Genomic DNA, 225,051 nt, shown 5'->3' on the forward strand with positions numbered 1-225,051 from the left:
AGCCCGCGGCGACCTCTGCGAAGCCCTCGCCGATGCGGATGGGCGCGCCGCGCTGGGGAGCGTCGGTGCCGTCCCCGGCCTGCCCCAGGTCGTTCAGCCCCCAGCCCCAGAGCGTGCCGTCGGTCTTCACGCCGAGGCTGTGGCCGAAGCCGGCGGCCACGCGGGCGAAGCCGCTGCCGACCTGCGTCGCGACGGCGCTCCGGCTCCAGCTTCCGTCGCCGGCCTGGCCGAAGTCGTCGTTCCCCCACGCCCAGCGCGAGCCGTCGGTCGCAATGGCCGCCATGTGGCGGGAGCCCGCCGCGACCTGTGCGAACCCCGAGCCGATGCGCGTGAACGCGCTGCGGCTCGCGAAGGTGCCATCCCCGAGCTGCCCGTACTCGTTTGCGCCACAGGTCCACAGCGTCCCATCCGCCCTCAGCGCGGCGGTGTGGTTGGCGGTCGCGGCGATCTGGACGACGCCGCCGAAGCCCATCGCCACCGGCGTCCGCCGCCCCGTGGTGGTCCCGTCCCCGAGCTGACCGTCGCCGTTCGCGCCCCAGGCCAGGAGCGAGCCATCCGACCGGAGGACGACCGTGTGCGCCGCGCCCGCCGCGACGTCGGCGGCGCTGCTCGCCGGGAGCACCTGGACCGGCGTGGTGCGAGGCGTGATCGCGATGCTCCCGTCGCCGAGCTGCCCGGACGTGTTCGAGCCCCAGGTCCACGCCGAGCCGTCCGCCTTCACCGCAGCGGCGTGCCAGTCGCCCACCGCGATCCGGGTGAAGCCGGTGCCGATCTGCACGGGGGCGTGCTGGTCGAGCCCGGAGCCGTCGCCGACCTGACCGTTGCGGTTGCTCCCCCAGGCCCAGAGCGTCCCGTCGGTCTTGATCGCCAGCGACACGGGCTGCAGCCAGTTCCGGCTCGCGGCCACCTGCGCGAACCCCGTCCCGATCTGCACCGGCGCGGCGCGGAGGATGGTCGTACCGTCGCCGAGCTGGCCGGATGCGTTGTCGCCCCAGGACCACAGCGTCCCGTCCGCCTTCACCGCCAACGTGTACCCGGTGCCGGCGGCGGCACTGGCGAAGCCGGTGCCGATCCGCACCGGCGTGGCGCGGTCGACGAACGTGCCGTCGCCGAGCTGGCCGGATGCGTTGTCGCCCCATGCCCACAACGTCCCGTCCTTCGCGATCGCCACGCTGTGGGAGGCGGGAGCGGAGATGCGGGCCCACTCGACCGCGGGCGTGGGCGCCGTGCCGCCACCTCCGGAGCCTCCGCACCCCGACCCCGCGATCACGGCGGCTGCGAGCGCGAGTGCGAACGAGTGGCGAGGGGCAGGGCGGCTCGAGACGGGCGGAACGTTCATGGGCGCGACCTCCGGGCGGGCACGGGACGGCGACCGCCCGCGACCGGAGGCCGCGCGGCCGCGACTCGCCGTCGCGAGCGGTGCACCCACGGTAAGAAGAAGGTGCGCTCCGAGTCAAGGACCGCGCGCCCGGGACCTCAGGCCTGCGGCGCCGGATGCTCGTGCGCGAGGTGGCGCCGGAAGAACCCGTGGAACCGGTGCGGGAACGCGGTGCCGGTCAGCACCATGAACGGGCAGAGGTCGTGCACCGGCTCGACGCCGCTGGCGCGGCACAGGGCCAGCGCGCCCGGGGTGGCCGACCCGGCGCCGGCCCCGCGGTGCAGCCAGATGCGCCGGATGCCGGCGCGCAGGGCATCCGCCACCACGGCCTCCGTCGCGGAGCGCGGGGTGAGGATCAGCGCGGCCTCGACCGGCGGCTCGACCTCGGCGAGGGACGCGAAGGCGCGGCGCCCGTCCACCTCGGCGAGCGCCGGGTTCACCGGCACGGCGTCGTACCCGCGGGCGACGAGCTCGCCGAACAGGTAGCGGCTGAAGTCCTTCTCGTCGCGGGACACGCCGGCGACGGCGATGCGCCTGGCCGCGAGGAACTCGCGGGCACGATCGAGGGAGAGCGTCATGGGAGCCTCCTCGAGCCCTGTCTACACCCGCCGCGCGCGGTGGGGGGCACCGGCTTCTCGGGGACGCCCGTTCGATCCGTGTCGCCGCACGCGAGGGAGGGGGCGCCCCCGCGGCCGCCTTCTCGGGGGCGCACTCGAGGTTTCGCGGAGCGTGATGGGCGCCTGGGCTAAATTGGGCCGCATCGGGCGTCCGGCGGCGCCGCGCGCGCGGAGGTGGACATGGAGCGGGGGCGCTGCGCCGACTGCGGCGAGGAGCACGACGAGCTGGAGCCGGGGTTCCGGCGGCCGGACGCGGTGTTCGCCGTCCCCGAGGAGGAGCGGGCCGCGCGGGTCAGCGAGTCGGACGACCTCGTCTCGATCGACGGCGAGGCGTTCTTCATCCGCTGCGTGGCGCCCATCCCCGTCCGCGGGCGCGAGGCGCCGTACTCCTGGGGCTTCTGGGTGAAGATCGCGCGGGACGACTTCGAGGCGTACCGCCGGGCGTTCGACGACGACGGCCCCACCGACCACCCGGGCTTCCGCGGCACGATCGCGAACCAGTCGCACGTCCTCCCGCCCACGCTCGGCCTCGAGGTGCACGTCCACCTCGGCCGCGGCAGGCAGCGGCCGCACCTGATGCTGCTGGACGAGTCGCACCTGCTCACGAGGGCGCAGGAGCTCGGCGTCGCTCCCGCCGTGGTCCACGCCTGGTCCGCGCAGTGCGCCCCCGGCGCCGCGCGGCCGCCGCCGGAGCCGGACGCGCGCGAGCGCGCGGCCACCCTCGAGGCGGAGGGCTGGACGCTGCTCCTGCCAGGCGAGGTGGGCCGCGAGGTCGAGGCGTTGCCGTCCGCGCCCGAGCCCGGCGACCTCGTGAAGGCGCCGTTCGCGTTCCTGGCCGCGGGTCCGCACGGCGAGATCACCCGGCGGACCGAGTTCATGTGGGTCCTGCTCGACGTGGTGCGCGGGGACGGCTGGTGGGGCGGGGCGCTCGAGAACCAGCCGTTCGTGCCTGGGCCGCTCGCGGCCGGCACGCGCGTGTGGCTGCGGCCGGAGCACGTCCTCGCGTTCCTCCGCGGAGAGCAGGGCGGCCCGGGCGGCTCGGTCCCCTCCGCGCCTGGCTGCGCCGGCAGCGCGGGGAGGCGTGACCCGTTGCCCGAGGTCGCCATCCTCCAGCTCCCGCGGAGCTCCGCCACGTACGAGGCGCTCGCGGCGCTGCGCAACCGGGTGTGGCCGGAGTCGCCCACGTGCGCCGCGTGGCTCGTGCGCTCCGACGCCGAGCGCGAGCCCGGGGCCGCCTTCGAGCGCGTGGCCGTGCTCGACCCGGGCGATCCGTCCCGGCTCGCGGCGGTCGCGGAGCGGTGGCGCCTCCGGACGACCTCCGCCGAGCCGCGCCGCTTCTTCTCGGTGGAGGTGGACCCGGCGCATCGTCGCCGCGGGCTCGGGACGGCGCTGCTCGACCGCGTGCTCGAGGACCTGCCCGCGGGCACGCCGTGCGTGATGGGCTGCGAGACCACCGAGGACCGTCCCGAGGCGATGGCGTTCCTCGAGCGGCGCGGGTTCCGGCCGATCCTCCGCACCGCCAGCTCCGAGCTGGACCTCGCGGCCTTCGACCCGGCCCGCCTCGGCGACGCCGCGGGTCGGGCCCAGGCCGCCGGGATCGTGCTGCGCGCGCTCGGCGCGGGCGGCGCGCGCGACGAGCGGCTCCTCCGCGGGCTCCACGCGCTGCACGCGGCGGTCCTCCGCGACGTCCCCGGCGCAGCCGACGCCGTGTGCGATCCGTTCGAGGTCTGGCGGCGCGCCTACCACGAGAACCCTGACCTGCTGCCCGAGGCGCACGGGGTCGCGCTCGACGGCGAGGAGGTGGTCGGCATGACGCAGCTCTGGGCGAGCCAGGCCAGCGACGCCATCCTCTACACCGGGTTCACCGGCGTGGCCCGCTCGCACCGGCGCCACGGCCTCGCGACCGCGCTCAAGGTCGCCTCGCTGGCGTGGGCGCGCACGCTGCGGACCGCCTCGGGGCGGCCTCCGGTGGTGCGCACGTCCAACGCGGACACGAACCCGATGCTCGGCATCAACCTGCGGCTCGGGTTCGTCGAGCGTGCGGCGCGGGTCCGGTACGAGCGGACGCTGGCGAGGACGGCGTGAGCCCGCCGCTCACGCTCGGTTGATCCGGAACCGTCGCGGCAGGACCACGCGCCGGGCGCCGCACGCCGCCGCGTGGCGCTCCAGGCACGCGAGGAGGTCGGCGCGGTCGAGGGCCGCGCCGGGTTCCACCCACACCGCGCGGACGCGGAGCACGCCGTCCCTCAGCGCGCCGTCGAGCCGGCCCACCAGCGCGTCGCCCTGGAGCAGCGGGCACACGTACCAGCCGAAGCGCCGCAGGTGCGCGGGGCGGTAGACCTCCCAGGTGTAGTCGAAGCCGAACGCGGCGCGGACGAGGCCGCGATCCCAGAGCAGCGGGTCGAGCGGGCCGAGCAGGCGGACGCGGCCGTCGGGCGGCGGGTGACGGCGGCTCGCGAAGCCGCGCGGCGCGAGGAACGTCCGCCGCGAGCCGGCGACCTGCACCGCCTCCACCGCGCCCTCGGCCACGAGCGCCTCCGGGATCCGCGCGCGGCGCGCCGGCTCCAGCATCGACCAGGTCGAGCCGCCCGCGGTCGAGAGCAGGCCGGCGGCCTCCACCCGCTCGACCACCGCCCAGCGGTGGAACGCCTCGGCGCGCCGCGCCCGCGAACGGCCGCGCGCGTGGACGCGCGTCCCGGCCGCGCCGGGCAGGGCACGCTCCGGCACGTCGTAGACCTTGCCGCGCGCGGAGCGGCCGCACACCACCACCTCGCAGCGCGTCTGCAGGACCTCGAGCGCCATCTTCGCGGCGCGCGGCGTGCCCTTCCAGCCGCTCCAGTCGAGCCGCTCCACCGGGCCGTGGTCGGTGAGGTCGTCGGCCGCGACGGGGCCGCGGGCCCGGACCTCCTCGAGGACCTTCTCCACCACGCCGGGCGGGAGGCGCCGCAGCCGCTCGGCGTGCGACCACCACGGCGCCTCGATGGCGAGCTCGTCGCGGTACCACGGGAAGGCGCCGGCGGGCAGGAGGCACCGCTCCTTCGCGAAGTGCTCGAACGCGTGGCCGGGCAGGAGGTGCCGGTACACGTCGCCCTTCGCGATGCCGTCCACGCGCGCCAGCGCCACCAGGTCCGCGTTCGTCCCGAGTGGATCGAGCGGGTCGAGCTGGATGCAGCGGAGGCGCTCGAGCAGCGCGCGGAGGCCGGCCGCGCCGGGCGGGAGCTCCGGCGCGCGGAGCAGGTGGTGGCCGACGAGGAAGGCCCGGGCCTCGGTGGGCGTGAGGATCGTCATGCGGTCGCCGCATCCTGGACCGGGGGTATGACGCGGGGCGCGCCGGTGCGCCAGCCGGGGTGAGCGCCGCCAGGGGCCGCTCACGCCCGGCGCGGAACGACGCGGACGCTGGGCGCCTTCACCATGGCGGTGACCTCGCGCCCGGCGACGAGGCCGAGGCGCTCGGCGCTGGCGCGGGTGACGAGCGCGACCAGCCGGACGCCGACGTCCACGGTGATCCGGACGAGCGGGCCCTCGTCGCGGCGCGCCACCACCACGCCCGCGAGCCGGTTCTGCGCGGAGGTGGGGTGCTCGCCGTCCTGCGGCTCGAGCACCACGTCCTCGGCCCGGACGCAGGCGTACGCCTCGTCCTCCATGCCGCCCGGGTCGAGCGCGACGAGCTCGGCAGCGCCCGCGCGCACCACGACGAGGCCGTCGCGGCGGCGGAGCAGGCGCGAGGGGAACACGTTCTCCGTCCCGACCACCCGGGCCACCTCGGCGTCCACCGGGGCCGAGAAGACCTCGTGGACCGGGCCGACCTGGCGCACCGTGCCGTCGAGGAGCACGGCCAGCCGGTCGCCGAGCGCGAGCGCCTCGGTGCGATCGTGGGTCACGACCACGGCGGGCACGCCCGAGGCCTCCAGCAGGTGGCGGAGCTCGCCGCGCAGCGCCTCGCGGGCCGGCGCGTCGAGCGCGGAGAGCGGCTCGTCGAGGAGCAGCAGCCGCGGCCGCGGCGCGAGCGCGCGGGCGAGCGCCACCCGCTGGCGCTGGCCGCCGGAGAGCTGGCCGGGGCGGCGCGGCAGGAGGTCCCGGATCCCGAACCGCTCCGCGACCTCGGTCACGCGCGCCTCCCGCGCCGCGCGCGGCAGGCGGTGAAGGCCGTACCCGACGTTCGAGGCCACCGAGAGGTGCGGGAACAGCGCGTGGTCCTGGAACAGCAGCCCGATGCCGCGCGCCTGCGGCGGGACGAACACCCGCCGGCCCGCGTCGAACCAGGTCTCGCCGTCGAACGCGATGGCGCCGGCCTCGGGCCGGTCGAGGCCGGCGAGCGCGCGCAGCACGGTGGTCTTGCCCGACCCCGAGGGCCCGAAGAGCACGGTGACCGCGTCGCGCCCGAGCGGCCAGCTCGCGCGCGCCCGGATGGTGGGGCCGCGCGAGAACCGCCGGACGACGTCGAACGTCAGCGCTCGTTCCATCGGAAGGCGGGCCGGCGCTGGAGCGCGTAGACGATCGTGAGCACGCCGAAGGAGATCGCGAGCAGGAGCGCCGCGGTGCGGTGCGCGGCGCCGTACTCGAGCGCCTCGACGTGGTCGAAGATGGCGACCGCCAGCGTGCGCGTCCGGCCGGGGATGTTGCCGCCCACCATCAGGACCACGCCGAACTCGCCCAGCGTGTGCGCGAAGCTCAGCACCGCGCCGGCGAGCACGCCCGGCCAGGCGAGCGGCAGCGTCACGCGCAGGAACGTCCCGATCCGCGAGACGCCGAGGCTGTGCGACGCCTCGACGAGTCGCCGGTCCACGCCGGCCAGGGCCGCCGCGAAGGGCTGGACGGCGAAGGGGAGGCTGTAGAGCACCGAGGCGACGAGCAGCCCGGCGAAGGAGAACGGGAACGGGTGGCCGGCGACGGCCTCGAAGACGCGGCCCGCCGGGCTCCGCGGGCCGAGCCCGGTGAGCAGGTAGAACCCGAGCACCGTGGGCGGGAGCACGAGCGGGAGCGCCACCACCGCCTCGACCAGGAACTTCGCGCGGAAGCGGCTCACCGTGAGCCACCACGCGAGCGGCAGCCCCAGGACGAGCAGGGCGAGCGTGGTCAGCCCGGCGAGCCTCAGCGAGAGCGCGAGCGCGGCGGCGTCCATGGCTAGGGGAGCCCGTACCCGTACTTCGCGAGGACCGCGCGGCCCTTCGGGCCGGTCAAGAACGCGAGGAACGCGCGGGCGAGGGCCGGGTCCCGGGCCGTCCGGAGGACGATGCCGCTCTGCTCGATCCGGGGGTAGAGCGCCTCGGGGACGGGCACCACCTTGCCGGCCGCGAGCGCCTTCCCGAGCGTGAGCGAGTACGGGAGGAACGCCACGTCGGCGGCGCCGGTGGTGGCGAACTGCGCCGCCTGCCCGGCGCTGGTGCCGAGGACGAGCCGCCCTTGCACCGCGTCCCAGACGCCGGCCGCCCGGAGCGCGCGCTCGGTGGCGCGGCCGAACGGGGCGAGCGCAGGGTTGGCGATCGCGATCCGCCGGACGCCGGGGACGGTCAGCGCCGCGAGGCCGCGCCGCTCGAGCGGCACCGCAGAGCCGGGCGGGAGCCAAGCCACCAGCCTCCCGAACGCGTAGACCTCCTCGTCCGCGGCTGCGCCGAGCCCCGCGGCGATCACCTTGGCCGGGTAGTCCCGGTCCGCCGAGAGGAACACGTCGAAGGGGGCGCCGTTCCGGATCTGCGCGAAGAACGCGCCGGACGCGCCGAAGGTGAGCGCCACCCGGACGCCCGGGCGCTCCGCCTCGAACGCCTGCTTCAGCTCCTCGGCGGCGTCCTTGAGGCTCGCCGCGGCGGCGACCGCGAGCGTGGCCGCGGTCGGCCGCGCCGGCGCGGCCGCGAGGAGCGCCGGGAGGGCGACGGCGAGCAGGATGCGGCGGATCACGGAGGCACTCCGGCTGGGACGTACGGGTAACAACAGGGAACCCTATACTCCGGACAAGCTGCATACGGCAACCAGCGTCGGCCGGCCCGGTTCGCCAGGGGACGCCGCGGCCGCTATACTCGGGGGCACGCATGCCCGATCAGCTGCTCACGACCGCCGAGGTCGCCGAGGTCCTCCGGGTCCACCCGAAGCACGTGTACCGGCTGCTGAAGCGCGGGCTCCCGGCCCGCCGCGTCGGCGCCGAGTGGCGCTTCTCGCGCGAGGACGTGCTGGCCTGGTCGAGCGGCAGGACCGGCGACGCGCGGCTCGAGACGGCGCCCGCGCCCACCCCGTCGGGCGCGCTCGACGCGGCGCCGGCGCTCGTCGCCGCGAACGGCGACGTGGCCCTGCTGTCGCTGCTGGCGCTCGCCGCGGCCCAGGGCCCTCCGCTCGTCGGCTTCGTGCAGGCCGACATGGCCGAGGCCGCCGACCTGCTGCGGCGGCGGGCAGTGCTCGCCGCGGGCGCGCACGCCGGCGGGTTCCCGAGCCACGTCGGCGACGACCGCGTGGCGCGGATCCACCTCGTGACCCGCGAGATCGGGCTCGTCCACCCGCCGGGCCGGCCGGTGACGCTCGAGGAGCTGGCCCGGCGCCGGCTCGCGTCGCGTCCCGGGAGCGCCGGCGTCCGCAGGCACCTCGACGAGGCGCTCCGCGCCCGGAGGCTCGACCCGGCGCGCGTTCACCGGAAGGCGCTCCTGCTGCGCTCGCACCTCGAGGTGGCGCTGGCCGTGGTGGCGGGGCGCGCCGACGTGGGCCTCTGCTCGCGCGCGTGGGGCGAGCGCGCCGGGCTGGCGTTCCGGCCGATCGCCACCGAGCCGTACGGGCTCATCGTGAAGGCGCGCGACCTCGGCGACGCGCGCGTGGTCCGGCTGTGCGAGACGGCGCAGGGCAGGGCGTTCCGGGCCGAGGCCGGCGCGATCCCCGGCTACGACGTCGAGGGCGCGGGCGACATCCGCTACGACGCCTGAGGCGCGCGCCGGACCGGCACCGCGAACCGAAAAGGAACGGCCGCGCCCGGCGGTGCCGGACGCGGCCGTGGGGTGCTCCGACGCGACGGCTAGTTGCCGGAGGGGACCTTCCCCTCGACGCCCTTCACGTAGAAGTTGATGGCGCCCTTCCAGGCGTCGTCTGCGACGACGTCCTTGGCGAGGACCTCCTTGCCCGCGTTGTCGACGAGCGGCCCCTTGAAGACGGCGACCGCGCCGGTCTTCAGCCCCTCGCGCGCGGTCTCGAGCGCCTGCTGCACGTCGGCCGGGAGGAAGGAGGCGGGCTTCACGAAGTCGATCATGCCCTCCTTCACGCCCCACTTCGTCACCTCGGGCTTCCAGGTCTTGTCGCTCGCCTCGCGGAAGGACTTCTCGTAGTAGCCGGCCCAGTTCAGCGCGACGGAGCCGAGGTGCGCCTTGGGCGCGAACGCGCTCATGTCGCTGTCCCAGCCGAAGCCGAGCTTGCCGTTGCGCTCGGCGGCCTGGAGGACGGCGGTGGAGTCGGTGTTCTGCAGCAGCACGTCGGCGCCCTGGTTCAGCAGCGACTGGGCCGCCTCGGTCTCCTTGGGCGGGTCGAACCAGGAGTTCACCCACACCACCCGCGTCTTCACCTTCGGGTTCACGCTCTGCGCGCCGAGGGTGTACGCGTTGATGTTGCGGAGCACCTCGGGGATCGGGAACGAGCCGACGAAGCCGAGGGTGTTCGTCTTCGTCATCTTGCCGGCCACCACGCCGGCGAGGTAGGCGCCCTCGTAGAACTTCGCCTCGTAGACGCGCAGGTTGTCGGAGGTCTTGTAGCCGGTGGCGTGCTCGAAGCGCACCTCGGGGTTGTCCTTCGCCACCTTCACGATCGACTCCATGAAGCCGAACGAGGTGGCGAACACGAGCTTGTTGCCCTGCGCGACGAGGTCGCGGAGCACGCGCTCGGCGTCGGGGCCCTCGGGGACCTTCTCGACGAACGTGGTGGTGACCTTGTCGGCGCCGAACTTCTCGACCGCGGCGCGGCGGCCGAGGTCGTGCGAGTAGCTCCAGCCGGCGTCGCCGACCGGGCCGACGTAGATGAAGGCCGCCTTGAGCGGCTCGGGCTTGGCCGGGGCGGGGGCGGCGGCAGGCGCGGGCGGCGCCTCCTTCTTGGAGCATGCGGCGAGCGTCGCGCCGAGCAGCAGCGCGCCGAGCGCGATCCGGCGGGTGAACGAGCGATTCATGGTGTCGATCTCCCCCTCTGTCAGGGTCTGGATGACTGCAGGTGCTTCGGGGTGCGGCTTCAGGCGCCGGGGAAGAACGGCTTCCCCAGCGAGGCGGGCATGTTGAGCCGGATCCACAGCGGGTTCCGGGAGATGAGCGCGAGGACCACGACGGTCGAGACGTAGGGCAGCATCGCCATGAACTGGCTCGGCACGTGGACGCCCCGCGCCTGGAGGTGCAGCTGGAGCATGGTCACGCCGCCGAACAGGTACGCGCCGAGGAGGATGCGCCCCGGCCGCCAGGTGGCGAACACGGTGAGCGCCAGCGCGATCCACCCGCGGCCGGCGACCATGCCCTCCACCCACAGCGGCGTGTACACCACCGACAGGTACGCGCCGGCGATCCCGCACAGCGCGCCGCCCGTCACCACCGCCGCGAACCGGATGCGCCGGACGCCGTACCCGAGCGCGTGGGCGGACTGCGGTGACTCGCCGATGGCGCGCAGGAGGAGCCCGGCGCGCGTGCGGTACAGGAAGAACGCGGCGGCCGCGACGAGCGCGATGGCGAGGTAGACGACGGGGTGGTGCCGGAACAGCGCCGGCCCGACGAACGGCAGGTCGGCGAGGAACGGCACGCGGTGCGGCGGCTGCTCCCCGAGCTGCTTGCCCACGTAGCCGATGCCCACGAACGCCGAGAAGCCCGAGCCGAACAGGCTGACCGCGAGCCCGGTCGCGTACTGGTTGGTGTTGAGCCACACCACCAGCCAGCCGAACACGGCGGCCACCGCCGCGCCGCCGGCCGCGCCGGCCAGGAAGCCGAGCCACTCGCTCCCGCCGTCGTGGGCGGCGGCGAAGCCGGCCACGGCGGACACGAGCAGCATGCCCTCGGCGCCGAGGTTGACCACGCCGGCGCGCTCGTTCAGCAGCAGGCCCAGGCCGGCGATGGCGAGCGGCGTCCCGGCCGCGAGCGTCGCGGCGATGAGCAGGGCGAGCTCGTTCACGGCGCGGTCCTCCGGCCCCAGCCGACCAGCCGGAGCCGGTGGTGGATGAGCGTGTCGCAGGCGAGCAGCGAGAGCAGCAGGATGCCCTGAAAGACGCCGCTCACCGACGCCGGCAGCCCGACGCGCGACTGCGCGAGCTGCCCGCCGATGACGAGCGCCGAGAGCACCACGCTCCCGAGCAGCGCGCCGATGGGGTGGAGCCTGCCCACGAACGCGACGATGACGGCGGTGAACCCGTAGCCGCTCGCCACGTGGGGGGTGAGCTGGCCCATCGGGCCCGCGGCCTCGAAGGCGCCGGCGATCCCGGCGAGCGCGCCCGACAGGAGGAGCGTCGTCCAGATGGCGCCGCTCGCCGAGAAGCCGGCGTAGCGCGCCGCGGCCGGCGCGGGGCCGCCGATCTGGAGCCGGACGCCGCGGTAGGTCCGGAACATGAACAGCCACATGAGGACCGCCGCGACCAGCGCGAACGCGAAGCCCCAGTGCAGCCGCAGGCCGGGCACGACGCGCGGGAGCTCGGTGGCCGCCGAGAAGTTCACCGTCTGCGGGAAGTTGAAGCCGCGCGGGTCCTTCCACGGCCCGAACACGAGCCAGGAGAGCAGCAGGTCCGCGACGTACACCAGCATCAGGCTGACGAGGATCTCGTTCGCGTGGAACCGATCCCGGAGCAGCGCCACGATGCCCGCCCAGGCGGCGCCGCCGGCCGCGCCCGCCACCACCACCAGCGGGAAGAACGCCCACGGCGAGAGCGCGAGCTGCGCGTTCGTCACCCACAGCGCGAGCCCGCCCCCGGTGATGGCGCCCATCAGGAACTGCCCCTCGGCGCCGATGTTCCACACGTTCGCGCGGAAGCAGAGCCCGAGCCCCAGCGCGCAGAGGATGAGCGGGGTGCACTTCAGGCCCAGCTCGGTGAGCGCGCGCGCGCCGTTGAAGGGCTCGAACAGGAACATCGAGAGCACGCGCCCCGGCTCCTGGCCGAGCGCGAGGAACAGCAGGCCGCCCAGCGTGACCGTCACGCTCAGCGCGATGACCGGCGACAGCACGCTCATCGCGAGCGACGGGGTGGGGCGGACGTCGAGGCGGATCACGCGGGCCCTCCGGCGACGGCTTCCGGGCGGCCCGGGCCGCCGGCCCACAGCCCGCTCATCCACTCCCCGATGCGCTCGACGGTGGCGTCGGCGGCGGGCAGCGGCGGCGAGAGGCGGCCCTTCGCGATGACGTGGAGCCGGTCGGCCAGCGCGAACAGCTCCTCCAGCTCCTCCGAGACCACCAGCACCGCGGCGCCGGCGTCGCGCAGGCGGAGCAGCTCGGCGTGGATCTGCGCGGCCGCGCCGACGTCCACGCCCCAGGTCGGCTGCGCCACCACGAGCACCTTCGGCACCGCGTCGAGCTCGCGCCCCACGATGTACTTCTGGAGGTTGCCGCCCGACAGGCTCCGCGCCACCGCGCCCGGGCCGGCCGCCTTGACCCAGTAGCGCCGCAGCACGCCCGACGCCTGGTCGCGGAGCGCGGCGCGATCGATCCAGCCGAACGCGCGCAGCGCCTCCTGCCGCGTGAGGAGCATGTTGGTGGCGAGCGAGAGCGACGGCACCGCCCCGCGCCCGAGCCGCTCCTCCGGGACGAAGTGCAGCCCGCGGCGGCGGCGGCCGGCCGCGCCGGTGCGGCCGATGGGCTCGCCGAACAGCCGGATGGCGCCGGCCTCCGCGCGCGGGTCCTCGCCGGACAGCGCGGCGAGCAGCTCCTGCTGCCCGTTGCCGGACACGCCGGCGATCCCGACGATCTCGCCCCCGTGGACCTCGAGCGACACGTCGTCGAGCGCGACGCCGAACCGATCGTGGCAGGGGAGGGCGAGCCGCTCGACCGAGAGCGCGACCGGGCCGAGCTTCGCCTCGCGCCGCTCCAGCCTCGGCGGCTCCGCGCCGATCATCATGCGCGAGAGGCTGGCGGTGCTCTCCCGCGTGGGATCGCAGGTCGCGACCACCCGGCCGCCGCGCAGCACCGTGCACGCGTGGCACAGCTCCAGGATCTCGTCGAGCTTGTGGCTGATGTAGAGGATGGAGCAGCCGTTCGCGGCCACCTGGCGCAGCGTCTCGAACAGCTTGTCCACCGCCTGCGGCGTGAGCACCGCGGTCGGCTCGTCCAGGATGAGGAGCCGCGGGTCGGCGAGCAGCGCGCGGACGATCTCGACGCGCTGGCGCTCGCCCACCGACAGCACGTGCACCGGCCGGAGCGGGTCCACGTCGAGGCCGTACTCCGCCGCCTTGGCGCGGATCCGCTCGGTGACGTCGCGCAGCGCCACCTTGCGCGAGAGCCCGAGCCAGACGTTCTCGGCGACGGTGAGCGAGTCGAACAGCGAGAAGTGCTGGAACACCATCGCGACGCCCAGCGCGCGCGCGTCGTGCGGGGTGCGCACCTCGGCCGGCCGCCCGTCCCAGAGGATCTCGCCGGCGTCGGGGGCCACCGCGCCGTAGACGACCTTCATGAGCGTGGACTTGCCGGCGCCGTTCTCGCCCAGGACGGCGTGGATCTCCCCCGGCGCGACGGAGAGCGCCACGTCGTCGTTCGCGACGACGTCCCCGTAGCGCTTGGTGACGTGCCTCAGCTCGAGGCGCGGAACGCTCACGTCGGGCCCCTAGTCCTTCGCGCCCCGCTGGCGGATCGGCGTGACGAACCGGTAGTCGATGTCCCACGGGAAGTAGATCCACTTCTCCTGGCGGAACTCCTTCACGAACGTGTCCACCACCGGGCGGCCGAGCGGCTTCGCGTACAGCGTGGCGAAGTGTGCCTTCGGCAGCTTCTCCCGCACCGCGGCGGCGGTCCGGCCCGTGTCCACCAGGTCGTCGATGAGCAGCCAGCCCTCGCCGTCCCCCGGGACCGTCTTCAGCCACTGCAGCGCGCCCTGCTTCGCCTCCGCGCCGCCCGTCTCGGCGGCGCCGTAGCTGACCACGCAGACGGTGTCGATGAGGCGGATGTCGAGCTCGCGCGCCACCAGCGCCGCCGGCACGAGGCCGCCGCGCGTGATGGCGATGATGCCCTTCCAGTCGCCGAGCTCGTGGAGCACGCGCGACAGGTAGCGAGCGTCGCGGTGCAGCTCGGGCCAGGAGATGACGATCTCGTCCTGGTACGGACCGGGCCCCGAGCCAGCATGGACCTCACCCTCCCCGCCGCCGGGAGGGCCCTTCGTCGCGTCTGCCGCCATGGCACCTTGTACTGGAAGGGGCTGACGCAGGGGAGGGGGAATTCACCTCCCCGGATTTACGGGCGATTTCGGGGCGGCGCTACGGCGCGGGCTCGTACTCCTCGATCGGCCGCACCTCGCACTCCCCCTCGAACCCGGGCCAGTGCTTCCGGTGGAGCTCCATGAACTCCGTCGCGACGGCCAGCGCCTCGGCGCGCGTCGCGGTCTTCAGGACGGCCCAGCCGCCGATGACCTCCTTCGCCTCGGAGAACGGGCCGTCGGTCACGGCGAGCTTGCCGTTCGCCAGCCGGATCCGGAACCCTTCCTTGCTGGGCAGCAGGCCGCCCGTGTCCACGAGCACGCCGTCCTTGAACGAGCGCTCGACGAACTGCCCCATGGCCTGCATGAGCGCGGGCGGCGGCAGCGTGGCGCGGTACGACTCGGAGCTTCGCATGAACGTCAGGTACTTCATGGCAGGCACCTCCGGTGGTTTGGCCTGGCGACGAACGAGCCCGGGCCGGATCGACATGACGCCCCGCGAAGGCGCGATCCAGGTCCCGAGGCGTTTGCGGCCCTTGCGGGGCGGCGCTCGCGGCGGAGCAGGGTGTAGGGTCCGGGCGCCCGTCCGGAGCGGGTTCCACGCGCCGGGCCGGGCCGAGGAGGCCGCGCGTGACGATCGACCCGCCGAGCCCATCGGACCTCGAAGCCTTCGAGGAGGGCCGCGAGCCGCTGCGCGTGACGCGCCTCGAGGCGCACGCGCGGCGGGCCGGCCCCGCGACGCGGCGGGCCGGCGGCGGGTTCGCACACGCCTACGCCGTCGTGGTGCTGCTCACCGCGGGACGCTCGCGGGTCGAGCACGCGGGCGCGCTCGAGCTGCGGCCCGGCGACGTCCACGTCATCCCGCCCGGCGACGCGCACTCGCGGGCGCACTTCGAGGACGCCGAGGGGTACGGGCTCGCCTTCTGGCCGGAGGAGTCCGGCCACTCGCTGCGGCTGTTCTCGCAGGTGCGCGGCGGCTGCCACCCGGTGCTCCGGCCGCCGCCGGCGCGGCGCCGGCGGATCGAGCGGTGGCTGCGGGCCATCGAGGAGGAGGCCTCGAGCCGGGACGAGGGGCGCGACGAGGCGCTCGCCGCGCTGCTCCGCCTCGTCCTGCTCGAGCTGGTCCGCGCCAGCGCGGCCACGCTGCACCCCCGGACCGAGGGATCGAGCCTGGCGCGCCGGGCGCTCGCGTTCGTGGAGGGGAGCGCGCTCCGCCCGCTGTCGCTGTCCGACGTGGCGCGGGCGGTGGGGCGGACGCCGGCGCACGTCGCCACCGTGGTGCGGAGCGAGACCGGGCGGACCGTGGGGGAGTGGATCCTCGCGCAGCGCATGGCCGAGGCCCGCCTTCGCCTGCGCGCCACCGGCGGATCCGTGGAGGCGATCGCGGGGCAGGTGGGCTACGCCGACGTGACGCACTTCATCCGCCAGTTCCGCCGCGTGCACGGCCGGACGCCGGCGCAGTGGCGGCGCGTACAGGGCCTGGCGCCCGCCCGCCGGCCGCGGCCCCGGCGCCGCGCCGTCCCGGACTGACCGGCGCCCGACCGGCGCGCGTCAGGACGTCGCGTCCCCGCCCGCCACGGCCAGGAAGGCCGCGTACGCGTCGCGGTACCAGGGGCGGAGCGCCTCCGGCGGGATGCCGCGCCTCCGCAGGCTCGCGTGGAACCGCTCCAGCTCCGCGAGGTCCTCCGGAGATCCCGGGTTCGGTGCGCGATCGGCGAGGCCCCGCTTCGCGGACAGGCGCGCGCTCACCGCGACGTCGATCTCGGCGCGCGTCGGTGGCGTGCCGTCCTCGTGATCCGGGAGCCACCAGCACGGCCGCGCCTGCACGAGGGAGAGGTACAGCCCCCGCGCCGCCTGCTCGAGCGTGGGCTCCCCGCCGTCGGCGCCCTCGGCCTGCCACCACGCGCGCGTCGCCGGGCTGTGCTGCTGCGTGGCGAGCAGCGCGTCGTAGTCGGCCCGCGAGAACCACGGGTACAGCCGCGCCAGGTCCGGCTCGTCCGAGCGCGCGGCGCTGGCTGTCGGGTCCCCGGCTGCGGCCTCGGTCATCCCGTCCCCCGCCCCCGAGCTTAGGGTGCGGAGGCCGGGCGAGGCCAGATCCTCGTCGCCGGGTCGCGTCGAGCGCCGGCGACCGGCCGTGCGCGCCCGCGCCGCGCCCCCGGATGGGCGCGGCATCGTGGCAGGGCGTCCGCGCCGCCCATCAGTACGGGTGGTCCCCCTTCACGAGGCCGAAGGGCGACGGCGGCGCGAACACGCCGTCGACGGTGGTCCCGCCGTTGTGGATGCCGGGAAGATGGGCTGCATGCTCTGCGGAAGCCGAACGCCGGCTGGGTGAGCGCGTCGAGCCGAGCGCGATCCTCGGCGGTGAGCTCGACGTTCAGCGACGAGAGGTTGTCCTCGAGCTGCTCCCACCGGCGCGCGCCGATGATGGTCGAGGTCACACCGGGCCGCTGCCGCACCCAGGCCAGCGCCACGCGTGCCACGGTCGAGTCGTGCGCCCGGGCGACGGCCTCGAGCGCGTCCACCACGGCGTAGGTCCGCTCGTTCAGGACCCCCTCGATGAACGCGGCCCTGCCCGCCTGCACCTGGCCGGCGTTGCGCCGCGTGTACTTGCCGCTCAGCACGCCGCTCTTGAGCGGCGACCAGGGGGTGATCCCGAGGCCGAGCTCGAGCGCCATCGGCACCAGCTCCTGCTCCACGGTGCGCTCGAGCAGCGAGTACTCGATCTGCAGCCCGATGAACGCTCACGCGTCGGTGATCACCGCCGCGGCGCCCGGCATCGCGGCGATCGGGCTCGAGCCGAAGGAGCTGTTCGTCCTCGGTGAGGTGGAGCAGCACCCGTATCCGGCGGAGCGCGCGGCCACCCCGTGCATGCCGAAGCCCAGCGTGACCGTGTACGTGAAGCGGCTCGAGGCCGCCGCCCTCCTGCGCCGGGAGATCGACTCCGCCGACCTGCGGCGGCACCGGCTGGTGGTGACGCCGGCCGGGCGCAAGGCCTCGGCCCAGGGCAAGGCGCTGCTCTCCCGGGCGTACAGCGATCGGCTGGGGCGGCTCGGCGCGGCGGAGCAGGCGAGCCTCCTCGCCCTCCTCGAGAAGATGAGCTGAGGCGCCTCGCCGGCACCGGAGGGTGTGCCATGGATGCTGAAGCGGTGGACGAGCTGGAGGCCTCGCTGCGCCGGCGCGACCCGAGTGCTTCCAGGGCGCCGACGCCCGCCGTCAGCGCCGCGCCCCCGGAGGCTGCGGCGCCTCGAAGTGGCGCGTCTCCTGGCCCACCTCCACCTCGCCGTAGCGCAGCCGCCCCGCCCGCTCGTAGACGTGCAGCACCGCGCCGGGCGCGGTCTGCTGCGTCTCGACCCGCCGGAACGCGAGCGGAAGGGTGCCGTCGCCGAACAGCCGCTTGCCCGTGCCGAGCACGACCGGGAACTGCCAGATGCGCAGCGCGTCCACGAGGTCATGGCGGAGCAGGGTCTGCAGCAGGTCGAAGCTGCCGTGCACCTGGAGCTCCCCGCCGTCATTCGCCTTCAGCCTCGCGACCTCCCCCGCCACGTCGTCGCCCAGCAGGTGCGAGTCGTGCCAGCGCAGCTCGGTGAGCGTCCGCGACGCCACGTACTTCGGCCGGCCGTTGAGCGCCGCCGCCGCCTCGTCGGCCGGGTCGGTCGCGTTCGGCCAGGAGGCGGCGAACATCTCGTAGGTCTTGCGTCCCAGCACGAAGGCGCCGGCGCGCTTCGTCCACTCGGCCATGAGCCGGCCGAACGTCTCGTCGAAGTACGGCACCAGCCAGCCGCCGTGCTGGAACCCGCCGTCTCGATCCTCGTCCGGACCGCCCGGTGCCTGGACCACGCCGTCCAGCGTCGTGAACGCGCCCACGATCAGCTTTCGCATGGTCCCGCTCCTTTCGAGGTCGAGGCTCCATAGCCGGGCCGCGGACGCGGTGCACCGACCGCTGACGCTGGATACCCGGAGCGGTAGGTCCGCCGCCGGGGTGGACGACCCTGCACCGCGCGTGATGTGCTGGGGACATGCCCAGGCTGCTCCTCCCCGCGCTGGCGCTCGCCCTCGCGTGCTCCCACTCGGCCTCGTCCCCCGCGCCTTCCTCCCCGGCACCGCGTTGCGACCTCGAGGCAGCCGCGGCGATCCCGGCCGGCGTCGACATCCGCTGGCGCGAGGCTGGCGACGAGCCGCCGAGGGTGACGCCCGACCTGTGCTTCCTGAGGGCCTTCCGGATACCGTCCGGCCTTCGCGGGCCGCGCGATTGGATCGTCCAGTTCGCGGTCCTGGCCGACGGCCGGCTCGCGGGGTTCCAGATGCTCACGGACGGCATCGAGCCGGAGCTCGCCTGCGCGGTGTGGCGATCGTTGACCGGATGCCGCTGGACCCCCGGCCGCGATGCGGCGGGCCGCCCGACCGCGTTCTGGGTCAAGATTCCGATGCGAATCCGCTGATGGCCTTCGCAGGCCCGCTCACCCCTCCGCCATCCCGCGGAATGGCGCGCCGTCGAGCAGCCAGGTGAGCCCGTCCGGCGCGCGCCCGAAGACGGTCAGGTGGCCGCCGTGGACGCAGCGGAGGTGGTGGAAGGCGCAGAGCGCCACCTGGTTCTCCGCCTCGTCCCCGCCGCCGTGCGAGCGGAACAGCACGTGGTGCGCGTGGGCCGCGCGGTGGCTGCAGCCCGGGACCTGGCACCAGCCCAGGTCGCGCTCCCGCACGCGCTGCGCGCGGCTCGGCGAGCGCTTCAGCACGTCCCCCCACTGCCCCAGGAAGTGCGCGCCCAGGATGGCGAGGCACGATCCGGCCGGCACGAGCCGTCCCACGCGCTTCCGGACCGTCTCGAGCGCGGCCGCGAGGAGCACCGCCACCCGGCGGGGCAGCGGGACCGAGACCTTCCGCTGCGCACGCAGCTGCCGCTCCCGCTCGCCGTCGACCGCGCGCCGGAGCGCCACGCAGGTCATCGCCTTCGCCCGCGGGATCCAGGACGCGATCTCGTCCTCGGGAAGCCGCGCCAGGATCCGGCGCCGCTCGTAGGAGACCTTCTGCCGCCGCGCCTCGCGGAGCCCGGCCGACCGCGCCAGCCGCTCCTCGTGCTCGGCGCGCTGCTCCACCGCGCGCGGCGGCAAGCGCAGCCGCTCCTCCACGTAGTGGCGGAACGTGGCGAATCCCAGGCGCAGGTGCATGCCGCTCCGGCGGATCGCGTACGCGCAGTCGCCGATGACGTCCTCCAGGGTGGAGCGCGCCGCCGCGAGCTCGCGCAGCGTCCGGTCGATCTCCTGCGCCGACGCGCCCTCGTCGAAGCGCACGTCCGGCGCCGGCCAGTCCTCCACCGGCGGGAGCAGCGGCCAGCGCTCCGGCTCGGCCTCGAGCGCCGCGCGGCGCGACCGCTCGCCCGCCGGCGACAGTCGCAGCTCCGGCCCCAGTGGGCGAGCCCCGTCGTGATCCCCGTCCGTCGAGAACTCCGCCAGGTACTCCTGCGCCAGCGCCTCCAGCCGCTCGGACCGGGTCGAGCCCGGCATGTTCCGCCCCGCGGCCTCGAGCGCGGCGTCCACGACGAGCCGCTCGTGCTCGGGCAGCTGCGTGCGCAGCGTCACCCAGGCGTCGTCGCCGTCCTCGAGGCCGGCGTCCTCCGGGCCGGCGCGCCCCGCCCGCCTGACCCCGTCCTCCAGCTCCCGCACCGTCTGCCGCGCCGCGCGCTCCACCCAGAACGCCTCCGCGTCGCCGGTCGCCACCGCGAGCACCGTCTCCGCCGCGCGGAGCCCCACCCGCCCCGACCGCAGCGCCTCGCGCAGCCGCGGGCGTGCGGGCAGCTCCGTCCCCAGCCGCGCCAGGCCCTCCGCCGCGCGCTTCCCGATCCCGAGGACCTCGCGCGCGTAGTCGTCGAGGTGGAACCCGAGGGACGCGAGCCGCTGGCCGCGGCGGAGCGCCGCCAGCCCCTCGGCGACGGCGAGGTCGATCGCGCCGCGCCCCCGCGACGCCCGCGCCAGCACTCGCTCGAGCTCGTCGGCCTCCGGCTCGCCACCCCGGAACCAGCGGTCCAGGTCCGCGCGACTGAACGGAACCAGCTCGCGAAGCGGCAGGGACGCGCGCTCCGCCGCGGCGGTGCCCGGCAGGTCCGCGGCCCCGAGGCCAGCGAAGGGAGCGGCGTCCATGCGCGAATCGTCGCACGCGCGTCTGACACTGCCCGTGAACCCAGGTGGAGCGTGCCTCCTCGAACAGGCGCAACAGCGGGCGCGACGGGTGCGGCAGGGGTGCGTGAGGACGCCCCCGGCCCCCCTCACATCGAGATCGAGCCCTTCCGGAACTCGCTCCGGCGCAGGTGGACGTTGATGCAGACCGGCCGGCCGGCGCGCGCCGCCTCCCGCGCGCGGTCGAGGGTCTCGTCGATCCCGGCGTCCTCGGTCAGCAGCAGCCCGACGCCGCCGTAGCCCTCGGCGACGCGGTGGTAGTCGCAGCGCGAGAGCACCGTCCCGACGTCGTCGCCCAGCATGTCCACCTGCTCCCGCGCGATCTGCTGCCACGAGCCGTCGTTGCCGATCACGGCGATGGGCGCGAGGCCGTGGCGCGCGAACGTGTCGAACTCGGCGAGGCTGTAGGCGCACGAGCCGTCGCCGTAGAGCAGCCACACCTCGCGCCCGGGCCGGGCGAGCGCGGCCGCGGTCGCGAACCCGCCGCCGACGCCGAGCGTCCCGAAGACGCCCGGGTCGAGCCAGGCGAGCGGCGCGCGCGGGCGGAGCGTGTAGGCGGCCGTCGCGACGAAGTCACCGCCGTCCACCACCAGCGCCGCGTCCTCGGCCATCTTCTCCTCGAGCCGGAGCAGGAAGCGCAGCGGGTTGACGAGCTCGCCGGTCGCCTCCGCGCCGGCGGCGATCTCGCGGTCCCGCGCGGCCTCGCGCTCGCGGAGCGCGCCGAACCAGGCGTCCCGTGCCTGCGGCTTGCCCGCCTTCGCGGCCAGCGCCACCAGGAGCTCCCCGGGGTGCATCTCCACCGCGACGTCGGGGCTGCGGTTCTTGCGGAGCTCGGCCGCGGAGAGGTTCGCCGCCGCGATGAACGCGCCGCGCCCGAAGCCGCGGCCGTAGCCGAGGCGGAAGTCGAACGGGAACCCGGCCACGACGACGACGTCCGCCTCCTTGAGCGCGCGCCCGCGCGCGTGGCGGAACTGGAGGGCGTCGCGCCGGCCGAGCAGGCCGCGCGCCATGCCGCCGAGGTAGACCGGCACGCCGAGCGCGCGCACCGCGGCGGCGAGGCGTTCAGGGTCCTCGCAGCCCGCCAGCGCCTGGCTGCCGAGGATCAGCACCGGACGCTCCGCGCGCGAGAGCCGCTCGGCGATCCGCTCGACGCGTCCCGACGTGCCTCGCCGCAGGTCGATCCGCTCCGCGATCCGCGCCGGGAGGTCCTCGAGCGAGGGCAGCGCGGGCGCCCGGAACTGCCGCGCGAGGTGCGCCTCCAGGTAGAGCCGCAGCGCCGTGCCGGCGACGCCGCTCACCCGGTCGGCGCCCGACTCGCGCCGGTACAGGTCGCGGACGAGCGCCTCGTCGTAGAGCAGGTCCACCGGGACCTCGACGAACACCGGCCCCGGCACGCCGCCGCGCGCCAGCGCGAGCGCGCGCTCGAGCGTGGGGCGCAGCCCGCCGACGGTGGTGACGCGCGTGGCCCACTTGGCGATGGGGCGCATGAGGGCGAGCTGGTCGATGTCCTGCAGCGCGCCGCGGCCGCGGAGCAGCGTCGCGGTCGCGCCGCCGAGGAGCACCACCGGCGACTGCGCGAGCCGCGCGTTCTCGAGCGCGGTGACGGCGTTCGTGACGCCGGGGCCCGCCGTGACCGCGGCCACGCCGGGCCGGCCGGTGAGGCGCGCCATGGCGTCGGCCGCGAACACCGCGTTCGCCTCGTCGCGCGCGTCCACCACGCGAAGCCCGCGCCGCTTGCACTCCACGAGGATGGGCGAGATGTGGCCGCCGCACAGCGTGAAGAGGTGGCCCACACCGGCGCGCTGCAGCGCCGCCGCGATCACCGCGCCTCCGTTCGTGGCCTCCGCCATGGATCCTCCGGGCCGCGGGCGCCGCGGCGTCCACCTTCTCGCTGCGGACGCTACCATCCGGGCGGGACGAGCGGTGGGCCCGCGACGGGGCCGGGGGTCGAGACGTGCACGTGCGCCGGGCTCCGCGCGCGGCGCCCCCGGCCGCTCAGAGGCTGGGCACGCGGGCCGCCGCCGGTCCGGCGCGCGCGCTCCAGCGGCGCGGCACCGGCAGCACGGCCCGCCATGCCGGCCGGTCGCGGGCGCCCCACGCGTGCTTGTAGGGCTCGGGGCCGCGGAGGAAGTCCAGCTCCCGGGCGCCCTCGGCGATGGCCGACGCGGCCGCGTGCGCGACGATCACGGCGCCCGGGCTCGCGGCGCGGTGCGCGGGGTCGAAGCCGCCGACGTAGTAGTAGGCGCGGTCACCATCGACGAAGCCGTGGAACGCCGCCGCGGGGCGGCCGCCGACCCACAGCACGTGCAGCCGCAGCAGCCCGCGCGCGAGCAGGCCGCGCGCAGCCTCGAGGTGGAAGCGGCGGATCGCGTCGCCCGCGAGCACGCCGCGCTCCCCGCGCGCGCCCCAGCGCGCCGCGTGCAGCGAGAACAGCGCCTCGAGGTGGCGTTCGAGATCCCCGGGGCCCGCCGTGGTGAAGGTCGCCCCGGCGCGCGCGAGGCGGCGCCGGCCATACCGCACGTTCTCCGCGAGGCGCGGCGCGAGGCTCCGGTCGAGCGCGTCCGGATCCGCCGGGAGCGCCAGCACCGGGCAGACGCCGTCGGGCGCCGCCGCGCCGGCGCCTCGCCACTGTCCCAGCGCAGCCCGCAGCGGGGACCGGTCAGGGAGGTGCTCGAGGAGCAGCGCGTCCGCGCCCGCCGCGGCGCCCAGCAGCGCGCCGACGAGCGCCGCGCCGTCCGGACCGTCGCCGGGGTCCACCACCGCGTCCTGGTAGTCGGAGAGACCGGACCCGAGCAGCGTGACCATCCGCCGGCCTGCGTCCTCGTACTGCACGAGCGGAGCGAGCGCGACCAGCCGCCCGGCGCGGCGGGCCACGACCGCCCGCGGGCTCGCGACCCCGAACGCACGGCACCAGGGCAGCAGCCACTCGGGCCGCTGGAACGGCGTGGCCGCGGCGCGATCGCACAGCGCGGACCACTCGCCGCGCAGCGCCTCCAGCGCCCCGGCGCCGGCCACCGTCTCGAGCCGCGTCGCGCGGGGCCGCGGGCGCCGCGCGAGCCGCTCGACGAGCGCCACCCATCTCCCACCGCTCACCGCCGCCGAGAACCGGCGCTCGGCCGCGGCCCGGCAGTCGGCGGCCGACAGGCGCGCGGCGTCGCGCATGGCCGGTCCGAGCTCGTCGTCCCGGTCCACCAGGAACCCGGTGCGCCCGTCCTCGACGATCTCCGGCAGCGCGCCGATCCGCCGCGCCACCACCGGCGTGCCCGAGGCGAGCGCCTCCATGGCCACGAGCGACGAGGTCTCCGGCGCCAGGCTCGGGACGACCACGCACCGCGCCGCGCGGAGCAGGAGGGCCTTCTCGGCGCGGCCGACGGGGCCGAGCAGGCGCCGGTCGCGATCGAGGAGCGGCTTCACCTCCTCCTCCAGGTAGCGGAGGTGCTCGGGGTACGGGAACGCGATCCCGCCGACGAGCAGCGGCAGCCCGGCCGCGCGCGCGGCCGCGAGGGCCGGCGCGACGCCCTTCTCCGGGCAGATCCGCGCCAGCACCAGCGCGAACGCGCCGCGGTCGCCGCCCGGCCGGTAGGCGTCGAGCGGGACGCCGTTCGGGATCACCTCGTGCGCGCGGACGCCCTCGGGCAGCGCGCGCGCCTGCGACTCCGAGACGCACACGAGCGGCGCGCCGGCCCGGAGCGCCGCCTCGGGATAACAGGCGGGGTGGAGGTGGAGCGCGACCACCGGCGGCGGGCCCACCGGGAGCATCGCCCCGAAGCCGAGGCCGTGCAGGTGGACGAGATCGACCCGCTCCGCGGCGAGCGCGCGCTGGACCGCGTCGCGGTGCACCTGCTCGGCGCGCGCGCGAGCGCCGGCGTCGAACGGGCCGGGCGGCGCCTCCGTCGCGACGAGCCGCCCGGCGACGTCGGAGCCGCGCGGCGCGACCACGATCGAGCGGTGGCCGCGGCGCGCGAGCGCGCCGGCGACGAGCGCCAGCACCTGCTCGGCACCGCCGATCGCGTCGGGGCCGACCGGCGGCGCGAGCGCATACGAGACCCCGAGGATCGTCAGCGCCACGCGGCCTCCCCGAGGCCGAGCGCGGCGGCCGCCCGGCGCGCGTGCGCCGCGAGCGCGCCGAAGGTTCCCCAGCCCATCGCCTCGTAGTGCAGCGCGCCCGGGTGCGGGCGCCGGCCGGGGTCGAGCGGCGGCGCCGACCGGAACCGCTCGACGTCCGCCCCGAACGCCGCCAGCGTCTCGCGCTGGCTCGCGTACGCCGCGAGCATCCGGCGCTTCGCCTCCCGGGCGTCGGGCTCGAGCCAGCGGACGCGCTCGGCGGCGCGCGAGGGCAGGAACGTGCCGGTGACGACCGCGCCGTCCGGGCCCCGGTGGTAGCTCGTCATCTCCGCGAGCGCCGGGGCGCCGCCCGGCGTCCGCGCCAGCAGCGCCCGCGCCGAGCGCACCGCCAGCGCGGTCGCGTCGTGATCCGGGTGGCCGCCCTCGAACGCGTGCGTCACCACGAGGCGGGGCCGGAGCGACCGGACCAGCGCCGCCAGCTCCCTCGCCACGGCGGCGATGGCCTCGCTCGCCTCCTGGTCCACCACGCCCAGCCCGATGACGTCCGCGGCGCGGAGGCTCGCCTCGGCGAGCGCGGCGAGCGCCTCGTCGCGGCGGAGCCGGGCGTAGGCCTCGCGGCCGTTCGCGGCGCCGCCCGCCCGCAGCGCGGGATCCCGCGGCGCACCGTCCGTCACGTGGACGACGGCCGCCCGGTGGCGGAGGAGCAGGCTCGCCGCGCCGATCGTCTCGTCGTCCGGATGGGCGGCGATCACCAGGAGCAGCGGGGGCATGCGTGCAGCAACTCTCGTCACGCGGGCCAGGCCGCGCCAGCGCCGCGCGCCGAGACCAGGCCGATGCCCGGCAGCACGCGCAGGCGGCGGTCACCTGCCGTCCCGGGTGACGAGCCGCTCGGACCCGGCGGCCCGGGCCAGGGCGGCCTCGGCCGCGGCGAGCTCCTCGAGCGCCTCGACGTGATCGCGCCTCGCCTCGACCGCGCTCCGCCGCATGAGGAGGAGGTCGGCGAGGCCGATCTTGCCCGCCTCGTAGGCGCGCGTGGAAAGCGCGAGGTTCTCCTCCGCGCCGGAGACCGCGCCGTCGTCGAAGGCGCTGGCCGCCTCGGTGGCCGCCCGGAGCCGCGCCAGCGCGAGCTGCACCTCCTCCCCGGCGCGCCGGGTCGCCGCGGCGAGCTCGACCCCGGCGCGGGCCGCCCGTGCGGAGGCGGCGCCGCGGCCGGCCTGGTTGCGGTCGAACAGGGGCAGCTCGAACGAGAGGGTTCCGAGGAGCACGTCGGCACGCTCCTCGCGCGCGTAGCGGGCGCCCAGCACCGGGGAAGGGAGCGCCTCGCGGCGGGCCAGGCGCTGCTCGGCCTCTGCCGCCGCGAGCGAGCGGCGCGCGGCGGCCACGTCGCCCCGCCGCTCGGCCGCGGCGCGCACGAGCGCCTCGCCGTCCGCCGGGCGGACGTCCGAGGGACGCGGCAGCTCGCCCGCGAGCGGGAGGCCTTCCCCCGGCTCCGCCGCGAGCAGGGTCCGCAGCGCCGCCTGCGCCGCGGCCAAGCGGCTCGCGGTCGTCCCGACGGCCCGGGCCGCTCGCCCGACCTCCCCGCGGGCCGCGTTCACCTCGAGGCGCGAGGCGCTCCCGAGCTCCGCCCGCCGCTCCGCGGCCCGCGCGGCCTCGCGCGCGACCGCGAGCTCCTCGCGCGCCAGCGCGGCCAGGCGTTCCGCCGCGAGGGCGCGGGCGTGAGCCTCCCGGGCGGAGGCCGCGAGCTCGACGCGCCGCGCGGCCAGGCGCGCCGACGCGGCGTCGCGCTCGCCGGCGGCGACGTCGATGCGCGCGCTCCGCTCGCCGAAGATCTCGAGGCGCTGCGACAGCCCGAGCTCGACGTCGGTGGTGCGCTCGCCGCCGGACCGCCGCGGCCCGAGCGCGGCCGAGAGCTCCGGATTGGACGGCAGCGGGGCGCGGGCCCCTTCCAGCCGCGCCTCCGCGGCGCGCGCCTCGGCGGCCAGCGCCGCGAGCTCGGGGTTGCGCTCGAGCGCGAGCGCCACCGCACGCTCCGAGGTCAGGGCATCGGCGCCGGCGGTCGCCAGGAGGAGCGTGGCTGCGAGGGTGGCCGGGGTCATGCGTCCCCCCGCGGCATGGCCGCGGCGCGCGGCGGCGCGGGATCGCGCGCCGGCTCGGGTCCCCCGGCGCTCGCGCCCTCCTCGACGGCCTCGCCAGGCCCGGCGCCGGTCGCCCGGAGCCGCGTGAACAGCACCGGCAGGACCAGGAGCGTGAGCGCCGTGGACGAGAGGACCCCGCCGATGACCACGGTCGCGAGCGGGCGCTGCACCTCCGCGCCCGGCCCGGTGGCGAGCGCCATGGGCACGAACCCGAGCGACGCGACCGAGGCGGTCATGAGCACCGGGCGGAGCCGCGAGAGAGCGGCCTCCCGGATCGCCTGCGACGGCGCCAGGCCGCGATCGAGGAGCTGCCGCACGCGCGAGACCAGCACGAGCCCGTTCAGCACGGCGACGCCGAACAGCGCCACGAAGCCCACCGCCGCCGAGATGGAGAAGGGCAGGCCGCGCGCGAGCAGGGCGGCCACGCCGCCGACCAGCGCGAACGGGACGCCGCTGAAGATCCGCAAGGTGTCGGCGAGGCGGCCGCTCGACAGGTGCACGAGGAGGAACACCAGGGCGAGCGCCAGCGGGACGACGACGAGCAGGCGGGTCCGGGCCCGCTCGAGGTGGGTGAACTGCCCGCCGAACCGGACGAAGTAGCCGGCCGGGAGCTCCACCTGCGCGGCGATCGCGCTCCGGGCGGCCTCCACGAAGCCGCCGAGATCCCGCCCCCGGACGTTCGCCTGGACCACCACGCGGCGCTTGCCCCACTCGCGCTGGATCGTCGTCGGGCCGGACCGCTCCGCGATCCGCGCCAAGTCTCGGAGCGGGATCCGCGCGCCGTCCGCGCCGGCGACGAGGACCGACCCGAGCGCCGCCGGGTCGCGGAACTCCTCGGACAGCCGGACGCCGAGGTCGAACCGCCGGTCGCCCTCGCGGACCTCTCCGACCTGGCGGACGCCGACGGCCTCCACCACGTCGAGGACGTCGCGGGTCGCGATGCCGTACCGCCCGATCGCGTCCGGATCGACCGTGATCTCTAGGACGGGCTGACCGGTGACCTGCTCGAGCGTGACGTCCGCGGCGCCCGGCAGGCCGCGGAGCACCGCCTCGATCTCGCGGGCCTTCGCGCGCAGGAGCTCGAGGTCGTCGCCGAACAGCTTCACGCCGACGTCGCTGCGCACGCCCGCGACCAGCTCGTTCACGCGCATCTCGATGGGCTGGAGGAAGGACTTGCGCATGCCGGGCAGGTCCTCGAGCTCCGCCTGCATCGCGGCGACCAGCTCCGCCTGCGTGGAGGCGCGCGTCCAGCCTTCGCGCGGCTTCAAGGTCACGAACACGTCGGTGAGCTCGACCCCCATCGGATCCGTGGCGACCTCGGGCGTGCCCGTCCGCGACCAGATGCGATCCACCTCGTCCGGGAACTTCGCGAGCAGCACCTTCTCGACCTGCGTGCCCGTTCGCACCGACTCTGCCAGCGAGACCTCCGCCAGGCGTACCAGGTTGACGACGACGGTCCCCTCCGACAGGCGGGGGATGAACTCGCTCCCCAGCCTCGAGGCGCCGGCGCCGGCGAGGACGAGGAGCGCGGCGGCGCCGCCCACCACCCACCGCGCGTGGGCCAGGACCCACCCCAGCACCGGGTCGTAGCCGCGCTTCAGCCAGCGCACCAGCCGCGGCTCGGGACGGGCTCCCCCGCGCAGCGCGAAGGACGCCAGGACCGGGGCGAGCGTCATCGAGAGCAGGACCGAGCCGAGCAGCGCGAGCACCACGGTGAGCGCCATGGGGCGGAACATCTTCCCCTCGATCCCCTCGAGCGTGAGGATCGGCAGGTACACGAGGGCGATCACGAGCTCGCCGAACAGCGTGGGCTTGCGGACCTCGACCGAGGCGTCGCGCACCACCTCGAGGACGCTGCGCCTCCCCGCGCTGGCGCCCAGCCGGCGCTCGGCGTTCTCCACCAGGATGACGGAGCTGTCCACCACCAGGCCGAAGTCGATCGCGCCGAGGGACATGAGCGTTCCCGCGATGCCGAACCGGAGCATGCCGTTGAAGGCGAACAGCAGCGAGAGCGGGATCGCGCTCGCGACGACGAGGCCGGCGCGGAAGTTGCCGAGGAACGCGAACAGCACGGCCACCACCAGGATCGCGCCCTCGAACAGGTTGTTCCGCACGGTGCGGAGCACGTGCTCCACGAGGTCCGTCCGCTCGTAGACCGGCTCGGCCGTGATGCCGGGGGGGAGCGATGCCTGGAGCTCGGAGAGCCGCGCCGCGAGCGCCTTCGTCACGGTCCCGCTGTTCTCGCCGATGAGCATGAAGCCGAGGCCGAGCACCGCCTCGCCGCGGCCGTCCGCGGTCACCGCGGCGCGCCGGATCTCGTGCCCGACCTCGACGTGCGCGACGTCGCGGATGCGCACCGGCACCCCGTCCCGCGCGGCGATCACCACGTCCGCGACGGCGTCGCCGCTGCCGAGCGCGCCGATGCCGAGCACGAGCCGCCCGGTGCCGCCGCGCTCGAGGACGCCCCCGCCCACGTTGGCGTTGTTCCGCTCCAGCGCCTGGTAGACGTCGCCGAGCGCGAGCTCGAACTTCTGGAGCCGCCGCGGGTCCACGACCACGTGCCACTGCTTCTCGTTCCCGCCCCAGGCGTTCACCTCCGCCACCCCGGGCACGCTCCGGAGCTGCGGCGCGACGATCCAGTCGTGGACGGTGCGGAGCTCCTCGAGCGACTTCCCCTCGCCCTTCAGCAGGTAGTGGAAGACCTCGCCGAGGCCGGTCGCGACCGGTCCGAGCGCCGGCCGCTCGATCCCGGCGGGCAGCTCGACGCGCGCGAGGCGCTCGGAGATCTGCTGGCGGGCGAACCAGAGATCGGTCCCGTCCGCGAACTGCAGCGTGATCTGCGAGAGGCCGAACTTGGAGATGGACCTGAGCTCGTCCACCTTCGGAAGCCCCGCGAGCGCCTGCTCGAGCGGGATCGTGAGCTGGCGCTCGACCTCGAGCGGCGCGAGCGCGGGCGCGACGGTGTTCACCTGGACCTGGACCGGGGTCGTGTCCGGGAACGCGTCCATGGGCAGCGCGCGGAACGACAGCAGCCCCGCGATCGCGATCGCGCCCCAGGTCGCGAGCACCAGCCAGCGGTGGCGGAGCGAGAGGTCGATGATCCTCGTCAGCATGGGCCGCCCCTAGTGCCCGTCGGCGCAGCCTGCGCCGATCGAGTCCTTCAGGATCTCGGTCTTGAGGACGAACGCGCCGGCCGTCACCACCTCGGCCCCGGGCGTCAGGCCGGCGACCACCTCGACCTCGTCGCGCGTGCGGACGCCGAGGCGGACCTCCACCGGGTCGTACTCGCCCGGCCTCGTCCGGACGAACACGAGGTCGTGCTCCTGCGCGCGCTGGACCGCGTCGCGCGGGAGGAGCAGCGCGCCGCGCGGCGCGCTCACCTCGATGGACGCGCGCAGGAAGGACCCCGCGCGCAGCGTCCGGTCCTCGTTCGCGACGTCCACCCGCACGCGGACGGTGCGGGTCCGGCGGTCGACCGCCGGGCTCACGCGGGTGACGCGCGCCTCCCGGCGCTCACCGCTCCCGTCCACGGTCAGGGCCACGCGCTGCCCGGGCCGGACGCTCCCCGCCTGCTCCTCGGGGACCTCGAGGACGGCCCAGAGCGTCCGGACGTCCGCGATCTCGAGGAGGACGTCGTCCTCGCCCACGCTCCGCCCGGCGACGGCGTCGCGGGCGATCACCGTGCCGGCGAACGGCGCGACCAGCGCATAGCGGCCGCCCCGGCCCGACTCGGCGGCGCCGGCGGCGCGAAGCGCGGCGCGGGCGGCGTCGCGCTCCGCCTCTGCCGACGCGAGCTGGGCGCGGGCCCGTTCCACGTCCTGCCGTGGGCTGATCCCGCTCTGCGCGAGCTGCTCCTCGCGCTCGAGCGCGCTCCTGGCCGCCTCGACGCGCGCCTCCGCCGCCACGCGACTCGACTGCGCCCCGCCCACCGCGCCCGACGCGAGCACGACGAGCGGCTGTCCCCGGCGGACGTCCTCGCCGGCGTCCACCTTCAGCTCGACCACCGTCGCGTCACCGCGCGCGGAGAGGCGGGCCAGGCGGTTCTGGTCGAGCTCGAGCTGACCGACCACGTCCACCGTGCCCGCGAAGGGGCGCACCTCGGCGCGCACCGTCTCGATCCCCGCCTCCTGCTCGGTCTCGGGGCCCGCGAGGCGGATCTTCGTGCCGGGCGCGGGGAACGCCGGCAGCGGGTGCCCGGCCGCGGTCACCAGCTCCGGGTGACAGTAGGGGCACGCCGACTCCGGGAACCCGTGCTCGCGGCAGTAGTCCCCCGCGGCGATGAACTGCTCGATGAGCCGCGGGTTGCACTTCGTGCACTTCGCCTCGGGGACCGCGTGCTCCCCGCACCAGGCCTCGGTCGCCTCGCGGGCAGCGGGTGCCGGGGTCGCGGGGGCCGGCGCGGCGGTCGTGGGGGCGGGCGCGGCGACCGCGCGCTCGAGCGGCGATGCGTCGCGCGCGCAGCCCTGGAGCGCGATGGCCGCGGCGACCACGGCGGACAGGAGGGGACCAGCGGAAGGGAACGGACGCATGACGGCTTCTCCCGCCGCGCACGCGGGCGCGGCGACGTGGCGCGCGCGACGCTTCGCGCGCACCGAGCGGCTGCACGGGGCTGGAAGGGACGGCCCTGCGGACGCAGGGCACACTGCTCCCAGGACGGGAGCGGATCAGGCTCGCGGCGGGTGGAACACGCCGGAGGTGACGACCGGGAGCACGGGCTGCGCGTCGCGGGCCACAGACGCCCGGCCGATCTCGATCGGAGCATCGAGGCCAGGCGTTCCGCGCGGGTCCACCGCCGGACGCACCTTGGCGCAGTCCCCGACGTTGCACGTCGGCGGGCAGCCGCCGTCGTCGCGGCCGCCGCGCTCGCACTCGTCGCCGCAGCAGGCCGCGGAGGCGGCTGACATGGCCTGGGGCGCGCCCGAGAGCAGGACGAAGATCCCGGCGACGATCGCGATGCGGAGCGCGCGGAAGCGCATCGGCCTGCTCCGGGTCGAGGCGGGGATCACGGCCCGAACGTACAGAAGGGTCCGGTGGGCGTCAATCCTGCCCCGGCCCCGCCCGGCCGCCCGCTCGCTGGACCGCGGTCACGCCTCCACGGGCCGGGGCGCGCCGAGCGTCCGCAGATGACGGTGGTGCGCGGCCACCGCGGCCCAGAGCGACGGCGGCGCGAGGTACGGCAACCCGTGCGTGCGGCACGTCTCCTCGACGATGCCGGCGAGCGCCGGGGAGTGCACGTGGCAGGCGCCGGGGAAGAGGTGGTGCTCGATCTGGAAGTCCAGGGCCGCCCAGGTACCACGCGAGCACGCGGCTGGAGCGGGCGAAGTCCACCGTGGTCCGGACCTGGTGCTCCGCCCAGCCGGTCGGCGCGCGGGCGTCCGCGCCGGGCGCGCCCTGGAGCTGCGCCTCGGGCACGGCGTGGACGAGCTGGAACACGGCCGCCATCACGACGCCGAGCACGAGCGAGCCGGAGACGAAGAAGGCGAGGGGCCACGCGCTGCGGTGGACGAGGACCGGGACCGCGACCGCCCAGGCGAGGAGCCCCGCCGCGAGCCAGGCCGACGCGTCGCCGACGACGAGGAGCAGGCCGTACGACGCGGCGAACCACGCCAGGATGGCGGCGGTCTTCACGTGCATGGCGAGCCCGCCCTGCGCCGACGTGCCGGTGCGCGCGAAGTACGCGGCGGCGCCGCGCCTCAGTTCCGCGTGGAAGCCGTCGTCGCGGGGGAAGCGGGGGTGGGGGCCGGTGCGGTCATCGCGAGACCCTGCGTGCCGGATGTCACCCGCGCGACATGGCGGACGGGGCGACCCAGCTTCGCCGTGGGCGCCCGGCCCGGCCGCCCTCCGTCCCGGCTAGCGGGGGAGGTGCTTCACCATGCAGACCGCGGCGGCCGGGCAGAGCGATCGGAACTCGGTGCTCGCGGCCAGCGCCGCCGGGACGCTCGCGCGGTCGATCCTCGAGAAGCCCGCGCGCGCGAAGAACCGCGCCGCCGTCGTCGTGAGCAGGTACAGCGCGCGCACGCCCTGCCGCTCGGCCTCGGCGATCGCCTCGGCATGGAGCGCCTTGCCGACGCCTGAACCCTGCAGGCGCGGGACGACCCCGAGCGAGCGGAGCAGCGCGTCCTCGCCGTACCGCTCCAGCGCCACGCAGCCCACCACGTCGGCGCCGGAGCGCGCCACCAGGAACGTCTGGTGCGGCGCCCCGACGTCCGCCGCCGGGAGGTGCAGCCGCTCGAGCAGCGCGCGAACGGCGCCGAGCTCCTCCGGCGTCGCCGGCCCGTACCGGATCGCGTCGCCGTCCGGCTGGCGGAACACGGCCGCGAGCCGGGTGCGAAGCTCGTCCCGGACCCGGCGGAAGGCCTCCAGCCGTGCAGGTTCGTCGCCCGCCTGCGCCGCCGGATCAGGCAGGCCCCAGTGCAGCCGCATCGCCTTGCCCAGCCAGACGGGGCAGACCTCCTCCTGGCACAGCGTGATCACCGCGTCCACGTCGGGCGCGATCTCCTGCAGCCCCTTCGAGCGCTGGCCGGAGATCTCGATCCCGATCTCGGCGAGCGCCGCGACGGCGAGCGGGTTCACCTGCGTCGGGCGGGATCCCGCGGACGAGATCCGGGTGGACGCGGGCGCGAGCGCGCGCGCGATGCCCTCGGCCATCTGGCTGCGCGCCGAGTTCGCGACGCAGAGGAACAGCAGGTGGCGCGGCGGCGCCGCCCGGAGCCGCGCCGCCTCCTCCTGCCAGGCCGCGTCCGCGCTCACCGGCCCCTCCCGGCCGCCGGGCCGTCCACCGCCACGGCGCAGTTCGCCACCCGCGCGATCTCGCCCGCCTCGCCGGGGAACCAGCGGTCGCGCAGGCGGAGCGCCACGTTCACGAGGCCGATGAGGACCGGCACCTCGACGAGCGGGCCGATCACCGCGGCGAACGCCGCGCCGTGCGCCATCCCGAACGTCGCCACCGCCACCGCGATGGCCAGCTCGAAGTTGTTGGAGGCCGCGGTGAACGAGAGCGTGGCCGTCTGGCCATAGGTGGCGCCGACCTTCCGGCTCATCCAGAAAGAGACGAAGAACATGAGCAGGAAGTAGACGAGGAGCGGGATCGCGATCCGGACCACGTCGAAGGGCACCTGCACGATGGTCTCGCCCTTCAGCGAGAACATCACCACGATGGTGAAGAGCAGGGCGACGAGGGTGATCGGGGAGATCCGCGGGATGAACACCCGGCGGTACCACGCCTCGCCCTTGAGCGCCCGCAGGCCGAACCGGCTCGCCATGCCGGCCAGGAACGGGACGCCGAGGTAGACGAAGACGCTCCGGGCGATCTCGCCGATGGTGATGTGGACCTCGGCGCCGCGCAGCCCGAGCCACCCCGGCAGCACCGTGATGAAGACCCACGCGTAGACCGAGAAGAACAGCACCTGGAAGATCGAGTTGAACGCGACCAGGCCGGCGCAGTACTCGGTGTCCCCCTTCGCGAGGTCGTTCCACACGATCACCATGGCGATGCAGCGCGCCAGGCCGATGAGGATCAGGCCGACCATGTACTCGGGACGGTCGCGCAGGAAGATCACCGCCAGCGCGAACATGAGCACCGGCCCGACGATCCAGTTCTGCACGAGGGAGAGCGCCAGGACCTTGCCGTTCCGGAAGACGCGCGGCAGCTCCTCGTAGCGGACCTTCGCGAGCGGCGGGTACATCATCAGGATGAGCCCCACCGCGATCGGGATCGAGGTGGTGCCCACGCTCAGGCGGTCGAGCGCGGGGACGATCCCCGGGGCCGCCCAGCCGAGCAGGATGCCCGCGCCCATGGCAAGGAAGATCCAGACGGTCAGGAAGCGGTCGAGGAAGGAGAGGCGGCGGGCGACGCTCGCGCGCGCCGGGGCGGAGGAGAGGGCGTCAGGCATGGGGGCTCCTAGAGGCTTCCGACGAGCGCCTTCAGGCGGCGGAGGGTGCGGGGCTCCACGCAGTAGCAGACGCGCGGCCCGTCGATCTCGCCGCGGACGATGCCCGCGTCCTTCAGCACCTTCAGGTGCTGGGAGACGGTGGACTGCGCCAGCGGCAGCTCGTCCACGATGTCGCCGCAAATGCAGGCCTCGCGCCGCACGAGGAGGCGGACGATCTGCACGCGGGCCGGGTGGCCGAGCGCCTTCGCGAGCGCCGCGAGCTCCTCGTCCGCCTCGGAGCCCTCCACCGGGCGCAGGTCCGGGCCGACGTCGGCGTTCGTCACCGGGGCGCACGGGTCCTTCTTCAGGGCAACGGGCATGCGCCGCTTCTTACGATGAAGCGACGTTTCGTTTCAACCCGGTGCGCGGGCTTCGCAGAAACGTCACCGCAGCCCGTCCGCGACATCGGGCCGCATCGGCCGCCCTTGCCGTCAAATCGTCAGCGTGCGATAAGCCGCACCCGATCGACCCCGGGAGGTGTGAGATGCGCACGAAGGCCTGGCTGAAGGGAATCCTGCTCGTCGCGGTCCTGGGCGCGCCGGTGTGGGCGACGGCGGCGGACGCCGCGCCGGCCGCGGGCAGGGCGGGCGGGAAGGCGATCCCGCGGCTGGTCGACCTCGGGGCCGGAGCGTGCGTTCCCTGCAAGGCGATGGCGCCCATCCTGGAGGGGCTCCGGGCCGAGTACGCCGGCCGGATGGACGTGGTGTTCATCGACGTCTGGAAGGACCGCGCGGCCGCCGAGGCGCACCGGGTCCGCATGATCCCGACCCAGATCTTCTACGGCGCGGACGGCAAGGAGCTGGCGCGGCACGAGGGGTTCATCGACCGCGCGGGGATCCTGGCGCGGTGGAAGGCCCTCGGCGTCCGGCTCTGAGAGGGCGCGGTGGTCGGGCTCCTCACCGCGTTCGGGAACGCCTTCGAGGCCTCGCTGGCGTTCGCGCTGCCGGCGGCGCTCCTCTGGGGCCTGCTCTCGGTGGCGCTGTCCCCGTGCCACCTCTCGAGCATCCCGCTCGTCGTCGCCTACATGAACGGCGGGCGCGAGCCGCCGTCGGTCCGCGCGGCGCTGGGCCTGTCCACGAGCTTCGCGCTCGGCATCCTCGCCAGCATCGCCGCCGTCGGGGTCGCGACCGTGCTCCTCGGGCGGATGGCCGGCGACGTCGGACCGGCCGGGAACTACGCGCTCGCGGCGGTCTTCTTCGCCGTCGGCCTGAACCTCCTCGGCGTGCTGCCGCTGCCGTCCTGGAGCGTGCCCCGATCCGCGGGCCGGCGCGGCCCGCTGGGCGCCCTCGTCCTCGGCGCGATCTTCGGCGCGGCGCTCGGACCGTGCACCTTCGCCTTCATGGCCCCGCTCCTCGGCCTCGCCTTCCGGGCGAGCGGCGCCGACGCGGCCCGCGGCGGCCTGCTCGTCGCCGCCTATGCGATCGGCCACACGATCGCCATCGTGGTCGCCGGCGCGTCGGTGCAGGGCGTGCAGCGCTGGCTCTCGTGGAGCGCCGGCGGCCGCGCCGCCGCCGTCCTCCGCTCCGTCGCCGGCGTCGCCGTGATCGCGGGCGGCGCCTGGTTCGTCCACACCGCGACCTGACCGCCGCATCGCAGGGTATCCATGAGCCTCTCCGTCCTCGACGCACCCGCATCTCAGCCATGCTGCCCCACCGGCGTCACGCCGGAGCCCTCCTCGCGCGGCCCGTCCGCCGGGCGCGTCGCGCTCCTGCTGGCGGGCGCGCTCGTCGCGTGGATCGCCGCGTACGCCGCGGCCCACCCGCTCTCCCGCTGGCTCACCTTCGGCCTCCTCGGCCTCGCCGAGGGCTCGCACCTCGGCGAGAGCGTCGCGTTCTTCCTCTACGACGTGCCGAAGGTGCTGCTGCTGCTCACGCTCATCGTCTTCCTGGTGGGCATCGTCCGCTCGTTCTTCACGGCCGAGCGGACCCGGGCGATCCTCGTCGGCAAGCGCGAGTCGGTCGGGAACGTGGTCGCCGCGTTGCTCGGGGTCGTGACCCCGTTCTGCTCCTGCTCCGCCATCCCGCTCTTCCTCGGCTTCGTCGAGGTCGGCGTCCCGCTCGGCGTCACGTTCTCCTTCCTCGTGTCAGCGCCCATGGTGAACGAGGTCGCCCTGGTGCTCCTGCTCGGGCTGTTCGGGTGGAAGGTGGCGGCGCTCTACCTCGTCACCGGGCTCACCATCGCCATCCTGGCCGGCTTCGTGCTCGGGCGCATGAAGCTGGAGCGGCACGTGGAGCCGTGGGTGTACGAGTCGATGAAGGGCGAGGCGCGGTTCGAGAAGGAGCACCTCGGCTTCACCGGGCGCGTCGAGCGCGGCCTCCAGGCGGTGCGCGAGGTGGTCGGCAAGGTGTGGCCCTGGGTCGTGGCCGGCATCGCGGTCGGCGCCGGCATCCACGGCTACGTGCCCGAGGGGCTGCTCGCCTCGTTCATGGGCAAGTCCGCCTGGTGGTCGGTGCCCGCCGCGGTGGCCCTGGGCGTGCCCATGTACTCGAACGCCGCCGGCATCATCCCCGTGGTCGAGGCGCTCCTCGGCAAGGGCGCCGCGCTCGGCACCGTGCTCGCGTTCATGATGGCGGTCATCGGCCTGTCGCTGCCGGAGATCGTGATCCTGCGGAAGGTGCTGCGGCCGCCGCTCATCCTCGCGTTCGTGGGCGTGGTGGCGTCCGGGATCCTGCTGGTCGGCTGGCTGTTCAACGCGGTCCTCTGAGGCCGCGAAGCGACGAACCCTGACGGAGGAAGACGACGATGAAGATCCAGGTGCTCGGGACCGGGTGCGCGAAGTGCAAGCAGCTCACCGCGAACGCGGAGCAGGCCGTCGCGGCGCTGGGGCTCGAGGCGAAGGTCGAGAAGGTGGAGGACCTCCGCGAGATCATGAAGCTCGGCGTCATGACCACCCCCGCGCTGGTGGTGGACGGCGTGGTGAAGTCGGCCGGCAAGGTGCTGTCGCCCGACGCGGTGCGGGCGCTGCTCGGGTCGTGATCGGGTAGATTGGCCGCGTGAGCGACACGGATACAGCAAGCGGAAGGCGCTACTGGGAGCGCCACGCGGCGAGGTACGACCGCTCGATGCGCGTGCTCGGTGGCCCGCTCCCGCGGATGCTCGAGCTCGTCGCGCAGGAGGTCCGCGGGGCGGGCGAGGTGCTCGAGGTCGCGGCGGGCACGGGCCTCGTGACCACCGCGATCGCGCCCGTCGTGGGCAGCGTCGTCGCGACCGACTACGCCGGCGCGATGGTCCGGCTGCTCCGCGGCCGCGTCCAGGCCGACGGGCTCGGGAACGTGGAGTGCATCGAGCGCGACGTGTACGCGCTCGGCATGCCGCCCCGATCGTTCGACGCCGTCGTCTGCGCGAACGTGCTCCACCTGCTCCCGGAGCTCGAGGCCGCGCTGCGTGCGCTCCGTGCGGTGCTCCGGCCCGGTGGAACGCTCGTCGCGCCGACGTACGCGCACGACGAGACGCGGACCTCGAGGCTCGTCTCGCGCGTCCTCGGGGCGACCGGGTTTCCCGGTGCGCGCAGGTTCACGGCGGCGTCGCTTTCGGCGGCCATCTCGGCGGCCGGGTTCGAGGTGCGGCGTACCGAGATGATCCCCGGGCTCATCCCCGTCGCGTTCGTCGCCGCCACCGCGCCCTGAGGCGACGCGACGGCCGCGACTCGCCGAGTGCGTCGAGAGAGCGAATGCCGAGGAGGGGCAGGCGCCGCCGAGCTCCAGGGGTGGCGCGAGGATGATCGCCCGTGTTCCGACTCCGTCCCGCCGAGGAGTGCGTCCCCCGTGCGATCCACGCCGGCGCGTCTTCGTCCAGAGCAGGGATCAGCCTAGTATGGGCGTAGAGTCGGCAGGTCGCTCGGTTCCTGAACCGTCCAACCGGAGGACGCGCTCACATGTCAGCCCGCACGTGCCGTGGCAGGTCCCGCAGGTTCACCCTCGCTTCACTGCTCCTCCTCGCGGTGCTCGGCGCGTGCGCCCAGACGACGGCGCGGCGAGCGACGAGCGTCGTCAACTACCTGTATCCGGCCGGACAGTCGGAGCCGGTACAGCCGTCCGTCCCGAAGCTCACGCTTCCGCTCCGCGTCGGGATCGCCTTCGTCCCGCCGGCGGCGAGGGAGGTGACGCCGGCGGCGTACGTCGGCGACCGCGACGGTGCCGCCCCCGAGACCGAGCGGGTCCGCCTCATGGAGACGATCGCCGCGCACTTCCGCGAGCGGCCGTACGTCAAGTCGGTCGAGATCATCCCGACCGCGTACTTGACGCCCGGCGGCGGGTTCACGAACCTGGACCAGCTCCGGAACATGTTCGGCGTCGACGAGATCGTCCTCATCGCCTTCGACCAGGTGCAGTTCAAGGACCAGGGCGTGGCGACGCTCACCTACTGGACGCTCGTCGGCGCGTACGTCGTGCAGGGTGAGAAGCACGACACGCGCACGCTGATGGACGCCGTCGTGCTCGACATCCCGAGCCGCAAGCTCCTCTTCCGTGCGCCGGGGACGAGCGTGGTGAAGGGCAGCTCGACGCCGGTGAACGAGTCGGAGGAGCTGCGCCAGGACCGGCAGCAGGGCTTCAAGCTCGCGACGGCGGAGCTGGTCACCGCGCTCGACGCGCAGCTCGCCGCGTTCCAGGAGCGCCTGAAGGCGCAGCCCGAGGAGATCCAAGTCGTGCGGACGCCGGAGTATGAAAAGCGCGCCGCGGCCAGCGGCGGCGGCGCCATCGACCCGGCGACGCTCGCCATCCTCGCGGCGCTCGCGGGCGGCGCCATGGCCGGCTCGCTGCGGTGGAGGCGCTCGGGGACGCGGTGATGCGGCGCGTCCCCTGGGTCACCGTCGCGGTGCTCGCGGTTGCCCTCGGCGCGTATCTCGTGCCGGCGCTGGGCGAGCTGCTGATCCTCGACCGCGCGCGCGTCGAGGGCGGCGAGGGCTGGCGCGTGCTCACGGGGAGCCTCGTGCACTTCTCCGCGTCGCACCTCGCGGCCGACGCCCTCGCGTTCGGCGTCGCCGGCGCGATGCTGGAGCGCCGCGGCCGCGCGAGGTTCGCGGTCCTGGCGCTCGCGTCGGCGCTCGCCGTCGGCCTCGCGGTGCTCTGGCTCGAGCCCACGCTCCAGCGCTTCGCCGGGCTCTCCGGGGTGGCGTACGCGGCGATCGTTGCGCTCGCGCTCGTGGGGCTGCGCGAGGGCGGAGCGATGGCGACGCTCTCCGGCGTCGCGCTCGCGGCGTGCGTCGCGAAGCTGGCATGGGAGCTCTCCACCGGGCGGATGCTCCTCGTCGGCGCGCCGCCGGGCATCGTCGCGGTCCCGCTCGCCCATCTCGCAGGCGCGATCGCGGCGGTCGCCGTCACCGGGACCGGGCGACGCCCCGGCGCGGCGCGCCCCGTCGCAGGGAGTCCAGCAGCGCGGTGAGCTCCGGGCTCGCGCGCTCGCCCCGCCACAGCAGCGCCACGCGGTGCGTGAGCGCGGGCTCCCGCAGCGGGAGGAAGCGCGTGTTCGACGCCCGCGTCCGCACGAACGAGGGCGCCGCCAGCAGGAGCCCCTTGCCCCGCGCGACCAGGATCGGGCAGCTCTCGTCCGGCCGCTTCGTGACGATCCGGTAGCGGATGCCCGCGGCGCGGAGCGCCCGCTGCTGGCTCTCGTACAGGTGGGCGTGCTCGTGGCGCGGGTGGACCACGAAGGTCTCGCCCTCGAGGTCGCGCAGGCGCAGCGCACGGCGCCGCGCGAGCCGGTGCGTGGCCGGCAGCAGCACGCCGATAGCGTCCTCGGCGACCACCCAGCGCTCGAGGCCCGGCGCCTCCTCGTCGGCCATCTCCGCGCAGACCGCGTCGAGACGACCGAGCTGCAGGTCGCGGAGCAGGCGGTCCGGGACGTTCGAGGTGAGCTCGACCCCGCGGCCCTCGCCTTGCGCCTCGAAGCGCGCGATCCGCTCCGGCACCCAGGTCGCGAAGCCCGCGGTCGACAGCCCGATCCGCAGCGGCTGCCCGGAGCGTCGCCCGCGCTCGCGCACCCGGGACTCCAGCGCCTCCGCGCGCTCCAGGACCGCCGGCCCCTCGCGGAAGAGGAGCGCGCCCGCCGCCGTGAGCGAGACGGACCGCGTGCTGCGGTCCAGGAGGCGCACGCGGAGGTCGCGCTCGAGCCCCGCGATGAGGCGGCTCAGCGGCGGCTGGCTCATGTGCAGCCGCTCCGCGGCGCGGCGGAAGCTCAGCTCCGCGGCAACCACCAGGAACGCGCGCAGCTCGCGGAGGTCCATGCCGTGGGTGATACCGGCCAGGTATCAATCGGGCAACGCGAATCGCAAAGCACCGACGGCTGCCGCCCGGGCATGACTGCGTCGCACCGCGCCGGCCCCGTCGGCCGCGCCGGAACGGAGGAGGAGATCCCATGCCGCTGCCAGTCGAAGCCCTGTGGACCTGCGCCGTCCTCGCCATGGTCGTGAGCGGGACGTCGTTCACCATCACCGGAACCGAGGTCTTCGAGCCGATGCGGAGGTTCCTCTCCGCGCGGAGCGAGTGGCTCGGCCACCTGACCGCGTGCTTCTACTGCACCAGCCACTGGGTCACGTTCCTGCTCGTCGCGCTGTGCCGCCCCGTGCTCGTCTCGACCGGCTTCCTGATCGTGGACCTCGCCATCAGCGCGTTCTTCGTGGTCCAGCTCGCCGCGTACCTCACCGGCCTGCTGTTCAAGTCGTACTCGGTGATCATCCCGGTGAAGGCCGCCATGCAGCAGGCGATGGAGGCCGCGAGGGCGGCGCATCGCGCGCCGCGGACGGGCACGGTGGGTGCCGCCTCCGACGCCGACGTGCCGGGTGCGCAGGAAGCGGGGTGAGGCCGGCCGGACCGCGATCGGGCCGACCGAACGCCGGGAGCCGTTCCCCTGGGCGCTGCGGTCGGCCTGTCATCGGCGCTTCCTGTGCGGAACTACGCAGAATCTCGACGGGTCAACGGGCAGCGACCAGGACGAAGAGCGACCCGCACGCGAGATGGTACGCGACCACCCCGAGCGAGAGCAGGAGTGTGGCTCGAGCACGGGCCGACCAGCTCATGCGCGCTGCGCCGGACCACCCAGCCACGCCGAACGCCACGGCGGGCAGGCCCCACACGACGAGGAGGAACCCGAGCGTCCACCGCCAGGAGAGGCCGCAGTGATCCAACTCGTAGCAGCCGGCCGGGCTCTGGCCCAACCGACGACCCAGGTCGCCTGCGCCGAGCCACCTCGCGGAGAGTGATGCGACGACCAGTCCGATCGCCGCGGAGATGGCCGCGAGCAAGGCTCGACTCGCAACATCCGGAAGGCGCTGACGACGGGCAGCATCGGTGCGGCGGGGCACGGGGCAACCGTACCGGCGATGGACGCGCCCCAGCGTGACCCGGGTCAAGACGGGTTTCGCGGATGGTAAAGCACGATCGCCCGGGGGCGCTTCGCGGCACGGGGACACTGGGGCACCTGGCGCGCGCACGATTTCGAGCGCGTCCTCGGGGACCTGGTGCCGGAGTCAGTCGGGACCTGGGGACCTGGTGCCGGAGTCAGTCGGACCTGGTGCCGGAGTCAGTCGCGGACCTGGTGCCGGAGTCAGTCGGCAAGAATCGGCAGTTCGGACGGGACCTGGTGCCGGAGTCAGTCGGCAAGAATCGGCAGTTCGGACGCGCCGCGGACCTCGGTCCGTTCTGCGGCCGCGCCTCACGGTGCGACTCCCACGAACATCCCGTCAGGTCGTTGGCACCCGAGTTGCGTAGCGCCCGGGGATGGCCCGCATTCCGCGCTTCGCGCTGGTGGAGCGCGACTCGAGCAATCACTGCACCTGGCGCGCGCACGATTTCGAGCGCGTCCTCGAGGAGGCCGGCGCGACGGACAAGTTCCTCGAGCTGCTCGGTCGGTACAAGGAGAAGTACGGGATCGAGATCAACTCGTACTGCCTGATGGGCACGCACCCGCACGTCACGTGCACGACGAGGCGCGACCAGGAGCAGTTCAGCCGCTTCTGGCAGGTGGTGAACGGGCAGTTCGCGCGCTGGTACAACAGGCGACGCGACCGGCGCGGCCAGGTGGTCATGGAGCGGATGCGTTCGCCGCGGATCCAGGCCGAGGGCGCGCATCAGCTGACCGTGATGCGGTATGGCGACCTCAACCCGGTCCGCGCCGGGCTGGTGAGGAGTCCGAAGGACTGGAAGTGGTCGAGCTACCGGCACTACGCCTTCGGTGAGCCGGATCCGCTCATCGATGACGCGCCGGAGTACCTCGCGCTCGGAAAGACCGGGCCTCAACGCCGGAAGGCCTACCAGGCGCTGTTCGCGCTGCCGCTCTCGGAGTCGCTGCGCACGAGGCGGATCGACCTGGTCGAGTATCCGTTCGTCGGCGACGCCCACTGGGTGATGCATCGGCTGGACGTGGCCGGGCTGTCGCCTCCGGATTGATCGGCGCTCGTCCGCTCAGCGATGCAGAACTCTGCCTGCTCCAGAATGGCTTGGAGCGGGGCGTGAGCATTCCATGAATCGCGTCCTTGGCCGGACGAAGGCGGCCGTGCGTCCTTTCGCGACCGGGTGATGCTGGTGATCGGACGCGGCTCTCGGGCCAGCAGCATTCACTTCTGGCGTCGGCGGCGGCCGTTGCGAGTGAACACCCGCGGCAGCGGTTTCAAGCTGCTGATCCGCCCCGGGTTTTGCTCCGGCACCGTGACCCGGCACCGTGACCCCGAGTACCGGCGGCTGTTCGGCGCGCCGCCGTCGTCGGATTCGTTCCTGGCTCCGACCGAGCGTTCGTAGGAGCTGGCGGCCCGAGGGCCGTCGGGGAGGGCTCGATGGGCTACGGCCGATACACGGACTTCCCCTCGGTGCACGGGCGCAGCCAGAGGACGAACGGCTCGCGCTCCTTCGGGATCATGTCCGCCCCATACGTGATCGAGCAGCGGTCGCCAAGGCGCGCCCGGAAGTGGAACGCACGCAGCCAGCGCGCGCAGCCGTCCGAACTGCCGACGACCAGCGTAGTGGCGACCTGCTGGCCGAACGTGGCCTCCCGCCGGCAGACGTCGATCCGCAGGCTGAAATGGCCGCTCTCGTCGATGGTCGCCTTGGGCGTGTATGCAGGATCGTCCGTCCAAGTCTCAATTACGGCGCGGGGCTCGGCGCGAAAGCTGACAAAATCCCGGATTTCGCCTTCGACCAGCAGTGCGTGCGGGGGCTCCTCCTCCGGCGCGTACACGTCGAGGCCGTTGGCGTCCTTTCCAATGGGCCGGTTCACAAAAAGCCCGCAACCGCACAGGGTGGCCAGGAGAACAGAGATCGGAGCGCGGCGCATGCGTAGCCGTGCTGCAAGGGGGGTGCCTCGAAGACTCGGCCTGTTCCCGCAGTAGCTTGGTCGGGGTGGTGCCGGCGGTTCACAGTAACGTGCGTTGAGGGCACGCCACCCGCTGGCCTGAGTAGTAACCGGCGTACCCAGGCTCCTCCCGAAGTTCCCCTTCGACCGGAACAGGCTCTGGGACGTGATGTACTGACGTCATGATCCGAGCGGGGCCGCGGTCTTGGTAGCCGGAAGTCTGCACGTCGGGCCCATCCTCAGCTCGAACGGAGCTTCGACGGGGGCTGCACCGCTGGCGCCCGCGAGTGCGCTTGCGGCCCGGACGCACCCACTCACCGTCCTCGTCGTCCTCGTCGTCTGGGACAGCGGCGGGCGCTGGCGCAGCTCCGGTTTCGGCTGCCGACGGGGAACGAAATGGGCGTCGCGCCGGCGTCGGGCGCACCCACGGGCGGGGAGGCCCGGTGGGCTGGAGCCCATGCGCCCATACCCTCAGTGGATGGGCCGATGGGCGCTTGCTCGCTCAGGCCGCCGCTGCTAGTAGGCGACGATGGTCAGCGTCGCGGCGGTGCTGTCGCCGAAGAGGAGCGCCTCCTGAGGGCGCTCCACGACGACTCGCCATGAGCCGGCTGGCAGGAGGTCGCTCTGCTTCATGTTGAGGACGGACCTGGCAGATGGCGCTTGCCGATACGTGAACTTGCCGCCCGTCACCTTCTGGCGGGCCTTGCTGTACGCCTGCCAGTCCTGCTCATCCATCAGGTAGACGTTCACCGACTTCGGCGCCGCGGCGACCGTTACCTCGACCTTTCCCTGCGTCGGGAGCGAGAAGCCGTAGTACTTGGCTGCGCCCTCATCAAGCGACACGGTTTCTGAAACGACTGTCTCCGGGCCGGCAATCGCGCTGCGCACGCTCGCGCCCTGGTTCACGACCTTGAACGCGACGTAGCCTGCGCCAGCGAGCAGCAGGAACAGGACTAGGGTGAATGGCCGAATGCCGTTCTTGGCCTTCACGGGTTTCACGGGCGAGGGGGAGGCCGCGGCAGACGCCACCGTCGGCACGGGCGCGCCGCATTACGGGCACGCCGCCGCCTTGTCCGAAACGTCCCGCCCACACTCCGAGCACCTCACGAGCGCCATCTAGTCTGCCCTCCGTCGCAATGGAGTTTGAACCGACGCAGCTCCTCGTGTTTACTATGAGAGCATGTCGAATGTGAAGCTGTCCGACCAGAGGCTTCGTCGTAGAGCGACGGCACACGGACTCAAGTCCGTAGCGACTAGGAGTCCTTGTTGAATTTGGCGGAGCCACGGTCGCGATGGTCCGCGAGCGGCTCACTGCACTCGCGGAGAACCTCGCCAGTCGCGGTGCCCACGACTTTCTCGTAGTACCAGGGCGGGTCGCGGTTGCAATCGATGTACCAAGTCTTATGCACCACGCGACCCGAGCCATCCCGGCTCTGCTCGCGACCGACCTTCTCCTCGGCGACGGGCTCCTTCATGCCGGGACGTTTCAGCTTGAACGCGAGGCCATCGCTAACCGTGCACCTCTCCTCGTAATCGACGTGCCAGTTTCGGATGGTGCTCCCGCAGTGTGGGCACGGCGTACGGCCCCGCTGTGCTCGCCTCGGTCGAGGAGGCGTTGCGCGAGGCCTTCGGTGATCCGAGGTACGTACCCGCCGGCGTCGAGCTGCGGACCGACCACGGCCCGCAGTACACGGGCGCCGACTGCGCCGCGCTCGTCGAGAAGTGGGGCCTCGTCCACACGTTCGCACCGGTGGGCCGCCCGACCGGCAACGCCGTCGCCGAGCGGGTCATCCGGACGATGAAGGAGGAGGTCGTCTGGCTGCGGGACTGGGAGGGCGCCGACGAGCTGCGCGAGGCGCTCCTCGCCTGGCAGCACCGCTACAACACCCAGCGACCGCATCAGGCACTGGGCTGGAAGACGCCGTCCGAGCACCGCGCCGAGAAGCTCGGGGGCGGCGTCGAGAGAGCTGCGTAAGAAGTGAAGACCGTGCCGCTCAACTTGCCCGATTTCCGCCGGCGGCACTGTCTTGACAGAGGGTGGACACTACACAGTGTGGGCACGGCGCCGGCTCGGGAGTCTCCCGGATGTCGGAGGGCAGCGTCGCATGGCACCCGCTGCATTCAGTCCATTCGGCCATGGCAGGATGCATCCCGCCCGAAGGCAGGCCCAGCCGAGGCCGCCGAATCGCGACACGGCGCGGCGGCTGCTACCCCGAAAAGAGGACGCCCGTCATCGCTTTCTCGTGCGATGACGGGCGTTTGAAAGTCGGGGCGACTGGATTTGAACCAGCGACCACTTGCACCCCAAGCAGTCGTACCACTCGGACGCAACCTGCCGTCACGCTTTGTGAGTAGTATAACACCCGGCGATCATCGGTGATTTCAGCTAGTCTCGCGTCGTCTCACGAGCGCTCGCGTGATACACGAAAAGCGCACCCCGGGCGCACCCCGCACCCCAAACGCACCCCGGGTCGGCGGTGGAAGTGGTCGCTCCGAACGCGAAAGTGGTCGCCCATGAAGCACGTGGATCTGTCGAGCGAGTGGCTGGCGAACTGGAATCCGCGGCGGCGCGAGGAGGTGACGGACCGTCGGTGCCGCGGGCTCGTGGTCCGCGCCGGTCCGAGCGGCGCCAAGACGTTCTACCGCTTCACCGACGTTCGTGACCCGGACACGGGCAAGGCGAAGCGCAAGCGCATCGCCCTCGGCAGGTGGTCGGTGGACGGCGGGCGGGGCACGCTGACTCTGAGCGCTGCGCGCGATGCGTTCCTGAAGGCCCAGGAGGAGAAGCGCGGCGAGGTGGACGGCACCGCAGAGCGGACCGTCGCGCAGATCGCGCAGCAGTACCGGACTGACATTCTCTCCCACCGCGAGCGCGCGGACGAGGCGTGGAACGTGATCCGCGTGCACGTCGTGGAGGCGCAGCCCGATCCCAAACGGTTGTCGTTCGGGGAGTGGGTCGCCCGTCAGGTGAAGGCGTCCGATGTGGCGACGGTGGTGCGGCACGCGAAGCGCCAGCGGATGGTCCCCGCTACCACGCGCAAAGGAGAGATGATGACCCGGCGCATCGGCGGCGCGGGCGCCGCGCGTGTTGTGCTGCGCGAGTTGAAATCGATCTTCGCCCACGCGGTCGAGACGGGGGATCTCGACGCCTCGCCCGCCGTCGTCGCCAAAACCCGGACGTTCGGCATCCGCGCCACCTCGCGCAGCCGTTACTTGAAGGCAGGGGAGGTGAAGGCGTTCTTCGACGCGCTCGAACTGACGGCGCTGCTCGACGGCACAGCGAAGCGGCAGCGGCTCTCGCCGACGATGCGGCTGGCGCTCGCGTTCCAACTCTACGTGCCGCTCCGGTCACAGTCTCTCATCGGCGCGCAGTGGATCGAGATCGATCTCGACGCGAAGCGGTGGACGGTGCCGCCCGTGGCGGGCCGACTGAAGATGCGGAAGGAGGAGCGGGAGGAGGCGGAGGGCTTCGTGGTGCCGCTCCCGTCGACCGCGGTGGCGATGCTAAAGCGGCTGCGCGAGGAGGCGGGCGATAGCCCGTGGGTCCTGGCGAGCCCGCTCGATCGCAAGCGCCACATCGAGGCCAAGGCGGTCGTCCGCGCCTTGAGCCGCCTCCAGACGGGCGATCGGCTCGCGCTCGGCTCTCGAGTCACAGTTCATGATCTTCGCCGCACCTGGCGCACGTTCGCGATGGACCTTGGCGTCGACAACGTGACCGCGGAGCGATCGTTGGGCCACGTTGCCGTGCTGCGCGCGTCGGGGTTCGGCGGTGCTGCCGACGTATACGGGCGCGCTCAGATGGTCGAGCAGCGTGCGGCAGCGGCGGAGCTTGTGGCCGCCGCGTTCGATCGCATCCGGCTCGGCAAGGACGCCACTGTGGTGCCGCTGACCGAGCGGGGCGTGATGCCCGCCTGACCGCTGCTGCCGGCGCGTCCACCGCGAGGAGCGCCGTAGACAGCGCCGCTGCGAGAGGAGCGCGCCCGCCGCACAGCCCTTCGCGACCGATGCGACTCGGCACAGCACCTTCGCCGGGCCGCCGGTGCCCGTTGCGATCCGGTCTCGGAGGCTCATTTGGCGGCGTCCCTGCGGCGGGGCTCGTCGCCGTGACGACGCACACTGAATCGCTGTGCCTCTTGGCGATCGAACGAGTGGCTCTTAACGGCTGACCGGGACGTAACGCAGAGGACCAGCCCGGTGACTCCCCCGCCTCGTTCTTTCGCGCGCCGCGTGTGAATGGGTCTGGTGAGAGACGGGTCGCCGCCGTGCGCGCGGCCGCGCACGAACGACGCAGGAAGGTGTAACCGCGAGATCGGTAGTCCGCCGGTAGGCGTATAACTTAGGCGACGGATGACGAGTCTACGCACGCGGCGCTCGGCGCGTGCTTTCGCCTTGTCTGGTGCTACGGGCAGTGTAGACTCTGCTATCAGTGGATGCAGGGCGCGCAACGCTGACCGAGGCACTTGACGAGCTGTGTGGCCGTCGGGCGCAGCTCACTGATGCCATTTTCCGCGGCCAGTTCGCCCTGTGGGTCGGCTCTGGAATCTCTCGTGAGCGCTTTCAGCCTGTTGCTGCGCTCATGACCAGGCTTGTAACCAGTCTCGCGGCGCACGTTGATGTTACGGACCCTGAGTGCCCGTACCGTGCGGCTCTCGAAAAGATTGCTCGGCATGCCACGACGAAATGTGCGGACTTCACTAATCCGCCGCAAGCGTTCATCGATCAACTGTGCCCGCACTACTCGAAGGTTCTTGAGGAGGACGTTCACCTTGCGGCAGGAGATCGCTCGCTAGTCTTTGATGTGCTCGACCTTCCGCGCATGTACAGCGAGCCGGCTGTACTCCCAGACGCGGAACATCGGTTCATTGCGCTACTTGTCATGGAGGGCGTGGTTCCGCGCATCCTGACTACCAATTGGGATGGGCTAATCGAGGCGGCGTACCGGGATGCTCAGGATGGCCACGCGCCGCCTCTTCCGGTAGTCATCTCGCCTGCCGACCTCGACGGAGTCGAACCGGGCCCGCGCCTCGTCAAGTTTCATGGATGCGCGGTTCGAGCCGCGAAACATCCCGACGCAAAGCAGCATTTTGTGGCCACTCAGAAGCGGATCAACGAGTGGAACATGTCTGAGCAGTTTCTCGCAATCCGCGACGAGGTTCGGACGGCTGTACGGTACTTCCCTGCGCTCTTGGTCGGGCTCTCCGCTCAAGATGTAAACATTCAAATGCAGTTCGAGCAGGCCGTCGTAGGTCGCGAGCCGTGGGCGACGTGGGCTCCTTCGCGCGCGGCGTTCGCGCAAGCTGAAGCGGGAGAGGCTCAGGAACGAATTCTCAAGACGCTGTACGGCAAGCACTACGCTGGGGCCAACGCAGGCCAAATCGAACGAGCGGCGACGATTGGGCTGTACGCGAAGCCGCTTTTCGGCGCGCTTTACTTCGAGCTCGTATTTCGAAAGCTGCTCGCGATCTGCGACGCGGGACAAGAGGCATTCACGCCTGAGCAGCTTCAATTCGTGCGGGCGTGGTTACTTAATACGCAGAACCGGATCCGCGATCACTACGACCGCTTGCCTCCGTCCGAGCGATGGGTGCGACTCTCGGAATGTCTCCCGAGCCACATCGCGCATGCTCACGGCCTATATAGGCACTACAGACCGATTTCGCGGGAGACTGCATACGTTCCCGTGTCGCGAATCCAACTCGGTCACCCGCAGGGTGCGCCGGAGGACGCCAGGGCTCTCCTTTGCCTTGCCGCGCTGTCACACGGAGACACGCTTGGTGCATGGTCGGCAGAGCCGCCACGCCCGGGCAGCGACGCTTTTCATGCGTTCCTGAAGATCGGCCTTAGGCAATGGCGCATAGTTGTGGTTCGCGACTCGCTGCTCGCGATGCATCGTCTGGAAGCCTCTATGCTGTCGGCTCACGCGGCGGAAACCGTTGCTGTATACCCGACCGGGTCGAGGCCGCGAAAGCGTAGGAGGGGACTAGGGGCGACGCTTCCTTCTCGGGGCCGTTCGGCCGGCCCCTACGAAGTGTGGTTCGACGAAATCGCGTCTGAGCCTTACACACCTGCTCAGATGGTTGAAGAGCTGAAGCTCGAGCTGCTCGGACTGCCCCATGCACCATAGAGATCCCATCGAGATTCTGGTCGAGGCCGGATACCGGCGCCTGACGGAGCCGATTCGGATCGAGGATGTGGCGTTGCGTTTCGATGACGTCCTCATCGGGCCGGGGACCGAGCGGGACCTGATTCTTGTCGAACGCAAGAAGCGCCTGCCGACGTCTTTGGCGCGGTTGACACGAGCGCTTCTTGCCGCGCTTGAAACGCGGCAGTCGTGGCGTCCCGTGTCGCTCGTCGTCGTGTCCGAGGATCAGGATGCGGATCTGATGCGAGACTACGAAGATATCAGGCGCATCTGCCCCGTATATATCGTCACGCGTGGAGCGGACGCGCTGCGCGTTCTTCGACCTTTGTTGCCGCTCGTATTGCCGACGCACTCGCCCGAAACTCGATCCGCCGATGTCGTTCTGTCCCGCAAACTGGGCGAGCATGCGAATGCTCCGCTCGTCATCAGTCTCCTTTCTGCGGCCCGCGATGGCAGTGCCGCTGTGGACAGGGCAATGCTCGAGGCTGTAGACGACGCGGCCGCCGTCGATTCGGAGGAACCGTGATCGCCCGCCTAAAACGGCTAAGCATCAAGGGCTTTCGCCGATTTGAGGTCGAAGCGACGGTTCCGCTCGATGCGGACGTAATTCTCGTTCACGGACCGAACGGCACCGGCAAGAGTTCAGTGCTGAATGCTATAGAATTCGGTCTCACCGGACACGTTCGCGATCTCGAACTCTACCGTGCGGATTACCCTCGGTCGCTGAGAAACGTGAAGGCCGACGCCGGTGAGGTCGGTCTGAGTTGGGCTGACAGCAAGGGGGAGGTCTATTCGTCGCGTCTGCACGTTGGTTCAGACAATCTCGTCAAGGGAGTTCCCGCTGTAGCGGGAGAGGACGCTCGCTTTTTTCAGGAGCGGTGCTACCTCTCTCAGCCCCGTCTCACGCGGCTGCTCGAGACGTATCAGACCCCGAGCGAGGAGGATGACGAGGCCCCGCTCGTGCGCTTCGTCCGAGAGTTACTCCGCTTGGATGTCACGAGTAACTTGGTCGATGGACTCAATGACGCCTTAGATATCCGACGCCTTCGAAAGCGCTCTACCGCGCTGGCCCGCCTCGACGCGAACGAAAAGGACGTTCAGCAGCAACTAGACGTTGCAGGCCCGGCGCTGAAGGCGGCCGAAGCTCGTGCGATCGAACTGCGCGCGCGAGTCGCCGAGAAGCTCGGAGCTGCGGCCGCACTGGGCGACGCGTTCACCGCGGACGAGGAGCCCGCTCGCCTACGTGACCAACTGGGCGTGCTAATCGCAGCCGCTCGCGAGGAGTACAACGTAGTGCAGAGCGTACGGGCGCGCGTCGCAGGCACGGTGTCGTCTGCTGCGGTCTCAGTCCCGGCCATGTCGGCCGACCTCCCTGCGCGACTTGCGGAGGCAAGTTCTGCGCTTAAAGCAGTCGACGCTGAGTTGACGCGAGCCGTAGACGAAAGTGTTCGCTCGGCCGCACTCGCTGGAGTGTCTGCGGCGCTACTTCCCGGCGAGAGCGATCCTTCCGCTCGCGTCCGAGGCGTCCACGAGGCCATTTCGCAGGCCGTATCGCGCGTGCGTGTGGTGGACGCGACGCGTGCCGAGCTGCGTGGCCGCATCGACGTTATCGAGCAGCGGAAGCGAGCTATCAACTCCGCGCGACAAGAAGCCGTTATAGTCGACCAACAAGCGGCAGCGTCGCGAAAGGACCTGTTGTCGCTCCTGCAGCGGGCGCTTCCGCATGTTGAAACGTCCAATCACTGCCCGGTGTGCGCTCGCGACTACGGTGAACTGGAACGCGGATCGCTTGCGGAAGGCGTGCGGCGACAAATTGGGCTGCTTGGAGGAATGACGGCGGCGGACGACGCGGCGCTCCGGCAGGAGCGCGCTTTACGTGCCGAAGGTGATCAGCTCGACCGCGAACTGTCAGCGCTTCGAGTTCAATACGACAAACTCGGCGCGGCTCTGTTGCCGGAAACCCATGCTGCGCTGCAAAGCGCGGCTGAACGGATCGACGCTGCCGTGGCGCTGGTGGAACGGCGGGCCGCCCTCGTTCGCGGCCAGGCGGTCTTGTTGAATGAGCAGGCTCGCGCGAATACGCTGTCGCTCCGGCAAGAATGGACCGTATCCGAAATTGCTCGACTTGCGAACGAACTGGGTATGGCGGCGCCTGCTGAGGCAACCCTCGATGCCGTGGGCCTCGTCATCGAGGAACGCTCCCGCGTTGCGAAGCTGCGCGAAGGGCAGCTTCTCTCGGCGCTTGCTTCCGTTGGTGAGCTCGAGGCGGCGCAAGAAGCACACGTGCGAGCGCGCCGATCTGCGGAAAGAGCGACGGCCCAGGCGAATGCGGTGGCAGTTGCTCGCAAGCGCGTTCAAAAAACCGTCGGCCAGGTGAAAGCGGTATTCGACGCCGCGAAGGAGACGACGAAAGAGCTGGTAGCGCACGTCTTTTCTGCGGAGCTGAACGCGATATGGGTCGAACTGTTCTCACGTCTAGCGCCAAGCGAGGTATTTGCTCCTCGTCTAAGTGCCCCAGAGATCGAGCGGCGCAACATTGTGGTTTCCGCGCAAGCGGTTGCCGATGGTGTGACGCCGTTCGCTCAGCTCGCCTCTGTCCTCAGCGCCGGGAATCTCAACACGGCTGCGTTGAGTCTGTTCCTCGCTCTGCATCTCGTCGAGCGTCCGAAGATGCGCGTTCTGCTTCTCGATGATCCCGTTCAGAGTATGGATGACGTGCATGTCATTCAGCTCTCTGCGCTGTTGCGAGCCTTGGTGCGCCAGCAGCATCGCCAGATTGTGCTGGCAGTTCATGAACGCGCTCTGTACGACTTCTTGTACAGTGAGCTCGGCCCATCTCGAGAAGGTCTCAAGCTTGTCGGAATCGAGCTGAGCCACGCTACGGATCCGTGGCGGGTGACCGTGTCCGAGTCGCGCCAAGAGTACGTTGCTGACGGACTTCCGTTATAGTGCCTCAAATGTGATTATCGTACGGCGGCCTTGTCGCGCGCAGGCACTGCGCGCGCCGGGATGCCTGGCTCGGCTCGCGCGGCGATGAAGCCTCCGCATCTCGCAACATCCGTTAGGCCCTGACTGCGCGGGCTTCCTCCTTGTCACGCGCGTTCGCTCACTTCCATCTAGCGTCAGGACACGGTGCCGCGTCGCCCTCGCCGTCTGCGCGTATGCGACGGGTTCGAGTCCGCGCGCGGACGAGCTGCTCGACCTCGGCGCGCTGGTTCTCGACCGTCTGCCACCCGTCGTCGGTCGACACCCTCAGGTACACGGCTGCCCAGTTCGTCGTTGTCATCGGATCCTCAGGCGTGTGACCATCAGTGGAGCGCCACCCGCCGTCCTCGAGCGGTTCGCCTGCGCGTGACCCTTTCGCGCGTGCGTCACGTACTGCCGATACGATGAACGAATAGTTGGTATCGCGCTATCACGCCGGGTCAGCGAGATCCGACCGGCCAAACCCGGGCACTGACCTTATCGGCGCTCAAGGTCGAGCGCCGCGTACTTGGCGTGCTCACGCGTGACTGCGGCGGGGAGGCGTGCGATGTCGTCGGTATAGATGCGCGCCTCCAACCGCGCCCGGCTGATCGCGACGTAGTACACCTCCTGCGACGTCGTCCTGCTTCTCGTCGTCGCGTCGATGAGGACGCGCTCGGCGGTCATTCCCTGGCTGGCGTGGACGGTCGTGGCTTAGCCGTGGTCGAGGTGGAGCGGCTTGTCGGCGGGGAGCTCGACCGCGCGTCTTCCATCTGAGCGTGACGGTCTCGCGCGTCACGTCGGCCACGACGAACCGATCGCCGTTCGCGAGGTGGCGGGCGGCGTCGTTCCGGGTTACCCGGACGCGGTCCCCGGCGGCGAGTTCCGAGCGCTCCGGCTCGTAGGCGTACCTACGGTGAACAGCAGACGGCGGACTGACAGTGAGTGTCAAGAAACTTACGTGATTGCCGCGATTCCGATGCGTGCAACGGGGTACCCCGGGGTTCCCGAGTGCACGCATGGATGGATGAGATCTAGATGAAGTCCGCATGAGGACGGTTCGCGGACCCGAGATTGCCTTCTCAGCATTGTGCACGCGAGTGCACGCAAACATGCATCAGATAAACGACCTCATCTATGGACGACACTATCTGGCTTAACGCGCGCTGAGCGCCTACTTCTTCGGGTGCGTGATCCGCTCCACTACGGCCGTAGCGGGTCGCCTCTCCGCCTCGCGAACGGTGATGAACTCGCCCGTCCGGGCGTCCCGGCCCCGCGGGGAGGACGATTCCGCGCCCTGTCCCGGGATCGGAACCCGCTCGACGGTCGAGGTACTGGGCCGACCCCTAGCCTCACGAACGGTGATGAACTCGCCCGTCCGGGCATCCCGGCCTCTCAACGACGAAGAACCATGCTTACTCATCGCACGCTCCTTGGGCCCGAACTGACACTACTTCTGACGTTAGTTGCCCCCTCTGACAACGCCACCGCGCCTACTCGACCGGAAGAACCTCTTTCGGAACGAGCTTCTCGAGCGCCGTGCTCCCGCGTCGCTGGAACGTCACAGCTTGGGTCGTCGGGTCGTAATCCTTGAGCAGCACCGGCGGCGTGATCATGTCGTCCACCACGACCGCGCCTCCGCTGATACCTCGGTCCACCGCGTAGACGATGCGAACAAGCCTACCAACCATCAAATGAAGCTCGCTGGACTTGATCATAAAGACACCATTGCAAAAACCGTTCATCTGGTCGAATGGAACTCCTCATCGAAGTTCCGAATCATGGTTCGAAAACGTGATCGATCACTGTCGCCGCGTTGCTGAACCTCCGCCGCGCGCACCGGGACTGGCCCGGGAGCCGGTGCCAAGCATCGATAAAGCGCTCTGCGCGAAGTAGTCACTGCGGGCCGATACGGATGTGTATCTCCTGTTCCGCTCGCCCGTCTACGAGGGCTCGACGCACGGACACCTCGGCTCGCGATACGAGGTCCGGCGAGAGTCCTACGATCTCAACTTGGAGAGCCTGCTCGTCGATGCCGCTCGCAATGTGTATCTTCGCGAGCGGCTTGCGCCCGAGAGCATGGACGCTGTTGCGGAGGTACGTCCACAGCGAGTCGAATGACTTGTCGCGCGCCCACTCCACGAGCCCGAGCGACTGCAACGCAACGACGATGCTCCAGAGGTCTGCGCTCGCGAAGATCCCTTCGGATTTCGACAGCGGCTCTATAAGCTGAACCGAGTAGTGCTCGTCCGGCTTCGAGACGCTCCACACCCCACGTAGAGGGTTATTCGATTCGAGGCGAATCGAGTGCATCATCTCCTCGTCCTCCCAGGTTTCCCGATCGTCAGTAATGTTGACCTGCCCCCAACAATGGACGACAGGGTACCCGAGGGTTCCCGGCGTTGGACAGCGTTCCGTGTTGCGCGCGGCGTAATGCGACCCGGCGACCGGCCTCTTGCCGTCACTCGCGGCCATGGAGATCCCAAAACCACCCGTTGTTTGCATCGGTGCGGGGGGGCTCGAAGCTTCCGCGCGATCGAAGATCGCGGAGTAGCGCTCTGATCGTTTCCCGATCGAGGGCCAGTGCCTCGGTCGCTTGGCGTACGAGCGAGAGCGTCGAAACAACTTCCACGTGAGGAAACAGCCGATTGCAGACGCGTCGCTCCTTCCCGTCATCGGTGACCAGGGGGACGCGGAGCGTTGCCGCCAGCGCCACGGTCGCCGCGTCGTTGTCGGTGAGCTCAGCTGCTGCCGCGACGAACGCATCGGCAGCGTCATCACCGATTTCGACGACGCGAAGTAGACCGTTCGCTTCGAGCGGCGAGATGTCGATGAGCTCTCGCGTCGGCTCTCCCGTCTCATTCGGCGGTCCGTCCAGATACACGGCCTCTACGCGCACGCCGGGCGCCACCACAAGGCGCACCTGTAGGGCGCGGATGAGATCCTGTTCCCGCCGCGTGGCGAAGAGGTTCAGCAGGCTACAGGCGTCGATGATCGCGTCGCCCGGGTTCACGGTTCGTGGCCCGCCTGGGTGACGAACTCGCGCCCGAGATCCAGTTCGACGACCATTCCGTCCTCAACCTGGGACTGGCGGCGGCTCTGGTAGACGCGCCGGGCAGTCACGCGATCGACCTCTAGGTACGAAGCGAACTCAGTCTCGGAGATGAGTTCCTTCTCGTAGGCTTGAGCCGCCAAGCTTATGAACCTGTCAGGGAGCAGTTCGGGACGTGGCTGGGTGATCGACTGCAACCCCAGGCTCTCGGCAGCTTCCGATGCCTTGAACTTCTTCTCCGCGAGCCCTTCGTAGGTTCCACTGGGAAGGAGTTCGAGATCCTCGAGTCGCAGGGTCATCGCCTGGAACGACACCTGGTACAGGTGAGCCATCCAGAGGATGTCCGCGATCGTGAACCGTCCGTTCGCTCGCACGCGTTCGGAGAACCGGCGCGCGATCGCTCCGGAGGGCATTAGGAACTCTTGGGCGAACGACTCTGCGAACACCTCAGCAGGATCCGTGCGCCGCGCCAAATGCAGTGGCAGGACCTCTCCCTCTTCGCGGTCTCGTAGGAAGTGTGCGGTCTCGTGACTCAGGGACCACCGTCGTCGTTCGAGGGGGTGCCCCCTGTTGATCGCAACGCACGCTCCGAGCTCATCGCTCCAGATGAGCATGGCTGCGATCGCGTTAGGCATCGGAAGATGGAAGATCCTCAAACCCGCCTGAAGCTCGAGCTGCTGCTCAAGCGAGAGCGCCGGACCGTCTCCAACATCAAGCGCGTTTCGCACCGTGCGTGCCGCATCTTGGCCCAGGAGTCTCATCGCGTTGGGTGCGCCGGAAACCCAGCCAGCTCCGGCCCGATCGGCTCGATAGGCCTCGATCGACTCCAGCGGCGCCGGAATCCGACGAAGCCCGAGCAGTTGCTCCAACTCTGCGTATCTCGAGCCGAGCGACTGAAGCCTCTTCACGACGGCGTTGGCCTCAGTGGCGTTCCCTGGTGGCGCCGTCATGCGGAACCGCGGTGACACTTCGCCGGTCACTGCGTGTTCGCGAAGCAGATCGTGAACAGAGACCTTCAGAAAGCCGGCGAGCTTGATCAGTTCTGCGTTCGACGGTCGCCGCTCGCCCTTCTCCACTGCGACGAGCGTCGTACGAGCGACTCCGATCTTAGCGGCAAGGTCCGCCTGGGTGAGGTTAGCGTTCTTTCTCGCGAACGCGATCCGTTCTCCGAGCTTCTGTGACGAGATCATACGCGTTCCTCGGAGCTGGCAATCTTGGGGCGCGGCCTGCGAGCGGCATAGAAGCTGTCGAGTTCCGCGCGATGCCGCCCGAACAGGTCGCGGATGCGATCGGCGACAACGGCGGGAGCGGTTCCCCGCCGCTTCGAATAGCTCGCGATGAGGGCAAGGCTCGGATCCGACCGCAGGAGAGTCGACCAGTCCTGCATCCCTCCGAAGCGGCGAGCCTGCTGCTCGAACGCGAGCACGTCGTAATCGTCGTGCGACGACGTGCGGTTCCGGTACGGGGTAGGATCCTTATCCCCCAGCGCGGCGAAGAGCGCGCTTCGGCGCAGTAAACAGGAAGTGCAGAGGCCGCAGTGCTCGGCCGGGTCGGGCTTGCCGTGCTCGCCTTCGTCGCATGAGTTAGATGCTTGCGCGAGCGGAATCAAGTGTTCGCGCGCGTCACGGCACATCTCTCCCTTGGTGCTGAACAGGAACGGAGCCTCGAGTCGAACGGGATCGTCCTGGACGACTTCGAGGATCCCTTCAAGCGAGGCCAAGGTGCCGGGGTGCATGGCGCGCGTGTTCTGCGCACCAACCTGAGCCAGGTTCATCGGAGGGTTCAATGCCCCGATACCGTTTTCGTACGTGTGGAGCGTGGAGGCGCCCACCGTCCTCGCGACGGCAGCTCCAATCGAGAGGAACAGGAAGCCGCGGCACCGCTGCGACTTCTCCGGAGGGTGCGCGTGCCGCAACTGATGGTCGAAGCTGACCCAGTGAAGCGGAACGGAGAAGAAACTCGCGCGCTGAAGCATGGTGATCGCGCGCTGCTGTGCAGACGCTCGAACCTGGATGCCATGTACAGAGACAACGATCAGCTTCTTTGCGGTTCGAGACCGAAGGTACGTTCCCACGATTGAATCAAGGCCTCCGCTGAACAGCCCCACCTCGGCATTCTCGCAGTTCTCGGTGAACAGGGGCTGGGGCCGCAAATGGTCGCTGCAACTCGCAAAGGTCAGGTTCCACTCGTCGTCCGTCATGAACGCGAGTAGCCGAGCGACTCGCTCGCGCGCCGCTGCCCAGCGGTCGGGATCCTCGACGGCCAGCTTTACGTGTAGCCTGCGCTGCCAGTGCAGTTCGCGCTCGAGCCCCTTCGTGCCTTGAGGGATACGCCGCGAGAGTCGGTCGACGGAGTGGATTGCCGCCGCGACGCGAATGAGGTCACGCTCGGGACGCGCGAATGGCGCCAGCCACGAGCGCTCGACCGTGTCGGCAGTCAGCTTCGGGGTCAGGATGTGAGTGCCGCCGCCGTGACTCACGACGATGCGACCACCGCCATCGACTTCGTACCTGTACGCCGGACTCTTCACGGGTGGACTCCTCTAAGGTCCGCGTGGAGGTCGACGGGAGTAGGCGCCGACCGCAGTTTCAACGCCCGAGCCGAAGGCCGCCGAGCCAGTTCTTGCGCAGCTCTCTTCATCACTGACCGGATCGGCCGGAGTAACTGGTCCGAGGTTGCGTCGATGCCACGAGCCGCGAGTGAGGGGATTACGCCCTCCCGCGCCTCCAAGACAAAGTGCGACACCGCATCCTCGAGAGTCGATGCGATGATCTCGGGAACGTCGATCCTGCCGGTCAGCACAGCCGCGGCGGCGGAGCGCTCCAGGACCTTGTCGAGTTTCCCCTCGCCATGCGCGCCCACGGCATCGCGGATCCGCTCCAGCGCCCCAAGCTCATCGAGCGAGCCGAAAAGCTCGGCTTGCCGCACGCCGTGGACCGTTTCGATCACAGCTTCGAGGCTGGGAATCCCGCCCGAGGATGCAACGAGGCGTCGAAGAGCCTTTTCCACAACGCCAACGTCGGGCGGCGCACCTCCAACCATTCGCTCGAACATCGCGCTCAGCGACTTGAACGCCCGTGGTCGGCGGCTGAACTCATCGCGATCCGGCATACGCGCCCCCCGCCGATTCTGATACGCCTCGCGTCTGACAAAGTCAACACCGATGGCTTAAACGGCGACAAATGGCCGACATTGTCCGGGGATCACCGCTGAACGCGGTCGGCGCGTAACATGCCGAAATGATGAGGGTTGCTACGCGTTCTTGAGGGGATGGCCGTGCAGCGAGGGGGCGACTGGCCGGCTTGACGCCTGGTTCGGGGTGGTCACGAATGAGTCTATGGCGCAGCCCGACTCGACAGCCGAGCCGCCCGCTCAGAAGGACCTCCAGTACATCGATCGTTGGGAGGAGTACTGGATGGAACTTGCCTTCTCGGCGGCGCGAAGTCGAAGGACCCGCGATGCCGCGTCGGTGCGGTGATCGTCCGGGAGAACATCGCGCTCTCGACGGGGTTCAACGGGTTTGCGCGGCAGGTGTTCGATGATCCAGAGCTTCTCAAGGACGCGGACGAGAAGTTGCGGCTGATCTGCCACGCTGAGCAGAAGCGATCCTGAACGCGGCGCGGCTCGGAGTCGCACTCGAGGGCGCGACTATTTACGTGACGAAGTTCCCGTGCCTGGCCTGCTGCAACTCGATCATCCAATCCGGAATCAGCGAGATCTACACGCACGATTCCAAGTACTGGGATGACGATCCCGCCGATGGCGATCACTCTCGCAAGAAGTCCGCTCTTCGCCAGGCTGACATAACTGTTCACGCACCGTTCCACACCGACTACGCCCCGAAGCGCGTGACCGGGAAACCACCGACAGGGTTCCCGACGTCGGCGGGCGGCGGCGATGCTGTGCAGCAGCTCGCGGCCGTTCCCGTGCTTCCTCCCAAAACGACCAAGGAGAAGAGCAAGAAGCCGGTCCCACCGCCGGGTAAGACGATGAGCTTGTTTCCGGCGCGGAAGCCGATTCGCGGCGGTAAGGCGTGAGGTGCCCAATTCCCCGAGGACTACCTATTACGGTCTGAGCGATCGAGATCGAGCGCCGCGTGCTTCGCGTGCTCTCGCGCCACGGCCGCAGGAAGCCTCGCGAGGTCGTCGGTGTAGATCCGCGCCTCCTGCCGCGCCCTGCTGATCGCCACGTAATATACGTCCTGAGACGTCGTTCTGCTCTTCGTGGCCACGTCGATGAGAACGCGCTCGGCGGTCGTCCCCTGGCTGGCGTGGACGGTCGTGGCGTAGGCGTGGTCGACGTGGAGCGGCTTGTTGGCGGGCAGTTCCACTGTGCGCTTCCCGTCGGTGAGGGTGACGGTCTCACGCGTCACGTCGGCCACGGCGAAGCGGTCGCCGTTCGCGAGGTCGCGCGCGGCGTCGTTCCGGGTTATCCGGACGCGGTCGCCGGCCGCGAGCTCCGAACGCTCCGGCTCGTAGACCGAGAGTCGGCGGCAGGTCATGGGGCTGAACTCGACCACCTCGCCCTTCTCGGCACGTACGGTGAGCCGGTTGCCGGGACCGTTCTCCACGACCTCGTACAGCCCGCCGCGCGAGAGCCCCGCCTTCGGGTAGTCGCGCTCCGGCTGGATGACGTCGCCTGGGGAGTAGTTCTTGGAGAAGGCACGCTCGGCCTGAGTCGTGTCGCGCCGGGTGAGCGTCGCGAACTCGTGCCCGCGCCCGGCGAGGCCCAGATCCTCCCGGATCGCACGGTTGATCTCGCGCCGCGCCTCGTTCGTGCCGGCGACGACGATGGTGCTCGCGCGCTCTTCCTCGGGGAGCTGCGCGTAATCGGCGGCGATGGCCCGGCGGCGCTCGTGGTCGTCCCGGACCTCGCGGACGTCGGAGAGGCGCGCGAGCGAGGACTCGCTCTCGCCTCGCGCAGCGAGCGACACGGCCTCCCGGAGCGCCGGATCCTTCTGCCGTTCGATCTCGGCCATGACGGCGGTCTGCATGCCGGCCGCCTGGAGCTGGTGGAACGGCCGCCCCGCCTCGATGGCCTTCGTCTGCCCGGTGTCGCCGAGAAGCACGACGCGCGCGCCAGCTTGCTCGGCTAGCTTGAGCGCCCGTTCCATCTGGCGGGTCGGGACGGTGCCCGCCTCGTCGATGACCAGCATCGTCTTGTCGTCGAGCGCCTTGTCGCCGGCGGCCAGGAACGAGGCGAGCGTCTTCGCCTCGACGCCAAGCTCTCGCAGGGCGCGGACGTGAGCCGCATACGGTGCGAGGGCGACCACGCGATGGCCGCGCTCCTCGGCGAGTCCCTTCGCGTGGTCGAGCATGTGGCTCTTCCCGGTGCCGGCGTATCCCTGGACGCCGACGACCCGGTGTGGGCTCGTGGTGATGAGCTCCACTGCCGCGCGCTGCCCGTCGTTGAGGTCAGTGGAGGCGAGCCGGCTCCGGATCTGGTCCGAGCCGCCGATCGGCTGCGCCGCCCCGCGCCCGTCGCGCTCGATCCGGAGGATGCGCTTCTCGCGTTCCAGGGCAGTCTGCGTAGTGAACCGCCGCTCGACAAGTACAAGCCGGCCCCCCGCGATCGCCGCATCGATGTGCGTCCGCGCTTCGTCGCGCGCCATCCCGCGACGTACTTCCGCTGCGACCCAGGCCCCCTTCGGCGAGCCCGGCGCATTGATCGGTGCATCGGCGGCGCGGTAGAGCGGGCTCTCCGGGATGAGGTACCCGATAGACGAGAGCCGTGCGATCTCGCGGCGAACGTTGGGCAGCGTCGCGCGGCCGACGGCATGCTTGAGGGCGACGTCGAGCAGCTCGCGCTCCTCGATGATGGCTTGGCGCTCGGTGAGGTGCGCGATCGCGAACCGGACACTGCGCCGGGCGCCCTCGCCTGCGGAGTGTGCTGCGGCGCCGGGGTCACGACGTCCGGAAGCCGTTCGGCGACGATGGCCCGCGTCGAAGGGAGCAGGTCGGGTCAGGTCGATCCGGAGCTCGCGTGCCCGGGCATGCCACCCGGCGAAGAGGGCCTGGCGATCCACCGATACCTTCCGAGGACGCGTCGCGAGCTTCACCCGCTGCTTCTGCTCGGAAGTCGCGTTCTCGGGCGTCAGCCCCTCCTGCGCCATCCGGCGTTCGATCTGTTCCGTCCTCCGGCTGAACGCGATGAGCTGCGCCCGTTCCATGTGGGCGAGTTCGAACGTGCCCTCCCGACCGTGCCGGAGCGCATACCCCACGTCCTGCAGTTCGGCGGCTAGCTCGGCCCGATACATGGCGCCGAGGTACTTCGTCGCCTTCACGATCTCGTCGTTGCGGAGCGCGCGCCAAGCGCCATCCGAACGGCGGGTGAGGTTCAGCACCAGGGCGTGAGTATGGAGCTGGGGATCCTGCTCGCGGCTCGTCTCGTGACGGAACTTCGCGACGACGAGGTTGCGCGTGTCCTCGACCCGGCTCTCGCCCTTCACCTTCTTGCGCGTCTGGGCGCGTTCCTCGGCGGCGGCGATCGCTCGCGCGACCGCCCGGTCGTGCGCCTCCACGATGCGTTCGTCCCCGCCGACGAGCGCTTGGAGCGAGACGCTCTTCGGAGCGGAGAAGGTGAGGTCGATCCCGATCCGGCTCTGGGAGTCCCGGCGCGTCGCGGAGCGGGACATCGGGTCATCCGCAGTCACCCGGCCGGCGAGAAGCTCGCGGAACCGGCGGCTGTCGACCGCGCCCTCGAGCCCGAGCGCCTCGGCGCCCTTCCCCTGCCACGCGGAGGAGTCGCCCTCGCCGGCGTAGTAGTCGTCGGCGCCGTCCTCGTAGTAGCTCGCGGCGCGGCCTACGTCCTGTCGCGTGAGCACCTTGTGGCTCAGCATGCCAGCCTCTCCTCGAAGGCCGGGACGCGGTTCCGGAAACGGACCACGTCGAGCTTCACCTTCGCGATGGGGTGGTTCCCGGCGAACGCGAGGTAGCCGGTCAGGTCGGGGAGGCTCGCGATCTCGGACGGGAGCACGACGCGCTCCCGCGCGCGCTGGAGCTGGCTGCTAGTCGAGTCGCCCCGGAGCCCGGTCGTCCTGCTGAAGCTCTCGCGCTCCACCTCGTGCTCGCCGAGGCTCTGGCTCATGTCCTCGCAGGTCCGGGGATCTGTCTTCGCGCCGCCGAGGACGACGAGCGACCGGAAGCAGCTCCGGAGCGTCTGGGCCTCCTCGCGCCCGTAGATCCGCTCGAGCTGGGCGGTCGACTGGAGGCCGGCCACGATCCGGAGCCCGGCCTTGCGGCCCTTGGTCGCGGCGTCCTCCAAGCTCGGCAGCTTCTCCAGGCTCGCAAGCTCGTCGAGGAACATCCAGACGCGCCGCTCCCGGTCCTCGCCGAGCGACAGGATGGAGGTGCACAGCACGTCGACCCAGGCCGAGATGAGCGGCTTCAGCGCCTCGGCCATGTCCTCGCGCCACGTGATGAAGAGGTTCCCGCCGGCGGGATCGGCGAGCCAGGAACGCAGCGAGAAGTCGCCGGCTGGCATGGAGAGATGCTCTGGGAGTTTCGCCGAGAGCACGAAGCGGGCGCTCGCGAGTGCCTTGTCGGCTCCGACGAAGAGCGACTCGGCCGCCGTCTGGGCGAGGAAGGCCTGGAGGTCCGCCGGCTTCGCGATGGTCGTCCAGCGGAACAGCTCGGCCACCGACGGCTGGCCCACGAGCGAGAGCTTCCGGGCGGTCTCGCGCAGGAGGAGCCGAGCGTAGGAGCACCACTCCTCCTCCTCCTTCGTCTGGCCTCGCGGGACGAGCGACAGGGCGAAGCGCTTGAAGTCGTACTCGGCCCTGATCTCGTTGAAGAAGGTCCAGCCGAGACCGCGCGAGTCGTAGGGGTTCAAGATGACGTCGCCAGGCCGGTAGAACTTCGCGAGCATGTCGCCGTTCGGATCGGCTACCACGATGCGATCGCCGCGGAGGAGGGCCGAGTAGGCCATCTCGCGGATGAGGACCGACTTGCCGGACCCAGTCGACCCGCCGACGAGGAGGTGGAGGGTCTCTACCGACGTCGGCATCGGTACGCCCGCGACGGTGATCTGCTGGCGCCTGCGCTCGCGGGTGGACCAAGCGAGGCGCATCGCGCTCACTACCCTCGTGCCGCGGAGGTGGAGCCGGAACGCAGCCCCGCCGAAGCCGGCCGCCCCCAGCCTGCGCGCTACGACGATGACCACGACGGCGAGGGCGAGACCGCCCAACGCCGCGACGAGAAGGAGCGGCCGCGCTCCCGTGGCCGTGAGCGTCGCGAGGTGGAGGAGCCGGCTCAGGCCCGGGTGCTCGATCTCGGCGGTCGCCCACGCCGCCGCGATCCACGCCGCGAGCGGCAGCCCGGCCACGAGGAAGGCGCCCGCCTTCATCCGATCGTCGGGGTGCATGGGCTATCTCCAGGACGAGAGGCCGCGCCGCTCCACTTCCTTCTGGGCGACGGCCGACTTCTGCGGACCCGCGAGCGAGCGGAGCAAGAGCAGCACCTCGACGAGCGTTCCCGAGTCGCTCGGGGGGTCGCTTGCAGCGGGCTGATTGCGAGCGGCAGCGTCGTGCTCGGCGGCGGCCCGGAGCGCGAGCTCGGCGACGAGCCGGTCCTGCTCCTCGAGGCGCTGGCGCAGGTAGGTGCCCAGGGCGACGCCTCGCGCCTGCGCCTCGGTCGAGTAGCGGGTCCAAGCGTCGCTGCTCAGGCGGACGCTGACGTGGGTAGAGCTCATTGGGTCTCTTCTCCATCGAGAGTTGACGAACCGCGAACGGCACGGTTAACGTGCCTGGCATGGTGAGCCGTGCCGTACGATGCAACGCCCCCGAGGGGAAGATCAACTCCCGGCGCAGCTCCGCCCCGAACGGCGGCGCGGTCGGGCCAAGCGGCGCCGATGACAGCCTGGTGACAGCCACCGTCAGTCAACCCGCGAGGTTGAGCGGCGTCTGTCATCCTCCTGGTGACAGCCGTCCGCGGGCTGCTTCCGGAAAGCGCCGTGATTGCGCGCGCCTGACGGCACACGGAGGGTGCGTATGGTCTGTGACCGTTAAGGACCCGAGGAGGTTCCCGTACAAGCGGCACTTCGCCGGCCGTGCGATGCCGGCGAAAAGGGCGTCCCAACACCGAACGGGCGCAGCCCGTTCGCATTTCTGGACGTTCAGAAATCGGGCGCCGTTTCGTGCTGAGCGCGAGTGCGTGCGGGCAGCGGAGCGAGCACGGCCGGAAGCCCCGGATACGAGCGTCAGCGGCGCGCGCCGACGCCGACGAGCGGCGGCAAACGCCGCCGCAGGAGACAGCGAGCTATGAGCGATCGCGTGAGTGGAAGGAAGGCCGGGAGTGAGGAGCGGGCCGTGCCCGCGGAGCCGTTCGAGAAGAGCGCGCAGGCGGCGAAGGTCCTCGGGAACGCCGAGGCGGAGCTCCGCCTCGAACTGCGGGAGATCCCACTCGACGCGATCGAGCCAGACCCCGCTCAGCCCCGCCGCGTTTTCGATGAGGAGAAGCTCCGGAGCCTCGTCACGAGCATCCGGAAGTACGGCGTGTTGCAGGAGCCCGGTGTGGTTCCGGTCGCCGGCGAAGGCGCGAGCGCAGCGGTCCGTTACCGGCTGATCTGGGGAGAGCGGCGCTGGCGGGCGAGCCGGCTCGCGGGCCTCACCGCGCTTCGCTGCAAAGTGCTCCCCCGCGCCGCCGACTCGGCGATCGAGAAGCTCCGCACGAAGGAGCGGCAGTGGGCCGAGAACATGGAACGAGAGGGCCTCTCGCCCGTCGAGGAGGCGATCGCCATCCGCGATGCGGCCGAGCTAGAGCGGACGCTTCGGCCCGAGGTCGCGCTGGGCGAGCTCATTGAGAAGGTCGGCGCCGAGCGCGGTCTCCACGGCACCGTCGCGCGAAACCTCGTTGCGCTACTGAAAACTCCGGACTCTCTCCAGCGCGCGCTCCTCGCCCGGAGCATCAAGCGGGAGGTTGGGTTCGAGCTCGCCCGCCTCTGGAACAAGCTCCTCGCCCAGAACAACCTGCGAGGCGGGGCGAAGCGGGAAACGCAGTACCGAAACCTTGTTGCCTCGTGGGCGCGCGCACGGGGCCTCGAACTCGGCACGCAGGCCATGACGCGCTACGCTGCGGAGACCTTCCAGGATCCGAAGATCGTGAAGGCGACGTGCCGCAAGGCCGAGGAGTCGGAGCGCGCGCTCCTCTCGCGGTTCGACGATGTCGTCACACGCGCGGCGAAGGAGCGGTGGACGGTCGCGAAGACGAAGGCGGAAGTTGCCGCCCTGCGCCGGGACGCGGCTGACGGTCGGCCGCCCACGGCGAGCTCTAGGGTGGAACGGGTGGAAGACGGCCCAGCGCCCGGGCCGTACACTGGAGCACCGTGAAGCCGGAGCCAGCTGGCGCACCTCGTTCTGGGCGCCGGTCGCGCCGCGCCCCCGGCGGGCGGCCGCCGCTCACATCTCGAGGATCGCGGTGACGCTCAGCCCACCCGCGGCGCAAATCAAGATGAGCCCGTGGCCGCCTCCGTTCTCGTAGATCATCTTCGCGACCGGTCGCGACGATGCGCCCGCGCGTGGCTGCAAAAGGGTAGCGCAACCCGACGCTGCCACCCTTGCGGTTCAGCTAACATGCGCCAACCAGTCTCGAGGTCGCCGATGCTTATCCCGTTCAACGACTACGTGCGCGCCTACCGGGTGATTCGGTCCGTCATCGACAGCTACCCGCGAACGGATGCCCGCTACTCCTGCATCGCATTCGCGATTGGGGGCATGAGGATCTTGCGCGACCACTACGAGCTCGAATCCACGGTCGCGGTCGGCGGAGCGGTCTACCGTCTGGGAGAAGAAGAGGAGGATACGCTCGCGTTCGGCCGGATGCAGGGCGGCGAGTGCGTACCCGACCGCGATGCCTTCCATTGCTGGGTCACGGCCGACGACCACGTCATCGATTTCATGAGCCCGCTCTTCCCGGACGTCATGCGAAGCGAGGGCCGGCCAACGAAGAGCGTCCCGAAGATGTTTCAGCGTCGGCACGACGAGGTGAAATACCTCGACGACCTTCAGAACCCCGGAGACTTCGCGCTCCACACGCTCGACCAGGACGTGGCGGTCGAGATCCTCTACGACTTCTTAACGAAGCCGGTATACGAAGACATGTGGATGACGATGACACGATGGTTCGTCCCGACGCCGAAGAAGATCCGGCGCTCCGTCGATCTCTACGACCAGCGGACGAACGGGACGATCACCATCCCGTTGAGCGATGCGCCCGTCGATGGCAGCTGGTGAGCACGCGACAAGTTGTGCACGTCTGCAGCGGACATATTTGGGCATTCGCACCGGTTCCACTTTCGTGGTCAGTTGACCCAAAGGAAACCAAGGTGACAACGTGTCATTCGCATCTGAGGTACTGACGTACCAGGACGCGCTCGCAACCCTGGGGGATCGTCGGAAGCACGTCCTGCTCGGGAACGGGTTCAGCATCGCGTGCGACCCGGTCTTCAAGTACGGACGGCTCTACGACGCCGCCGTTTCGGCAGGGCTCAGTCCTCGAGCGCAGAACGTCTTCGACTATCTCGGTACCAGCAACTTCGAGGGGGTGATGAGACTCCTCGACGATGCTCACTGGGTCGCCGAGACGTACGAGCTCGTGAGAGGGCGCTCTCAGATGCTCGACGACGTCGATATCGTGAAGAAAACGCTCGTCGATGCAATCGCGAACTCACACCTGGAGCACACCGGGAAGGTGCCCGACGAGAAGAAGGCGGCCGCACTCGAGTTCCTGAGTCCGTACTACAACGTGTTTACGACCAACTACGACCTGCTCGTGTACTGGGTGAACATGCACAGGCGCGAGGGGCCGATCTGGGGTGACGGGTTCCGCGAAGACGAAGACGAACCCGACTCGCTGTACGTCGTCTTTTCGGAGCGTCTGGGCGGGCAGCGCGGGATGTTCTACCTGCACGGCGCGCTGCACCTGTACACAGCGGGCGGCGAGCTTCGGAAACACACCTGGAAACGTACCGGAACTCCGCTTACGCATCTCATCAAGGCCGGGCTTGCGAACAAGGAGTACCCGATGTTCGTGGCCGAAGGCTCCGCGAAGAAGAAGCTCGAGCAGATCCAGAGGAACGGGTATCTCTGGTACGCGCTCGACAAGCTCGCGCGGATCGAGGGCCCGCTCGTGGTGTTCGGGCTTTCACTCGGCGACTCGGACTCGCACATCACGCAAGCGCTCGCCGACAACGTGAACATGCCGGCGATCCTCGTCGGGCTGCACGGGGACCCCAAGAGCGCGGTGAACCAGGCAATCCACGCCTCCGTGGCGAAGATGATGGCGCGCAGGCAGGACCTAGTGAAGCGCCGGCACCGCGGGAAAACCCTTGAGGTCGTGTACTACGACAGCGCGACCGCGAAGGCATGGGGCTAAGCATCGACGGGCGAGTGTCAGCGCTCACACTGGCGGTTGCTCTAGGCCCCCGAACTCGCCGCCGGTGATGTCAAGCCTCGTTCATCCGACTGTAGACGCGCGCGCCGACAAAGGAACGCCGCCAGACGGCCTCATGGCACGTGCTACGCTGCGGCGGCCTCGCCCGCCGCCACGGTAGGCGCGGCATGCGCCCCGAGCGCGCAGGACGCGCAGCCCCGAGCGCCGGTTCATGACCGCCGCCGCACGATGGGGGGCTTCGCCGCGGCGGTGTGCGGCTTCTCGGCACCCGGCAGCACCACGCCCGTCGGCACCCGCGGAACTGCCTCCCCCGACCACCAGACCCGGAGCCGCGGGTCCCAACGCCACCCGGTGCTCTTGAGGGCCGTCCGGACCTCGGCGGGCGGCAAGCGCTCGAACTCGAGCGTGCATCGCTTCCCGTGAACGCGAAGCTGGGCGGTTACGGCCTTCGGCTTGGCCGCGCCGTGTCGGGCTGCGAGCAGCTCGTACAGCGACCTCTCGCACTTCTCGCAGATCTCCTCACGGACCGCGGCATCGCGCGCGTACAGCGGGAAGACCGGCTGCCCGCACGTGTCGGTCCTTCCTGGCGAAAGACCGGCGGCGGTCCGGAGGCAGGCCGGGCACCAGACCGCGTCCTCGGCGCTGTAGCCGAGCACCGCGAAGGGCTTTCGGGCGAGGATCTGCGCCACGGCCTCGTCGGTGCGCGCCATGGCTACGCCTCCTCCGGCTCGGCGCCGTCGTAGGGCGTGATCGGCTGCATGTGGATGTCGGGCGGGTGGTAGTCGCCGCAGAGCTCGCAGCAGACGATCTCGAGCTGCACGTCCTCGAACAGCTTCTCGATCGCGTCGTCGAGATCGGTGAACCGGGCTGCCTTCGTGTAGAGCATGTGACCGTCTCCCTGTTTGGGCGGCATCGCGCCGCTCTCACCCGAAGTGGAGCGGCCGATGACGCCCGGGAGCGCGCGGAGGCCGCGCCGGTGCCGGCCCCGCCGCAGTTCGGCGGCGACCGTGCCAGCGAGCCTCTCGGAGCTGGCGCGGTCGCGCGCGCGGGGCCCGGCGGCTTCCCGGCGCGGCCGGAGCAAGCGTGGGAGACGGTCTCGTGCTCGGCGGCAGCGCCGCCCGCTCCCATCACGAGAAGAGGGCGTCCGCAACGGAGGGCTCCAGGGTCGCGAGGTCGGTGACGCCGTGCGCCTCGTCGCACCATGGCGACAGCGCTCCCGCAGGCATCCCGATGGCCAGGCCGTAGATGCTGACGCCCAGTTCCGCGGCGCGTGCGCGTAGCTCGGCGGCGGGACCAGCCTCGTCCTCGCCGTCCGAGACGAGGACGAGGTCGGCGGTCCGGAGCATGCCGCGCGTTCCAGCGATGACCTCGAGCCCGCGCTCGATCGCGGCCGCGATCGAGGTTCCGCCCGAGCAGCGCACGAACAGCGCCTGTTCCGGCAGGGCAGCGCCGGGCGACACCACCTCGACATGGAATGGAGCGGCGTTGTACGCGACGAGCGCGAACGTCCTGCGCTCCGCGCGCGCCTGCTCCAGCAGCGCGAGCGCGAGTGCGGTCGCCCAGACGTCGCGCTCGCCCCCGCCGCCGTCCATCGACGAGCTCTTGTCTAGCAGCACCACCAGGGGGCCGCGGCCGAGCCGGTCGCTCCCGGTGAGCTGGTACTCGAGGACCTGGTGCTCGAGGAGGCTCCGGAAGAAGTCCAGCCGCCGGCGCGGGTCGGTGAGCCGGGCGAGCTCGAACGGCAGGGCACGGGCCAGATCAGCGCCCTGCACGACGTCGTTCACCTCATCGGCGCCGTGCCGCACGCGCGAACGGCGCTTCGAGGCGGCGATGCGCTTCATGCGACCGGCGAGGAGCGCGATGCGCCGTAGGCGCGAGTCGCTCCGGAGCCGCGCCGCGAGCGACTGCGCGCGCCGTCCGTCACCCGCGGCGCCGCCCGCCGTGGACGAGCCGGGGGCGAAGCCCACCCCGGCGAGACCCTCCACGGCGTCACGCACCTCTCCGATGGCACGCGACGCCGCCGCGCAGGCGGCGAGAAGCGGGCGCCGAAGGGGATCCTTGCTGGTCCCAGGTGCCGCGTCAGGTCCTGGCGCCTCCGGCGGTGGAAGCTCGCCGAGGGCGTCCAGGAGCGACTCGACGGCAGCCGCGGCGGCGCTGGCGTCGCCGCGGCACTCCGCGGCGAGCCGGCTGAACTGCGGGAGTGCCTCGCAGCTCGCGTGGATCCGCTCGGCCCACGCGCGCAGCGCGGGCACGCATTCGTCCTCGGACAGAGGTTCGCACTCGCCGGCGTAGAGCCGCTCGAAGAGCTCGTCCGCCAGCCGGAGCTGCGGCGAGTCGTTCGTCGCCGGCAACGGAAGCCCCCGCGCGTCGCGGTGCTGGATGAGGTGCCACTTCGGGACGTCGTAGATGTTCCGTCGCATGGCGCGCCTCCTCAGCGGGCGGTGGCGAGCCCGAGCCCGTGCGTCACGCAACGGGCGAGGTCCGCGTGGAGCTGCGCGATCTCCTGCCCGGCGTCGGCGAGGGCCACCTTGGCGCGCGGGCCCGCCCCGCGCGCCAACTCGGCGAGCCGCGCCTGCTGCGCCTTGAAGTCGTCGAGCGCTTGCGCCGCGCTCGCGATGTAGGCCTTCCGGTCGGAGGAGCGGAGCCCGGCGACCTTGGCGGCGGTCTCGCGGGCCGCGTCGAGGATCTCCGCCGCTTTCGCGCTCACCGGGTCGGCGAGCTCGCCGACGAGCCGCGCGACCTTGGCGCGCTCCTTCGGCTCGCGCCAGAGCGCGTCCACGAGGACGAGGAGGTCCTCGGGCGTCGTCGCGGCCTCGCCGGCGAGGAATGCGTGCGCCTGGACGACGCGGAGGCTCTTCTTCCAGCGGCGATCGGAGGCGACGATGCCCTCCGCGGAGCACGCGTCGCGCACCGCCACGAGCGCGTCCACGGTCGCGTCGGTGATGGCCACCGCCGCGGCGGCGGCCTGGGCCTCGAGGAGGTCCTGGAGCGTGAACGCCGAGGGGAGCGCCGGCTCCGGGCCCGTCACGACCGCGCGGAAGCTCGCGGGCCGGCGGAGGTACTGCACGTCGAAACGGAGGAGGAAGCGGTCGAAGAGCGCCTCTAGCTCCTTCCCATCGGGGAGTTCGTTCGACGCGCCGAAGAGGCTCACGAGCGGCATCACCAGCGGCGCGCCGTCGTTGTGGAAGAGGCGCTCGTTCATCGCGGTGAGGAGGCTGTTCAGGATGGCGGAGTTCGCCTTGAAGACCTCGTCGACGAAGGCGAACTGCGCCTCGGGCAGCTTGCCCGCGATGACCCGGGCGTACCGATCCTGCTCGAGCGCCTTGAGGCTCACCGGGCCGAACAGCTCCTCGGGAGTCGAGAACTTCGTGAGGAGCCGCTCGAAGTAGCGGCCCCCGAAGGCCCGGGCGATGGAACGCACGAGGGCGCTCTTCGCCGTACCGGGCGGTCCGAGGAGGAGAACGTGCTCGCCGGCGAGCACGGCACAGAGCGCGCCGTCGATGACCTCGCGGCGCTCCGGGAATCGGGCGTTGAGCTCCTGCCGAAGCTGCTCGACTGGGACGCGCAGGGCGGAAGACGTGGTGGTGGCGTTCTGGGACATGTCGTGACCTCGTGAGTGATGCGGGATCAGGAAGCCTTGGCCTGGAGGAGGCCCTCGACGTGCCGGGTGAGGTCGTCGAGCTTCGCATCCAGGTCGGAGACCTGGACGTGGAGCACGGAGTGGTAGAGGCGAGCCTTCGCGCGCAGCTCGTCGAAGGTTGCGAGCCGGCGCGTTAGCGTGGACACGCGATCGGGCGGCTCCCGCAGGAAGGCGTCAATCTCGGCGGTGAGCAGGGCGAGGTCCTGCTCGAGCGCGGAGCGCGCAGCGTCGCCGAGGGCCTTGGAGGCCTCCGGTGAAGCGTGCACCGGGACGACGTCGATGCGGCTCCCGCCGATCCCCGCCACCGCCATCTGGAGGCGCCGGAGCGTCGCCGCGAACGGCGCGGGCACCCAGTAGATGCCGCCGTGCTCGCGGAGCGTCACCGCCGCGCAGGAGGCGAGCGTCTTCACGAGCGCGCGCCGGACGTCGTCCGGCGTGTGCGTGCGGAGGAGCCCCTCGTAGCGCTCCCGCACGGCACGGACGAGCTCGTGATCGGGCGCGTCGCTCGCGAGAGCCGGCGTCGCCTGCTTCTGAAGGATGAGGCGCGCCTCCTGCCGGTAGCTGACGTTCCCGGCGCCGTCGCGCTGCTCCTCGACGACGGCGAAGACAAGCTCGTCGTCGTCCTCTTTCCCGAGGCGGATGAGGTGGCCCTGCTGCCCGACCGCCGCCTCTCGGACGGCGGTGCGGAGCGCCTTCTCCGGCGTCGGCGGCTCGGGGAGGAGCGCGGTGGACAGCCCGGCGCCGGTCCAGACCTCCTCCAGGCGTGCCCTGCTGATGCGGGCGTCCTGGAGCGTCCACCAGAGCATGTCTCCGACGTGCTCGCCCGCGGTCTGGAGGTGGTTTCGGATGAGCGAGAGGCTCATGGCTTAGATCTCCCTGTCGAACGAGCGCGGCACCGCGCCGCGCGCCACGCGTGAGGCGGCGCGGTGCCCGCGACCGGTGGGGAGAGGGTGCGGCGGTCACCTGCGCCAGCGGCCCGCCTCGACGAACGAGTAGTACCCGCCGCTCGCGAGGATCAGATGGTCCCTTGCCGTCAACCCGACCAGCTCGGATGCCGCCCTGAGACGCTCCGTGAGGTCATGGTCTTCCGGCGACGGGTCGGCAGATCCGCTGGGATGATTGTGCGCGAAGATGACTCCGTGCGCGCCGACGCGCAGTGCCTCGCGGAGGACGTCTCGTGGCGCCACGGGGCACTGGGTGAGCGAGCCCTCGGAGATCTTCGCCGTCTTGATGAGCCGGCAGCGTACGTCGAGGAGCACGACGTGGAACTGCTCACGCTCGGCGTGCGCGACGTCGCGGAGCAGCTCGTACACGCGCGCCGGGTCCTGAAGTCGCTCCCCGCGCTTCGGCGGCGACCACGCACCGCGCCGGCCGAGCTCGAACGCGGCGACGAGCGCCGCCGCGCGCGCGGGCCCGATCCCGGTCACCTGGCGCAGGTCGTCGGTGGAGGCCCACGCGATCTCGGGGAGCGGCTTCTCGTCGAGCAAGCGGATAGCGGCGTCGCGCACGTTGTTCGCGCCGGCCGTGGGGCCGAGCAGGACCGCGACGAGCTCGGCGTCCGAGAGGGCGCGCGCTCCGAGCAGCTCCAGGCGCTCGTGAGCGCTAGGCGTTTCGACAGTCTTCGACTCCATGGGCCACCTCGTCTGTGTGACGGCGGCACCGCGCCGCCTTCCCCGTCAGGGAGGCGGCGGCGCCGACGGGAGGTGGGAGCGAACTCTCCGGCGGACCAGCGAGGTCGGTCCGCGCTTTCTCACGAGAAGAGGCCCCCGGGGCCAGCTGCCCCGGGGGCCCGCGGTCGGCCGTGACAGGGAGGACACGCCTACCGCAAAACGAAACGGGCGCGCCGCGCGGGGGTGCAACGCTTCCCGCAGTGGCTCGAGCGCTACGCGCCGGCGGGCCTCGCCTTGGCGAGGCGAGCCGCGCGCTTCGCGCCGAGCTCCTCCGCGACCGCGCGCTCGATCCCCACGGCGTCGATGCCGTAGGTCTCGATGGCGCGAGCGAGGTCGCGCGGGTACTTCTCGCTCGACATGACGAAGTAGGCGCCGCGCGAGAGGCACAGCTCGAGGACGAGGGCCCGGAGCGCCGGCGCTTCGACACCGGACGCGATGGTCGCGAGCGCAGCCGTGGGCTGCTCGCCCTTCGGCACCCTGCCGAGGCGGCGCTTCACGGTGTCCACTACCGCGTTGTGGTACCCGCCGTGGAGGATCGTCTCGTAGACGAGCGCAGCGAACCGGTTGTCGTCGGGTGGCGCCGCCTCGGCGGCGGCCACGACGGCGGCCAGAATGCGCTGGCGGATCGTGCGGGCGACGTCCGCGGCGAACCGCGCCTTGGCGGGATCCTGAATCGCCGAGGGTGCCCGCGACGCTTCCGCCGCGTCCTCGAACGGCTCCTCGCCGTCCTCGGGGTCGGTGAGCGGCTCCACTGGCGCGCGCAGCGCGCCGAGGTCGATCCCGTTGCGCAGGAGCGCGTCCGTGACCTCTTCCTTCATCGCGAGGCGCACCGGCTTTCCGGCCGAGGTGAAGGCCAGCACCGGCGGAGGGCAGAAGTCGCCGAGCAGCTCGCGCCACGGCACGCGGTCCGGGTGATCCGGGCACGCCGCGTCGACGTCGATCCAGGCGCTGTTCCAGGGGAGGGTGGTGCCCCCGTTGAATACGCGCCTCGACTCCTCCTGGAGGAGCACGGTGCCGCCAGCCGCGAACACCTCGCGGCGCTCCCGGTCCACGGACGCGGCGACCTTCGTCCGCCAGCACGCGACGTCCGTGCAGACGTCCTTGCTATCCGGTTCGGAGAAGAGCGCGGGCTGGTTCACGCTTCGCTTTGGGCAGGTCGTGCACGGACCGGCCGGCGCGACCAGCGTCGCGTCGCTCACGGGGAAGGGAGCGCCGTCGAGCCGGAAGGCGTAGTCACGTTCGATCACGGCCTCGATCGCGGCGGTCCCGAAGTGCCCGCCGTCGTCGAGCTCGTCCTCGTACGCCTTTTCATCGGCGTAGCGCTTCATGCGCGCCCAGGCCTCGATCTGGAGCGCGGTCGGGATGCCGCGCGCGATGAGGAAGGCGCCCGTGACGGTGAGTTCGCCCGCATAGAACGCCTTGCGCAGCTCCGGGGCGAGCGCGGTCAGCTTGAGGCGGTTGTAGACATGGGCCGGGGAGCGTCCCGCGACCTTTGCGATCGACTCCGGCGTGTGGATCGGCTTGCCCTTCCGGTCGCGCATCGCGAGGAGCCGCTCGTACGCTTCGGCCTCCTCGAGCGCGTGCGGGTCCTTCCGCTGGGTGTTCTCGAGGACTCGGCGCGCCTGCGCCTCCTCGTCGGTGAGGTCCTCGATGGTGGCCGGAATCGTGTCGAGGCCGAGCTCCTTCGCCGCGCGCCACCGCCGCTCTCCGAAGACGATCTCAAAGCGGTCCCCCTTCGGCCGGACCTTGATCGGCATCTGGATGCCGTAGGTCCGCACCGACTCGACGAGCGGAGCGAGGTCGACGTCGGCCTGGCGGTTCTCCGGCGAGGGGTCGATGGCAGTGACGTCGAGCAGCGCGACCGCGATCGGCTTGGTGGCTGGGCGGCGCTTCACCGTTCGCGCCGCGCTCTTCCTGGCAGTGGCTGGCATGGGGCTCCTTCGCGTGTAGGGCGGCACCGCGCCGCCGCGCCGGACCGGGCGGCGCGGTGCCCGCTCGGCTCGCCCGCGCTGAAGCGAGGACGGCGGGGGCGACAGGCGCCCCCGCCGCGGGCGAAACTACTTGCCGGCGCTCTCGGTGTCGCGCGGCTCCTGGAGAAAGACCGCGAACTCGCCATCGAGGTGGTGCAGGAAGAGGACGCCGTTCTTGCCGCCCTCGCGGATGAGGAGCTTGCCGATCTCCTGGTAGAACGTCTTCTCGCCCTGCTTCTTCGCCTTCTTCACGGTGTACGTGGTGTTGGCCATCTTCCGTCTCCCTGTGGTGGGCGCGGCTTCATGCCGCCCTCACCCGGGGTTGGGGCGGCTGAGGCAGCGCCAGAAGCGCGGAGAGCCGGCCGATCGCGCGTCCGACGCTTCACGGCGCCGCGGCGGAGCCCTCCGGAGGAGCCGTGCCACCGAAGCTTCATGTGAGGTGGCGCGGGCGGGCGCGGAGGACGCGCAGGCTTTCGGCCGGCTCGGAGCGCGGCCACTCGGAGCGGGAGTGGCGACGCCGGGCAGAAGCGCAGCGACAGGGCGCCGTCTTCCAGGAGTCTCAGGCCCCAGCCGGGCCGCGACCGGGTGGCGCGGGTTGCGGCCTCGCCACGCGCCAGGCGATTGCGGACCCCCCTATGCCATGGCACGATGAGCCATGCCGTGGTTACATCCGTCGCTCGCAGGCGAACGGAGGAGGTCCGCGGACATGGCGCGCGTCTGGACGCTGGTGCAGTGCACGGTCGCCCTCGCGATGCTAGGCGGTGCTCCTCGCGCCCTCGCCAAGGGCGCGGCCCAGGAGGCAGGGGTAAAGGGCGTTCGCCAGATCGTGCTCGACGAGAAGACGGTCGGAAAGGCCATCGCCATCCGGACTGCGCGGAACCTTCTCACCACGGTGGAATTCCCCGAGGACATGCTGGGCGCGCCGTCGTGCGGCGACTGCACCGACGGGAAGAACCCGGACAGCGACGCGCTGTTCCGCGTCGAGCCGGTCGCGCAGGGCCGGTACCTCGCCATAACGCCGAACGGCGACGCGGGGCGGCGCACGAAGCCGGGCGAGGAGCCGGTGACGACGGTGCTCGTCCGCCTCGAGCACACGACGCTCATGCTCTACCTGGAGCGCGTCGAGCGGAAGTCGGCAGCCGACACCCGGGTCGTGCTCGTCTACCCGAACCGCTCCGGCGAGAGCGAGTACGTGCGAGCGGAGAAGGCGAAGCTCGAGGCGGAGAGCGCGACCCGGATCGAGTCCGAGGTGAGCGGCCGCTTCCTGCGCGCGTTCAGCGAGCCGCACCACTGCTCAAAGAAGGGCGCGCGCGCTCGGAACGACGACGTGGTGTTGGAGGTGACCGAACTCTGCTACTTCGGTCGCGAGGTGATCCTCTCGTTCACCGTCGAAAACCGCGGGCGGATCCCGGTCGAGATCGGGTCGGTGATCGTTAACAAGGGCGCGAGCAAGCGCGAGTACCTCTCCGAGCGGACGATCGAGTTCCAGAAGGTGAGCAGCGGGGTCGTGTCGCTCCGGCTCCCAGAGGGTGACACAACGGGCGGGCCATTCGAACTCACCGTCTCCGAGGGAAGTGGGAAGCGCCGCGCCGTCACCGTGGGCGGCCTCGACTTCTAACCCGCCATGACGTTCACGGGCGACAGGCCGGGAGTGCTGCGGTCCCGCTCCGGCGGAGCCACCGTCACGACCACCTCGGGCAGCGGCGCCAGTCTGAGCGGCGCGCCTCGGCCTGGAGAAACCCTCGAACTCGGCGCGGAGGCGACGCGGTACCAGATCGTACGCTCGCTCGGCATGGGCGGCACGGCGGAGGTGTTCCTTGCGCGCCGGCTCGGCCCAGCCGGCTTCGCTCGCCCGGTGGCGCTGAAGTGCATCCTCACAGGCCTCGACGTCGACGAGTCGACGCGCCGGGCGTTTGTGTACGAGGCGCAGCTCGCGAGCAAGCTGCGCCACCCCAACATCGCGGAGGCCTACGACCTCGCGCTGGTCGGAGACCGCTACTACCTCGTCCTCGAGTACGTGGACGGCGTGACGGTGAGGGGCGCCCTGCGCGCCGCCCGCAGGGCGGAGCGCCACCTCAGCGAGGCGTTCTGCTGTCACGTCGCCGCGAGCGTCGCCGAGGCGCTCCATCACGCCCACACGCTCACCGACGAGGACGGGAACCCGCTCGGGATCGTGCACCGCGACGTCACCGCGGTGAACGTCATGATCTCGCGCAGCGGCGCGGTGAAGCTCCTCGACTTCGGCGTGGCGCTCGCGCGCATGGAAGGGCGCGAGCGGACGCGGACCGGACAGTTCAGGGGCACGTTCGTCTACGCCAGCCCGGAGCAGGCGCTGAGCGAAGAGCTCGACGGCCGCTCCGACCTGTTCAGCCTCGGCGTCGTCCTGGTCGAGATGCTCACGGGCCTCCGCGTCTTCGACGCCGGGACGGACATCGGCACGATGCGGAAGATCGCGGAGTGCAGCCCCGAGGACGTCGAGGCGGCGATCGCGGCCCTGCCGCGGGAGCTCGCCGGCATCTGCGCGAAGGCGCTCGCGCGCAGGCCCCCGGATCGGTTCCAGGATGGAGCGGCGTTCTCCCGCGCTCTCCGGGAGTACCTCACGGCCAGAGGCATCACGTACTCGCCGAGCGACTGCGCCCAGGAGCTGGGATCCCTCGGCCTGCTCGCGGCGGCGCCTGACGCGTCCGATCCGGTGGCCGTCGCGGAGGACGTTTCGAACTCTGCCGCGAACAGCGCCGAGGGCATGACGGCAGCGCCCGACCCGGCCACGGCGCAGCCCCGCCGGCGCGCCTGGCGCCGGCGAGCGGTGGCGAGCGTGGCCGTGGTCGCCGGCGCGGTCGCGATCCTCGCAACGGGCTCCGTCAAGCTCCTCTCGCGCAAGGACCTCCGGACGGCCGCGCCGGCGGTGGCGGCTTCCGCGCCGGCGATGGTCCAACCGGCGGGCGCGAGCGAAACCGAGCCGACGCCTAGAGCGAGCGCGGCCGGACGCGACGTCCGCACGGAGCCCGAGCCGATCGTCCGGCCGAAGGCGTCGGCCAGCGGCGGTCGCGTTGCGGCCACCGTCCGGGCGAAGCCGCTCTCGGCGCCCGTCCGCCGGGAGCATTCGCCCTTTAGGACCAGCTCCGCCGACTTCGCGGATCGCGCGACGGTTGGGAGCCCGCGCGCGACGTTGCCGCGCGGGACCCTAGTCGCAGTGAAGCTCCTGCGCGTGCTCGCCGGGCCGAACCCTGGCCGCGCGGAGGCGATCGTGACCGAGGAGGTCGCGGCCGACGGTGTCGTGCTGGTCCCGAAGGGAAGCACAGTGAGCTGCTCGGCGAGGCCCCCGGCCGACGGACGTGTCCCGCTCTCGTGCGACTCGATCAGCACGTCGGACCGCGTCCTCACGTTCAGCGGCGTCGCCGTCGGCGAGGGACAACACGTGGGGCTCCGTCTGCTCGACGACGAGATCGCCGCCGGCACGCCGTTCGTCGTATACGTGAGCGCGCCGGCCGCGCTCCGGTGAAGTTGGAGAGAGGATGCCAGTGGCCCGAGTCCAGCCTGTCCAGGAGCACCGGAAGTCCTTCCGCACGAAGACGCTCCGGCTCCATCCGCTCGAGAACCTCATCTTCGAGCAGGCGTGCGGAGCGCTGAACGGCATGGAGCGCACGCAGCTCATGCAGGAGGCCGTGATCCACGAGGCCGCGCGCCTCGGGGTCCGCTGGACGCTCGAACCCGCCCCGCCGCTCACCTCGTCGTGGCCGTACATGCCGCAGCGTGGGGACGAGCCGACCGAGGTGCGCGTCTCGATCACCGTGAGCCTCCCGGTCGCCGAGATCATCACGCGCGCCGCCGAGCACGTTCACGCTAGCGAGCCGATGTTCATCATCGGCGCGACCCTCGCGCACATCGGGCGCCTCAAGGCATGCTTCAAGGGGGTCCACGCCGAGACGCCGGAGGAGGCCCGTGACATCCGGGCTGGCCTCGAGAAGATCAAGCTCCCGCCGCAGTACCAGTATCCGCCAAAGGCGAAGCGGCGCTGAGCCTCACGTCGAACGAAACGGCCGCTCTCGCGAGCGGCCGGTCCGGTACTGAATCAGCAAGTCGCGGCGGCCGGCTCCGACGGCAATCGAGTCTGGGGCCCGTGCTCGGCGCCGAGCTGCGGCCCGTGCGCGGGCGCCTCCCGCGCCGAGAGCTTCGTCCGGGTGCGGCCGCCCCGGCCCGCGGCGTAGAAAGAGAGTGACGTGGCGGCGCCGAGGGCGTCGGGCTAAGCGCTACGTCTCGCACGACCGGCCTGCTTGCGGGCGAACAGGCGTTGACCGTTGCGAAGCCCCGCTGTACTCGTCAAGCGGGAGGGACCGATGGGGATTGAAGACCTCGCGGAGCGAATCCTTGTGGCGCTCGCTGAGTACGAGAAGCACCCGGGCGACACTGGCCGGGGACGCTATGGGTTCAACGGCGCCGAGCTCTCGGAGTTGATAAACCGCGACGCTAAGGCGTCACCTGACGAGATCAACGACGCGATCGAGTACCTGGACGACAACGGCCTGCTGGAGCGCCGGGATTTCTTAGGAACTCACCCGTTCTCGTTTGGTCATGTAGGTTTAAACTCGCGCGGCAGACACGCGTACGAGAAGCTGAAGGCACCTGAGCGACCCTCCGTCGCGACTGCGACGGTGGAGCGGCCATACCGACCACCACAGCGGCCTCCAACCCCGTTCGGATTCACGGAGTATCACTGGGCTGAAGTCGACGCACTGGTCGCACAAGGAAAGATTCGAGTCGTGATGGGATACCAGTGGAATTCTGCCCACTACGATCGCAAGCTGCTCGTGTCGCGCATCGAATCGCAATTCCGCTGGGCGCTCGATCTGTACAACGAGAAGCCGAAGGCCGGCCCCAAGGAGATGGTCTTCACGGAACTCGCCGCAGGCTATGGAGAGCACCTCTTCACCAACATCATCCGCGACATCCTCGCAGCAGACATCGCGGTATTCGATACGTCTGACCTGAACCCGAACGTCATGCTGGAGCTTGGGGCAGCGCTGGCGCTCGGGGTGACCGTGCTACCGATTCGAGCGGCGGCTGGCGCTAAGCCTCCGAGCGACATCGTTGGGTTGACCTGGGCCGAGTACTCGAATTCCGCTGAACGGTTCGCGGACCACCCCGGTCATCTGCTTCGCCTCGCTGCGCTCGTCGCTCGTGCGGCCGAGAGGCACCGCGGGTGAGACTTCGATCCTCCCGTGCGGAGCTGGAGCTGGCGCTCGCCGCGATCCAATACCCAGCGGAGGGCGCGGCGCCTGAGGAGGTGCTGCGCCTCGCGGACGACCTGCTCTTCGGAGAACGCGGTACGACGCGTCCCCGCAACCGGTGAGGCTTGGTCGGCGCCACCGCGGCGTCGCGGCTGGCGCTCGGCGCCGTTCGGCCCCGTCAGGGACGCCAGTATGATGCGTCGTCTGGAGGCTTTGTATGGCGCTGCTCGACCGGATTTCTCGACGACGCAAGCCACCTCAGCCGCTGGTGAAGCATGACCAGATCCCGCCAGCCTTCCGACTCCAGGCGCAAATGATCCTCCAGGATGCGCTCGGTCGGGACGAGTACGGCCGCCAGCAGCGACTCATCGAAGAACTCGGTCGGATGTTGTACCGAGAGATTCCCACCCCGTCGTTCGAGCTGCAGCGCGTAGGCAGTTGGATTCGGGGAAACATCACCGCGCCCGACGTGCTGTACCAGTACGTCGCGGTTGGCAACACCGACGAGTGCCTCGACGCCATCGAACTCGGTTTTCGCGCGATCAACGGCGAGATGCGGGAGCGGTGGAACAAGTCGCAGCACGACCGTAAGTCGTATCTGCATTGGCACGGCGCAAAGCTGACGCCCGACGAAGCAACGGAAGAGCTGAATGTTCGATTCGCTGATCACGGCTTGGGCTACAGGTTTTCCGTCGAGGCGCACCAACTCATACGCAGCGACTCACAGTACATGCAGCAGGAGGTGGTCGAGCTGGCGTGGCGCCTACTTCATGAACTCGGGTTCGACGGCCCCGCCGAGGAGTTCGCGCACGCTCACCGGTGCTTCCGCCGCGGCGGTGCGAAGGACCTGGAGGACGCGATTACGAACGCCGCCAAGGCAGTCGAGAGCACGGCGAAGGCGATCTGCGCTCAACGCCGCTGGAAGCATGATCGGGGCGCGACCCTCAAGCCTTTGCTGAAGCTCTTGTTCGACAAGGGCCTCGTGCCGACGCGACTCGACTCGTTTTTCGCGGGGCTGCGGACCGCGCTCGAGTCCGGGCTGCCGCCCATCCGGAACAGCCAGGGCGGGCATGGTCAGGGGGCGAAGCCGCGCGAGATCGACGATCACGTCGTGGAACTCGCGCTGAACCTCGGCGCGTCGTCGATCGTGTTCCTGTGTCAGGCGCACAGGGCGATGAAGTAAGCGCGCCGGCCGCCGGACGCCGAACGTGAATGGGAGCGCTCTGGCGTCGCCGGCTCCAGTGGACCCGTGGACCCGCGCGTGTCAGCCCCGGCGCATATCATGCGGGTGCTGGGCCGAAGCGTGCGCCCGGGGAGGAAGGGTCACGTGAGCATCACCGGAGCCCACACCGCCGCGAGGGCCGGCTCGGATGAGAACCTCTCCGCGCATCTGCAGATGATCCAGGGCGTCATTGGGCGGATGGGCCAGAACGCGTTCAACGCGAAGACATGGGCGATTACAGTGATGGCTGCGGTGTTTGCACTCGGCTCCACGTTCACAAGCAGTCGGACGGACGCTGCGATCGTAGCCCTCGCCCTGCTGCTCTTCTGGACGATGGACGCGTACTTCCTGCGGCAGGAGCATCTCTTCCGCGACCTGTACGACGCGGTGGTCCGGGGCGAGGCCCCGATGTTCTCGATGGACACGTCTCCGCATAGGGCGGTCGTGGGCAGCACGTTGCGCTTCGTCGTCTCCCGAAGCGTGTGGCCCGTCCACCTCATCACCGTGCTCGTCGTCGGGGCGAGGGCGTTCAAGGGTTAGTTGCTATGGCACGTCGCGTCTATTTCGCCTTCCACTACGAGCGCGACATCTTCCGCGTGAACGTGGTGCGCAACTCCAACGTCGTGCTCGGCACGACCGATGCCGGATTCTTCGACAAATCCGAGTACGAGGAAGTGAAGCGCAAGAACCCGCAGGAGATCGCCCGGCGCCTGCTCGACAAGATGAAGGGCACGAGCGTCACGGTCGTGCTCATCGGGCGGGAGACGTGGCAGCGCTCCTGGGTCGCGTGGGAGATCGAGCAGTCCATCGCGAACAAGAACGGTCTACTCGGCGTCTACATCCATCACGTGAGCAGTCTCGGGCAGGCCGACCCTAGCACGCCGACGCCCCCCGTCCCCGCGGTCCCGCGCGGCGTACTGTTCCCGATCATCTACTGGAACTCCCGCGACCTCAGCCAGTTCGCTCGGGAGGTCGAGGCCGCCGGGCAGCGCTCCGACAGCCTCCGCGCAGCGGAGCGGGCTGCGTTCCAGCTGATGCTCGCCGCGAAGCTCGGCAAGAAGAAGGAGTGGTGGGAGACGTAGCCCGCGCCGCTGCGACGAGACGTCGCCCGCCCGTCGCCGACGCGCCGCGCCCTGCCGCTACCTCCATTCCACCGAACCCGTGTGGCGCACCGACCATCAGTCGGTGTCAGAGGCTGGTGCTACATCCGTTCAGCGACGGCTCGGCCCGCCCAAGGAGAACGCACGATGGCGAAGAAGGACGTGTGGGTCACGGGGAACCGGAGCGACGGCTACAAGGTGCGGAGCGAGGGCGCAGGGCGCGCGGCAAGCGTCCACCCCACACAGCGCGAGGCGATCGACGCCGCCCGCGACAAGGCTCAGGCGCGGAAGAGCGAGCTCATCGTGCAGGACCAGCACGGGCGCATCCGGCAGAAGGACAGCTTCGGCAACGACCCACGCGCGCCAAAGGACAAGCGTTAAGGTCGTACTGGCTCGCTACTCGCAGCGCGGGCAGGACCCACCGGCAGGGTATCGCCGGTGGCAGCGCTCACATACGTCGTAGCTCGCGACGAGGATTCCGGCACCGCTGCGGTACTTATCGGCTTTCTTCTTCGCTGCCGCAGCACGGCGGCTGCCCTTCGGGCGTTGAGTCTTGCGCGCCGACGTACGGTGCTTGCTGCCGTTCTGCGCGGTTCGCTTTCGCATCCTGTCTTCCCTGTCTTCCGTCGATGTCGCACATGGTCCTGGCCGCGATCGCTAGGTGAGCCGCCGGTCGAGCAGCCAGACCGTACCGGCGGCTATCTGGATGACCCAACGAGGTACGCGACCTTCGGTTTCACCTCGACGATGGCCGTGTGGCCGACCGCCTTGCGCTGAAGGATCTGACCGCCGACGAGGCAAGGATCGCCGCCTCGCGAAGAAATCGGTGAGCGGAAGGTCGAGGCTCGCGACCGGGCCGGCCTGTCTACGATTTCGAGGCGGTTCGATCAGCAACCGTCGCAAACCGACTATTCCCCTGATGGGCGGATCGCTCCCGCGCGCTTGACAGAGTTCGAGGCACGCCGCACCATGCCGGCATGGTAGACCGTGCCTCAATTTGTGCTGTCGCTCTAGGCGACGGGAGGAGCGCGTGACCGGCCTCAGCGCGCTCATCGTCGCATGCGGAATCGTACGCCACGTCGGCCTGATCGAGGCCATCGTCCGGGTGGAGTCCGGCGGCAATCCGTTCGCGCTCGCGGTAAACGGCGCAGTGGAACTGGTGCACGCGCCTCGCGATCGGGACGAAGCTGCGGCGATGGCCCGATGGCTCGCGGCGCACGGCTACAACTTCGACGCCGGGCTCGCGCAGGTGAACAGCGCCAACCTGGCGCGGTTCGGACTCGACACCTCCAGCGTGTTCGAGCGCTGTGCGAACCTCCGTGCAGCGAGCCGCGTGCTCGAGGAATGTCACGAGCGCGCGCTCCAGCACTGGGACGACGAGGAGCGCGCGATGGCGGCAGCGCTCTCCTGCTACAACACGGGCCACCTCACGCGCGGATTGAGGAACGGCTACGTGACCGCGGTGCGAGCGGCCGTGGACTCGCTGGCGCCGGGGCCAAATCGCGACGGATCGCGCGGCGACGAAGCCTGCCACGTGTGGGGTCGCTCCGCGCGCCGCAACCCGGCGCGCGGGAGCGGCCGGGCGCGGGCAGCGATCGGCGACACCCAGCGGGACGAAGTGTTCGCGATGTCGCTGGCGGATGCCTTCGCCACGCGCTCGCACGAGGAGCGGGTGCGATGACGGACGCCATCAACACGCCGCCCGCGGCCAGCAACGAAGTCATGGGCGCCCGGGCCTTCTTCCCGTGGCACGACACATACGGCCGAGAGCACCCGGACATCCCTCGGTGCGTCGGAGCGATGAGGCCTCGCAACTCGTGGTCGAAGCGGCGGACCTGGCGCGACTGCCAGCGGAAGGGCGTCGTCAAGCGCGGCACGTATGCCGGATGCGAGGCGTGGTTCTGCCTCCAGCACGATCCCGCGAAACGCGACGAGCGACGCGTCGCGAAGCTCGCGCCCGTGTCCATGGAACTGCTGCGGCAGGCGCTCGACCTGATGCCGCGGACGAAGCGATCTGGCGACTGGCTGCGCCGAGCCGAGGCCGTACTGGCCAGGGCGGAAGGGCGGCGTCCGTAAGCGGTCGCGGGCAGCGAACTGACGCGTGGTTCACCAGGCTGGAGCAAGGAGGATTCCATGGCGGCGGTGTTCAAGCGATTCGTGTTCACGGTGGCACTGGCATCTTCGGCGACGAATACGGAGGCGCAGGGGCTCTCGCGGGCACGCTCGACCCTGCAGAACTTCCAGTCCGAGCTCATGCTGTTCGTGCCGATCGTCGCGGTCGTCTCGCTCATCATCCTCGCGATCCTCTGGGGCCTGCGGATCATCCACTTCCGGACGCTCGCGCAGTGGGGCGGCGGCGTCCTGATTGTGGGCGCCGCGAGCCAGCTCGTGAACATGCTGCTCTCCTGAGGGCACGCCGTGGCCGCGCGATTTCCGCTCTTCAAGGGTGCGACCCGGGTGCCGACCGTAGCCGGCGTCCCGCTCATCCCGGCGGTCGTGCTCGTCATCACCGTGGCCAGCGCGACCGTGTTGCTGGGCTTCAGCTGGCTCGCGCTCCTCGCCCCGGGCTGGCTCCTCATGGCCCAGGTGACGCGCACCGACGATCGGGCGTTCCGGATCCTGTGGCTCTGGGCGCAGACGAAAGTTGCGAATCGCCTGCGCCTCGGCGCTCGGCGCGGCGTCCACGATCTCTGGGGCGCCTCGGCCTACGCGACCTCCGACCGCCGTTTCCGGAGCTGGGAAGGAAGGAGCAGCCGATGGGCCGGGTGAACCTGCTGCAGGCGAGCCGGGGCGAGTTGCCGGCCACCGCCTTCGTTCCGTACTCGCACCACGTCACGCCGACGATCGTGGCGACGCGCGGAGGCGAGTACCTCTCCGCGTGGAAGCTCGGCGGGCGCGCGCACGAAGCGGCGTCCGCCGGCGAGCAGGCGGAGTGGGTGGCGGACCTGAACAACGCCTGGCGCGGCCTCGCCGAGGCCGGCGTGGCGTTCTGGTCCCACGTCGTCCGGCGCCGCGCGGATGCCTTCCCGCGGAGCGCCTTCGACGGGCACTTCTGCCGGCGGCTCGACGCCGCCTATGCGGCGACCCTCGCCGGCGCGCGGTTCATGGTGAACGAGCTGTACCTCACGCCGGTCGTCCGGACGGTGGGCGACGAGGTCCTGGAGGCGCTCGGCCGCCGCGAGAAGGAGGACGTCCCGGCGAAGCTCCGGCGGCAGCAGGACGGCATCGCGAAGCTCGACGACCTCAACCGGGCGCTCGGCTCGACGCTCCGGCGCTACGGCGCGGAGCTGCTCCGGACGTACGAGGGCGAGGGAGGGAAGCTCTTCTCGGCCCCGCTCGAGGCGCTGGGGCAGCTCGTGAACGGCGAGCGCCTACCGATGCCGGTCTGCCGCGACCGCTTCGGCGACTACCTCGTCGTGAACCGGCCGCTCTTCGGCTGGCACGGCGAGGTCGGCGAGCTCCGGCTCGTGGACCGCGTCCGACGGTTCGGGATGCTCGAGATCGTCGAGTACGACGGGAAGGGTACTACCCCGGGCGACCTCGATGGACTCCTCCGGGCCGAGTTCGAGTTCATCCTGACGCAGAGCTTCGCCGCGCTCTCGAAGCACGCCGCGAAGGGATTCCTGGAGCGCCACAAGCAGCGGCTCCTCGACGCCAAGGACGTCGCGAGGAGCCAAGTCGCCGAGATCGACTTCGCACTCGACCAGCTCATGTCGGGGTCGTTCGTCGTGGGCGAGCACCACGCGACGCTCCTCGCCTTCGGCGAGAGCGCCGACGAGGTGCGCGATCACTTGGCCTGGGCCAGGTCCGAGCTCCTCGACCGCGGCATCGTGGCGAAGCCGGTGGACCTCGCGCTCGAGGCGGGGTTCTGGGCGCAGCTGCCGGGGAACCTCCGCTGGAGGCCCCGGCCGATGGCGATCACCTCGCAGAACTTCCTCTGCTTCTCGCCGTTCCACAACTTCATGACCGGCAAGGCGGCCGGGAACCCCTGGGGTCCTGCGGTCACGGTTCTCCGGACCGCGAGCGGGACGCCGCTCTACTTCAACTTCCACGCGTCGCCAGCCGGCGAGGACTCCGAGGGCGAACGGCTTCTCGGGAACACGCTCATCCTCGGCCAGTCGAGCGCGGGCAAGACCGTGCTCCTCGGCTTCCTCCTCGCACAGGCCCAGAAGTACCGGCCCACTGTGGTCGCCTTCGACAAGGACCGGGGCCTCGAGATCGCGATCCGCGCCATGGGCGGCTGCTACCTCCCGCTCAAGAGCGGTGAACCGACCGGCTGGAACCCGGTTCAGCTCGAGCCAACGAGCGCGAACCTCCTCTTCCTGAAGGGGCTCGTGAGGGCGCTCGTGTCGGCGAACGGGAGCGAGGTCACGCACGAGGACGAGGTGTGGATCGATCGCTCGGTCGACACGGTGATGACGCTCATCGACCGGAGGCATCGCCGGCTGTCGCTCCTCCTCGAGTGTCTGCCCGATCCCCTGAACGAGGACGGCGCGCATCCGAGCGTGGCGGCGCGTCTCCGACGCTGGTGCGAGGGTGGGCCGTACGGCTGGGTGTTCGACAACGCCGAGGACGTGCTCGATCTCGGAACGAACCGCGTTTACGGCTTCGACATCACCGAGCTCCTCGACTGCGCCGACGCGCGAGGGCCGATGATGAAGTACCTGCTCCACCGCACGGAGGCGATGCTCGACGGCCGCCGCTTCATCTACGTCTTCGACGAGTGGTGGCGCGCGCTCAGCGGCGAGGACTTCGCCGAGCTCACGAAGAACAAGGGGAAGACGATCCGAAAACAGGACGGGTTCCTCGTCCTGTGCACGCAGGAGCCGGACGACGCGCTCCAGAGCCCCGTGGGCAAGTCGGTCATCCAGCAGTGCGCGACGCTGCTGCTCCTCCGGAATCCGAACGCCACGCGCGAGGACTACGTCGAGGGTCTGAAGCTTAGCGAGCCCGAGTACGAGCTCGTGCGGTCCCTTCCGGAGCAGAGCCGCCGGTTCCTCGTGAAGCAGGGTGGCGGCTCGGCGGTGGCGGAGCTCGATCTGTCGGCCATGCCGGAGGCGCTCGCCGTGCTCTCCGGCACGCCGGACCGGGCCCGGCTCGTCGAGGCTCTCGCGGCGGAGTGTGGCGAGGCTCCGGAGCAGTGGCTGCCCCGGTTCTGGGAGCGGCTCGGCGTGCCCGTCCAACCGCTCGAGCAGGAGACGCCATGATCTCGCCCGACATCATCGAGGAGGTGAAGCGGCTTGCCGACCCCGTCGTCCTCATCGGCGCCCGGGTGAGGCTCTGGAAGAGCGGCATCGCGTACGCGGGCTCCTGCCCGTTCCATGAGGAGCGGCAAGCGAGCTTCCGCGTCTATCCGAAGGACAAGCACTTCGTCTGCTACGGGTGCGGCGCGAGCGGCGACATCTTCCAGTTCTTCCAGCGTGCGGACGGGAAGGCCTTCCCGACGGTGGTCCGCGAGCTCGCGGCGTCGCTCGGCATCGTCATCCCGCCCGAGCGGCCCGCGACGGCACAGGAGCAGCGAGAGCGCGGCGAGCGCGCCTCGCTCCTCGCCGCCTGTGAGGCGGCGATGAGCCACTGGCAGCGGAACCTCTGGGGGAGCGAGGGCGAGAAGGCGCGCGAGTATCTCGCGGAGCGGCGGGTGACCGACGAGGCCGCGCGCGCGTTCCGACTCGGGTTCGCCCGTCCGGACTGGCACGACCTCGAGCGTGCGCTCGGCGCGGCGAAGATCGCGCACGCGGTCCAGCACGCCGCCGGGGTGATCACGTCGCGAGAGGTGCCGGGGAAGGGCGTTCGGTACCACGACCGGTTCCGCGATCGAGTCGTCTTCCCGATCGAAGACATCCAGGGCCGCGTCACCGGATTCGGAGCCCGAACGCTGGGCGCCGAGCCGGAGGCGAAGTACCTGAACGGCCCGGAGACGCCGCTCTTCAAGAAGTCTCGCGTGCTGTTCGGGCTGCGCCAGGCGCGAGATGTGATCCGAAGCACCGGGAGAGCGCTCCTGGTCGAGGGCTACTTCGATGTCATCGCGCTGCACCAGGCGGGCTTCACCTCCGCCGTGGCCGCCTGCGGCACGACGCTCTCGCGGGAGCAGGTCGAGCAGCTCGCCGGCGCGGGGTGCATGGAGCTCGTCCTCCTGTTCGACGGCGATGAGGGGGGCGCGCTCGCGGCAGCGCGGGCGGCGCGTGTGCTTCTCCAGGCGAACCTGAGCGCGACCGTGGCGCGGGTACCGACCTCGAGCCACGGCGGCCAGAGCGACCCTGACGTGCTCGTCGCGCGCTCGGGCCGTCGCGGCATGGAGGAGGTCCTTGCTGCGGCGAAGCCATTGACCGAGTTCCTCATCGATGACGCCGTCCAGCGGCACGCGGATGGCATTGGCGTCCAGGCGCCTGTCGAGCACAAGCTCGCGGTGCTCCGCGCGGTGATGCCGTTCGTGCTCGCGACGCCAGATGGTCTCCCGCGGGCGACGTTCGAGCGAGCCGTCGCGCGCCGGCTGGGGATCGACATCGGTCCGCTGCGGCAGGAGCTGCAGAGGGCGGCCCGCACCGAGCGGCCAGGGAGCCATCCATGAAACACCTCCGAACGTTGGTAGTCGCCGGAGGCTTCGCGTTCGCGACCGCGGCGCACGCGCAGGGCATCCCGGTGTTCGACTCGTCGAGCTTCGGTCAGATGGTTCTGTCGGTGAAGGCGCTTGGGGATCAGCTCAGACAGCTCCAGGCCACGTACCAGGCCGTGAGCGGAACCCGTAACCTCGGTGAAGTGCTCTACAACCCGGCGCTCCGAGGTTACCTGCCGGCGGACTGGGCGCGCGTTTACGACACCGCGGCCGCAGGAGGCTACCCCGGGATCTCCGGGCCACTCCGGGCCGTCCAGGACGGTGAGCGGCTTCGCGGCACCGTCACCGACGCGCAGGCGAGCATCGCGGCTCGGAGCCGGACGACAGCGATGGCCGACAAGGCTACGGGCCTGCATGCGTTCGAGGGTGCGCGGGCGCGCCTCTCCCAGATCGAGCAGCTCATGCGGCAGATCAACCTCACGCACGATGCCAAGGGCGTACAGGAGATCCAGGCGCGCATCGCGGTGGAGCAGGCCGCGGTGCAGAACGAGACGACGAAGCTCCAGCTCGTCGCCATGCTCCAGCGCGCTGAGGAGCGGCTCGTCGAGCAGCAGAAGACCGACCTCGCGCAACGGATCCTCTCCGCATCCAACCGCGGGATGCCGCCGTGCTGCTCGGTCGACCCGGGCGCGGGCGCGCGGAGGTGACATGTTTCGCCTGTTCACGCCGCTCTTCGCGGAGCTCGACCGCATCAGCACCGCCTTCGCGCAGGACGTCTCCTCGCGCGTCATCGTGGCCATCACGCCCGTGCTCGCGGCGGGCCTCACGGTCTGGTTCATCGCCTGGGGGATCCTCGTCATGCGGGGCGCCGTGGACCAGCCCGTGCGTGAGTTTCTCGGGAAGGTCATCCGCACGGCGCTCATCGTTTCGGTAGCGCTCGGAGCAGGCCTCTACCAGCGGGACGTCGTCGAGGTGATCCGCACGGTCCCTGACGACCTCGCCGCGGCGGTCGCCGGCGGCGAGGCGAACGTCCGGTTCGGCGCGGGTCCACTCGACACCGGCAGCACCCAGGCCGCCCTCATCGACCGGGCCGCGGGTCAGGGCCTCCTGAAGGCGGAGGACGCCTTCGAGAAGGGCGGCCTCATGACGCAGCAAGGGATCGCCTTCTACACGTTTGGCGTTCTCATGCTGCTCGCGACCGTCGTCATGGTCGGGGTCGGCGGCGCGCTCATCCTCGTCGCGAAGGTGATGCTGGCGCTCCTCGCCGGGCTGGGCCCGCTCTTCATCGCGGCGCTCCTCTTCGACGCGACCAGGCGCTTCTTCGATCGGTGGATCGCGATGATCGCTACCTACGCGCTCGTCGTGGTGCTCTTTGCGGCGGTCTTCACCTTCATGCTCGCGATCTTCGCGAACTACATGTCCGGCGTCGCCCTCGACGGGAACATGAACGTCGCCTACGGCATCGGCGGCGCGCTCATCCTCACGGTCGTCTCGGTCGCGATCCTGAAGGAGCTGCACCACCTCGCGGTCGGGCTGGGCGGCGGGTACGCCCACCGCATCCTCCTCCTGGAGCGGTCGCGATGAGGCCGCTCCTGTTCATCGCGCTGGCCTGCGCCTGCGCCACGGCGCCCGGACCCAAGCGGCCAGACGAGTCCCACCGGGTCCCCGTGAACCGGAGGGTGCCGCCCGAGGTGGAAGAGGCCGTGAGGGCGAACCATGCCAGCGGAGCGCAGCGGCAACCGCGACCCGAGGGCGAGGTGGAGTGGCGATGAGGGCGGGGGACCTGGAGCAGTACCTCGAGGAGAGCAGGGGGCTTGAGCGCGACTACCTCGAGGAGCTCGTGCGCTCGAGGAGGGTGGCGTGGCGGGTGGCGGCGAGCGCGGCCGTGCTAGTAGCGGCCGCGCTCGCCACGGTGGTGGCGCTGGTCCCGCTGAAGCGCGTCGAGGCGTTCGTGCTGCGGGTCGACAACGCCACGGGAGCGGTGGATCTGGTGACGACGCTCCGCGACGGGCAGGCGGGCTACGGCGAGGTGGTCGACCGGTATTTCCTCAACAAGTACGTCCTCGCCCGGGAGAGCTACGATTACGAGACGCTCCAGACCGCGTACGACACGACCGCGCTCATGAGCAGCGGCGAGGTCCAGCGCGAGTACGCGGGGCTTTTCGACGGGCCGAAGGCGCGGGACAAGGTCCTCGCGAACCGCGTCCGGATCGTCGTGAAGGTCCGTTCAATCGCGCCTGGCACGACCCGCAACACCGCGGTCGTGCGATTCGCGACGCGCGCGGCGCACGCCGATGGGACGAGCGAGGCGGAGGAGAGCCTCGTCGCCACCATCGGATTCAGGTACGTGGGCGGCGCCATGCACGAGCAGGACCGGCTCGTGAACCCGCTCGGTTTCCAGGTGACGAGCTATCGGGTCGATCCCGAGATCGCGGGCGGCGGGTGAGGGGAGGCGTTCATGCGCCGCGTGATCGTTCTCCTTCTCGCCATCGCCGTGTCCGCCGGAGCCTCCGAAGGCGGGCCGGACCGCCGGATTCGGTACGTGAGCTACGACCCGGACACCGTCGTCCCCGTGGACGCGGTGGTCGGCATCGTCACGCACATCGTCCTCGAGCCCGGCGAGAGCTACGTGACGCACGCGTTCGGCGACGGAAAGGCATGGGACTTCGCCGCAAAGGCAAACCACTTCTTCCTCAAGGCGGTCGCGATGAACGCCGACTCGAACCTGACCATCGTCACCGACCGGCGGAGCTACCACTTCAGTCTCCGGCTCCTCGCGGAACCGAAGGCGGCGCCGACCTTCGAGATCGCCTTCCGCTACCCCGATACCGAAGCGCGGAAACGCCGCGAGGTTGCGCGGCGGGCCGCGGTCGATGACGGGTTCAAGGGCAACGGCGAGCTGCCGAATCTGGACTACACGATGAGCGGCGATCTCGACCTCTCGCCAGTGAACACGTGGGACGACCGCGAATTCACGTACTTCAAGTTTCCCGGCCAGCGCGACATCCCGTCCATCTACACGGTGGACCTGGACGGCAACGAGTCGATCGTGAACCGCCACAGCACGGGACCGTCGAACGAGATCGTGGTCGTCCACAAGGTCGCCGCCCGCTGGGTGCTCCGGCTCGGCTCGCGCGCGCTCGCCATATGGAACGACGCGTACGACCCCGGGGGACGACGGAACGTGAGCCGGACGGCCTCGCCGGACGTGAACCGCGTGCTCTGGAGGTAGCCATGGCGGAGACCATCGTCGATGCGGCGGTGGAGCTGGAGAAGCGCGAGCGGGAGCGGGCGCGCGCCGAGGAGGCGGCGCCGGACGTCGAGGGGGCGCGCGGGAAGGCGCTCCTCGCGGGCGCCCGGCGGCAGTGGCCGGTTGGGGCGCGGACGTTCTTCGTCGTCACCGGGCTCGTGGCGGTTGGGCTCATCTCCGTGCTGCTTCTCAAGGCGCGCTCCGCGCGGAGGGAGGCCGAGGCGCGCGAGCACGAGAGCCCGGCGAAGACCGAGAGGGTTGAGCGCCACGTGCCGCCGCTGGAGCTCGCCGCTCAGGCGCCCGTTCCGCTGCAGGCGCCACCTGCGGCGGTCGCCGTAGGTGCGGGTGGCGACGCCCCCGGGGCCATCGCGAGCCCGGAAGCGGAACTCGTCCAGCGCCGCCTCTCGCGCGGCTTCGGAGCGGGGGAGGGCGATGGAGGCCCCCGCGAGCAAGCCTCCTCGGCCGCGCCGCACCAGTCGCTCGCACCCGACGGTGCGCCGGCGGTGCCGAGAAGGCCGGGCGGGCTGGAGGAGAAGCTGGAGGCGGTGGAGCTCAGGGCCGCCGCGGCGGACGTCCTTCCCGATCGCGATCACATCCTCACGCAGGGCGCGATGCTGGACTGCGTTCTGGAGACGAGGATCGTCTCGACCGTCGCGGGCATGACGTCGTGCCACCTGACTCGCGACGTCTACTCGACGAGCGGCCGGGTCGTGTTGCTCGACCGCGGCTCCCGCGTCGTCGGGCGTTACCAGGGCGGCATGCAGCAGGGCGACACGCGCGTCTTCGTCCTCTGGATGCGCGTCGAGACGCCGGCCGGCGTAGTCGTCGAGCTCCAGTCGCCGGGGGCGGGGCCGCTGGGCGAGGCGGGGCTGGGCGGCCACGTCGACACGCGATTCTGGGACCGGTTTGGCGCGGCCGTCCTCCTCAGCGTCATCGAGGACGGTGTGGACGCGGCTGCGGCGCGCGCCGCAGGGACGGCGCAGGGTACGAGCATCAACGTCGGGAACACCGCGAACGCGGGGAAGGAGGTCATCGCGCGGTCGATGGAGCCGACCATCAACATCCCGCCGCTGCTCGTAAAGAACCAGGGGGAGCGGGTCGGGATCTTCGTCGCGCGGGACCTCGACTTCAGGAGTGTCTATGGGCTGGAGCGCTTCACCCGCACCGGACGGTAGCAGGCCGCCACGCAACACGGCGCTCCGTCAGCTCCTGCGCCCGCTCGAGCCTTACCTCGCGCGGCGCGAGGTGACGGAGCTGGCGGTGAACCGCCCCGGAGAGCTGTGGATTCGCTCGCCGGACGGCTGGGCGCGTCAGGAGATGCGGGAGCTCACCGCCGAGTACCTCGACGCGCTCGCCACGGCGATGGCCGTCCACAGCGGTCTCGCGGTGCGGAGCCTCGCGTCGGTGATCCTCCCGGGCGGCGAGCGCGGCCAGCTCGTCCGCGCCCCGGCGTGCGTCGACGGAATGGCACCCATGACCATCCGGAAGCACCTCCCTGCGGTCCGGACGCTCGCGGAGCTGGAGCGCGAGGGCACGTTCGACCGCGCGCGCGACGTGAGCTTCCATCGTCCTTCCGCGGAGGATGCGCTCCGCGAGTCGGAGCGCAGCGACTCCGGGCGGCTCGACCCGCTCGACGTCGAGCTCCTGGCCCTCAAGCGCGAGGGCCGGTTCGCCGCGTTCCTGCGGCGAGCGGTGCAGGCCAGGCGGAACGTCGTGATCGCCGGCAGGACGGGGTCCGGGAAGACGACGCTCACGCGCTCGCTCATCGAGGAGGTGCCGGCGAGCGAGCGCATCGTGACCATCGAGGACGTGCACGAGCTGGCGCTGCCGAACCACCCGAACCGCGTCCATCTGATGTTCGGCGGTGGCCCGGGCCGCGTCACTGCGGAGGAATGCCTCGCCGCGTGCATGCGGCTCTCGCCCGACCGGATCTTCCTCGCCGAGCTGCGCGGGAGCGAGGCGTGGGAGTACGTGCAGAGCCTCAACACCGGGCACCCCGGATCGGTGACGACCACGCACGCGAACGGCGCGGTGCAGGCGTTCGACCGGATCGCGAGTCTCATAAAGAACAGCGCGACCGGTCGCGGCCTGGAAGTCGCCGAGATCCGGCGCGTTCTGCACGCGACGCTCGACGTCGTCCTCTTCATGGCAGAGCGGCGCGTCACCGAGGTCTACTTCGACCCGCTCCGCGCGAGGGCAGTGCGGTGAGCGGTCGCACGCGGAGTGCCGGACGCACGACCCGTAAAAGACGGCCCAGGGGCCATGCGCTCGGTCGGCAGCGCTGGCATAGTAAGGCGTGCCTTGCGATCGGACGGTATCCACACGGGTGCCCGGATCTGAGGCTCGCTGGAGGGGTCATGGGCTACCGAATCCGGTCGGCCTGGCTTGCGTTTGGGGCCGGCGCCACCCTCGCCGCCTGCGGCGGCGGCCGCCCGGACTACTCGGCGCTGAGCACGCCGCCGGAGGTGTCGTTCGTAACCCCTCCGCCCACGTATACGGCGTCCGTCACGCTGCCCATCGGCATCGCGGCCAGGAATCCGACGGGCGTGAGAGCCGTGTACGCGCTCACCGGCTCGCAGCGCTTCGCGGCGAAGCAGCAGGGCGACGGGACGTGGGTGGCCACGGTGCAGCTCCCAGTGATCGGCAAGAATACGGTGACGGTCTGGGCCGAGGACATGGCCTCCCCGATGCCGAACAGCGGTCAGGGGATGGACCCGCCCTACCAGCTCGTGCAGGACGTGGTGTACGACCCGACGCCGCCGTCGGTGAGCTACGACGCGTCGTTCCCTTCGTACAGCGACGAGCGGACCCTCGAGCTCGAAATCGACCTGAACGGCGTCGCGAAGGTCCCCGCAGCGTACGTGGCGGGCCCGAAGGTCGGAGTCCAGCCCGGCGGCGACTTCTACAAGGCCTGGTCGCGCCTCAGCGGCGGCGCCGACATGACCGCGAGCGAGCTCGAGACGATGAATGCGAGCAACATCCCGGTGCTGCGGTTCGTCGTCCCGTACAACCGGAACACCGACTCGCCCGTCCAGACGCCGACGTTCGTGGCGCATGTGAGCTGCCCGCCACCGTGCCCGGTCTACCCTGATGCCACGGGGGAGCTCCTGCCCTCCGCGACGCCCGACGACCAGCGCGCGCTCTTTGATCTGCCGCTCGCGACGGAGACCATCCCCGCCCTCGCGAGTCTCCTCGGACCGGCCGACGTCTCGATCTCGCTGACGGTCGCGGACGCGGCTGGGAACGCGGTGACCGTGCCCGGCTTCAACTTCAAGTTCCATGCGATCGGCCCGCCGCTCGCCCTCGTCGAGGACACGCAGTACCCGGCGGCGGCGAAGCCCGAGAGCACGTTCGTCTATCACCTCGCGGACAACACCTACGGCGTGATGTGGACGCTCGGGGCGCAGTTCGGATCGAACGTCGTGCGGCTCATCCGATACTTCATCACGAACCCCACCCCCGAGCCCGTAGCGGTCCAGCTCGACTATGCGCAGGACGCGCGCGGCTCCTGGCAAGCCGTCGAGACGTGGAATCGCTTCAGCGCGGGCGAGCCGACGGGACGAAACGCGGACGGCAACTATTACCTCAACGTGCCATCGTCGTCCGTCGCCTTCACGATGGACGGCTTCACGTTCCACAACCCCACGTACTGGGAGGTCCCTTACGGAACAATGACCGGAACCCTGTCGCAAGGGGAGTACGGCCCGCATCCGTGCGGGAGCCCTTCGGGCGGATACATCCTCCATAGGATGGGCGACAGGACGAACAAGTACGTGTGCAGCGCGGATTTCGCGGTGAACTTGTTCACGACGACTCCGGAAACGGCTGCGTTCTCAACCAGTGACGTCGCCATCCGACCCTATCGGATCTCTCCGGAGCTGCAGGGGCAGGAGCGGGACCCGGACCTGGACCCCTCCGGCCGCTGGTTCCTCGTCCCGCCGGCTGCCGGCGCGGTGCCGGGCACGCTCGTGGTCTACCTGGCGCGCCCGGTGCTCGCGCAGCGCACGCGGCCGCTGCAGTGGAACGCCGCTGTCAGCTCGCCGCCGGCGAACATAGCCGTCAACCACTATCAGGACTGGGACTACGAGTTCTGGTGGGGCTACTACCAGCCAGCGAGCTACCTCTACCCAGGCTACGACACGTACATACTCATGCGGATGGGCGCCTATCTCACGGCCGCGCAGGAGAATCTGTACGGCACGTTATTGGCCACGACGCAGGCGTACATGGGAACGAATCTCCTCGGGGAACCCGCGCCACGGCTGTCGGTCGACCTCGCGCGCGAGCCGTTGGCGACTCACTGATCGGAGACCAGCGATGAATGGCCGTCACTTTCTGCACGCTGCCGCGGTCGCTCTCGCGTTCATCGTCGTGGCCTGCGAGGGCGGCACCGGCCCGCAGGGGCCCGCCGGTCCCCCGGCTGATCGATCGAAGCTGTACTGCCGTAGCAGCGGCGCCGTCCTGAACGCATCGAACCTGACGACGTCGATCACGTGCGACGCGAAGACGGACATCCCGTGGGAGGGATCTTGCGAGGCGCCCGAACTCCCGGACGGCCTCTACCTCGCGCGGAGCGAGCCGCTGAACTGGAGTGACCTGAACGAGCTCCCGGGCTGGACCTGCACGTGGGCCGCGTTCGGCGCCGTGCCGAACTTGAACTTCGGCGCGAACGCCATCATCTGCTGTTTCGCGATGGGCCAAGCCCCGTGACGAGTCGCACGCCCTCTCGCCCTTCCATGGCCGCATGGGGCGCACTCGCCCCGATCGGCGACGCGGCCGGTGCCGTTCCCGACGCAGTCCGCGCTGGGCGCCGCCGCGCTCGCAGGGTGGGCCAGCTGCTGCTGGCGATCGGTCTCTGCGTAGCGGGTTCGGCGCGTGCGGACGTGAAGGAGCTGTATACGGTCGTCGGATACGAGCCGGCCGTGAGCCGCTACGATCTTCCTGCGAGCGGGTCCGGCTCCGCGACCGCGTTGACTGGCACGTTCGATCTCAGCGGCTACTACGGCCTCACGAACACCTGGCATGTCGGCGGGCGCATCCGAGGGAGCATCAGCTCTGATGTCCACCTCGCCGACGTCTGGGTGAACATGCCGGACGGCAGCGTCTCCAGCGGCGACGTCTACCTGGACCACCGGTCCGTCGGGATCGGCGCCCTGGCGCTCTACCGCCTCGACACCGGCCTCCATCTCGCGCCGTTGCTCGAGGTGGAGGCCGGATTCACGTCACACCAGTACCGTAGGATCGCGCACGTGCCGACGGGCGTCGCCTACATCATCCCGTTGTCCGAAGTCTCCGAGACGGTCTTCCACGGCGCCGCCGCCGTGCTCGCCGAGTACCGGTTCGGCAACAGGTGGATCGCCGCCGGCGGCGCCGGCGTCCAGGTCGAGCCCGGCGCGCGCGTGCCGTGGTCGGTGAACCTCCCGCTGCGGGTGGGAGTCATCTGGTGAAGCGCGTGCCCGGGGGGGGGGAGGACGCATGAGGTACATCGATTCCATCGTCACCGCCCCCGAGGAGCGCATTCTCCACCGGGCACGCCTGCACTGGACGATCTTCCTCCGCCCGTCGTCGATCCTGACGCTCTTCCTGCTCCCGCTTGTGCGATGGCTGACGTGCGAGGCCGTCGTCACGAGCCGGCGCATCGTAATCGCGAGCGGCTGGCTGACGCGTTACACGTTCGAGATGCCGCTGAGCCGGTTCGAGTCGATCCGGATCGAGCAGAGCATCATCGCGCGGCTACTCGGCTTCGGGTCAGTGCTGGTCGTGGGGGTCGGCGGCGGACGGCAGCAGTTCGCGCAAATGGCGCGGCCACTCGCGTTCCGGAGGGCAACGGAACTCGCTGTTCGGGAAGCGGCGTAAGCGCGCGACCCCGCGCGTGTGCCACGTGAACGGGTGTAGCGCAAGCGCGGCGTACCGCCCTCGCCGGCATTCCTGCTGTCACCGTCACTATGCGCAGGCGCCTAACGTGGAGGGTCAGGTGCGGAGCTGCGCGAGCCGCTCAGTGAGCTTCACGAGCGCAAGCGTGTCCCGCTCACAGTATGCGCGCAGCTGCTTCCGCAGCGTCCTGCCCTCAGCTGCACCGATCGACTCGGGCGCGAGGAGGAGCGCCTCGAGCGCGGTGGACGCCGTGTCGCCGTCGGCGATGTCGAGATCGTCGTAGGCGAGAGCGGGCACGAGCGCCGGCAGCACGGCCTTGAGCCCGAACCCGCCTGCGAACCCCGGGTGGTAGACGTGGTCCCGCACGATGGGGAGGAGGTCGACGAGCCGCTCCCGGATCGACCACAGCGGCTTCCGGAGCTTTGGGACCGCGTCAGCCAGGTGTTCGAGGCACTTCGCCTCGAACCCCGCGTTGTACGCGACGACGCTTCGGACGCCCTCGCAGGCGCCGACGACCGCCTCCGCGAGGGCCGCCCGCGGATCGCCGGCCGCGTTCGCGAGGTGGTCGTGGTGCTCGGTTCGTCCCCGCGCGCCGACGACGTGGCAGCTCACCTGGACCGGCACGTGCTGGTACGGACGGCAACCATCCCAAACCGGCACGGCCGGGTTGATCGACTCGAAGTCCAGGAATGCAGCCGGGTACTCGATGGCGGCCAGGGCTTCGCCGAGGCCATCGTCGACGACGAGTTCGCCGGCCTTCACCGCGCGAACCTGCCGCGCCGCGACGTTCGACAGGCGGACGTCGTCGGGGATGTCGTGGATCGTCTCGAATCCTGCCTCGTCGAACTCGGCGCGGCGCTTCGGGTGAAGCCTGTAGAGCGTCGAGACGTGGTGCTCGGGCAGCTCGGGGTGACAGCGCGCCACGAACGGGCAGTCGTACGGTGAGCTGCACTGCTCCCCTGGCTCGATCTCCGGGAGCTTCCCCTCGAGCGAAGCGCGCATCTTCCGGATCTGCCGCGGGATCGCGGGGAGGAGCGCCTCCACTTCGTCCGTGACGTCGTCGCGGACGAAGAGGTCGTCCAGGTCCGGGTAGGTGCAGTCGCGATTCAAGTGCATCAGCTCTGCACCGCGAACGTCCACGCCGGCGGCGCGGGCAGCGTAGAGCTGGACCGCGACATCGGGCAGAAATTGCTCCTTCACGTCGAGGGTGGCCTTAACCTCGACAAGCGTCCACGCGCGCTTCCGCTTCTCGAGGACGTCGAGCGCGGCGAACACCCCGCCCGCCGCGAAGCTCGCCTCGAAGACGACGTTCGCGCCCGCGCGGAGTGCCGCGGCGGTCGCGTCGACGCGCTCGCCGACCTTCCATGGCTCGAAGTCGATGAGCGTCCCGCCCACGAAGCGCTCCCGCGCGAGCTCGCCGACGCGGTGGCCGCGGTCGAAGACGGCCTGCAACCGGTCGTCGGGCTTGAGCTCAGGCGCGTCTGGCTCGTGGATCTCCCACCAGAGCCGCCGTAGGCACTGAAGCCCGACACAAAAGCGAGACTTGGAGATGTTGCGGGGAGGTGCGGCCATTGCCTAGCGGGCGGTCGACTGTGGAGTTCGGATCGACCGCAGGAGGTCGCGCACATACGGCCAGAGCCCCCGGTGTTCCGGCGGGATTCTCGCGAAGTCCTGTTCTGCGAAGGACTCGAGCGAGAAGAAGTGGTCGACGGCCTTTTCGGCCTCGGTTCGCAGCACCGAGGGCGCGAGATACGCGATCACGATGGGCTCCTCGTCGGTTCCCGCAAGCGCCGCTATCGCGCTGCGGAGCTTCTCGTACTTCCGCTTGTGGCGCTTCTCGGTCCGCTCGAAGACGAGCCCGAGGTCTTCAATCAGCTCGCGCATGCCGCGGTTCTTCGCGATCGCGTAGAGGTCGGCTTGTTCGGCGTCGAACGACCCGGCGTCGGTCTTCAGCTCGAGGAAGAGCCATCGGGGCGCGTCGCCCGGCAGATGCAACAGGTAGTCGGCGTTCACCGTCCGACCCGAGAGTTCCTGCCTGCTAGCGCGAGCGCCCTTCTCCCGGAGGTCGCTCAGGAGCGGAAACTCGGGGGCGACGAGGACTGCGGGCCGCTTCAGCTCGTCCGTGACGAAGCTCTCCAGGAACGGCGTGAGGAAGATGTCCACCCGTCGCTCGAGCTGGTATTTCGGGAACCCCGACCAGTCCGTGAGGCGGGTCATGATGCTCGCGATCGAGTAGTCGAGGCTCATGCGCGTAGCGTATCCGATGGTCCGGACACGACGCGGTAGCGGGTCGCGTCACTATGTCCCGCGAGCGTGGGGGCGGTGTGGAACGGTGGGTCAGGGGAACGCGGCAGCTCCGCGGGTCGTGATCGTCTGGCAGACGAACGTCACTCCGACAGCCGTCGTGCAGAGATGCCACGGCGCCGCCTGATCGAACACCCACGACTCGCAGATCAAACATCGCGGATGCGTAGTGCTTTCGCGGAGAGACCGGTTCGCGCGTGTCGCTCCCCGTTGTAGGATGCACCGCGTGGGGGCTGAGTCCCGGGCGTACAGCTCGGGCGCCCGAGCTCCGTGAAAAGCGCCGTTGTCTTGCGAGGTTCGCGTGTCGGCCCCCGTCACCGTCTCGACCGTCGATTCCATCCTCGCCGTCCAGCTCACGGTCGCCTGGGCTGGCGAGTCGCGAGAGACGACGAAACGCCTCGGCTGGTGGCACACCGACCTCATCGACTCCACGGGAGGCGGCGACTTCCTGGCGCGCCTGCTCCCTCGAACGCACGCGTGGTCCTCCCTCGAGGCAGTGCGTGAAGCGGCCCGCCGCACCGACGAGGCGGCCCGGCGGGGGATGGCGGATCCGGATCAGGTTCGGACGCTCTACTTCCTCGGTTTCGACCTCGATGAGCGGCTCGCGGAACGGCTCGCGGAGCTGAAGCGCGGTGGCCAGCCGCCCGCATCGGCGCTCTCGTTCCTCGTCGCGCTCGACGCCCCGTTCTCGAGCGAGAAGCTCACGGAAGCGCTGGCATTCGGCGCTGGGCGTGCGCCGGCCTACGACGTTGTGCCCGGCGGTCGGCAACTCAAGGGCACGGTGCCGTCTGCCCCCGAGCTGCTCGTCCAGAACCTCGCCGCCGCGCTGCTCCCGCTGGCCGAGCGCTACCCGACGCCGTTCTACCGGGTGAGGCCGTGATCGAGCTCGGTGAGGTGCGGGAGCCCGTCGCCTCGAGCGCCACGGCTCCGTCCGAGGAGACAGAGGTACACACCCGCATCCTCCGACTCGCGCTCGGCATCGAAGAGGCCCGCGCGTACTGGGCGCACATGGATCCAGCCGTCCCGCCCGGCGCGCGTGCTCTCCAGGCATTCGATCAGCGCTGGTTCGGCGCGAAGACCCTCGAGCGCGTCAAGACGCTCCTGCCCTACCTCGCCGCGCGGTACGACGCGTTCCCGGAGGCACTCGACGTGCTCCGCCGTTGGCGGCACATGGACCCCGCCGCGCGCCAGGTGATCTGCCACTGGCACGTCCAGCTCAGCGACCCGATCTACCGGCGATTCACCGGCGAGTTCCTCGTCGAGCGGCGCACGCTGCTGGACCCGAAGGTGCATCGCCCCGGCGTGGCGCGCTGGGTGCGCCAGGCGTTCCCCGGCCGCTGGACCGAGTCCACGATCGTCCAGTTCGCGTCGAAGCTGCTCTCCGCGGCGTCCGAGGCCGGCCTCGTCTCGCCGAAGCGCGATCCCCGGTCGCTGCTCTTCCCCAAGGTGCCGGACGACGCGATCGTCTACCTCCTGCACCTGCTCCGCGGCATCCGCCACGAGGGCTCGCTCACGGAGAACCCGTACGTCGCGTCGGTCGGTCTCGCGGACGGGTTCCTCGACCAGCGCCTCAGGACGATCCCGGCGGTCACGCTCCGCCGCATGGGCGCCCTCGTCGAGCTCGACTGGGCGCACCCGACCCTTACCGCGTGGGCGGAGGCCTCGCTGTGACGGAGCCGCTCTTCCAGCAGTCGACGCTCGACGACGCGGTCCAGGCCCTTCGCCGCGACCTCCTCGCGGATGGCGGGCCGCGCATCAGCACGATGCGCAACTACCGGTTCGCCATCCTCCCGTACAAGCCCGCCGAGGAGTTCAAGCTCCGCAAGCTCATGCGCCGGCTCGCGGACGATCTGAAGGGCGAGGGGTGGGGCGTCCTCGCCATCTCCTTGCAGAAGCTGCTGCTCGACCGCATCCGCGCGACGGGAACCTCGAACGTCGAGGCGCTGATCGCGCGAGAGAAGTCGCTGCACGGGCGCGATCCGGAGCGGGCGCTCGAGCACCTCCGTCAGAAGATCGGGCCGCTCATCGAGGGCCCGGGCGGAATCGCCGCCGACGTCGCGCGGCTGATCGACGGGTTCGCCGCGGCGAACCCCGACGCGGACCGGACCCTCGTGCTCGTCGGCCGGAGCGGCGCGCTCTACCCCTTCTTCCGCACCTCGGCGCTGCTCAAGCACATTGACGGCAAGACCCGGAACATCCCGGTCGTCCTGCTTTACCCAGGCGAGCGGCGGGGCACGACGGAGCTCTCCTTCATGGGCGAGCTGAAGCCTGACCGCGATTACCGTCCCCGCATCTATCCGTAGCGAGAGGGATCGATGAAGATCCAGGACCTCTTCGTCGCCGACGTCACGCGGGACATCCCGCCGGTCGTCTACTTCCACGAGCAGAGCCCCGAGAAGCTCCAGGCCGAGGTCGCCGAGTACATCATCACGGGCGGCTACCGCGACGGGCATCCGCAGGCGCGCCGGCTCAAGGCGGGCATCCACGAGCAGTTCGTTCACCTGCTCCGGGCGATCGTGAGCGAGCAGGCGAAGCCGAACGGCCCCGAGCTGCCGGCTTCCTGGATCTCGGGGTTCTACGGCTCCGGCAAGTCGAGCTTCGCGAAGTTGCTCGGGCTGGCTCTCAACGACGCGAGGCTGCCGGGCGGGAAGCCACTCGTGGACGCGCTGATCGCGCGCGACGAGTCGCCGCTCCGGCAGGAGTTCGTTGAGGCGTGGAAGGCGCTGCGAGCGGCGCTCGACCCGATCGCGGTCGTGTTCGACATCGGCGGGGTCGCCCGCGACGACGAGCACATCCACGTCGCGGCGCTCCGGCAGATCCAGGTGCGGCTCGGCTACTGCTCGAAGAGCCACCTCGTCGCGGCGCACGAGCTGATGCTCGAACGGGACGGTGAGTGGGACGTCTTCCTCGCCGCGGCGGAGAAGACACTCGGGAGGCCATGGTCTAAGGCCAAGGAGGACCAGCAAGCGGACGACCACTTCTCGCACGTGCTCTCGGTGCTGCACCCCGAGCGCTACCGCGACCCGATGACCTGGATCGACTCGCGCGCCGGGTCGAAGACGGGGGCCGGAACCGCCGTGAAGGAGGTCGTCGATTCCATCGAGGCGATGCTGAGCATCCGCGCGCCCGGGAAGGCGCTCTTCATCGTCGTCGATGAGGTGAGCCAGTACGTGCACCAGGACGACAACCGGATGCTGAAGCTCCAATCGTTCGTGTCGGAGTTGGGGCAGCGGCTGAAAGGTGCGGTGTGGCTGTTCGCGACCGGCCAGCAGAAGCTCGAGGACACGAGCCAGGCCGACAACATCGGCAAGCTGAAGGACCGATTCCCGCTCCCGCTCCGGGTCCACCTCCACCCGAGCAACATCCGCGACGTCGTCCACAAGCGGTTGCTCGCGAAGCGGAAGGATCGCGAGGCGCTTCTCCGCGAGCTGTTCCAGAAGCACCGGAGCGACCTCAAGCTGAACGCGTACGGATGCGAGGAGATTACCGAGGAGGACTTCCTCGAGGTCTACCCGATGCTCCCCGGGCAGGTGGATCTGCTCATGAAGATCACGTCGAGCCTGCGCACCCGCTCGACCCGCGTCCAGGGCGACGACCACGCCATACGCGGCCTGCTGCAGCTCCTCGGCGAGCTCTTCCGCGAGCAGAGGCTCGGGGAGCATGAGGTCGGAGAGCTCGTGACGCTCGATGCGATCTTCGAGGTCCAGCACTCCGCGCTCGAAGCCGACGTCCAGACGACGCTCGCCCGCATCTTCGACCACGCCGACGTCCGCGACGACGCGCTCGCCCAGCGCGCAGCCCGCGCGGTCGCGCTGCTCGAGCTCATCCAAGAGCAGGAGCCCACCACGCCCGAGCTGGTCGCGAGGTGCCTCTACCGAAGGCTCGGGGACGGTAGCCAGGTGCAGGCGGTGGGGCAGGCGCTGGAGCGCCTCCGGGAGTCGAACCTCGTCGCCTACTCGGAGAAGCTCGGGTTCAAGATCCAGAGCTCCGCGGGGCAGGAGTGGGAGCACGAGCGTGAGGACATCCCGGTCACCGGAGAGCAGGTCTCCGAGGTCGTCCGGACGAAGCTGAAGGAGCTGCTCGCGATGCCGGAGCTGCCCCGATACAAGGGCTGCTCCTTCCCGTGGGCGGCGCTCTACAGTGACGGCCGGCAGCTCGCCGACGAGCGCGTGCAGGGCACGAACGCTAACGCAGCCGTGACGGTGGACTTCCGGTTCCTGCGCGTGAAGGACGATCGCACCTCGACGACGTGGATCCAGCGGAGCGACAAGGAGCCGCTCACGGATCGCCTGCTCTGGCTGGTCGGCGATCCCGGCCCCATCGAGAGCATCGCCCGCGAGTACGCCCGCTCCGACCACATGGTGAAGCGGTACGGCGTCCGCCGCGAGTCGCTCACGAAGGAGAAGGGGCGGCTCCTCCTCGAGGAGGAGGCCCGCTACGAGGAGCTCGAGAAGAAGGTGAAGGCGGCCGTCGCCGACGCGTTCCTCGACGGCACGATGTTCTTCCGGGGGCGGCCTCTCGAGGCGCGGACCCTCGGAAGCGCCTTCGCGACGGCGCTGAGCGCCGCCGCGACCCGTATCCTCCCCGACCTCTACCCGCACTTCGTGGACGTCGCGATCTCCGACGCGGAGCTGAATCAGCTCCTCGAACGTCACCTGAACGGACCCTCGAACAAGTTCATGGAGGGGCGGCTCGGGATCCTGTCGCTCGACGCTGGGCGCTACGTCGCGACCTGCGCCGGCGCCGAGCCCGCGCGCATCCTGCAGTACGTCGAGAACGCTAACGGCGCGTCCGGCGCGACGATCATCTCCCACTTCGGCGGTCCGCCGTACGGCTACCCGGTGGACGTGGTCCGCGCTTGCCTCGCCGGCCTGCTCCGGGCCGGGAAGATCCGCATTCGACCGGACGGGGAGCCCGAGATCACGTCGGTGAACGACCCGGGCACCCGCGACCTGTTCCGGCGCGACCGCGACCTGCGCCGCGCCGACGTGTTCCCGGCGCGGGAGGGAGCGATCACCGCCCGGGACAAGGTGGCGATCGCGACCTTCTTCAAGACGCACCTCGAGCTCGATCTCGAGCGCGAGAACGACGCCTTCGCGGACGCCGTATACCAGCAGTTCCCCGGGCGGCGGGAGCGGCTCCGCGAGGTGGAGGCCCTCTACGACCGGCTGCCGGGCCGTCCGGCGCTCCCGGCGGCGCTCGAGCGGCTCGGGAAGGCCCTCGAGGACTGCCGCCGCTCGCGGCAGGTCGAGGAGACGGTCCTCGCGCTCAAGCGGAACCTCGACGCCCTCCGTGACGGCCTCGAGCAGCTCGCGATCATCCGCGCCGAGCTGACGGACGACGCACTCCACGCGCTCGCGCGCGCCGCGCAGGTCCGAGACGTCGAGCTCGAGCAGCTCCGGCAGGTCGAGGCGCTTGGCGGGGTCGAGGAGGACGGCAGGGCGCTCGCGGAGCACCTCTCGGGCGAGCGGCCCTGGCGCGGCATCGCCGACGCGGCGCCCGCGGCCGCGCGTATCCACGAGCGGTACGTCGAGGCGAGGAGGGCGCTCCTCAACCGGCAGAACGCGGAGGCGGAGGCCGCCCGCGGCCGGGTCAAGGCGCGCTCGGGGTTCGAGAAGCTCTCCGCCGACCAGGCGCACCACGTGCTACGGCCCGTCGCGGAGGCGCTGTTCGACACCGCCGCAGACGCGGTCGCGCCCGCGCTCGCCGACCTGCAGGCGCGCTTCCCCCAGCGGCTCGCGGCGGCCGAGGAGCTCGCCCAGGAGCGGCTCGACGACGCGATCGCGAAGCTCACCGAGTCGCAGGTCGTGAAACTCGAGGCCGGTCTGCGTGGCCGCGAGATCAAGAGCCGTGACGAGCTGAAGACGGTGCTCCGTGAGCTGGAGGAGCGGATCGGCGCCGAGATCGACAAGGGCCGCCGCATTCGCCTCGTGTGATGACCAGCCGCTCGCCCTGAGCCTGTCTAAGGGTGAGCGGCGCTGCCGCCGAACGGTTCCCGATGCCCACGCTGACCCCCGACGCGAAGCAGCTCCTCTCCCGCACCGTCCGCGAGCTGCGGGCGAGGCTGCTGCGCGACCTGAACGATGAGGCAGAGCGGCGGTACCGGCTGTCGATCCCGCCGGAGAAGGCGAAGCTCCCGGAGGACCTGCGCCGGAAGCGCGAGCGGCTCGACGCCTGGCTCGACGAGCGCGCCCGGACCGCGAACCCCAAGAACAAGAGGGAGATGGAGTCCGCCCGCGCGCGATTCCTCGGCGACGCCGTGAAGGAGGCGGCTGCGACGCTGCTGAACCGCCTCGTGCTCCTCCGGCACCTCGAGGCGCTCGGCCTGCAAAAGCCGGTGTTCGTGACCGGCGGCTGGAACTCGAAGGGGTACCGCGAGCTGCGCGAGTTCGCACCGGCGCTGCTCGGGGACGAGACCGAGGGGTACGCGGCGATGCTGCGGCTCGTGTTCGACGAGCTCGCTCTCGAGCTGCCGGGCCTCTTCGGCGACGTGGGCCTCACTCGGCTGTTCGCCGTCCCGCCTGCGACGCTCCGCGAGGTGGTGGAGCGGCTCGACGACCCCGGGCTCGAGCCGGCCTGGACGGACGACACGACGCTCGGCTGGGTATACCAGTACTGGAACGATCCGGAGCGCGAGGCGCTCGATGCAAAGCTGAACGCCGGCGGGAAAATTGAGCCGCACGAGATCGCGTCGAAGACGCAGATGTTTACGGAGCGGTACATGGTCGAGTGGCTGCTCCACAACAGCCTCGGCCTGACGTGGCTCTGCATCTGCAATAGGAACGGCTGGACCGCGGATGCCGAAGCCGTGCTTTCCGTGCTCGATGCCCGGCGTGCGGAGTGGCGGAAGAAGCGTGAGGCCGGCGAGGTCGCACACGACGCCCTGATGCCCATCGAGGGCGAGCTCGAGGAGCACTGGAAGTACTACGTACCGCAACCGATCCCGGACGAAGCGGTGGCGAGCGCACCGGCATCGATCCGCGCGCTCAAGCTGCTCGACCCCGCCTGCGGATCGGGCCATTTCCTCGTGATCGCCTTCGACCTGCTCGCGGGGATGTACCGCGAGGAGGCCCGGCACCGGGGCGAGGTATGGAGCGACCGGGAAATCGCGGAGGCGATCCTCGAGAACAACCTTCACGGGATCGACATCGATCCGCGAGCGGTTCAAATCGCCGCAGCGGCGGTGATGCTGAAGGCGAAGCGGCAAGCGAAGGACGCGCGGCCGAAGCGGGTGAACCTGGTCGCGCCGGTGCTTCGGCTCGGGAACCTGCCTGACGACGATCCGGCGCTCATGCGGCTGCGCCGCGAGGTCAGGGCGGAAACTGGGATTCCCGAGGAGCTGACCAGCCGGATCGTGAAGGCGCTCGCGGGAGTCGATCACCTCGGTTCGCTGCTCAAGGTGGACGCAACGGTCGATGAAGCGATTGCAGACAGCGAGCGCATCTTGAGACCAGGAGCGCAGCTCGAACTGGGCGGAGATGCAGGAAAGACGCTGGAGCGTAGCCCGAATGAAGTCCGGGCTGCGTTGCACGAGAAGCTGGAGCAGTTCTTAAGGCAGCATTCGGGAGAAGAAGATCTCGGACTGCGGCTGGATGGGGAGCAGCTCGCAGCAGGAATACGGTTTACCCGCGCAGCGAGAGAGGCGAGCTACGATGTCGTCGTTACCAACCCGCCGTACCAGGGGACGGCCCGTATCTCTGGTGCAGAATACTATGTTCGAGAGTATCCGCGCGCCGTTGCCGATTTGTATGCGGCTTTCATGGAGAGAGCGCTTGTCCTCGCGCGTCCGCACGGGATAGCTGCGTTGGTCACGATGCGTGGATGGATGTATCTGGCCCAGTTCGAGGAGTTGAGAGCCGCGTTGCTGGATTCGTGCGACATCCGCTCACTAGCCGACATCGGTACGGGCGCGTTTGGTTCGCGCTCAATGGACGATGTGATCTCGTCCGCGATGGTGGTCGTCCGCCGGGGGAGGCCCGATGGTAAGGCTATCGCTCTTCAAGCGGCCCCGCTGGCCGACGCCAGCCGTGATTCCGGCAAACCGTTGCGGCGGGCCGCGGCGTTGCTGTGCGGGCAAGGAAGATACGAGTTCGAGGCCGGGTGGTTCGAAGCTGTTGAAGGTAGGCCGATCATCTACTGGTGGGATAAGGGCTTCCTCGCGCGATACCGGGCCGCGAAGAAGCTCGGGGAAGTGGCTCCGGGGCGCAACGGGATGTCTACGCAGGACAACGTTCGATTCCTGCGCAAGTGGTGGGAGGTGAGGACGGAAGATGTCGCCGTAACGCGCCCGCTGTTACGTCGGAACGGTTTTGGGCTCGCGAGATGGGCGCCATATGTGAAGGGCGCAGCGGGCCGCCAATGGTTCGAGCCAATGACCGACGTCGTGGATTGGGAAAGGTTCGGGCTTGCTCCGAAGGTGTTTTGCGAACACCTCTACGGGAGTTACTCGCGCACTATCAAGAACGAGCCGCTCTACTTCCGTCGGGGCATTGCTTTCACTGTGATTGGGTCCTCGTTCGGGGCAAGGGCGCATCGCGCGGAGAGCGTATTCGGGCACATGGGGGCGTCGGTGTTCCCGGACGACATCCCGGGTGTGCTCTGCCTTATGAATGCTTCCGTATCGAAGTACGTCCTTTCGTCGCTGAACCCCGGGTTGCATTTTCTCGTGAGTGACGTGAATCGCTTGCCAGTGTTTGAGGTTCCGGACTCTGCGAAGATCTACGCCGTTGTGGAACACGTGTTTATTGACCATGAGAGCGGACGTGAAGCGTCTTCCGAGTTCCGACGCCCCCAGCCCTCTGAATGGGAGTACGCTCAGTCTTGGGCGCAGAGGGCAGTGGATCGAGGTCCTCTTGAAGCGTTGCCACCCTATTCACCAGAACCCGTGCCGGCCGCTGGCATCGATCATCTGTCTTACGCAGTGGGTGTAGCGCTGGGTCGGTTCGGTTCTAAAGGCGAGGGGGTACTAACCGAATCGCGTGGGAGCGCGCTTCCGCTAGGAATGTTGTTCATCTCCGCGGCGTTGGGTGACGGGTCTCTCGCGCACGCCGCATGTGCCTCGCTACGCAACGCGTGGGTGGAACACCAGGCCGGCGACTGCGCCGATCTCTGTACTTGGCTCCGCACCGGCTTCTTCAAGCACCACAAGTCGGTCTACGAGAACCGCCCCATCTACCTCCCGCTCTCTTCGGCGAAGAAGAGCTTCGTTGCCTGGGTGAGCATTCATCGTTGGGACGCGCAGACGCTCTCGAACCTCCTCGCGGAGCACCTCCACCCCGAGAAGCGCCGGCTGGAGGGCGAGCTCGAGGACCTCCGGCACGCGCGCGCGAAGGGAGAGAAGAGCGGGAAGGGCAAAGCCGAGAAGCGCTTTGCGGATGTGTCGAAGCTCCTCGAGGAGCTGACCGCGTTCATCGATCTCGTGACGGAATGCGCGGAGCGTGGCCCGCCGCCGACGTCGCCCGACGAGCCGCTGCGCGAGCGGGATGCGCGCTACGAGATGGACCTCGACGACGGCGTCATGGTGAACAGTGCCGCGCTGTGGCCGCTCCTCGAGCCGCAGTGGAAGGACCCGAAGAAGTGGTGGAAGGAACTCGCCACCGCGAACGGCCGCAAGGATTACGACTGGGCACACCTCGCGAAGCGCTACTTCCCGGAGCGGGTGGAGAAGAAGTGCGTCGAGGATCCCTCGCTCGCCGTCGCACACGGCTGCTTCTGGCGCCTCCACCCCGCTAAGGCGTACGCCTGGGAGCTTCGCCTCCAGGACGAGATTCGGCAGGAGTTCACCATCGACGAGCCCGGGTCCGAAAAGGCGCGCGCGGCGTTCCTAAAGTCGCACGCGGACGAGGCCAAGGCGATCCGGCTCAAGGAGCAGGAGCGCCGCGAGCGAAAGTCGCGGAAGAGTGATCCCGAGGAGAACCTGTCGCTCTCGCTAGAGTCGTCCGAGGTCGAGGCGGAAGCCGAGGAGGTCGAGTGACCGGCGGACTGACCGCTTTGGCGCTCGAGCAGGAGCTCCTTGGCGAGCTGCGTCGCCGCGGTGTCGTCGTCTGGCTCGACGCGCACGGCACATACACCCCCTTCGTGGACGGGCTCTCCGCCCGCGCGAAGCAGGGTGAGTTCCCGTTCCCGGTCGTCGCGTTCCGAGGCAGCTTCCTCGAGATCGTACTCGCGCTCGAGCCGTACGGCAGCGGCCTCGACAACGCGCCGCTCCTCATCCACATGCCGGCTTTCACGGAGGACAGCATCCGGGCGACACCGGTGCTCGAGCTGTACGAGCCGGGCTTCCGGTTCCGCAAGGACCCGAAGACGCTCGTCCGCGAGGTCGCGCGCGGCCGCGTGGCGCCCGATGCGCTCGAGCAGTACCTCGCGGGCGCGGGCACCGTGGACCTCGCGGCCGCCGACGCCTGGCTTGCGAGCCAGCTCACGCACACGCGAGAAGGGCTCGCGGCGCTCCTGGAGCAGCTCGGACCGACGCTCGTCCTCGACGCACTCGTCGATGTGCTCGAGCGGCGGGAGAGCTTCCTCCTCCAGCGTGTCGGCAGCGACGCCGAGAGGGAGGTGCTGGAGGCCTGGCTCGCGCGCCAGACCGGGATGGACGCCGCATGGCTCCGGTTCTACGGGAGCGACCCGAAGGCGACCCCGCTCGCGAGCGTCGCGGGCGCGCTCGTCGGCTGGCTCCTCTCGGTGGAGTACGTCCACGATCTTAACCGGCCACCGTTCGTCGCCGAACTCGTGCGCCTGCGGGACCTCTCGGCGCCGCTCGTGAAGGCGTCCCTCGCGCTCGTCGACCACATCAGAGGGAAGCACACGGACTCGTACGCGTCGCTCGCCGACGAGGTGGAGCTTCACCTGCACGAGGAGCTTCCGGCGATCAGGCCCGAGGACCTCGGCAAGATCGACACGTTCCGGAAGGAGGAGCAGCGCGTCCTCCAGGGCGCGGTGGACGCGCTCCGGGCCGGCGAGTGGGAGAAGGTCCGCGGCTGGGCCGAGGCTCGGAACGAGGAGCGGTCATACTGGCTCCGCCGCGATCCGGCGCGGCGGCGCGCGTGGGAGCTCGCTCGGGAAGCCGCGGCGCTCGGGAGCATGCTCACGGCGCGGCCGCGGCCGCTCGAGGGCGTGCGGTCGCTCGACGCGGCCGTTGAGCGCTACGCCGCCACCGCGTACGAGGTAGATCGCGCGCACCGGCGGTTCGAGCAGCGCCAGGCCACGCTCCTCGACTCGCAGCTGCCGCACTTCGGTGACCTGAAGGAGATCGTCCGCGTGCTCAGGAGCGCGTACCGGGGCTGGGCCGACCGGCTCGCGCGCGATTTCGCCGCGGCGTGCCGAGCGGCGGGGTTCCTCCCCGACGCCACTCTCCAGCAGCGGGCCGTGTTCGAGCAGGTGGTCCAGCCGCTCGCGACGGACGAACGTGTCGCGCTGTTCCTCCTTGACGCCTTCCGCTACGAGATGGCGACGGAGCTCCTCGCCGAGCTGAAGGCGCCCGGGACCGTCGTGGACCTGAAGGCGCGGCTCGCCGAGCTCCCGACCATCACCGCGGTGGGAATGAACGCACTCGCGCCGGTCAGCCAGGGCGGGCGTCTCCAGGTTTCAGGGACCTTCGGCGGGTTCCGCACCGGCGAGTTCACGGTCCGTACCCCCGACGACCGCGCGCGCGCGATCGGCCTCCGCACGGGCGCGAAGCAGAGCGTCCTACTGCAGCTCGGCGAGGTTTGCGAGCTCGAGCCGGAGAAGCTGAAGCGGAAGATCGCGAGCGCGCGCGTCGTCGTCGTCCACGGGACGGAGATCGATGACGCCGGTGAGGCGAACCTCGGCCCGGCAACGTTCGAGATCTTCCTGCGGCAGCTCCGGACGGCCTTCGCGCAGCTCCAGAAGGCGGGGGTGAAGTCGTTCGTGTTCACGGCCGACCACGGGTTCCTCCTGCTCGACGAGACGACGCAGAAGGTGCCCTACGGCTCGAAGCGCGACCCCGCTCAGCGCTACGTGCTCGACGAGCATCCGCGCGCCGAGCAGGGCATGGTGAACGTCTCGCTCTCGGCACTCGGCTACGACGGGCTCGCGGGGTACCTGCTCTTCCGCGAGGACACCGCGGTGTTCGCCACCGGCAACGCCGGGGCGACGTTCGTGCACGGCGGCAACAGCCCGCAGGAGCGGATCATCCCTGTCTTGACCGTCCGGCGCGAACGGCCGTTGGGGCGGACGCTGATGGCGTACCGGGTGGACGCCGAGCGGCTGCCAGATGCGATGGGCCTCCGCCGCGTCCGCGTCCGACTCCGTGCGGCCCACGACGACGCCGGCCAGCTCGGGTTCGTAGCGGCGCCCGCGGTGAGCGTCGGGATGCGCGCGCCCGGTCATCCCGAGGTACGCGCGACCTTGAAGGGCGTCTCAGGTCCGGGAGCCGTGGAAGACGGCACGCTCCGCCTCGCAATGGACGCCGACTGGACGGAAGTCTTCTTCGCGCTCGAGGGTCCGTCGTCTGAAGCCGTGCGGCTCGAGGTCTACCACCCGGACGCGGTGGAGAAGGTCGCGCCGAAGCCGCTCGACGGCTGGTTCGACGTGGACTGGCGGCGCGGCTCCGTGGAGCCGGTCGCCCCGCAGCCGGAGCGGGTGCTGGACTGGTCGGACGCGCTGCCCGCTGGCGGCGTTCGCGCGGTGTTCGAGCACCTCGCGGTGCACGGGGCGATCACCGAGACCGAGGTGACGCGCATGCTCGGGTCGCCGCGCGCGTTCCGCCGGTTCTCGCTCGACTTCGACGAGCACGTTCGCAAGGTGCCGTTCCGAATCCGCACCGAGCCGGGCTCTGACGGCAAGCGGTACGTGAAGGAAGGGGAGAGGTAGATGACTGGATTTGCACCGTTCACCGTGTTCGGTGAGCTGCCCAACGGCGGCCCGGGCGGCGACACCGACCCGCCGCTGCGCGCACCGATCCAGCCGGAGCAGCACGAGGAGCTCCTCCGGATCGCGCGGGACGTCATTCTCGTGGCGACGGGCCCGAGGGACGGGCTCACGTCGCCGCTGGACCGGCACGCCTTCGACGCCGCCATCCGGTCGTACATGCCGCTCGGCCATTACGACCGCTCGCCGAACCAGCCGGTCTCCGCGATGGATTACAAGATGTACGCGTGTCGCTTCGTGCATCGGCTGCTGAACGCGGTCACCGGCCGCAGGCTGAAGGTCGCGGGGACGTACCAGAGCCACCTCGGCACCAATGCGCGGGCGAACGCGCTCTACGAGACGCTAGTGGAGATCGTCGCCGCGGGGTCGGCGGCGCGGTCGCAGGCCGCGCCCCGAGCGCTTGCTCCCGCCGCCGAGCCCGCTCCGTCGCCCGCGGTTCGTTCGCCGCCGCCTGCGACGGGACAGGTGCCCGCCTGGGTCGAGGCGTTGGCGGACGACGGCGTCCGGCGCGTGTTCCTGCACCTCGCCGTGCACGGCTCCGTGACGGAGCCGGAGGCGACGTCGTTCCTCGGCTCGCCGCGCGCGTATCGGCGGTTCGCGCTCGAGCTCGAGGAGCACGCACGCCACGCACCGTTCCGGGTACGCGTCGAGGCGACAGGCGACGGGAAGCGGTACGTGAAGGACAGGGAGAGCTAGCCGATGGGACTCACCCGGCGGGACGTGAACCACATCTTCGAGCGGCTGCGGTCGGGCGTGGTGCCCGAGCGCGGCCTCGACGCCTTCGCGGTCGGCATCGAGCGGCAGCGCGCGGAGCTCGGCCGGGTGCTCGACCTTGCACACGCAGGCGAGGGCGTCTTCAAGTTCCTCCGCGGCGGCTACGGCTGCGGGAAGACGTTCATGTCTCGCCTCGCCGTCCTGGACGCGCAGGCCCGGGGGTTCGCCACGAGCTTCGTCGTGGTCTCCGACAACGACCTCCATTTCCACCGCTTCGACGAGCTGTACCGAAAGATCGTCCAGGAACTCGGGACGAGCTCGTGCCCGCGCGGTGCGCTCGCCGACATCGTGGACCGCTGGATCGCGAAGGTCGAGAACGCGCTGGTCGCGGCCGGCGCGAACGAGGAGGCGCCCGGGTTCGACGCCCAGGTGCAGAAGCGGATCGGGGAGGAGATCACGTCGCTGACCGGCGGCAAGGCGCCCGAGGACTTCGCGCGCGTGCTGCGCGAGATCTTCGCGCTCAAGCAGGCAGGGAAGGGAGCAGACGCGGGCGCGCTGCTGTCCTGGCTGTCCGGGAGCGGCAACGTGGCCGCCCAGCAGAAGAAGTCCGCCGGCATCAAGGGCGACATCACGAGCGCCGAGGCGCTGGATTATCTTCACGGGCTACTCGAGATCGTGAAGGCGGCCGGGTACAAAGGACTCGTCATCGTCATCGATGAGGCGGAGACGATCCTGCGGATGCGGCAGGACGTGCGCGGGAAGTCGCTGAACGGGATTCGCCAGATCTGCGACGCAGCCGACCGGTACCACGGGCTCCTCTGGATCTTCACGGGCACCCCCGACTTCTTCGACACGAAGCGGGGCGTCGCCGGCCTCCAGCCGCTCCACGATCGGATCCGGTTCCTCTCGCAGCCGGGCTACGTGAGCCTCAGGCAGGCGCAGCTCGAGCTAAAGCCGTTCGACGCCGGTCGGCTGAAGGAGGTCGCGCTGAAGCTCCGCGAGATCTACCCCGCGAGCGACCCGCCCGGGCTGGAGGCGCGTGTCACGCCGGAGTTCATCGAGCGGCTCGTGCGCGAGGTGACGAAGGGCTTCGGCGGCGACGTCGGCATCGTGCCGCGGCAGTTCCTGCGGCAGCTCGTGAACGTGTTCGACCTCACGATCGAGTTTCCCGAGTACGACCCGGAGAAGCAGTTCAAGTTCGAGCCGCAGGGCACGAGTGACTACGAGGCGCGCAAGCTCGAGGGGAAGCCTCCGTACGACCCCGAGCCCGGTGACGACAAGGGATACCCGACGACGTCCGTGGAGTTCTGAGCGTGAGCGCGTTCTCACGGTTCCCCGCCCGGCTGCAGCAGGCGATCGTCTCGCGCCTCGGGTGGACGGCGCTGCGTGCGGTGCAGGAGCTCGCGGGCGAGGCGATCCTCGATGGGAAGAACGCGGTCGTGCTCGCGCCGACCGCAGGCGGCAAGACGGAGGCGTCCATCTTCCCGGCGCTCGCGAACCTCGTCGAGAACGGGTGTGAAGGCGTCGGCGTGGTCTACGTCGCGCCCATCAAGGCACTCCTCAACAACCAAGAGGAACGGCTCGGCACGTACACGGAGATGGTCGGCCTGCGCCGCTTCGTGTGGCACGGGGACGTGCCGGACCGGGACAAGCGCGAGTTCGTTCGGGAGCCCGCCGAGCTCCTGATGACGACGCCCGAGTCGCTCGAGGTGATGCTGCTCTCGCCGCGCTTCCCGACGCCGAAGGTCTTTCCCGACCTTCGCATGGTGATCGTCGACGAGGTGCACGCGTTCGCTGGGACCGAGCGCGGCGCACACCTCATGAGCGTCCTCGAGCGGCTCATCAAGAGCACGAAGAATGACGTCCAGCGGATCGGGCTGAGCGCGACTGTCGGAAACCCGGAGGAAATCCTCGGATGGTTGCAGGGGACGTCGCGCCGGGCCGGCGTGGTCGTCGATCCGCCGAAGGTGTCCGCCCGGCGCGAGTTGCACGTTTCACTCCACGAGAGCGTCATCGACATCGCCCGGGACGCGGCTCGGCGTGCTGCGGGGAACAAGAGCCTGTTCTTCTGCCAGAGCCGCGCGTTGACCGAGTCCGTCGCTGAGAGGATGCGTGGGCACGGGACGGAGGTGTTCGTTCATCACGGCTCGGTGTCACGTGAGGAGCGCCACGACGCGGAGGCGCAATTCAACCACGGTACGAACGCCTGCATCGTCTGCACGTCGACCCTCGAGCTCGGGATCGACGTAGGAGATCTCGACCTCGTGATGCAGGCGAATGCCCCGAGCACCGTTTCGTCGTTCCTCCAGCGCATGGGCCGGACGGGCCGGCGCGCCGGGCAGACCGCGAACACGAGCTTTTTCTGCGAGGACGAGGACGCGGCGCTCCAGGCGGTCGCGCTCGTCGAGCTCGCGCGCGAGGGCTGGGTGGAGCGGGTGCCAGCCGCACGCCGGTGCTGGCCGGTGTTCGCGCACCAGATCTTCGCGCTAACGCTGCAGTACGGAGCGGTGAGCCCGGAGCGCTGCTGGGAGCACCTCCACGTCGTGCGGGACTTCGCGGACATCAGCCGCGACGAGTTCGAGCGCGTGCTCGACCACATGAAGCGCCACGAGTACCTCTTCGAGTCCGGCGGCCTCCTCTCGCTGGGCCAGAAGGCCGAGCGGGTCTACGGGAAGCGGAACTTCCTCGAGCTGTACGCGGTGTTCTCGAGCCCGGTGCTGTACCAGGTCGAGACTGCCGCTGGCCGGGCGCTCGGCTCCCTCGAGCAGAACTTCGTGGACCAGCTCGTCGAGGAGATGAGCGCGTTCCTTCTCGCTGGTCGCGCGTGGCTCGTCGAACACGTGCACCACGAGGACCGCGTCGTCCGCGTCCGAGAGGCGCCGCGAGGCCAGAAGCCGAGCTGGGGTGGATTCGCGCCTTCCCTGCTCGGGTTCGAGATCTGCCAGCGCATGAAGCGCGTCCTGACCGACTCGACGCCGGTTCCCTACGCGGACGCTGCCGCGATGCGCGCGATCGAGGCCCGCCGCAAAGACCTCGGGGATACCCTGCGGCGGCCCATCGCGATGCAAACGGACGAGGGGGTGGTGCGGTGGTGGACGTTCGCCGGGGGCAAGATTAACCAGACCCTCAAATACGGGCTCGAGTGGAGTCACGACTGGTCGGTGAAGGGCGATAACTTCGAACTGCGGATCTCGGGCGCGGGGGTATCGGACGGTGCCGTCCGCGAGGCCATCCGCGAGGTGTCTTCGGCTGCGTTCTGGGACAAGCCGGAGACCAGATCGGCGATTCTTGGTCGGCTTCCGGCGTACCGCCTGAGCAAGTTCCAGGACGCGCTGCCCGACGTGTTCGCTGTAGAGCTGGTGGGCAACTACTTGCTAGACGTGCCGCGCGCGCAGGCGTTCGCGCAGTCGGTCCTCTGAGGGGACGTCGTTGCGGCCGTAGCGCTCCACGGCTTCGTCGACCAGCTTCTTGGCCTGCCGTGGTCGGTGACGTCCGGTTGGCCGAAGGATGGGGGTCAGCGGCTGCAACGACGCGGCGTCGAACGGTTACACCTGCTCGATCTGCTTCGCAAGCCAGTCCGCGATCGCGGGCAGGAGTGGGCCTGCAACGACGCACAGGTCGGAGCGCCACCCGCTCTGAATCGCGACGAGAAAGTAAGAGACCTGGCCGTCGTCCTTCACATTGAAGCCGATGATCGGGGATCCACTGAACCCATCCATGTCGGTGAGCGTCGCGCCGGTATGGGGATTCACCAACTGCGGGGGGAGCTTGCCGTAGAAGCGGGGGAACGCCTTTGCCATAACCGGCGGGGCTTCAACTGCGTTCATGTAGACGAACGTCGGGAGCACGGCCGTTGCGTCGGGCCCGCGTGTGATGAATTGCTCGGGGAACCCGATGACGGCGTGGAGCCGCATGTTCGCTGGAGGCTTTCGCCAAGTACTCTCGACGAAGGGCACGATCCCGTTCGCCTGGAGCCCGCGTCGGAACAGCTCGTCGAGGAGGATAAGCCCGAGATCGAGCCCGTCGAAGTCTACGGCGAAGGTCCTGGCATCGAGCAGGGGGAACGGGATCGGAAACCGGCTCGCTCCGGGATGCCATGCGTCGAAGAGACTGCAAGCGACGTTCGGAAGCCTGGGTAGGCCGGAGCGCAACTTCTCCAACCCGTGCCCCGAGGTCGCGAGGAACCACTCTCCCCACATCTCGAGCACGAAGCAGGAGTATACATCCCTTCCGCGCGTGCCGTCCGGCATGTCGCACTCGACGTTGAGCGCGACGACGTGCCTGAGGTAGTGGCGAACAAACCGGTCGTCGAACTCGGGAGTCCCCATCATCGCCTCCTGCGCGGCCATCGCCGAGGAGGCGACGCGTTGGGGATGCTACTGCGCCGGGCTGGCGCGTGGGGGCCTTCTGGTAACGTTCCGGCATGGAAGGCACCGAGGTTTCCCCAGTCGGCGGGTTCGTCTACCACTATACGAAGGCCTCGACCGCGCTCGAGCTCATTCTCGAGTCGATGACGATCCGGCTGGGCCCAATCTCGGAGACGCACGACCCGCTGGAGGGGCACCGCGAGTACACGGGGTTCTCCGCGGCGGACGATGGCCTGCCGGACCTTTCCGCCTGGGACAAGGTCGACGACGTGGCAAAGCGGGCGCGAGTCGCGTGCTTCTGCCTAGACGGCGACCTCTCGTCGCCTGACCCGTGCGCGCTGGACTTCGCTCCGCCGTGGGCCGGTTGGGCGCGGGACCGGATGTGGGCGCAGTACGCGGGTGGCCACACCGGGGTGTGCCTAGCGTTCGACCGGCGGAAGCTTGTCGACGCGTTCAACTTGGCGCTGGCGAGCCGGGGGGAGTGCATCGCCCAAGAGGTCGCCTACAGCGACGACCCCGTCTCCTCCGTCGGGCCGCGCTCGCTCTCATACGACAACGAGCGGATCCAGCAGGTCGGCACCGAGAAGTACGCCGCCGAGTACCGGCGGCAGCACGCGCCGACGCTCTACCTGACGAAGCGCCTGGACTACGAGGGCGAGCGAGAGTTCAGGCTCGTGCTCCTCGATGACGACACGTCGGGGAAGGAGGCGCTGGTCCCGATTCGCGGCGCGCTCGTCTACTTCATGCTCGGGGATCGCTTCCCGCGAGCGTACCTGCCATGCGTCGACGCGATCATGCGGCGCGAGGACGTGCCCACCTACCAGTTCAAGTACGAGTCGGGCCGGAACGTGAGCGCGTACACGTACTTCGCGTCCGACCGGAGTCTTTCCGGAACCTGCCCGCGCTGATCCCTGCTCATTCCACATGCCCAGGGAACGGGTCCAACTCGTCCGTGTGGAGTCGATCGGACCGAACGCCAGTATAGGAGGGCCTGCGCCTGAACCTTCGTCGCTGAACTTCCGGCCCGAACCTGCAGCAGCTCCCGGTGCGAAAGAAGCCACTGGTCCTCTACGAGGACGTGCTACTCGTGCGGCGCGTACAAATCATCTGGGTAGGGGAGCCTGTCGTTCACGGCTCGAAGCAAGCCGAGATAGGCTCGCAGCGCAAGCTGGAACTCGACCCCGTTCCCTATCGGCCGATCCTTGAACGCGTGGATGGCGTTACGACGATTCTGCACGTGTTCGACGAGTGCATCGCCTTCCTCGCCCAGCAGCTGCCTGGACTTACAGTATAGGCGAAGATGTTCGAGCGCCAGCCCGTCGGGGGGCTTTGCTTCCTGCTTGTTCTTGTCGAAAGCGTTTGCCTTCTTGAGGTGCTCGAGGTCTGCCCTGTAAGTCTCGTAGTAAACCGAGAGCAGCGTCTTAACAGTTCCCTCAAGAAGGCTGCCGAGGTTCGCCCATGCAAGGATGAGCTCCCCTGGCGTGAGTGCGTTAGGGTCGTCACGAATCCAGAGCCGAAGCGACGCGGACAGCGAGGCTTGCCAGTCGAGTCGCGACTTGCTCAACAGCTCGGCAGCCGCGATGGGCGCCCATCCTTGGTTGTCCCCCCAGAACGACGCGAGGTCGTTGTTGAGCCGCTCTATCCTCGCAATTACTTCGACTATTGGCAATTCGGAGAACCGTGCAGCGTTGGAATCGACGAACATGTCCGTATCCACCTTGGGGGGCTGCTTCAGTCGCAAGCGAAATCGAACCGATGGGATGGTTGTTACAAGCGGCGTGTTACATGGCAACGCTGAAGTAGAGCGCCAACTATCGACGCGGCTTCGCGCTGTTCAGCGCGAAGCCACACTAAGAGTCACCTTCTTGCTCGCTGCCATTTCGGGTGAGCGGGTCCATCTCGTTAGCGACGGAGCGCGCCCACGTAGCCCAACGCTGTTGCGCTTCGTCGTCTGGTCCGCGTGCCTGAAGCACCGCGGCGGTGTAGTCCCGGAGCAGCGATGCCTCGCGCCACGCGCGAGCATCGGCGAGTAACTCGGCGCGTCTCGCTTTCTCTCGTTCGCGTCGTTGGCGCTCTTCCGTCTCCTGCCGTTCCTGCTCCTCCCACGCGCGCCGCCGCCGCTCCCGCTCGACCTCAGCGTCTCGGTTCTCTTGAACAAGGCGGCGAAGCAGTGCCGGTACTTCCACGAGAGCTTGCTCCAGTGTCGCACGCCGGCGGTCCGCGAGTCGCGCGCGGTAGCGATACCCGACGTTCGGGTCGTAGAGCTCAAGCGTGAAGCGGTTCGTCGGGTGATGGTCGGCCTTCGGGACGGAATGGAAGTGCGGATGTGCTGCGATCTTCCGTCGCTCTTCAGGCGTGGGGCGGTGCGGGGTCCGCGCATTCTCTTCCTTGAAGCGAAGGCGGAACTGCTCCCCATCTACTTCGAGCATCGTCTTGTCGTCGAGGAAGAGGACGCGCCCACGCACGTCAGGGCCTTCTATGGTTCGGACGAACATGTCCAGGAGGCGCCCCGCGCGTTCAGTGTGTTCGCGCGCGACCGCAATCTGGATGAAGCCTCGCGGTGTGCGAAGGAGCTTGTCATCGAGTTCGGGTCGGTATGACAGGCGCTGGTCCGGCTTCAGCGCCCGGAGCGCCTTCCGCACGAGTGGGTGCAGATCGGGAGGTATCACGGTACGCATGCCCCTACTCCTTGACTCGAAGGTGGATGCGCATCTTCACCGCCGGATGGGAAGAACGTCACGACAAAGCGGCGCTCGACGGTCAGCGTGAGGTGGTCGCCGCGGCGGCGCGCAGTTCTCTTGCATGGAGGAGACGCAGCTCGCCTGCGCTCGCGAAGCGCACGGAGCCCGTAATGACCGCTCGCCTGGAGCACCACCGCTGAAGATTGGAGACGATCGCGGGAATCAGCGGGCGCCGATCGTCACGTTCCGCGAGCTCCTCGTGAGGTCCAGGACCGGTGTGGCTGAGGTGGCCCGGGTTGGAAACCCCAGCGAACGCGCCGGGCGCGAGGCCGAGATTCCGCGTTTCCTTGCGATCGTCTCCACCTTCCTCGCGGACATGAGCACTGATCTCGGTCGGGATCGCTCACTCCGTTGATGACGTTGGCGGATGGTCTAACTCCGAACGCAGATGAGAACCGCTCGTGACGAGCCGCCAGACGGGCCTCGTGCAGGGAGTATAGGTACCAGCCTGGGGTGCTTGACGACACATCGGGCACGACCTACCATGCCTCACGGGTCGCCGTTGTGCCGTCTTGCGCACCTTGATGGGAGCGTCAGGAGTTAGAGTTGTGACTGCCCGCGCCAGCCCACTCGACGTTGTAATGGCCGCCCGACGCACAACAATGCTGTCTTCGGGTCGCGCTTACATTACCGCGCGCGACCTCTGCTTGAGGTGGGAGTGCTCGCACGCCACGCTGTATCGGTGGATTCAGGGCGGCTATGTTCCGAGGCCGCTCCGTTTTGGACCGCGCGCGGTCCGATGGGCCACGAAGGACATCGAGGAGTTCGAGCGGCGACTGGCCAACGATTCGGGATCTCGATGAGAGGTCACTACTTGCATCGGATGAACGGTGAGGCCGCGGTCACGAGGGGACCCCTCGCCATCACCAAGCTTGGGAAGCGGGCTCGTTCACCCTGTGTGACTACGCTTGCTATCCTTAGTCGCGCCGCTTTGCGTCCGCGAGGAACTGTGATGCCGAGCGCGTGGCATCCGCGAAGGTCTTCTTCTCGTCGATTCGCTGCTTGAGGTTCTCGAACCGGAACATCAACGTCGCGATCAGCATCGTCGCGACCGGCGATCCCTGCTCCTCGGTGTCGGAGTGGAGAGGGCTGCTCAGGTTCCGGTACGGCACTTCAAGCGGGCTGCGCCCATCGACGAGCATGCTGGCGGTGACACGCTTGGCAGCGGTCTACAGGCGCTGCGCCGCCGAATCCAACTTCAACGCATCCTCGGCGTTCAGCGCCCGTCTCGGCATCGCCATCCTGAACCGCTGCATCGCGCATTCGACGATCGCCCGCGCCTCTTCCTCCACGAGCCGAGAGGTACGACGGTGCCCGCCGCCCGCCCTCCGGGTCCGCCCCGCTCCGCCCGAGCCCCGGCGCAAGGCGCGGAGTTCACGCCTGGGTCCTTCACCGACAGAGCATCGAAAAACGCACCCCGACGCGCACCCCGAGGCCTGGAAAGGAAAGAGCCCGTCGCCAATTTATGCTGTGGCGACGGGCTCTTAGAGAGTCGGGGCGACTGGATTTGAACCAGCGACCACTTGCACCCCAAGCAAGTGCGCTACCAGGCTGCGCTACGCCCCGGGAACTGCGGGGACGGACTAGGTAGCACCGCGAAACCCTTGGGTCAACCGGGATCCGGCGGGACGGACGGGCCTGCCTCCCCCGGTGGCGGGCGGGGCCGCGGGGTCACTTCACCAGGGCGGACACCTGCTTGAACTCGGGGGTCCCGGCCTGGTGGAGGAGGTCGAACAGCGCGGTCTCCGCCGTCGTGACGATCGCGCCGGCCTCGCGGCACAGCTCGAGGCCGACCCGGCGGTGCTCCTCGGTCCGGCTCGACACGGCGTCGGCGCAGACGTGCACCTCGTAGCCCATCTGCACGAGGTCGCGGGCGGTCTGGAACACGCACACGTGCGTCTCCATCCCGGTGATCACGACCTGCCGGCGGCCGGTGGCCTCGAGCGCGGCGGCGAAGGCGGGGTCGGCGCCGCAGGAGAAGTGCACCTTGGCGAGCGCGGGGGAGGGGAGCAGGCGGGCGAGCTCGGGGAGGGTCGGGCCGAGACCTCTGGGATACTGCTCGGTCGCGAGCACGGGGACCCCGAGCGCCTTGGCGCCCTCGACGAGCGCGGTCGCGTACTTCATCACCCGCGCCAGCGCCTCGGCGGGCATGGCGGGCGCGAGCCGCTCCTGCACGTCCACGAGGAGCACGGCGGCGGTGCGGCGGTCGAGCTTCACGGTTCGTGACATGACGGCGGGCTCCTGGGTCGGGACCGACGGGCGGGGTCGGCGGAGGGCGAGACGACGACGCCCCGCGCACCATGCGGCACGCGGGGCGCGGGGAGCGGCGTCCGCCGGCGGCGGCTACTTGCGGAACCGCGACAGCTCGGCGGTCAGCTCGGCGAGCGACGGGAACGTCTTGTCGGGGTGGATCGTCGCCAGCTTCCCGTAGTTCTGCTCCTCGGTCTCGGTCCGGTTCGGATCCGGGACGCAGCAGTCCACGGGGCACACCGCGGCGCAGGCCTCCTCGCCGTGGAACCCGACGCACTCGGTGCAGAGGTCGGGGTTGATGACGTAGATGTCGTCGCCCTGGCTGATGGCGCTGTTCGGGCACTCCGGCTCGCACGCGCCGCAGTTGATGCACTCCTCGGTGATGAAGGTGGCCATGGGACTCTCCTCGGCGTTCCGCCGCTGGCGTGTTCGAAGACGCTCGATGCTACCGCCCGCGAGCGGATTCCGCCTAGGGCCAATCGCCTCGGCGTGCGTCCCTGGCGGGCGGGAACGAAAAGAGCAGCGCCGCGGGGGCGCTGCTCCTCGTCAACACGCCTGTGCCGCGGTTGCTTCCGCGGCGGCCGCGGCTACTTCACGCAGCAGTCGACCGGGCAGACGCCCGCGCACGCCGGCGAGTCGTGCTGGCCCTGGCACTCGGTGCACTTGGCCGCGTCGATGACGTAGATGTCGTCACCCTGGCTGATGGCGGTGTTCGGGCACTCGGGCTCGCACGCGCCGCAGTTGATGCACTCCTCGGTAATCTTCAGGGCCATGGTCTTTCTCTTCCTCTCACGAGCGCCCGGCGGGCGGGTGGACGGGGACGCTTATCCGATCCCGGACGGGGTCGAGTCAAGTCCAGGCAGCGGAATTTCTTAGGGAAAAATCGGACCGTTCCGGTCGACTTGGCCGCGGGATCAGGACCGGTCCGGTCCGTGATCGCCGCCGGCGGCGCGCACGTGGCGGCGATCCTCCTCGACCTCCGCGGAGATGCGGGCCATCACCGACAGTGCAGCGCCGAGCAGCCCGGCGGCGCCGGTGGCGAGCAGGCCGAGCAGCCGGTCGCGCCGGGCGGCGGCCATGTCGAGCGCCACGGCCCTGCGCCGGTCGAGGGCGATCCGCTGCCGCTCGGCGTGCTCGCCCTGGAGCGTCTGGACGAACGCCCGCCCGGCCTCGCGCGCCTCGGCGTCGGCGCCCTGGAGCGCGCGCTCCAGCGCCGCCATCCGCCAGGTCGCGTGCAGGGCGACGCCGAGGCCGGCCAGGGCCACCGGGACGCAGAGCAGAAGGATCTTGATCCTGGACATTGTCGGCTTGACTGCCCTGCGCGAGCCGCAGGATACCGGGCGGCGGAACCCCCGGCAAACGGACGTCAGCCCACACATGGCCAAGCCCTACGACCCGAAGGACTTCTACTACCGCAAGGCGAAGAAGCAGGGCCTGCGCGCTCGCTCGGCCTTCAAGATCGAGGAGATCCTGCACCGCCACCGCCTGCTCGGGCGGGGCGACGCGGTGCTCGACCTGGGCGCCGCGCCGGGCGGGTTCCTGCAGATCCTGGCCGACGCGGTGGGCGAGAAGGGCGTCGCGGTGGGCGTGGACCTCGAGCCCATCCGCAACCTGGGCAAGCGGTGGGTCCGGACCGCGGTGGTGGACCTGCTCGCGCCGGACGCGCTCGACAAGATCCGCCTGCTGCACGAGGGCCGCTTCCGGCTGGTCACGAGCGACATGGCGCCGAAGACCATCGGCATCAAGGTGACCGACGAGGCGCGCTCGCTCGAGCTGGTCCGGATGGCGCTGTCGGTCGCGGAGCAGGTGCTCGTGCCGGGCGGCGCGTTCGTCGCGAAGGTGTTCATGGGCGGCGATTTCCCGGCGTTGAAGCGCGAGCTGCAGGGGCGCTTCGCGGCGATGCACGTGATCCGGCCGGAGGCGGTGCGCGAGTCGAGCTACGAGGTCTACGTGCTCGGCACGGGCTTCCGCGGCGGCGCGGCGGTCGGGCGGGTCGCGCCGCCGGCCGAGGAGCCCGGGGCGCCCGCAGGGCCGGAGCGCGCGGCGCCCGAGCCGCCGGCCGCGCCGGAGCACGCTGCGCCGCAGCCGCCGGCCGCGCCGGAGCACGCTGCGGCGCCGGCGAAGGCCGCGGGGCCGGCGGAGACCGCGCCGCGGAAGAAGCCTGCCGCTGCGAAGAAGGCGACCGCTACGAAGAAGCCCGCGTCGAAGAAGCCCGCCGCGAGGAAACCCACCGCGAGGAAACCCGCACCGAGGAAGCCGGCCAGGCGAGCCTGACGGCGCGGTTCGGCGTCCAAATCTCGGCCGGGATCCGCTAGGCTGCCCGGCGCCATGCAGAACCTCCTCGAAGCCCTCGTCTCGCGCAGCCTCGTCCACGACCAGACCCCGGGCCTCCAGGCCCGCCTCGCCCAGGGCCCCATCACCGGCTACGTCGGGTTCGACCCGACCGCCGACTCGCTGCACGTGGGCCACCTGCTCGCGGTCATGTCGCTCGCCTGGCTGCAGCGCTGCGGCGGCACGCCCATCATCGTGGTGGGCGGCGGCACGGGCATGGTCGGGGATCCGAGCGGCAAGCGCTCGGAGCGCCCGGTGCTCTCGGTGGAGGAGATCGACCGGAACGTCGCCGCCATCCGCGCGCAGCTCGAGCGGTTCGTGTCGTTCGAGGGCCAGAACGCGGCGCGGGTGCGCAACAACGCCGACTGGCTCCGCGCGATCGGCCTGATGGAGTTCCTCCGCGACGTCGGCAAGCACTTCACCGTCAACTACATGCTGGCGAAGGACTCGGTGAAGGGCCGCATGGAGAGCGGCATCTCCTTCACCGAGTTCTCGTACCAGCTCATCCAGGCCTACGACTTCTGGCACCTGTTCCGCTCCGAGAAGTGCGAGCTGCAGATGGGCGGCAGCGACCAGTGGGGCAACATCACCGCCGGCGCCGAGCTGGTCTCGCGCAAGGACGGCGCGAGCGTCCACGGGCTCACCTTCCCGCTGCTCACCACCGCCTCGGGCACCAAGTTCGGCAAGACCGAGGGCGGCGCGGTGTGGCTCGACCCGGCGCGGACCTCGCCCTACAAGTTCTTCCAGTTCTGGCTCAACACCGACGACCGCGACGTGGAGCGGCTGCTGAAGTTCTTCACGTTCCTCTCGGTGGAGGAGATCGCCGCGCTGCTCGCCGAGCAGGCGCGCGACCCGGGGAAGCGCCCGGCGCAGCGCAGGCTCGCGGAGGACGTCACCGCCCGCGTGCACGGGCCGGACGTCACTCGCAGCGTCGTCGAGGCGAGCCGCATCCTGTTCGGCGGCACCGACCTGCGCGCGGCGAGCGCGGACGTGCTCGAGGTCCTCGCCGGCGAGATCCCGTCCGCGACGGTGACCGGCGACGAGCTCGCGGCGCTCACGGTCGCCGACCTCCTCGTCAAGGTCGGGCTGGCCGCGTCGAAGGGCGAGGTCCGCCGCGGCGTGGCGGGGCGCGGGTTCTCGCTGAACGGGGCGGTGCTCGAGTCCGGCGACGCGAAGGTCGCCGCGGGCGACCTGCTCGCCGGCGGCTACGCGCTCCTGCAGAAGGGCAAGCGGAACTACGCGCTCGTGAAGGTGCGGTAGGGGGCGCGCCGCGAGGCCGCGGTCACTCCTCGAGCTTCTCCTGCACGCGCGCGATCGACCGCGCCCGGCCGGTCGCGTCGTCGAGGTCCACGATCGCGCCCTGCAGGTAGACGTCGCGCCGCGCCGGCTCGAAGCCCACGTGGCGCTGGGTGAGGAAGCGCTCCAGCACCAGCTCCTTCTTCACGCCGATGACCGAGTCCCACGGCCCGCACATGCCGACGTCGGTGACGAAGGCGGTGCCGCCGGGGAGGACCCGCGCGTCGGCGGTCTGCACGTGGGTGTGCGTGCCGAGCACCGCCGAGACCTTCCCGTCGAGGAACCAGCCCATGGCGTTCTTCTCGCTGGTCGCCTCGCAGTGCATGTCCACCAGGATGCAGGTGACGCCCTCGGCCCGCAGCGCCTCCACCTCCGCGAGCGCCGTGCGGAACGGATCGTCGAGCGTCTTCATGAACACGCGCCCCTCGACGTTCACGACGCCGAGCCGCCGGCCGTCCGGGGTGGAGGCGATGCCGCGGCCGCGGCCGGGCGAGCCGGGCGGGTAGTTGGCGGGGCGGAGCAGCCGCGAGCCGGGCGCCTCGAGGTAGGAGACGATCTCGCGCTTCGACCAGATGTGGTTGCCGCTGGTGAGCAGGTCCACCTCGGCCGCGAGCAGCTCGTCGGCGGAGTCGGGGGTCACGCCCGCGCCGCCCGCCGAGTTCTCGGCGTTCGCCACCACGAGGTCGATCGCCTCGCGCACGATGAGGCGGGGAACGAGCCGCTGGATCGCCTGGCGGCCGGGCTTGCCGAACACGTCTCCGAGGAACAGGACTTTCAAGGTCGGGGATCCCTCGCGCGCGGAGCGTGCCCAGTCAACCGCTTTCTCGCTCGAACCGGAGCGTCCGCGCCTCGGTCACCAGCGCGTCGAGCACCGCGTCGTGCGGCTCGCGCGGGAGCGCGTCCACGAGCTGCACCTCGAACGCGACCCCGACCCGCGCAGCGCGCGGCATGGCCGCGAGCGTGGCGTCGTAGTAGCCGCCGCCGCGCCCGAGCCGCAGGCCGTCGAGCGAAAAGGCCACCCCGGGCAGCACCACGCAGTCCACCTCGCCCGGCTCGACGAGCGGCGCGTCCTCCGGGGGCTCGAGCGCGCCGAGCGGCCCGCGCACCAGGTCGAGCGGCACGCAGAGCGCGAAGGCGAGGCGGCGATCGCCGGCCCGGACCTTCGGGAACACCGCGCGCCCACCACCGGCGCGCACGCGCGCTGCGAGCTCGAGCACGTCCACCTCGCCGCCGAGCGGCGCGTAGAGCGCGAGCGTGCGGGCGCCCGCGACGAGGTCGAGCGCCTCGAGCCTCGCGATGACGCGGCGGGAGCGCTCGGCGCGCTCGTCCTGGTCGATGCGAGCCCGCGCGCCGATGAGGGACCTGCGCAGCGCGCGCTTGCGGTCGGAGGGGATGGCGGGATCGCTCACCGCGCCGTCTGTGCCCCGAGGCTGGACAAGAAAAAGCCCCCCGCGTGGGCCGTGTGGCCCGGTTGTTTGAACCTGTATTTCTACAGGTGGGGCACCCGGTACACCAGCATCCGTAGGCTTCTCCCTCGCTTCAGGGAGCTTGCTCATGGACGTGGGCGGGCGCTCCGCTTTGGACAAAGTCGGCCCAAACGACGCAAGGCCAATCACGAACCCGGCAGGGGGTACAGCGCAAGCGCGCGGTCAAAGAGCAGTAACCCCGCGTAACCACGCGGTGTTTTACGGAATGATCCTAGGCTCGGAGGCCTGGCCTGTCAAGCCGTGCCGAGGGCCACGCCGGGGCGCCCTCTGCGGTCAGAACGGCCTGATCTCGCGGTCGTCCGGCGGCACGCGGGAGGGCGCGCGCATTCGCCACGGAGCCGCACCGTTCACGCATCGTGCGCGCAGACACCCGGGGCCCGCCTCCCGGCCCGGGTCCCGTGCGCGCGGGCGCCCCGCCGTGGCGTTCGTGCTGTAGAACAGCGGCCCGATGGCGATCGCGCTCGACCGCTTCCGCATCCAGGGGCTCATCGGCCGCGGCGGCATGGCCGAGGTCTTCCGGGCGGTCGCCCTCGACGGGCCGCTCGCGGGCCAGACGGTGGCCCTGAAGCGGCTCCGGCCCGATCTCGCCCGCGACCCCGGCTTCGTGGCGCTGTTCGAGAACGAGGCGGCCGTCACGCGGCGGCTCCGGCACCCGGGGATCGTCGAGGTGCTCGAGACGGGCGTGGCCGAGGGCGCGCCGTTCATCGTGATGGAGTACGTGGACGGCCGGAACCTGAAGGAGATCCTGGCCCGCTGCGGGCAGCGCGGGATCCTGCTGCCGGTGGACTTCGCGGCGTACGCGGCCCACGTGCTGGCGGGGGCGCTCGCGCACGCGCACGCCGGGGTGGACGCCGCCGGGGCGCCGCTCGGCATCGTGCACTGCGACGTCTCGCCGTCGAACGTGTTCGTCTCCCGGCTCGGCGAGATCAAGCTGGGGGACTTCGGGGTGGCGCTCACGCCCGGCGCCGCGGGCGCGCCGGGGCCAGGCGCGCTCGGCAAGGTGCAGTACCTCTCGCCCGAGCAGCTGCGCGGCGAGCGCCCCACGCCCGCCTCCGACCTGTTCGCGCTCGGCGCGGTGCTGTTCGAGCTGTTGACCGATCGGCCCGCGTTCCCGGGACGCGACGTGAACGAGGTGGGCCGGCGCATCCTGGCCGGCGAGGCGCGCGCGCCCTCGTCGCTGCGGCGCGAGCTTCCGCCGGCGCTGGACGCGCTCGTGCTCCGCTGCCTCTCTCGCGATCCGGCGCAGCGGCCGGCCAGCGCGGCCGCGGCCGCGGACGAGATCGCAGCGCTGTACGATCCGGCGGTGGGCACGCCGCTCGCGATCGCGGCGGTGGTGCGGGGGCTGTTCGGGGCCGCGTAGCGGCGCGCTACGCGGAGCCCGCGATGGCGCCGCGCACGCGCGCCACGAGCGGCGGCACGATCCGGAGCGCCGCGTCCACGTCCTCGGCGGTGGTGGTCCAGCCGAGCGAGAGGCGCAGCGTCGCGCGCGCGTCCGCGTCGGAGAGGCCGAGCGCGAGCAGCACGCCCGACGGCCGGGTCGAGCCGGAGTGGCAGGCCGACCCGGCGCTCGCGCACACGCCCTCGAGGTCCATGGCCATGAGCAGCGCCTCGGCGTCGCAGCCCTCGAACGTGATGGAGAGCGTGCCGGGCAGGCGGGGGGCGCCGGCGCCGTTCACGCGGGCGCGCGGCACCGCGGCGAGGAGCCCGGCCTCGAGCCGGTCGCGCAGCCCCGCCAGCCGCGGACCCTCCTCCGCCACGGCGGCGACGGCCGCCTCCAGCGCGGTGGCCAGGCCGGCGATGCCGGGCAGGTTCTCGGTGCCGGCGCGCCGGCCGCGCTCCTGCTCGCCGCCCAGCACCGGCGCGAGCCGCAGGCCGGGCGCGACCCACAGCACGCCGGCCCCGCGCGGCCCGCCGAACTTCTGCCCGGTGAGGGCCACCAGGTCCGCGCCCAGCCCGCGCACGTCGAGCGGGATCTTCCCGGCCGCCTGCACGGCGTCGCAGAAGAACGGCGCGCCCGCGTCGCGCGCCGCCGCGGCGAGCGCGGGCACGGGCAGCACCACCCCGGTCTCGTTGTTCGCGCGCATGGCGCAGGCGAGCGCGACGTCGGGCCCGAGCGCGGCCCGGAACGCCTCCGGGTCCACCTGGCCGCGGCGGTCCACCGGGACCACCGTGAGCGGCGTGCCGGCCCGCTCGAGCGCGCGCGCGAGCGAGAGGACGCAGGGGTGCTCGACCGCGGTGACCACCAGCCTTCGACGCCCGGCGGGCGCCGCCCCGAGCACGCCGCGGATCGCGAGCGCGGCCGACTCGGTGGCGCCGGAGGTGAACACGATCTCGGCGGGGGCCGCCCCGACCGCGCGGGCCACCCGGTCCCGGGCGCAGTCGAGCAGGTCGCGCGCGGCGCGGCCGGCCGCGTGGACCGAGCTGGGGTTGCCGAACACCTCCAGCGCGTCGCGCACGGCGGCCCTGGCGTCGGGCCGCATGGGCGTGATGGCGTTGTGGTCGAGGTAGATCACCGGCGCGCTCCGGCCGGCCCGCAGGGCAGGGCTAGACGAGCTTCTTCGGCTTGCGGGCGCGCACGCCGAACGCGTCGAGGAAGTCCTTCACGACCTCCTCGCGCAGCTTGCGGTTCGCCGCGGCGCCGAGCCCCTTCACCGGCAGCCGCGCGCCGGCCATGGTGCCGTGGCCGCCGGCGGAGCCGCCGCGGGCCTCGATGACCTCGCGGATGAGCCGGCCGGCGTTCATGCGCCGGTCGGTGGTGCGGACCGAGAAGAAGAGCGCGTCCTCGTACTGCGCGAACGCGAGCGACCACTTCATGTCCTCGAGGTACATGAAGCGCTCGGCGATCTCCGCGACCATGTCCGGCGTGTAGATGGTGCCGAGGTCGCAGATCACCACCTCGCCGTAGACCTGCGCCCGCTCGATGGCGGTGTGGTAGAGGCGGAAGTAGTCCTCGGGCAGCAGCGGGTGCTCGATGGCGCCGAGCGCGTCCTTGTCCGTCATCGGGAACAGCCACAGGTACGCGTCCACGTCGGTGGGCGTGGTCTGCCGGCCCAGGTCGCGGGTGTCGGCCTTGATCCCGTAGAACAGCGCGGTGGCGAGGCCGGCGGGCACCTTCAGGCCGCTGGCGCGGAAGTACTCCGCGAGCACGGTGGAGGTGGCGCCGATGGGGCCGCCCACGTCGGCGATGGGCGCGAGGTGCGAGTCGGGCCGCTCCGGGTGGTGGTCGATGACGACGTCGGGGAAGTGGCGGGCCGGGAGCGAGTGGTTCCCCTGCTCCGGCTGCGTGTCGACCATGCAGATGAGGTCGTAGTCGTCGAAGACCACGCGGGCGATGGGGACCACCGGCAGCTTCAGGACCTTGATGAGCGCGCGGTTCTCGGCGCGGCCCACGATGCCGCCGTAGGCGACGATCGCCTCCACGCCGGCGAGCTTCTCGAGCAGGTACGCGAGCGCGACGCCCGCGGCGATGGAGTCGGGATCCGGGTTGTCGTGCGTGAGGATGAGCGCGCGCTCGTGCGAGCGGGCGTACTGGATCAGGCGATCGAGCTTGGCGCGGGGCGATTCACCGCCGCGGGGATAGAGCGTCATCCGGGCGGCGCGGACCTCCGGGCGGATCCGCGGCTTCTGCGGCTCGTCGGGCGGCTGGCGCATGGGAAGGTGGACCTTCATCGGCGTACGAGGCCGCGGAGGACCTCGATGTTCTCCTTGAATCGCGACTCGGTCTCCACGAACCCCGGGATCTCCGCGAAGCGGGGGTCGTTCACCAGGCGGCGGAAGGGGTCCAGCCCCATCGCGCCCTGCCCGATGTGCTCGTGCCGGTCCACCCGGCACCCGAGCGGCTTCTTCGAGTCGTTGAGGTGGAACGCGCGCACGTTCGAGAGGCCGACCACGCGGTCGAGCTCCTGGAAGGTGCGGTGGTATCCCTCCTCGGTGGTGAGATCGTAGCCCGCCGCGAACAGGTGGCAGGTGTCCACGCAGACGCCGGTGCGGCGGCGGGCCGCGCCGGGGATCGCCTGGCGGATGGCGGCGATCTCCTCGAACCGCCAGCCCAGGCTCGATCCCTGGCCGGCGGTGGTCTCGACGAGGAGCTTCGCCTTGCCGGGGACCTTCTCGATGGCCCGCTGCATCCCCTCGGCCACGAGCTCGAGGCCCTGGGCCGCGTTCTCGTGGCTCCCCGGGTGGAAGATCAGCCCCGGGATGCCGAGCCGCTCGCAGCGGTCCAGCTCGTCGGCGAGCGCGTCCCAGCTCTTCTTCCGCAGGTCGCGGTCGGCCGCGGCGCTGTTGATGAGGTAGGAGGAGTGGGCCGCCACCGGCTTGCGGGTACGGCGGGCCTCGCCCTGGAAGCGCTTCACCTCGTCGGGCTCGAGCGGCTTCGCCGCCCAGCCGCGGGCGTTGCGGGTGAAGATCTGCAGGCAGTCGGCGCCGTCGGCCTCGGCGCGCGCGAACGCGGTCGAGACCCCACCGGCGATGCCTTCGTGTGCTCCCAGGAGCATAGGGGGGCGTAGCTATACAATAGCCGGCCCCCGCCCCGCCATGCTCGGTCGGCCGCGGGCGGGGACAGCCCCAAAATCCAGTCGTGTCGGCAGCTTGCGTGCGGGCGGCGCGCTCGGGGCTCCCCGCGCGCCGGCGGCCGGCGCACAGGAGATGCCCATGTGCGCACCCGTTTGGGGTGCGCCCGGTGCGGTGCGAGGTCGCCTAGCGGGCGGCCTTCCGGGCCCGCGGCGCCTCGGCGAAGTACTTCTCGGCCTGCGACAGCCCGTTGTCGAGCGCCTCCATGGTCAGGTCGCGCAGGATGGTGTCGGGCAGCCGCAGCGACTCGTAGTACCGCTGGCGATCGGTCGCGTGGACGATGACCGGCAGCTTGTACCCGGCGTGCAGCAGGACGAGGTTCGCGAGCAGGCGCGCCACGCGGCCGGAGTTCTCGGTGAACGGGAACACCTGCATGAAGCCGTGGTGCAGCTTGCACGCCTGCTGGATGGGGTGCGCGTTGCGGAAGTCGGCGCCCTCGGTCGCCTCGAGCAGCTTCTGGAGCGCGGGCTGGATCTTCGCCGGCTGCGCGATGTCGTGGAAGTACGCGCGGTGGAGCGGCATGTCCTTGCGGTACTCGGCGACGCTCCGGCCCTCGATGCCGTGGCCGAGCGTCTCGTACAGCTTCTTCACCGTGGTGAGGTTGAGCTTCGGCTTCTTCGCCGCCGCCTCCTCGCGGACCAGGTCGAGCGCCACCTTGTGGTTGCGGATCTCCTGGAGCGCGCTCACGAACGTGACGTCGGCGAGCGGCGCGTTGGCGAGCGCGGTGGCGAGCTCCTGGCTCGAGTACACGACGCCCTCGAGCGCGTTCTCGTGGTAGAGCCACGACAGCTCGTACCGCGCGAGGAAGTCCTGGACGATCTCCGGATCGCCGCGGAGACGGTCCGCGAGATCCTCCATGCGATCGTCGATGTCGACGTATCGGGTCCGCATCTTGGGTGCTCCTCTGCGCGAGGGGGATCGGCCCGGGCATCGAGGCGCGGAGCCGGTCGAACCCTTCGGCATCTCAGGCGATTTCCTTGGTGGGCCCCACGGAAAGTCCGGGGAATCTAGCCGAATCGTTCGCGAAAGGTCAACGGAATTGCCCTTCGGCGGATGGAACCGGCCGGGGGGCAGGTTTGTTCCGTCGCCGGCGCGCGCGAGGGCCGTCCTCCGGGGGCAACCGCCCGGAAAACGGCCCTCGTGTCGGGAGGATGTGTGGTGGCTCGCCCGTGGGAGCCCTGATGGGGCTCGGCGCGGGCGCGCGGGCCCCTAGTAGGGCGTGAGCCACTCCCGGTGCTTCGGATCCTCGCCGCCGACCGCCTTGAAGAACGCCTCGGAGATCCGCTTCGTCACCGGCCCGGGCTCGCCCTTGCCGATGCGCCGGTTGTCGAGCTCGCGGACCGGGGTGACCTCGGCGGCGGTGCCGGTGAGGAACAGCTCGTCGGCGAGGTAGGCGGTGTCGCGGGTGAACTTCTCCTCCTTCACCGGGATGCCCAGGTCGGCGGCGAGGCGGAGCACCGCGTTCCGGGTGATGCCGTCCAGCACCGGGGAGGAGAGCGGCGGCGTCTGCAGCACGCCGTTCTTCACGATGAAGACGTTCTCGCCCGAGCCCTCGGCCACGTAGCCGTCCGCGTCGAGCAGGATCGCCTCGTCGTAGCCGGCGAGCGCCGCCTCCCGGGTGGCGAGGAACGAGTTCACGTACTGGCCGGACACCTTGGCGCGCACCATCTGGCCGCCGATGTGGAGCCGGGCGATGGACGAGACCTTGGCGCGGATGCCCTTCGCCATGCCCTCCTCGGAGAGGTAGGCGCCCCAGGGCCACGCCGCGACCAGCACCTGCACCGGGTTCGGCGCGCCGACGCCCATGGAGCCGGTGCCGAAGAACGCGAGCGGGCGGATGTAGCCGGCCTTCAGGCCGTTCGCCTTCAGCACGTCGACGCAGGCGCGCTCGACGTCGCCGGGCGCGAACGGGAGGTCCATGAGCATGATGCGCGCCGAGTCGAACAGGCGCTGGATGTGCTCGCGCAGGCGGAACACCGCCGAGCCCCCGCCGGCCTGCTCGTAGGCGCGGATGCCCTCGAACACGCCGATGCCGTAGTGGAGCGCGTGGGTGAGGACGTGGACCTTCGCGTCCTCGAAGGCGACGAGCTTGCCGTCGAGCCAGATCCTGTCCGCCTTGATCATCGTGGCCCTTCCGAGGTTGGTGGGAGTGGGTCGACGAAGATGCCCCAACGCGCCGCGGGATTCAATCGCACGATGCGCGGGGGCGCACCGCCGGTGGAGCGCGGGCGCGCGGTCAGGCGAGCGGCGCGAACGGCCGCACCATCCGCGCGACGAACGGCATGTCGGGGTGCAGCTCGGCCTTCCCGGCGTGGATGGCGTGCCGCAGCTCCTCCCGCGAGGGCACGATCTCGACCGGCGAGAGCACCTTCTGGAACGACCGGTGGTGGTGGGCGAACGGCCGGTTGCGGGTCACGTTCTGCGCGGCGAGCTGCTCCAGCCCGAACCAGAGCGGCTGGGAGAGCTTGGGCGCGAAGCCCTCCAGCGCGAGCACGAACGCGTTCCGCGTGCCGATGGCGCCGCGCTGCACCGTGGACCACGCCGCCCGCGCAGGGAGGTTGTCCACCAGGCCGCCGTCGACGAGCCGGAACACGTCGTGCTTCTCGAGCAGGGCGCCGAGCAGGCGGTGCATGCGCTCGTCGTCGCGCAGCACGTCGTAGTGGATGACGCCGGGCAGGGCGGAGGAGAAGCCCACCGCGTCGATGGCGTCGAACGCGTGCGTCTCGGCGTCGGCGCCCAGGTAGATGCGGGCGAACCGGTCGCGCTGCACGATGAGCTCGCCCACCGCCTGCAGCACGTCGGAGAACATGCGGGTGAGCGCGCTCGGCCGCGGCGCGCGGGCGTCCAGGTCGAGCAGGTGCTCGTAGTAGCCCGGGTCGCGCGGCAGGGCGCCGTTGCGGATCCCGGTGACCGCCACCACCAGCGGCACCGCGAGCTGCCCGAGCGTGAGCGGGTGGCCGTCCGGGCCCTTCAGGAACTCGCCGATGGCGGCGCGCAGGTACAGGCGCAGCGCCGCGGGCAGGCCGTAGCGGTTCCCGGTCTGGAGGAAGCGGAACAGCGTGCGGAAGGAGAGCCCGCTCAGCGCCTCGTCCACGTCGTCCGGGTTCCAGCGCGCGCGGCGCGCCCGGAACAGGAGCAGCACCGAGCCCATGCTGGTGCCGGCCAGCAGCCGCGGCACGAGGCCGTACTGCTCGAGCAGCGCGAACGCGCCGAGGTACGACCAGGCGACGCCGCCGCCGCCGCCGCACACCAGCACCAGCGCCTTCTCGCAGACCTCGCGGTCGAGCGCGCCGGGCGCGAGGCGCCCCTCCGCCGCCGCCACGGCCCGCGCCCGGAACGCGCGGGCGCGCAGCGACAGGTTCGGCACCATCCCGGTCGCGGCGGCGCGATCCGGTCCGCCGGTCGCGAGCAGGGCCGAGACGAGCGGGCGCACGTCCTCGCGGAACGGGGCGAGCGCGGGCTCGAGGTCCACCTCGCCGCCGTCCGGTGCGCGGATCCGGCCGATCCGCGCCAGGTTGAGCGCGTAGCGGAGCGCCGCCTCGTCTCGCTCGGACAGCCACGCGGGCGTGCTCACCACCGAGCGGACCAGCGCGGCCTCGGCCTCCTCGAACGGGCGGATGGCCTCGTGGTGCAGGTCGAGCGGGTCTTCGGGCGGGACGGGGCGCATCGGGGGCGGGCGCATTCTACGCCGCGGCCCCGACGCGCCCGTACCCCACCTCGGCGCACCCGGCCGGCGGGCGGCGCCGCGGGCGCGGCGTCAGCGCACGACGTCGTCGAACGCCTGGCGCACCGCCGCGGTCACGCGCGCGTACTCCGCCAGGAACCGCGTGCCCGGCTCCGCGCCGTAGTAGCCGAGCCGCCGCGCGAGCTGGTGCAGCGGCGGCCCGCTCGCGGGCAGGTGGTCGATGGTGAAGTCGTGGACGATGCGCAGGCGCAGCTCGACGTGGCGCAGGAACTCGTACCCGCGCGCGAGCGCCTCGTGCTCCGCCTCGCGCAGCAGGCCGGCGGCGCGCAGCGCGCGCAGCGCCACCGGGGTCGAGGGGGTCCGGATGGAGGGGTGGTCGTGCCCGTGCGCGAGCTGGAGGAACTGCGCCGCGAACTCCACGTCCACCAGCCCGCCGCGCCCGGTCTTCGGGTTCTTCCCGTGCGAGGCCTCGCGCGACAGCTCCGACTCCATCCGCTCCCGCATGCGCCGGATCTCGGCGGCGAGCGCGGCGGGGTCCTCGCGCCGGCCGTAGACCGCCGGCACGATGGCGCGCGCGCTCACGTCGTCGAACAGCGCGCGGTCGCCGGCCACGAACCGCGCGCGGAGCAGCGCCTGGCGCTCCCAGAGCTGGCTGCGCACCGCGCCGGCCGCGCCGTCGCGCGCGGCGCCGCCCGGGAGCGCCTCGCCGGTGTGGTAGCGCACGAACCCCTCGGCGCCGATCACCAGCGCGCCCTGGTTGCCGGAGGGGCGCAGGCGCGTGTCGATCTGGTACAGGCGCCCCTCGCGCAGCGGCATCTGCAGGAAGGACATGAACCGCTGCGCGAGCCGGGCGTAGCGCTCGAAGCCGGGCTCGGCGCCGCCCGGGTAGAGGAAGATGAGGTCGAGGTCGGAGTGGTAGCCGAGCTCGCGCCCGCCCAGCTTCCCCATGCCGATGACGCAGAGCCGGCCCGGCGGCAGCACGCCCTTGGCGCGCGCCTCGTCCTCGGCCAGCGCGAGGCACGCCTCCAGGCACGACTCGGCGAGATCCGAGAGCTGGCTCGCGACGCTGGGCAGGTCCACGGTGCCGGCGATGTCGTGGATGGCGATCCGCAGCACCTCCTCGTCCTTGAAGCGGCGCAGCTCGCCCAGCTCGTGCTCCAGCAGGTCGTCGAGCGGGAGCGACCGGTCCACCGTCGCGAGGCGCTCGCGCACCCCGGCGCGGAGCTCGTCGAGCGGCTTCTCCAGCACCACCTGGTCCTCCCGGAGCAGCAGGTCGATGAGCTCGGGGTGGCGCAGGAAGCGCTTGGACAGGAAGTCGGAGGTGCCGAACAGCGAGAGCAGCAGCCGCGCGATGCGGCGGTGCTCGGCCAGCATCTTGAAGTACGGGTCGGGGTTGCGGAGCGCGGCGGCGAAGTCGGCGAGGTGCGAGAGCGCCTGGTCGGGATCGGGCGTGCCGAGCGCATCCGCGAGGAGCGACACGGCCGCGGCGGGATCGCCGAGCTGCGAGAACGGCGTGCGCCGGCGGGCCATCGAGTCGATGGCGGCGATGGCGCGGTCCGGGTCGGCGAGGCCGCGGCGGGTCGCGATGGCGGCGCGGCGGTCCGCGGGCACGTCGGCGTCGGCGAGCAGCGCCAGCTCGGGATCGAGCGGGGCGGTGCCGGCGCCGGTGCCGAGCAGGCCGGCGAAGTGGCGGGCCACGCGCTCGCGGTGGTCCGAGAGCACCGCCTCGAACGCCTGCTCGGACGCGTAGCCCATGGCGCGGGCCAGGCCGGTCCGCTCGCCGGGCGGGGGCAGGCGCTGGGTCTGGGCGCCGTCCACCATCTGGACGCGGTGCTCGGCGCGCCGCAGGAACAGGTACGCGTCGGCGAGCTCGTCGCGGTCCTTGGCCGGGACCACGCCGGCGAACAGGAGCCGCTCCAGCGCCGGCAGCACCGCGCGCTCGCGGAGCGGCCGGCCCTCGTCGCGCCCGCCGTGCAGGAGCTGCAGCGCCGAGACGAAGAACTCCACCTCGCGGATCCCGCCGCGGCCCAGCTTCAGGTCGTCCTTGCCCTCGGCGCCGGCGCGGGCGTCGATGCGCGCCTTCATCGCCTGGATCTCCGCCACCACGTCGAGGTCCAGGCTGCGGCGCCACACGAACGGCTCGAGGTGCCGGAGCAGCTCGTCGCCCACCGCGAGATCGCCGGCGCCGGGCCGCGCCTTCACGAGCGCGTTGCGCTCCCAGGAGCGCCCGAACGCCTGGTAGTAGTACTCGGCGGCCGGAATGCTGTTCACGATGGGCCCGCTCCGGCCGTCCGGCCGGAGGTTCAGGTCCACCCGGAACACGAACCCGTCCTCGGTGGGCTTCGCGATGGCCTCGGTGACGTGCTCGGCGAGCTTCGCGTAGTAGGCGAAGTGCGTGAGCGGCTTCGGCCCGTCGGTCTGGCCGTCCTGCCCGTACACGTAGATGAGGTCGATGTCGGAGGAGAAGTTGAGCTCGCGCGCGCCGAGCTTGCCCATGGCGACCGCGCAGAAGCCCGCGCCGAACTCGCGCCCGGCCAGGCCGGACGGCGCGCCGTGGCGGGCGCGCAGGCGCCGGTCGTGGAAGCGGATGGCGGCGTCCACGCAGGCGCAGGCGAGCGCCGACAGCTCCCCGGTGATCTCCTTCACGCGCGCCCGGCGCAGGTCGCGGAGCGCGATGCGCACCACCTCGCGCGCGCGCACCCGCCGGAGCAGGCGGTGGAAGCCGTCCACGTCCCCGGGGTCGAGGCGCCGCGCGGTCCGGGAGAGCACGCGGCGCAGGTCGGCCTCGGTGCGCGGGCGGAGCAGGTGCGGCGAGCGGGCGGCGCGCCGGAGCAGGCGCGGGTCGCGGGCGAGCAGGGCGGCGACCAGCCGCGACCCGCCGCAGAGCAGCGCGAGCGCCTCCAGCAGGTCCGGCTCGGCGGGCAGCGCGCCCGCGCCGTCCACGTACCGCTCGATGCCGGCGAGCGCCAGGTCCGGATCCGGCGCGCAGGCGCACGCCTCGCGCACCGCGGCGATCCGGCCGGGGAACTTCCGCTCCAGGCGGGCGAGCCGCTCCTGCGACTCCGGGGCGCGGGGCTCGAGGGGCGGCAGGCCGGGGATCGCGTGCGAGGTGGGCATCGGCCGGCCATCATAGCGCCGCGCCGGGGCGCACCCCGCCGGATGCGCACGCCGCGCTGGCCGGGCGCGCCCGCGCCGCGCTACCTTCCGCGGATGCGCTCCCTCGTGCTCGCGGCCATCCCCGTGGCGTTCCTCGCCGCCTGCTGCACCGACGGCTCACCGGCGCCGCAGCCGCCCGCGCCGCCTCCGGCCGCGGGCGGGCCGGAGGCCGGGACCGGGCCGGGCGACCCGGGCGCGCCGGCGGGAGCGGCGATCCGGTCCGGGGCCGGCGAGGCGGGAGGCGCCGCGACCCCGGCGGCGCCTCCGCAGGCGCACACCCCGGCGCCGGCCGGCGCCTGCCGGCGGACCGGCTGCGCCGGCGAGCTGTGCGCGGCCGAGGACCTGGTCTCGCCGTGCATCATGAGGCCGGAGTTCGCCTGCTACGTCGCGGCGCGCTGCGAGCGCCAGGCGGACGGGGCCTGCGGCTGGACCGGAGACGCGGCGCTGCAGCGCTGCCTCGCCGAGAAGCGGGCGGGGAAGCCGGCGGATCGGCTCCCGTAGCCCTCGTCAGCCCTCCGCGTTTCCCTCGCCGCCCTCGTCGGGCTCGACCTCCTCCCTCGGCGGCGCGCGGCCGGCGCGAGAGAGCCCGTGCTGCTTGATCTTCTTGTGGAGGTTGGTGCGCTCGACGCCGAGCGCCTGCGCGGCCTGGGTGATGTTCCAGTCGTGCTCCTCGAGCCGCGAAAGGATGTAGTCGCGCTCGACCAGGTCGCGGAGCTCCTTCAGCGGCACCTCGCCGTAGCGGGACAGGTCGGCGGAGCCGGGGGGCGGGGGCGGCGCGGCGCGCGGGCCGACCGTCTCCGGGACGTCGGCGGCGGTGATGCGCTCGCCGCTCATGATCACCATCCGCTCGCACACGTTGCGGAGCTCGCGGACGTTGCCGGGCCAGCGGTGCTGCCTCAGCCGGTCGTAGACGGCGGGGTCCACCGGCTTCGGGCGCAGGCCGTTCTCGCGGGTGGCGAGCTGGAAGAAGCGCTCGGCGAGCACCGGCACGTCGTCGAGCCGGTCGCGGAGCGGCGGCACCGTGAGCGGCACGACGTTGAGGCGGAAGAACAGGTCCTCGCGGAACGTGCCGTTCCGCACCTCCTCCTCCAGGTCCTTGTTCGTCGCGGCGATGATCCGGACGTCCACCGTGAACGCCTTCTCGCTGCCGACCCGGACCACCTCGCCGGTCTGGAGCGCGCGGAGCACCTTGGCCTGGGCCGACAGCCCCATGTCGCCGATCTCGTCGAGGAACAGCGTGCCGCCGTGCGCCACCTCGAACTGGCCGCGCCGGCGCGCCGCGGCGCCGGAGAAGCTGCCCTTCTCGTGGCCGAACAGCTCCGACTCGATGAGCTCGGAGGGGATGGCCGCGCAGTTCACCTTCACGAACGGCCCGTCGGCGCGCCTCGACTGACGGTGCACCTCGGCCGCGACCAGCTCCTTGCCGGTGCCGGACTCGCCCAGGACCAGCACGCGGCCGCTGGTGGGCGCCACCTTCCCGATGTCCTCCCGCAGCTTCCGCATGGCGGGGCTCTCGCCCAGCATGTCGTCGGAGAAGCGGCGCTCGCGCGCGGAGAGCGCCTGGACCTTGCCCTCGAGGTCGCGGCGCGAGAGCGCGTTGCGCACCGAGACGAGGACGCGGTCGCGGTCCACCGGCTTGGAGAAGAAGTCGGTCGCCCCGCGCTTCACCGCGTCCACCACGTCGCTCGTGTCGGCGTGGCCGGAGATCATGATGACCGGCAGGTCGCGCCACAGCTCGCGGGCGCGCGAGAGCAGGGTCAGGCCGTCCATGCCGGGGAGGCGGATGTCGAAGACGCCGAGGTCCACCGGCTCGGACTGGAGCACCTCCAGCCCCTGCTCGGCGCTCTCGGCCTCCAGCACCGCGTAGCCCTCGGCCTCGAGCACCATCCGCAGCGTGCGCCGGATGTTCCGCTCGTCGTCCACCACCAGGATGCTCGCCTTGGTCGGGTCCATGCGGGCGCGATCATAGGCGACCTCGGCCCGGGACGCCCGCGCCGCGCGCGGCGGAGGCGCCGTCACACCTCGGCGGGCCGGGCCAGGATCACGAGCGAGCGCGCCTCCACCTCGACCGCCCCCCGGGCCTCCACCGGCCCGTGGCGGCGCTCCGGCTCGGCGGCGGTGTCCTCCAGCACCAGCCAGCGCCGGCCCCACTCCACCGCCGGGAGCACGTAGCGGACCGGCTCGTGGTGCGCGTTGAGCAGCACGAGCAGCGTGTCCCCCACGATGCGCTCCCCGTGCTCGTCGGGGCTGGCGATGGCGTCGCCGCCCAGCAGGAACGCGACGGACCGCGCGAACGGCTCGTCCCAGTCCGCCTGCGTCATCTCGGCGCCGTCGGGGCGGAACCAGGCCAGGTCCTTCACCGACGAGTCCCAGAGCTGCGCGCCGCGGAAGAAGCTGCGCCGCTGCAGCACCGGCTGCGAGAGGCGCAGCCGGATCATGCGCCGGGTGAACGCGAGCAGCGCGCGGCGCCGCTCGTCGAGGTCCCAGTCCAGCCAGGACAGCTCGTCGTCGTGGCAGTACGCGTTGTTGTTCCCGCACTGCGTCTTCCCCATCTCGTCGCCCGCGGCGATCATCGGGACGCCCTGCGACACGAGCAGCGTCGCCATGAGGTTCCGCTGCTGCCGCTCGCGCAGCGCCAGCACCGCCGGCTCTTCGGTCTCTCCCTCCACGCCGCAGTTCCAGGAGAAGTTCTCGTCGGTCCCGTCGCGGTTCTCCTCGCCGTTCGCCTCGTTGTGCTTGCGGTCGTACGAGACGAGATCGCGCAACGTGAACCCGTCGTGCGCCGTGACGAAGTTCACGCTGGCGTAGATCTTCCGCCCGGCGGGCTCGTACAGATCGGCCGAGCCGGTGAGCCGGTAGCCCATCTCCGCCTGCTGGTCCACGTCGCCCTTCCAGAACCGCCGCACCACGTCGCGGTACTTCCCGTTCCACTCCGACCAGATCACCGGGAACGCGCCGACCTTGTAGCCGTCCGGCCCGACGTCCCACGGCTCGGCGATGAGCTTCACCTGCCGCAGCACCGGGTCCTGGTGCACCGCCGCCAGGAAGCGCGAGGCCTCGTCGAACGTCTCCGGGTCGCGCGCCAGCGTGACGGCGAGGTCGAGGCGGAAGCCGTCCACGTGCATCTCGTTGACCCAGCAGCGCAGGGAGTCCATCACCAGCGCCAGCGTCTGGGGCTGGGTGAGGTCGAGCGAGTTGCCGGTGCCGGTGTAGTCGGCGTAGTAGCGCGGCGACTCGCCCGCGAGCCGGTAGTACGTCCGGTTGTCGAGCCCCTTCAGCGAGAGCGTCGGGCCGAGGTGGTTGCCCTCGCAGGTGTGGTTGAAGACCACGTCGAGGATGACCTCGACGCCGGCGCGGTGCAGCGCCTTCACCATCCCGCGGAACTCGTTCACCTGCTCGCCGGGGCCGCGGCGCGCGGCGTAGCGCGGCTCGGGGGCGAGGTAGGCGAGCGTGGAGTAGCCCCAGTAGTTGCGCAGCCCGCGCTGGAGCAGGAACGCGTCGTCCACGAACGCGTGCACCGGCAGCAGCTCGACGGCGGTGACCCCCAGGCGCGCCAGGTGCTCGAGCGCGGGCGGCGAGGCCAGCCCGGCGTACGTGCCGCGCAGCTCCGGCGGGACCTCCGGATGACGCATGGTGAAGCCGCGCACGTGCAGCTCGTAGAGGACCGAGCGGTGCAGCGGCGTGCGCGGAGGCCGGTCGCCCTCCCAGTCGTAGTGGTTGCCGACCACCAGCGCGCGGGGCACCCGCGGCGCGGAGTCCTCCGGGTCGGGGGTGAGGTCCTCGTCCGGCGCGCCGCGGCGGTAGCCGAACACCGCGCCGCGCAGGTCGGCCTGGCCGCTCAGCTCGCGCGCGTACGGGTCCACCAGCAGCTTGGCCGGGTTGTAGCGGTGCCCCGCCTCCGGCTCGTACGGACCGTGCGCCCGGTAGCCGTAGGGCGTCCCCGGCCCGACGCCGGGCAGGTAGGCGTGCCAGACGTGGCCGGTGCGGGCGCCGAGCCGGAGTCGCCGCCGCTCGACCGCGGGGTCGGCGGGATCGAACAGGCACAGCTCCACCGCGTCCGCGTGGCGCGCGTACACCGCGAAGTTGGTGCCCTCGCCGTCGAACACCGCGCCCGGCGGGTAGGGTCGGCCAGGCCAGATGCGATCGCCGTCCATGGGCGCCTCCGTCGCGGCCTCCACCGGAAGATGGGGCCCCGCCGGCGGGCCTGCCACGGCGGCGGTGGGTCCGGGTGGGGTGGGGCGTCAGCGCGCGCCGGCCGCCGTCCTGCCGACGCAGAAGTAGCTGAACCCCTGTTCGCGCATCTCCTCCGGGTCGAACACGTTGCGCCCGTCGAACACCACCGGCGCGCGGAGCAGCGCCTTCATGCGGTCGAAGTCCGGGTTGCGGAACTCGCTCCACTCGGTGACCACGAACAGCGCGTCGGCCCCCTCCAGCGCCTCGTACGGCCCGGGCGCGAACGTCACCCGCTCGCCGAAGCGCCGCCGGGCGCGCTCCATCGCCACCGGATCGTACGCCTGCACCCGCGCGCCCTTGCCCAGCAGCCCCTCGATGACCTCGACCGAGGGCGCCTCGCGCATGTCGTCGGTGCGCGGCTTGAACGCGAGCCCCCACACGCCGAACACCCTGCCGGCGAGGTCGCCGAAGTGCCGCACCGCGCGCGACAGCAGGTGGCGCTTCTGGCGCTCGTTGGTCTTCTCCACGGCGCGCAGCAGGTCGAGGTCCACCCCATGCCGCCGGCCGGTGGCGAGCAGCGCCTTCACGTCCTTCGGGAAGCAGGAGCCGCCGTAGCCGATCCCCGGGAACAGGAACGGGTAGCCGATGCGCGTGTCCGCGCCCACGCCGCGCCGGACCTGCTCGGCGTCCGCGCCCACCTTCTCGCAGAGCAGCGCGATGTCGTTCATGAACGAGATGCGGGTCGCGAGCATCGCGTTCGCCGCGTACTTCACCATCTCGGCCGAGCGCGGCTCCATGAACAGGATGGGCCGCTCGGTCCGCACGAACGGGGCGTACAGCTCGCGCATGATCCGCCGGGCCCGGTCGCTGCCGGCGCCCACCACCACGCGGTCGGGCCGCTGGAAGTCCTCCAGCGCCGCCCCCTCCTTCAGGAACTCGGGGTTCGAGACCACGTCCACCTCGAAGCGGGCGCGGCGGCCCATGATCTCCTGGATGCGCCCGGCGGTCCCGACGGGCACCGTGCTCTTGGTCGCGACCACGGTGTAGTGCTTCACCGCGCGCGCCACCTCCTCGGCGGCCTCGATGACGTGGCGCAGCTCGGCGTCGCCGTCCTCGCCCTCCGGCGTGCCCACCGCCAGGAACACCACCTTGGCCCGGCCCACCGCCTGCGCCAGGTCGGTGCCGAAGCGGAGCCGCCCCTCCCGCTGGTTGCGCCGGACCAGCTCCTCCAGCCCCGGCTCGTAGATCGGGACCTCGCCGCGCTGGAGCCGCTCGATCTTCCCGGCGTCGGTGTCCACGCAGCTGACGTCGTTGCCGGACTCGGCGAGGCACGTCCCGGTGACCAGCCCCACGTACCCCGCGCCCACCACCGCGATCCGCATCCATCCCCCTCGTCCGCTAGCCCGGATCCTCCTGCGCCACCCGCGCGCGCCGGCGCGCCGGCGCCCGGCGCCGCGCCGCGCGCTCGCGCGCCTCGCGCACGTGGGCGGCGAGCGCCTCCGCGCGGTGCGCCGCGGTGTGCTCGGCCAGGACGCGCCGCCGCGCCCGCGCGCCCAGCGCCCGGCGCTCGTCCTCCGGGAGCCGCTCCAGGATCGCGAGCGCCTCGCCGGTGGAGCGCGCCAGCAGGATCTCCCGCCCCGGCGCGAACACGGTCTCGATGCCGGGCCACGGGTCGGACACGATGGGCGTGGCGCACGCCGCCGCCTCGAACAGCCGCACCGACGGCGACCACCCGGCGCGGACCATGTCGGCGCGGGTGACGTTCAGCGTGAAGCGCTGCGCGGCGTAGAACGCCGCGTGCTCGCCGGGCGCGAGGTGCTCGACGCGCGCGACGTTGGCGGGCCAGTCGATGCCGGGCGGGTACTGCGGGCCCGCCACCACGAAGCGCCGGTCCGGGCGGCGCCGCGCCGGCTCGATCAGCAGCCGCTCCAGCGCGGGCTGGCGGTCTGCGCCGTAGGTGCCGACGTAGCCGAGGTCCCAGGTCGGCGCGGCGCCCGGCGCGGCGGCCGGGCGGTGCACCTCCGGGTCGGCGCTGCAGTAGAGCGCCCGCGCGGCGGGCGCGCCCAGCTCGCGCTCGATGCGCGCGAGCATGGGACCGCCCGTGAAGGACAGGTACAGGTCGAAGCCGGGCACGAGCGCCGGGGTGAGGTACTCGCACTCGCCACGGGAGAGGTGCGCCACCGTGACCGGCGTGTCGATGTCGTAGAAGGCGGTGACGCCGCGCGCGAGCTCCTGCACCAGGCCCCCGACCTCCACGCCGTCCGGCACGTAGGAGCCGACCACCGCGAGGTCGGCGCGGCGGAGCGTCTCCCCCAGCCGCTCGCGCAGCTCGGCCACCGACCGGTACAGCTCGAGGCGGCAGAACGACGGCGCGGCGAGATCGCGGTTCGCCGCGTACCAGGGCACGTCGCGCTCGAGGAAGGTGACCCGGTGCCCCGCGGCGGCGAGGGCGCGGCACAGCGCGCGGTAGGTCGTGGCGTGCCCGTTGCCCCACGAAGACCTGATGGAGAGCCCCAGGAACACCACGTCGAGCGCGCCGGCCGTCATTCGGCCCACCCCTGGGCGAGCGCCGGCTCCGGGGCGGGCCGGGCGCCGCGGACCCCGAGCGCCGCCTCCACCACCTCGGCGCGGCGCGCGTAGGTGTGCTCGGCGAGCACCCTGCCGCGGGCGGCGGCGCCGACGCGGCGGGCGCGCGCCGCGTCCAGCCCGGCGACCAGCGCGGCCACCTCGGCGCCGTCGCGGGCGACCAGGATCTCCTCGCCGGGCGCGAGGAACCGCTCGATCCCCTCCCACGCGTCGGTGACGATGCAGGCGCCCGCGCCGGCCGCCTCGAACACGCGCGTGGCGGGGGAGAAGCCGGTCGCGGCCATGCTGTCTCGCGAGACGTTCAGCACCGCCAGCGCGGTGGAGTTCCAGGCGTTGTGGTCGGCGGTGCCGACGTGGCCGGCGCGCCGCACGTTCGGCGGCACCGCCCGGTCCTCCCAGCCCGCCCCGCCGAGCAGGAAGCGGCGATCGGGCAGCGCCGCGGCGGGGCGCAGGAAGAACTCGTCCACCCGCGCCTCGCGATCGGGGAGCCGGTTCGCGAGGAGCGCCAGGTCGGCCTCGAAGCGCCGGTCGGGCGGGGCCGGGTGGTGCGTCGCGGGATCGAGCGCGTTGTAGACCGGCACGCAGCGCCGCGCCCCGCGGGCCGCGTAGGCGCGGACGACCGGATCGCCTCCACCGTACGTGAACACGAGGTCGTACCGGGGCACCAGCGCGTGGAACGGGTCGCCGGGATCGGCGGCCAGGCGGGCCAGGGTGGCGGGCGCGTCCACGTCCCAGAACGCGACCCGGTTCCCCGGTCGCCGCAGCCCCGCCACGCGTGCCTCCAGCAGGGCGTCGTGGACGCCCACGCCGCTCGCCTTCACCACCAGGTCGGCGTCGGCGGCCTCCTCCAGGCAGCGCTCCAGCGCGGAGGGATCGCCCGGATCCCAGACCACCGAGCGCGCGTACGGCGGATCCGGGATGTCCCGGTGCCGCTGCCGCTCGAACGCGTCGGGCTCGTAGAAGGTGAGCGCGTGACCCCGCGCGTGGAGCGCGCGCGCGAGCCCGCGGTAGTAGGTGGCCGCCCCGTTCCAGTAGGCGGAGACCAGGCTCGAGGCGAAGAAGGCGATCCGAAGCCGTTCAGGCATGGGTGTGACGGGCGGCCTCCGGGCCATCCGCTCGACGAAATGTAGGTTGTCGATCCCCCGCCCGCAGTCGGCGCCGAGCGACCGCGCGTCGCTCGGCGCTGCGCCGCACGCCCGAGGAGCGTTCCCCCGCGAGGCGTGCACGTTGCCCGGCCACGCACCTGTCCGCACGTTTCGCGAGGAGGGCCGCCCTTCACGCCCGGGGGACGGAGCGGGGGGCGGGCCCAGGGACGGCGAACGCATGAACGGACGGAGGATCCTCATCACCGGCGGTGCCGGCTTCATCGGGTCACACCTCGCCGACCACCTGCTCGCGCACGGCCACGCGGTGCGCGCGCTGGACGTCCTCTCACCCCAGGTGCACGGCCCGGGCGCGGCGCGCCCCGCCTACCTCGCCCGGGAGGTGGAGCTCCAGGTCGGCGACGTGCGCGACCCCGAGGCGGTGCGGCGCGCGCTCCGGGGGGTGGACGCGGTCGTGCACCTCGCCGCGGCCGTCGGGGTCGGCCAGAGCATGTACGAGGTGGAGCGCTACGTCGGCGTGAACGATCTCGGGACGGCCACCCTGCTCCAGGCGCTCATCGAGCGCCCGGTGGAGCGGCTGGTGGTGGCGTCGTCGATGAGCCTGTACGGCGAGGGGCTGTACCGTGACGCGCGGGGCCGGTCCGTCACCGCGGAGCGGACCCGCGCGCAGCTCCTCGCCCGGCGCTGGGAGCCGGACGGGGAGGACGGCGCGCCGCTCGAGCCGGTCGCGACGCCCGAGACGAAACCGCCGGCGCTCGCGTCGATCTACGCGCTCTCGAAGTACGACCAGGAGCGGATGAGCCTGCTGGTCGGCGAGGCGTACGGCATCGCCACGGTGGCGCTGCGCTTCTTCAACGTGTACGGCACGCGCCAGGCGCTCTCCAACCCGTACACCGGCGTCCTGGCCATCTTCGCGGCGCGCTACCTCAACGGCCGGCCCCCGCTCGTCAACGAGGACGGCCTGCAGCGCCGCGACTTCGTGTCGGTGCGCGACGTGGCCGAGGCCTGCCGCCTGGCGCTGACGGTGCCGGGCGCGTCCGGGCAGGTGCTGAACGTCGGCAGCGGCCGGAGCTTCACGGTGCTCGAGGTCGCCGAGCGGCTGGCCGTGGCGGTCGGCCGCGAGGAGCTGCGGCCCGAGGTGACGCAGCGTTACCGCGTGGGCGACATCCGCCACTGCTTCGCCGACATCTCGCGGGCGCGCGCCGTGCTCGGCTACGCGCCGGCGGTGGCGTTCGACGACGGGCTGGCGGAGCTGGCGGGCTGGCTGGAGGGCCAGATCGCGCACGACCGGGTGGGAGAGGCGAGCGCGGAGCTGGCCGCGCGGGGGCTGTCGCTGTGATCGCCGAGCGCGTGCTGGTGGTGGGCGGGGCGGGGTTCATCGGCGCGAACCTCGCGCACCGGCTGCTCTCGTCGGGGACGCGGGTGCGGCTCCTCGACAGCCTGGCGCGGTCCGGCGTGGAGCGGAACCTGGCCTGGCTGCGCGCCACGCACGGCGATCGGCTCGAGGTGATCACGGGCGACGTGCGCGACCCGGGCGCGGTGGCGCGCGCCGTCGAGGGCGCCTCGGCGGTGTTCCACCTGGCGGCGCAGGTGGCGGTGACCACCTCGCTGGTGGACCCGGTCCAGGACTTCGAGGTGAACGCGCGCGGCACGCTCAACGTGCTGGAGGCGGTGCGCCGCCAGGACCCGCCGCCGTTCGTGCTCTTCACGTCCACCAACAAGGTCTACGGCGCGCTCGAGGACGTCCTCCTCGAGGACGCCGGCCGGCGGTACGCTCCGGTCGATCCGGGGCTGCACCGCGGGATCTCCGAGGCGCGCAACCTCGCCTTCCACTCGCCGTACGGCTGCTCCAAGGGCGCCGCCGAGCAGTACGTCCTCGACTGGGCGCGCACCTACGGCGTGCCCGCCACCGTGTTCCGGATGAGCTGCATCTACGGGCCGCACCAGTTCGGCACCGAGGACCAGGGCTGGGTGGCGCACTTCCTCATCCAGGCCATGGCCCGGCGCCCCATCACGCTCTACGGCGACGGCAAGCAGGTGCGCGACATCCTGTTCGTGGAGGACCTGCTCGACGCGTTCCTGGCGGCGCGCGAGCGCCCGCGCGAGGTGGCCGGGCGCGCCTTCAACCTCGGGGGCGGGCCGGACAACACCGTGAGCCTGATCGAGCTGCTCGAGCTCATCGAGGCGCTGGAGGGCGCGCGCCCACGCGTGACGCTCGAGCCGTGGCGCCTCGCCGACCAGCGCTGGTACGTGTCCGACCCGTCCACCTTCGCGGTGCTGGCCGGGTGGGCGCCGCGCACCGGCGTGCAGGAGGGCGTGCGGCGGCTGCACGCGTGGCTGGCGGCGGCGGCGCGGCCGCAGCGCCCGGCCACGCTCGAGGAGGCGGCGACCTAGATGGCGGCGCACATGCGCGCTGCGGTGCTGGCGGGCCCGCGGCGGATCGAGCTCGCCGAGGTGGAGCGGCCCCGGCCCGGGCCGGGCGAGGTGCTGGTGCGCCTGCACGGCTGCGGCGTGTGCGGCTCCAACCTGGCGCCGTGGCAGGGGCGGGCCTGGTTCACCTATCCGTTCGCGCCGGGCGTGCCGGGGCACGAGGGGTGGGGCGTCGTGGAGCGGCTGGGCGCGGGCGTGGACGGGCTGGTGGAGGGGCAGCGGGTGGCGCTGCTCTCCGGGGCCGCGTTCGCGCAGTACGACCTCGCTGCCGCGGACCGGGTCCTGCCCATCCCGGAGGCGCTCACCGGCCCGTTCCCGGGCGAGGCGCTCGGCTGCGCGGTGAACGTCTTCCGTCGCGCCGCGATCGGGCAGGGCGACACGGTGGCGGTGGTGGGGGCGGGCTTCCTCGGGCTGATGGTGCTCCGGCTCGCCGCGCTGGCCGGCGCGCGGGTCCTGGCGCTCTCGCGGCGCGAGACCTCGCTCGCGCTGGCGCGGCGGCTCGGCGCCGACGAGGCCATCCCGACCGGCGATCCGGGCGCCGCCGAGGCGCGGGTGCGGGATCTCACCGGCGGGCGGCTGTGCCGGGTGGTGGTCGAGGCGATCGGCTCGCAGGAGGCGCTGGATCTCGCCTCGCGGCTGGTGGCCGAGGGCGGGCGGCTCGCCATCGCCGGCTACCACCAGGACGGCCCCCGCACCGTGGACATGCAGTCGTGGAACTGGCGCGGGATCGACGTCGTGAACGCCCACGAGCGCGATCCCGCGGTGCAGCGGGAGGGGGTCCTCGCGGCGGCGCGGCTGGTGGCGGAGGGGCGGCTCGATCCCGGGCCGCTCTACCGGAGCTTCCCGCTCGACCGGCTCGCCGACGCATTCCAGGCGATGGAGGAGCGGCCGGACGGCTTCGTGAAGGCCCTCGTCACCCCATGATCGCGTACCCCTCGGCCAGCCCGGCGCGCCCGCGGCTCGGCTTCCTCGGCGTCGGCTGGATCGGCCGGCACCGCCTGCGCGCCATCCTCGAGTCCGGCGCGGCCACCGCGGCCGCGCTCGCCGACCCGAGCGCCGCCGCGGCCCGGGAGGCCGCCTCCGCGCTGGACGGCTGCCTGGTGGTCCCCGACCTGGACGCGCTGCTCGACCTGGGCGTGGACGGCGTGGTGATCGCCACGCCCTCGGCGCTGCACGCGGAGCAGGCGGTGCGGGCGCTCCGTCGCGGGGTGGCGGTGTTCTGCCAGAAGCCGCTCGCGCGCACCGCCCCGGAGGCGCGGCGGGTGGTCGAGGCGGCGCGCGCCGCCGACCGGCTGCTCGGCGTCGATCTCTCCTACCGCCACGTGGCGGGCATGGACCAGGTACGCGCGCTGGTGGCGGAGGGCGCGCTCGGCGAGGTGTACGCGGCGCACCTCTCCTTCCACAACGCGTACGGGCCGGACAAGCCCTGGTTCTACGACGCGCGCCTCTCGGGCGGCGGCTGCCTGGTGGACCTCGGCATCCACCTGGTGGACCTGGCGCTGTGGACGCTGGGCGAGCCGGGGGTGGACACGGTGAGCGCGACGCTGCGCTCGGGCGGGAAGCGGCTGCGCGGGCGCGAGAGCGGGCTGGTGGAGGACTACGCCGCCGCGCAGCTCGAGCTGGGGAACGGCACCGCGGTCCAGCTCTCCTGCTCCTGGCGCCTCTCGGCCGGCCAGGACTGCGCCATCGAGGCCGCGTTCTACGGCACCAAGGGCGGCGCGGCGCTCCGCAACGTCCACGGGTCCTTCTACGACTTCCTGGTGGAGCGCTTCCACGGCACGCGGCGCGAGCTGCTGGCCGGCCCGCCCGACGCGTGGGGCGGCCGGGCCGCGGTGGCCTGGGCGCGCGCGCTCGCCGCCGGCGGGCGCTACGACCCGGCGGTCGAGTCGATCCTCGACGTCCAGGCCACCCTGGACCGGATCTACGAGGCGTGACCCATCGTGAAGGTCCTCCTGCACGCCGACGCGGTGGGGGGCGTCCTCACCTACGCGCTGGAGCTCTCGGCGGCGCTGGCGGCCCGCGGCGTCGAGGTGGTGCTCGCCACCGAGGGCGGCCCGGTGCCGGAGGGCGCGCGGCGGCGGCTCCGCGCCATCCCGGGGCTGGTGCACGCGGAGGCCGGGTTCCGGCTCGAGTGGATGGACGAGCCCTGGGACGACGTGGCCCGCGCCGGCGAGTGGCTGCTCGGGATCGAGCGCCGCGAGCGCCCCGACGTGGTGCACCTCGGCGCGTTCGCGCACGGCCGGCTGCCGTTCCGCGCGCCGCGCCTGGTGGTGGGCCACTCCTGCGTGGTCTCCTGGTACGAGGCGGTCCGGGGCGAGCCGCCGCCGCCGTCCTGGGATCGCTACCGCCGCGAGGTGCGCGAGGGCCTCGCCGCGGCCGAAGCGGTGGCCGCCCCCAGCGCCGCCATGGCGCGCGCGCTGGTGCGCCACCACGGCCCGCTCGCGCCGCCCGCCGTCGTCCCGAACGGCCGCGACCCGGCGCGCTTCCCGCCGGGCGAGAAGGCGGCGCTGGTGATGGGCGCGGGGCGGCTCTGGGACGAGGCGAAGGGCGCGGCGGCGCTGGCGCGGGTCGCGCCCGGGCTCCCCTGGCCGGTCGCGATCGCCGGCGACGCCCGGGCCCCCGGGGCGGAGGGGCCGCCGGTCGCGCCCCCCGCGGACGATCCGGCGCCGCGCGCGCTGCCGCCCGGGCCCGCCCACCTGCTGGGCCGGCTCGAGGAGGCGGACCTCGCCGCCTGGCTCGGGCGCGCGGCGGTGTTCGCGCACCCCGCCCGCTACGAGCCGTTCGGGCTGGCGGTGCTGGAGGCGGCGCTGGCCGGGTGCGCGCTGGTGCTCTCCGACCTCGAGAGCCTGCGCGAGATCTGGGACGGCTGCGCCGAGTGGGTCCCGCCCCGCGACGACGCGGCGCTCGCCGCGGCGCTGCGCAGGCTCTGCGAGGAACCGGGGCGGCGCGAGGCGCTCGCGGCCCGCGCCCGGACGCGCGCGCTCCGGCTCGGGCCCGGCCCGATGGCGGACGCGTACCTCGACCTCTACCGCGGGCTCGCCGCCCGCGCCGGAGCCCGGCCGTGAAGATCGCGCTCTTCGTCCACTCGCTCCGCTCCGACTGGAACCACGGCAACGCCCACTTCCTGCGCGGGGTCGCCTCGGAGCTCGTCCACCGCGGCCACGCCGTCACGGCGTGGGAGCCGCTCGGCGCCTGGAGCGCGGAGAACCTGGTGCGCGATCACGGCGCGGCCGCGCTCGACGCGTGGCGCGAGGCCTACCCGGAGATCCCGGTCCGCACCTACGTGGCCGGCGCGCTCGACGCGGCCGAGGCCCTGGACGGCGTGGACCTGGCGCTGGTGCACGAGTGGAACGACCCCGAGGTGGTGGCGCGCCTCGGGGCCGAGCGGGCGCGGCGCCCGTCGCTCCGCCTCCTGTTCCACGACACGCACCACCGCGCGGTGACCGCGCCCGGCGAGCTGGCCCGGTTCGACCTGTCCCGCTACGACGGCGTGCTCGCGTTCGGCGAGGTGCTGGCCGGGATCTGGCGCGCGCGCGGGTTCGAGGGACGCGCCTTCACCTGGCACGAGGCGGCCGACGTCCGCCGCTTCCACCCGCGCCCCGCCGACCCGGAGGGCGACCTGGTGTTCGTGGGGAACTGGGGCGACGAGGAGCGCACCGCCGAGCTGGCGGAGTTCCTGCTCGGACCGGTGCGCGCGCTCGGGATCTCCGCCACGGTGCACGGGGTGCGCTACCCGGAGGCCGGCCTGCGCGCGCTCGCCGCCGCCGGGATCGCCTACCGCGGCTACCTGCCCAACCACCGCGCCCCGGAGGTGCTCGCGCGCCACCGCGTCACGGTGCACGTGCCGCGGCGGCCCTACGCCGAGGCGCTGCCGGGCATCCCCACCATCCGGCCGTTCGAGGCGCTCGCCTGCGGCGTCCCGCTGGTGAGCGCGCCGTGGCAGGACGCCGAGCGGCTGTTCCGCCCCGGGGTGGACTTCCTGGTCGCGCGCGACGGCGCCGAGATGGCGCGCCACCTGCGCGCGGTGCTCTCCGAGCCCGGCCTGGCGCGCGAGCTCGCCGCGAGCGGGCTCGAGACCATCCGCGCCCGCCACACCTGCGCGCACCGCGCCGACGCGCTGCTCGCCATCGCCGCGGGGCTGGGGTGAGCGCCGTCGCGCCGCCGGCGCCCGCGGGCGGGCACGAGGCCCGGGCGACGGCGCGCGCGCTGACCGTGCTCGCGGTGGCGGCGGGGTTCGGGTTCCTGTGGCTGGCGCGCGACCTGCTCGTGCCGACCGCGCTCGGCGTCACGCTCGCGCTCTCGGTCCACCCGGTCGTCGCGGCGCTGGAGCGGCGCGGGCTCTCGCGCACGCTCGCCGCGATCGCGGGGACGCTGCTCACGGTGGCGGTGCTCGCCGCCATCGGCTGGGTGCTCTGGGATCGCATCGCCGCGTTCGCCCAGGAGCTGCCCGGCTACGAGGGGCGCCTGCGCGAGGCCGCCGCCGGGATCCGGCGCCACGCGGCGCACCTGCAGGCGCAGTCCGAGCAGCTGGTGCAGACGCCCCGCCGCCCGGGCGAGGTGAAGGTGCAGGAGACGGTGCCCTGGGGCACGCTGCTCGTCGGGACGGCGCAGGGGGCGCTCACGCTCGCCGGCCAGGCCACGGTGGTGGTGTTCGTCCTCTACTTCACGCTCGCCGAGGGGCCGCGGTTCCGCGTGAAGCTGCTCGCGTGGGCCGACCGCCGGCCGCGCGGCCGCGCGCGCCTGCTCGCGGCGCTGGAGGAGCTCCACCGCGACGTGGAGCAGTACATGCTGAACCGCGTGGCGCTGAACGCGATCCTGGGCGTCGTGACCTGGGCGGTGTACGCGCTGTACGGCCTGGAGCACGCCGCCATCTGGGGGATCACCACGGCGCTGCTCCACTTCATCCCGTACGTCGGGCCGGCGCTGGGCCTGTTCCTGCCCACCGCCATGGCGCTGCTGCAGTACGGCACCGCGAAGGACGTGGCGCTGGTCGCGGCGATCTACCTCGTCCTCGTCAACGTGCAGGGCAACGTGGTGGACCCGCTGTTCCTGGGGAAGCAGCTCCGGCTCTCGCCGCTGGTGGTGTTCCTCGGCTCGCTGTTCTGGTTCTGGCTGTGGGGGCCGGTGGGCCTGTTCCTGGCGGTCCCGCTCCTCTCGACCGTGCGGATCGTCTGCCGGCACCTGCCGCGCTACCGGGTGGTCGCGAGCCTCCTCGCCGAGTGAGCGATCGGCCGCCCGTTCGGCGCCGCGCGTCCGCGGGCGCCCCGGCGGGAAGACCCCCGGCCGGTGATGGGTTCCGGGAGGCGTGACCACGACCGCCGCCGCAGCCCCCGCCGCCTCGCCCGCGCGCGCAGCCGGTCGCGCCGGGCGCCGCCGTCGCGGGCTCCTGCGCGCGGCCGAGTTCCTGGTGCCGTTCCGCCTGCCCATCGCCGGCATCCTGCTCGTCGCGCTGACGCTCGCCGGCGTGAACGCGGCCGAGCCGCTGGCGCTGAAGCGCATCTTCGACGCGCTCGCGCTGGGGGAGGGCGGCCGCCCGCTGGCCGAGGGGGTCGTCTCGCTCGTCGTGCTGGGCCTGCTCCGCGAGGCGTTCACCGCCACCTCGAACTGGCTCACCTGGCGGACGCGCATCGGGATCCAGTACCGGCTCACCGAGGCGACGGTCGGCCGGCTGCACCGGCTGCCGCTCACGTTCCACCGCGCCGAGGGCGTGGGCGCGCTCATGACCCGGCTGGATCGCTCGATCCAGGGCCTGGTGGGCGCGCTCTCCGACATCGCCTTCAACGTGGTGCCCGCCGCCGCGTACCTCCTCATCTCGGTGGCGGTGATGCTCCGCCTCGAGTGGCGGCTGGCGCTGCTGGTGCTGGCGTTCGCCCCGCTTCCGGCGCTGATCGCGCGGCTGGCCGCGCCCATGCAGACGCGGCGCGAGCGCGGCCTGCTCGAGCGCTGGGTGCACATCTACTCCCGGTTCAACGAGGTGCTCTCCGGCATCGTCACCGTGAAGAGCTTCACCATGGAGGAGGCGGAGAAGCGCCGCTTCCTCGACGAGGTGAACTCCGCGAACGAGGTGGTGATCCGCGGCGTCGGCGTGGACGCGGGGGTCGGCGCGGCCCAGAACCTGGTGCAGATCGGGGCGAGGGTCGCGGCCCTGGCGCTGGGCGGGGCGCTGGTGCTGCGGGGCCACATGACCGCGGGCACGCTGGTGGCGTTCCTCGGCTACGTGGGCGGCCTGTTCGGCCCGGTGCTGGGGCTCGCCGGCGTGTACAAGACGCTGCGCACGGCGCAGGTCTCGGTCGAGGAGGTCTACGGCATCCTCGACGCGCAGGACCTGCTCGGCGACGCGCCGGACGCGCGCGAGGTGGTGCGCCTGCGCGGCGACGTGCGCTGGGACAACGTGCGCTTCGCCTACCCGGGCGGCGGCCCGCCGCTCCTCGACGGCGTGGACCTGCACGTCCGCGAGGGCGAGCGCGTCGCCATCGTCGGCCCCTCCGGCTCGGGCAAGTCCACCCTGGTCTCGCTGGTGCAGCGCTTCTACGACCCGACCGAGGGCGTGGTGCGGGTGGACGGCATCGACGTCCGCAAGCTGAAGCAGGTCGCGCTCCGGCGCCAGATCGGCGTGGTGTTCCAGGACTCGCTGCTGTTCAACGAGTCGGTCCTCGCCAACATCGCCTACGGCCGGCCCGGCGCCACCCGCGCCGAGATCGAGGCGGCGGCGCGCGCCGCGAACGCGCACGACTTCATCGTGCGCCTGCCGGAGGGCTACGACACGGTCGTCGGCGAGCGCGGCAGCCGGCTCTCGGTGGGCGAGCGCCAGCGGATCTCCATCGCGCGCACGCTGCTCAAGTCCCCGGCCATCCTGATCCTGGACGAGCCCACCTCGGCGCTCGACGCCGAGTCGGAGGCGCTGGTCTCGGAGGCGCTGGCGCGCGTGTCGCGGCGGCGCACCACGCTCATCATCGCGCACCGGCTCTCCACCGTGGTGGACGCGGACCGGATCGTGGTGCTGCGCGAGGGGCGCATCGTCGAGCAGGGGCGCCACGCGGAGCTGGTCGCCCGCGGCGGCCACTACGCCAGCCTGGTGGAGAAGCAGACCCGCGGGATGTTCCCCTTGGCGGCATGAGGCTCGGACCGCGCGGGCGAAGCGCGCCGGATCCGCCGGCGCGCTCCCGCCCCGCGCTAGAACCCCACCGGCTTGCCCGGCTCGAGCACCCGCACCTCGGCCTTGCCCTTCAGCGCCGCCCGCAGCTCCTCCGGCGTGCCCGCGATCGCCGGGAACGTGCCGAAGTGCATGGGCACCACCGTGCGCGGGCGCACGTAGCCCACGGCGATGGCGGCGGCCTTCGGGTCCATGGTGAAGTGGCCGCCGATGCAGGTCAGCATCACGTCGACGCGCCCGAAGCGCTCCGGGAGCTGCTTCATGTCCTGCGTCAGGTCGGTGTCGCCGGTGTGGTAGAGCGTCGGGCCGCCCTTCACCTGGATCACGAAGCCCATGGGGTTGCCGCCCGGGTGCGCGGTGCCCTTGTCGTCCGCGTACCCGGAGCTGTGGACCGCGGTGACCATGGTGACGGCGGCGTCGCCGGCCTGGATCGTCCCGCCGATGTTGCCGAGCGTGTCCATCCCGGCCTGGTCCTTCGGGTAGCCGGCCGCGACCAGCGAGCTCCCGAGGTCGAAGTTCGTGATGAGCTTCGCCCCGGTGCGCTTCGCGAGCGCGACGGCGTCGCCCACGTGGTCGAAGTGGCCGTGGCTGACGAGGATGTAGTCCACCTTCGGCAGCTTCCCGGCGAGGCCGGGCTCTGGCGCCTTCGGGTTCGAGAGCCACGGGTCGATGGCGAGCACGGTGCCGCCGGGCGTGGTCACCACGAAGGCGGCGTGGCCGTACCAGGTGACCTCGGTCCTGCCGCGCGCGGCCTTCGGCTGGGCGGAGGCGGCGAGGGGCGCGGCGGCGAGCGCGGCGACGGCGAGCGCGGCCAGGCGCGCGCGAGGGCTTGAGGCGGACGGCATCCGAGGTCTCCTTTCGACGCGCCCGGGGCGGGCGCGGACGAAGCGGTCTTCTAGCGCCCCGGCGGGCAGCGGGGCGGACTCGTTCGGGGATGTAGGCGTCACGCTACGTGAACGTCCCGCGCGGCGCCCGCAGCGAGCGAGCGCGAGCGCGGCCATCCGCCCACGGGCCGCATGCCAGCCGGCACGCGGGGTGGGCCCCCGACCCGGCGCACCTGTCGCGCTTACCGGATCGCGCGCGCACGTGGCGCGACGAAGTTACAGGCACGCCCGGGGTTCACCTCGCCGGCGGCGCCGCTGGCGCGTGATCGGCGGCGATCCGGGGGTGGGCACGGACGTTGCTGGGGCGGGACGGGGCCTACGACGTTCCCCACCCTGGAGGAGAGATGAACCGACCGAGCACCGCGAGCAGCACCCTCGACCAGTACCTCCGCGAGATCAACCGGGTCGCGCTCCTCACCGTCGAGGAGGAGCGGCGGCTCGCCCGCCAGTTCCGCGACGAGGGGAACACGCGCGCCGGCCACCGGCTGGTCGAGGCGAACCTCCGCTTCGTGGTGAAGGTCGCGTTCGAGTACCGGTCCTACGGGCTGCGCATGGCGGACCTCATCCAGGAAGGCAACATCGGCCTGATGAAGGCGGTGCAGAAGTTCGATCCGGACAAGGAGATCCGGCTCATCTCCTACGCGGTGTGGTGGATCCGGGCCTACATCCAGAACCACATCCTCAAGTCGTGGTCGCTCGTGAAGATCGGCACGACGCAGGCGCAGCGTAAGCTCTTCTTCTCGCTGGCCCGCACCCGGCACGAGATCGAGCGGCTCACCCCCGGCGCCGGCCTCGCCGAGGAGGGCATCGACGTCGCGCTCGTCGCCAAGAAGCTCCGCGTGCGGCCGAGCGACGTGGTCGAGATGACCCAGCGCATGGAGGGGCGCGACCTGTCGCTCGACGCCCCGGTGGCCGACGGGACCAGCACGCACCTCGAGTTCACGCCCGCCGACGGCGAGCCGCAGGACGAGGAGCTGGCCCGCGCCGAGGAGGACGCGCTGCTCGCCCGTCGGGTGTCCGAGGCGATGGGGCGGCTCGACCCGCGCGAGCGCCACATCGTCGAGGCGCGGATCATGGGCGAGGGCAAGGAGACGCTCCGCGACCTCGGCCATCACTTCGGCTTCTCGCGCGAGCGCGCCCGCCAGCTCGAGATCCGCGCGCTCGAGAAGCTGCGCCGCGACCTCGAGCCGGTGGCCGACGAGATCGGCTGGCCGGTGACCGGCGCCGAGGCGAGCGCGGCCGACTGAGCGCCGCGTCTCCGCGCGGCATCCGCCCGCCCGTCGAGGCCTCGGGGCGAGCGGATGCCCGGAGCGGATGCCGCTAGCCCCGCTTCACCGCGAACGGCGAGAAGGCCTGCCGCTCGGGCATGAGCTCGAGCGCGTTCACGTTCACGTGTGGCGGGCGGGTCACGCACCACAGGATCGCGTCCGCCACGTCCTCGGGGCCGAGCGGCTGCATGCCCTGGTACACCTGCTTCGCCTTGCCAGCGTCGCCGGAGAAGCGCACCAGCGAGAACTCGGTCTCGACCATGCCCGGCTCGATCGAGGTCGCGCGCACGCCGGTGCCGATCAGGTCGGCCTTCAGGTTGAGCGTGAGCTGGCGCACGAACGCCTTGGTGGCCCCGTAGACGTTGCCGCCCGGGTACGGGTACGTACCGGCCACCGAGGCGACGTTCACGACGTGGCCGCGGCCGCGCTCCACCATGCCCGGCAGCAGCGCCCGCGTGACCACCACCAGGCCGGTGCAGTTGGTGTCGATCATGGTCTGCCACTCGTCCACCGAGGCGCGCTGCGCCGGCTCGATCCCCAGCGCGAGCCCGGCGTTGTTCACCAGCACCTCCACCTCGCCCCAGCCGGCGGGCAGGGTGGCCAGGCTCGCCTCCACCGCGGCGCGATCGCGCACGTCGAGCAGCAGCGGGTGGACGCGCCCAGCGTGGCGGGAGGCGAGCGCGTCGAGGCGGTCGGCGCGGCGGGCGGCGGCGACGACGCGCGCGCCGGCGCCGACGAGCGCGTCCACGCAGGCGGCGCCGATGCCGGAGGTCGCGCCGGTGACGAGGGCGAGGCGGTCGGTCAGGTCGTAGGGCATGGCGCGGATTCTAACCGCGCAGCGCCCTGGCCGCGCCCGGCGAATCGCCCGGCGCGGCGAGCGGCAGCGCGACGGTGAAGGACGCGCCGCCCCCGGGCCGCTCCCCGGCCTGGATCTCCCCGCCGTGCTGCAGGACGATCTTCTTCACGATGGCGAGGCCGAGGCCGGTCCCGGTGCCCTTGGTGGTGAAGTAGGGGTCGAAGATCCGCTCGCGCAGGTCGCGCTCGATCCCCGGCCCCTCGTCCGCGACCGTCAGCACCGCCCGGTCGCGGGTACGGGCCACCCCGAGGTGGATGCGGGCGCGCCCGGGCCGCGCCGCCTCGACCGCGTTCGCGCACAGGTTCGCGAGCACGCGGCGCATGAGCGCGCGGTCGAGCCCCACCGGGCAGCTGGGGCTGGCGCGGACCACGTCCACGTCCGCCGCCTCGGCGATCTGCGGGCTGGTGCGCACGAACTCCTCCACGAACTCGCCCAGGTCGGACGGCTCGGGCCGCACCTGCGGCAGCTTGGCGAAGCCGGAGAACTCCTCCACCAGGCGCTGCAGCGTGCCGATCTCCTCGCGCACGATCTCGCCGGCGTCCGCGAGCAGCCTCCCGAACGCCGGGTCGCCGCCGGGCGTCGCCTTCCAGCGCGCCTCGAGCTGCTGGAAGGCGAGCTGCATGGGCGTGAGCGGGTTCTTGATCTCGTGGGCCAGCCGGCGCGCCACCTCCTGCCACCCGGAGATCTTCTCCAGGTACACGATGCGGTCGCGGCTCTCGCGCACCTCGCGCACCATCGCGTTGAACGCGCGCGCCAGCCCGGCCACCTCGTCGACGTGGCGGCCCGGGTCCACCTGCACCGCGAGGTCGCCGGCCGCGAGCCGCCGGACCGCGCGCACCAGGTCGGACACGCGCCGGGTGGTCCGCCGCGCCAGCCAGAAGCCCACCCCGGCGGCCACCACCGCCCAGGCCACCAGCAGCAGCCCGAACGCGCGCACGTAGCTGCGCCGGATCTCCGCCTGGAGCCGCTCCACGTTCTGCACCAGCTCCGCCAGCTCGCGGGACTCCGCCACCTCGGCGAAGTAGCGGGCCTCGATCGCGAACACGCACTCGAGCTGGCCGCCGCCGGGCAGGCCCACCCGCGCCGGCGCCTCGCGCCACTCGCCCTCTGGGTTCGGCGCCTGCGTCTCGGCCTCGCTCACCACCTGGCCGTCGGGGCCGGTCCAGATCACCCGCCGCAGCCGCGGGGTCCGCTCCAGGGCGCTCGCCAGGTAGGCGGAGCCGGCGGCGGGATCGCGCGGGAGCCCGCGGGCGAGCGCGCGCGCCTGCTCGGCGTAGAGCGCCTTGCGCGCCTGGAACAGGTCGCCGTAGAGCGACGGGATCGACTCCAGGCGGTCCACCACCCGCGGGTCGAGCCCGAGCGTCAGGTTCTCCTCGGCGAGCCGCCCGGCGAGCAGGATGGCCCCGAGCGGCGGGAGGCTGGCCGCGATCACCAGCGCGAGCGTGATGCGCGCCTCGAAGCGCGACATGCGCAGGTGGCCGAGCAGCCGGCGGAGGCGGCCCGGCGCGGCGGTGCCCGCGGGCGCGGGGGCGCGGCCGGGGGCGCTCATCGGACGCTCACCTGGGCGAGGCTGAACGGGGCCGAGCGGAGCAGGCGCACGTCGGTGCCGGGGTCCGGGTCGCGGAGCAGGAAGCTCGCCACCGCCCCGAGGACGCTGCGCGAGCCGCCGCCCCCGCCGCCGCCCGCGCGGGCGCCGGCGGTGGGGTTCGCGATGTACTCGCGCGTCCGCTGGAGCTGCTCCTTCGACACCGGGTTCACCTCCACGCGCGCCTCCACCACCAGCCGCCCCGGCGGCAGCGCCCCGGCGGCGCCCAGGTCCACCTCCCGCGCGTCGGACAGCAGGCGCCGCAGCGCCGCGTAGTCGGGCAGCACGCGCCGCGCGCCCGCGGGCGTGCGCCAGTCCTTCACCGTCACCGCGTAGGTCTCGTCCCAGACGTCGAACAGGATCTCGATCACCTCGCCGGAGAGCGCCGCCGGCGGGCCGCCCTCCTCGCGCGACACCGTGACGTAGATGGCGACGAGGTTGGTGAGCCCGTTGCCGAGCTGCTTCTCCAGCGCGGCGGGGAACACGGCGGACAGGTCCAGCGTGGCCTGGAGGTGCCCGCCGCGGACCCACAGGTGCGCCGGCAGCGGCGCGGGCGCGGCGCGGGCCGGCGGCGCCGCCATCGCGAGCGCCGCGAGCGCCAGGCCGGCGAGCGCGGCGCGGCGCGCCCCGCGGCAGGGCTCCGTGCGGGCGGGCGGCGCGATCACAGGAAGTTGTCCAGCGCGTAGCCGAGCGAGGCGTTGAAGGTGCCCACCGGCGTGTCGAGGCGGAGCGCCAGGTCCGCCGAGAAGGGCAGGTCGGACACCGCGGTGCGGCCGCCGCCTGGGCGCGCCGCCGACCACACCCCGCGCGCGCCGATCGCGAGGTAGCCGCGGTGGAAGAAGCCGCCGCGCGACCAGAGCGGCACGGCGTACTCGAGGCCGGCCATGCCCAGGACCGCGTCGTAGCGCGAGTCGGTGGAGAAGTTCAGCTCGAGCGCACGCCCGAGCGCCGGCCCGACCGTGAAGTACGACCAGTCCGCCGCGTAGAAGCGCTCGAAGAACGGCGCCGAGCCCTGCGCCGCGCCGGCCGCGAGCTGGAGCCGGAGCCTGCGCCCGAGGAGCGCGTACGCGGTCTCGAGCTGCAGCAGGTAGCGGCTGTACTCGTAGTCGCCGCCGAGGAGCGCGGAGCCGAACGTGACCTGCGCCACCCCGCGGAAGCCGTCGGTCGGGAAGAAGAAGTCGTCCCGCGTGTCGATCTCGTAGGTGCCGGTGAGCGCGGACAGGTCGGACCAGCCGACCAGGATGGCGGGGCCGGGCCCGCGCGCCGCCGCCAGCGCGGGCGAGTCGTCGATGGCGGCCGCGTGCAGGCGCTCGTAGCGGTAGGTCGCGAGGAGCCGCTCGAACGGGCCCGGCCGCATCCCCAGCGTCACCTCGCCCGCCGCGCGCTGGTACCGGATGCGCGGGGCGCGCCCGTAGTCGGAGCGGTACGCCTCGCAGCCCGGGTCGTCGCAGGTCAGCTCCTCGCCGCGCAGGAACTGGCCGGAGACGCCGAACACGAGCGGCGGCAGCCGCCGCGGCGTGAGGTCGGGCGCGAAGAAGCCGCCGCGCAGCGCGAAGCGGGACGGGTCGTCGGACCGGCCCGACGGGGACCCGCCGTACACGAACGCGCCGGAGAGCCCCATGCCACGGCCGAGGAAGTTCTGCTGCGACAGCCCGAGGCCGCCGTAGAACGGCTGCGGGCCGGTCGAGCCGAACACGAGATCGCTCACGATGAGCGTGTTGCGCTCGGTGACCTCGATGACGAGCACCACCAGGCCGCGCTCCGAGCCGCGCTCGACCCGGGTCTCCACCCGCGAGAACCAGCCGAGCTGCAGGAGGCGCAGGCGGGACAGGAGCACCCGCTCGGTGTCGAGCACGTCCCCGGGCGCCACGAGCAGGTGGCGCCGCACCTCGGCCTCGCGCGTGTGCGTGAGGCCGCGCAGCTCGATGCGCTCCAGGTGATAGCGGCGGCCGAGCGGGCCGGCCTCGGGGCCGCCGGCCGGCGCGGGGGCGGGGGCGGGCACCGCCGGGGCGGGCACCGGCGAGGCGCCGGGGGCGGCGGCCAGCAGCGCGAGCGCGCAGAGCGTGGGGAGCGCGGGCATCGGGCGGCGAGTCTACCGAAAGACGCGGGGCCGCGGTCCGCATTCACCGCGCCGGCGTCGCGGCCGGGGCGGGCGGCGTCAGCGCCGCTCCTGCTCGCGCCGGAACGCCACGTACCCTTCCACCGCGGCGGCGTCGAGCGGGTCGGCGGCGAGCGCCGCCTCCCAGGCGGTCCGGGCGGCCTCGACGTTCCCCAGCTTCCGCGCCACCTGGGCGCAGGCGAGCTGGCGGCGGGCCTCCGCGGCGCGGGCGGGCTCGGCCTCGTGCAGCTCGCGCCGCCGCGCGTCCCGGAGCGCGTCCGGGACGCCCGCCGCCAGGCACCGCCGCACGCCGCGCCAGTTGCCGGCGCGGGCGTCGTGCGCGAGGCGCGGGGCGGGCGTGGCGAGCGCGCCCTGGGCCAGGTCGAGCCGCGCGAGCAGCGCGCCGGTGCGGGGGGCGTGATCGGGCGCGAGCGGCCGGGCCCGGAGCGCCTCCAGCTCCTCCCGGAGCGCGCGCGCCGCGCGGCGGACCTCGGGGAAGTCGGCGTCGGGCGGCATGCCGAGCAGGGCGTACGGCCCCTCCGCGGCGCGCCGCTCCAGCACCTCCAGGCGCGCGCTCGCGCCCCCCGGGCTGGGCGGCGGCGAGGTCGGGGCCGGCTCGCGGCGGAGCGCGTCCGCGAGCGCCGCCACCGCCGCGCGCGCGGCGGGCGCGAGGTCCACGAGCTGCAGCGCGAAGCCGGGCGCCATGCGGAACGCGGCCGCCTCGGCGCGGGTGACGTGGCGCACCACCTCCGCCGCGAGCACGAGCGGCGCCCGCAGCGACGCGTGGGCCAGCTCGACCTTGACGCGCGCGAACAGCGGCGGCAGGTCGTCGTCCGCGCGCAGGTACAGGCCGGCCCGGGTGAGCTCGACGATGGGCAGCCGCCGCGGCACCGGACCGGCGCGCAGCAGCGCGGTCAGCTCGGGCTCGGGGCGGGTGGCGGCGGCCGCGCGCGCGCGCTCCGCCTCGTCGGCGCGGCGGTCGGGGACGGCGGCGGCAGGGGCCGGGGCCGCCGGGCGTGCCAGCCGGGCCGCGGCCGGGCGCAGCGCCTCCGCCAGGGCGCCCATGTCCTGGAAGCGGTCGGCCGGCGCCTTGGCGAGCGCGCGCAGCACGGCGGCCTCCAGCTCCGGCTCGAGGTCGGCGAACGCGGACGGCGGCGGCGGCGGCTCGCGCAGGTGCGCGAGGAGCAGCTTCTGGACCGGCCCGGAGTCGAACGGGCGGCGCCCGGCGAGCAGCTCGTACGCCATCACCCCGAGCGCGTACACGTCGGTGCGGGCGTCCACCGGCCCGCCCTCGCACTGCTCGGGGGCCATGTACTCGGGGGTGCCGATGATCGCGCTCGAGCCGCCGGTGGCGTGCCCGGTGGCGCTGCGCAGCTTGGCGATCCCGAAGTCCACCAGCTTCACGAAGTCCGGGCGCCCGCGGCGGGGCACGAGGAACACGTTCTCGGGCTTGAGGTCGCGGTGGACCACCCCGCGCTCGTGCGCGCACTGCAGCGCGTCGCAGAGCTGGAGCAGCACCTGCAGCGCCACGGAGCGCGGCAGCGGGCCGCGGGCGAGCCGCTCGGCCAGCGTCTCGCCCTCGAGCAGCTCCATCACGTAGTAGCGCCGGCCGGACGGCAGCGAGGCGAGGTCGTACACCCCGACGATGTTCTCGTGGCCGATGAGGTTCACCGCCCGCGCCTCGTCGTAGAAGCGCTGGACGAGCTCCGCGTCGGCGGCCATCGACTCGTTCAGGAACTTGATGGCCACCCGGCTGCCGATGACCGGGTGCTCGGCCAGGTACACCGTGCCCATGCCGCCACGCCCCAGCATGCGCACGATGCGGAAGCTGCCCACCTGCGCGCCCACCAGCGGGTCCGCGCCGGCGTCCGGCGGCGGCGCGGCGGCGCACCCGCCGAACACCAGCGTGCGGGCGGCGGCGTCGGCGGGGGTGCAGGGGTAGGACGGCGCGTGCGGTGCTCCGCAGCGCAGGCAGGCGGTCGCGCCCGCGGACTCGTGGACCTTTCCCGGTTCCTGCAATGAACCCCCCGCGGTTTGCACGTTCAGCCTAGCAGACGGCGGCGGCGGGCCGTGCCCCGCGCAGGGGGGACAGATCCGCGCGCGCGCCGTCGCGGACCCCGGAAACCGCTTGCCCCACCGTGCGAACATTGATTGAACCAACCCGAGCCATGCCCGACCTCAGGAAGATGACCGTGGAGAGCCTCCGCGCGCTCGCGCGCAAGGTCCTCGGGCCGGGTCACTCCCGGCTGAAGACCAAGGCGGAGCTGGTCAGCGCGCTCGAGGAGGCCGGGGCGGGCGAGCCCGCCAGGGCGGCGCCGTCGGGCCCGTCCGCGGCGAAGGCGGCCCCCAGGGCGAAGCCGGCAGCCAAGGCGAAGCCGCCACCGAGCGTGAAGCCGGAGAGGCCGGGGCCGGGCGCGCGCGTCCGCGCCGCGGCGGGACGCGCCGTGAAGGCCACCGGCGAGGCGGTGCGCGCGGTGAAGCAGGCGGCGGGCGAGGTGGCCCGCCGGGGCGCGAGGAAGCCGGCGCGGGAGGCCGCCGCCGAGGTGGCGGAGGCGGGCGTGCCGGCGCCCTCGAAGGCGGCGAAGCCGGGCCGGCCCGGCGCGGCCGCCCGCGCGGCGCGCGCCGGCGCCGGGGCGGCCATCGGGGCGGTGGTCGGCGCGAAGGCGGGCGCCGCCCCGGCCCGGGCGCGCAAGGCGGGCAAGGCGGCGACCGCGGCGGCGGCCGTGGCGGGCGCGGCGGTGGGCGCGGCCGTCGGCGCCGCGGCCGGGGCGCGCGCCGGGCGGCGAAAGGCCGCGGCGCGCAGGCCGCGCGGCGCGGTGCCGGACGCGGAGGGCTTCTTCGTGGCGCGCGTGCGCGGCGAGGACGCCGTGCGCGACGCGCCGCACCCGCTGGTCGAGCCGGAGCCGGAGGACGAGGACGCCGCCGCCGAGGAGGCGGAGGGCACGCCCTCCGGCGCGCCCGCGTACGACGAGGGGCTGGGGGAGCTGCCCTGGGGCTACGGCGACGACGCGTTCGTCGCGCTCCCCCGCGACCCGCGCACGCTCTTCCTCTACTGGGACTGGTCCGGCGCCACGCTGGACGCCGCGTTCCAGGGGCTCGAGCACGGGCGCTCGCAGCTCTGGGTCTTCGCGCGGAGCGGCGCCGGGTGGGAGCGCGTGCGGGTGATCGACTTCGCGCTCGAGTCGCGCGGCTACTACGTGCACGACCTCGAGCCGGGGCGGGCCTACCGCGCCGAGATCCACGTGGTCGACCGGCGGGGCGCCGAGCGCCTGGTCGCCCGCCCGTCGAACCCGGTCGGCCTGCCGCCGTCGGGCCCGTCGGGCGTGGTGGACGACCGGTTCGTGCGCATCCCCTGGGACATGCCGCTCGGCCGGCTGCTCGGGCCGGGCCACGCGGGCGGCCCGTTCTCCGACGAGGTGCGCGCGCTGCTGGCGCGCCTGTCCGACTGGTCGCGCTTCGGCAGCGCGCCGGTGTGGGGCGGGAGCGCGGGCGGGATGGGGGGGCGGCCGTCGTCCCCGACCGCGGCGCCGTCGTCGCCGGGGCGGCCCGTCGAGCCGAGGGAGAAGTAGATGATCGACGTGCGCGGCTACGTGGCGCTCCAGCTCCACGCGCACCTGCCGTTCGTCCGGCACCCCGAGTACGACGACTTCCTGGAGGAGGACTGGCTCTACGAGGCCATCTCCGAGACGTACCTCCCGCTGCTCCAGGCGTTCGACCGGCTCACCGACGAGGGCGTGCCGTTCCGCGTCTCGATGACGATGACGCCGCCGCTCGTCGCCATGCTCCGCGACGAGCTGCTCATGTCGCGGTACGCGCGGCGCCTCGACAAGCTCTGCGAGCTCGCGGACAAGGAGGTCCACCGCACCCGCAAGGACGCGACCTTCCACGGCCTGGCGCTGCACTACCAGCAGGAGTTCCGCGGGCTGCGGGCGCTGTTCGGCGACCGCTACCGCCGCGACCTGGTGGGCGCCTTCAAGCGGCTGGAGGACGCGGGCCGGCTCGAGATCGTCACCTGCGGCGCGACGCACGGGTTCCTGCCGCTCATGCAGGAGTATCCCGAGGCCGTGCGCGCGCAGATCGCGGTCGCGGTCGCGCACCACCGCCGCCACTTCGGCCGGGATCCGGCCGGCATCTGGCTGCCGGAGTGCGGCTACTTCCCCGGCCTCGACGCGTACCTGGCCGAGCAGAACATCCGCTACTTCTTCGTGGACACCCACGGCATCACCGACGCCACCCCGCGCCCGCGCTACGGCGTCTACGCGCCCATCTACACGCCCACCGGGCCGGCCGCGTTCGGGCGCGACGCCGAGTCGTCGATGCAGGTGTGGAGCGCGGAGTCCGGCTACCCGGGCGACGCCGACTACCGCGAGTTCTACCGGGACGTGGGCTGGGACCTCGACCTCGACTACGTCCGGCCGTACATCCAGCCCACCGGGCAGCGGAAGAACGTCGGCATCAAGTACTACCGGATCACCGGCCGGACCGCGCACAAGGAGCCCTACGACCCGGGCCGCGCGCGCGAGCGGGCCGCGCAGCACGCCGGCAACTTCATGTTCAACCGCGAGCGGCAGATCGAGCACCTCGCCTCGCGGATGGGCGGCGTGCGCCCCATCGTCGTCTCGCCCTACGACGCCGAGCTGTACGGTCACTGGTGGTACGAGGGGCCGATGTTCATCGACTACCTCGTGCGCAAGACCGCCTACGACCAGCGCGCCTTCCGGCTGGCCACGCCCGGCGACTACCTGCGCGAGAACCCCGAGCAGCAGCTCGCCACCCCGCCGCTCTGCTCCTGGGGTGCGGGCGGCTACGCCGGCGTGTGGCTGGACGGCTCGAACGACTGGATCTATCGCCACCTCCACAAGGCGGCCGAGCGGATGATCGCGCTGGCGCGCGACTACAAGCAGCCCACCGACCTGGAGCGCCGCGCGCTCTCGCAGGCCGCGCGCGAGCTCCTGCTGGCGCAGTCGTCCGACTGGGCCTTCATCATGAAGACCGGCACCATGGTGGACTACGCCATCCGGCGCACGAAGGAGCACGTGCTCCGCTTCACGCGGCTCCACGACCAGCTCCGCGCCGGCCGGATCGACGAGGGGTGGCTCGCCCACGTCGAGCAGAAGGACAACATCTTCCCCGAGATCGACTACACCGTGTACGCGCCGCGCTGACCGCTGCGCGGCGGCCGGGCCCCCTCGGTGCCTGCCGCCGCCGCGGGCGGCGCCTCGCCGCGGCGCTGCTGATCCTCGCCGGCTGCTCGTCGGGCGGGAGCGATCCGGCGCCGGTCACCGGCTTCACGCAGGCAGACCTCGCCGGCGACTGGGACATCCTCCAGCTCGCCACGAACGACGCGGCGGGCTGGGCGGACGTGGTGGTCCGCATCGCCGCCTCGGGCCAGGTGACCGTGCTCTCGTCCCTCGACGACGCGGGCGACACGGGCCTGCCGCCGACCGGGTTCGACCTGAAGGCGCTCATCGCCGAGCACGGCACCGTGCGCCTCGCCGGCGCGGACGGCGACCCGACGTTCCACGGCGCCATGACCGCGGCCCGCACGCTGCTGTTCGGCACCGGCCAGGAGGGCGCGCCGGTCGTGCGGCGGAACCTGTACGCGTGGCGCAAGCGCGTGCCCGGGCTGACCTACTCGGCCGCCGACCTCGCCGGCCGCAGCTTCGCCTTCCACGGCCTCTACGCCGGCGCCGGCGTCCGCTGGACCCATGGCGCCGCGAGCACCGACGCGGCCGGCGTGCTCACCGTGGGCGAGCTCCACGCCTCCGACGGCGTCGGGATGGACCCGGGCGCGGCGGGGACGCTCTCGGTGGACGCGGCGGGGGTGGTGCGGCTCGACGACGGCGCCGCGACGCGGGGCGTGATGGCGCCGGAGAAGAACGCGGTGTTCCTGGTGCACCTCTCCGGCGACCCCACCGCGCGCGAGCCCGGCTTCCTGGTGCTCCAGCGCACCGGCCGGACCTTCGCGCAGGCCGACCTGGCCGGCGACTGGGCGCTGCACCTCGTCTACAGCGGCGCGAGCGTGCTCTCGTCGGGCTGGAACACGGCGCGGAGTCGATCGACGCGAGCGGCACGCTCACGTTCAGCGCGTTCGAGAACAGCGCCGGCTCGACGGTGCTGCCGCGCTTCCGCCGGATCGCGCTGTCCCCCGGCGGGCGGCTGACGACCGACGCGGCCCCGACCTGCCTCGGCCAGCTGTCCTGGGACGGGGACTACTACGTCCGCATCTCGGGCGGCGCGACGAACCCGTCGCTCGGCATCAATGCGCGGTGACGGCGGGGCCGTCGGTCGCGCGACGACGGGGGCCGTCGACGCGAGGTGACGCCGCGGCAGGGCGCCTCCCTCGGCGGGCCGTCCGGGACGCTCGGCGCCCTCGCGGCCGCGCGGATCCCGCGTTGACGCCCCGCGCCGACCCGACTAGCCTCCCCCCCCGCACGCATCTCCCCGGAGATTCCTCCGAGGATCCGAGAGATTCCGCACCCGATGGCCGACGAACTTGGAACGACCGAGCGCGAGATCATCGCGCAGCGTCTGAAGAAGGCCGAGGCGCTCCGCGCCCTCGGCGTGAACCCCTTCGGAAACGGCTGGCAGCCCCGCCACCTCGCCGACGAGCTGCTGCGCCACTACGGCGACCAGCCCGCCGAGGAGATCGCGAAGGACCCCGGCGACTGGTCGCTCGCCGGTCGCGTCCTGGCGGTCCGCTCCTTCGGCAAGGCCGCGTTCCTGCGCGTCCGCGACCGCTCCGCCGAGCTCCAGGTGTGGGTGAAGAAGGATCGCGTGGGCGAGCAGGCGTTCGAGGTCTTCAAGCTGCTCGACATCGGCGACATCGTGGGCGCGGAGGGGCCGGCGACCCGCACCAAGACCGGCGAGCTGACGCTGGAGGCGCGGACGTTCACCATCCTCACCAAGGCGACGCGCCCGCTGCCGGAGAAGTGGCACGGCCTCACCGACGTGGAGCAGCGCTACCGCCAGCGCTACGTGGACCTGGTGGTGACGCCCGGCGTGCGCGAGGCGTTCGTGAAGCGCGCCCGCATCGTCTCCGGGATCCGCCGCTTCCTGGACGCGCGCGGCTACCTCGAGGTGGAGACGCCCACGCTGCACAAGCCGGAGGAGGCCGGCGGCGCGGCCGCGCGGCCGTTCGAGACGCACCACAACGCGCTCGACCTGGACCTGAAGCTCCGCATCGCCACCGAGCTGCACCTGAAGCGCCTCGTGGTGGGCGGCCTGGATCGCGTGTACGAGATCGGCCGGATCTGGCGCAACGAGGGGATCGACCGGCGCCACAACCCGGAGTTCACCTCGATCGAGTTCTACCAGGCGTACGCCACCCACGAGGACCTGATGCGCCTCACCGAGGAGCTGATGCACCGGCTCGCGGTGGAGGTGACCGGCGGGCCGGTGGTGACGTTCCAGGGCCAGGCCATCGACCTGACCCCGCCGTTCCCGCGCGTCTCCATGCTGGAGGTGGGCGCGCGAGCGCTGGGGCTGTCGCCGGACGACGCGCTGGCCGGCCGCGGCCTCGCCGAGGCGCTCTCGCGCGCGGCGGCGCGCGAGAACGACTCCGAGGACGCCTGGAAGCTGGAGCAGGCCGCGAAGAAGACGCCGGGCGAGGCGGTGGCGCTCGCGTTCGAGATCTTCGGCGAGCCGCAGCTCCCGAAGGACCGGCCCGCGTTCGTGGTGGACTTCCCGCTCGAGACGAGCCCGCTCTCCCGCCGGCGCGACGCCGACCCCCGGCTGGTGGACCGCTTCGAGCTGTTCGCCGCGGGCATGGAGCTCGCGAACGCGTTCTCCGAGCTGAACGACCCGGCCGACCAGCGCGCGCGGTTCGAGGCGCAGATGCGCGCCAAGGCCGCCGGCGACGAGGAGGCCATGCCCTACGACGAGGACTTCGTCCGCGCGCTGGAGCACGGCATGCCGCCCACCGCGGGCGAGGGGATCGGCATCGATCGCCTGGCCATGCTCTTCACCGACTCGGCGTCCATCCGCGACGTGATCCTGTTCCCGCTGCTGAAGTCCCGCGACTGACCTTGTCCGATCCCGTCCCGCACCGGCCCGGCTCCGAGCCCGGCCCCCGCCCGGCGGCCGCGCCCGGCGCCGCCTCCCGCGACGGCGCCGCCCACCCGGTGCCGCCGGTCTTCTCCTTCGCCGCGTTCGCGCTGGTGCTGGCGGGCGTGTTCGGCGCCGCCGCGGTGGCGCCGGTGGCGCACGCCTTCTTCGGCGACCGGCTGGGCCTCCCCACGCCGCTCGCCAGCGGCCTCGCCGCGCTCGCCGGCGCCGCGCTCGGCGGCGCGTTCGGCGCCGCGGCCGCGCGGGTGGGCCGGCGCCTCGCGTTCTACGAGCTCTCCGCCGCCACGCTGCTGTGGACCGCGGTGGTCGCGGTGCTGGTGGGCGTGCTGCCGCCGGGCGTCCGCGGCGCGGTGGGCGCGATCCAGGCGCTCGAGGCCCAGGGCACGCTGGTGGTGGTGCTCGGGCTGCTCGGGGCCGGCCTGCTCTCGGCGGTGGCGGTGTTCGCGGGGGCGAGCCTCGCGTACCTGCTGGCGGGCGCCGGCCGCGTGGACGCCTCGCTCTCCTACGAGCTGTTCGTGGCGCGCAGCCACCTGAAGCTCTCGCCGAAGGCGCTGGCGGCGCTGTTCGCGGTGGTGGTGACCGGGCTGCTCCCGGGCCTGCTCCTCGCGCTCGCGTGGTCGCTCGTCCGCGACGCCCGGGAGCGGCGCGCCTACCGCCGCGGCGAGCTGTTCCACCGCCCGCGCATGCCGGCCACGCTGCTCATGACGCTCATCTCGATCGGCGGCGTCGCCATCGGCGTGTGGGCGCTCACGGTGGTGCTGTCGGTGATGAGCGGCTTCGAGGCCGACCTGAAGAAGAAGATCCTGGGCCACACCGCGCACGGCATGGTGCTGAGCTACGGGCAGGACGACTTCGGCGACTGGCGCCGCATCCGCGAGACGGTGCTGGGGGTGCGTGGCGTCGAGGCGGCCACGCCGTTCCTCTACAACGAGGTGATGCTCTCCACCGGCCAGAACCTGACCGGCGCGATCCTGAAGGGCATCGACGTGAAGACGATCGGGTCGGTCACCGACCTGCCCGCGAGCGTGCAGGACGGCCGGCTGGAGTGGCTGGAGGCGCCGGCGGAGATCCCGCTGCCCCGCGAGGGCGGGAACGGCGACGCCGGGGCCGCGCCGGAGCGGCCGCGCCCCGGCCGGCCGCTGCCCGGGATCGTGATCGGGCGCGAGCTGGCGCACGCGCTCCGGGTCTTCGTGGGCGACCAGGTGAACCTGGTCTCGCCGTTCGGCGACCTCGGCCCCGGCGGGCCGCAGCCGAAGAGCCGGCCGTTCCGCGTGGCGGCGGTGTTCTACAGCGGCATGTACGAGTACGACTCGAAGTTCGCGTACATCTCGCTGCCCGAGGCGCAGCGGTTCTTCGGCGTGGAGACGGTCACCGGGCTCGAGGTGAAGGTGCGCGACGCCGACGCCGCGCGCTCGGTCATGGGCCGGGTGGTGTTCGCGCTCGGCGGCTGGCCCTACCGCGCCAAGGACTGGGGCGAGCTGAACCGCAGCCTCTTCTCCGCGCTGCAGATGGAGAAGGTGGTGATGGCGGTGATCCTCGGCTTCATCGTGCTGGTGGCGAGCTTCATCATCGTCGCCACCCTCATCATGCAGGTGCTGGAGAAGCGGCGGGAGATCGCGGTGCTGAAGTCGATGGGCGCCGGGGTGCCCAGCGTCATGAAGATCTTCGTGGTGGAGGGCGTGGTGATCGGGGCGGTGGGCACGCTCTTCGGCCTGCTGCTCGGGCTCGGCACCTGCCTCCTCATCGACAAGGTCGGCATCCCGCTCGACCCGGGCGTCTACTACATCTCCAACCTTCCGGTGCTGCTCGACGGCGCGCAGTTCACGCTGGTCGGCCTGGCCGCGCTCGCGCTCTCGTACCTCGCCACCATCTACCCCGCCACCAAGGCGGCCCGCCTCCACCCCGTGGACGGGCTGCGGGACGAGTGATGCAGCCCGCGCCGCTCATCCGCATCGAGGGTCTGGGGAAGACCTACCTCATGGGCGAGAAGCGCCTGGAGGTGCTCCGCGGGATCGACCTGGAGATCGCCGCCGGCGAGCTGGTGGCGCTCACCGGCCCGTCCGGCGCCGGCAAGAGCACCTTCCTGCACCTGCTGGGCGCGCTCGACGTGCCCACCCGCGGGCGGGTCCTGTTCGAGGGGGAGGACGTGTTCGGGCGCGGCGAGGACGGCCTGGCCGCGTTCCGGAACCAGACCATCGGGTTCGTGTTCCAGAGCCACCACCTGCTGCCCGAGTTCACCGCGCTGGAGAACGCCATGATGCCGGCGCTCATCCGCCGCGTGGCCCGCGGCGACGCCCGCCGCCGCGCCGCCGAGATGCTGGAGACGGTCGGCCTGGGCGAGCGGATGGAGCACCGGCCCGGCGAGCTGTCCGGCGGGGAGCAGCAGCGCGTCGCGCTGGCCCGCGCGCTGTGCCTCCAGCCGAAGCTGCTGCTCGCGGACGAGCCGACCGGCAACCTCGACCCCCAGACCGCCGAGGGAATCCACGCCTTGCTCGCAGACCTGAACGTCCGGATGGGAATCACCGCGGTGGTGGTGACGCACAACGAGCGGCTCGCCGCGGCGCTGCCGCGCCGGCTCCGCCTGGTCCAGGGACGGCTCGCTTGACGCGCCCCGCGACCCCCGCCCCGCGTCGCGCGGCGACGGGGCAGGCCACGGCGCAAGAGTGTTTGAGGTTTTCCAGGGGCCGGTTTAGATTCCGCGGCTCCGTGACGCGCCACCTGCTCAGCGTCCCCGTCCTGCTCGCGGCGCTGCTCCTGGCCGCGGTGCCCGCGCTCGCGCGCGGCGCCGACCCCGTGCTGTCGGACGTCCGCATCGAGGGCAACCGCCGCGTCGAGGTGGACGCGATCCGCGCGACCATCTCCAGTAAGAAGGGCGAGCCGCTCGACCCCAAGAAGGTGGACCAGGACCTCCGCGGCATCATGCGCCTGGGCCTGTTCGCGGACGCGACCGCCGAGCTGGAGGGGCCGGAGGCCTCGCCCGCCCTGATCTTCAAGGTGGTGGAGCGGCCCACCGTCCACGAGGCGAAGATCGTCGGGAACGAGGCGCTCTCCAAGGACGACCTCAAGGACACCGTCGAGCTGAAGCCGTACGCGGTGCTCGACCTGGCCGTCGTCCGCAAGGACGTGAAGAAGATCCAGGAGAAGTACGTCGAGAAGGGGTACTACCTCGCCGACGTGACCTGGAAGGTCGTGGACCTCCCCGACAACCAGGCGGACGTGATCTACACCGTGGACGAGAAGGCCAAGGTCCAGGTGAAGGAGATCCGCTTCCTCGGGAACGATCACGTCCCGAAGGACGACATCACCCCGTTCATGCAGACGCAGGAGGGGAACCTCCTGTCGTTCCTGAACTCCACCGGCACGTACAAGGAGGAGGCGTTCCAGCACGACCTCCAGTCCGTCCAGGCCGTCTACATGGACAAGGGCTACGTGACGGTGAAGGTCGGGAAGCCGTCCGTCGCGCTCTCGCCGGACCGCCGGTTCCTCTTCATCACCATCCCGGTGGAGGAGGGCGAGAAGTACGACATCGGCAAGATCGAGTTCAGCGGCCAGCTCCTCGACCGCGAGCCGGTGCTGAAGCGCATGGTCCGCACCAAGACCGGCGACCTGTTCATGCGCTCGAAGGTGGGCGCCGACATCTTCGCCATCGGCGACCTCTACAAGGACATGGGGTACGCGTACGCGAACGTCACCCCGCTCACCAACACCGATCCGAAGCGCCGCATCGTGGACATCAACTTCGAGGTGCAGCCCGGCCCGAAGGTCCACTTCGAGCGCATCGAGATCATCGGCAACGACAAGACGCGCGACAAGGTGATCCGCCGCGAGCTGCGGATCTACGAGGGCGAGCTCTACAGCGGCACCGGGATCAAGGCGTCGAAGCAGCGCATCACCGCGCTGGGCTTCTTCGAGACGGTCGAGATCACCACCAAGAAGGGCAGCAAGGACGACACCATCGTCGCCACGGTGGAGGTGAAGGAGAAGGCGACCGGCACGTTCCAGGTGGGCGCCGGCTTCTCGTCCTACGAGAACTTCATCCTCACCGGGCAGATCTCGCAGAACAACTTCTTCGGCTGGGGCCAGACGCTCTCGCTGCAGGTGCAGTGGTCGTCGATCCGCCAGCTCGGGCAGATCCAGTTCGTCGAGCCGTACTTCCTCGACACGCGCTGGACCTTCGCCTTCGACCTGTACGCGACCGAGGGCTACTACACGACGTTCACCCGGCGGGCCATCGGCGGCTCGATGACCTGGGGCTACGAGCTCTCCGGCCTCTACCCGTGGTGGTCGTTCGCGCGGAAGCTCGACGACCTGCGCCTGTTCGCCACCTACACGAACGAGTACGTGTCGGTGTCGGCCTCCGACTCCGGCCTGCTCTACGCGAACCAGTTCAAGTCCGGCACCACCAGCGCGCTGCGCCTCTCGCTCCAGTGGGACAAGCGCGACAACCGCCTGTTCCCGTCGCGTGGCTGGTTCATCTCCACCAGCGCCGAGGCCGCCCCGCCGCTCCTCGCGCCGCAGTGGGCGTTCGGGCAGAACGTGAACCTGTTCACCCGGTACGCGGTGGACGCGCGCTGGTACCGGCCGGTGTTCCTCGGCCTCATCGCCCGCGCGAAGCTGACGCTCGGCTACATCCGCAACTGGGACGCCTCGCACCAGGTGCCCATCTCCGAGCTGTACTACGTGGGCGGCATCAACTCGCTGCGCGGCTACCGGTACCTCTCCATCGCGCCGGCCGAGGACGTGGGCCGCTCGCGCAACCCGTCGTCCGCGCTCTACCCGCTGGCGGTCGGCGGCGACAAGCAGCTCGTCCTGAACCTCGAGCTCGAGTTCCCCATCGTCGAGAAGGTGGGCGTGCGCGGGGTGCTGTTCAGCGACATGGGCAACGCGTTCGCCCGCGGCAAGTACTCCGATCCCGACGTGCCGCTGTCGCTCTACAAGTCGGTCGGGTTCGGCTTCCGGTGGTTCAGCCCCATCGGCCCGCTCCGCTTCGAGTGGGGCATCCCGCTGAATCGCCGCAAGGACAAGCTGACCGGCGAATACGTCGATCAGGCGCTCGACTTCCAGTTCACCATCGGCAACTTCTTCTGATCCACCGAAGGACCCGCCATGCGCACTCTCGCTCGCCTCTCCCTGCTCGCCCTCCTCCTCTCCGCCACCGCCGCCCGCGCCGCCGAGGCCAAGTTCGGCTTCGTGGACCTGCAGCGCGCCATCCGCGAGGTGGACGAGGGCAAGTCCGCCACGGCCGTGCTGAAGAAGGACTTCGACGAGAAGCAGAAGGTCATCGACCAGAAGAAGGCCGAGTTCGACAAGCTCAAGGCCGAGTTCGACAAGCAGGCGGTCGTGATGGCCGATCAGGCGAAGAAGGACAAGGCGTCCGAGCTCGACCGGAAGGCGATGGAGCTGCAGCAGCTGTTCGTGCAGCTCCAGAAGGACCTCTCGCAGCGCGAGGGCGAGGTGATGCGCGGCATCGTGGACAAGATGACCGGCGTCATCCGCGAGATCGCCGAGGCGGACGGGTTCACCATGGTGTTCGAGCGCAACGACGCGGGCATCGTGTACGCGCCGCAGTCGCTCGACCTCACCAACGAGCTGGTCCGCAAGTACAACGCCCGCTTCGGCGCCGGGAGCAAGGCCGCCGGGCAGGCGAAGAAGGCCGAGCCGGCCAAGCCGGCCGCCGGGAAGAAGTAGGCGCGGCCGTGGCGTCCTACACGCTCGCGGAGCTCGCCGCCCGCGTCGGCGGCGCGGTGGAGGGCGACGGGAGCCTGCGGCTCGACGGCATCTCGCCGCTCGAGGAGGCCTCCGCGTCCGAGATCTCGTTCTTCTCGAACCGCAAGTACCGCAAGGCGTTCGAGGCGTCGCGCGCCGGCGCGGTGGTGGTCGAGCCGGACGAGCAGGTCGCGGCCGGCCGCACGGTGCTGCGCGTCGCGAACGCGTACCTCGCGTTCGCGAAGATCTCGACGCTGTTCCACCCGCCCCGCGAGGCGGTGCCGGAGGTGGCGCCGACCGCGGTGATCCACCCGACCGCGCGGGTCCACCCGAGCGCGCAGGTGATGCCGCTCGCATGCGTCGGGCCCGACGCGCAGGTGGGCGCGCGCACCATCCTGTTCCCGGGCGTGCACGTGGCCGACGGGGCGCGGGTGGGCGAGGACTGCGTGTTCTACCACAACGTGGTGGTGCGCGAGCGCTGCGCCGTGGGCAACCGCGTCATCCTGCAGCCGGGCTGCGTGATCGGCTCCGACGGCTTCGGGTTCGCGTTCGATCCGGAGGGCGAGGGCAAGGGCCCCCGCCACTACAAGGTCCCGCAGGTCGGGAACGTGGTGATCGAGGACGACGTGGAGGTGGGCGCGAACACGTGCGTGGATCGCGCCACCCTCGGCACCACGCGCATCGGCCGCGGCGCCAAGATCGACAACCTGGTGCAGATCGCGCACAACGTCCAGGTCGGCCCGCTCAGCCTGCTCGTGTCGCAGGTGGGCGTCGCCGGCTCCACCAAGCTCGGCATGGGCGTGGTGGCGGGCGGCCAGGCCGGCATCGTCGGCCACCTCGAGATCGGCGACGGCGTGCGGATCGGCGCGCAGTCCGGCGTGATGGCCGACGTGGAGGCCGGTGAGACCGTGTCCGGCTCGCCGGCCGTGCCCCACGGCAACTGGCTGAAGGCGATGGCGTCGCTCGATCACCTGCACGACATGCGCAAGGAACTGCGCAGCCTGCGCCGCGAGGTGGAGCGGCTGCGCGCGGACGCCGGCGAGGACGAGCCATGAGCGAGAGCGCGGAGCGCAAGTCGATCCTCGACGTGGTCGGGATCCAGAAGCTGCTGCCGCACCGGCCGCCGTTCCTGCTGGTGGACCGGGTGGTGGAGTTCGAGGCGCACCGGCGGCTGGTGGCGCTGAAGGGCGTCACCATGAACGAGCCGTTCTTCCAGGGGCACTTCCCGGCCCAGCCGGTGATGCCCGGGGTGCTCATCCTGGAGGCGCTCGCCCAGGCGGCCGCGCTGCTCGCCACGATGTCCCTGCAGCCCGACGAGGTGAAGGACAAGATCACCTACCTCATGGGCATCGACGGGGCGCGCTTCCGCCGCCCGGTGGTGCCGGGCGACCGGCTCGAGCTCGAGGTCGAGGTGACGAAGCAGAAGGGCGCCGTCTGGAAGCAGACCGGCGTCGCGCGCGTCGACGGCCAGGTGGTCGCCGAGGCCGAGTTCATGGCGATGCTCGCCGACCGCGAGCGGTAGCAGACGATCGAGGAGCACGGGCGTCATGGCAATCCACCCCACCGCCATCGTCGAGGCCGGCGCGCAGGTCGATCCGTCCTGCGACATCGGCCCGTACGCCGTGATCGGCCCGCTGGTTCGCATGGGCCCCGGCAACTCGGTCGGCGCGCACGCGGTCGTGACCGGCCGGACCACGCTCGGCGCGTCGAACCGGATCTTCCCGCACGCGGTCATCGGCGGCATCCCGCAGGACCTGAAGTACCGGGGCGAGGACACCGCGCTCGTCATCGGCGACCGCAACACGTTCCGCGAGTTCGCCACCGTGAACCTCGGGACCGCCGGCGGCGGCGGGGTGACCCGCATCGGCTCGGGCGGCCTGTTCATGGCGAGCAGCCACATCGGCCACGACTGCCAGGTGGGCGACGGGGCCATCATCGCGAACTCGGTCGCCATCGCCGGCCACGTGCTCATCGAGGACCACGTGCACTTCGGCGGCCTGTCCGCGTCGCACCAGTTCTGCCGCGTCGGGCGGCTCGCGTTCGTGGGCGGCATGACCGGCGTCGCCATGGACGTCGCGCCGTACTGCACCGTGGCGGGCGCGCGCGGCGAGCTGGCCGGGCTGAACACCATCGGCATGCAGCGCGCGGGCATGACCGAGGAGCAGGTCGGCCGCGTGAAGCAGGCATACAAGATCGTGTTCCGGTCGAGCCTCGGCCTGGCCGAGGCCATCGCGCAGCTCGAGGCGGAGCTCGCCGGCCACCCCGAGACCGACCACTTCATCGCGTTCCTGAAGGGCTCGCAGCGCGGCATCACCCGCTAGCCGTGGCGACCATCGGCCTCATCGCCGGCGGCGGGCGGTTCCCGCTCCTGTTCGCGGAGAGCGCGCGCCGCGCCGGCCACCGCGTGGTGGCGGTGGCGCACAAGTCCGAGACCGACCCCGAGCTGGCGAAGCAGGTGGACGCGATCACCTGGGTGAAGCTGGGGCAGATCGGCCACCTGCTGGAGGGGCTGCGCGCCGGCGGGGCCACCGAGTGCGTCATGCTCGGCTCCATCACCAAGAAGCGCTTCTTCGCCGACGCCATGCTCGACGCGACCGGCGTGCGGGTGCTGGCGCGCGTGGCGGTCCGCTCCGACGACAACCTGCTCCGGGCCATGGCGCGCTTCCTCGAGGAGGAGGGCGTCGCCATCACCGACCCGACCCCGTTCCTCACCGACCGGCTGGCGCCGGAGGGCGTGCTGGGCCGGCACCAGCCCACGCCCGAGGAGCTGGAGGACGCGCGCTACGGGCTGGAGCTGGCGCGCGGCATCGGCCGCCTCGACCTGGGACAGACGGTGGTGGTGAAGGACCGGGTGGCGCTGGCGGTCGAGGCGCTCGAGGGCACCGACGCCTGCATCCGGCGCGGCGGCGAGCTGGCGAAGTCGGGCGGCTTCGTGGTGGCGAAGGCGGTGAAGCCGCACCAGGACCGCCGCTTCGACCTGCCCGCGGTCGGGCCCGACACGGTGGTGTCGCTGCGCGAGGCGCGTGGCCGGCTGCTGGCGGTCGAGGCGGGGGCCACGCTGGTCATGGACCTCCCGCGCATGGTCGAGCTCGCCGACAAGGCGAAGATCGTGCTGCTCGGGCTGCGCTGATGGCCTGGGCGCGCGACGAGGGTGGCGCGGCGGTGCTGGAGATCCTGGTCCAGCCGCGCGCCTCCCGCACCCGCGCCGTGGGCGAGCACGACGGTCGGCTCAAGATCCAGCTCGCGGCGCCGCCGGTGGACGGGGCGGCCAACGCCGCCCTGGTGGAGTTCCTGGCGGCGGCGCTGGGGGTCCGGCGGGCCGACGTGGAGCTCCTCCGCGGCGAGACCGGGCGGCGCAAGACGGTCCGGGTGGCGGGCATCACCGCCGCGGCCGCGGTGGCCGCCCTGGCATCCTGAGGACGCCGCCCGTCCGGCCGGCGACCGGGGCGGCGGGCGTCCGGAGGGCGGCAGGGTCCCGCGCGCGGGGCCACGGAACATCGACCCGAACGGTGTGTGTTTCGGGGGGACCTGGACTAAGATGGCGGCCCCCATGACCCACAGATTCCTCGCCGCGTGCCGCCGTGAGCCCGTCGACCGCGTTCCCGTCTGGATGATGCGCCAGGCCGGCCGCTACCAGCCGTCCTACCGCGCCGTCCGCCAGAAGGTGAGCTTCCTGGAGCTGTGCCGCTCGCCGGAGCTCATCGCCCAGGTGACGGTCGCGCCCATCGACGAGTTCGGCTTCGACGCCGCCATCCTGTTCTCGGACATCCTGGTCCACCTGCCGGCCATGGGCCTCGACCTCTCCTTCGAGAAGGGCGAGAAGGGCAAGGGCGACGGCGGGCCGAAGATCGGCAACCCGGTGCGCACCCGCGCCGACGTGGACGCGCTGCGCGTGCCGGTCCCGAAGAAGGACCTGCCGTACGTGCTCGACGGCGTGCGCGCCATCCGCGCCGCCCTCGCCGACCGCGTGCCGCTCATCGGCTTCGTGGGCGGTCCGTTCACGGTGGCGAGCTACGCCGTCGAGGGCGGGAGCCAGGGCTTCACCCGGCTGAAGACCATGCTGTACGCCGAGCCGGCGACGGCGCACGCGCTGTTCGAGAAGCTCACCCAGGCCGCGATCGTGCAGATCGAGGAGCAGGTGGCGGCCGGCGCGCACGCGGCCCAGATCTTCGAGAGCTGGCTGGGCGAGCTGGCCCGCGAGGATCTCGAGGAGTTCAGCTTCCCGTACCTCGCCCGCATCGCCGAGGCGGTGCGCAAGACCGGCGTCCCGTCGATCCTGTTCTCCACCGGCACCACCGCGCACCTCGAGCCGATGGCGAAGCTCGGCTACGACGTCGTCTCGGTGGATTGGCGCATCCCCATCGACGAGGCGCGCGCCCGGCTGCCGGGCGTGGCGGTGCAGGGCAACTACGACTCGACGCTGCTCCTCGGGCCTCGCGACGTCGCGGTGGCGCGGGCCCAGCAGCTGCTCCGGGCGGCCGGGCCGACCCCGGGTTACATCTTCAACCTCGGCCACGGGATCCAGGTGGGCACCCCGACCGAGAACGTGAAGGCGGTGGTGGACGCGGTCCACGCCTTCGGCTGGAAGTGAGGCGATCGGCGTGATCCAGATCCCGTCCACGCAGCTCATCAAGAAGTACGACCGTCCCGGGCCGCGCTACACCAGCTACCCGACCGCGCCGGAGTGGACCGAGGCGTTCGGTCCGGCGCAGTACGTCGAGCACCTGGCGCGCGCGAACCAGCAGGGCGGCCCGCTCTCCATCTACGTGCACCTCCCGTTCTGCCGGGAGATGTGCCGCTTCTGCGGCTGCAACGTGGTGGCGACGCACGATCGCACCCGCGCCGACGCCTACCTCGACGTGCTCGAGAAGGAGGTCGCGCTGGTGGCGGCGAAGCTGCCCGACCGGCGCGCGGCCTCGCAGCTCCACTGGGGCGGCGGGACGCCCACCTTCCTCGACGAGAAGCAGCTGGTGCGCTGCCACGACATCCTGGCGCGCCACTTCACGTTCACGTCCGACGCCGAGAAGGCGATCGAGATCGACCCGGCCATCACCACCCGCTCGCAGATCGAGGTGCTGGCGAAGCTCGGGTTCAACCGCATCTCGATGGGCGTGCAGGACTTCGACGCGCGGGTGCAGGAGGTGGTGGGGCGCATCCAGGGCGAGAAGGAGACCGCCGACCTGGTGCAGGCCGCCCGCGACAACGGCTTCAAGGGCGTCAACCTCGACCTGATCTACGGGCTGCCCTATCAGACGCCGGACACCTGGAAGAAGACGCTCGAGCGCATCCTCGCCATCCACCCGGACCGCATGGCGGTGTTCGGCTTCGCCTACGTGCCGTGGTCGAAGCCGCACCAGCGCCTGCTGCCGCAGGAGGCGCTGCCGAAGACCGAGCAGCGCGTGGAGCTGTTCCTGTCGGCGGTGGAGGCGTTCACCGGCGCCGGGTACCGGCTCATCGGCCTCGACCACTTCGCGCTGGAGTCGGACGAGCTGGCCGTGGCGCAGAGCGGCGGCTACCTGTACCGCAACTTCCAGGGCTACACCGTCCGCCCCGCCGAGGACACGGTGGCGTTCGGGATGACCTCCATCTCGGACATCGGCGGCGCGTACGCGCAGAACGCGCACAAGCTCAAGGACTGGGAGGCGAAGGTCGAGGCCGGGATCATCCCGGTGGACCGCGGCGCCTCCATGTCCGCGGACGACGTGATGCGGCGGTTCACCATCAACCGCGTCATGTGCCTGCTCCGCCTCGACCTCCGCGAGATCGCGGAGAAGTTCGGGCCGGAGGGCCGGGCCGCCATCGAGGCCGACCTGCGCGCCGGCGTGAAGGAGCTGGAGGAGGACGGGCTGGTCACCTTCGACGGCGACGTGCTGAAGGTGACGCCGCTCGGCCAGCTCCTGGTCCGCAACGTGGCCATGCTGTTCGACGCCTACCTGAAGAAGGAAGGCGGCAAGAAGCAGTTCTCGCGCACGGTGTAGCCGCGCGCGCGGGCGCGCCGCCGCCGGGGAGCCGCATGAGCCACACGGCCGTCTTCCTCATGAACCTCGGCGGGCCGAGGAACCTCGCGGAGGTCGAGCCGTACCTCTACGAGCTGTTCTCCGACCCGCTGGTGATCACGGCGCCGTTCGGCCCGTTCCGCAAGGTGATCGCGAAGCTCATCTCGCGCACGCGCGCGCCGTCCTCGGCGGAGAAGTACCAGCTCATCGGCGGGAAGTCGCCGCTGGTGGAGGGCACCGAGGCCCAGGCGCGCGCGCTCCAGGCCGCGCTCGGTCCCGGGTACTCGTGCCACCTGGCCATGCGCTGCGGGCACCCCAACACCGAGGAGGGCGTCCGCGAGGCGCTCGCCGCCGGGGCCACCCGCGCGGTGGCGCTGCCGCTGTACCCGCAGTACGCGAACGCCACCACGCTCAGCTCGCTCCTGGAGCTGCGCCGCCTCTGGCCGAAGGATCGTCCGCTCGCCGAGGTCTGCACCTGGCACGATCACGAGGGCTACCTGGAGGCCTCGGCCGCGGCGCTGCGCGAGACGCTGGAGCGGGTCCCGGCCGCGCTGCGCGGGCGCACGCGCGTGGTGTTCAGCGCGCACGGCCTGCCCATGAGCCAGGTGCGCAAGGGCGACCCGTACCCCGGCTACGTGGAGCACTCCGCCCGCGAGACCGCGCGCCGCGCCGGCGCCGCCGACTGGCAGCTCACCTACCAGAGCCGCGTCGGCCCGGCGAAGTGGCTCGGCCCGGACACCGTGAAGTACCTCGAGGCCAGCGCGAAGGACCTCGCCGTCGTGGCCGTGCCCATCGCGTTCGTCTCGGAGCACCTCGAGACGCTCTACGACATGGACATCCTCGCGAAGGAGGCCGCGGAGAAGGCCGGCGCGGCGGCGTACCTGCGCGTGCCCGCGCTCGGCACCCGCCCCGACTTCATCACCGCGCTCGCCGACGTGGTCCGCGAGGGAGAGAAGGCGTCGCGGACGGTGGCGGCGTAGCTCGGGCGTGGAGGGGCCTGCGGCGGTCGGGGACGGGTGCCCGGCCGCGGGGATCGGCTCACGAGATGCCCGAGGGTGGGACGTGGGGCGCTGAGCGGACCTCCGGCGCCAGCCCGCGGACCTCGATCCCTCACGCCGCGTTCAGCCGGTGCAGCACCTGCTTCAGCAGCTCCCGGTCCGGCTGCGCCTTCAGCGCCGCCAGCGTCACGCGGCGCGCCTCGGCCACCTCGCCCAGCGCGGCCTCGGCGAGCGCCAGCACGGCGGCGGCGCGGCCGCCGTCGGGGGCGAGCGAGAGCGCCTTCCTCGCCTGCCGGCGGGCCTCCTGGGCGCGCTCGCCGGGCGGGAGCGCGGGGTCGTGCAGCGCGGCGAACCCGAGCATGGCGAGGTACTCGGGCTCGCGCGGGTTGCGCTCCACCGCCTCGCGGAACGCGGCCAGCGCGTCGGAGATGCGCCTCGCCCGCAGCGCGCGCTCGCCGCGCTTCAGCGCGATCTCGGCCGCCACGTCGATCCCGGGGCGGCGAACGCCGGACAGCTCGTAGCGCAGCATCAGGAACGAGAGGTACGCCTCGCGCTTCTCCGGCGTGGACAGCACCTTGTACGCGGCGGTCACCTTGTCCTGCACCGCCGCGAGCAGGTCCTCGAGGTCGCCGACCTCGAACTGCGCGAACGCGTCGGGGTGGAAGCGTCCGGCGACCTCGCGGTAGGCGGCCTCGATCTCCGGCGGCCCGGCCGAGATGTCGACCCCGAGCGCGCGGAAGTAGCTGCCGGGCAGGATCTGCAGCGCGGCCTGGCGCACCGCCTCGGCGCGGTCGGCGGGGAGGGGGCGGCGACGGGGCGGGGCGGGCACCTTGCCGTACACGGCGTCGCCGGCCTCGGGCGCCTCGTGGAACGCCACCGCGCCGACCATCGACAGGAACCACAGCAGCGTCAGCGCGTCGCGCAGCTCGGTGCGCCGGGCTTCGAGCCAGTCGCGCATGCGGGTCCGGCCGTCGAGGGAGACCGCCAGTCGCAGGTCGGCGCTGGAGAGGCCGGCGGCGGGGAGGATCTGCTGGAAGTCGCCGGTGCGGACCGGGTAGGCGTCGGTGACGGCGCGCAGCGCCTCGGAGAAGTGCCGCGCCGGGATGCCGCTGCGGGCGCCCTCGAGGATGGCGCGCAGCGGGAGCACGGGCGTGGCGTGGATCTCCCCCGCGAACTCGCCGCCCGGGTGGAAGCGCCACCGGCCCTCGCGCGCGCCGACGGCCCGCGCCACCAGCGCCTCGAGGTGCGCGCGCAGCGCCGCCGAGAGCGGCTCGCCGGGCTCGAGCACGCCCGCCGCCACCAGCGCGGCGCCGGGGCTGAGGCCGCTCGCCATCCCCTCCACCGCGGCGCGCTGCGCCGCGGCGTCGAGCCGCCCGGCGTCGCGCAGCCAGCGCACCAGCGCGTCGGCGGGATCGTCGGACTGGAGCGCCACCGGCGCGCCGCGCTGGAAGAACATGCGCCGCGCCGGCCCGGCCGGCTCCTCCAGCACCAGCACCCCCTCGGCCGCCGAGCGCCAGATCTGGTGCAGCAGCCGCGCCACCACGCCGGGCCGCACCTCGCCGAGCGCTGCCGGCGCCCGCGACAGCACCAGCGCCGAGCCTCGCAGCCGGGCGCGCGCCGCCGCCGCGGCCTGCGCCACGAGCTGCTGCACCTTGTCCACCAGCTCGCGGCGGGTGGGGTCGGCCACGTACGCGTTCGGCTTCAGCGGGAGCACCGCGGCGAGCCCGCGCGCCTTGCCCAGGTGCTCCTTGTCGGCGACCACCAGGAGCGCGCGGGGATCGGCGCCGCGGAGCCGCTGCGCGAGCGGGCCGGCCGGCCCGGCGGCGAGGTCGGCCGCGAGCACCACCGCGTCGGGGCGCTGCGCCGCGTACAGCTCGAACACCTGCTGAGGGTCCTCGGGGGCGATCGCCTCCAGGCCGGCGTCGGCGAGGCTCCGGGCGACGAACTCGCGCGTGGCCGGGTGTCCCTCGGCGACCAGGATGCGTGGCACGCGCCGATTGTACGTGCCTTCCCCGGCGAGACGAAGATCCCCGGCCGCACCGCGCGGGCCGACGCGCGGGAATGCTAGACTCCACGGCCCCGCGCCATGAAGGATCTCCTCCACCCCCGCCACCGCGCCGCGCTCGACCGCTTCCTCGGCGAGGGGGCGCGCCGCCCCGTCCTGCTCGCCTTCGACTACGACGGCGTCCTCGCCCCCATCGTCAAGGATCCCGCCGGCGCCCGCATGCGCCCCTCCACCCGCACGCTCCTGGCGCGGGTGGCCGGGCTGTACCCGGTGGCGGTGGTCTCCGGTCGCGCCTGGCGCGACACCCACCGGTTCGTGGGCGACGTCGTCCCGACGGTGGTCGGCAACCACGGGTTCGAGCTCGGGCACCCGGTCCCGGTCCCGGCCCGCGTGCTGCGGACGGTGCGCGGCTGGCGGCGGCAGCTCGAGGCGGCGCTGGAGGGGGTGCCGGGCGTCCACTTCGAGGACAAGCGCTCCACGCTCGCCATCCACTACGGGCTCACGCGTTCCTGGCGCCGCTCCGAGCACGCGGTGTACGAGGCCGCCAACCAGCTCGCCGGCACCCGGCTCATCCCGGGCAAGAAGGTGCTGAACGTGCTCCCGCACGACTTCCCGTCGAAGGGCGACGCGGTGCGCGCGCTGCTCGCGCGGCTCGGCTGCGACGCGGCGCTCTACGCCGGCGACGACGTCACCGACGAGGACGCGTTCGCGGTGGGCGAGCCGCTCGTGTTCGGCGTGCACGTGGGCAGCGGGCGCACGCTCGCGCCCTGGTGCCTGCGCGCGCAGGAGGACGTGGACGCGTTGCTGGAGCGGCTGGTGGAGGCGCGCGCCGGGGCACGGCCGAGGCGCGCGGCGGGGCGGGCGCGGTGAGCCGGCCGAAGCCCCCCGGCGCCGGCGCCACCGGCGACCTGTTCGCGCGCGCCGCCGAGCGGGCCGCCGCGGAGCGCGTCCGCGCGGAGCCTCCCGCCGCGGAGCGCCCCGATCCCGAGCGTTCCGACGCCGAGCGCGCCGCGGCCGGGCGCGAGGCCGAGCCGTCCCGGCCCGCCGCCGCCGAGCGCGAGCGCGCCGCCGTCGAGAAGGCGCTGCCGCGCCCGTACACCGTCCGCGAGCTGACCCGCGCGCTGAAGAGCGCGATCGAGCCGCGGTTCCGCGACGTGTGGGTGGCGGGCGAGGTGGCGAACCTGCGGCGGCAGGCCAGCGGGCACGTCTACTTCTCGCTCAAGGACGACGACGCGGTGATCGGCGCGGTCATGTGGGCCTCGCAGGCGCGCCGGCTGGCCTTCGCGCCCGGGGAAGGCCTGGAGGTGCTGGCCCGCGGCTTCGTCGAGATCTACCCGCCGCACGGCAAGTACCAGCTCGTGGTCCAGGAGCTGGAGCCGCGCGGGGCCGGGGCCCAGGCGCTCCAGCTCCAGCAGCTCAAGGAGCGGCTCCAGGCCGAGGGGCTGCTCGATCCGGCCCGCAAGCGTCCGCTGCCGTTCCTCCCGGCGCGCGTCGGCGTGGCCACCAGCCCGACCGGCGCGGCGCTCCGCGATCTCCTGCGCGTGCTCCACGCGCGTTTCCCCGGCGCGCCGGTGCTGATCGCGCCCTGCCGCGTGCAGGGCGAGGGCGCGGCCGCGACGGTGATCTCGGCGGTGCGCGCGCTCTGCCGCGCCGGGGTGGACGTGGTCGTGGTCACGCGCGGCGGCGGCTCGCAGGAGGACCTGTGGGCGTTCAACGACGAGCGGCTGGCGCGCGCCATCGCCGCCTGCCCGGTGCCGGTGGTGTCGGCGGTCGGGCACGAGGTGGACGTCACCGTCGCCGACCTCGTGGCCGACGTTCGCGCCGCCACCCCCACCCACGCCGCGCAGCTGGTGGTGCCGGTGCGGGACGAGCTGGTCGAGCGGGTGGCCGCGCTCCGCGCGCGGCTGGCGCGGGCACAGGCCGGCGCCGTCGAGGGCCGGCGCCGCACCCTGCGCGCGCTGCGGGCCGAGCTGGCCGACCCGAAGCACCTGCTCTCGCGCGAGCGCCACCGGCTCGACGATCTCGCCCACCGGGCCGAGGCGGCGGTGCGCGGGCCGCGGCGCCGCGAGCGGGCGGCCCTGGACGCCCTGCGCGGCCGGCTGACCCGGCTCGAGCCCCGGGCACGGGTGCGCGCGCTCCGGGCACGCATGGAGTCGGCGACGCGCCGCCTGGGGGGCTGGCAGGCGGCCACCTTCCGGCGCGAGGCCATGCGCCTCGAGCGGCTGGGGGCGCGCCTCGAGCCGGCCAACGTGGCGAAGCTGCTGGCCCGCGGGTTCGCGCTCGCCCTGCGCGACGGGCACCTGCTCCTGCGCAGCGCCGATGCACAGGTGGGAGACGGGGTCCGGGTGGCCCTCGCGGAGGGCTGGCTCGATGCTCGCATCACCGGGCGGGATGCGGGCGACGACCCGTTGCCGGGGCGCTCCGGGCCCGCGGGGGAACCCGAAAGGCCCGGCCACGGCGGGGAGGCCGTTGACCCCCCTTTGCGGCGTCGTTAAGTAAGGAAATCGCGGAGGAAGCGTGAGCGAGGCGAGCGAGCGTCGATCGGACACCGAGGCGGCCGGAGCCGCAGAGCCCTACGATGCGCTCGTGGCGCGCCTGGAGCGCGTCGTCGGCGAGCTGGAATCCGGGCAGCTCACGCTGGAGCAGTCCATCGAGCGGTTCGCGGAGGGCGTACGGCTGGCGAAGGAGGCGTCGCGGAAGCTGGACGACGCCGAGCGCCGGGTGGAGCTCCTGGTGCGCGGCGCGGACGGCGACGACGAGGCGGTTCCGTTCGAGCCCGAGGGCGGCCGGGGCCCGTGACCCGATGACGGCCGAGCCACGCATGCGCAAGCCCAAGGTCATCATCGTCGACGACGACCGCGACACGCGCGAGATGCTGACGCTCGCGCTGGAGCTGGAGGGGTTCGACGTGGGCCAGGCGGCGAACGGCCTGCGGCTCATCTCCGCCATGCACGTGGACCGGCCGGACGTGATCCTGCTCGACGTGATGATGTCCTGGATCGACGGCTTCGAGCTGTGCCGCGCCATCAAGAAGAACCCGACGTTCGGGGACATCCCGGTGATCTTCATCTCGGCGCGCAAGAGCGCCGACGACGAGCGCGCCGGGATCGAGGCGGGCGCGGTGGACTACTTCCCCAAGCCCCTCGACATGGACCGGCTGGTGGCCCGGATCCGCGAGATCCTCGATCAGCGCGCGGGCGCCGTTCCGACGCCGGCCTAGGCCACCCCGCCGCGCCCCGCTCGCGGGCGCCGGCGGGCGATCCGTCCGCGCCGCTTGTGCTAAAAGGTCCGTCACCTTGACGACCCCGTTCCCGATCGAGGCGTACCTGCGCAGCGTGGCGGAGCGCGTCGAGCCGCGCCTGGCCGCGCTGGCCGACGCCCGCGCGCCGGGCGGCCCGCCGCGGCTGGTGGAGGCGATGCGCTACGCGCTGCTGGGCGGCGGCAAGCGCATGCGCCCGGCGCTGGTGCTCGCCGCGTGCGAGGCGCACGGCGGCGACGCGTCCGACGCCTCGCTGGCGATGCGCTTCGCGGTGGCGCTCGAGGCCATCCACACCTACTCGCTCGTCCACGACGACCTGCCCGCCATGGACGACGACGACCTGCGCCGCGGCCGGCCCACCGTGCACAAGGCGTACGACGAGCCGACGGCGGTGCTGGTGGGCGACGGGCTGCAGTCGCTCGCGTTCGCGCACCTCCTCGCCTCGCCCGACCCCGCGGCGGCACCGCTCGCGCGCCTGCTCGCCGAGAACGCGCAGCTCATGGTCGAGGGCCAGGCCCGCGACATGGCCGGCGAGCACGCGCGCCTCGGTGAGGCCGAGGTCATGGAGCTGATGCGGACCAAGACCGGCGCGCTGCTCGCGGCCGCGGTCGCGGGCGGCGCGCGCTGCGCCGGGGTCCCCGTCGAGGCGGCGTACCCGGTGGGCCTGAAGCTCGGGCTCGCGTTCCAGATCGCCGACGACCTGCTCGACCTCACCGCCGACGCGGCCACCCTGGGCAAGCGCGCCGGCAAGGACGCCGCCGCCGGGAAGTCCACGCTGCACGCGGTGGTCGGGGTGGAGGAGGCCCGCCGCCGCGCCGAGGCGCTGCTCGCCGAGGCGCTCGCGGCCATCGAGCCGCTCGGGCCCCGCGGCGAGGCGCTGCGCGCGCTGGCGCGCTTCGTCCTCGCCCGCAAGAAGTGACGGAAGGGAAGGAGAGCCCATGGGCCGCCTGCTGGACACGATCGACTCGCCGACCGACCTGAAGAAGGTGCCGGTCGAGCAGCTCCCCGCGCTCTGCCAGGAGATCCGCGAGCAGATCATCCAGACCTGCGCCCGGAACGGCGGCCACCTCGGCTCGTCGCTCGGCGCGGTGGAGATCAACGTCGCGCTGCACCACGTGTTCTCCTCGCCGCAGGACAAGCTCGTCTGGGACGTGGGGCACCAGGCGTACGCGCACAAGCTGCTCACCGGCCGGCGCGAGGCGTTCCGGACCATCCGCACCGAGGGTGGCCTGGCGGGCTTCCCCGAGCGGCACGAGTCGGCGCACGACGCGTTCGGCGTGGGGCACGCCTCCACCGCGATCAGCGCCGCGCTCGGCATGATCGAGGCGAAGCGCGTCACCGGCGAGCCGGGCAAGGTGGTGGCGGTGGTGGGCGACGGCGCCATGACCGGCGGCGTGGCCTTCGAGGGCCTGAACCAGGCCGGCTACCTCGGGCGCAACCTGCTGGTGGTGCTGAACGACAACGAGATGTCGATCTCGCCCAACGTGGGCGCGCTGTCGGAGTGGTTCTCGAAGAAGTTCGCCTCGCGCACGTACAACCGCTGGCGCCGCCAGGTGAAGGAGTTCCTGGAGAGCGTGCCCAAGGGGCCGGAGGCGATCGAGATCATCCGCCACGGCATCAACGCCACCAAGGCGCTCGTCACCCCCGGCATCCTGTTCGAGGGGCTCGGCTTCCACTACGTCGGCCCGGTGGACGGGCACGACGTGAAGGGGCTGGTGGAGACGTTCCAGAAGCTCGCCATCTTCGACGGCCCGGTGCTGCTGCACGCCATCACCACCAAGGGCAAGGGCTATCACCCGGCGGAGTCGGACAAGGCCACGCGCGGCCACGGCCTGTCCTTCTTCGACGTGGCCACCGGCAAGCCGGTGAAGAAGTCGCCCGGGGCGAAGGCCTACACCGACCTGTTCGCCGAGGCGCTCTGCGAGGAGATGGAGCACGACCCCAGGGTCGTGGCCATCACCGCGGCGATGCTCGAGGGCACCGGGCTCATCAAGGCGAAGCAGCGCTTCCCGGACCGCACCTACGACGTCGGCATCGCCGAGCAGCACGCGGTGACGTTCGCGGCGGGCCTGGCGTGCGAGGGGATCCGGCCGGTGGTGGCCATCTACTCGACGTTCCTGCAGCGCGCCTACGACCAGATCATCCACGACGTGGCGCTGCAGAAGCTGCCGGTGACGTTCGCGCTCGACCGCGGTGGCCTCGTGGGCGCCGACGGCAAGACGCACCAGGGCGCGTTCGACCTCGCCTACCTGCGCTGCGTGCCGGGGCTGGTGGTCATGGCCCCGTCGGACGAGAACGAGCTGCGCCACATGCTGCACACCTCGCTGCAGCACGACGGGCCGGCGGCCCTCCGCTACCCGCGCGGCGCCGGCGAGGGGGTGGCGCTCGAGCCCGCGCGCGTGCTGGAGATCGGCAAGGGGCGGCTGGCGCGGAACGTCCCGGGCAAGCCGGACGTGTGCGTGGTCGCGGCCGGCACCACGCTGAAGGCCGCGCTCGCCGCCGCCGAGGCGCTCGCCGCCGAGGGCGTGGCGGCCACGGTCGTCGATCCGCGGTTCGTGAAGCCGCTCGACGAGGAGCTGATCTGCGCCGAGGCGGGCCGCGCGAAGCGCGTGGTCACGGTGGAGGAGGGGTGCCTCGCCGGCGGCTTCGGCACCGCCTGCCTGGAGGCGTTCGAGCGCCGCGGGCTGCTCGAGGCCGGCCTGGGCGTGCGGCGCCTCGGCATCCCCGACGAGTTCATCACCCACGCCGAGCAGGCGAAGCAGCGCGCCTGGGTGGGCATCGACGCCGACGCGATCGCCGCGGCCTGCCGCGCCCTGGTGGGCGACCGCAAGGCGCGCGGCGTGGCGTAGGCGGTGAGCGCGTTGCCAGCGCCGGTCGCAGTTCTCGATCGCGCGCCGTCAGGCGCGCCCGCGGGGACCTCGCGCGAGCCCGCGAACGCGGGCGCGCGAGGTCACGGGTCCCGCGCAGCAGGGTGGGGCCCCGCGGAGCTCCGCTCCGCGGGGCGGGGCGCAGCCCCGTGAAGAAGAAGCGGGAACGGATAGACGTGCTGCTGGTCGCGCGCGGCCTGGCCGAGTCGCGCACCCGCGCCCAGGCGCTGGTGATGGCCGGCGCGGTGGTCGTCGGCGAGGCGCGGGCGGACAAGCCCGGGCAGCTGGTGGACCCCGAGGCGCCCATCCGCCTGAAGGACGGGGCCGCGCCGCAGCGCTACGTCTCGCGCGGCGCGCTCAAGCTGGAGAAGGCGCTCGAGGTGTTCCCGGCGGTCGACCCACGCGGCCGGACCTGCGCCGACCTGGGCGCGTCCACCGGCGGCTTCACCGACCTGCTGCTCCAGCGCGGCGCCGCGAAGGTGTACGCGGTCGACGTGGGCTACGGGCAGCTCCACCCGCGGCTGCGCGCCGATCCGCGCGTGGTGGTGCGGGAGCGCGAGAACGCGCGGCAGCTCACGTCCGAGGCCCTGGGCGAGCGGGTCGAGCTGGTGGTCGGGGATCTGTCCTTCATCTCGCTGCGCCTCATCCTCCCGGCGGTGAAGGCAATCCTCCTCCCGGGCGGCCAGGCGGTGCTGCTCGTGAAGCCCCAGTTCGAGGTGGGCAAGGGCGAGGTGGGGAAGGGCGGCGTGGTGCGCGACGACGCCAAGCGGCGCGCCGCGCTGGACGGGATCGCCGCCGCGGCGGCCGGCCTCGGGTTCGAGGTGCTGGGCCACGCCGAGTCGCCCATCGAGGGGCCCGCGGGCAACCGCGAGTGGCTGCTGGTGCTGCGCCTGCCGTGACCCGCCCGCCGCCTCGGCGGGGCTGCGCTCCGGCGCGCGACGCTCCGCCGGGCCCCGCGTGAGCGGCCTGCCGCGCAGGCGTTCCAGGGCTGCGCCGGCCCCGTCGCGCCTTGACGCTTCGCGTTCCTTCTGCTACCTACACGCCGACATTTTCGCGCCCGGGTTCCGCCGGGTTCCGAAAGTGGGCCGCGGTCGCCCACTTTTTCTTTTTTCAGGGGTCCATGACGGGCATCGGAGAACAGTCCATCGCGGAGCAGGTGCGACGCCTGCTCGAGCCGGTGCTGGAGCGCGACGGCTACGAGCTCGTCGAGGTGGAGTGGGCGCGGCTCGCCGGCCGGTGGACGCTCCGGGTGTTCATCGACAAGGCCGGCGGCGTCGGGATCGACGACTGCCAGGCCGTCTCCAAGACGGTGGAGCCGATCCTCGACGTGGCCGACGTCATCGAGCCGGCCTACGACCTCGAGGTCTCCTCGCCCGGGCTCGACCGCCCCCTGCGCAAGCCCGGGGACTTCGACCGCTACGCGGGCCAGCGCGTCCACGTGAAGGCGTACGGCCCCGTCGCCGGGACCGCGCCCGGCGCGCCCGCCCGGAAGCACTGGACCGGCGTGCTGAAGGGCTTCCGCGACGGCGCCGTCGAGCTCGACGTGGACGGCGTGCTGCACCGCGTCCCGCACGACCAGATCGCGAAGGCCAACCTCGAGTACGACGTCGAGGGCGACCTCCGAAGGAAGGACTGATCCATGCAGCAGAACGTCAACCTGAACCTCATCCTCGACCAGGTCGCCAAGGACAAGGGGATCGATCGCGCCAAGCTGATCGAGATCCTCGAGGAGGCCATCGGCAGCGCCGCCAAGCGCCACTTCGGCCTGGAGCGCAACCTCAAGGCCCGCTACGACGAGGAGAAGGGGCAGGTGGATCTGTTCCAGGTCCTCACCATCGTGCCCGATCCCACCGAGGAGGCGCCGCTCGCCGATCCGGTGAACATGGTCCCGGTCGCGGTGGCGCACGAGAAGGGGATCGACGTGGAGCCGGGCGACGAGCTCGACTTCCCCATCTACTACCGCGTCGAGGACGAGGCCGAGGCCCGCGCGCAGGACGAGCAGTGGGGCGACCTGCTCAAGCTGAAGACGTACCGCCGGTCGTTCGGCCGCATCGCCGCGCAGACCGCCAAGCAGGTGATGATCCAGGGCACCCGCAACGCGGAGCGCGAGAACGTCTTCAACGAGTACAAGGACCGCAAGGGCGAGGTCATCACCGGCATCGTCCGCCGCTTCGAGCGCGGCAACGTCATCGTGGACCTGGGCCGCGCCGAGGCGGTGCTGCCGGTGCGCGAGCAGGTGCCGCGCGAGAGCTACCGCGCGGGCGACCGCATCCAGGCGTTCGTGATGGACGTGCTGCGCGAGTCGAAGGGGCCGCAGATCATCCTGTCCCGCGCCTCGGTGGAGCTGCTGAAGAAGCTGTTCGAGATGGAGGTCCCGGAGATCGCCGAGGGCGTGGTGGTGATCGAGGCCGCCGCCCGCGAGCCGGGCGGCCGCGCCAAGATCGCGGTCAGCTCGCGCGACTCCGACGTGGATCCGGTGGGCGCGTGCGTGGGCATGAAGGGCAGCCGCGTCCAGGCGGTGGTCCAGGAGCTCCGCGGCGAGAAGATCGACATCGTCCCCTGGGACGAGGATCCGGCCCGCTTCGTGTGCAACGCCCTGGCGCCGGCCGAAGTCTCCCGCGTGCTGCTCGACGAGCAGAACCGCGCCATGGAGATCATCGTCCCCGACGACCAGCTCTCGCTCGCGATCGGCCGCCGCGGCCAGAACGTGCGGCTCGCGTCGCAGGTGACCGGCTGGAAGCTCGACATCAACTCCGAGTCGCGCGTGAAGGAGATGCGCGAGTTCGCGACGGAGAGCTTCGGCGCGATCGGCATCCCCGAGCAGACCCAGGAGATGCTGTACGCGCACGGGTTCCGGAAGGCGCAGGACGTGGCCAACGCGGCGCCCGAGATGCTCACGCAGTTCCCCGGCTTCACCATGGACATGATCCCCGACCTGCAGAAGCGGGCGCGGGAGCAGTCCATCGAGGACGCCGAGAAGGAGATGCGGCTCGAGCAGGAGCGCGAGGCCGCCCGCATCGCCGAGGCGCGGCGCCACCCCGACTCGCTCACGCAGGAGGAGCGCTTCGCGCGCGTCCGCGGGGTGGGCGAGAAGACCATCGAGCAGATGAAGCTGGCCGGCTACCCCACGGTCGAGACGGTGCACAACGAGGCGGACGTGAACCGCTTCGCCGACTCCACCGGGCTCGGCATCAAGAAGGCCCGCCAGATCAAGCACGCCGTGGGCGTGTACCTGGAGGAGGAGGCCAAGCTCCGCGCCGAGCTCGACGCGGAGAAGGCCCGGCAGTCCGGCGCGGAGGGCGCGGGCGCTTGACCGAGCCCGTCCGCACCTGCATCGGCTGCGGCGCGAGGGCGCCCCAGCGCGAGCTGGTGCGGCTCAAGGTGATGGGAGATCGCGTGACGGTGGATCGCGAGAAGCGTGGCGGACGGGGAGCCTGGCTCCACGCCGCTCCTCCCTGCCTCGAGCGGGCGACGAAGCGGCGCGCGTTCGCCCGGGCGCTCAGGGCCGATGGCGTCCGCGCCGACGCCGAGACGCTCCGGGTCGAGTTGACGGGAAGTGCCCGTAAGGATTAGGAGTCTACGCAATGTCCAAGAAGCGGGTCCACGAGCTCGGGAAGCAGCTGAAGGAGCAGGGCATCGAGCTCTCCAACCAGGAGCTCGTCGAGAAGCTCCATGCGCTGGGTTATCTGGAAGTGAAGAGCCACTCCTCGTCCCTCGAGGACGATCAGGCCCACGCGGCCTACGAGAAGATCCTGGCCGAGCGGAAGCCGAAGCCGGCGCCGGTGCGCCCGTCGGGCCCGGGCTTCGTGGTGCGCAAGCGCGCCCACGTCGAGCCGCCCACCGTCACCGCGCCCGCGGCGCCGCCCCCGGCCGAGCCCGAGTACGCGGAGCCGCAGTACGCGGAGCCGCAGCAGGCGGAGCAGGCCTACGAGCCCGAGCCGCAGGAGGCGCAGCCCGAGGCCGCGCCCGAGCCGGTCGCCGCCCCGGAGCAGCCCGCCGAGGCCGCGCCGCTCGCCGCCCAGGCCGCGCCGTCGCCCGGCGCCGAGGCCGCGGCGCCCGCCGCGCCGCAGGCGCAGCCCGCGCAGCCGGCGGCCCCGGTCGCCCCGCCCGCGCCCTCCGCGCAGCCGTCCGCGCCGCAGCCCCCCGCGGCGCAGCCCCGGCCGCCGCAGCCGCCGATGCCGTCGCGCCCGCCGCCCGCCGGCTACCGCCCGGCGCCGCCGCCCGGCGCGCGCCCGCCCATGTCCGCTGCTCCGGGGGCGCCCGCGCAGCCCGGCGCCGCAGGCCAGCCGCCGCGGCCGCCGGTGGATCCGCGCACGCTCCGCCCCACCTCCACGCAGGCCGTCGTCATCTCGCGGCCGCTCGTGCCGGTGCGCCGCGTGACGCCGCCCACCTCCGCGCGCCAGCAGTTCCCGGTGGCCCCTGGCCCCCGCGCGCTCGGCGAGGTCAGGGAGCTGAAGGTGGTCCCCGGCTCGCTCGGCCGCGAGCGCGAGTTCATCGACGTCTCGCGCGACAAGCGCCGCGGCCGCCAGCCCGGCCGGCCCATCTCCGAGGAGCAGGCCAAGAGCCTCAGCGGCAAGGAGCTGCTCCAGGCCGCCATCAGCGATCGCGCCTACATCCCGATCCGCGGCAAGAAGAAGAAGCCGACCAAGAAGGGAGCCAAGACGCAGATCACCGAGAAGGCCGAGCACAAGAAGGTCATCCGCATCGAGGAGTCGATCTCGGTCTCCGAGCTCTCCCAGGTGATGGGCGTGAAGGCGTCCGACCTCATCCGCAAGCTGATGCAGATGGGGAAGATGGTCACCATCAACGCGCAGATCGACGCCGACACGGCGGCGATCCTGGCGCTCGAGCACGGCTACACCGTCGAGAAGAAGGGCTTCGAGGTCGAGGAGTTCATCCCCGAGGTCGAGGTGGACGAGTCGAAGCTCGTCATCCGGCCGCCGGTGGTGACGGTGATGGGCCACGTGGACCACGGCAAGACGTCGCTGCTCGACGCCATCCGCCAGGCCGACGTGGCCGCCGGCGAGGCCGGCGGCATCACGCAGCACATCGGCGCCTACTCGGTGAACACGCCGCAGGGCCCCATCACGTTCCTCGACACCCCCGGCCACGAGGCCTTCACCGCGATGCGCCAGCGCGGCGCGCAGGTGACCGACCTGGTGGTGCTGGTGGTGGCCGCGGACGACGGCGTGATGCCGCAGACCGTCGAGTCGATCAAGGCGGCCAAGGCGGCCGGCGTCACCATCCTGGTGGCCATCAACAAGGTCGACAAGCCGCAGGCGGCGCCCGAGCGCGTCATGCAGCAGCTCACCGAGTACGAGCTGGTCGCCGAGCAGTGGGGCGGCACGACCATCATGCTGCCGGTATCGGCCCGCACCAAGCAGGGCATCCCCGAGCTGCTCGAGTACATCGCGCTGCAGTCCGAGGTGCTCGAGCTCAAGGCGAACCCGGACAAGCTCGCCGCCGGCCGCGTCATCGAGGCCAAGCTGGAGAAGGGCCGCGGCCCGGTCGCCACCGTGCTGGTCGAGGAGGGCACCCTCCGCGTCGGCGACGCGCTCGTCACCGGCGTCCACTTCGGCCGCGTCCGCGCCATGATGAACGAGCGCGGCGAGCAGGTGGACAACGTCGGCCCGGGCTATCCGGTCGAGGTGCTCGGCCTGTCCGGCGTGCCGGTCGCGGGCGACGAGTTCGACGTGGTCGAGGACGAGAAGGCGGCCAAGGAGGTCGCCCAGCACCGCGCCACCAAGCAGCGCCAGAAGGAGCTCGGCGGCGTCAAGAAGGCCACGCTCGAGGACCTGTTCGCGAAGGCCAAGACCTCCGGCCAGAAGGTGCTCAACCTGGTGGTCAAGGCGGACGTGCAGGGCTCCTCGGAGGCCGTCAGCCAGGCGCTGGAGAAGGCGGCCACCAAGAAGGTGGGCGTCAAGATCCTCGAGTCCGCCGTGGGCGCGATCACGAAGTCCGACGTGCTCACCGCGGCCGCCGGCAACGCGGTGATCGTGGGCTTCAACACCAAGCCCGAGAGCGAGATCGAGAACATCGCCAGCCAGCAGGGCGTGAAGATCCTGATGTTCGGCATCATCTACGAGGCGGTGGACCGGATCCGCGAGGAGATGGCCGGCCTGCTCGAGCCGATCATCAAGGAGAAGCCGCTGGGGAAGGCCGAGGTCCGCCAGGTCTTCAACATCCCGCGCGTGGGCCAGATCGCCGGCTCCGCGGTCACCGAGGGCGTGGTGAAGCGCGCCGGCCACGTCCGCGTGGTCCGCGACCGCAAGGTGATCTTCACCGGGAAGATCGGCTCGCTGAAGCGGGTGAAGGACGACGTCCGCGAGGTCGCGCAGGGGTTCGAGTGCGGCATCGGCGTGGACGGCTTCTCCGACGTGAAGCAGGGCGACATCCTCGAGGTCTACGAGCTCGAGGAGATCCGGCCGTCGCTCGACTAGGCCGTCGCGGGGCGGGGCCTCAGGGCGCCGCCCCGCGTCACCGCGTCGGGACCGCGCGCGCCGGATGGCCGCGCGTCCCGGCCCCCCGCGCCCGGGCCAGGGCACGCGCCGGAGGCGGACATGTTCGTCGGAGTCCTCAGGCTGACGTTGCACCTCCCGGAGCCCGGCTCGCTCAAGTCGAAGCGGCACCTGATCCGCTCCGCCCTCGACCGGGTGCGCGCCAAGTTCAACGTGTCGATCTCGGAGGTCGCCGAGAACGACCTGTGGCAGCGGAGCGTGGTGGGCGTGGCCGCGGTCGGGAACGAGCACGGCTTCGTGAACGAGGTGCTCGACAAGGTGGCCGACTTCGTCGGCTCGATGCACGGCGGGCAGATCCTGGTCACCGCGCGCGACATCGAGATCGTCCCGTACGGCGACGGCATCGGCGAGGGCGCCATGCGCACGCTGGCGGAGGCCGAGGGCGCGCCGTCGTGGGGCGACGAGGACGCCCGCGAGCAGGAGCCGCGCTTCCCGAGGCCGCGGCCGCGGCCGCGCGAGGACGACGAGCACCAGGACGAGGGAGACGACGAGCCGTGACCACCCACAACCGCCCCGCCCGCGTGGCCGAGGAGTTCCGGCACGAGCTCTCCGCGATCCTGGCGCGTGGCCTGAAGGACCCGCGCATCACCGGGTTCGTGACCGTGACCGGGTCGAAGATGTCGCCCGACCTGAAGGAGGCCACGGTGTACGTGTCCATCCACGGCGACGAGCGCGTGCGCAAGGACACCTTCGCCGGGCTGCAGGCGGCCGCCGGCTTCCTGCAGCGCGAGGTGTCGCGGGCGCTGCGGCTGCGCAACACCCCGCACCTGCGCTTCGTGTACGACGAGTCGGTCGCGCGCGGCGACCGCATCGAGCGGCTGCTGCGCGAGGCGCGCACGCAGGGGCAGGCGGCGCCGGCCCCGGACGTCGAGCCCGCCCCGGGCGCGGCGCCGGACGACGAGGCAGAGGAGTAGCCGCCGCGTGCGCCCGGGCGTGCTCGTGGTGGACAAGCCCGCCGGCCCCACCAGCTTCGAGGTGGTGCGCCGGATCCGGCGCGCGCTCGGCGCGGCGCGGGCGGGCCACGCCGGCACGCTCGACCCGGCCGCCACCGGCGTGCTGGCGATCTGCGTCGAGGACGGCGTGAAGCTGCAGCAGTTCCTGTCCGACGGCGACAAGGCCTACGACGCCGCCGTGGCGTTCGGCGCGGCCACGAGCACCGAGGACGCGGACGGCGAGGTGACCGCGCGCGGCGACGCCTCGGCGCTGACCGAGGACGCCCTGCGCGCCGCGCTCGCCGGGCTCACCGGCGACATCGAGCAGGTCCCCCCGATGTACTCGGCGGTCCGGGTGGGCGGGCGGCGCCTGCACGAGGTGGCCCGCGCCGGGGAGACGGTGGACCGCACGCCGCGGCGGGTGCGCGTGCACGCGCTCGAGCTGGGCGGGCTCGACGCCGCGCCCGGGCCGGACGGCCTGCGGCGCGCCCGGGTGGCGGTGCGCTGCGGGAAGGGCACCTACGTCCGCACGCTCGCGGCCGACCTGGGCCGGGCGCTCGGCGTTCCCGCGCACCTCGCGGCCCTGCGCCGCACCATGGCGAGCGGGTTCGACCTCTCGCGCGCCATCGGCCTGGAGGACGCGGAGGCGCTCGCGCGCGACCACGGGCGCGAGGCGCTGGCGGAGCGGATCGTTCCCATGGCGGACGCGCTGGGCGCGCTCGGCGCCATCCGGCTGGGAGAGCGCGAGGCGTGGGATCTCGTGCACGGGCGCCCGGTGCCCCGGCCGCCCGGGGCCCCCGGCGTGGTGCGCGCGCTGGCGCCGGACGGCCGCCTGGTCGCCGTGTGCGCGCCGGGCGAGGGGCGCCTGCGGACCCTGCGCGTGTTCCTGGGCCCCTCCGACCTCCGGGCGGGCCCCGCCCAGAATCGTTGACTCCCCCGCCGCGATCGCTTAAGACCGCGCATTCACGACGCTCACTGCGGCCCGAGGCGCGCGCCTTCGCCCCCGCGGCGGTGAGCGATACAGACGAAAGGAACGGCTATGGCGCTCGTCCAGGAGAAGAAGCAGGAGCTCGTGCAGAAGTACAAGCGGCACGAGAAGGACACGGGCTCTCCCGAGGTGCAGGTGGCGCTGCTCAGCGAGCGGATCGCCTACCTGACCGAGCACTTCAAGACGCACAAGAAGGACCACCACAGCCGCCGCGGCCTGCTGAAGCTGGTCGGCCAGCGCCGGCGCCTGCTCGACTACCTCCGGACCATCGATCAGGGTCGATACAAGACGCTCATCGACCAGCTCGGCATCCGCAAGTAGCGGCGGTCGGGACGGCGCCCCGGTCGAACGGCCGGGGCGCTGGCGCTTCCGGGCAAGGGAGCGCATTCGCAGTGTGAAGTGAACGCGCCCGCAGGACCGGGCCGCGCGAGGGACGCCGAGGGCGCTTCCGTTTCCGACTGGGCCGCCTCTCCACGAGAGGCGGCGGAGTGAGGAACAGAGGCACCTTCGAAGGCCCGAGGGCGAACCGGCCCCGCGGGACCAGCGGGACGAACGCGGCCGCAGCGCGGCCGGCGCGCCCCGAGGAAGGTGCACATGACGCCCATCCAGAAGACCGCCACGGTCGGCGGCAAGGACATCCTGCTCGAGACCGGCAAGGTCGCGAAGCAGGCGCACGGCTCGGTCTGGGTCCGCCTCGGCGACTCGATCGTGCTCGTCACCGCGGTGTCCGCCGCGGAGAAGAAGGAAGGCATCGACTTCTTCCCGCTGACGGTGGACTACCAGGAGAAGCTGTTCGCCGCGGGCCGTGTCCCCGGCAGCTTCTTCCGCCGCGAGGGCCGCCCCACCGAGAAGGAGACGCTGACCTCGCGTCTGGTGGACCGGTCCTGCCGGCCGCTGTTCGCCGAGGGCTACTCCAACGAGACGCAGGTCATCGCGACCGTCATCTCCTTCGACCAGGAGAACGACACCGACGTGCTCGCGCTCACCGGCGCGTCCGCGGCGCTCCACATCTCGGACATCCCGTTCGGCGGCCCGATCGCCGGCGTCCGCGTCGCCCGCGTGGGCGGCCAGCTCGTGGCGAACCCGACGCTGGCCCAGCGCGCCGAGGCCGACCTCGACGTGGTGATGGCCGCCTCCCGCGACGCCATCGTGATGGTGGAGGGCGGCGCGCAGGAGGTGTCCGAGGCGGTGATGATCGAGGCGCTGCTGTTCGGGCAGGCCGCGGTCCAGCCGCTGCTCGACGCCCAGGACGCGCTCCGCGCGGCGACCGGCAACAAGGCGCGCCGCGCCTTCGAGCCGCCCAAGAACGACGTCGAGCTGCGCGCCAAGGTGAAGGCCCTCACCTGGGAGAAGGTGAAGGAGGCCTACGGCCGCAACGAGAAGCACGACCGGTACGGCCGGCTCTCGGAGATCAAGAAGGAGCTCCTCCAGGCCCTCAAGGACGAGGCGGCCGGCGACGCGGCGAAGCTCGCGACCATCGCCCTCCGCGAGAAGGAGATCAAGGGCTACTACGAGGACGTGAAGTACGACTACATGCGCAAGATGATCACGGATGAGCGCCGCCGCATCGGCGGCCGCGGCATGGCCGACATCCGCAAGATCACCTGCGAGGTGGGGCTGCTCCCGCGCGTTCACGGCTCGTCGCTGTTCACCCGCGGCGAGACGCAGGCGCTGGTGGCCACCACGCTCGGCACCGCCGAGGACGAGCAGCGCGTCGAGATGCTCACCGGCATGGTCTTCAAGAAGTTCATGCTGCACTACAACTTCCCGCCGTTCTCCGTCGGCGAGGTGAAGTTCCTGCGCAGCCCGGGCCGCCGCGAGATCGGCCACGGCGCGCTGGCCGAGCGCGCGCTCCGCGCGGTGATGCCGCCCGAGGACCAGTTCCCCTACACGGTCCGCGTCGTCTCCGACATCATGGAGTCGAACGGCTCGTCGTCGATGGCGTCGGTGTGCGGCGGCTGCCTCTCGCTGATGGACGCCGGCGTGCCCATCAAGGCGCCGGTGGCCGGCATCGCCATGGGCCTCATCAAGGAGGGCGAGAAGATCGCCATCCTCTCCGACATCCTCGGGGACGAGGATCACCTCGGCGACATGGACTTCAAGGTCTGCGGCACCGCCGCGGGCATCACCTCGATCCAGATGGACATCAAGATCGGCGGCGTGACCCGCGACATCCTCGAGCAGGCGCTCGCGCAGGCCGCCGAGGGCCGCAAGCACATCCTGGGCGAGATGGCGAAGGCGCTCTCCGCGCCGCGCGGCAGCATCAGCGCCTACGCGCCGCGCATCACGACCATCAAGATCCGGCCGGAGCGCATCAAGGACATCATCGGCCCCGGCGGCAAGACCATCAAGGACATCACCGCCCGCACCGGCACCTCGATCAACATCGAGGACGACGGCTCGGTCTCCATCGCGTCCCCGAACCAGGACAAGGTGGAGGAGGCGATCAAGATGATCCGCGGCCTCACCCAGGAGGCGGAGGTCGGCCGCATCTACCTCGGCACGGTCCGCAAGATCGCCGAGTTCGGCGCCTTCGTGGAGATCTTCCCGGGCACCGACGGCCTCATCCACATCTCCGAGCTCTCCGACAAGCGCGTGAAGAGCGTCTCCGACGTCCTCTCCGAGGGCGAGGAGGTGATGGTGAAGGTCATCTCGGTGGATCGCTCCGGGAAGATCCGCCTCTCGCGCAAGGAGGCCCTCGCCGACAGCGCCAAGAAGTCCGAGGGCACCGAGCCGCCGAAGGGCGAGCCGGCCAAGTAGGCCGCGAGGGGCCGCGAGGACGCCGATGCCCGTGACCGTCCGAGTCCGCCGCGTCGGCCATCGCGGCCCCCCGCTCGATCTCCCCCGCTACGAGTCCGCCGGCGCCGCAGGCCTCGACCTGCGCGCCGACGAGCCGTTCACGCTCGCCCCGGGCGAGCGGCGGGTGGTCCCGACCGGCCTCGCGCTGGAGCTGCCGCCCGGCCACGAGGGCCAGGTGCGGCCGCGCTCCGGCCTGGCCGCGCGCCACGGCGTCGGCATGGTGAACGCGCCGGGCACCATCGACGCGGACTACCGCGGCGAGGTGGGGGTCATCCTGGTGAACCACGGGCAGGCGCCGGTGGCGTTCGCCCGCGGCGATCGCATCGCCCAGCTCGTGATCGCGCCCGTGGTCCGGGCCGAGCTCGAGCTGGTGGACGCGCTGAGCGACAGCGACCGAGGCGCCGGCGGCTTCGGCTCGACCGGCCAGTAGCCTCACGGAGGACGCCATGATCCCGCGCTACACCCGGCCCGACATGGGCCGCATCTGGACTTCCGAGCACCGCTTCCGCATCTGGCTCGACGTGGAGCTGGCCGCGTGCGAGGCGATGGTGCGCCTGGGCGAGGTGCCGCCCGAGGACTTCGAGGCGCTCCGCAAGGCGTTCGCCGGCTTCGAGTTCACCGCCGCGGACGTGGCCCGCATCGACGAGATCGAGCGGACCGTGAAGCACGACGTGATCGCCTTCCTCACGTTCGTGGAGGAGAAGGGCGGCCCGGCCGCGCGCCACCTGCACAAGGGCATGACCTCGTCGGACGTGCTCGACACGACGCTCGCGGTGCAGCTCCGCGACGCGAGCCGGCTGCTGCTCGCCGGCGTGGACCGGGTGCTCGCCGCGGTCCGCAAGCGGGCCTTCGAGCACCGGCGCACGCCGATGGTGGGCCGGAGCCACGGCATCCACGCCGAGCCGATCACGTTCGGGCTGAAGCTCGCCGGCTGGTACGACGCCTGGACCCGCCGCCGCGCCGCGCTGGCCCGCGCCGCCGAGGGGGTGGCGGTCGGCAAGATCTCCGGCGCGGTGGGCACGTTCGCGAACGTGGACCCGCGGGTGGAGGCGTTCGTGATGGAGAAGGTCGGCCTCGCCGGCGGCGAGGGCGCGGCCACGCAGGTCGTGAACCGCGACCGCCACGCCGAGCTGTTCACCGCGCTGGCGCTCTGCGGCGCCACGCTGGAGCAGCAGGCGGTCGAGGTCCGGCACCTGCAGCGCACCGAGGTGCGCGAGGCGGAGGAGCCGTTCACCGCCGGGCAGAAGGGCTCCTCGGCCATGCCGCACAAGCGCAACCCCATCCTCTCCGAGAACCTCACCGGCCTGGCCCGGCTGCTGCGCGGCTACGCGCTCGCCGCCATGGAGGACGTGGCGCTCTGGCACGAGCGCGACATCAGCCACTCCTCGGTGGAGCGGGTGATCGGGCCGGACGCGACCATCGCGCTCGACTTCGCGCTGCACCGCTTCGCGGGGATGATCGAGAACCTGCGCGTGTACCCCGAGCGCATGCGCGAGAACCTGGACCTCACCGGCGGGCTGTACGAGGCGCAGCGCGTGCTGCTGGCGCTGGTCGGCAAGGGCGTGGCCCGCCAGCAGGGCTACGTGTTCGTCCAGCGCAACGCGATGAAGGTCTGGGAGGAGAAGGTGGACTTCCGGACTGCGCTGAAGCGCGACCCCGACGTGAGCCGGCTGCTCACGGCCGACGAGGTCGACGCCTGCTTCGCGCTCGACTACCACCTGAAGCACGTGGACACCATCTTCCGCCGGGTGTTCGGCGAGGCCTGAGCCGCGCCGCGCCGGGGAGGGCCCGCGCATGCTCCGCCTGGAGGAGTCGGTCGGCGCGCTCCACGTGACCTCGCGGCTGGCGCGGCCGCGCGCGCTGGCCGTGCTCGCGGCCGTGCTGCTCGCCCCGGCCTGGGCGGCGCGCGCCGCGCTCCCGCTGCTCGCGGGCGCGCTGGCGGCCGCGGCGGCGCTGCTGGTGGTCCTGGGCGGGCGGGCGGTCCGTGCCCGCGTCGCCGGCGGGCTCGTCTCGGTGCGCCCGGCGGCGCCGTTCGCGGCGGCCGTGACGCGCCCGCTCGCCGGGTACGGCGCCGCGGAGGTGGAGACCGTGGCGGACGCGCGCCGCCGCCGCGCCGAGGCGCTGGCGCGCGGCTACGCCGCGCGCGCCGGCGCGGAGCTCCCGAGCTGGCTCGCCCCGCGCAGCACGCCGGGCACGCACGACCACCTGAGGCGGATCGTGCTCCGGCCGGTGGGCGCGGGCGAGCCGCTGGCGGTGACCGCCTGGCTGCCCCCGGAGGACGACCTCGAGCCGCTGCGCCGCGCGCTCTCCGACCGGCTCGCCTGAAGCTCGGGGCGCGCCGGCGCGCCTCAGCGCCGCGGCAACGTGAACCGGAACGTGCTCCCCGCGCCGAGCCGGCTCTCGACCTCGATGCGCCCGCCGTGCGCCTCCACGAGCCCCTTCGCGATGGACAGGCCCAGCCCGCTGCCGCGCCGCGAGCCGCTCTTCCAGTAGCGGTCGAAGACGCGCCGGAGCTGCGCCGGGGCGATGCCGGGCCCGTCGTCGCGCACCTCCACCCGCGCCTCGGTGGGCGCCAGCGTGGCGCGCACGGTGACGTGCCCGCCGCGCGGGGTGAACTGGAGCGCGTTCCCGACCAGGTTCGAGAGCACCTGCAGGATCCGCTCGCGGTCGCACGGCACCGGCTCCCGCGCGCCGCCGGTGTCGGCGCCGAGCGCGATGCCGCGCTCCAGGGCCAGCGGCGAGAGCCCGGCCAGCGCCTCCTCGACCACCGCGTCGAGCGGCTCGGGCCGGGGCTCCACGACGAGCCGGCCCGCGTCGATGCTGGACAGGTCGAGCAGCTCGCGGATGAGCCGGTCCATCCGGGCGGCGGAGCGCTGGATGGTCTCGGCGTGCCGCCGCAGGCGGGGCGCGGCGCCGCTGCGCAGCAGCAGCGCCGAGGAGAGGTAGATCGCCTCCAGCGGGTTCTTCAGGTCGTGCGAGACGATCGCGAGGACGTCGTCGCGCGCGCGGATGGCCCGCTGTGCCTCGTCGTAGAGCCGCGCGTTGTCCATGGCCACGCCGGCGCGGCGCCCCAGCTCCTCCGCCATGGCGAGGTCCTCCGGGCCGTAGCGCCGGTCGACGCGGCTGGCCACCAGCGTGATCGTCCCGAGCGTGCGGCCGCGGGCCGAGAGCGGCACCACCATCGCCGAGCAGGTCTCGAGCGCGCGGTCGGCGGCGAGCGCGTCGGAGTCGCGCCCGAGGGCGTCGAGCAGCGAGGCGGGCAGCTCCGGGTACAGCTCGGAGCGCCCGGTCCGCATCACCGCCGGCGCCCCGGAGGGCGCGTCCGGCTCGGGGGGGAAGCGCCGGCGCCAGGCGGCGGACAGCTCCGCGCGCGCCGGATCGACGTGGGCGACCACCACCGGCGGCGCGCCGCCGGCGAGCCCCTCGGGCAGCTCCACCCAGCACCAGTCGGCCACGCCCGCCACCGCCAGCCGCGCCACCGAGGCGAGCGTCTCCTCCCAGTCGAGCGACGACGCGAGCAGCGCGCTCGCCTCGCCCAGGAACGCCGCCCGCCGGTGCGCGCCCTCCGCCTCCGCGCGCGCGGCCCGCTCCGACTCGTAGAGCCGTGCCCGCGCCAGCGCCTGGGCCGCCACCCGCGCCAGCACCGCCAGGAAGATCCGCTCCTCCTCGTCGAAATGCCGCCGCGCGTGGAACACGAGCGCGAGCGCCCCGAGGCAGCGCCCCTCCGCCTCGAGCGGCACCGCCGCCAGCGCCAGCTCCGGGAGCCGCTCCATGCGCGCGCGCGGGAACCGCTCGGCCAGCTCCCGGCGGCTGCCCAGGTACTGCGCCTCGCAGGCCACCATGCTCCCGGACACCGGCCCGGCGCCGCGCTCCAGCGGCAGGATCTCCAGGCGCGCCCGCTCCTCCTCGGGGAGTCCGGCCGCGTGGACGAGGCGCGCCACCCCGCCGGCGCGCTCGACCAGCCACAGCGCGCCCTCCTGCGCCGCCACGGCGTCGAGCGTCCGCTCGACCAGCGCGCGCGCCACGTCGCCGCGGGTGACGGCGCGCGAGAGCGCGGCGGTGATGGCCTGGAGCTGCCCGGTGCGCGACGGGTGTCCCGGGGTCGCGGCGTTGAGGAGGGGCGCGTGCGCCCGGCCCTGGAGCCCTGCGCGCATCGCAGCACCTGTAGCCCGGCGCGCGGGCCGGTGCCGCGCGCGCTGGCCGGGCAATCGGGGTCCGGCGCGATCCCGGGGCACCCCGCCGGCCGCCTCGTCACGGGGCGGGCGGCGGAGCGCCTCCCGGCGCGCGGGCGCGGGCCCGGCGCCACTCCGCTGCGGGGCGGCCGGCCGGGGAGCGGCCGCCGGCCCCGGCGAGGCTCAGGCGAGGTGACCCGTGGCGCGGAGGTTCCGCTCGATGCGGGCGGCGACCGAGCCGACCTCCGACGCGAACGTCTCGCCGGTGAGCTTCTCGAAGACCTCGACGTACTTGCGCGCCAGCATCACCCGCACGTCGTCGGTGAGCGGGGGCGGGGTGCCGTGCCCGGAGAACCCGTGCTCCTTGATGAGCCACTGCCGGATGTTCTCCTTGTCCAGCATCTCCTGGTCCTCGCCCCGCGCGAAGCGCTCCTCGTAGCCGTCCGCCACCCAGTAGCGCGAGCTGTCCGGGGTGTGGATCTCGTCGATGACCACCAGCTTGCCGTCGGCGATCCCCATCTCGTACTTCGTGTCCACGAGGATGAGGCCGCGCGTCCGCGCCCACTCCTGGCCGCGCTGGAACAGCCGCCGCGCGACGGCGGTGGCCTCCTTCCAGACGTCCGGCGTCACCAGACCCTGCTTCAGGATCTCGGCCTCGCCGATGGGCTCGTCGTGCTTGCCGTACTCGGCCTTGGTCGAGGGCGTGATGATGGGCTGGTCGAACCGCTGGTCCTTGCGCAGCCCGGCCGGCCAGGAGATGCCGTAGTCGGCCTTGCCGGCCTGGTAGTCGCGCCAGAGCGAGCCGGTGACGTAGCCGCGGATGACGATCTCGATGGGCAGCGCCTTGGCGCGCTTCACCACCATCACGCTCGGATCCGGCACCTCGACGATGTGCGTCGGCGCGATGTCCTTCACCTTGTCGAACCAGAACGCGGTGAGCCGCGACAGCACCTCGCCCTTGAACGGGATGGTGCCGAGCACGTGGTCGAAGGCCGAGATCCGGTCGGTCGTGACCATGACGATCCGGTCGCCGCGGCTGTAGTTGTCGCGGACCTTCCCCCGGTACAGCTCGCCGAGACCGGGGAGGTCGAGCTGCTGGAGGGTGTGCGGGAGCTGGGCCCGCAGCTTGTCGTCGGGGATCATGGGCGGGATGTTATACGTGGCGGGCGCACATGCACCCGGGAAAAATCCGCCTCGTGCTCCACCGGCCGCAGAGCGCCGACAACGTCGGCGCCGCCGCCCGGGTGATGAAGAACTTCGGCCTGTCCCGCCTGGTGGTGGTGGCCCCGGCGGCCTGGGGCGGGCCGCCGCGCACCCCCGGAACGGGCGCGGTCACCGCCCGCGACGACGTGCTCGCCCGCGCGCGACGGATGGCCCGGAAGGCCTCGGACCTGCTCGACGGGGCCGAGATCCACCCCGACCTCCGCTCGGCCATCGGCCCGGCGACCTGGGTGTGCGGCACGACCTCCCGCGCGGTGGAGGGGCGGCCCTGGCTCGAGCCGCGCGGCCTGGCGGCCGAGCTGGTCCGGCGCTCCGAGCAGGGCGAGGTGGCGGTGGTGTTCGGCGAGGAGCGCCGCGGGCTGTCCGACGCCGAGCTGGAGCTGTGCCAGGCCGTCTGCACCATCCCCACGGCCGCCGCCTACGACTCGATGAACCTGGCGCAGGCGGTGGCAGTGGTCGCGTACGAGGTGGCGCGCGCGGCGCCGCCGGCCGGCGCGGCGCCCGCGGAGGCGCCGCCCGGACGCGGCGGCGATGCGCCGGCCCGCATCGAGACCGTGGAGGCGCTGTGGGCGCGCGCGCAGGCGGTCCTCGGCGCCGCGGGGTACCTGAACCCGCAGAACCCGGAGCACATCCTGGCGGACTTCCGGCGGCTGCTCGCGCGCGCCGACCCGACGCAGCGCGAGGTCGAGCTGCTCCTCGGGGCGCTGCGATCGCTGGAGCGTGCGCTGCGGCTGCCGCCGCGCGGCGACGGAACGGCCTAGGCCGCGGGAGCCGCCTCGGCGCCCTGGTTCTTCTTGCGCGACTTCTTCCACGCGGTGAAGTGCTCCTCGCACAGGCCGTGCTGGAACACCTTCTTCTTGCACTCCGGCTTGGAGCAGGCGATCCAGCGGGCCGGCTTCGCCTCGAGCTCGCCGCGGCGGAACTTCTTGTAGTGGAAGAAGCAGAGGCCCTTCGCACGGTACGCGCGCTTGCAGCCGGCGATGGTGCAGCTCTTCTTGCCGCCGCCCTTCGCGGCGGGGGCCTTCTTCTTGGTCTTCGTGGTCGTCTCGGCCATAGAGGGGCGGTGGTTACCAGACCCGCGGCCGGAGCGCAACAGCGCGGGGGCCGCGGCCGGCCCGGATCACTCGCCCAGCACCTGCCGCGCCTCGGCCCGGGCCTGCTCGTGGACCGGCACCTCCGCGAGCAGCACCTTCTGCGTCCGCTCCGGGTTGCCGGCGCGCCGGAGGCGCAGCTCCACCTCGCGCCCCACGCCGGCGGTCGAGACGTACCAGCGCAGGCGCGAGGGGGTGTGCACCGCGTGCCCCTGGATCGAGATGATCACGTCGCCCGGGCGCAGCCCCGCGACGGCGGCCGGGCCGCCGGCCGCCACCTCGGTGATCTCCACGCCGCCGGGCGGGACGCCCTGCTGCGGGGTGAGCTCGCGGACCGACACGCCCATCCAGCTCCGCACCACCCGCCCGCGTTCGCGGAGCTGGCCGACGATCTCCTTCGCCATGTTGATGGGGATGGCGAAGCCGATCCCCTGACCGGTGGCGTTGACGGCGGTGGCGATCCCGACCACCTCGCCGCGCAGGTTGAGGAGCGGGCCGCCGGAGTTCCCCGGGTTGATGGACGCGTCGGTCTGGATGAAGTCGTAGGTGCCAGGCCGTCCCACCGGCGAGATGTCGTTGCGGCCGGTGTGGCTGATGATGCCGAGCGTGACGGAGTGGTCGAGGCCGAACGGGCTCCCGATGACCATCACCCACTCCGCCACGGTGATCCGGTCGGAGTCGCCCAGCGGCACCACCGGCAGCGGCCGCGGCGCGTCCACCTTGAGGAGCGCCACGTCCGACTCCCCGTCGAGCCCCACCACGCGCGCGGCCAGCCGGGGGACGCCGCCCCCCAGGTCCACCTCGACGCGGTCGGCGCCCTCCACCACGTGGGCGTTGGTGAGCACCCAGCCGTCGCGCTGGATCACGAAGCCCGAGCCGATCCCGCGCCGCGGCCCGTCGTGCAGCTTGTCGAACAGCTCCCGCAGGCCGTCGTCGCTGCCCTGCCCCTGCGGTGGCTCGGGCTGGAGCGTCACCACCCCGACCACCGCCGGGATGGCCGCCTCGGCGAGCCGGGAGAGATCGGGGAGCCCCGCCATCGCCTGCGGCGGCGGCGCGGGGGCCCGCGCGGCCTCGGTGTAGAGCGCGCCGCGCGCGCTCGCCCCGGCGGACGCCGCCACGGGTGAAGCCGCCGCCGCGGGGGCCGCGGGGGCCGCCCCGCCCGCGCCGGGCGCGGGGCCCGCGACCAGCTGCACCGCCGCCAGCAGCACCGTCCAGCCCGACATGGCCACCTCCGCCCGCGCAGGCGCGAGCTCCCGATCCAAGGTGGGGCGGCGGCGACGAGGTGCGCAAGAAGGCGCACCCGCGTGTCAGGGCGCGGACCCGGGCCAGCGCCGGGCGGACGGGCGGCGGGTCGCCCGGTGCGACGCTCGCGCGGGCGGCGGGGGAGGGGAGGTCAGCGTCCGTCGAGGTGCTCGGCCACGATGCGGTCGAGCGCCCGGCGGTCCGCCTCGGTGTGGCCCTCGGTCGGCCGGGCCGGGGTCCCGCCACGCCCCGGCTGCTGCCGGGCCTGCGCGGGCGGCCGCGGGGGCGGCGCCTTCGCGGGCGCGGTGCCCTTCATCTCGGCCCAGGTCCGGTCCACGAACTCCGACGGGGTCCGCGCGGCCTTCCAGCGGTCGCCCAGCGTGCGCCCGCCGAACGGCACGAACGCCCACACCGCGGCCAGCGCGGCGCCGGCGACGGCGAGCTTCAGCAGGAGCTTCAGCATGGGACTCCGGGTAGCACGGCCGCGGGGTCGCGGCGAGTTTTCGGAGCCCCGCCGCGCGGTCCGGGCGGCGCCGCCGCGCGACCGCGCCGCCGCCCTCACGCGAGCCACGGGACCAGCTCCGCGGCGCTCTCGACCAGCACCGTCGCGCCCGCGTCGAGGAGCGCGGCGCGGCTGCGCAGGCCCCAGCCCACCGCGACCATCTGCACCCCCGCGGCGCGGGCCGTCGCGACGTCCACCGGGCTGTCCCCCACGAACACCGTCTCGGCGTCGGTGGCGCCCACGCGCGACTGGATGATGCGGACGCCCTCCGGGTCCGGCTTGCGCGGCGCCTCGTCCCCGCCGACCACCACCGCGAAGCGGCCCAGCAGCCCGAGCCCGTCGAGGATCCGGCGGGCCATCGCGCCGGGCTTGTTGGTGTGCACCGCCAGCGTGCGGCCGGCCCCGGCGAGCGCCGCGGCGAGCCCGGGGTACGTGCGGGTGGCGTCGAGGCAGTGGACCTCGTAGTGCGCGCGCCAGGCCGCGAGCGCCGGCTCGAGCCGCTCCGCGTGCGGGCCGAGCGCGCGCTCGAGGAGCACCCGCGCGCCCTCGCCCACGAAGCCGCGGATCTCGTCCGTCGTGCGCGGCGGCAGGCCCACCGTGGCGAGCGCGTGGTTCACCGAGGCGGCGAGGTCGTCGAGCGAGTCGACCAGCGTGCCGTCGAGATCGAGGATGGCGAGGCGCGGCATGGCGGCGGCGAGTCTACACCCGCCCCGCGCTCACGCGGCGCTCTCGGCGCTCCCGGCGGGCGGGAGCGCGCCACGGCGGCGGAGCACCGCGAGCAGCGCGTCGTGCACCGCGGGATCGAGCTGCGCCCCGCGAAGCTCCGCCAGCACGCCGGCCGCCGCGCCCGGCGCGAGCGCCGCCTGGTAGGGCCGGTCGGACGTGCAGGCGTCCCAGGTGTCGGCGGCGTTCACGATGCGCGCGGCCAGCGGGATGTCGCCGCCCGCCAGCCGGTCGGGGTAGCCGGCGCCGTCCCAGCGCTCGTGGTGGCAGCGGATGGCGGGGAGGGCCTCGCGCAGGAACGCGACGCCGCCCACGATCTCCGCGCCGATGCGCGGGTGCTCGCGCATGAGCGCCATCTCCTCGGCGGTGAGCGGCACCGGCTTCGCGAGCACGTGGTCGGGGATGCCGATCTTGCCCACGTCGTGCAGCACGCCGCCGTACTCGAGCGCGAGCAGCGCCTGCGGGCCGAGCCCCAGCTCGCGGCCGATCTCGACGGCCAGCTCGGCCACCCGCTGCGAGTGGCCGCGCGTGTACGGGTCCTTCGCGTCGATGGCCGAGGCCAGGCTGCGGATCGTGTCGAGGTAGCCGCGCTCCAGCGCCGCCACCAGGCGGCGGTTCTCGGCGTCGTAGCCCGCCAGCTCGCGCGACATGTGGTTGAACGCGTGCGCGAGGTCGCCCAGCTCGTCGCGGCTGCGCACCGCGAGCTGCCGGCCGAAGCGGCCGCGCGCGATCTCGAGCGCGCCCTGCACGCTGGCGCGGATCGGCTCGGTGAACCGGCGCGCCACGAAGGCCGAGAGGATCGCCGAGAGCGCCGCCGACCCGAGCACCGCCGCGGCCGGCGCCGCGCCCAGCCCGCCCCGGTCCTGCACCAGGACCACCGCCAGGACCGCGGTGGGCAGCGCGCTCGCCGCCAGCATCGAGAGGAACAGCGTCCGGAACACCCTCATCGCGCCCGCACCGCCCGCTCGAGCGCGCGCGCCAGCGCCTTGCGCGTCACCGGCTTCTCCAGCACCACCTCGGCGGCGTCGGCGCCCTCCACCCCGCGGACGCTGCGGCCGCTGATGGCGGTCAGGAGGACGGCCGGGGCGCGCGAGCCGGCCTCGCGGATGGCGCGGAGCGCGTCCAGCCCGGAGAGCCGCGGCATGAGGAAGTCGAGGACGAGCAGGTCGGGCGCCTCGCGGGCCGCCAGCTCCACCGCCTCCGGCCCGCTCCCGGCCGCGACCACCTCGTGGCCGAGCTCGGCGAGCAGGTCGGCGACCATGGTCCGGACCAGCCGGTCGTCGTCTGCGATGAGGACCTTCACGCGCCGCACCTGGAGCGCGGAGGATAGCACGCCGCCCCGGCGCCGCCGGGGCGCGGGCGGGCGCCCGGCGCGCGCGTCACGGGCCCAGGCCCACCCACTCCGACCCGTCCTCGTACACCTCGCGCTTCCAGATGGGGACGTCCTGCTTCAGCCGCTCGATGCACGCCTCGCAGGCCCGGAACGCCGGGGTGCGGTGCGGGGCGGCGCAGGCGATCACCACCGCCGCCTCGCCGGGCGCGAGCACGCCCACCCGGTGCACGATGGCGACCTGCACCCCGTGCTCGCGGCCGACCGCCTCGCCGATGGCGGCGAGCGTCCGCTCCGCCATGGCCGGGTAGGCCTCGTACTCGAGCCGCAGCACGCGGCGGCCGCGCGTCGCGTCGCGCACCGTGCCGGTGAACGTCACGATCCCGCCCAGCCCCGGCCCGGACACCGCGTCTACCACCTCGGTGAGCGTCAGCGGGCGATCCACCACCTTGAAGACCGGCGCGCCGCCCGCCACCGGCGGGATGAGCGCCACCTCGGCGCCGTCGCGGACCGCGTCGCCGTCGTCGGCGAACGCCTGGTCCACCGAGATGCGGCAGCGCGGCAGGATCCGCGCGAGCGCCGGGTGCGCCGCGGCGAGGACGCGCCGCAGGTCGGCGACGGTGGCGGGGACCTCGGCGAGCGTCTCGCGCGAGGTGCCGGCCGCGTCGCGGGCGCCGGCGAAGTAGAGGACGTGGACGGGCATGGAGGGAGCGTAGCGCGCCGGGAGGCCCGGTTCAGCGCCCGCGCAGGCGGGCCAGGTCGCCGAAGACGGTGACCGCGAGGAGGAGCCCGACGAGCGCCACGAAGCCGATGAGGTGCAGCGCGTTCTCCACCCGCGCGTTCACCCGCCGCCGCGTGACGATCTCGTAGCCCAGGAACACCAGGCGCCCGCCGTCGAGCGCCGGGATGGGGAAGAGGTTCAGCAGGGCCAGCGCCACCGAGATGGTCCAGACCAGGGTGAAGAAGCGCTCCACGCCCTCGTGCGCGCCGCGCACCAGCTCCTGCGCGATGCCCACCGGCCCGGACAGCTCCGCCTTCTGCCTGCCGGAGAACGCCTGGCCGAACGCGGCCAGCTGGCCGCCGAGCTGCGCGTTGGTGCGCGCGAACCCGTCGGCGAGCGCGCCGAGCGCGCCGCGCCGAACCAGCACGTCGTGCTGCCGGAAGCCGACCCGGCCCACCCCGTCGTCGTCCTCCGGCGTGATGGGCAGCGCGAGCCGCTGCGCCGCTGCGCCCTCGCCACGCTCCACGTCGAGCACGATGCGCCGGCCGGGGTGGCGCTGGAGCTGACCGACGAGGTCGGTCCAGCGCTCGACCGGCTGCCCGTCCACCGCGGCGATCCGGTCTCCGGGGCGCAGCCCGGCCACCTCGGCCGGCTTCCCCGGCACCAGCGCGCCCACCCGCGCCGAGGCGTCGGGCGTGCGCAGCCCCACGCTCGCGAGCAGCGCCGCCGCGATGAGCACCGCGGCCAGGTAGTTCATCGCGGGGCCGGCCAGGATCACCCCGAACCGCCGCCAGGCCGGCTGGTTCGCGTACGCGCCGCGGTCGGCCGGGTCCACGTCCTCGCCCGGCGCCATGCCGGCGATGCGCACGTAGCCGCCGAGCGGCAGCGCGGAGATCGCGAACTCGGTCTCGCCGCGGCGGAAGGAGAGCACCACCGGGCCGAACCCGATGCTGAAGCGCTCGACGCGCATGCCGGAGCGGCGGGCGGCGAGGTAGTGCCCGGCCTCGTGCAGCACGATGAGCAGCGACACCGCCAGGACGGCGGCGATCACGGCGACGGCGGTCGTCAATGCTTGGGCTCCTCGCCGAACTCGTCGGCCTCGAACACCTCGACCTCGGCGTCCGGCTCCTGCCAGGCGCGCGCGGGGAGGCCGGCCTTCAGGCACACGTGCTTCAGGAAGGTGGCCGCGTCCCAGCCGTGCTCGACGGCCACCCTGGGGAGGAGCGCGCCGCGGTGCCAGCCCTGCTTCACCAGGAGGCCGTGCCGCCCTACGTGCAGCTCGCCGGGGTCCGCCATGCGCCGGGGCAGGCCGAGCGCCGACACGGACAGCGTGAGCCGGGCGATCTCCTCCGCCGCGAGCGGCGGGAAGCGCGGATCCTCGTGCGCGGCGGCGACCGCCATCGCGGCCACGGTGGCGGCGAGGCTGCCGGCGGGCTGGAACGTGCCGATGCACCCCCGCAGCTCGCCGTCCACCTCGAGCGTGACGAACGCGCCGCGTCGCTCGCCCAGCGCGCCGTCCTCCGGCAGCGGGCGCGGCGGGGTCAGGCCGAGGTGGGCGAGGATCGCGCCGCGCGCGATGCCGAGCAGGGCGGCGCGGTCGGTGGCGGAGAGCGGGGTCATGGGCGGCGCCGGGCGCCGGTGAGCAGCAGGCGCCGCGCGTCGGCGAGGATCTCGCCGTGGTCGAAGGCGATGGGCGAGGGCAGCGCGTCCCAGGCGAAGGCGCGCGCCTCCTCCGCGTCGTCGGCGCCGGCCGGCTCGCCGGCGGCGCGCCCGATGAACACCGCCGAGAGCGTGTGGCGGCGGGGATCGCGGCGCGGGTCCGAGTACACGTAGACGAGGTCCTCGAGCGTCACCTCGAGGCCGGTCTCCTCGCGCGCCTCGCGGATCGCGGCCGCCTCGAGCGTCTCGCCGGCGTCCACGAAGCCGCCCGGAAGCGCCCAGCCGGGCGGCGGGTACTTGCGGCGCACCATCACCACCCGGTCCCCGGGCAGGAGGATCACCACGTCCACGGTGGGCGACGGACCGGCGGGGGGCGGCACGGTGCAGAGGTAGCGCAGGCCGCCCCGGGGGTCAATTCGCGAGGGGGGCCGGGCGCTTCGGCGCGACGGTTCACCGCGGCGCCACGATGAGCGGCGATCCCGCCTCGCCGGGCGGCGGCGCGCCGGCGTCCGGCCCGGCGGTGGCCGGCGCGGCGGGGGGGAACGCCTTCTCGAGGAGCCGCCGGGCGAACGGGATCTCGCCCGCCGCCCTGCCGGCCACCAGCGCCCGCGCGGCCGCGGCGGCGGCGCGGGCGTTCGCGGCGTCGCCGGCGGCGTCGAGGTGCTCGGCCACCGAGTAGAGGCGGCCCGCCAGCAGCGCGCGCCGCGGCGGCTCGAGGTAGCGGACCACCGCCTCGTCCAGGACGCGCGCCATCTGCTCGGCGCGCTGCCGCTCGTCGAGGTAGAGCGGCGACACCGCCACCTCGTCGAGCCGCGCCGCGACCTCGCGCAGGTAGCCCTCGTCGGCGAGCCAGCCGCGCAGCAGCGGCAGGTCGTGGAGCGCGCCGGATGCCTCGAGGGCGGCGGCCTCCTCCGCGTCCGGGAGCGCGGGGAAGCGCGCCGCCGGATCCGGGAGCGGCGCGGCCGGCCCGAGCTGCGCCAGCCAGAGGTCGCTGCCCTCGGGTACGCGCTGGCCGGTCACCTCGTTGCGCGCGCGGGCCTCGGCCACCAGCGCGTGGGCGCGGGCGCGCTCGATCTCGCCGACGCCCATGGCCGCGCCGCGGTCGAGGATGCCCCGCGCGAACGCGCGCCACTCCTTGCGCCCGAGCAGCGCCACCTGCAGCTCCACCAGTCCGCGCTCGTCGGAGATCACCGCCTGCCCGACCTCGATGCCCTTGCCCGGCACGGCGCGCGAGAGCCACACCGCCCGCTCGCCGCGGCCGTCCACCGCCGAGGCGTAGGCGGGCGGGGGCGGCTCGGCCGGCGCGGGCGCGGCGACCGGCGGCGCGGGCCGCGGCGGCTCCGGGACCTGGACCCCTCGGATGCGCAGGAGGTGCAGCCCGCGCTTCGCCTCCTTGGCGACGTCGCGGGAGGCGTGGCCGGCGAGCGCGGCCAGCACGTCCGCGCGGGGCGCCGCGAGCGCGGCGCGCGAGAGGGCCAGCGCGAGCGGCGCTGGGAGCGTCGCGACCTCCTCCGGCTTCGCGCGGGCCAGCCCGAGCACCAGCCGGGCGGCGCGGCCCACCTCCTCGCGCGGGGCGCCGACGAGCGCCGCGATCTCCTGGCTCTCCACGTTCGGGTCGCGGAGCATGGCCAGCAGGCGGTCGGGGTCGAGGGTCGTCATCGCCGGGCAATCTAGCGGCCGGATCGGGGCGGGTCCACACGACGTCCCCCGGCCGCCCCGGCTGCGACCGTCCTTCGCTTGACACCCTGGCGCACCGGTTCCTAGGCTTCGCGCTCCACGCCGGCCGTCCGCGGCCGCTCACCACCGATGGAGACGACCATGATCCGGATGCTCCTCGCGGCCGCTGCCGCGTTCGCCGTCTTCGCCGCGCAGCCGGCGCTCGCGGACGAGGACGGCTGCAAGAACTGCCCGATGCACAAGTCCGCGCAGGCGGACAAGGGCGACAAGAAGGACGCCAAGGTCGGCTGCCCGTGCGCCGGCGAGGGCAAGGAGTGCAAGTGCGGCGCGAACTGCCAGTGCCCGCACTGCGCCGCCAAGAAGGCCGCCGAGAAGAAGGACGACACCAAGAAGAGCTGAGCGGTTTCGCCGCAGCGCAGCATCGGCGGGCCGCCCCGGCGACGGGGCGGCCCTTCGCGTTCCGGTGGGTTGTCGCCGGCGGGCAGGCGCTCTAACCTGTCCGGCCCGCCCCGGGCCGGGCGAGGCCAGAGAGGAGCCACGTGGCACTGCTCGACGAGATCCTGGAGGACAACCGGAAGGTGGCGGGCCCGGGGAAGGACCCCGGCAGCTACATCGCGCACCGGCACCTGTGCATCGTCACGTGCGTGGATCCGCGGCTGACGCACTTCTTCGGCAGCGCGCTCGGCGTCGAGCGCGGCCACGCGGTGGCGCTCCGCGTGCCCGGCGCGCGCATCGCGCCCGGCTCCGAGCTGATGCGCGCGCTGGCCGCGTCCGTGTACGTGAACGACTGCCAGGAGATCCTGGTCATCCCGCACACCGACTGCGGCGTCGCCAGCGTCGGCGGCACCGAGCTGCGCCGCGTGATGCGCGCCCGCGGCGTGGCCGACGCGGACATCCCGCAGGACCCCGGCGCGTTCTTCGGCCTGGTGCCGGACGTGCGCGAGGGCGCCCGCGAGACGGTGCGCGCCATCCGCGCGTCGCCGTTCCTCCCTCGCCACATCCCCGTGCACGCCGCGCTGATGGACATCCGCACCGGCGCGCTGGAGGTCATCGAGCGCGGGTACGAGCACGTGTTCGGGTAGGGGGGCGGGCGGCTTTGAAGGAGCAGGGGGCGGGGCTTTGAAGGAGCGGGGGGGCTTTTGAAGGCGCGGGGGTGGTCGGGGGCTTTGAGGAGCGGGGGTGGTCGGGGCGGGGCTGACTGGCCGTGGGCGGTACGGCGGGATCGGTTTACGAGAAGCTCTTGGGGCGGGGCGCGGGACGCGCGGGGAGCGGGGGGCGCGGGGCGCGCGGGGCGCGCGGGGCGCGCGGGGGCGCGCGGGGGCGCGCGGGGAGCGCGGGGAGCGCGGGGAGCGGGGGGCGCGCGGGGCGCGCGGGGGCGCGCGGGGGCGCGCGGGGGCGCGCGGGGCGCGCGGGGCGCGCGGGGCGCGCCGGGCGCGCGGGGCGCGCCGGGCGCGCCGGGCGCGCGGGGCGGTCACTGTTAGTGATTGTTTGCGGCCCAACGGGAACGCTCTGGGGGCTTGACGGGCGTTGCGGGCGGGGCGGCGTCCGTCAGCGGAATCGCTGGGGCGCAGGGCTCTGGCGCGCCGGCAGGGCGCGGCTGGGGCGCTGGATGACGAGGCGAGGAGTCGCGAGGCCATGGTTGCGCTCGCGCGTCTGGGGGGATCCTGGTGCGTTTCACGAAGCGCGAAGATCGCGTGCGATGCTTCGTGCATGGACAACGCTGCCGAGTTCACGAAGCGTCTCGTCTTTCTGCTCCGCTCCGAGCGGCATGCGATGGCGGAGTTCCTGGTGGCACTGGCGGAGTTCGATCGGCGCGCGCTGTGGCGGGAGCGCGGGCACACGTCGCTGTTCTCGTTCCTGCGTCGCGAGCTGGGGCTGTCGGCCGGCGCGGCGCAGTACCGGAAGACGGCGGCGGAGCTCATCCGGCGGTACCCGGCGGTCGAGAGCGGGTTGCGGGACGGCAAGCTGTGCCTCTCGTCCGTCTGCGAGCTGGCGAAGGTGGTGACCACCGAGAACTGCGCGGAGGTCCTGCCGCGGTTCTACGGCCTGTCGAGCCGGGATGCGGCGGAGGTGGCTGCTTCGATCCGGCCCGTGGCGAACCCGCCGCGGCGCGAGGTCGTCGTGCCGGTGCGGGCGGTCTCTGCACCGGCGATCGGGACGGCGCCTGCTGCGGAGCCGATTCTATTTCGGGCGCCCGAACTGAATGTACCCAGTCGAGTCGAGGCCGCGGCTCACTCCGAGTCCGCTCGCAGTGAGGCTCTCGTAGAGTCCGCTCGCAGTGAGCCTGTCGAACTGCGAGCGGTGTCCGCTGCCCCGAAGCCCAGCACCGTCGACTGGCTCGACTCCGACCAGGCGCGCATGCACCTCACGGTGTCCAAGGCGTTCCTGAAGAAGCTCGACGCCGCGCGTGACGCGCTCTCGCATTCGATGCCCGGCGCCTCCCGCGAGAACGTCCTCGAGGCGGCGCTCGACCTGCTCATCGCCGAGCGCGGCCGGCGGAAGGGGCTCACGGCGAAGCCGCGGAAGGACCCTCGCCCCTCCACGCGCCCGGACCACGTCCCGGCCCACGTCCGCCGCGAGGTCTGGGCCCGCGACGGCGGACGATGCACCTTCGTCCTGGCGTCGGGCGCGACGTGCGGGGCCACGCACCGGCTCGAGCTCGACCACCTCGTGCCCCGGGCGCGCGGCGGGGCCTCCACCGCGGACAACCTCCGGATCCGTTGCCGGGGGCACAACCTCGAGGAGGCGCGGCGCATCCTCGGCGACACGCTCATGGACGCGTATGCCCCGCGCGCTCGCGGCGGGTCGGCATGAGGCGGCGGTCTCACCTCGCGGCGTCGGCGCGGCGAACGGCGGTCCCCGCCGCGGGCGGCGGCGGCGGCATCCCCACCTACCCCGCCGCGGAGCGCTCGGCGGCGCGGGACGGGGCCGTGCGGCGGCGGGCGGCGTGGGCCGCGAGCACCTTCGCGAGGTGCTCGCCCGTGTAGCTGCCGCGCGCCCGCGCGACCTCCTCCGGCGTCCCCTCGGCGATGATCCGGCCGCCCTCGTCGCCGCCCTCGGGCCCCAGGTCCATGACCCAGTCCGCGTACTTGATGACGTCGAGGTTGTGCTCGATGACCACCACGCTGTTGCCGGCGTCCACCAGCCGGTCGAGCACGTGGAGCAGCCGCTTCACGTCCTCGAAGTGCAGGCCGGTGGTCGGCTCGTCGAGCACGTAGAGCGTCCGCCCGGTGCCCACCCGCGCCAGCTCGCGCGACAGCTTGATGCGCTGCGCCTCGCCGCCGGAGAGGGTGGTCGAGGGCTGGCCCAGCTTCAGGTAGCCGAGCCCGACATCCTCGAGCGTCCGCAGGATGCGGGCGATCTCCTTGTGGTTCTGGAACAGCGCGCCCGCCTCGGTGACCGACAGGTCGAGCACCTCGGCGACGTTCTTGCCCTTGAACGTGACCCGGAGCGTGGCGTCGTTGAAGCGCTTGCCGCCGCACACCTCGCACGGCACCAGCACGTCGGCGAGGAAGTGCATCTCGACGAGCTTCATGCCGTCGCCCTGGCACGCCTCGCAGCGCCCGCCCTTCACGTTGAAGCTGAAGCGCCCGGGCTGGTACCCGAACGCGCGCGCCTCGGGCGTCTGGGCGAACACCTCGCGGATGTGGTCGAAGAGCTTGGTGTAGGTGGCCGGGTTGGACCGGGGGGTGCGGCCGATGGGCTGCTGGTTGATGTCGATGACCTTGTCCACCAGCGCCGCGCCCTCCAGCCGCTCGTGCGCACCAGGCGCCTCGCGCGTGCCGTAGTGGTGGCGCATGAGCGCGGGGCGCAGGATGCGGTTGACGAGGGTGGACTTGCCCGCGCCGGACACGCCGGTCACGGCCACGAAGCGGCCCAGCGGGAACGTGGCGGTCACGTCCTTCAGGTTGTGCTCGCGCGCGCCGAAGATGGTGATGGCGCCGTGGTCGCCGGCGCGGCGCCGCTCGGGGAGCGGGATCTCCGCCCGGCCGGACAGGTAGGCGCCGGTGAGCGAGCGCGGGTTGCGCTTCACCTGCTCGGGCGTGCCCTCGGCCACCACCTCGCCGCCGTGCGCGCCGGCGCCGGGCCCGAAGTCCACGATCCAGTCGGCCTCCTCCATCGTCTCCTCGTCGTGCTCCACCACGATGACGGAGTTGCCCACGTCGCGGAGCCGCTTGAGCGTGGCGAGGAGCTTGCCGTTGTCGCGCTGGTGCAGGCCGATGGACGGCTCGTCGAGGATGTAGATGACGCCGGTGAGCTCGGAGCCCATCTGCGAGGCCAGCCGGATGCGCTGGCTCTCGCCGCCGGAGAGCGACGGGCCGGGCCGGTCGAGCGTGAGGTAGCCGAGCCCCACGTCGAGCAGGAACTTGAGCCGGTTGCGGATCTCCTTCAGCAGCTCGTCGGCGATGCGCGCCTCGTTGCCGCCGAGGTCGAGCGCGGAGAGCCACGCGTGCGCGTCGGCGATGGTGAGGTGCGACAGCTCCACGATGCCGCGGCCGCGGATTCGCACCGCGCGGCTCTCCGGCTTCAGGCGCTCGCCGTTGCAGGTCGGGCACGGCTTGTCGGAGAAGAAGCGCATGTACCAGCGCCGCATCGCCTCCGAGCCGGTGGCCTTGAACCGCCGGTAGAGCTGGTTGACGACGCCCTCCCACTCGAGCCGGTAGCGGCCGTTCCCGGCGGCCTCGGTCCCGAGCATGATGACGTCGCGGTCCTTCTTCGGCAGCTTGGACCAGGGCGTGTCGAGGTCCAGCTTGAGCGCGCGCGACAGGTGCTCGACGAACTCGAACGTCCAGCCCTCGCCGCGCTCCATCCCGCTCGCCCACGGCTCCACCGCGCCCTCGCGGATGGTGAGCGACGGGTCGGGGACGATGAGGTCCGGGTCCATCTCCGGGCGCGTGCCCAGGCCCTGGCAGTCCGGGCAGAAGCCGAGCGGGGAGTTGAAGGAGAAGCCGGGGGGCGTGAGCTCGCCGAAGCTGAGGCCGCAGGCGTGGCAGGCGTTCAGCTCGGAGAAGAAGCGGTCGTGCCGCTTGTACTCCTCCGGATCGCCGGGCCCGACCTTCTGCTCCTTGTCGGCGTCGGCCACCACCAGCGTGCCCTTGCCCTCGCGGAGCGCGGTCTCCACCGAGTCGGTGAGGCGCGGGCGGATGCCGTCCTTCACCACCAGGCGATCCACCACCAGCTCGATGTCGTGCTTCAGCTTCTTGTCGAGCGTGAGCCGGTCGGTGAGCTGGTGGATCATTCCGTCCACGCGGACGCGCGAGAACCCGCGCTTGGCGAGGTCGGCGAACAGGTCGCGGTACTCGCCCTTGCGGTTCTGCACCAGCGGCGCGAGCACCAGGATGCGCGCGCCCTCCGGCATCCCCAGCACCGTGTCCACGATCTGCTGCGCGGTCTGCTTGCCGACCGCGCGGCCGCAGCCCGGGCAGTGCTGCACGCCGATGGAGGCGTAGAGCACGCGCAGGTAGTCGTGCACCTCGGTGATGGTGCCGACGGTGGACCGCGGGTTGTTCGAGGCCGCCTTCTGCTCGATCGAGATGGTCGGCGAGAGCCCGCGGAGGGTGTCGTACTTCGGCTTCTCCATCTGCCCGAGGAACTGCCGGGCGTAGGAGGAGAGCGACTCGACGTAACGGCGCTGGCCCTCGGCGTAGAGGGTGTCGAAGGCGAGCGAGGACTTGCCGGATCCGGAGACGCCCGTGAAGACCACCA

General features: G+C 72.4%; 208 protein-coding genes, 1 tRNA gene and 1 other RNA gene (2 of these 210 running past the window's edge). 114 read left to right on the plus strand and 96 right to left on the minus strand.

Annotation, left to right across the window (positions count from 1 at the left end; translation table 11 throughout):
• Together A2CP1_RS05250 and A2CP1_RS05255 are read right to left on the minus strand one after the other, a co-directional pair.
• Window positions 1-1,339, minus strand: partial view of an RCC1 domain-containing protein gene (locus A2CP1_RS05250; RefSeq protein WP_012632399.1) — the 5' portion only. Its footprint begins 815 nt before the window's first position; 1,339 of the gene's 2,154 nt are visible here — the first part of the coding sequence; its start codon is at window positions 1,337-1,339; its stop codon lies off the left edge, out of view.
• Between the two features lie 137 nt (window positions 1,340-1,476).
• Window positions 1,477-1,956 carry a CoA-binding protein gene (locus A2CP1_RS05255; protein WP_012632400.1) on the minus strand — a complete coding sequence of 160 codons (480 nt, stop codon included), beginning with the start codon at window positions 1,954-1,956 and terminating at the stop codon, window positions 1,477-1,479.
• A gap of 219 nt (window positions 1,957-2,175) precedes the next feature.
• Between A2CP1_RS05255 and A2CP1_RS23405 the strand changes: the two genes are divergently transcribed.
• Window positions 2,176-4,080 carry a GNAT family N-acetyltransferase gene (locus A2CP1_RS23405; protein WP_012632401.1) on the plus strand — a complete coding sequence of 635 codons (1,905 nt, stop codon included), beginning with the start codon at window positions 2,176-2,178 and terminating at the stop codon, window positions 4,078-4,080.
• Window positions 4,081-4,089: 9 nt separating this feature from the next.
• On the opposite strand, the gene A2CP1_RS05270 is transcribed toward A2CP1_RS23405, so the two are convergent.
• The 4 genes from A2CP1_RS05270 to modA form a co-directional block, all read right to left on the minus strand.
• On the minus strand, window positions 4,090-5,283 hold the full coding sequence (locus A2CP1_RS05270; RefSeq protein ID WP_012632402.1) for a winged helix-turn-helix domain-containing protein: 1,194 nt from the start codon (window positions 5,281-5,283) through the stop codon (window positions 4,090-4,092).
• An 80-nt stretch (window positions 5,284-5,363) separates the two neighbouring features.
• On the minus strand, window positions 5,364-6,458 hold the full coding sequence (locus tag A2CP1_RS05275) for an ABC transporter ATP-binding protein (protein ID WP_012632403.1): 1,095 nt from the start codon (window positions 6,456-6,458) through the stop codon (window positions 5,364-5,366).
• Window positions 6,443-7,117: a molybdate ABC transporter permease subunit gene (modB, locus tag A2CP1_RS05280; RefSeq protein ID WP_012632404.1), complete on the minus strand. Its 675-nt coding sequence runs from the start codon at window positions 7,115-7,117 to the stop codon at window positions 6,443-6,445. The genes A2CP1_RS05275 and modB overlap by 16 nt, the downstream gene beginning before the upstream one ends.
• A gap of 2 nt (window positions 7,118-7,119) precedes the next feature.
• Window positions 7,120-7,890 (minus strand): molybdate ABC transporter substrate-binding protein, encoded by a 771-nt coding sequence (gene modA, locus A2CP1_RS05285; RefSeq protein ID WP_012632405.1) that lies wholly within the window; start codon window positions 7,888-7,890, stop codon window positions 7,120-7,122.
• A 131-nt stretch (window positions 7,891-8,021) separates the two neighbouring features.
• Between modA and A2CP1_RS05290 the strand changes: the two genes are divergently transcribed.
• Window positions 8,022-8,897 carry a helix-turn-helix transcriptional regulator gene (locus A2CP1_RS05290; protein WP_012632406.1) on the plus strand — a complete coding sequence of 292 codons (876 nt, stop codon included), beginning with the start codon at window positions 8,022-8,024 and terminating at the stop codon, window positions 8,895-8,897.
• 89 nt (window positions 8,898-8,986) lie between these two features.
• Here the strand turns inward: A2CP1_RS05290 and A2CP1_RS05295 are convergent, their stop codons facing one another.
• The 6 genes from A2CP1_RS05295 to A2CP1_RS05320 form a co-directional block, all read right to left on the minus strand.
• Entirely contained in the window at window positions 8,987-10,120 is a 1,134-nt protein-coding gene (locus A2CP1_RS05295) for a BMP family ABC transporter substrate-binding protein (protein WP_012632407.1), read from the minus strand.
• Between the two features lie 59 nt (window positions 10,121-10,179).
• Window positions 10,180-11,100, minus strand: a complete 921-nt coding sequence (locus A2CP1_RS05300) for an ABC transporter permease (protein WP_012525122.1) — start codon at window positions 11,098-11,100, stop codon at window positions 10,180-10,182.
• Entirely contained in the window at window positions 11,097-12,185 is a 1,089-nt protein-coding gene (locus A2CP1_RS05305) for an ABC transporter permease (protein WP_012632408.1), read from the minus strand. Before A2CP1_RS05305 ends, A2CP1_RS05300 begins: the two co-directional genes overlap by 4 nt.
• On the minus strand, window positions 12,182-13,720 hold the full coding sequence (locus A2CP1_RS05310) for an ABC transporter ATP-binding protein (protein WP_012632409.1): 1,539 nt from the start codon (window positions 13,718-13,720) through the stop codon (window positions 12,182-12,184). The genes A2CP1_RS05305 and A2CP1_RS05310 overlap by 4 nt, the downstream gene beginning before the upstream one ends.
• 9 nt (window positions 13,721-13,729) lie before the next feature.
• Window positions 13,730-14,296: a xanthine phosphoribosyltransferase gene (gene gpt, locus A2CP1_RS05315; protein ID WP_012632410.1), complete on the minus strand. Its 567-nt coding sequence runs from the start codon at window positions 14,294-14,296 to the stop codon at window positions 13,730-13,732.
• 79 nt (window positions 14,297-14,375) lie between these two features.
• Window positions 14,376-14,747: a YciI family protein gene (locus A2CP1_RS05320; protein ID WP_012632411.1), complete on the minus strand. Its 372-nt coding sequence runs from the start codon at window positions 14,745-14,747 to the stop codon at window positions 14,376-14,378.
• A gap of 197 nt (window positions 14,748-14,944) precedes the next feature.
• Here A2CP1_RS05320 and A2CP1_RS05325 point away from each other — a divergent pair, with 197 nt between their 5' ends.
• Window positions 14,945-15,844, plus strand: coding sequence for a helix-turn-helix transcriptional regulator (locus A2CP1_RS05325; protein WP_012632412.1), 900 nt, complete (start codon window positions 14,945-14,947; stop codon window positions 15,842-15,844).
• Window positions 15,845-15,865: 21 nt separating this feature from the next.
• Here the strand turns inward: A2CP1_RS05325 and A2CP1_RS05330 are convergent, their stop codons facing one another.
• Together A2CP1_RS05330 and A2CP1_RS05335 are read right to left on the minus strand one after the other, a co-directional pair.
• A complete protein-coding gene (locus A2CP1_RS05330) occupies window positions 15,866-16,360 on the minus strand; it encodes a hypothetical protein (RefSeq protein ID WP_012632413.1) in 495 nt (164 codons plus the stop codon).
• A gap of 20 nt (window positions 16,361-16,380) precedes the next feature.
• The gene (locus A2CP1_RS05335; protein ID WP_245529987.1) at window positions 16,381-16,989 is read right to left on the minus strand and encodes an aldo/keto reductase; all 609 of its coding nucleotides are present in this window, start codon (window positions 16,987-16,989) and stop codon (window positions 16,381-16,383) included.
• A gap of 22 nt (window positions 16,990-17,011) precedes the next feature.
• Here A2CP1_RS05335 and A2CP1_RS05340 point away from each other — a divergent pair, with 22 nt between their 5' ends.
• Window positions 17,012-17,416: a MarR family winged helix-turn-helix transcriptional regulator gene (locus tag A2CP1_RS05340; protein ID WP_245529988.1), complete on the plus strand. Its 405-nt coding sequence runs from the start codon at window positions 17,012-17,014 to the stop codon at window positions 17,414-17,416.
• A gap of 111 nt (window positions 17,417-17,527) precedes the next feature.
• On the opposite strand, the gene A2CP1_RS05345 is transcribed toward A2CP1_RS05340, so the two are convergent.
• Window positions 17,528-18,193 (minus strand): dihydrofolate reductase family protein, encoded by a 666-nt coding sequence (locus A2CP1_RS05345; RefSeq protein ID WP_012632415.1) that lies wholly within the window; start codon window positions 18,191-18,193, stop codon window positions 17,528-17,530.
• 137 nt (window positions 18,194-18,330) lie between these two features.
• Between A2CP1_RS05345 and A2CP1_RS05350 the strand changes: the two genes are divergently transcribed.
• Window positions 18,331-18,753 carry a hypothetical protein gene (locus A2CP1_RS05350; protein WP_012632416.1) on the plus strand — a complete coding sequence of 141 codons (423 nt, stop codon included), beginning with the start codon at window positions 18,331-18,333 and terminating at the stop codon, window positions 18,751-18,753.
• 18 nt (window positions 18,754-18,771) lie between these two features.
• Here A2CP1_RS05350 and A2CP1_RS05355 read toward each other — a convergent pair whose 3' ends face one another.
• The 12 genes from A2CP1_RS05355 to A2CP1_RS05410 all read right to left on the minus strand — a co-directional run bounded on the left by A2CP1_RS05355 (window position 18,772) and on the right by A2CP1_RS05410 (window position 34,935).
• Window positions 18,772-20,448, minus strand: a complete 1,677-nt coding sequence (locus A2CP1_RS05355; protein WP_012632417.1) for an HNH endonuclease signature motif containing protein — start codon at window positions 20,446-20,448, stop codon at window positions 18,772-18,774.
• Between the two features lie 125 nt (window positions 20,449-20,573).
• Complete coding sequence (locus A2CP1_RS05360; RefSeq protein ID WP_012632418.1) at window positions 20,574-22,334, minus strand: thiamine pyrophosphate-binding protein; 1,761 nt, start codon at window positions 22,332-22,334, stop codon at window positions 20,574-20,576.
• A gap of 145 nt (window positions 22,335-22,479) precedes the next feature.
• Window positions 22,480-24,552: a GNAT family N-acetyltransferase gene (locus tag A2CP1_RS05365; RefSeq protein ID WP_012632419.1), complete on the minus strand. Its 2,073-nt coding sequence runs from the start codon at window positions 24,550-24,552 to the stop codon at window positions 22,480-22,482.
• The gene (locus tag A2CP1_RS05370; protein ID WP_012632420.1) at window positions 24,543-25,319 is read right to left on the minus strand and encodes a PIG-L deacetylase family protein; all 777 of its coding nucleotides are present in this window, start codon (window positions 25,317-25,319) and stop codon (window positions 24,543-24,545) included. Before A2CP1_RS05370 ends, A2CP1_RS05365 begins: the two co-directional genes overlap by 10 nt.
• 90 nt (window positions 25,320-25,409) lie before the next feature.
• Entirely contained in the window at window positions 25,410-26,645 is a 1,236-nt protein-coding gene (locus tag A2CP1_RS05375) for a TolC family protein (protein WP_012632421.1), read from the minus strand.
• Window positions 26,642-29,797: an efflux RND transporter permease subunit gene (locus tag A2CP1_RS05380; protein ID WP_012632422.1), complete on the minus strand. Its 3,156-nt coding sequence runs from the start codon at window positions 29,795-29,797 to the stop codon at window positions 26,642-26,644. Before A2CP1_RS05380 ends, A2CP1_RS05375 begins: the two co-directional genes overlap by 4 nt.
• 9 nt (window positions 29,798-29,806) lie before the next feature.
• The gene (locus A2CP1_RS05385) at window positions 29,807-31,213 is read right to left on the minus strand and encodes an efflux RND transporter periplasmic adaptor subunit (protein WP_012632423.1); all 1,407 of its coding nucleotides are present in this window, start codon (window positions 31,211-31,213) and stop codon (window positions 29,807-29,809) included.
• 135 nt (window positions 31,214-31,348) lie between these two features.
• A complete protein-coding gene (locus tag A2CP1_RS05390) occupies window positions 31,349-31,690 on the minus strand; it encodes a hypothetical protein (RefSeq protein ID WP_150106318.1) in 342 nt (113 codons plus the stop codon).
• A gap of 31 nt (window positions 31,691-31,721) precedes the next feature.
• A complete protein-coding gene (locus A2CP1_RS05395; RefSeq protein ID WP_245529989.1) occupies window positions 31,722-32,318 on the minus strand; it encodes a fatty acid desaturase family protein in 597 nt (198 codons plus the stop codon).
• A gap of 216 nt (window positions 32,319-32,534) precedes the next feature.
• Window positions 32,535-33,434 (minus strand): arsenic resistance N-acetyltransferase ArsN2, encoded by a 900-nt coding sequence (gene arsN2 / locus A2CP1_RS05400; protein WP_012632425.1) that lies wholly within the window; start codon window positions 33,432-33,434, stop codon window positions 32,535-32,537.
• Complete coding sequence (gene arsB / locus A2CP1_RS05405) at window positions 33,431-34,576, minus strand: ACR3 family arsenite efflux transporter (RefSeq protein WP_012632426.1); 1,146 nt, start codon at window positions 34,574-34,576, stop codon at window positions 33,431-33,433. Before arsB ends, arsN2 begins: the two co-directional genes overlap by 4 nt.
• A gap of 8 nt (window positions 34,577-34,584) precedes the next feature.
• Window positions 34,585-34,935: an ArsR/SmtB family transcription factor gene (locus tag A2CP1_RS05410; RefSeq protein WP_012632427.1), complete on the minus strand. Its 351-nt coding sequence runs from the start codon at window positions 34,933-34,935 to the stop codon at window positions 34,585-34,587.
• A 164-nt stretch (window positions 34,936-35,099) separates the two neighbouring features.
• On the opposite strand from A2CP1_RS05410, the gene A2CP1_RS05415 reads away from it, so the two are divergent.
• The 7 genes from A2CP1_RS05415 to rrtA all read left to right on the plus strand — a co-directional run bounded on the left by A2CP1_RS05415 (window position 35,100) and on the right by rrtA (window position 39,997).
• On the plus strand, window positions 35,100-35,489 hold the full coding sequence (locus tag A2CP1_RS05415; RefSeq protein WP_012632428.1) for a thioredoxin family protein: 390 nt from the start codon (window positions 35,100-35,102) through the stop codon (window positions 35,487-35,489).
• A 9-nt stretch (window positions 35,490-35,498) separates the two neighbouring features.
• Entirely contained in the window at window positions 35,499-36,197 is a 699-nt protein-coding gene (locus A2CP1_RS05420) for a cytochrome c biogenesis CcdA family protein (RefSeq protein ID WP_012632429.1), read from the plus strand.
• A 21-nt stretch (window positions 36,198-36,218) separates the two neighbouring features.
• Window positions 36,219-37,319 carry a permease gene (locus A2CP1_RS05425; protein WP_012632430.1) on the plus strand — a complete coding sequence of 367 codons (1,101 nt, stop codon included), beginning with the start codon at window positions 36,219-36,221 and terminating at the stop codon, window positions 37,317-37,319.
• Between the two features lie 38 nt (window positions 37,320-37,357).
• Window positions 37,358-37,591 carry a thioredoxin family protein gene (locus A2CP1_RS05430; protein WP_012632431.1) on the plus strand — a complete coding sequence of 78 codons (234 nt, stop codon included), beginning with the start codon at window positions 37,358-37,360 and terminating at the stop codon, window positions 37,589-37,591.
• An 86-nt stretch (window positions 37,592-37,677) separates the two neighbouring features.
• Window positions 37,678-38,241: a class I SAM-dependent methyltransferase gene (locus A2CP1_RS05435; protein WP_012632432.1), complete on the plus strand. Its 564-nt coding sequence runs from the start codon at window positions 37,678-37,680 to the stop codon at window positions 38,239-38,241.
• Between the two features lie 248 nt (window positions 38,242-38,489).
• Window positions 38,490-39,401: a rhombotarget lipoprotein gene (gene rhlP / locus A2CP1_RS05440; protein ID WP_012632433.1), complete on the plus strand. Its 912-nt coding sequence runs from the start codon at window positions 38,490-38,492 to the stop codon at window positions 39,399-39,401.
• On the plus strand, window positions 39,401-39,997 hold the full coding sequence (gene rrtA, locus A2CP1_RS05445; RefSeq protein WP_012632434.1) for a rhombosortase: 597 nt from the start codon (window positions 39,401-39,403) through the stop codon (window positions 39,995-39,997). The genes rhlP and rrtA overlap by 1 nt, the downstream gene beginning before the upstream one ends.
• Here the strand turns inward: rrtA and A2CP1_RS05450 are convergent.
• Window positions 39,933-40,838, minus strand: a complete 906-nt coding sequence (locus tag A2CP1_RS05450; protein WP_012632435.1) for a LysR family transcriptional regulator — start codon at window positions 40,836-40,838, stop codon at window positions 39,933-39,935. The genes rrtA and A2CP1_RS05450 overlap by 65 nt on opposite strands.
• A 131-nt stretch (window positions 40,839-40,969) precedes the next feature.
• Between A2CP1_RS05450 and A2CP1_RS05455 the strand changes: the two genes are divergently transcribed.
• From A2CP1_RS05455 to A2CP1_RS23215, 3 genes are all read left to right on the plus strand, one after another.
• Window positions 40,970-41,413 carry a DUF1360 domain-containing protein gene (locus A2CP1_RS05455; RefSeq protein ID WP_012632436.1) on the plus strand — a complete coding sequence of 148 codons (444 nt, stop codon included), beginning with the start codon at window positions 40,970-40,972 and terminating at the stop codon, window positions 41,411-41,413.
• 917 nt (window positions 41,414-42,330) lie between these two features.
• Window positions 42,331-42,999 (plus strand): transposase, encoded by a 669-nt coding sequence (locus A2CP1_RS05465; RefSeq protein ID WP_012632437.1) that lies wholly within the window; start codon window positions 42,331-42,333, stop codon window positions 42,997-42,999.
• Window positions 43,000-43,125: 126 nt separating this feature from the next.
• Complete coding sequence (locus tag A2CP1_RS23215) at window positions 43,126-43,347, plus strand: hypothetical protein (RefSeq protein ID WP_150106319.1); 222 nt, start codon at window positions 43,126-43,128, stop codon at window positions 43,345-43,347.
• A 40-nt stretch (window positions 43,348-43,387) separates the two neighbouring features.
• Here A2CP1_RS23215 and A2CP1_RS05470 read toward each other — a convergent pair whose 3' ends face one another.
• The 3 genes from A2CP1_RS05470 to A2CP1_RS22755 form a co-directional block, all read right to left on the minus strand.
• A complete protein-coding gene (locus tag A2CP1_RS05470; RefSeq protein WP_012632438.1) occupies window positions 43,388-43,879 on the minus strand; it encodes a hypothetical protein in 492 nt (163 codons plus the stop codon).
• 534 nt (window positions 43,880-44,413) lie between these two features.
• On the minus strand, window positions 44,414-44,887 hold the full coding sequence (locus A2CP1_RS05475) for a hypothetical protein (protein ID WP_041450436.1): 474 nt from the start codon (window positions 44,885-44,887) through the stop codon (window positions 44,414-44,416).
• Window positions 44,888-45,150: 263 nt separating this feature from the next.
• On the minus strand, window positions 45,151-45,372 hold the full coding sequence (locus tag A2CP1_RS22755; protein ID WP_012632440.1) for a hypothetical protein: 222 nt from the start codon (window positions 45,370-45,372) through the stop codon (window positions 45,151-45,153).
• A 140-nt stretch (window positions 45,373-45,512) separates the two neighbouring features.
• On the opposite strand from A2CP1_RS22755, the gene A2CP1_RS05480 reads away from it, so the two are divergent.
• The 5 genes from A2CP1_RS05480 to A2CP1_RS22915 all read left to right on the plus strand — a co-directional run bounded on the left by A2CP1_RS05480 (window position 45,513) and on the right by A2CP1_RS22915 (window position 52,988).
• Complete coding sequence (locus A2CP1_RS05480; RefSeq protein ID WP_168165112.1) at window positions 45,513-45,872, plus strand: integrase core domain-containing protein; 360 nt, start codon at window positions 45,513-45,515, stop codon at window positions 45,870-45,872.
• Window positions 45,873-46,411: 539 nt separating this feature from the next.
• Complete coding sequence (locus A2CP1_RS05485) at window positions 46,412-47,812, plus strand: tyrosine-type recombinase/integrase (protein WP_012632441.1); 1,401 nt, start codon at window positions 46,412-46,414, stop codon at window positions 47,810-47,812.
• Between the two features lie 511 nt (window positions 47,813-48,323).
• The gene (locus A2CP1_RS22910; RefSeq protein ID WP_081444527.1) at window positions 48,324-50,021 is read left to right on the plus strand and encodes an SIR2 family protein; all 1,698 of its coding nucleotides are present in this window, start codon (window positions 48,324-48,326) and stop codon (window positions 50,019-50,021) included.
• Window positions 50,011-50,565, plus strand: coding sequence for a hypothetical protein (locus A2CP1_RS23410; RefSeq protein WP_041450437.1), 555 nt, complete (start codon window positions 50,011-50,013; stop codon window positions 50,563-50,565). Before A2CP1_RS22910 ends, A2CP1_RS23410 begins: the two co-directional genes overlap by 11 nt.
• Window positions 50,562-52,988, plus strand: a complete 2,427-nt coding sequence (locus tag A2CP1_RS22915; RefSeq protein ID WP_012632443.1) for an AAA family ATPase — start codon at window positions 50,562-50,564, stop codon at window positions 52,986-52,988. Before A2CP1_RS23410 ends, A2CP1_RS22915 begins: the two co-directional genes overlap by 4 nt.
• Before the next feature lie 513 nt (window positions 52,989-53,501).
• Here A2CP1_RS22915 and A2CP1_RS23595 read toward each other — a convergent pair.
• The 7 genes from A2CP1_RS23595 to A2CP1_RS05545 all read right to left on the minus strand — a co-directional run bounded on the left by A2CP1_RS23595 (window position 53,502) and on the right by A2CP1_RS05545 (window position 59,166).
• On the minus strand, window positions 53,502-53,690 hold the full coding sequence (locus A2CP1_RS23595) for a hypothetical protein (protein WP_041450442.1): 189 nt from the start codon (window positions 53,688-53,690) through the stop codon (window positions 53,502-53,504).
• Between the two features lie 806 nt (window positions 53,691-54,496).
• Window positions 54,497-54,721, minus strand: coding sequence for a hypothetical protein (locus A2CP1_RS05520; RefSeq protein ID WP_041450443.1), 225 nt, complete (start codon window positions 54,719-54,721; stop codon window positions 54,497-54,499).
• A gap of 178 nt (window positions 54,722-54,899) precedes the next feature.
• Window positions 54,900-55,478, minus strand: a complete 579-nt coding sequence (locus tag A2CP1_RS05525) for a hypothetical protein (protein ID WP_150106320.1) — start codon at window positions 55,476-55,478, stop codon at window positions 54,900-54,902.
• Complete coding sequence (locus tag A2CP1_RS05530; RefSeq protein WP_041450444.1) at window positions 55,465-56,016, minus strand: PIN domain-containing protein; 552 nt, start codon at window positions 56,014-56,016, stop codon at window positions 55,465-55,467. Before A2CP1_RS05530 ends, A2CP1_RS05525 begins: the two co-directional genes overlap by 14 nt.
• Complete coding sequence (locus A2CP1_RS22760; RefSeq protein WP_012632446.1) at window positions 56,013-57,245, minus strand: XRE family transcriptional regulator; 1,233 nt, start codon at window positions 57,243-57,245, stop codon at window positions 56,013-56,015. The genes A2CP1_RS05530 and A2CP1_RS22760 overlap by 4 nt, the downstream gene beginning before the upstream one ends.
• Window positions 57,242-58,585 carry a 7-cyano-7-deazaguanine synthase gene (locus tag A2CP1_RS22765; RefSeq protein WP_012632447.1) on the minus strand — a complete coding sequence of 448 codons (1,344 nt, stop codon included), beginning with the start codon at window positions 58,583-58,585 and terminating at the stop codon, window positions 57,242-57,244. Before A2CP1_RS22765 ends, A2CP1_RS22760 begins: the two co-directional genes overlap by 4 nt.
• Window positions 58,582-59,166, minus strand: a complete 585-nt coding sequence (locus A2CP1_RS05545; protein ID WP_150106321.1) for a hypothetical protein — start codon at window positions 59,164-59,166, stop codon at window positions 58,582-58,584. The genes A2CP1_RS22765 and A2CP1_RS05545 overlap by 4 nt, the downstream gene beginning before the upstream one ends.
• A 363-nt stretch (window positions 59,167-59,529) precedes the next feature.
• Here A2CP1_RS05545 and A2CP1_RS23415 point away from each other — a divergent pair, with 363 nt between their 5' ends.
• The gene (locus tag A2CP1_RS23415) at window positions 59,530-59,667 is read left to right on the plus strand and encodes a cytidine/deoxycytidylate deaminase family protein (RefSeq protein ID WP_168165113.1); all 138 of its coding nucleotides are present in this window, start codon (window positions 59,530-59,532) and stop codon (window positions 59,665-59,667) included.
• A 44-nt stretch (window positions 59,668-59,711) separates the two neighbouring features.
• Complete coding sequence (locus A2CP1_RS22925; RefSeq protein ID WP_245529990.1) at window positions 59,712-60,092, plus strand: cytidine/deoxycytidylate deaminase family protein; 381 nt, start codon at window positions 59,712-59,714, stop codon at window positions 60,090-60,092.
• 20 nt (window positions 60,093-60,112) lie between these two features.
• On the opposite strand, the gene mobF is transcribed toward A2CP1_RS22925, so the two are convergent.
• Genes mobF through A2CP1_RS05565 form a run of 3 tightly spaced genes read right to left on the minus strand, consistent with a single transcriptional unit; the run spans window position 60,113 to window position 64,743 of the window.
• Complete coding sequence (gene mobF, locus A2CP1_RS05555; RefSeq protein WP_012632448.1) at window positions 60,113-62,893, minus strand: MobF family relaxase; 2,781 nt, start codon at window positions 62,891-62,893, stop codon at window positions 60,113-60,115.
• A complete protein-coding gene (locus tag A2CP1_RS05560; protein ID WP_012632449.1) occupies window positions 62,887-64,416 on the minus strand; it encodes a type IV secretion system DNA-binding domain-containing protein in 1,530 nt (509 codons plus the stop codon). The genes mobF and A2CP1_RS05560 overlap by 7 nt, the downstream gene beginning before the upstream one ends.
• A gap of 3 nt (window positions 64,417-64,419) precedes the next feature.
• A complete protein-coding gene (locus A2CP1_RS05565; RefSeq protein WP_012632450.1) occupies window positions 64,420-64,743 on the minus strand; it encodes a hypothetical protein in 324 nt (107 codons plus the stop codon).
• A 568-nt stretch (window positions 64,744-65,311) separates the two neighbouring features.
• Between A2CP1_RS05565 and A2CP1_RS22770 the strand changes: the two genes are divergently transcribed.
• From A2CP1_RS22770 to A2CP1_RS05580, 3 genes are all read left to right on the plus strand, one after another.
• Window positions 65,312-66,379, plus strand: a complete 1,068-nt coding sequence (locus A2CP1_RS22770; protein WP_012632451.1) for a ParB/RepB/Spo0J family partition protein — start codon at window positions 65,312-65,314, stop codon at window positions 66,377-66,379.
• Window positions 66,380-66,649: 270 nt separating this feature from the next.
• Window positions 66,650-67,282, plus strand: a complete 633-nt coding sequence (locus tag A2CP1_RS05575) for a DUF2026 family protein (RefSeq protein ID WP_012632452.1) — start codon at window positions 66,650-66,652, stop codon at window positions 67,280-67,282.
• Window positions 67,283-67,382: 100 nt separating this feature from the next.
• Complete coding sequence (locus tag A2CP1_RS05580) at window positions 67,383-68,423, plus strand: DUF4917 family protein (RefSeq protein ID WP_012632453.1); 1,041 nt, start codon at window positions 67,383-67,385, stop codon at window positions 68,421-68,423.
• 227 nt (window positions 68,424-68,650) lie between these two features.
• Here the strand turns inward: A2CP1_RS05580 and A2CP1_RS05585 are convergent, their stop codons facing one another.
• From A2CP1_RS05585 to A2CP1_RS05615, 8 genes are all read right to left on the minus strand, one after another.
• Window positions 68,651-69,151: a hypothetical protein gene (locus tag A2CP1_RS05585; RefSeq protein ID WP_012632454.1), complete on the minus strand. Its 501-nt coding sequence runs from the start codon at window positions 69,149-69,151 to the stop codon at window positions 68,651-68,653.
• Window positions 69,152-69,153: 2 nt separating this feature from the next.
• Complete coding sequence (locus A2CP1_RS23420) at window positions 69,154-69,327, minus strand: hypothetical protein (RefSeq protein ID WP_012632455.1); 174 nt, start codon at window positions 69,325-69,327, stop codon at window positions 69,154-69,156.
• Window positions 69,328-69,568: 241 nt separating this feature from the next.
• On the minus strand, window positions 69,569-70,861 hold the full coding sequence (locus A2CP1_RS05590; RefSeq protein ID WP_012632456.1) for a vWA domain-containing protein: 1,293 nt from the start codon (window positions 70,859-70,861) through the stop codon (window positions 69,569-69,571).
• Between the two features lie 11 nt (window positions 70,862-70,872).
• On the minus strand, window positions 70,873-72,042 hold the full coding sequence (locus A2CP1_RS05595; RefSeq protein ID WP_012632457.1) for an AAA family ATPase: 1,170 nt from the start codon (window positions 72,040-72,042) through the stop codon (window positions 70,873-70,875).
• Between the two features lie 26 nt (window positions 72,043-72,068).
• Window positions 72,069-72,944: a DUF6744 family protein gene (locus tag A2CP1_RS05600; RefSeq protein ID WP_012632458.1), complete on the minus strand. Its 876-nt coding sequence runs from the start codon at window positions 72,942-72,944 to the stop codon at window positions 72,069-72,071.
• A gap of 96 nt (window positions 72,945-73,040) precedes the next feature.
• Window positions 73,041-73,712, minus strand: a complete 672-nt coding sequence (radC, locus tag A2CP1_RS05605; RefSeq protein ID WP_012632459.1) for a RadC family protein — start codon at window positions 73,710-73,712, stop codon at window positions 73,041-73,043.
• Between the two features lie 251 nt (window positions 73,713-73,963).
• Entirely contained in the window at window positions 73,964-75,682 is a 1,719-nt protein-coding gene (locus tag A2CP1_RS05610) for a ParB/RepB/Spo0J family partition protein (RefSeq protein WP_012632460.1), read from the minus strand.
• A 126-nt stretch (window positions 75,683-75,808) separates the two neighbouring features.
• On the minus strand, window positions 75,809-75,994 hold the full coding sequence (locus A2CP1_RS05615) for a hypothetical protein (RefSeq protein WP_012632461.1): 186 nt from the start codon (window positions 75,992-75,994) through the stop codon (window positions 75,809-75,811).
• Window positions 75,995-76,427: 433 nt separating this feature from the next.
• Between A2CP1_RS05615 and A2CP1_RS05620 the strand changes: the two genes are divergently transcribed.
• The 24 genes from A2CP1_RS05620 to A2CP1_RS22790 all read left to right on the plus strand — a co-directional run bounded on the left by A2CP1_RS05620 (window position 76,428) and on the right by A2CP1_RS22790 (window position 98,930).
• On the plus strand, window positions 76,428-77,339 hold the full coding sequence (locus A2CP1_RS05620; protein WP_012632462.1) for a hypothetical protein: 912 nt from the start codon (window positions 76,428-76,430) through the stop codon (window positions 77,337-77,339).
• A 6-nt stretch (window positions 77,340-77,345) separates the two neighbouring features.
• Complete coding sequence (locus tag A2CP1_RS22775) at window positions 77,346-79,223, plus strand: protein kinase domain-containing protein (RefSeq protein ID WP_049771359.1); 1,878 nt, start codon at window positions 77,346-77,348, stop codon at window positions 79,221-79,223.
• Window positions 79,224-79,236: 13 nt separating this feature from the next.
• A complete protein-coding gene (locus A2CP1_RS05630) occupies window positions 79,237-79,740 on the plus strand; it encodes a hypothetical protein (protein ID WP_012632464.1) in 504 nt (167 codons plus the stop codon).
• Window positions 79,741-80,058: 318 nt separating this feature from the next.
• Complete coding sequence (locus A2CP1_RS23235; protein WP_012632465.1) at window positions 80,059-80,925, plus strand: hypothetical protein; 867 nt, start codon at window positions 80,059-80,061, stop codon at window positions 80,923-80,925.
• Window positions 80,926-81,166: 241 nt separating this feature from the next.
• Window positions 81,167-82,132, plus strand: a complete 966-nt coding sequence (locus tag A2CP1_RS05640; protein ID WP_012632466.1) for an STM4504/CBY_0614 family protein — start codon at window positions 81,167-81,169, stop codon at window positions 82,130-82,132.
• A gap of 144 nt (window positions 82,133-82,276) precedes the next feature.
• Window positions 82,277-82,711, plus strand: a complete 435-nt coding sequence (locus tag A2CP1_RS05645) for a hypothetical protein (RefSeq protein ID WP_012632467.1) — start codon at window positions 82,277-82,279, stop codon at window positions 82,709-82,711.
• Between the two features lie 5 nt (window positions 82,712-82,716).
• Window positions 82,717-83,253: a TIR domain-containing protein gene (locus tag A2CP1_RS22780; RefSeq protein WP_012632468.1), complete on the plus strand. Its 537-nt coding sequence runs from the start codon at window positions 82,717-82,719 to the stop codon at window positions 83,251-83,253.
• 165 nt (window positions 83,254-83,418) lie between these two features.
• Window positions 83,419-83,652, plus strand: a complete 234-nt coding sequence (locus tag A2CP1_RS05655) for a DUF2188 domain-containing protein (protein ID WP_012632469.1) — start codon at window positions 83,419-83,421, stop codon at window positions 83,650-83,652.
• Between the two features lie 649 nt (window positions 83,653-84,301).
• Complete coding sequence (locus A2CP1_RS22785; RefSeq protein ID WP_012632470.1) at window positions 84,302-84,952, plus strand: lytic transglycosylase domain-containing protein; 651 nt, start codon at window positions 84,302-84,304, stop codon at window positions 84,950-84,952.
• Entirely contained in the window at window positions 84,949-85,347 is a 399-nt protein-coding gene (locus A2CP1_RS05665) for a hypothetical protein (RefSeq protein WP_012632471.1), read from the plus strand. The genes A2CP1_RS22785 and A2CP1_RS05665 overlap by 4 nt, the downstream gene beginning before the upstream one ends.
• A 57-nt stretch (window positions 85,348-85,404) precedes the next feature.
• Window positions 85,405-85,680, plus strand: coding sequence for a TrbC/VirB2 family protein (locus tag A2CP1_RS05670; RefSeq protein ID WP_012632472.1), 276 nt, complete (start codon window positions 85,405-85,407; stop codon window positions 85,678-85,680).
• Between the two features lie 9 nt (window positions 85,681-85,689).
• Complete coding sequence (locus A2CP1_RS05675; RefSeq protein ID WP_012632473.1) at window positions 85,690-86,040, plus strand: VirB3 family type IV secretion system protein; 351 nt, start codon at window positions 85,690-85,692, stop codon at window positions 86,038-86,040.
• Window positions 86,028-88,478: a VirB4 family type IV secretion/conjugal transfer ATPase gene (locus A2CP1_RS05680; RefSeq protein ID WP_012632474.1), complete on the plus strand. Its 2,451-nt coding sequence runs from the start codon at window positions 86,028-86,030 to the stop codon at window positions 88,476-88,478. Before A2CP1_RS05675 ends, A2CP1_RS05680 begins: the two co-directional genes overlap by 13 nt.
• Window positions 88,412-89,839, plus strand: coding sequence for a DNA primase (gene dnaG / locus A2CP1_RS05685; protein WP_150106323.1), 1,428 nt, complete (start codon window positions 88,412-88,414; stop codon window positions 89,837-89,839). Before A2CP1_RS05680 ends, dnaG begins: the two co-directional genes overlap by 67 nt.
• Window positions 89,836-90,531, plus strand: coding sequence for a P-type DNA transfer protein VirB5 (gene virB5 / locus A2CP1_RS05690; RefSeq protein ID WP_012632476.1), 696 nt, complete (start codon window positions 89,836-89,838; stop codon window positions 90,529-90,531). The genes dnaG and virB5 overlap by 4 nt, the downstream gene beginning before the upstream one ends.
• A gap of 1 nt (window position 90,532) precedes the next feature.
• Window positions 90,533-91,408, plus strand: a complete 876-nt coding sequence (locus A2CP1_RS05695) for a TrbL/VirB6 family protein (RefSeq protein WP_012632477.1) — start codon at window positions 90,533-90,535, stop codon at window positions 91,406-91,408.
• A gap of 184 nt (window positions 91,409-91,592) precedes the next feature.
• Window positions 91,593-92,270 carry a VirB8 family type IV secretion system protein gene (locus A2CP1_RS05700; protein WP_012632479.1) on the plus strand — a complete coding sequence of 226 codons (678 nt, stop codon included), beginning with the start codon at window positions 91,593-91,595 and terminating at the stop codon, window positions 92,268-92,270.
• Between the two features lie 12 nt (window positions 92,271-92,282).
• Window positions 92,283-93,056, plus strand: coding sequence for a TrbG/VirB9 family P-type conjugative transfer protein (locus A2CP1_RS05705; protein WP_012632480.1), 774 nt, complete (start codon window positions 92,283-92,285; stop codon window positions 93,054-93,056).
• Window positions 93,057-93,058: 2 nt separating this feature from the next.
• Complete coding sequence (gene virB10, locus A2CP1_RS05710; protein WP_012632481.1) at window positions 93,059-94,249, plus strand: type IV secretion system protein VirB10; 1,191 nt, start codon at window positions 93,059-93,061, stop codon at window positions 94,247-94,249.
• Window positions 94,215-95,282: a P-type DNA transfer ATPase VirB11 gene (gene virB11, locus A2CP1_RS05715; protein WP_012632482.1), complete on the plus strand. Its 1,068-nt coding sequence runs from the start codon at window positions 94,215-94,217 to the stop codon at window positions 95,280-95,282. The genes virB10 and virB11 overlap by 35 nt, the downstream gene beginning before the upstream one ends.
• A 149-nt stretch (window positions 95,283-95,431) precedes the next feature.
• A complete protein-coding gene (locus A2CP1_RS05720; protein WP_012632483.1) occupies window positions 95,432-97,378 on the plus strand; it encodes a hypothetical protein in 1,947 nt (648 codons plus the stop codon).
• A 13-nt stretch (window positions 97,379-97,391) separates the two neighbouring features.
• Window positions 97,392-97,784: a hypothetical protein gene (locus A2CP1_RS05725; RefSeq protein WP_012632484.1), complete on the plus strand. Its 393-nt coding sequence runs from the start codon at window positions 97,392-97,394 to the stop codon at window positions 97,782-97,784.
• A 116-nt stretch (window positions 97,785-97,900) separates the two neighbouring features.
• The gene (locus tag A2CP1_RS05730) at window positions 97,901-98,521 is read left to right on the plus strand and encodes a hypothetical protein (RefSeq protein WP_012632485.1); all 621 of its coding nucleotides are present in this window, start codon (window positions 97,901-97,903) and stop codon (window positions 98,519-98,521) included.
• A gap of 28 nt (window positions 98,522-98,549) precedes the next feature.
• Complete coding sequence (locus A2CP1_RS22790) at window positions 98,550-98,930, plus strand: PH domain-containing protein (RefSeq protein WP_012632486.1); 381 nt, start codon at window positions 98,550-98,552, stop codon at window positions 98,928-98,930.
• A gap of 114 nt (window positions 98,931-99,044) precedes the next feature.
• On the opposite strand, the gene A2CP1_RS05740 is transcribed toward A2CP1_RS22790, so the two are convergent.
• Both A2CP1_RS05740 and A2CP1_RS05745 read right to left on the minus strand, forming a co-directional pair.
• On the minus strand, window positions 99,045-100,520 hold the full coding sequence (locus A2CP1_RS05740) for a DUF2779 domain-containing protein (protein ID WP_012632487.1): 1,476 nt from the start codon (window positions 100,518-100,520) through the stop codon (window positions 99,045-99,047).
• A 3-nt stretch (window positions 100,521-100,523) separates the two neighbouring features.
• A complete protein-coding gene (locus tag A2CP1_RS05745) occupies window positions 100,524-101,195 on the minus strand; it encodes a hypothetical protein (RefSeq protein WP_012632488.1) in 672 nt (223 codons plus the stop codon).
• A 358-nt stretch (window positions 101,196-101,553) separates the two neighbouring features.
• On the opposite strand from A2CP1_RS05745, the gene brxE reads away from it, so the two are divergent.
• From brxE to A2CP1_RS05790, 9 genes are read left to right on the plus strand one after another with little or no spacing between them, the layout of a single operon-like run.
• Entirely contained in the window at window positions 101,554-102,132 is a 579-nt protein-coding gene (brxE, locus tag A2CP1_RS05750) for a BREX-6 system BrxE protein (protein ID WP_012632489.1), read from the plus strand.
• Window positions 102,129-102,923, plus strand: coding sequence for a DUF1819 family protein (locus A2CP1_RS05755; RefSeq protein ID WP_012632490.1), 795 nt, complete (start codon window positions 102,129-102,131; stop codon window positions 102,921-102,923). Before brxE ends, A2CP1_RS05755 begins: the two co-directional genes overlap by 4 nt.
• Window positions 102,920-103,555 carry a BREX protein BrxB domain-containing protein gene (locus A2CP1_RS05760; RefSeq protein WP_012632491.1) on the plus strand — a complete coding sequence of 212 codons (636 nt, stop codon included), beginning with the start codon at window positions 102,920-102,922 and terminating at the stop codon, window positions 103,553-103,555. Before A2CP1_RS05755 ends, A2CP1_RS05760 begins: the two co-directional genes overlap by 4 nt.
• A 12-nt stretch (window positions 103,556-103,567) precedes the next feature.
• Entirely contained in the window at window positions 103,568-107,188 is a 3,621-nt protein-coding gene (gene brxC / locus A2CP1_RS05765; RefSeq protein WP_012632492.1) for a BREX system P-loop protein BrxC, read from the plus strand.
• A 32-nt stretch (window positions 107,189-107,220) separates the two neighbouring features.
• The gene (pglX, locus tag A2CP1_RS05770) at window positions 107,221-111,225 is read left to right on the plus strand and encodes a BREX-6 system adenine-specific DNA-methyltransferase PglX (RefSeq protein WP_218917134.1); all 4,005 of its coding nucleotides are present in this window, start codon (window positions 107,221-107,223) and stop codon (window positions 111,223-111,225) included.
• On the plus strand, window positions 111,222-114,083 hold the full coding sequence (pglZ, locus tag A2CP1_RS05775; protein WP_012632494.1) for a BREX-6 system phosphatase PglZ: 2,862 nt from the start codon (window positions 111,222-111,224) through the stop codon (window positions 114,081-114,083). Before pglX ends, pglZ begins: the two co-directional genes overlap by 4 nt.
• On the plus strand, window positions 114,084-114,836 hold the full coding sequence (locus A2CP1_RS05780; RefSeq protein ID WP_012632495.1) for a hypothetical protein: 753 nt from the start codon (window positions 114,084-114,086) through the stop codon (window positions 114,834-114,836).
• 3 nt (window positions 114,837-114,839) lie between these two features.
• Window positions 114,840-116,165, plus strand: a complete 1,326-nt coding sequence (brxD, locus tag A2CP1_RS05785) for a BREX system ATP-binding protein BrxD (RefSeq protein ID WP_012632496.1) — start codon at window positions 114,840-114,842, stop codon at window positions 116,163-116,165.
• Window positions 116,166-116,167: 2 nt separating this feature from the next.
• Window positions 116,168-118,273 carry a DEAD/DEAH box helicase gene (locus A2CP1_RS05790; RefSeq protein WP_012632497.1) on the plus strand — a complete coding sequence of 702 codons (2,106 nt, stop codon included), beginning with the start codon at window positions 116,168-116,170 and terminating at the stop codon, window positions 118,271-118,273.
• A 126-nt stretch (window positions 118,274-118,399) separates the two neighbouring features.
• Here A2CP1_RS05790 and A2CP1_RS05795 read toward each other — a convergent pair whose 3' ends face one another.
• A complete protein-coding gene (locus tag A2CP1_RS05795) occupies window positions 118,400-119,203 on the minus strand; it encodes a hypothetical protein (RefSeq protein ID WP_041450450.1) in 804 nt (267 codons plus the stop codon).
• 74 nt (window positions 119,204-119,277) lie between these two features.
• Here A2CP1_RS05795 and A2CP1_RS05800 point away from each other — a divergent pair, with 74 nt between their 5' ends.
• The gene (locus A2CP1_RS05800) at window positions 119,278-120,129 is read left to right on the plus strand and encodes a DUF2971 domain-containing protein (RefSeq protein ID WP_012632499.1); all 852 of its coding nucleotides are present in this window, start codon (window positions 119,278-119,280) and stop codon (window positions 120,127-120,129) included.
• Window positions 120,130-120,302: 173 nt separating this feature from the next.
• Here the strand turns inward: A2CP1_RS05800 and A2CP1_RS05805 are convergent, their stop codons facing one another.
• On the minus strand, window positions 120,303-120,926 hold the full coding sequence (locus A2CP1_RS05805) for a hypothetical protein (RefSeq protein ID WP_012632500.1): 624 nt from the start codon (window positions 120,924-120,926) through the stop codon (window positions 120,303-120,305).
• Window positions 120,927-121,287: 361 nt separating this feature from the next.
• Here A2CP1_RS05805 and A2CP1_RS23240 point away from each other — a divergent pair, with 361 nt between their 5' ends.
• From A2CP1_RS23240 to A2CP1_RS24060, 3 genes are all read left to right on the plus strand, one after another.
• The gene (locus tag A2CP1_RS23240) at window positions 121,288-121,821 is read left to right on the plus strand and encodes a hypothetical protein (RefSeq protein WP_041450451.1); all 534 of its coding nucleotides are present in this window, start codon (window positions 121,288-121,290) and stop codon (window positions 121,819-121,821) included.
• Window positions 121,822-121,925: 104 nt separating this feature from the next.
• Window positions 121,926-122,102 carry a hypothetical protein gene (locus A2CP1_RS23425; RefSeq protein ID WP_168165115.1) on the plus strand — a complete coding sequence of 59 codons (177 nt, stop codon included), beginning with the start codon at window positions 121,926-121,928 and terminating at the stop codon, window positions 122,100-122,102.
• 462 nt (window positions 122,103-122,564) lie between these two features.
• Window positions 122,565-122,765, plus strand: coding sequence for a helix-turn-helix transcriptional regulator (locus A2CP1_RS24060; RefSeq protein ID WP_425358204.1), 201 nt, complete (start codon window positions 122,565-122,567; stop codon window positions 122,763-122,765).
• A 114-nt stretch (window positions 122,766-122,879) separates the two neighbouring features.
• On the opposite strand, the gene A2CP1_RS05815 is transcribed toward A2CP1_RS24060, so the two are convergent.
• From A2CP1_RS05815 to A2CP1_RS05840, 7 genes are all read right to left on the minus strand, one after another.
• Window positions 122,880-123,104 carry a hypothetical protein gene (locus A2CP1_RS05815; RefSeq protein WP_012632502.1) on the minus strand — a complete coding sequence of 75 codons (225 nt, stop codon included), beginning with the start codon at window positions 123,102-123,104 and terminating at the stop codon, window positions 122,880-122,882.
• Between the two features lie 27 nt (window positions 123,105-123,131).
• The gene (locus A2CP1_RS23920; protein WP_280959888.1) at window positions 123,132-123,254 is read right to left on the minus strand and encodes a hypothetical protein; all 123 of its coding nucleotides are present in this window, start codon (window positions 123,252-123,254) and stop codon (window positions 123,132-123,134) included.
• A gap of 200 nt (window positions 123,255-123,454) precedes the next feature.
• A tRNA-Pro gene (locus tag A2CP1_RS05820) sits at window positions 123,455-123,528 on the minus strand.
• 105 nt (window positions 123,529-123,633) lie between these two features.
• Window positions 123,634-124,191 (minus strand): hydrolase, encoded by a 558-nt coding sequence (locus tag A2CP1_RS05825; protein ID WP_012632503.1) that lies wholly within the window; start codon window positions 124,189-124,191, stop codon window positions 123,634-123,636.
• A gap of 114 nt (window positions 124,192-124,305) precedes the next feature.
• Window positions 124,306-124,608 carry a YfhL family 4Fe-4S dicluster ferredoxin gene (locus tag A2CP1_RS05830; protein ID WP_012525155.1) on the minus strand — a complete coding sequence of 101 codons (303 nt, stop codon included), beginning with the start codon at window positions 124,606-124,608 and terminating at the stop codon, window positions 124,306-124,308.
• A 191-nt stretch (window positions 124,609-124,799) separates the two neighbouring features.
• Window positions 124,800-124,985 carry a YfhL family 4Fe-4S dicluster ferredoxin gene (locus tag A2CP1_RS05835; protein ID WP_012525156.1) on the minus strand — a complete coding sequence of 62 codons (186 nt, stop codon included), beginning with the start codon at window positions 124,983-124,985 and terminating at the stop codon, window positions 124,800-124,802.
• A gap of 141 nt (window positions 124,986-125,126) precedes the next feature.
• Window positions 125,127-125,513: a hypothetical protein gene (locus A2CP1_RS05840; protein ID WP_012632504.1), complete on the minus strand. Its 387-nt coding sequence runs from the start codon at window positions 125,511-125,513 to the stop codon at window positions 125,127-125,129.
• Window positions 125,514-125,589: 76 nt separating this feature from the next.
• On the opposite strand from A2CP1_RS05840, the gene A2CP1_RS24065 reads away from it, so the two are divergent.
• Both A2CP1_RS24065 and tyrS read left to right on the plus strand, forming a co-directional pair.
• Window positions 125,590-126,486, plus strand: a complete 897-nt coding sequence (locus tag A2CP1_RS24065; RefSeq protein ID WP_012632505.1) for an SAM-dependent methyltransferase — start codon at window positions 125,590-125,592, stop codon at window positions 126,484-126,486.
• A 54-nt stretch (window positions 126,487-126,540) separates the two neighbouring features.
• Window positions 126,541-127,803, plus strand: coding sequence for a tyrosine--tRNA ligase (gene tyrS / locus A2CP1_RS05850; RefSeq protein WP_012632506.1), 1,263 nt, complete (start codon window positions 126,541-126,543; stop codon window positions 127,801-127,803).
• A 22-nt stretch (window positions 127,804-127,825) separates the two neighbouring features.
• On the opposite strand, the gene A2CP1_RS05855 is transcribed toward tyrS, so the two are convergent.
• The 3 genes from A2CP1_RS05855 to ssrS form a co-directional block, all read right to left on the minus strand.
• Window positions 127,826-128,617, minus strand: coding sequence for a TIGR00282 family metallophosphoesterase (locus tag A2CP1_RS05855; protein WP_012632507.1), 792 nt, complete (start codon window positions 128,615-128,617; stop codon window positions 127,826-127,828).
• Window positions 128,618-128,651: 34 nt separating this feature from the next.
• Window positions 128,652-129,248: a 5-formyltetrahydrofolate cyclo-ligase gene (locus A2CP1_RS05860; RefSeq protein ID WP_012632508.1), complete on the minus strand. Its 597-nt coding sequence runs from the start codon at window positions 129,246-129,248 to the stop codon at window positions 128,652-128,654.
• 33 nt (window positions 129,249-129,281) lie between these two features.
• A non-coding RNA gene (gene ssrS / locus A2CP1_RS22940) (6S RNA) lies at window positions 129,282-129,472 on the minus strand.
• 302 nt (window positions 129,473-129,774) lie between these two features.
• Between ssrS and A2CP1_RS05865 the strand changes: the two genes are divergently transcribed.
• Window positions 129,775-130,686, plus strand: coding sequence for a serine/threonine-protein kinase (locus A2CP1_RS05865; protein ID WP_012632509.1), 912 nt, complete (start codon window positions 129,775-129,777; stop codon window positions 130,684-130,686).
• Between the two features lie 7 nt (window positions 130,687-130,693).
• On the opposite strand, the gene A2CP1_RS05870 is transcribed toward A2CP1_RS05865, so the two are convergent.
• From A2CP1_RS05870 to glnE, 7 genes are all read right to left on the minus strand, one after another.
• Window positions 130,694-131,839 carry a cysteine desulfurase family protein gene (locus tag A2CP1_RS05870; RefSeq protein WP_012632510.1) on the minus strand — a complete coding sequence of 382 codons (1,146 nt, stop codon included), beginning with the start codon at window positions 131,837-131,839 and terminating at the stop codon, window positions 130,694-130,696.
• Between the two features lie 31 nt (window positions 131,840-131,870).
• Window positions 131,871-132,995, minus strand: coding sequence for a DHH family phosphoesterase (locus A2CP1_RS05875; protein ID WP_012632511.1), 1,125 nt, complete (start codon window positions 132,993-132,995; stop codon window positions 131,871-131,873).
• Window positions 132,992-133,819: a deoxyribonuclease IV gene (locus A2CP1_RS05880; RefSeq protein ID WP_012632512.1), complete on the minus strand. Its 828-nt coding sequence runs from the start codon at window positions 133,817-133,819 to the stop codon at window positions 132,992-132,994. Before A2CP1_RS05880 ends, A2CP1_RS05875 begins: the two co-directional genes overlap by 4 nt.
• Before the next feature lie 202 nt (window positions 133,820-134,021).
• Window positions 134,022-134,786 (minus strand): Fic family protein, encoded by a 765-nt coding sequence (locus A2CP1_RS05885; RefSeq protein WP_012632513.1) that lies wholly within the window; start codon window positions 134,784-134,786, stop codon window positions 134,022-134,024.
• 318 nt (window positions 134,787-135,104) lie between these two features.
• Window positions 135,105-136,019 carry a branched-chain amino acid transaminase gene (locus A2CP1_RS05890; RefSeq protein ID WP_012632514.1) on the minus strand — a complete coding sequence of 305 codons (915 nt, stop codon included), beginning with the start codon at window positions 136,017-136,019 and terminating at the stop codon, window positions 135,105-135,107.
• Window positions 136,020-136,131: 112 nt separating this feature from the next.
• On the minus strand, window positions 136,132-137,562 hold the full coding sequence (locus A2CP1_RS05895; RefSeq protein WP_245529992.1) for a patatin-like phospholipase family protein: 1,431 nt from the start codon (window positions 137,560-137,562) through the stop codon (window positions 136,132-136,134).
• Between the two features lie 90 nt (window positions 137,563-137,652).
• A complete protein-coding gene (gene glnE / locus A2CP1_RS05900) occupies window positions 137,653-140,697 on the minus strand; it encodes a bifunctional [glutamate--ammonia ligase]-adenylyl-L-tyrosine phosphorylase/[glutamate--ammonia-ligase] adenylyltransferase (protein ID WP_012632516.1) in 3,045 nt (1,014 codons plus the stop codon).
• Between the two features lie 93 nt (window positions 140,698-140,790).
• Here glnE and A2CP1_RS05905 point away from each other — a divergent pair, with 93 nt between their 5' ends.
• Window positions 140,791-141,237 (plus strand): hypothetical protein, encoded by a 447-nt coding sequence (locus A2CP1_RS05905; protein ID WP_245529993.1) that lies wholly within the window; start codon window positions 140,791-140,793, stop codon window positions 141,235-141,237.
• A gap of 6 nt (window positions 141,238-141,243) precedes the next feature.
• Here A2CP1_RS05905 and A2CP1_RS05910 read toward each other — a convergent pair whose 3' ends face one another.
• The 5 genes from A2CP1_RS05910 to A2CP1_RS05930 all read right to left on the minus strand — a co-directional run bounded on the left by A2CP1_RS05910 (window position 141,244) and on the right by A2CP1_RS05930 (window position 148,580).
• Complete coding sequence (locus A2CP1_RS05910) at window positions 141,244-142,689, minus strand: sigma-54-dependent transcriptional regulator (protein ID WP_012632518.1); 1,446 nt, start codon at window positions 142,687-142,689, stop codon at window positions 141,244-141,246.
• Between the two features lie 62 nt (window positions 142,690-142,751).
• Window positions 142,752-144,890: a glycogen debranching protein GlgX gene (gene glgX / locus A2CP1_RS05915; RefSeq protein WP_012632519.1), complete on the minus strand. Its 2,139-nt coding sequence runs from the start codon at window positions 144,888-144,890 to the stop codon at window positions 142,752-142,754.
• An 87-nt stretch (window positions 144,891-144,977) separates the two neighbouring features.
• Window positions 144,978-146,291 (minus strand): UDP-glucose dehydrogenase family protein, encoded by a 1,314-nt coding sequence (locus tag A2CP1_RS05920; RefSeq protein WP_012632520.1) that lies wholly within the window; start codon window positions 146,289-146,291, stop codon window positions 144,978-144,980.
• Between the two features lie 16 nt (window positions 146,292-146,307).
• Complete coding sequence (locus A2CP1_RS05925; RefSeq protein ID WP_012632521.1) at window positions 146,308-147,456, minus strand: CgeB family protein; 1,149 nt, start codon at window positions 147,454-147,456, stop codon at window positions 146,308-146,310.
• Window positions 147,453-148,580 carry a CgeB family protein gene (locus A2CP1_RS05930; protein WP_012632522.1) on the minus strand — a complete coding sequence of 376 codons (1,128 nt, stop codon included), beginning with the start codon at window positions 148,578-148,580 and terminating at the stop codon, window positions 147,453-147,455. Before A2CP1_RS05930 ends, A2CP1_RS05925 begins: the two co-directional genes overlap by 4 nt.
• 238 nt (window positions 148,581-148,818) lie before the next feature.
• Here A2CP1_RS05930 and A2CP1_RS05935 point away from each other — a divergent pair, with 238 nt between their 5' ends.
• The 8 genes from A2CP1_RS05935 to A2CP1_RS05970 all read left to right on the plus strand — a co-directional run bounded on the left by A2CP1_RS05935 (window position 148,819) and on the right by A2CP1_RS05970 (window position 158,145).
• On the plus strand, window positions 148,819-149,937 hold the full coding sequence (locus A2CP1_RS05935) for an NAD-dependent epimerase/dehydratase family protein (protein WP_012632523.1): 1,119 nt from the start codon (window positions 148,819-148,821) through the stop codon (window positions 149,935-149,937).
• Window positions 149,934-150,992, plus strand: coding sequence for an SDR family NAD(P)-dependent oxidoreductase (locus A2CP1_RS05940; RefSeq protein WP_012632524.1), 1,059 nt, complete (start codon window positions 149,934-149,936; stop codon window positions 150,990-150,992). Before A2CP1_RS05935 ends, A2CP1_RS05940 begins: the two co-directional genes overlap by 4 nt.
• Window positions 150,993-151,952 carry an MDR/zinc-dependent alcohol dehydrogenase-like family protein gene (locus tag A2CP1_RS05945; RefSeq protein WP_012632525.1) on the plus strand — a complete coding sequence of 320 codons (960 nt, stop codon included), beginning with the start codon at window positions 150,993-150,995 and terminating at the stop codon, window positions 151,950-151,952. It begins immediately after the preceding gene.
• On the plus strand, window positions 151,949-152,962 hold the full coding sequence (locus A2CP1_RS05950) for a Gfo/Idh/MocA family protein (RefSeq protein WP_012632526.1): 1,014 nt from the start codon (window positions 151,949-151,951) through the stop codon (window positions 152,960-152,962). Before A2CP1_RS05945 ends, A2CP1_RS05950 begins: the two co-directional genes overlap by 4 nt.
• Before the next feature lie 6 nt (window positions 152,963-152,968).
• Window positions 152,969-154,093: a glycosyltransferase gene (locus A2CP1_RS05955; protein ID WP_012632527.1), complete on the plus strand. Its 1,125-nt coding sequence runs from the start codon at window positions 152,969-152,971 to the stop codon at window positions 154,091-154,093.
• Window positions 154,090-155,175 carry a CgeB family protein gene (locus tag A2CP1_RS05960; protein WP_012632528.1) on the plus strand — a complete coding sequence of 362 codons (1,086 nt, stop codon included), beginning with the start codon at window positions 154,090-154,092 and terminating at the stop codon, window positions 155,173-155,175. Before A2CP1_RS05955 ends, A2CP1_RS05960 begins: the two co-directional genes overlap by 4 nt.
• The gene (locus tag A2CP1_RS05965; RefSeq protein ID WP_012632529.1) at window positions 155,172-156,251 is read left to right on the plus strand and encodes an AI-2E family transporter; all 1,080 of its coding nucleotides are present in this window, start codon (window positions 155,172-155,174) and stop codon (window positions 156,249-156,251) included. The genes A2CP1_RS05960 and A2CP1_RS05965 overlap by 4 nt, the downstream gene beginning before the upstream one ends.
• A gap of 82 nt (window positions 156,252-156,333) precedes the next feature.
• The gene (locus A2CP1_RS05970) at window positions 156,334-158,145 is read left to right on the plus strand and encodes an ABC transporter ATP-binding protein (protein WP_041450452.1); all 1,812 of its coding nucleotides are present in this window, start codon (window positions 156,334-156,336) and stop codon (window positions 158,143-158,145) included.
• Window positions 158,146-158,201: 56 nt separating this feature from the next.
• On the opposite strand, the gene A2CP1_RS05975 is transcribed toward A2CP1_RS05970, so the two are convergent.
• Entirely contained in the window at window positions 158,202-159,026 is an 825-nt protein-coding gene (locus A2CP1_RS05975) for a metal-dependent hydrolase (RefSeq protein WP_012632531.1), read from the minus strand.
• A gap of 383 nt (window positions 159,027-159,409) precedes the next feature.
• Here A2CP1_RS05975 and A2CP1_RS05980 point away from each other — a divergent pair, with 383 nt between their 5' ends.
• A complete protein-coding gene (locus tag A2CP1_RS05980) occupies window positions 159,410-160,312 on the plus strand; it encodes an RNA polymerase factor sigma-32 (RefSeq protein ID WP_012632532.1) in 903 nt (300 codons plus the stop codon).
• Between the two features lie 73 nt (window positions 160,313-160,385).
• Here A2CP1_RS05980 and A2CP1_RS05985 read toward each other — a convergent pair whose 3' ends face one another.
• The 5 genes from A2CP1_RS05985 to A2CP1_RS06005 form a co-directional block, all read right to left on the minus strand.
• Complete coding sequence (locus tag A2CP1_RS05985) at window positions 160,386-161,150, minus strand: SDR family NAD(P)-dependent oxidoreductase (protein WP_012632533.1); 765 nt, start codon at window positions 161,148-161,150, stop codon at window positions 160,386-160,388.
• A gap of 10 nt (window positions 161,151-161,160) precedes the next feature.
• Complete coding sequence (locus A2CP1_RS05990) at window positions 161,161-162,738, minus strand: sensor histidine kinase (protein ID WP_012632534.1); 1,578 nt, start codon at window positions 162,736-162,738, stop codon at window positions 161,161-161,163.
• The gene (locus A2CP1_RS05995; protein WP_012632535.1) at window positions 162,735-163,439 is read right to left on the minus strand and encodes a hypothetical protein; all 705 of its coding nucleotides are present in this window, start codon (window positions 163,437-163,439) and stop codon (window positions 162,735-162,737) included. Before A2CP1_RS05995 ends, A2CP1_RS05990 begins: the two co-directional genes overlap by 4 nt.
• On the minus strand, window positions 163,436-164,854 hold the full coding sequence (locus tag A2CP1_RS06000; protein ID WP_012632536.1) for a BamA/TamA family outer membrane protein: 1,419 nt from the start codon (window positions 164,852-164,854) through the stop codon (window positions 163,436-163,438). Before A2CP1_RS06000 ends, A2CP1_RS05995 begins: the two co-directional genes overlap by 4 nt.
• A 78-nt stretch (window positions 164,855-164,932) precedes the next feature.
• Window positions 164,933-166,891: a serine/threonine-protein kinase gene (locus A2CP1_RS06005; RefSeq protein WP_041450453.1), complete on the minus strand. Its 1,959-nt coding sequence runs from the start codon at window positions 166,889-166,891 to the stop codon at window positions 164,933-164,935.
• Between the two features lie 149 nt (window positions 166,892-167,040).
• On the opposite strand from A2CP1_RS06005, the gene A2CP1_RS06010 reads away from it, so the two are divergent.
• The 16 genes from A2CP1_RS06010 to hemH all read left to right on the plus strand — a co-directional run bounded on the left by A2CP1_RS06010 (window position 167,041) and on the right by hemH (window position 185,621).
• Window positions 167,041-168,441, plus strand: coding sequence for a DUF4912 domain-containing protein (locus A2CP1_RS06010; RefSeq protein ID WP_012632538.1), 1,401 nt, complete (start codon window positions 167,041-167,043; stop codon window positions 168,439-168,441).
• The gene (locus tag A2CP1_RS06015) at window positions 168,442-170,037 is read left to right on the plus strand and encodes a glycoside hydrolase family 57 protein (RefSeq protein ID WP_012632539.1); all 1,596 of its coding nucleotides are present in this window, start codon (window positions 168,442-168,444) and stop codon (window positions 170,035-170,037) included. It begins immediately after the preceding gene.
• On the plus strand, window positions 169,965-171,035 hold the full coding sequence (locus A2CP1_RS06020) for a hypothetical protein (protein ID WP_245529994.1): 1,071 nt from the start codon (window positions 169,965-169,967) through the stop codon (window positions 171,033-171,035). Before A2CP1_RS06015 ends, A2CP1_RS06020 begins: the two co-directional genes overlap by 73 nt.
• 320 nt (window positions 171,036-171,355) lie before the next feature.
• Complete coding sequence (lysS, locus tag A2CP1_RS06025; protein WP_012525196.1) at window positions 171,356-172,897, plus strand: lysine--tRNA ligase; 1,542 nt, start codon at window positions 171,356-171,358, stop codon at window positions 172,895-172,897.
• Window positions 172,898-172,899: 2 nt separating this feature from the next.
• The gene (locus A2CP1_RS06030; RefSeq protein ID WP_012632540.1) at window positions 172,900-174,867 is read left to right on the plus strand and encodes an ABC transporter permease; all 1,968 of its coding nucleotides are present in this window, start codon (window positions 172,900-172,902) and stop codon (window positions 174,865-174,867) included.
• A complete protein-coding gene (locus tag A2CP1_RS06035) occupies window positions 174,867-175,544 on the plus strand; it encodes an ABC transporter ATP-binding protein (protein WP_012525198.1) in 678 nt (225 codons plus the stop codon). Before A2CP1_RS06030 ends, A2CP1_RS06035 begins: the two co-directional genes overlap by 1 nt.
• A gap of 101 nt (window positions 175,545-175,645) precedes the next feature.
• Window positions 175,646-178,027 (plus strand): outer membrane protein assembly factor BamA, encoded by a 2,382-nt coding sequence (gene bamA, locus A2CP1_RS06040; protein ID WP_012632541.1) that lies wholly within the window; start codon window positions 175,646-175,648, stop codon window positions 178,025-178,027.
• A gap of 18 nt (window positions 178,028-178,045) precedes the next feature.
• A complete protein-coding gene (locus A2CP1_RS06045) occupies window positions 178,046-178,627 on the plus strand; it encodes an OmpH/Skp family outer membrane protein (protein ID WP_012525200.1) in 582 nt (193 codons plus the stop codon).
• A gap of 8 nt (window positions 178,628-178,635) precedes the next feature.
• Entirely contained in the window at window positions 178,636-179,700 is a 1,065-nt protein-coding gene (lpxD, locus tag A2CP1_RS06050; protein ID WP_012632542.1) for a UDP-3-O-(3-hydroxymyristoyl)glucosamine N-acyltransferase, read from the plus strand.
• Entirely contained in the window at window positions 179,697-180,167 is a 471-nt protein-coding gene (fabZ, locus tag A2CP1_RS06055; protein WP_012632543.1) for a 3-hydroxyacyl-ACP dehydratase FabZ, read from the plus strand. Before lpxD ends, fabZ begins: the two co-directional genes overlap by 4 nt.
• Before the next feature lie 25 nt (window positions 180,168-180,192).
• Window positions 180,193-180,966, plus strand: coding sequence for an acyl-ACP--UDP-N-acetylglucosamine O-acyltransferase (lpxA, locus tag A2CP1_RS06060; RefSeq protein ID WP_011420143.1), 774 nt, complete (start codon window positions 180,193-180,195; stop codon window positions 180,964-180,966).
• Between the two features lie 2 nt (window positions 180,967-180,968).
• A complete protein-coding gene (locus A2CP1_RS06065; RefSeq protein ID WP_012525204.1) occupies window positions 180,969-181,775 on the plus strand; it encodes an LpxI family protein in 807 nt (268 codons plus the stop codon).
• Complete coding sequence (locus A2CP1_RS06070; protein WP_012632544.1) at window positions 181,775-182,062, plus strand: DUF167 domain-containing protein; 288 nt, start codon at window positions 181,775-181,777, stop codon at window positions 182,060-182,062. Before A2CP1_RS06065 ends, A2CP1_RS06070 begins: the two co-directional genes overlap by 1 nt.
• 133 nt (window positions 182,063-182,195) lie before the next feature.
• Window positions 182,196-183,236 (plus strand): uroporphyrinogen decarboxylase, encoded by a 1,041-nt coding sequence (hemE, locus tag A2CP1_RS06075; protein WP_245529995.1) that lies wholly within the window; start codon window positions 182,196-182,198, stop codon window positions 183,234-183,236.
• Window positions 183,237-183,246: 10 nt separating this feature from the next.
• Entirely contained in the window at window positions 183,247-184,623 is a 1,377-nt protein-coding gene (gene hemN, locus A2CP1_RS06080; RefSeq protein ID WP_012632546.1) for an oxygen-independent coproporphyrinogen III oxidase, read from the plus strand.
• 35 nt (window positions 184,624-184,658) lie between these two features.
• A complete protein-coding gene (gene hemH, locus A2CP1_RS06085) occupies window positions 184,659-185,621 on the plus strand; it encodes a ferrochelatase (RefSeq protein ID WP_012632547.1) in 963 nt (320 codons plus the stop codon).
• 130 nt (window positions 185,622-185,751) lie between these two features.
• On the opposite strand, the gene A2CP1_RS06090 is transcribed toward hemH, so the two are convergent.
• Window positions 185,752-187,629 carry a DnaJ domain-containing protein gene (locus A2CP1_RS06090; RefSeq protein WP_012632548.1) on the minus strand — a complete coding sequence of 626 codons (1,878 nt, stop codon included), beginning with the start codon at window positions 187,627-187,629 and terminating at the stop codon, window positions 185,752-185,754.
• A gap of 96 nt (window positions 187,630-187,725) precedes the next feature.
• On the opposite strand from A2CP1_RS06090, the gene otsB reads away from it, so the two are divergent.
• The 19 genes from otsB (at window position 187,726) to A2CP1_RS06185 (ending at window position 207,332) form a co-directional block, all read left to right on the plus strand.
• Window positions 187,726-188,514: a trehalose-phosphatase gene (gene otsB, locus A2CP1_RS06095; protein WP_012632549.1), complete on the plus strand. Its 789-nt coding sequence runs from the start codon at window positions 187,726-187,728 to the stop codon at window positions 188,512-188,514.
• Window positions 188,511-190,139: an exodeoxyribonuclease VII large subunit gene (gene xseA, locus A2CP1_RS06100; RefSeq protein ID WP_012632550.1), complete on the plus strand. Its 1,629-nt coding sequence runs from the start codon at window positions 188,511-188,513 to the stop codon at window positions 190,137-190,139. Before otsB ends, xseA begins: the two co-directional genes overlap by 4 nt.
• A 22-nt stretch (window positions 190,140-190,161) precedes the next feature.
• Window positions 190,162-190,443: an exodeoxyribonuclease VII small subunit gene (gene xseB, locus A2CP1_RS06105; RefSeq protein WP_012525213.1), complete on the plus strand. Its 282-nt coding sequence runs from the start codon at window positions 190,162-190,164 to the stop codon at window positions 190,441-190,443.
• Between the two features lie 22 nt (window positions 190,444-190,465).
• Window positions 190,466-190,864 (plus strand): response regulator transcription factor, encoded by a 399-nt coding sequence (locus A2CP1_RS06110; RefSeq protein WP_012525214.1) that lies wholly within the window; start codon window positions 190,466-190,468, stop codon window positions 190,862-190,864.
• Between the two features lie 76 nt (window positions 190,865-190,940).
• Window positions 190,941-191,822: a polyprenyl synthetase family protein gene (locus tag A2CP1_RS06115; protein ID WP_012632551.1), complete on the plus strand. Its 882-nt coding sequence runs from the start codon at window positions 190,941-190,943 to the stop codon at window positions 191,820-191,822.
• 19 nt (window positions 191,823-191,841) lie between these two features.
• Window positions 191,842-193,752: a 1-deoxy-D-xylulose-5-phosphate synthase gene (gene dxs, locus A2CP1_RS06120; RefSeq protein ID WP_012632552.1), complete on the plus strand. Its 1,911-nt coding sequence runs from the start codon at window positions 191,842-191,844 to the stop codon at window positions 193,750-193,752.
• A 167-nt stretch (window positions 193,753-193,919) separates the two neighbouring features.
• Entirely contained in the window at window positions 193,920-194,669 is a 750-nt protein-coding gene (locus tag A2CP1_RS06125) for a TlyA family RNA methyltransferase (RefSeq protein ID WP_012632553.1), read from the plus strand.
• 221 nt (window positions 194,670-194,890) lie between these two features.
• On the plus strand, window positions 194,891-195,406 hold the full coding sequence (locus A2CP1_RS06130; RefSeq protein ID WP_012632554.1) for a ribosome maturation factor RimP: 516 nt from the start codon (window positions 194,891-194,893) through the stop codon (window positions 195,404-195,406).
• Window positions 195,407-195,409: 3 nt separating this feature from the next.
• Complete coding sequence (gene nusA / locus A2CP1_RS06135) at window positions 195,410-197,083, plus strand: transcription termination factor NusA (protein WP_012525219.1); 1,674 nt, start codon at window positions 195,410-195,412, stop codon at window positions 197,081-197,083.
• Complete coding sequence (locus tag A2CP1_RS06140; RefSeq protein WP_012632555.1) at window positions 197,080-197,343, plus strand: YlxR family protein; 264 nt, start codon at window positions 197,080-197,082, stop codon at window positions 197,341-197,343. Before nusA ends, A2CP1_RS06140 begins: the two co-directional genes overlap by 4 nt.
• An 11-nt stretch (window positions 197,344-197,354) precedes the next feature.
• Window positions 197,355-200,210: a translation initiation factor IF-2 gene (gene infB / locus A2CP1_RS06145; RefSeq protein WP_012632556.1), complete on the plus strand. Its 2,856-nt coding sequence runs from the start codon at window positions 197,355-197,357 to the stop codon at window positions 200,208-200,210.
• Window positions 200,211-200,330: 120 nt separating this feature from the next.
• On the plus strand, window positions 200,331-200,786 hold the full coding sequence (locus A2CP1_RS06150) for a DUF503 domain-containing protein (protein ID WP_012632557.1): 456 nt from the start codon (window positions 200,331-200,333) through the stop codon (window positions 200,784-200,786).
• A complete protein-coding gene (gene rbfA / locus A2CP1_RS06155) occupies window positions 200,783-201,202 on the plus strand; it encodes a 30S ribosome-binding factor RbfA (protein ID WP_012632558.1) in 420 nt (139 codons plus the stop codon). Before A2CP1_RS06150 ends, rbfA begins: the two co-directional genes overlap by 4 nt.
• 7 nt (window positions 201,203-201,209) lie before the next feature.
• Window positions 201,210-202,151 (plus strand): tRNA pseudouridine(55) synthase TruB, encoded by a 942-nt coding sequence (gene truB / locus A2CP1_RS06160; protein WP_012632559.1) that lies wholly within the window; start codon window positions 201,210-201,212, stop codon window positions 202,149-202,151.
• A 108-nt stretch (window positions 202,152-202,259) separates the two neighbouring features.
• A complete protein-coding gene (rpsO, locus tag A2CP1_RS06165; protein WP_011420164.1) occupies window positions 202,260-202,529 on the plus strand; it encodes a 30S ribosomal protein S15 in 270 nt (89 codons plus the stop codon).
• A 273-nt stretch (window positions 202,530-202,802) separates the two neighbouring features.
• Window positions 202,803-204,968 (plus strand): polyribonucleotide nucleotidyltransferase, encoded by a 2,166-nt coding sequence (gene pnp / locus A2CP1_RS06170; RefSeq protein ID WP_012632560.1) that lies wholly within the window; start codon window positions 202,803-202,805, stop codon window positions 204,966-204,968.
• 25 nt (window positions 204,969-204,993) lie between these two features.
• On the plus strand, window positions 204,994-205,437 hold the full coding sequence (dut, locus tag A2CP1_RS06175; protein ID WP_012525226.1) for a dUTP diphosphatase: 444 nt from the start codon (window positions 204,994-204,996) through the stop codon (window positions 205,435-205,437).
• Window positions 205,438-205,453: 16 nt separating this feature from the next.
• Window positions 205,454-206,773: an adenylosuccinate lyase gene (gene purB / locus A2CP1_RS06180; RefSeq protein WP_012632561.1), complete on the plus strand. Its 1,320-nt coding sequence runs from the start codon at window positions 205,454-205,456 to the stop codon at window positions 206,771-206,773.
• 28 nt (window positions 206,774-206,801) lie between these two features.
• Window positions 206,802-207,332, plus strand: coding sequence for a hypothetical protein (locus tag A2CP1_RS06185; RefSeq protein ID WP_012632562.1), 531 nt, complete (start codon window positions 206,802-206,804; stop codon window positions 207,330-207,332).
• Window positions 207,333-207,355: 23 nt separating this feature from the next.
• Here the strand turns inward: A2CP1_RS06185 and A2CP1_RS06190 are convergent, their stop codons facing one another.
• Window positions 207,356-209,161 (minus strand): sensor histidine kinase, encoded by a 1,806-nt coding sequence (locus A2CP1_RS06190; protein ID WP_012632563.1) that lies wholly within the window; start codon window positions 209,159-209,161, stop codon window positions 207,356-207,358.
• 201 nt (window positions 209,162-209,362) lie between these two features.
• Entirely contained in the window at window positions 209,363-210,322 is a 960-nt protein-coding gene (locus A2CP1_RS06195; RefSeq protein ID WP_012632564.1) for a phosphoribosylaminoimidazolesuccinocarboxamide synthase, read from the minus strand.
• A gap of 53 nt (window positions 210,323-210,375) precedes the next feature.
• Here A2CP1_RS06195 and A2CP1_RS06200 point away from each other — a divergent pair, with 53 nt between their 5' ends.
• On the plus strand, window positions 210,376-211,161 hold the full coding sequence (locus A2CP1_RS06200; protein WP_245529996.1) for an RNA methyltransferase: 786 nt from the start codon (window positions 210,376-210,378) through the stop codon (window positions 211,159-211,161).
• On the opposite strand, the gene A2CP1_RS06205 is transcribed toward A2CP1_RS06200, so the two are convergent.
• From A2CP1_RS06205 to A2CP1_RS06255, 11 genes are all read right to left on the minus strand, one after another.
• Window positions 211,158-211,454, minus strand: a complete 297-nt coding sequence (locus A2CP1_RS06205; RefSeq protein ID WP_012525232.1) for a hypothetical protein — start codon at window positions 211,452-211,454, stop codon at window positions 211,158-211,160. The genes A2CP1_RS06200 and A2CP1_RS06205 overlap by 4 nt on opposite strands.
• A gap of 66 nt (window positions 211,455-211,520) precedes the next feature.
• Window positions 211,521-212,714, minus strand: a complete 1,194-nt coding sequence (locus A2CP1_RS06210) for a S1C family serine protease (protein WP_012632566.1) — start codon at window positions 212,712-212,714, stop codon at window positions 211,521-211,523.
• 170 nt (window positions 212,715-212,884) lie between these two features.
• Window positions 212,885-213,196 (minus strand): hypothetical protein, encoded by a 312-nt coding sequence (locus A2CP1_RS06215; RefSeq protein ID WP_012632567.1) that lies wholly within the window; start codon window positions 213,194-213,196, stop codon window positions 212,885-212,887.
• 95 nt (window positions 213,197-213,291) lie between these two features.
• The gene (locus tag A2CP1_RS06220) at window positions 213,292-213,921 is read right to left on the minus strand and encodes an HAD family hydrolase (RefSeq protein ID WP_012632568.1); all 630 of its coding nucleotides are present in this window, start codon (window positions 213,919-213,921) and stop codon (window positions 213,292-213,294) included.
• Between the two features lie 30 nt (window positions 213,922-213,951).
• On the minus strand, window positions 213,952-214,905 hold the full coding sequence (locus A2CP1_RS06225) for an HD-GYP domain-containing protein (protein ID WP_012632569.1): 954 nt from the start codon (window positions 214,903-214,905) through the stop codon (window positions 213,952-213,954).
• Window positions 214,902-215,270, minus strand: coding sequence for a response regulator (locus A2CP1_RS06230; protein WP_245529997.1), 369 nt, complete (start codon window positions 215,268-215,270; stop codon window positions 214,902-214,904). The genes A2CP1_RS06225 and A2CP1_RS06230 overlap by 4 nt, the downstream gene beginning before the upstream one ends.
• Window positions 215,271-215,337: 67 nt before the next feature.
• On the minus strand, window positions 215,338-215,991 hold the full coding sequence (locus A2CP1_RS06235) for a molybdenum cofactor biosynthesis protein MoaE (protein ID WP_012632571.1): 654 nt from the start codon (window positions 215,989-215,991) through the stop codon (window positions 215,338-215,340).
• A gap of 31 nt (window positions 215,992-216,022) precedes the next feature.
• Complete coding sequence (locus A2CP1_RS06240; RefSeq protein WP_012632572.1) at window positions 216,023-217,078, minus strand: M50 family metallopeptidase; 1,056 nt, start codon at window positions 217,076-217,078, stop codon at window positions 216,023-216,025.
• Window positions 217,075-217,629, minus strand: coding sequence for an AmmeMemoRadiSam system protein A (amrA, locus tag A2CP1_RS06245; protein ID WP_012632573.1), 555 nt, complete (start codon window positions 217,627-217,629; stop codon window positions 217,075-217,077). Before amrA ends, A2CP1_RS06240 begins: the two co-directional genes overlap by 4 nt.
• A complete protein-coding gene (locus A2CP1_RS06250; RefSeq protein ID WP_012632574.1) occupies window positions 217,626-218,048 on the minus strand; it encodes an NUDIX domain-containing protein in 423 nt (140 codons plus the stop codon). The genes amrA and A2CP1_RS06250 overlap by 4 nt, the downstream gene beginning before the upstream one ends.
• Before the next feature lie 70 nt (window positions 218,049-218,118).
• Window positions 218,119-219,327, minus strand: coding sequence for a hypothetical protein (locus A2CP1_RS06255; protein ID WP_012632575.1), 1,209 nt, complete (start codon window positions 219,325-219,327; stop codon window positions 218,119-218,121).
• 159 nt (window positions 219,328-219,486) lie between these two features.
• On the opposite strand from A2CP1_RS06255, the gene A2CP1_RS06260 reads away from it, so the two are divergent.
• The 3 genes from A2CP1_RS06260 to A2CP1_RS06275 all read left to right on the plus strand — a co-directional run bounded on the left by A2CP1_RS06260 (window position 219,487) and on the right by A2CP1_RS06275 (window position 222,159).
• On the plus strand, window positions 219,487-219,744 hold the full coding sequence (locus A2CP1_RS06260) for a hypothetical protein (RefSeq protein WP_012632576.1): 258 nt from the start codon (window positions 219,487-219,489) through the stop codon (window positions 219,742-219,744).
• 140 nt (window positions 219,745-219,884) lie between these two features.
• On the plus strand, window positions 219,885-220,427 hold the full coding sequence (locus A2CP1_RS06265; protein ID WP_012632577.1) for a beta-class carbonic anhydrase: 543 nt from the start codon (window positions 219,885-219,887) through the stop codon (window positions 220,425-220,427).
• A 628-nt stretch (window positions 220,428-221,055) separates the two neighbouring features.
• Window positions 221,056-222,159, plus strand: a complete 1,104-nt coding sequence (locus A2CP1_RS06275) for an HNH endonuclease (protein WP_041450455.1) — start codon at window positions 221,056-221,058, stop codon at window positions 222,157-222,159.
• Between the two features lie 76 nt (window positions 222,160-222,235).
• On the opposite strand, the gene uvrA is transcribed toward A2CP1_RS06275, so the two are convergent.
• A protein-coding gene (uvrA, locus tag A2CP1_RS06280) for an excinuclease ABC subunit UvrA (protein ID WP_012632579.1) crosses the window boundary here: on the minus strand, window positions 222,236-225,051 show its 3' portion. It continues 85 nt past the right edge of the window; the window shows 2,816 of its 2,901 coding nt (coding positions 86-2,901); its start codon lies beyond the right edge, outside the window; its stop codon occupies window positions 222,236-222,238.

It is taken from the genome of Anaeromyxobacter dehalogenans 2CP-1, assembly GCF_000022145.1.
GTDB lineage: Bacteria > Myxococcota > Myxococcia > Myxococcales > Anaeromyxobacteraceae > Anaeromyxobacter > Anaeromyxobacter dehalogenans.

Excerpts from the sequence above, each read along its gene's own strand:
- A2CP1_RS05255 (WP_012632400.1), bottom strand. The coding sequence starts at position 1,956 with ATGACGCTCTCCCTCGATCGTGCCCGCGAGTTCCTCGCGGCCAGGCGC.
- A2CP1_RS23405 (WP_012632401.1), top strand. The coding sequence starts at position 2,176 with ATGGAGCGGGGGCGCTGCGCCGACTGCGGCGAGGAGCACGACGAGCTG.
- A2CP1_RS05270 (WP_012632402.1), bottom strand. The coding sequence starts at position 5,283 with ATGACGATCCTCACGCCCACCGAGGCCCGGGCCTTCCTCGTCGGCCAC.
- A2CP1_RS05275 (WP_012632403.1), bottom strand. The coding sequence starts at position 6,458 with ATGGAACGAGCGCTGACGTTCGACGTCGTCCGGCGGTTCTCGCGCGGC.
- modB (WP_012632404.1), bottom strand. The coding sequence starts at position 7,117 with ATGGACGCCGCCGCGCTCGCGCTCTCGCTGAGGCTCGCCGGGCTGACC.
- A2CP1_RS05290 (WP_012632406.1), top strand. The coding sequence starts at position 8,022 with ATGCCCGATCAGCTGCTCACGACCGCCGAGGTCGCCGAGGTCCTCCGG.
- A2CP1_RS05295 (WP_012632407.1), bottom strand. The coding sequence starts at position 10,120 with ATGAATCGCTCGTTCACCCGCCGGATCGCGCTCGGCGCGCTGCTGCTC.
- gpt (WP_012632410.1), bottom strand. The coding sequence starts at position 14,296 with ATGGCGGCAGACGCGACGAAGGGCCCTCCCGGCGGCGGGGAGGGTGAG.
- A2CP1_RS05320 (WP_012632411.1), bottom strand. The coding sequence starts at position 14,747 with ATGAAGTACCTGACGTTCATGCGAAGCTCCGAGTCGTACCGCGCCACG.
- A2CP1_RS05330 (WP_012632413.1), bottom strand. The coding sequence starts at position 16,360 with ATGACCGAGGCCGCAGCCGGGGACCCGACAGCCAGCGCCGCGCGCTCG.
- A2CP1_RS05335 (WP_245529987.1), bottom strand. The coding sequence starts at position 16,989 with ATGGCGCTCGAGCTCGGCCTCGGGATCACCCCCTGGTCGCCGCTCAAG.
- A2CP1_RS05345 (WP_012632415.1), bottom strand. The coding sequence starts at position 18,193 with ATGCGAAAGCTGATCGTGGGCGCGTTCACGACGCTGGACGGCGTGGTC.
- A2CP1_RS05350 (WP_012632416.1), top strand. The coding sequence starts at position 18,331 with ATGCCCAGGCTGCTCCTCCCCGCGCTGGCGCTCGCCCTCGCGTGCTCC.
- A2CP1_RS05355 (WP_012632417.1), bottom strand. The coding sequence starts at position 20,448 with ATGGACGCCGCTCCCTTCGCTGGCCTCGGGGCCGCGGACCTGCCGGGC.
- A2CP1_RS05360 (WP_012632418.1), bottom strand. The coding sequence starts at position 22,334 with ATGGCGGAGGCCACGAACGGAGGCGCGGTGATCGCGGCGGCGCTGCAG.
- A2CP1_RS05370 (WP_012632420.1), bottom strand. The coding sequence starts at position 25,319 with ATGCCCCCGCTGCTCCTGGTGATCGCCGCCCATCCGGACGACGAGACG.
- A2CP1_RS05375 (WP_012632421.1), bottom strand. The coding sequence starts at position 26,645 with ATGACCCCGGCCACCCTCGCAGCCACGCTCCTCCTGGCGACCGCCGGC.
- A2CP1_RS05380 (WP_012632422.1), bottom strand. The coding sequence starts at position 29,797 with ATGCTGACGAGGATCATCGACCTCTCGCTCCGCCACCGCTGGCTGGTG.
- A2CP1_RS05385 (WP_012632423.1), bottom strand. The coding sequence starts at position 31,213 with ATGCGTCCGTTCCCTTCCGCTGGTCCCCTCCTGTCCGCCGTGGTCGCC.
- A2CP1_RS05395 (WP_245529989.1), bottom strand. The coding sequence starts at position 32,318 with ATGCACGTGAAGACCGCCGCCATCCTGGCGTGGTTCGCCGCGTCGTAC.
- arsB (WP_012632426.1), bottom strand. The coding sequence starts at position 34,576 with ATGCCTGACGCCCTCTCCTCCGCCCCGGCGCGCGCGAGCGTCGCCCGC.
- A2CP1_RS05410 (WP_012632427.1), bottom strand. The coding sequence starts at position 34,935 with ATGCCCGTTGCCCTGAAGAAGGACCCGTGCGCCCCGGTGACGAACGCC.
- A2CP1_RS05415 (WP_012632428.1), top strand. The coding sequence starts at position 35,100 with ATGCGCACGAAGGCCTGGCTGAAGGGAATCCTGCTCGTCGCGGTCCTG.
- A2CP1_RS05425 (WP_012632430.1), top strand. The coding sequence starts at position 36,219 with ATGAGCCTCTCCGTCCTCGACGCACCCGCATCTCAGCCATGCTGCCCC.
- A2CP1_RS05430 (WP_012632431.1), top strand. The coding sequence starts at position 37,358 with ATGAAGATCCAGGTGCTCGGGACCGGGTGCGCGAAGTGCAAGCAGCTC.
- A2CP1_RS05435 (WP_012632432.1), top strand. The coding sequence starts at position 37,678 with ATGCGCGTGCTCGGTGGCCCGCTCCCGCGGATGCTCGAGCTCGTCGCG.
- rhlP (WP_012632433.1), top strand. The coding sequence starts at position 38,490 with ATGTCAGCCCGCACGTGCCGTGGCAGGTCCCGCAGGTTCACCCTCGCT.
- rrtA (WP_012632434.1), top strand. The coding sequence starts at position 39,401 with ATGCGGCGCGTCCCCTGGGTCACCGTCGCGGTGCTCGCGGTTGCCCTC.
- A2CP1_RS05450 (WP_012632435.1), bottom strand. The coding sequence starts at position 40,838 with ATGGACCTCCGCGAGCTGCGCGCGTTCCTGGTGGTTGCCGCGGAGCTG.
- A2CP1_RS05455 (WP_012632436.1), top strand. The coding sequence starts at position 40,970 with ATGCCGCTGCCAGTCGAAGCCCTGTGGACCTGCGCCGTCCTCGCCATG.
- A2CP1_RS05465 (WP_012632437.1), top strand. The coding sequence starts at position 42,331 with ATGGCCCGCATTCCGCGCTTCGCGCTGGTGGAGCGCGACTCGAGCAAT.
- A2CP1_RS05470 (WP_012632438.1), bottom strand. The coding sequence starts at position 43,879 with ATGCGCCGCGCTCCGATCTCTGTTCTCCTGGCCACCCTGTGCGGTTGC.
- A2CP1_RS22755 (WP_012632440.1), bottom strand. The coding sequence starts at position 45,372 with ATGAAGGAGCCCGTCGCCGAGGAGAAGGTCGGTCGCGAGCAGAGCCGG.
- A2CP1_RS05485 (WP_012632441.1), top strand. The coding sequence starts at position 46,412 with ATGAAGCACGTGGATCTGTCGAGCGAGTGGCTGGCGAACTGGAATCCG.
- A2CP1_RS23410 (WP_041450437.1), top strand. The coding sequence starts at position 50,011 with ATGCACCATAGAGATCCCATCGAGATTCTGGTCGAGGCCGGATACCGG.
- A2CP1_RS23595 (WP_041450442.1), bottom strand. The coding sequence starts at position 53,690 with ATGACCGCCGAGCGCGTCCTCATCGACGCGACGACGAGAAGCAGGACG.
- A2CP1_RS05520 (WP_041450443.1), bottom strand. The coding sequence starts at position 54,721 with ATGATCAAGTCCAGCGAGCTTCATTTGATGGTTGGTAGGCTTGTTCGC.
- A2CP1_RS05525 (WP_150106320.1), bottom strand. The coding sequence starts at position 55,478 with ATGGCCGCGAGTGACGGCAAGAGGCCGGTCGCCGGGTCGCATTACGCC.
- A2CP1_RS22760 (WP_012632446.1), bottom strand. The coding sequence starts at position 57,245 with ATGATCTCGTCACAGAAGCTCGGAGAACGGATCGCGTTCGCGAGAAAG.
- A2CP1_RS05545 (WP_150106321.1), bottom strand. The coding sequence starts at position 59,166 with ATGCCGGATCGCGATGAGTTCAGCCGCCGACCACGGGCGTTCAAGTCG.
- mobF (WP_012632448.1), bottom strand. The coding sequence starts at position 62,893 with ATGCTGAGCCACAAGGTGCTCACGCGACAGGACGTAGGCCGCGCCGCG.
- A2CP1_RS05560 (WP_012632449.1), bottom strand. The coding sequence starts at position 64,416 with ATGCACCCCGACGATCGGATGAAGGCGGGCGCCTTCCTCGTGGCCGGG.
- A2CP1_RS05565 (WP_012632450.1), bottom strand. The coding sequence starts at position 64,743 with ATGAGCTCTACCCACGTCAGCGTCCGCCTGAGCAGCGACGCTTGGACC.
- A2CP1_RS22770 (WP_012632451.1), top strand. The coding sequence starts at position 65,312 with ATGAGCGATCGCGTGAGTGGAAGGAAGGCCGGGAGTGAGGAGCGGGCC.
- A2CP1_RS05575 (WP_012632452.1), top strand. The coding sequence starts at position 66,650 with ATGCTTATCCCGTTCAACGACTACGTGCGCGCCTACCGGGTGATTCGG.
- A2CP1_RS05585 (WP_012632454.1), bottom strand. The coding sequence starts at position 69,151 with ATGGCGCGCACCGACGAGGCCGTGGCGCAGATCCTCGCCCGAAAGCCC.
- A2CP1_RS23420 (WP_012632455.1), bottom strand. The coding sequence starts at position 69,327 with ATGCTCTACACGAAGGCAGCCCGGTTCACCGATCTCGACGACGCGATC.
- A2CP1_RS05590 (WP_012632456.1), bottom strand. The coding sequence starts at position 70,861 with ATGCGACGGAACATCTACGACGTCCCGAAGTGGCACCTCATCCAGCAC.
- A2CP1_RS05595 (WP_012632457.1), bottom strand. The coding sequence starts at position 72,042 with ATGTCCCAGAACGCCACCACCACGTCTTCCGCCCTGCGCGTCCCAGTC.
- A2CP1_RS05600 (WP_012632458.1), bottom strand. The coding sequence starts at position 72,944 with ATGAGCCTCTCGCTCATCCGAAACCACCTCCAGACCGCGGGCGAGCAC.
- radC (WP_012632459.1), bottom strand. The coding sequence starts at position 73,712 with ATGGAGTCGAAGACTGTCGAAACGCCTAGCGCTCACGAGCGCCTGGAG.
- A2CP1_RS05610 (WP_012632460.1), bottom strand. The coding sequence starts at position 75,682 with ATGCCAGCCACTGCCAGGAAGAGCGCGGCGCGAACGGTGAAGCGCCGC.
- A2CP1_RS05615 (WP_012632461.1), bottom strand. The coding sequence starts at position 75,994 with ATGGCCAACACCACGTACACCGTGAAGAAGGCGAAGAAGCAGGGCGAG.
- A2CP1_RS05620 (WP_012632462.1), top strand. The coding sequence starts at position 76,428 with ATGGCGCGCGTCTGGACGCTGGTGCAGTGCACGGTCGCCCTCGCGATG.
- A2CP1_RS22775 (WP_049771359.1), top strand. The coding sequence starts at position 77,346 with ATGACGTTCACGGGCGACAGGCCGGGAGTGCTGCGGTCCCGCTCCGGC.
- A2CP1_RS05630 (WP_012632464.1), top strand. The coding sequence starts at position 79,237 with ATGCCAGTGGCCCGAGTCCAGCCTGTCCAGGAGCACCGGAAGTCCTTC.
- A2CP1_RS23235 (WP_012632465.1), top strand. The coding sequence starts at position 80,059 with ATGGGGATTGAAGACCTCGCGGAGCGAATCCTTGTGGCGCTCGCTGAG.
- A2CP1_RS05640 (WP_012632466.1), top strand. The coding sequence starts at position 81,167 with ATGGCGCTGCTCGACCGGATTTCTCGACGACGCAAGCCACCTCAGCCG.
- A2CP1_RS22780 (WP_012632468.1), top strand. The coding sequence starts at position 82,717 with ATGGCACGTCGCGTCTATTTCGCCTTCCACTACGAGCGCGACATCTTC.
- A2CP1_RS05655 (WP_012632469.1), top strand. The coding sequence starts at position 83,419 with ATGGCGAAGAAGGACGTGTGGGTCACGGGGAACCGGAGCGACGGCTAC.
- A2CP1_RS05665 (WP_012632471.1), top strand. The coding sequence starts at position 84,949 with ATGACGGACGCCATCAACACGCCGCCCGCGGCCAGCAACGAAGTCATG.
- A2CP1_RS05670 (WP_012632472.1), top strand. The coding sequence starts at position 85,405 with ATGGCGGCGGTGTTCAAGCGATTCGTGTTCACGGTGGCACTGGCATCT.
- A2CP1_RS05680 (WP_012632474.1), top strand. The coding sequence starts at position 86,028 with ATGGGCCGGGTGAACCTGCTGCAGGCGAGCCGGGGCGAGTTGCCGGCC.
- virB5 (WP_012632476.1), top strand. The coding sequence starts at position 89,836 with ATGAAACACCTCCGAACGTTGGTAGTCGCCGGAGGCTTCGCGTTCGCG.
- A2CP1_RS05695 (WP_012632477.1), top strand. The coding sequence starts at position 90,533 with ATGTTTCGCCTGTTCACGCCGCTCTTCGCGGAGCTCGACCGCATCAGC.
- A2CP1_RS05700 (WP_012632479.1), top strand. The coding sequence starts at position 91,593 with ATGAGGGCGGGGGACCTGGAGCAGTACCTCGAGGAGAGCAGGGGGCTT.
- A2CP1_RS05705 (WP_012632480.1), top strand. The coding sequence starts at position 92,283 with ATGCGCCGCGTGATCGTTCTCCTTCTCGCCATCGCCGTGTCCGCCGGA.
- virB10 (WP_012632481.1), top strand. The coding sequence starts at position 93,059 with ATGGCGGAGACCATCGTCGATGCGGCGGTGGAGCTGGAGAAGCGCGAG.
- virB11 (WP_012632482.1), top strand. The coding sequence starts at position 94,215 with ATGGGCTGGAGCGCTTCACCCGCACCGGACGGTAGCAGGCCGCCACGC.
- A2CP1_RS05720 (WP_012632483.1), top strand. The coding sequence starts at position 95,432 with ATGGGCTACCGAATCCGGTCGGCCTGGCTTGCGTTTGGGGCCGGCGCC.
- A2CP1_RS05725 (WP_012632484.1), top strand. The coding sequence starts at position 97,392 with ATGAATGGCCGTCACTTTCTGCACGCTGCCGCGGTCGCTCTCGCGTTC.
- A2CP1_RS22790 (WP_012632486.1), top strand. The coding sequence starts at position 98,550 with ATGAGGTACATCGATTCCATCGTCACCGCCCCCGAGGAGCGCATTCTC.
- A2CP1_RS05740 (WP_012632487.1), bottom strand. The coding sequence starts at position 100,520 with ATGGCCGCACCTCCCCGCAACATCTCCAAGTCTCGCTTTTGTGTCGGG.
- A2CP1_RS05745 (WP_012632488.1), bottom strand. The coding sequence starts at position 101,195 with ATGAGCCTCGACTACTCGATCGCGAGCATCATGACCCGCCTCACGGAC.
- brxC (WP_012632492.1), top strand. The coding sequence starts at position 103,568 with ATGAAGATCCAGGACCTCTTCGTCGCCGACGTCACGCGGGACATCCCG.
- A2CP1_RS05780 (WP_012632495.1), top strand. The coding sequence starts at position 114,084 with ATGACTGGATTTGCACCGTTCACCGTGTTCGGTGAGCTGCCCAACGGC.
- brxD (WP_012632496.1), top strand. The coding sequence starts at position 114,840 with ATGGGACTCACCCGGCGGGACGTGAACCACATCTTCGAGCGGCTGCGG.
- A2CP1_RS05795 (WP_041450450.1), bottom strand. The coding sequence starts at position 119,203 with ATGGCCGCGCAGGAGGCGATGATGGGGACTCCCGAGTTCGACGACCGG.
- A2CP1_RS05800 (WP_012632499.1), top strand. The coding sequence starts at position 119,278 with ATGGAAGGCACCGAGGTTTCCCCAGTCGGCGGGTTCGTCTACCACTAT.
- A2CP1_RS05805 (WP_012632500.1), bottom strand. The coding sequence starts at position 120,926 with ATGTTCGTCGATTCCAACGCTGCACGGTTCTCCGAATTGCCAATAGTC.
- A2CP1_RS23425 (WP_168165115.1), top strand. The coding sequence starts at position 121,926 with ATGCGCATCTTCACCGCCGGATGGGAAGAACGTCACGACAAAGCGGCG.
- A2CP1_RS24060 (WP_425358204.1), top strand. The coding sequence starts at position 122,565 with ATGCTGTCTTCGGGTCGCGCTTACATTACCGCGCGCGACCTCTGCTTG.
- A2CP1_RS05815 (WP_012632502.1), bottom strand. The coding sequence starts at position 123,104 with ATGCTCGTCGATGGGCGCAGCCCGCTTGAAGTGCCGTACCGGAACCTG.
- A2CP1_RS05825 (WP_012632503.1), bottom strand. The coding sequence starts at position 124,191 with ATGTCACGAACCGTGAAGCTCGACCGCCGCACCGCCGCCGTGCTCCTC.
- A2CP1_RS05830 (WP_012525155.1), bottom strand. The coding sequence starts at position 124,608 with ATGGCCACCTTCATCACCGAGGAGTGCATCAACTGCGGCGCGTGCGAG.
- A2CP1_RS05835 (WP_012525156.1), bottom strand. The coding sequence starts at position 124,985 with ATGGCCCTGAAGATTACCGAGGAGTGCATCAACTGCGGCGCGTGCGAG.
- A2CP1_RS05840 (WP_012632504.1), bottom strand. The coding sequence starts at position 125,513 with ATGTCCAGGATCAAGATCCTTCTGCTCTGCGTCCCGGTGGCCCTGGCC.
- A2CP1_RS24065 (WP_012632505.1), top strand. The coding sequence starts at position 125,590 with ATGGCCAAGCCCTACGACCCGAAGGACTTCTACTACCGCAAGGCGAAG.
- tyrS (WP_012632506.1), top strand. The coding sequence starts at position 126,541 with ATGCAGAACCTCCTCGAAGCCCTCGTCTCGCGCAGCCTCGTCCACGAC.
- A2CP1_RS05865 (WP_012632509.1), top strand. The coding sequence starts at position 129,775 with ATGGCGATCGCGCTCGACCGCTTCCGCATCCAGGGGCTCATCGGCCGC.
- A2CP1_RS05875 (WP_012632511.1), bottom strand. The coding sequence starts at position 132,995 with ATGAAGGTCCACCTTCCCATGCGCCAGCCGCCCGACGAGCCGCAGAAG.
- A2CP1_RS05880 (WP_012632512.1), bottom strand. The coding sequence starts at position 133,819 with ATGCTCCTGGGAGCACACGAAGGCATCGCCGGTGGGGTCTCGACCGCG.
- A2CP1_RS05885 (WP_012632513.1), bottom strand. The coding sequence starts at position 134,786 with ATGCGGACCCGATACGTCGACATCGACGATCGCATGGAGGATCTCGCG.
- A2CP1_RS05890 (WP_012632514.1), bottom strand. The coding sequence starts at position 136,019 with ATGATCAAGGCGGACAGGATCTGGCTCGACGGCAAGCTCGTCGCCTTC.
- A2CP1_RS05895 (WP_245529992.1), bottom strand. The coding sequence starts at position 137,562 with ATGCGCCCCGTCCCGCCCGAAGACCCGCTCGACCTGCACCACGAGGCC.
- glnE (WP_012632516.1), bottom strand. The coding sequence starts at position 140,697 with ATGCCCACCTCGCACGCGATCCCCGGCCTGCCGCCCCTCGAGCCCCGC.
- A2CP1_RS05905 (WP_245529993.1), top strand. The coding sequence starts at position 140,791 with ATGCGCTCCCTCGTGCTCGCGGCCATCCCCGTGGCGTTCCTCGCCGCC.
- A2CP1_RS05910 (WP_012632518.1), bottom strand. The coding sequence starts at position 142,689 with ATGGACCCGACCAAGGCGAGCATCCTGGTGGTGGACGACGAGCGGAAC.
- glgX (WP_012632519.1), bottom strand. The coding sequence starts at position 144,890 with ATGGACGGCGATCGCATCTGGCCTGGCCGACCCTACCCGCCGGGCGCG.
- A2CP1_RS05920 (WP_012632520.1), bottom strand. The coding sequence starts at position 146,291 with ATGCGGATCGCGGTGGTGGGCGCGGGGTACGTGGGGCTGGTCACCGGG.
- A2CP1_RS05925 (WP_012632521.1), bottom strand. The coding sequence starts at position 147,456 with ATGACGGCCGGCGCGCTCGACGTGGTGTTCCTGGGGCTCTCCATCAGG.
- A2CP1_RS05930 (WP_012632522.1), bottom strand. The coding sequence starts at position 148,580 with ATGCCTGAACGGCTTCGGATCGCCTTCTTCGCCTCGAGCCTGGTCTCC.
- A2CP1_RS05935 (WP_012632523.1), top strand. The coding sequence starts at position 148,819 with ATGAACGGACGGAGGATCCTCATCACCGGCGGTGCCGGCTTCATCGGG.
- A2CP1_RS05945 (WP_012632525.1), top strand. The coding sequence starts at position 150,993 with ATGGCGGCGCACATGCGCGCTGCGGTGCTGGCGGGCCCGCGGCGGATC.
- A2CP1_RS05950 (WP_012632526.1), top strand. The coding sequence starts at position 151,949 with ATGATCGCGTACCCCTCGGCCAGCCCGGCGCGCCCGCGGCTCGGCTTC.
- A2CP1_RS05975 (WP_012632531.1), bottom strand. The coding sequence starts at position 159,026 with ATGCCGTCCGCCTCAAGCCCTCGCGCGCGCCTGGCCGCGCTCGCCGTC.
- A2CP1_RS05980 (WP_012632532.1), top strand. The coding sequence starts at position 159,410 with ATGAACCGACCGAGCACCGCGAGCAGCACCCTCGACCAGTACCTCCGC.
- A2CP1_RS05985 (WP_012632533.1), bottom strand. The coding sequence starts at position 161,150 with ATGCCCTACGACCTGACCGACCGCCTCGCCCTCGTCACCGGCGCGACC.
- A2CP1_RS05990 (WP_012632534.1), bottom strand. The coding sequence starts at position 162,738 with ATGAGCGCCCCCGGCCGCGCCCCCGCGCCCGCGGGCACCGCCGCGCCG.
- A2CP1_RS06000 (WP_012632536.1), bottom strand. The coding sequence starts at position 164,854 with ATGCCCGCGCTCCCCACGCTCTGCGCGCTCGCGCTGCTGGCCGCCGCC.
- A2CP1_RS06010 (WP_012632538.1), top strand. The coding sequence starts at position 167,041 with ATGCCCGACCTCAGGAAGATGACCGTGGAGAGCCTCCGCGCGCTCGCG.
- A2CP1_RS06015 (WP_012632539.1), top strand. The coding sequence starts at position 168,442 with ATGATCGACGTGCGCGGCTACGTGGCGCTCCAGCTCCACGCGCACCTG.
- lysS (WP_012525196.1), top strand. The coding sequence starts at position 171,356 with ATGGCCGACGAACTTGGAACGACCGAGCGCGAGATCATCGCGCAGCGT.
- A2CP1_RS06035 (WP_012525198.1), top strand. The coding sequence starts at position 174,867 with ATGCAGCCCGCGCCGCTCATCCGCATCGAGGGTCTGGGGAAGACCTAC.
- A2CP1_RS06045 (WP_012525200.1), top strand. The coding sequence starts at position 178,046 with ATGCGCACTCTCGCTCGCCTCTCCCTGCTCGCCCTCCTCCTCTCCGCC.
- fabZ (WP_012632543.1), top strand. The coding sequence starts at position 179,697 with ATGAGCGAGAGCGCGGAGCGCAAGTCGATCCTCGACGTGGTCGGGATC.
- lpxA (WP_011420143.1), top strand. The coding sequence starts at position 180,193 with ATGGCAATCCACCCCACCGCCATCGTCGAGGCCGGCGCGCAGGTCGAT.
- A2CP1_RS06070 (WP_012632544.1), top strand. The coding sequence starts at position 181,775 with ATGGCCTGGGCGCGCGACGAGGGTGGCGCGGCGGTGCTGGAGATCCTG.
- hemE (WP_245529995.1), top strand. The coding sequence starts at position 182,196 with ATGACCCACAGATTCCTCGCCGCGTGCCGCCGTGAGCCCGTCGACCGC.
- hemH (WP_012632547.1), top strand. The coding sequence starts at position 184,659 with ATGAGCCACACGGCCGTCTTCCTCATGAACCTCGGCGGGCCGAGGAAC.
- otsB (WP_012632549.1), top strand. The coding sequence starts at position 187,726 with ATGAAGGATCTCCTCCACCCCCGCCACCGCGCCGCGCTCGACCGCTTC.
- A2CP1_RS06110 (WP_012525214.1), top strand. The coding sequence starts at position 190,466 with ATGCGCAAGCCCAAGGTCATCATCGTCGACGACGACCGCGACACGCGC.
- dxs (WP_012632552.1), top strand. The coding sequence starts at position 191,842 with ATGGGCCGCCTGCTGGACACGATCGACTCGCCGACCGACCTGAAGAAG.
- A2CP1_RS06130 (WP_012632554.1), top strand. The coding sequence starts at position 194,891 with ATGACGGGCATCGGAGAACAGTCCATCGCGGAGCAGGTGCGACGCCTG.
- nusA (WP_012525219.1), top strand. The coding sequence starts at position 195,410 with ATGCAGCAGAACGTCAACCTGAACCTCATCCTCGACCAGGTCGCCAAG.
- infB (WP_012632556.1), top strand. The coding sequence starts at position 197,355 with ATGTCCAAGAAGCGGGTCCACGAGCTCGGGAAGCAGCTGAAGGAGCAG.
- A2CP1_RS06150 (WP_012632557.1), top strand. The coding sequence starts at position 200,331 with ATGTTCGTCGGAGTCCTCAGGCTGACGTTGCACCTCCCGGAGCCCGGC.
- rpsO (WP_011420164.1), top strand. The coding sequence starts at position 202,260 with ATGGCGCTCGTCCAGGAGAAGAAGCAGGAGCTCGTGCAGAAGTACAAG.
- pnp (WP_012632560.1), top strand. The coding sequence starts at position 202,803 with ATGACGCCCATCCAGAAGACCGCCACGGTCGGCGGCAAGGACATCCTG.
- dut (WP_012525226.1), top strand. The coding sequence starts at position 204,994 with ATGCCCGTGACCGTCCGAGTCCGCCGCGTCGGCCATCGCGGCCCCCCG.
- purB (WP_012632561.1), top strand. The coding sequence starts at position 205,454 with ATGATCCCGCGCTACACCCGGCCCGACATGGGCCGCATCTGGACTTCC.
- A2CP1_RS06185 (WP_012632562.1), top strand. The coding sequence starts at position 206,802 with ATGCTCCGCCTGGAGGAGTCGGTCGGCGCGCTCCACGTGACCTCGCGG.
- A2CP1_RS06190 (WP_012632563.1), bottom strand. The coding sequence starts at position 209,161 with ATGCGCGCAGGGCTCCAGGGCCGGGCGCACGCGCCCCTCCTCAACGCC.
- A2CP1_RS06195 (WP_012632564.1), bottom strand. The coding sequence starts at position 210,322 with ATGATCCCCGACGACAAGCTGCGGGCCCAGCTCCCGCACACCCTCCAG.
- A2CP1_RS06205 (WP_012525232.1), bottom strand. The coding sequence starts at position 211,454 with ATGGCCGAGACGACCACGAAGACCAAGAAGAAGGCCCCCGCCGCGAAG.
- A2CP1_RS06210 (WP_012632566.1), bottom strand. The coding sequence starts at position 212,714 with ATGTCGGGCTGGACGGTGCTGCTGGCGGCGGTGCAGCTGGTCGCGGGC.
- A2CP1_RS06215 (WP_012632567.1), bottom strand. The coding sequence starts at position 213,196 with ATGCTGAAGCTCCTGCTGAAGCTCGCCGTCGCCGGCGCCGCGCTGGCC.
- A2CP1_RS06220 (WP_012632568.1), bottom strand. The coding sequence starts at position 213,921 with ATGCCGCGCCTCGCCATCCTCGATCTCGACGGCACGCTGGTCGACTCG.
- A2CP1_RS06225 (WP_012632569.1), bottom strand. The coding sequence starts at position 214,905 with ATGAGGGTGTTCCGGACGCTGTTCCTCTCGATGCTGGCGGCGAGCGCG.
- A2CP1_RS06235 (WP_012632571.1), bottom strand. The coding sequence starts at position 215,991 with ATGCCCGTCCACGTCCTCTACTTCGCCGGCGCCCGCGACGCGGCCGGC.
- amrA (WP_012632573.1), bottom strand. The coding sequence starts at position 217,629 with ATGACCCCGCTCTCCGCCACCGACCGCGCCGCCCTGCTCGGCATCGCG.
- A2CP1_RS06255 (WP_012632575.1), bottom strand. The coding sequence starts at position 219,327 with ATGACGACCCTCGACCCCGACCGCCTGCTGGCCATGCTCCGCGACCCG.
- A2CP1_RS06260 (WP_012632576.1), top strand. The coding sequence starts at position 219,487 with ATGATCCGGATGCTCCTCGCGGCCGCTGCCGCGTTCGCCGTCTTCGCC.
- A2CP1_RS06275 (WP_041450455.1), top strand. The coding sequence starts at position 221,056 with ATGGACAACGCTGCCGAGTTCACGAAGCGTCTCGTCTTTCTGCTCCGC.